General features: G+C 65.0%; 220 protein-coding genes, 5 tRNA genes and 5 pseudogenes (2 of these 230 only partly in view). 112 read left to right on the forward strand and 118 right to left on the reverse strand.

The window, feature by feature from the left end:
* Both MJO58_RS23915 and MJO58_RS23920 read right to left on the reverse strand, forming a co-directional pair.
* Positions 1–372, reverse strand: partial view of a bifunctional 3-(3-hydroxy-phenyl)propionate/3-hydroxycinnamic acid hydroxylase gene (locus MJO58_RS23915; protein WP_239721214.1) — the start only. 1,353 nt of this gene lie to the left of the window's left edge; only the first 372 of its 1,725 coding nucleotides appear in the window; the start codon lies at positions 370–372; the stop codon falls past the left edge of the window.
* A complete protein-coding gene (locus MJO58_RS23920) occupies positions 372–1,235 on the reverse strand; it encodes an alpha/beta fold hydrolase (protein ID WP_090606683.1) in 864 nt (287 codons plus the stop codon). Before MJO58_RS23920 ends, MJO58_RS23915 begins: the two co-directional genes overlap by 1 nt.
* Before the next feature lie 127 nt (positions 1,236–1,362).
* Between MJO58_RS23920 and MJO58_RS23925 the strand changes: the two genes are divergently transcribed.
* Both MJO58_RS23925 and MJO58_RS23930 read left to right on the forward strand, forming a co-directional pair.
* Positions 1,363–2,040 carry an IclR family transcriptional regulator gene (locus MJO58_RS23925; RefSeq protein WP_090606688.1) on the forward strand — a complete coding sequence of 226 codons (678 nt, stop codon included), beginning with the start codon at positions 1,363–1,365 and terminating at the stop codon, positions 2,038–2,040.
* Between the two features lie 14 nt (positions 2,041–2,054).
* On the forward strand, positions 2,055–3,668 hold the full coding sequence (locus MJO58_RS23930) for an FAD-dependent oxidoreductase (RefSeq protein ID WP_239721215.1): 1,614 nt from the start codon (positions 2,055–2,057) through the stop codon (positions 3,666–3,668).
* Positions 3,669–3,672: 4 nt separating this feature from the next.
* On the opposite strand, the gene MJO58_RS23935 is transcribed toward MJO58_RS23930, so the two are convergent.
* The gene (locus tag MJO58_RS23935) at positions 3,673–4,890 is read right to left on the reverse strand and encodes a sensor histidine kinase (protein WP_217493148.1); all 1,218 of its coding nucleotides are present in this window, start codon (positions 4,888–4,890) and stop codon (positions 3,673–3,675) included.
* Between the two features lie 113 nt (positions 4,891–5,003).
* Between MJO58_RS23935 and MJO58_RS23940 the strand changes: the two genes are divergently transcribed.
* On the forward strand, positions 5,004–5,657 hold the full coding sequence (locus MJO58_RS23940; RefSeq protein WP_090606697.1) for a response regulator: 654 nt from the start codon (positions 5,004–5,006) through the stop codon (positions 5,655–5,657).
* Here MJO58_RS23940 and MJO58_RS23945 read toward each other — a convergent pair.
* The 3 genes from MJO58_RS23945 to MJO58_RS23955 all read right to left on the reverse strand — a co-directional run bounded on the left by MJO58_RS23945 (position 5,650) and on the right by MJO58_RS23955 (position 8,717).
* Positions 5,650–6,546, reverse strand: coding sequence for a thiamine pyrophosphate-dependent enzyme (locus tag MJO58_RS23945; RefSeq protein ID WP_175364532.1), 897 nt, complete (start codon positions 6,544–6,546; stop codon positions 5,650–5,652). The genes MJO58_RS23940 and MJO58_RS23945 overlap by 8 nt on opposite strands.
* Positions 6,547–6,673: 127 nt before the next feature.
* A complete protein-coding gene (gene meaB, locus MJO58_RS23950) occupies positions 6,674–7,558 on the reverse strand; it encodes a methylmalonyl Co-A mutase-associated GTPase MeaB (RefSeq protein ID WP_090606700.1) in 885 nt (294 codons plus the stop codon).
* 7 nt (positions 7,559–7,565) lie between these two features.
* The gene (locus tag MJO58_RS23955) at positions 7,566–8,717 is read right to left on the reverse strand and encodes a thiolase family protein (protein ID WP_239721216.1); all 1,152 of its coding nucleotides are present in this window, start codon (positions 8,715–8,717) and stop codon (positions 7,566–7,568) included.
* Between the two features lie 198 nt (positions 8,718–8,915).
* Between MJO58_RS23955 and MJO58_RS23960 the strand changes: the two genes are divergently transcribed.
* The gene (locus MJO58_RS23960) at positions 8,916–9,785 is read left to right on the forward strand and encodes a proline iminopeptidase-family hydrolase (RefSeq protein WP_239721217.1); all 870 of its coding nucleotides are present in this window, start codon (positions 8,916–8,918) and stop codon (positions 9,783–9,785) included.
* Positions 9,786–9,928: 143 nt separating this feature from the next.
* Positions 9,929–10,171: a microaggregate-binding protein 1 gene (gene mbp1, locus MJO58_RS23965; RefSeq protein WP_090606705.1), complete on the forward strand. Its 243-nt coding sequence runs from the start codon at positions 9,929–9,931 to the stop codon at positions 10,169–10,171.
* 36 nt (positions 10,172–10,207) lie between these two features.
* Here the strand turns inward: mbp1 and MJO58_RS23970 are convergent, their stop codons facing one another.
* From MJO58_RS23970 to MJO58_RS23985, 4 genes are read right to left on the reverse strand one after another with little or no spacing between them, the layout of a single operon-like run.
* Entirely contained in the window at positions 10,208–10,990 is a 783-nt protein-coding gene (locus tag MJO58_RS23970) for an enoyl-CoA hydratase/isomerase family protein (RefSeq protein WP_090606708.1), read from the reverse strand.
* A gap of 1 nt (position 10,991) precedes the next feature.
* Positions 10,992–12,089, reverse strand: coding sequence for an acyl-CoA dehydrogenase family protein (locus tag MJO58_RS23975; protein WP_239721218.1), 1,098 nt, complete (start codon positions 12,087–12,089; stop codon positions 10,992–10,994).
* A complete protein-coding gene (locus MJO58_RS23980) occupies positions 12,076–12,981 on the reverse strand; it encodes an acyl-CoA dehydrogenase family protein (protein ID WP_239721219.1) in 906 nt (301 codons plus the stop codon). The genes MJO58_RS23975 and MJO58_RS23980 overlap by 14 nt, the downstream gene beginning before the upstream one ends.
* Positions 12,959–14,374 (reverse strand): class I adenylate-forming enzyme family protein, encoded by a 1,416-nt coding sequence (locus MJO58_RS23985; protein ID WP_239721220.1) that lies wholly within the window; start codon positions 14,372–14,374, stop codon positions 12,959–12,961. Before MJO58_RS23985 ends, MJO58_RS23980 begins: the two co-directional genes overlap by 23 nt.
* Before the next feature lie 117 nt (positions 14,375–14,491).
* On the opposite strand from MJO58_RS23985, the gene MJO58_RS23990 reads away from it, so the two are divergent.
* The 3 genes from MJO58_RS23990 to MJO58_RS24000 all read left to right on the forward strand — a co-directional run bounded on the left by MJO58_RS23990 (position 14,492) and on the right by MJO58_RS24000 (position 16,542).
* Positions 14,492–14,857 carry a 2Fe-2S iron-sulfur cluster-binding protein gene (locus MJO58_RS23990; protein ID WP_090609603.1) on the forward strand — a complete coding sequence of 122 codons (366 nt, stop codon included), beginning with the start codon at positions 14,492–14,494 and terminating at the stop codon, positions 14,855–14,857.
* A gap of 19 nt (positions 14,858–14,876) precedes the next feature.
* Positions 14,877–15,191, forward strand: a complete 315-nt coding sequence (locus MJO58_RS23995) for a DUF4286 family protein (protein ID WP_090606719.1) — start codon at positions 14,877–14,879, stop codon at positions 15,189–15,191.
* Positions 15,192–15,273: 82 nt separating this feature from the next.
* Positions 15,274–16,542 (forward strand): amidohydrolase family protein, encoded by a 1,269-nt coding sequence (locus tag MJO58_RS24000; RefSeq protein WP_090606722.1) that lies wholly within the window; start codon positions 15,274–15,276, stop codon positions 16,540–16,542.
* Positions 16,543–16,660: 118 nt separating this feature from the next.
* Here MJO58_RS24000 and MJO58_RS24005 read toward each other — a convergent pair whose 3' ends face one another.
* From MJO58_RS24005 to MJO58_RS24020, 4 genes are read right to left on the reverse strand one after another with little or no spacing between them, the layout of a single operon-like run.
* The gene (locus MJO58_RS24005) at positions 16,661–17,698 is read right to left on the reverse strand and encodes a CaiB/BaiF CoA transferase family protein (protein ID WP_239721221.1); all 1,038 of its coding nucleotides are present in this window, start codon (positions 17,696–17,698) and stop codon (positions 16,661–16,663) included.
* Positions 17,695–18,651, reverse strand: coding sequence for an LLM class F420-dependent oxidoreductase (locus MJO58_RS24010; RefSeq protein ID WP_239721222.1), 957 nt, complete (start codon positions 18,649–18,651; stop codon positions 17,695–17,697). Before MJO58_RS24010 ends, MJO58_RS24005 begins: the two co-directional genes overlap by 4 nt.
* Positions 18,636–19,076 (reverse strand): cobalamin-dependent protein, encoded by a 441-nt coding sequence (locus MJO58_RS24015; protein ID WP_239721223.1) that lies wholly within the window; start codon positions 19,074–19,076, stop codon positions 18,636–18,638. The genes MJO58_RS24010 and MJO58_RS24015 overlap by 16 nt, the downstream gene beginning before the upstream one ends.
* Positions 19,077–20,654 carry a methylmalonyl-CoA mutase family protein gene (locus MJO58_RS24020; RefSeq protein WP_090606732.1) on the reverse strand — a complete coding sequence of 526 codons (1,578 nt, stop codon included), beginning with the start codon at positions 20,652–20,654 and terminating at the stop codon, positions 19,077–19,079.
* A gap of 180 nt (positions 20,655–20,834) precedes the next feature.
* On the opposite strand from MJO58_RS24020, the gene MJO58_RS24025 reads away from it, so the two are divergent.
* On the forward strand, positions 20,835–22,373 hold the full coding sequence (locus tag MJO58_RS24025; RefSeq protein ID WP_239721224.1) for an amidase: 1,539 nt from the start codon (positions 20,835–20,837) through the stop codon (positions 22,371–22,373).
* 2 nt (positions 22,374–22,375) lie between these two features.
* Here the strand turns inward: MJO58_RS24025 and MJO58_RS24030 are convergent, their stop codons facing one another.
* The gene (locus tag MJO58_RS24030) at positions 22,376–23,182 is read right to left on the reverse strand and encodes a class I SAM-dependent methyltransferase (protein ID WP_090606738.1); all 807 of its coding nucleotides are present in this window, start codon (positions 23,180–23,182) and stop codon (positions 22,376–22,378) included.
* Positions 23,183–23,242: 60 nt separating this feature from the next.
* On the reverse strand, positions 23,243–23,944 hold the full coding sequence (locus MJO58_RS24035; protein ID WP_239721225.1) for a M15 family metallopeptidase: 702 nt from the start codon (positions 23,942–23,944) through the stop codon (positions 23,243–23,245).
* A gap of 200 nt (positions 23,945–24,144) precedes the next feature.
* Here MJO58_RS24035 and MJO58_RS24040 point away from each other — a divergent pair, with 200 nt between their 5' ends.
* From MJO58_RS24040 to MJO58_RS24050, 3 genes are all read left to right on the forward strand, one after another.
* A complete protein-coding gene (locus MJO58_RS24040; RefSeq protein ID WP_239721226.1) occupies positions 24,145–24,285 on the forward strand; it encodes a hypothetical protein in 141 nt (46 codons plus the stop codon).
* A 400-nt stretch (positions 24,286–24,685) separates the two neighbouring features.
* The gene (locus MJO58_RS24045) at positions 24,686–25,012 is read left to right on the forward strand and encodes a hypothetical protein (RefSeq protein WP_239721227.1); all 327 of its coding nucleotides are present in this window, start codon (positions 24,686–24,688) and stop codon (positions 25,010–25,012) included.
* A gap of 53 nt (positions 25,013–25,065) precedes the next feature.
* The gene (locus tag MJO58_RS24050; protein WP_239721228.1) at positions 25,066–25,521 is read left to right on the forward strand and encodes a PPOX class F420-dependent oxidoreductase; all 456 of its coding nucleotides are present in this window, start codon (positions 25,066–25,068) and stop codon (positions 25,519–25,521) included.
* A 4-nt stretch (positions 25,522–25,525) separates the two neighbouring features.
* Here the strand turns inward: MJO58_RS24050 and MJO58_RS24055 are convergent, their stop codons facing one another.
* From MJO58_RS24055 to MJO58_RS24065, 3 genes are all read right to left on the reverse strand, one after another.
* Positions 25,526–26,416 carry a C1 family peptidase gene (locus MJO58_RS24055; protein ID WP_239723432.1) on the reverse strand — a complete coding sequence of 297 codons (891 nt, stop codon included), beginning with the start codon at positions 26,414–26,416 and terminating at the stop codon, positions 25,526–25,528.
* 370 nt (positions 26,417–26,786) lie between these two features.
* Positions 26,787–28,076: a hypothetical protein gene (locus MJO58_RS24060; protein WP_239721229.1), complete on the reverse strand. Its 1,290-nt coding sequence runs from the start codon at positions 28,074–28,076 to the stop codon at positions 26,787–26,789.
* Positions 28,077–28,115: 39 nt separating this feature from the next.
* Positions 28,116–31,115 carry a LysM peptidoglycan-binding domain-containing protein gene (locus MJO58_RS24065; RefSeq protein ID WP_239721230.1) on the reverse strand — a complete coding sequence of 1,000 codons (3,000 nt, stop codon included), beginning with the start codon at positions 31,113–31,115 and terminating at the stop codon, positions 28,116–28,118.
* Positions 31,116–31,338: 223 nt separating this feature from the next.
* Between MJO58_RS24065 and MJO58_RS28995 the strand changes: the two are divergent.
* Positions 31,339–31,470: pseudogene (locus MJO58_RS28995) on the forward strand (rolling circle replication-associated protein); the annotation flags it as partial.
* A gap of 1,098 nt (positions 31,471–32,568) precedes the next feature.
* Entirely contained in the window at positions 32,569–35,151 is a 2,583-nt protein-coding gene (locus MJO58_RS24070; protein WP_239721231.1) for an AAA family ATPase, read from the forward strand.
* Positions 35,152–35,385: 234 nt separating this feature from the next.
* Here the strand turns inward: MJO58_RS24070 and MJO58_RS24075 are convergent, their stop codons facing one another.
* The gene (locus tag MJO58_RS24075; RefSeq protein ID WP_239721232.1) at positions 35,386–38,364 is read right to left on the reverse strand and encodes an Eco57I restriction-modification methylase domain-containing protein; all 2,979 of its coding nucleotides are present in this window, start codon (positions 38,362–38,364) and stop codon (positions 35,386–35,388) included.
* Positions 38,365–38,459: 95 nt separating this feature from the next.
* On the opposite strand from MJO58_RS24075, the gene MJO58_RS24080 reads away from it, so the two are divergent.
* The 5 genes from MJO58_RS24080 to MJO58_RS24100 all read left to right on the forward strand — a co-directional run bounded on the left by MJO58_RS24080 (position 38,460) and on the right by MJO58_RS24100 (position 46,409).
* A complete protein-coding gene (locus MJO58_RS24080; RefSeq protein WP_239721233.1) occupies positions 38,460–40,073 on the forward strand; it encodes an N-6 DNA methylase in 1,614 nt (537 codons plus the stop codon).
* Positions 40,074–40,337: 264 nt separating this feature from the next.
* Positions 40,338–41,213 carry an alpha/beta hydrolase family protein gene (locus MJO58_RS24085; protein WP_239721234.1) on the forward strand — a complete coding sequence of 292 codons (876 nt, stop codon included), beginning with the start codon at positions 40,338–40,340 and terminating at the stop codon, positions 41,211–41,213.
* On the forward strand, positions 41,188–45,525 hold the full coding sequence (locus MJO58_RS24090; RefSeq protein WP_259608729.1) for a hypothetical protein: 4,338 nt from the start codon (positions 41,188–41,190) through the stop codon (positions 45,523–45,525). Before MJO58_RS24085 ends, MJO58_RS24090 begins: the two co-directional genes overlap by 26 nt.
* A gap of 132 nt (positions 45,526–45,657) precedes the next feature.
* Complete coding sequence (locus MJO58_RS24095; protein WP_239721236.1) at positions 45,658–45,894, forward strand: hypothetical protein; 237 nt, start codon at positions 45,658–45,660, stop codon at positions 45,892–45,894.
* A gap of 107 nt (positions 45,895–46,001) precedes the next feature.
* Entirely contained in the window at positions 46,002–46,409 is a 408-nt protein-coding gene (locus tag MJO58_RS24100; protein ID WP_239721237.1) for a hypothetical protein, read from the forward strand.
* A 184-nt stretch (positions 46,410–46,593) separates the two neighbouring features.
* Here MJO58_RS24100 and MJO58_RS24105 read toward each other — a convergent pair whose 3' ends face one another.
* Positions 46,594–46,974: an NUDIX hydrolase gene (locus MJO58_RS24105; RefSeq protein ID WP_239721239.1), complete on the reverse strand. Its 381-nt coding sequence runs from the start codon at positions 46,972–46,974 to the stop codon at positions 46,594–46,596.
* Positions 46,975–47,341: 367 nt separating this feature from the next.
* Here MJO58_RS24105 and MJO58_RS24110 point away from each other — a divergent pair.
* The 3 genes and pseudogenes from MJO58_RS24110 to MJO58_RS24120 form a co-directional block, all read left to right on the forward strand.
* Positions 47,342–48,652 (forward strand): annotated as a pseudogene (locus MJO58_RS24110) (cell division protein FtsK); the annotation flags it as partial.
* Positions 48,653–48,694: 42 nt separating this feature from the next.
* On the forward strand, positions 48,695–48,928 hold the full coding sequence (locus MJO58_RS24115) for a helix-turn-helix transcriptional regulator (protein WP_239723433.1): 234 nt from the start codon (positions 48,695–48,697) through the stop codon (positions 48,926–48,928).
* Positions 48,929–50,087: pseudogene (locus MJO58_RS24120) on the forward strand (site-specific integrase).
* A 32-nt stretch (positions 50,088–50,119) separates the two neighbouring features.
* Here the strand turns inward: MJO58_RS24120 and MJO58_RS24125 are convergent.
* From MJO58_RS24125 to MJO58_RS24135, 3 genes are all read right to left on the reverse strand, one after another.
* Positions 50,120–50,196, reverse strand: a tRNA-Phe gene (locus tag MJO58_RS24125).
* A 36-nt stretch (positions 50,197–50,232) separates the two neighbouring features.
* Positions 50,233–50,306, reverse strand: a tRNA-Asp gene (locus MJO58_RS24130).
* 47 nt (positions 50,307–50,353) lie between these two features.
* Positions 50,354–50,426 (reverse strand) — tRNA-Glu (locus MJO58_RS24135).
* A 111-nt stretch (positions 50,427–50,537) separates the two neighbouring features.
* On the opposite strand from MJO58_RS24135, the gene MJO58_RS24140 reads away from it, so the two are divergent.
* Together MJO58_RS24140 and MJO58_RS24145 are read left to right on the forward strand one after the other, a co-directional pair.
* Positions 50,538–50,613: transfer RNA gene (locus MJO58_RS24140), tRNA-Lys, on the forward strand.
* A 105-nt stretch (positions 50,614–50,718) separates the two neighbouring features.
* Positions 50,719–51,525, forward strand: coding sequence for a TIGR04255 family protein (locus MJO58_RS24145; protein ID WP_090606793.1), 807 nt, complete (start codon positions 50,719–50,721; stop codon positions 51,523–51,525).
* 7 nt (positions 51,526–51,532) lie between these two features.
* Here MJO58_RS24145 and MJO58_RS24150 read toward each other — a convergent pair whose 3' ends face one another.
* Positions 51,533–52,429 (reverse strand): SAM-dependent methyltransferase, encoded by an 897-nt coding sequence (locus tag MJO58_RS24150; RefSeq protein WP_239721240.1) that lies wholly within the window; start codon positions 52,427–52,429, stop codon positions 51,533–51,535.
* A 122-nt stretch (positions 52,430–52,551) separates the two neighbouring features.
* Here MJO58_RS24150 and MJO58_RS24155 point away from each other — a divergent pair, with 122 nt between their 5' ends.
* Entirely contained in the window at positions 52,552–53,049 is a 498-nt protein-coding gene (locus tag MJO58_RS24155) for a nucleoside deaminase (protein ID WP_239721241.1), read from the forward strand.
* Positions 53,050–53,053: 4 nt separating this feature from the next.
* Here the strand turns inward: MJO58_RS24155 and MJO58_RS24160 are convergent, their stop codons facing one another.
* Positions 53,054–54,046 (reverse strand): oxygenase MpaB family protein, encoded by a 993-nt coding sequence (locus MJO58_RS24160; protein ID WP_239723434.1) that lies wholly within the window; start codon positions 54,044–54,046, stop codon positions 53,054–53,056.
* A 133-nt stretch (positions 54,047–54,179) separates the two neighbouring features.
* On the opposite strand from MJO58_RS24160, the gene MJO58_RS24165 reads away from it, so the two are divergent.
* From MJO58_RS24165 to phoU, 5 genes are all read left to right on the forward strand, one after another.
* Complete coding sequence (locus MJO58_RS24165; protein ID WP_239721242.1) at positions 54,180–54,791, forward strand: TetR/AcrR family transcriptional regulator; 612 nt, start codon at positions 54,180–54,182, stop codon at positions 54,789–54,791.
* Positions 54,792–54,927: 136 nt separating this feature from the next.
* Positions 54,928–55,956 (forward strand): acyl-ACP desaturase, encoded by a 1,029-nt coding sequence (locus MJO58_RS24170; protein WP_090606806.1) that lies wholly within the window; start codon positions 54,928–54,930, stop codon positions 55,954–55,956.
* Between the two features lie 7 nt (positions 55,957–55,963).
* Complete coding sequence (gene dusB / locus MJO58_RS24175; RefSeq protein WP_259608730.1) at positions 55,964–57,097, forward strand: tRNA dihydrouridine synthase DusB; 1,134 nt, start codon at positions 55,964–55,966, stop codon at positions 57,095–57,097.
* Positions 57,098–57,315: 218 nt separating this feature from the next.
* On the forward strand, positions 57,316–59,454 hold the full coding sequence (locus tag MJO58_RS24180; protein ID WP_239721243.1) for an LCP family protein: 2,139 nt from the start codon (positions 57,316–57,318) through the stop codon (positions 59,452–59,454).
* Between the two features lie 57 nt (positions 59,455–59,511).
* A complete protein-coding gene (gene phoU / locus MJO58_RS24185; RefSeq protein ID WP_090606813.1) occupies positions 59,512–60,180 on the forward strand; it encodes a phosphate signaling complex protein PhoU in 669 nt (222 codons plus the stop codon).
* 7 nt (positions 60,181–60,187) lie between these two features.
* Here the strand turns inward: phoU and pstB are convergent, their stop codons facing one another.
* From pstB to MJO58_RS24215, 6 genes are all read right to left on the reverse strand, one after another.
* Positions 60,188–60,964, reverse strand: coding sequence for a phosphate ABC transporter ATP-binding protein PstB (gene pstB, locus MJO58_RS24190; protein WP_090606815.1), 777 nt, complete (start codon positions 60,962–60,964; stop codon positions 60,188–60,190).
* A gap of 12 nt (positions 60,965–60,976) precedes the next feature.
* Positions 60,977–61,891 carry a phosphate ABC transporter permease PstA gene (gene pstA, locus MJO58_RS24195; RefSeq protein ID WP_239721244.1) on the reverse strand — a complete coding sequence of 305 codons (915 nt, stop codon included), beginning with the start codon at positions 61,889–61,891 and terminating at the stop codon, positions 60,977–60,979.
* Positions 61,888–62,919 (reverse strand): phosphate ABC transporter permease subunit PstC, encoded by a 1,032-nt coding sequence (pstC, locus tag MJO58_RS24200; protein WP_090606821.1) that lies wholly within the window; start codon positions 62,917–62,919, stop codon positions 61,888–61,890. The genes pstA and pstC overlap by 4 nt, the downstream gene beginning before the upstream one ends.
* Before the next feature lie 48 nt (positions 62,920–62,967).
* The gene (gene pstS / locus MJO58_RS24205) at positions 62,968–64,092 is read right to left on the reverse strand and encodes a phosphate ABC transporter substrate-binding protein PstS (RefSeq protein WP_420845380.1); all 1,125 of its coding nucleotides are present in this window, start codon (positions 64,090–64,092) and stop codon (positions 62,968–62,970) included.
* A gap of 140 nt (positions 64,093–64,232) precedes the next feature.
* The gene (gene mshD, locus MJO58_RS24210; RefSeq protein ID WP_239721245.1) at positions 64,233–65,162 is read right to left on the reverse strand and encodes a mycothiol synthase; all 930 of its coding nucleotides are present in this window, start codon (positions 65,160–65,162) and stop codon (positions 64,233–64,235) included.
* Positions 65,159–65,932, reverse strand: coding sequence for a winged helix-turn-helix transcriptional regulator (locus tag MJO58_RS24215; protein ID WP_090609608.1), 774 nt, complete (start codon positions 65,930–65,932; stop codon positions 65,159–65,161). Before MJO58_RS24215 ends, mshD begins: the two co-directional genes overlap by 4 nt.
* Before the next feature lie 186 nt (positions 65,933–66,118).
* Between MJO58_RS24215 and lmeA the strand changes: the two genes are divergently transcribed.
* The 9 genes from lmeA to MJO58_RS24255 all read left to right on the forward strand — a co-directional run bounded on the left by lmeA (position 66,119) and on the right by MJO58_RS24255 (position 74,249).
* On the forward strand, positions 66,119–66,931 hold the full coding sequence (gene lmeA / locus MJO58_RS24220; RefSeq protein ID WP_090606826.1) for a mannan chain length control protein LmeA: 813 nt from the start codon (positions 66,119–66,121) through the stop codon (positions 66,929–66,931).
* A gap of 58 nt (positions 66,932–66,989) precedes the next feature.
* Complete coding sequence (locus tag MJO58_RS24225) at positions 66,990–67,412, forward strand: thioredoxin family protein (protein WP_090606829.1); 423 nt, start codon at positions 66,990–66,992, stop codon at positions 67,410–67,412.
* 29 nt (positions 67,413–67,441) lie between these two features.
* The gene (locus MJO58_RS28855) at positions 67,442–67,537 is read left to right on the forward strand and encodes a putative leader peptide (protein WP_350355903.1); all 96 of its coding nucleotides are present in this window, start codon (positions 67,442–67,444) and stop codon (positions 67,535–67,537) included.
* Positions 67,538–67,630: 93 nt separating this feature from the next.
* Positions 67,631–68,101: a DUF4395 domain-containing protein gene (locus MJO58_RS24230; RefSeq protein WP_239721246.1), complete on the forward strand. Its 471-nt coding sequence runs from the start codon at positions 67,631–67,633 to the stop codon at positions 68,099–68,101.
* A 37-nt stretch (positions 68,102–68,138) separates the two neighbouring features.
* A complete protein-coding gene (locus MJO58_RS24235) occupies positions 68,139–68,972 on the forward strand; it encodes a sulfurtransferase (protein ID WP_090606834.1) in 834 nt (277 codons plus the stop codon).
* Between the two features lies 1 nt (position 68,973).
* The gene (locus MJO58_RS24240; RefSeq protein ID WP_036471607.1) at positions 68,974–69,276 is read left to right on the forward strand and encodes a DUF1416 domain-containing protein; all 303 of its coding nucleotides are present in this window, start codon (positions 68,974–68,976) and stop codon (positions 69,274–69,276) included.
* Between the two features lie 218 nt (positions 69,277–69,494).
* Positions 69,495–70,103: a nitrobindin family protein gene (locus MJO58_RS24245; protein ID WP_239723436.1), complete on the forward strand. Its 609-nt coding sequence runs from the start codon at positions 69,495–69,497 to the stop codon at positions 70,101–70,103.
* Between the two features lie 117 nt (positions 70,104–70,220).
* Complete coding sequence (locus MJO58_RS24250) at positions 70,221–72,593, forward strand: RyR domain-containing protein (RefSeq protein ID WP_239721247.1); 2,373 nt, start codon at positions 70,221–70,223, stop codon at positions 72,591–72,593.
* Between the two features lie 153 nt (positions 72,594–72,746).
* Positions 72,747–74,249 carry a sensor domain-containing protein gene (locus MJO58_RS24255; RefSeq protein WP_090606842.1) on the forward strand — a complete coding sequence of 501 codons (1,503 nt, stop codon included), beginning with the start codon at positions 72,747–72,749 and terminating at the stop codon, positions 74,247–74,249.
* A 242-nt stretch (positions 74,250–74,491) separates the two neighbouring features.
* Here the strand turns inward: MJO58_RS24255 and MJO58_RS24260 are convergent, their stop codons facing one another.
* Positions 74,492–75,364 (reverse strand): aminodeoxychorismate lyase, encoded by an 873-nt coding sequence (locus tag MJO58_RS24260; RefSeq protein WP_239723437.1) that lies wholly within the window; start codon positions 75,362–75,364, stop codon positions 74,492–74,494.
* Between the two features lie 227 nt (positions 75,365–75,591).
* Between MJO58_RS24260 and ygfZ the strand changes: the two genes are divergently transcribed.
* The gene (ygfZ, locus tag MJO58_RS24265; protein ID WP_239721248.1) at positions 75,592–76,686 is read left to right on the forward strand and encodes a CAF17-like 4Fe-4S cluster assembly/insertion protein YgfZ; all 1,095 of its coding nucleotides are present in this window, start codon (positions 75,592–75,594) and stop codon (positions 76,684–76,686) included.
* Positions 76,687–76,832: 146 nt separating this feature from the next.
* Positions 76,833–77,012 (forward strand): DUF3073 domain-containing protein, encoded by a 180-nt coding sequence (locus MJO58_RS24270; RefSeq protein ID WP_090606848.1) that lies wholly within the window; start codon positions 76,833–76,835, stop codon positions 77,010–77,012.
* Positions 77,013–77,092: 80 nt separating this feature from the next.
* On the opposite strand, the gene purM is transcribed toward MJO58_RS24270, so the two are convergent.
* The 3 genes from purM to MJO58_RS24285 form a co-directional block, all read right to left on the reverse strand.
* Entirely contained in the window at positions 77,093–78,187 is a 1,095-nt protein-coding gene (gene purM, locus MJO58_RS24275) for a phosphoribosylformylglycinamidine cyclo-ligase (protein WP_090606850.1), read from the reverse strand.
* A 72-nt stretch (positions 78,188–78,259) separates the two neighbouring features.
* Positions 78,260–79,795 (reverse strand): amidophosphoribosyltransferase, encoded by a 1,536-nt coding sequence (gene purF / locus MJO58_RS24280; protein ID WP_090606853.1) that lies wholly within the window; start codon positions 79,793–79,795, stop codon positions 78,260–78,262.
* A 136-nt stretch (positions 79,796–79,931) separates the two neighbouring features.
* A complete protein-coding gene (locus MJO58_RS24285; protein WP_239721249.1) occupies positions 79,932–80,321 on the reverse strand; it encodes a sterol carrier family protein in 390 nt (129 codons plus the stop codon).
* A gap of 18 nt (positions 80,322–80,339) precedes the next feature.
* On the opposite strand from MJO58_RS24285, the gene MJO58_RS24290 reads away from it, so the two are divergent.
* Positions 80,340–81,554: an MCE family protein gene (locus tag MJO58_RS24290; protein ID WP_239721250.1), complete on the forward strand. Its 1,215-nt coding sequence runs from the start codon at positions 80,340–80,342 to the stop codon at positions 81,552–81,554.
* Between the two features lie 47 nt (positions 81,555–81,601).
* Positions 81,602–82,894, forward strand: a complete 1,293-nt coding sequence (locus tag MJO58_RS24295) for an HAD family hydrolase (RefSeq protein WP_239721251.1) — start codon at positions 81,602–81,604, stop codon at positions 82,892–82,894.
* A 6-nt stretch (positions 82,895–82,900) separates the two neighbouring features.
* Here MJO58_RS24295 and purL read toward each other — a convergent pair whose 3' ends face one another.
* A complete protein-coding gene (purL, locus tag MJO58_RS24300; protein WP_239723438.1) occupies positions 82,901–85,177 on the reverse strand; it encodes a phosphoribosylformylglycinamidine synthase subunit PurL in 2,277 nt (758 codons plus the stop codon).
* Positions 85,178–85,227: 50 nt separating this feature from the next.
* The gene (locus tag MJO58_RS24305; protein ID WP_239721252.1) at positions 85,228–86,016 is read right to left on the reverse strand and encodes a helix-turn-helix domain-containing protein; all 789 of its coding nucleotides are present in this window, start codon (positions 86,014–86,016) and stop codon (positions 85,228–85,230) included.
* 124 nt (positions 86,017–86,140) lie between these two features.
* On the opposite strand from MJO58_RS24305, the gene MJO58_RS24310 reads away from it, so the two are divergent.
* Positions 86,141–86,536 (forward strand): nuclear transport factor 2 family protein, encoded by a 396-nt coding sequence (locus MJO58_RS24310; RefSeq protein WP_239721253.1) that lies wholly within the window; start codon positions 86,141–86,143, stop codon positions 86,534–86,536.
* A 2-nt stretch (positions 86,537–86,538) separates the two neighbouring features.
* Here the strand turns inward: MJO58_RS24310 and MJO58_RS24315 are convergent, their stop codons facing one another.
* The gene (locus tag MJO58_RS24315) at positions 86,539–87,609 is read right to left on the reverse strand and encodes a phosphotransferase (RefSeq protein ID WP_239721254.1); all 1,071 of its coding nucleotides are present in this window, start codon (positions 87,607–87,609) and stop codon (positions 86,539–86,541) included.
* A 50-nt stretch (positions 87,610–87,659) separates the two neighbouring features.
* Here MJO58_RS24315 and MJO58_RS24320 point away from each other — a divergent pair, with 50 nt between their 5' ends.
* The gene (locus MJO58_RS24320; protein WP_239721255.1) at positions 87,660–88,286 is read left to right on the forward strand and encodes a TetR/AcrR family transcriptional regulator; all 627 of its coding nucleotides are present in this window, start codon (positions 87,660–87,662) and stop codon (positions 88,284–88,286) included.
* Here the strand turns inward: MJO58_RS24320 and MJO58_RS24325 are convergent.
* Positions 88,280–88,627 carry a VOC family protein gene (locus tag MJO58_RS24325; protein ID WP_090606873.1) on the reverse strand — a complete coding sequence of 116 codons (348 nt, stop codon included), beginning with the start codon at positions 88,625–88,627 and terminating at the stop codon, positions 88,280–88,282. The genes MJO58_RS24320 and MJO58_RS24325 overlap by 7 nt on opposite strands.
* 34 nt (positions 88,628–88,661) lie before the next feature.
* Positions 88,662–89,924: a M18 family aminopeptidase gene (locus MJO58_RS24330; RefSeq protein WP_239721256.1), complete on the reverse strand. Its 1,263-nt coding sequence runs from the start codon at positions 89,922–89,924 to the stop codon at positions 88,662–88,664.
* A 10-nt stretch (positions 89,925–89,934) separates the two neighbouring features.
* Here MJO58_RS24330 and MJO58_RS24335 point away from each other — a divergent pair, with 10 nt between their 5' ends.
* Together MJO58_RS24335 and MJO58_RS24340 are read left to right on the forward strand one after the other, a co-directional pair.
* On the forward strand, positions 89,935–91,002 hold the full coding sequence (locus tag MJO58_RS24335; RefSeq protein WP_239723439.1) for a Dyp-type peroxidase: 1,068 nt from the start codon (positions 89,935–89,937) through the stop codon (positions 91,000–91,002).
* Positions 90,999–91,799 carry a family 1 encapsulin nanocompartment shell protein gene (locus tag MJO58_RS24340; protein ID WP_090606879.1) on the forward strand — a complete coding sequence of 267 codons (801 nt, stop codon included), beginning with the start codon at positions 90,999–91,001 and terminating at the stop codon, positions 91,797–91,799. The genes MJO58_RS24335 and MJO58_RS24340 overlap by 4 nt, the downstream gene beginning before the upstream one ends.
* Positions 91,800–91,858: 59 nt before the next feature.
* Here MJO58_RS24340 and MJO58_RS24345 read toward each other — a convergent pair whose 3' ends face one another.
* Complete coding sequence (locus MJO58_RS24345; protein WP_239721257.1) at positions 91,859–93,562, reverse strand: MOSC domain-containing protein; 1,704 nt, start codon at positions 93,560–93,562, stop codon at positions 91,859–91,861.
* 156 nt (positions 93,563–93,718) lie between these two features.
* Here MJO58_RS24345 and MJO58_RS24350 point away from each other — a divergent pair, with 156 nt between their 5' ends.
* The 7 genes from MJO58_RS24350 (at position 93,719) to MJO58_RS24380 (ending at position 100,047) form a co-directional block, all read left to right on the forward strand.
* Positions 93,719–94,588, forward strand: coding sequence for an alpha/beta fold hydrolase (locus tag MJO58_RS24350; protein ID WP_239721258.1), 870 nt, complete (start codon positions 93,719–93,721; stop codon positions 94,586–94,588).
* A gap of 91 nt (positions 94,589–94,679) precedes the next feature.
* The gene (locus MJO58_RS24355) at positions 94,680–95,381 is read left to right on the forward strand and encodes a TetR/AcrR family transcriptional regulator (RefSeq protein ID WP_239721259.1); all 702 of its coding nucleotides are present in this window, start codon (positions 94,680–94,682) and stop codon (positions 95,379–95,381) included.
* Positions 95,378–96,028: a TetR/AcrR family transcriptional regulator gene (locus MJO58_RS24360; protein ID WP_239721260.1), complete on the forward strand. Its 651-nt coding sequence runs from the start codon at positions 95,378–95,380 to the stop codon at positions 96,026–96,028. The genes MJO58_RS24355 and MJO58_RS24360 overlap by 4 nt, the downstream gene beginning before the upstream one ends.
* A gap of 133 nt (positions 96,029–96,161) precedes the next feature.
* Positions 96,162–97,211, forward strand: a complete 1,050-nt coding sequence (locus MJO58_RS24365; protein ID WP_239721261.1) for a zinc-binding dehydrogenase — start codon at positions 96,162–96,164, stop codon at positions 97,209–97,211.
* A gap of 42 nt (positions 97,212–97,253) precedes the next feature.
* Positions 97,254–97,943, forward strand: coding sequence for a haloacid dehalogenase type II (locus MJO58_RS24370; RefSeq protein ID WP_239721262.1), 690 nt, complete (start codon positions 97,254–97,256; stop codon positions 97,941–97,943).
* A gap of 174 nt (positions 97,944–98,117) precedes the next feature.
* A complete protein-coding gene (locus tag MJO58_RS24375) occupies positions 98,118–99,563 on the forward strand; it encodes a dihydrolipoyl dehydrogenase family protein (protein ID WP_239721263.1) in 1,446 nt (481 codons plus the stop codon).
* Between the two features lie 19 nt (positions 99,564–99,582).
* Positions 99,583–100,047: a cupin domain-containing protein gene (locus tag MJO58_RS24380; protein WP_239721264.1), complete on the forward strand. Its 465-nt coding sequence runs from the start codon at positions 99,583–99,585 to the stop codon at positions 100,045–100,047.
* On the opposite strand, the gene MJO58_RS24385 is transcribed toward MJO58_RS24380, so the two are convergent.
* The gene (locus tag MJO58_RS24385; RefSeq protein WP_090606889.1) at positions 100,044–100,442 is read right to left on the reverse strand and encodes a VOC family protein; all 399 of its coding nucleotides are present in this window, start codon (positions 100,440–100,442) and stop codon (positions 100,044–100,046) included. The genes MJO58_RS24380 and MJO58_RS24385 overlap by 4 nt on opposite strands.
* 427 nt (positions 100,443–100,869) lie before the next feature.
* Here MJO58_RS24385 and MJO58_RS24390 point away from each other — a divergent pair, with 427 nt between their 5' ends.
* Positions 100,870–101,334 (forward strand): hypothetical protein, encoded by a 465-nt coding sequence (locus MJO58_RS24390; RefSeq protein WP_090606894.1) that lies wholly within the window; start codon positions 100,870–100,872, stop codon positions 101,332–101,334.
* 125 nt (positions 101,335–101,459) lie between these two features.
* On the opposite strand, the gene purQ is transcribed toward MJO58_RS24390, so the two are convergent.
* From purQ to MJO58_RS24405, 3 genes and pseudogenes are all read right to left on the reverse strand, one after another.
* Positions 101,460–102,134 (reverse strand): phosphoribosylformylglycinamidine synthase subunit PurQ, encoded by a 675-nt coding sequence (gene purQ, locus MJO58_RS24395; RefSeq protein ID WP_090606897.1) that lies wholly within the window; start codon positions 102,132–102,134, stop codon positions 101,460–101,462.
* A complete protein-coding gene (gene purS / locus MJO58_RS24400; RefSeq protein WP_085223557.1) occupies positions 102,131–102,370 on the reverse strand; it encodes a phosphoribosylformylglycinamidine synthase subunit PurS in 240 nt (79 codons plus the stop codon). Before purS ends, purQ begins: the two co-directional genes overlap by 4 nt.
* A 64-nt stretch (positions 102,371–102,434) precedes the next feature.
* Positions 102,435–103,168, reverse strand: a pseudogene (locus tag MJO58_RS24405) (ATPase).
* Between MJO58_RS24405 and MJO58_RS24410 the strand changes: the two are divergent.
* Positions 103,145–103,783 carry an MBL fold metallo-hydrolase gene (locus MJO58_RS24410; protein ID WP_090606903.1) on the forward strand — a complete coding sequence of 213 codons (639 nt, stop codon included), beginning with the start codon at positions 103,145–103,147 and terminating at the stop codon, positions 103,781–103,783. The pseudogene MJO58_RS24405 and the gene MJO58_RS24410 overlap by 24 nt on opposite strands.
* 88 nt (positions 103,784–103,871) lie before the next feature.
* Here MJO58_RS24410 and MJO58_RS24415 read toward each other — a convergent pair whose 3' ends face one another.
* The gene (locus MJO58_RS24415) at positions 103,872–105,548 is read right to left on the reverse strand and encodes an FAD-binding dehydrogenase (protein WP_239721265.1); all 1,677 of its coding nucleotides are present in this window, start codon (positions 105,546–105,548) and stop codon (positions 103,872–103,874) included.
* Between the two features lie 50 nt (positions 105,549–105,598).
* A complete protein-coding gene (locus MJO58_RS24420; RefSeq protein ID WP_090606907.1) occupies positions 105,599–106,303 on the reverse strand; it encodes a DUF2334 domain-containing protein in 705 nt (234 codons plus the stop codon).
* 230 nt (positions 106,304–106,533) lie between these two features.
* Between MJO58_RS24420 and MJO58_RS24425 the strand changes: the two genes are divergently transcribed.
* Positions 106,534–108,153 carry a DHA2 family efflux MFS transporter permease subunit gene (locus MJO58_RS24425; protein ID WP_239721266.1) on the forward strand — a complete coding sequence of 540 codons (1,620 nt, stop codon included), beginning with the start codon at positions 106,534–106,536 and terminating at the stop codon, positions 108,151–108,153.
* Positions 108,154–108,377: 224 nt separating this feature from the next.
* Positions 108,378–110,018 (forward strand): DHA2 family efflux MFS transporter permease subunit, encoded by a 1,641-nt coding sequence (locus tag MJO58_RS24430; protein WP_239721267.1) that lies wholly within the window; start codon positions 108,378–108,380, stop codon positions 110,016–110,018.
* 7 nt (positions 110,019–110,025) lie between these two features.
* Here MJO58_RS24430 and MJO58_RS24435 read toward each other — a convergent pair.
* From MJO58_RS24435 to MJO58_RS24445, 3 genes and pseudogenes are all read right to left on the reverse strand, one after another.
* Positions 110,026–110,208: pseudogene (locus MJO58_RS24435) on the reverse strand (TetR family transcriptional regulator); the annotation flags it as partial.
* A 59-nt stretch (positions 110,209–110,267) separates the two neighbouring features.
* On the reverse strand, positions 110,268–112,412 hold the full coding sequence (locus tag MJO58_RS24440; RefSeq protein WP_239721268.1) for a S9 family peptidase: 2,145 nt from the start codon (positions 112,410–112,412) through the stop codon (positions 110,268–110,270).
* Positions 112,409–113,314, reverse strand: coding sequence for a phosphoribosylaminoimidazolesuccinocarboxamide synthase (locus tag MJO58_RS24445; protein ID WP_239721269.1), 906 nt, complete (start codon positions 113,312–113,314; stop codon positions 112,409–112,411). Before MJO58_RS24445 ends, MJO58_RS24440 begins: the two co-directional genes overlap by 4 nt.
* A gap of 57 nt (positions 113,315–113,371) precedes the next feature.
* On the opposite strand from MJO58_RS24445, the gene MJO58_RS24450 reads away from it, so the two are divergent.
* Positions 113,372–113,989, forward strand: coding sequence for a hypothetical protein (locus MJO58_RS24450; protein WP_239721270.1), 618 nt, complete (start codon positions 113,372–113,374; stop codon positions 113,987–113,989).
* An 87-nt stretch (positions 113,990–114,076) separates the two neighbouring features.
* Here the strand turns inward: MJO58_RS24450 and MJO58_RS24455 are convergent, their stop codons facing one another.
* Together MJO58_RS24455 and purB are read right to left on the reverse strand one after the other, a co-directional pair.
* Complete coding sequence (locus MJO58_RS24455; RefSeq protein ID WP_239721271.1) at positions 114,077–115,336, reverse strand: cytochrome P450; 1,260 nt, start codon at positions 115,334–115,336, stop codon at positions 114,077–114,079.
* Positions 115,333–116,751: an adenylosuccinate lyase gene (gene purB, locus MJO58_RS24460; RefSeq protein WP_239721272.1), complete on the reverse strand. Its 1,419-nt coding sequence runs from the start codon at positions 116,749–116,751 to the stop codon at positions 115,333–115,335. Before purB ends, MJO58_RS24455 begins: the two co-directional genes overlap by 4 nt.
* Positions 116,752–116,832: 81 nt before the next feature.
* Here purB and MJO58_RS24465 point away from each other — a divergent pair, with 81 nt between their 5' ends.
* Positions 116,833–117,579: a DUF429 domain-containing protein gene (locus MJO58_RS24465; RefSeq protein WP_239721273.1), complete on the forward strand. Its 747-nt coding sequence runs from the start codon at positions 116,833–116,835 to the stop codon at positions 117,577–117,579.
* 3 nt (positions 117,580–117,582) lie between these two features.
* Here MJO58_RS24465 and MJO58_RS24470 read toward each other — a convergent pair whose 3' ends face one another.
* On the reverse strand, positions 117,583–118,200 hold the full coding sequence (locus MJO58_RS24470; RefSeq protein ID WP_036471656.1) for a TetR/AcrR family transcriptional regulator: 618 nt from the start codon (positions 118,198–118,200) through the stop codon (positions 117,583–117,585).
* Positions 118,201–118,273: 73 nt separating this feature from the next.
* On the opposite strand from MJO58_RS24470, the gene MJO58_RS24475 reads away from it, so the two are divergent.
* Positions 118,274–119,188, forward strand: a complete 915-nt coding sequence (locus tag MJO58_RS24475; RefSeq protein ID WP_090606928.1) for an alpha/beta hydrolase-fold protein — start codon at positions 118,274–118,276, stop codon at positions 119,186–119,188.
* A gap of 70 nt (positions 119,189–119,258) precedes the next feature.
* The gene (locus MJO58_RS24480; RefSeq protein ID WP_239721274.1) at positions 119,259–120,842 is read left to right on the forward strand and encodes a gamma-glutamyltransferase family protein; all 1,584 of its coding nucleotides are present in this window, start codon (positions 119,259–119,261) and stop codon (positions 120,840–120,842) included.
* Here the strand turns inward: MJO58_RS24480 and purD are convergent.
* The gene (purD, locus tag MJO58_RS24485) at positions 120,839–122,107 is read right to left on the reverse strand and encodes a phosphoribosylamine--glycine ligase (RefSeq protein ID WP_090606934.1); all 1,269 of its coding nucleotides are present in this window, start codon (positions 122,105–122,107) and stop codon (positions 120,839–120,841) included. The two genes, MJO58_RS24480 and purD, sit on opposite strands and share 4 nt — an antisense overlap.
* Positions 122,108–122,132: 25 nt before the next feature.
* On the reverse strand, positions 122,133–122,540 hold the full coding sequence (locus MJO58_RS24490; RefSeq protein WP_090606937.1) for a MarR family winged helix-turn-helix transcriptional regulator: 408 nt from the start codon (positions 122,538–122,540) through the stop codon (positions 122,133–122,135).
* Positions 122,541–122,611: 71 nt separating this feature from the next.
* Between MJO58_RS24490 and MJO58_RS24495 the strand changes: the two genes are divergently transcribed.
* Complete coding sequence (locus MJO58_RS24495) at positions 122,612–123,706, forward strand: aldo/keto reductase (protein WP_434086268.1); 1,095 nt, start codon at positions 122,612–122,614, stop codon at positions 123,704–123,706.
* 44 nt (positions 123,707–123,750) lie between these two features.
* Here the strand turns inward: MJO58_RS24495 and MJO58_RS24500 are convergent, their stop codons facing one another.
* The 5 genes from MJO58_RS24500 to MJO58_RS24520 all read right to left on the reverse strand — a co-directional run bounded on the left by MJO58_RS24500 (position 123,751) and on the right by MJO58_RS24520 (position 127,967).
* Entirely contained in the window at positions 123,751–124,287 is a 537-nt protein-coding gene (locus MJO58_RS24500; protein WP_090609618.1) for a forkhead-associated protein, read from the reverse strand.
* A 106-nt stretch (positions 124,288–124,393) separates the two neighbouring features.
* A complete protein-coding gene (locus MJO58_RS24505; RefSeq protein WP_090606942.1) occupies positions 124,394–124,831 on the reverse strand; it encodes a carboxymuconolactone decarboxylase family protein in 438 nt (145 codons plus the stop codon).
* Complete coding sequence (locus MJO58_RS24510) at positions 124,831–125,688, reverse strand: NAD(P)-dependent oxidoreductase (RefSeq protein WP_239721276.1); 858 nt, start codon at positions 125,686–125,688, stop codon at positions 124,831–124,833. Before MJO58_RS24510 ends, MJO58_RS24505 begins: the two co-directional genes overlap by 1 nt.
* A gap of 43 nt (positions 125,689–125,731) precedes the next feature.
* On the reverse strand, positions 125,732–126,481 hold the full coding sequence (locus tag MJO58_RS24515) for an SDR family oxidoreductase (protein ID WP_090606946.1): 750 nt from the start codon (positions 126,479–126,481) through the stop codon (positions 125,732–125,734).
* A 19-nt stretch (positions 126,482–126,500) separates the two neighbouring features.
* On the reverse strand, positions 126,501–127,967 hold the full coding sequence (locus MJO58_RS24520) for an aldehyde dehydrogenase (protein ID WP_239721277.1): 1,467 nt from the start codon (positions 127,965–127,967) through the stop codon (positions 126,501–126,503).
* A 222-nt stretch (positions 127,968–128,189) separates the two neighbouring features.
* Here MJO58_RS24520 and MJO58_RS24525 point away from each other — a divergent pair, with 222 nt between their 5' ends.
* From MJO58_RS24525 to MJO58_RS24565, 9 genes are all read left to right on the forward strand, one after another.
* Complete coding sequence (locus tag MJO58_RS24525; RefSeq protein ID WP_239721278.1) at positions 128,190–128,825, forward strand: TetR/AcrR family transcriptional regulator; 636 nt, start codon at positions 128,190–128,192, stop codon at positions 128,823–128,825.
* Entirely contained in the window at positions 128,826–130,058 is a 1,233-nt protein-coding gene (locus MJO58_RS24530) for a cytochrome P450 (protein WP_239721279.1), read from the forward strand. It begins immediately after the preceding gene.
* Positions 130,058–130,882, forward strand: a complete 825-nt coding sequence (locus MJO58_RS24535) for an SDR family oxidoreductase (protein WP_239721280.1) — start codon at positions 130,058–130,060, stop codon at positions 130,880–130,882. Before MJO58_RS24530 ends, MJO58_RS24535 begins: the two co-directional genes overlap by 1 nt.
* A 54-nt stretch (positions 130,883–130,936) precedes the next feature.
* Positions 130,937–132,289 (forward strand): cytochrome P450, encoded by a 1,353-nt coding sequence (locus tag MJO58_RS24540; protein ID WP_239721281.1) that lies wholly within the window; start codon positions 130,937–130,939, stop codon positions 132,287–132,289.
* Positions 132,290–132,298: 9 nt separating this feature from the next.
* On the forward strand, positions 132,299–132,505 hold the full coding sequence (locus tag MJO58_RS24545) for a ferredoxin (RefSeq protein ID WP_090606964.1): 207 nt from the start codon (positions 132,299–132,301) through the stop codon (positions 132,503–132,505).
* A 3-nt stretch (positions 132,506–132,508) separates the two neighbouring features.
* A complete protein-coding gene (locus MJO58_RS24550; RefSeq protein WP_090606967.1) occupies positions 132,509–133,063 on the forward strand; it encodes a nuclear transport factor 2-like protein in 555 nt (184 codons plus the stop codon).
* 163 nt (positions 133,064–133,226) lie between these two features.
* Complete coding sequence (locus MJO58_RS24555; protein WP_239721282.1) at positions 133,227–134,354, forward strand: NDMA-dependent alcohol dehydrogenase; 1,128 nt, start codon at positions 133,227–133,229, stop codon at positions 134,352–134,354.
* Positions 134,355–134,369: 15 nt separating this feature from the next.
* A complete protein-coding gene (locus MJO58_RS24560) occupies positions 134,370–136,424 on the forward strand; it encodes an FAD-dependent oxidoreductase (RefSeq protein ID WP_239721283.1) in 2,055 nt (684 codons plus the stop codon).
* A gap of 17 nt (positions 136,425–136,441) precedes the next feature.
* Positions 136,442–136,861: a ketosteroid isomerase family protein gene (locus MJO58_RS24565; RefSeq protein ID WP_090606975.1), complete on the forward strand. Its 420-nt coding sequence runs from the start codon at positions 136,442–136,444 to the stop codon at positions 136,859–136,861.
* A 107-nt stretch (positions 136,862–136,968) separates the two neighbouring features.
* On the opposite strand, the gene MJO58_RS24570 is transcribed toward MJO58_RS24565, so the two are convergent.
* From MJO58_RS24570 to MJO58_RS24580, 3 genes are all read right to left on the reverse strand, one after another.
* Positions 136,969–137,625: a dihydrofolate reductase family protein gene (locus MJO58_RS24570; protein ID WP_239721284.1), complete on the reverse strand. Its 657-nt coding sequence runs from the start codon at positions 137,623–137,625 to the stop codon at positions 136,969–136,971.
* Between the two features lie 71 nt (positions 137,626–137,696).
* Entirely contained in the window at positions 137,697–137,936 is a 240-nt protein-coding gene (locus tag MJO58_RS24575) for an anti-sigma factor family protein (RefSeq protein ID WP_239721285.1), read from the reverse strand.
* Positions 137,933–138,565 (reverse strand): RNA polymerase sigma factor, encoded by a 633-nt coding sequence (locus MJO58_RS24580; protein WP_239721286.1) that lies wholly within the window; start codon positions 138,563–138,565, stop codon positions 137,933–137,935. Before MJO58_RS24580 ends, MJO58_RS24575 begins: the two co-directional genes overlap by 4 nt.
* A 173-nt stretch (positions 138,566–138,738) precedes the next feature.
* Here MJO58_RS24580 and MJO58_RS24585 point away from each other — a divergent pair, with 173 nt between their 5' ends.
* The 4 genes from MJO58_RS24585 to MJO58_RS24600 are packed head-to-tail and all read left to right on the forward strand — an operon-like array spanning position 138,739 to position 140,738.
* Positions 138,739–139,266 (forward strand): hypothetical protein, encoded by a 528-nt coding sequence (locus MJO58_RS24585; protein WP_239721287.1) that lies wholly within the window; start codon positions 138,739–138,741, stop codon positions 139,264–139,266.
* Positions 139,263–139,772, forward strand: coding sequence for a GNAT family N-acetyltransferase (locus MJO58_RS24590; protein ID WP_239721288.1), 510 nt, complete (start codon positions 139,263–139,265; stop codon positions 139,770–139,772). Before MJO58_RS24585 ends, MJO58_RS24590 begins: the two co-directional genes overlap by 4 nt.
* On the forward strand, positions 139,769–140,272 hold the full coding sequence (locus tag MJO58_RS24595) for a YkgB family protein (RefSeq protein ID WP_090606998.1): 504 nt from the start codon (positions 139,769–139,771) through the stop codon (positions 140,270–140,272). Before MJO58_RS24590 ends, MJO58_RS24595 begins: the two co-directional genes overlap by 4 nt.
* 55 nt (positions 140,273–140,327) lie before the next feature.
* A complete protein-coding gene (locus MJO58_RS24600; protein WP_239721289.1) occupies positions 140,328–140,738 on the forward strand; it encodes an HIT family protein in 411 nt (136 codons plus the stop codon).
* Here the strand turns inward: MJO58_RS24600 and MJO58_RS24605 are convergent.
* On the reverse strand, positions 140,735–142,186 hold the full coding sequence (locus MJO58_RS24605) for a sensor histidine kinase (RefSeq protein ID WP_175364537.1): 1,452 nt from the start codon (positions 142,184–142,186) through the stop codon (positions 140,735–140,737). The two genes, MJO58_RS24600 and MJO58_RS24605, sit on opposite strands and share 4 nt — an antisense overlap.
* A 35-nt stretch (positions 142,187–142,221) precedes the next feature.
* Entirely contained in the window at positions 142,222–142,941 is a 720-nt protein-coding gene (locus MJO58_RS24610) for a response regulator transcription factor (protein WP_090607001.1), read from the reverse strand.
* A 159-nt stretch (positions 142,942–143,100) separates the two neighbouring features.
* Here MJO58_RS24610 and MJO58_RS24615 point away from each other — a divergent pair, with 159 nt between their 5' ends.
* From MJO58_RS24615 to MJO58_RS24625, 3 genes are all read left to right on the forward strand, one after another.
* Positions 143,101–143,826, forward strand: coding sequence for a hypothetical protein (locus MJO58_RS24615; protein ID WP_239721290.1), 726 nt, complete (start codon positions 143,101–143,103; stop codon positions 143,824–143,826).
* 28 nt (positions 143,827–143,854) lie between these two features.
* A tRNA-Thr gene (locus tag MJO58_RS24620) sits at positions 143,855–143,926 on the forward strand.
* 597 nt (positions 143,927–144,523) lie between these two features.
* Entirely contained in the window at positions 144,524–144,781 is a 258-nt protein-coding gene (locus tag MJO58_RS24625) for a hypothetical protein (protein ID WP_239721291.1), read from the forward strand.
* Between the two features lie 394 nt (positions 144,782–145,175).
* On the opposite strand, the gene MJO58_RS24630 is transcribed toward MJO58_RS24625, so the two are convergent.
* Entirely contained in the window at positions 145,176–145,670 is a 495-nt protein-coding gene (locus MJO58_RS24630) for a class I SAM-dependent methyltransferase (protein ID WP_239721292.1), read from the reverse strand.
* Between the two features lie 278 nt (positions 145,671–145,948).
* Positions 145,949–146,743, reverse strand: coding sequence for a DUF732 domain-containing protein (locus MJO58_RS24635; RefSeq protein ID WP_239721293.1), 795 nt, complete (start codon positions 146,741–146,743; stop codon positions 145,949–145,951).
* Positions 146,744–146,994: 251 nt separating this feature from the next.
* On the opposite strand from MJO58_RS24635, the gene MJO58_RS24640 reads away from it, so the two are divergent.
* The 5 genes from MJO58_RS24640 to MJO58_RS24660 all read left to right on the forward strand — a co-directional run bounded on the left by MJO58_RS24640 (position 146,995) and on the right by MJO58_RS24660 (position 149,871).
* Positions 146,995–147,711 carry an SDR family NAD(P)-dependent oxidoreductase gene (locus tag MJO58_RS24640; RefSeq protein WP_239721294.1) on the forward strand — a complete coding sequence of 239 codons (717 nt, stop codon included), beginning with the start codon at positions 146,995–146,997 and terminating at the stop codon, positions 147,709–147,711.
* A 150-nt stretch (positions 147,712–147,861) separates the two neighbouring features.
* On the forward strand, positions 147,862–148,176 hold the full coding sequence (locus MJO58_RS24645; RefSeq protein ID WP_239721295.1) for a class I SAM-dependent methyltransferase: 315 nt from the start codon (positions 147,862–147,864) through the stop codon (positions 148,174–148,176).
* Between the two features lie 320 nt (positions 148,177–148,496).
* On the forward strand, positions 148,497–148,772 hold the full coding sequence (locus MJO58_RS24650; protein ID WP_259608731.1) for a hypothetical protein: 276 nt from the start codon (positions 148,497–148,499) through the stop codon (positions 148,770–148,772).
* Between the two features lie 114 nt (positions 148,773–148,886).
* Positions 148,887–149,327, forward strand: coding sequence for a response regulator (locus MJO58_RS24655; protein ID WP_239721297.1), 441 nt, complete (start codon positions 148,887–148,889; stop codon positions 149,325–149,327).
* Positions 149,328–149,427: 100 nt separating this feature from the next.
* Positions 149,428–149,871, forward strand: coding sequence for an ATP-binding protein (locus MJO58_RS24660; protein ID WP_090607025.1), 444 nt, complete (start codon positions 149,428–149,430; stop codon positions 149,869–149,871).
* A gap of 109 nt (positions 149,872–149,980) precedes the next feature.
* Here MJO58_RS24660 and MJO58_RS24665 read toward each other — a convergent pair whose 3' ends face one another.
* The 8 genes from MJO58_RS24665 to MJO58_RS24700 all read right to left on the reverse strand — a co-directional run bounded on the left by MJO58_RS24665 (position 149,981) and on the right by MJO58_RS24700 (position 157,533).
* Positions 149,981–151,621 (reverse strand): diflavin oxidoreductase, encoded by a 1,641-nt coding sequence (locus tag MJO58_RS24665; RefSeq protein ID WP_239721298.1) that lies wholly within the window; start codon positions 151,619–151,621, stop codon positions 149,981–149,983.
* A gap of 133 nt (positions 151,622–151,754) precedes the next feature.
* Positions 151,755–152,525: an enoyl-CoA hydratase gene (locus MJO58_RS24670; RefSeq protein WP_239721299.1), complete on the reverse strand. Its 771-nt coding sequence runs from the start codon at positions 152,523–152,525 to the stop codon at positions 151,755–151,757.
* A gap of 19 nt (positions 152,526–152,544) precedes the next feature.
* Entirely contained in the window at positions 152,545–153,480 is a 936-nt protein-coding gene (locus MJO58_RS24675; protein WP_239721300.1) for an MAP_0585 family protein, read from the reverse strand.
* A 51-nt stretch (positions 153,481–153,531) separates the two neighbouring features.
* Positions 153,532–153,996 (reverse strand): lipoprotein LpqH, encoded by a 465-nt coding sequence (locus MJO58_RS24680; RefSeq protein ID WP_090607035.1) that lies wholly within the window; start codon positions 153,994–153,996, stop codon positions 153,532–153,534.
* Between the two features lie 145 nt (positions 153,997–154,141).
* Positions 154,142–154,786: a S1 family peptidase gene (locus MJO58_RS24685; protein ID WP_239721301.1), complete on the reverse strand. Its 645-nt coding sequence runs from the start codon at positions 154,784–154,786 to the stop codon at positions 154,142–154,144.
* Positions 154,787–155,022: 236 nt separating this feature from the next.
* Positions 155,023–155,898: an alpha/beta fold hydrolase gene (locus MJO58_RS24690; RefSeq protein ID WP_175364539.1), complete on the reverse strand. Its 876-nt coding sequence runs from the start codon at positions 155,896–155,898 to the stop codon at positions 155,023–155,025.
* Between the two features lie 24 nt (positions 155,899–155,922).
* Positions 155,923–156,093, reverse strand: a complete 171-nt coding sequence (locus tag MJO58_RS24695; protein WP_175364540.1) for a hypothetical protein — start codon at positions 156,091–156,093, stop codon at positions 155,923–155,925.
* Between the two features lie 288 nt (positions 156,094–156,381).
* Entirely contained in the window at positions 156,382–157,533 is a 1,152-nt protein-coding gene (locus MJO58_RS24700) for a TDT family transporter (RefSeq protein WP_239721302.1), read from the reverse strand.
* A gap of 122 nt (positions 157,534–157,655) precedes the next feature.
* Between MJO58_RS24700 and MJO58_RS24705 the strand changes: the two genes are divergently transcribed.
* A complete protein-coding gene (locus MJO58_RS24705; RefSeq protein WP_420845441.1) occupies positions 157,656–157,862 on the forward strand; it encodes a hypothetical protein in 207 nt (68 codons plus the stop codon).
* A 22-nt stretch (positions 157,863–157,884) separates the two neighbouring features.
* Here the strand turns inward: MJO58_RS24705 and MJO58_RS24710 are convergent, their stop codons facing one another.
* Positions 157,885–158,535: a hypothetical protein gene (locus tag MJO58_RS24710; RefSeq protein WP_090607043.1), complete on the reverse strand. Its 651-nt coding sequence runs from the start codon at positions 158,533–158,535 to the stop codon at positions 157,885–157,887.
* 265 nt (positions 158,536–158,800) lie between these two features.
* Here MJO58_RS24710 and MJO58_RS24715 point away from each other — a divergent pair, with 265 nt between their 5' ends.
* Positions 158,801–160,387 (forward strand): LCP family protein, encoded by a 1,587-nt coding sequence (locus MJO58_RS24715; RefSeq protein WP_239721303.1) that lies wholly within the window; start codon positions 158,801–158,803, stop codon positions 160,385–160,387.
* A 19-nt stretch (positions 160,388–160,406) separates the two neighbouring features.
* Here MJO58_RS24715 and MJO58_RS24720 read toward each other — a convergent pair whose 3' ends face one another.
* The 4 genes from MJO58_RS24720 to MJO58_RS24735 form a co-directional block, all read right to left on the reverse strand.
* Complete coding sequence (locus MJO58_RS24720; protein WP_090607049.1) at positions 160,407–161,198, reverse strand: SDR family NAD(P)-dependent oxidoreductase; 792 nt, start codon at positions 161,196–161,198, stop codon at positions 160,407–160,409.
* A 9-nt stretch (positions 161,199–161,207) separates the two neighbouring features.
* Positions 161,208–162,053 (reverse strand): SDR family oxidoreductase, encoded by an 846-nt coding sequence (locus tag MJO58_RS24725; RefSeq protein WP_090607052.1) that lies wholly within the window; start codon positions 162,051–162,053, stop codon positions 161,208–161,210.
* A 136-nt stretch (positions 162,054–162,189) separates the two neighbouring features.
* Positions 162,190–163,125, reverse strand: a complete 936-nt coding sequence (locus MJO58_RS24730) for an enoyl-CoA hydratase (RefSeq protein ID WP_090607055.1) — start codon at positions 163,123–163,125, stop codon at positions 162,190–162,192.
* Positions 163,126–163,229: 104 nt separating this feature from the next.
* A complete protein-coding gene (locus MJO58_RS24735) occupies positions 163,230–164,192 on the reverse strand; it encodes a DivIVA domain-containing protein (protein ID WP_090607058.1) in 963 nt (320 codons plus the stop codon).
* A gap of 596 nt (positions 164,193–164,788) precedes the next feature.
* Between MJO58_RS24735 and MJO58_RS24740 the strand changes: the two genes are divergently transcribed.
* From MJO58_RS24740 to MJO58_RS24750, 3 genes are all read left to right on the forward strand, one after another.
* Complete coding sequence (locus MJO58_RS24740; protein WP_090607062.1) at positions 164,789–164,953, forward strand: hypothetical protein; 165 nt, start codon at positions 164,789–164,791, stop codon at positions 164,951–164,953.
* A complete protein-coding gene (locus MJO58_RS24745; RefSeq protein WP_239721304.1) occupies positions 164,954–166,435 on the forward strand; it encodes an alpha,alpha-trehalose-phosphate synthase (UDP-forming) in 1,482 nt (493 codons plus the stop codon).
* An 84-nt stretch (positions 166,436–166,519) separates the two neighbouring features.
* Entirely contained in the window at positions 166,520–167,092 is a 573-nt protein-coding gene (locus MJO58_RS24750) for a hypothetical protein (RefSeq protein ID WP_420845442.1), read from the forward strand.
* A 10-nt stretch (positions 167,093–167,102) separates the two neighbouring features.
* On the opposite strand, the gene MJO58_RS24755 is transcribed toward MJO58_RS24750, so the two are convergent.
* The 12 genes from MJO58_RS24755 to MJO58_RS24810 all read right to left on the reverse strand — a co-directional run bounded on the left by MJO58_RS24755 (position 167,103) and on the right by MJO58_RS24810 (position 178,928).
* Positions 167,103–167,594 (reverse strand): mammalian cell entry protein, encoded by a 492-nt coding sequence (locus MJO58_RS24755; RefSeq protein WP_090607071.1) that lies wholly within the window; start codon positions 167,592–167,594, stop codon positions 167,103–167,105.
* On the reverse strand, positions 167,594–168,307 hold the full coding sequence (locus tag MJO58_RS24760; RefSeq protein ID WP_239721305.1) for an Rv1363c family protein: 714 nt from the start codon (positions 168,305–168,307) through the stop codon (positions 167,594–167,596). Before MJO58_RS24760 ends, MJO58_RS24755 begins: the two co-directional genes overlap by 1 nt.
* Entirely contained in the window at positions 168,308–169,996 is a 1,689-nt protein-coding gene (locus tag MJO58_RS24765; protein ID WP_090607076.1) for a virulence factor Mce family protein, read from the reverse strand.
* Between the two features lie 10 nt (positions 169,997–170,006).
* The gene (locus MJO58_RS24770) at positions 170,007–171,158 is read right to left on the reverse strand and encodes a virulence factor Mce family protein (RefSeq protein WP_090607079.1); all 1,152 of its coding nucleotides are present in this window, start codon (positions 171,156–171,158) and stop codon (positions 170,007–170,009) included.
* Positions 171,155–172,582, reverse strand: a complete 1,428-nt coding sequence (locus MJO58_RS24775) for a virulence factor Mce family protein (RefSeq protein ID WP_239721306.1) — start codon at positions 172,580–172,582, stop codon at positions 171,155–171,157. The genes MJO58_RS24770 and MJO58_RS24775 overlap by 4 nt, the downstream gene beginning before the upstream one ends.
* 16 nt (positions 172,583–172,598) lie before the next feature.
* Complete coding sequence (locus MJO58_RS24780) at positions 172,599–173,663, reverse strand: virulence factor Mce family protein (protein WP_239721307.1); 1,065 nt, start codon at positions 173,661–173,663, stop codon at positions 172,599–172,601.
* Positions 173,650–174,705: an MCE family protein gene (locus tag MJO58_RS24785; protein ID WP_239721308.1), complete on the reverse strand. Its 1,056-nt coding sequence runs from the start codon at positions 174,703–174,705 to the stop codon at positions 173,650–173,652. Before MJO58_RS24785 ends, MJO58_RS24780 begins: the two co-directional genes overlap by 14 nt.
* Positions 174,705–175,907, reverse strand: coding sequence for an MCE family protein (locus tag MJO58_RS24790; RefSeq protein WP_090607087.1), 1,203 nt, complete (start codon positions 175,905–175,907; stop codon positions 174,705–174,707). The genes MJO58_RS24785 and MJO58_RS24790 overlap by 1 nt, the downstream gene beginning before the upstream one ends.
* A gap of 16 nt (positions 175,908–175,923) precedes the next feature.
* A complete protein-coding gene (locus MJO58_RS24795) occupies positions 175,924–176,766 on the reverse strand; it encodes an MlaE family ABC transporter permease (protein WP_239721309.1) in 843 nt (280 codons plus the stop codon).
* 19 nt (positions 176,767–176,785) lie between these two features.
* On the reverse strand, positions 176,786–177,550 hold the full coding sequence (locus tag MJO58_RS24800; protein ID WP_090607093.1) for an MlaE family ABC transporter permease: 765 nt from the start codon (positions 177,548–177,550) through the stop codon (positions 176,786–176,788).
* A gap of 236 nt (positions 177,551–177,786) precedes the next feature.
* Complete coding sequence (locus MJO58_RS24805) at positions 177,787–178,701, reverse strand: 3-oxoacyl-ACP reductase (RefSeq protein WP_239721310.1); 915 nt, start codon at positions 178,699–178,701, stop codon at positions 177,787–177,789.
* A 35-nt stretch (positions 178,702–178,736) separates the two neighbouring features.
* Entirely contained in the window at positions 178,737–178,928 is a 192-nt protein-coding gene (locus tag MJO58_RS24810; RefSeq protein WP_085223436.1) for a ferredoxin, read from the reverse strand.
* A 189-nt stretch (positions 178,929–179,117) separates the two neighbouring features.
* On the opposite strand from MJO58_RS24810, the gene MJO58_RS24815 reads away from it, so the two are divergent.
* The 4 genes from MJO58_RS24815 (at position 179,118) to MJO58_RS24830 (ending at position 183,746) form a co-directional block, all read left to right on the forward strand.
* Positions 179,118–180,296 (forward strand): acyl-CoA dehydrogenase, encoded by a 1,179-nt coding sequence (locus tag MJO58_RS24815; protein WP_090607104.1) that lies wholly within the window; start codon positions 179,118–179,120, stop codon positions 180,294–180,296.
* Between the two features lie 33 nt (positions 180,297–180,329).
* Positions 180,330–181,427 carry an acyl-CoA dehydrogenase family protein gene (locus MJO58_RS24820; RefSeq protein WP_239721311.1) on the forward strand — a complete coding sequence of 366 codons (1,098 nt, stop codon included), beginning with the start codon at positions 180,330–180,332 and terminating at the stop codon, positions 181,425–181,427.
* Positions 181,428–181,519: 92 nt separating this feature from the next.
* Positions 181,520–183,028, forward strand: a complete 1,509-nt coding sequence (gene fadD17, locus MJO58_RS24825; RefSeq protein ID WP_090609627.1) for a long-chain-fatty-acid--CoA ligase FadD17 — start codon at positions 181,520–181,522, stop codon at positions 183,026–183,028.
* A gap of 4 nt (positions 183,029–183,032) precedes the next feature.
* Positions 183,033–183,746 carry a serine hydrolase gene (locus MJO58_RS24830; protein WP_239721312.1) on the forward strand — a complete coding sequence of 238 codons (714 nt, stop codon included), beginning with the start codon at positions 183,033–183,035 and terminating at the stop codon, positions 183,744–183,746.
* A 36-nt stretch (positions 183,747–183,782) separates the two neighbouring features.
* Here the strand turns inward: MJO58_RS24830 and MJO58_RS24835 are convergent, their stop codons facing one another.
* Both MJO58_RS24835 and MJO58_RS24840 read right to left on the reverse strand, forming a co-directional pair.
* The gene (locus MJO58_RS24835) at positions 183,783–185,333 is read right to left on the reverse strand and encodes an acetolactate synthase large subunit (protein ID WP_239721313.1); all 1,551 of its coding nucleotides are present in this window, start codon (positions 185,331–185,333) and stop codon (positions 183,783–183,785) included.
* Positions 185,330–186,154: an amidohydrolase family protein gene (locus MJO58_RS24840; protein ID WP_090607115.1), complete on the reverse strand. Its 825-nt coding sequence runs from the start codon at positions 186,152–186,154 to the stop codon at positions 185,330–185,332. Before MJO58_RS24840 ends, MJO58_RS24835 begins: the two co-directional genes overlap by 4 nt.
* 148 nt (positions 186,155–186,302) lie before the next feature.
* Between MJO58_RS24840 and pstS (MJO58_RS24845) the strand changes: the two genes are divergently transcribed.
* On the forward strand, positions 186,303–187,433 hold the full coding sequence (gene pstS / locus MJO58_RS24845) for a phosphate ABC transporter substrate-binding protein PstS (protein WP_090607117.1): 1,131 nt from the start codon (positions 186,303–186,305) through the stop codon (positions 187,431–187,433).
* A gap of 11 nt (positions 187,434–187,444) precedes the next feature.
* On the opposite strand, the gene MJO58_RS24850 is transcribed toward pstS (MJO58_RS24845), so the two are convergent.
* Together MJO58_RS24850 and MJO58_RS24855 are read right to left on the reverse strand one after the other, a co-directional pair.
* Positions 187,445–188,212, reverse strand: coding sequence for a fructosamine kinase family protein (locus MJO58_RS24850; RefSeq protein ID WP_239723440.1), 768 nt, complete (start codon positions 188,210–188,212; stop codon positions 187,445–187,447).
* A gap of 4 nt (positions 188,213–188,216) precedes the next feature.
* On the reverse strand, positions 188,217–189,890 hold the full coding sequence (locus MJO58_RS24855; RefSeq protein ID WP_090607122.1) for an acyl-CoA synthetase: 1,674 nt from the start codon (positions 189,888–189,890) through the stop codon (positions 188,217–188,219).
* Between the two features lie 64 nt (positions 189,891–189,954).
* Here MJO58_RS24855 and MJO58_RS24860 point away from each other — a divergent pair, with 64 nt between their 5' ends.
* The gene (locus MJO58_RS24860; RefSeq protein ID WP_090609628.1) at positions 189,955–190,779 is read left to right on the forward strand and encodes a crotonase/enoyl-CoA hydratase family protein; all 825 of its coding nucleotides are present in this window, start codon (positions 189,955–189,957) and stop codon (positions 190,777–190,779) included.
* A gap of 107 nt (positions 190,780–190,886) precedes the next feature.
* Here the strand turns inward: MJO58_RS24860 and MJO58_RS24865 are convergent, their stop codons facing one another.
* Genes MJO58_RS24865 through MJO58_RS24875 form a run of 3 tightly spaced genes read right to left on the reverse strand, consistent with a single transcriptional unit; the run spans position 190,887 to position 193,892 of the window.
* Positions 190,887–192,095, reverse strand: coding sequence for a cytochrome P450 (locus MJO58_RS24865; RefSeq protein WP_090607125.1), 1,209 nt, complete (start codon positions 192,093–192,095; stop codon positions 190,887–190,889).
* Positions 192,092–192,808: an acetoacetate decarboxylase family protein gene (locus tag MJO58_RS24870; RefSeq protein WP_090607128.1), complete on the reverse strand. Its 717-nt coding sequence runs from the start codon at positions 192,806–192,808 to the stop codon at positions 192,092–192,094. The genes MJO58_RS24865 and MJO58_RS24870 overlap by 4 nt, the downstream gene beginning before the upstream one ends.
* Before the next feature lie 43 nt (positions 192,809–192,851).
* A complete protein-coding gene (locus MJO58_RS24875; protein WP_090607130.1) occupies positions 192,852–193,892 on the reverse strand; it encodes an LLM class F420-dependent oxidoreductase in 1,041 nt (346 codons plus the stop codon).
* A gap of 81 nt (positions 193,893–193,973) precedes the next feature.
* On the opposite strand from MJO58_RS24875, the gene MJO58_RS24880 reads away from it, so the two are divergent.
* The 6 genes from MJO58_RS24880 (at position 193,974) to MJO58_RS24905 (ending at position 199,764) form a co-directional block, all read left to right on the forward strand.
* Entirely contained in the window at positions 193,974–194,966 is a 993-nt protein-coding gene (locus MJO58_RS24880) for a Zn-ribbon domain-containing OB-fold protein (RefSeq protein ID WP_090607133.1), read from the forward strand.
* 15 nt (positions 194,967–194,981) lie between these two features.
* On the forward strand, positions 194,982–196,046 hold the full coding sequence (locus MJO58_RS24885) for a thiolase family protein (protein WP_090607135.1): 1,065 nt from the start codon (positions 194,982–194,984) through the stop codon (positions 196,044–196,046).
* Entirely contained in the window at positions 196,046–197,239 is a 1,194-nt protein-coding gene (locus MJO58_RS24890) for a thiolase family protein (protein ID WP_090607138.1), read from the forward strand. The genes MJO58_RS24885 and MJO58_RS24890 overlap by 1 nt, the downstream gene beginning before the upstream one ends.
* On the forward strand, positions 197,236–197,643 hold the full coding sequence (locus MJO58_RS24895; RefSeq protein WP_239721314.1) for a nuclear transport factor 2 family protein: 408 nt from the start codon (positions 197,236–197,238) through the stop codon (positions 197,641–197,643). Before MJO58_RS24890 ends, MJO58_RS24895 begins: the two co-directional genes overlap by 4 nt.
* A gap of 79 nt (positions 197,644–197,722) precedes the next feature.
* The gene (locus MJO58_RS24900) at positions 197,723–198,682 is read left to right on the forward strand and encodes an NHL repeat-containing protein (protein ID WP_239721315.1); all 960 of its coding nucleotides are present in this window, start codon (positions 197,723–197,725) and stop codon (positions 198,680–198,682) included.
* A gap of 107 nt (positions 198,683–198,789) precedes the next feature.
* The gene (locus MJO58_RS24905) at positions 198,790–199,764 is read left to right on the forward strand and encodes a hypothetical protein (RefSeq protein WP_239721316.1); all 975 of its coding nucleotides are present in this window, start codon (positions 198,790–198,792) and stop codon (positions 199,762–199,764) included.
* A gap of 10 nt (positions 199,765–199,774) precedes the next feature.
* Here MJO58_RS24905 and MJO58_RS24910 read toward each other — a convergent pair whose 3' ends face one another.
* Positions 199,775–200,299, reverse strand: coding sequence for a gamma carbonic anhydrase family protein (locus MJO58_RS24910; protein WP_090607149.1), 525 nt, complete (start codon positions 200,297–200,299; stop codon positions 199,775–199,777).
* 127 nt (positions 200,300–200,426) lie between these two features.
* On the opposite strand from MJO58_RS24910, the gene MJO58_RS24915 reads away from it, so the two are divergent.
* The gene (locus MJO58_RS24915) at positions 200,427–201,599 is read left to right on the forward strand and encodes a 3-ketosteroid-9-alpha-monooxygenase, oxygenase component (RefSeq protein WP_090607151.1); all 1,173 of its coding nucleotides are present in this window, start codon (positions 200,427–200,429) and stop codon (positions 201,597–201,599) included.
* Between the two features lie 4 nt (positions 201,600–201,603).
* Positions 201,604–202,053, forward strand: coding sequence for a hypothetical protein (locus MJO58_RS24920; RefSeq protein WP_239721317.1), 450 nt, complete (start codon positions 201,604–201,606; stop codon positions 202,051–202,053).
* A gap of 136 nt (positions 202,054–202,189) precedes the next feature.
* Here the strand turns inward: MJO58_RS24920 and MJO58_RS24925 are convergent, their stop codons facing one another.
* The 7 genes from MJO58_RS24925 to MJO58_RS24955 all read right to left on the reverse strand — a co-directional run bounded on the left by MJO58_RS24925 (position 202,190) and on the right by MJO58_RS24955 (position 208,622).
* Positions 202,190–203,338: a sulfotransferase family protein gene (locus MJO58_RS24925; RefSeq protein ID WP_239721318.1), complete on the reverse strand. Its 1,149-nt coding sequence runs from the start codon at positions 203,336–203,338 to the stop codon at positions 202,190–202,192.
* Between the two features lie 45 nt (positions 203,339–203,383).
* A complete protein-coding gene (locus tag MJO58_RS24930) occupies positions 203,384–204,166 on the reverse strand; it encodes an SDR family oxidoreductase (protein WP_090607157.1) in 783 nt (260 codons plus the stop codon).
* 2 nt (positions 204,167–204,168) lie between these two features.
* The gene (locus tag MJO58_RS24935) at positions 204,169–205,296 is read right to left on the reverse strand and encodes a hypothetical protein (protein ID WP_239721319.1); all 1,128 of its coding nucleotides are present in this window, start codon (positions 205,294–205,296) and stop codon (positions 204,169–204,171) included.
* 88 nt (positions 205,297–205,384) lie between these two features.
* Complete coding sequence (locus MJO58_RS24940; RefSeq protein WP_090607163.1) at positions 205,385–205,687, reverse strand: hypothetical protein; 303 nt, start codon at positions 205,685–205,687, stop codon at positions 205,385–205,387.
* Positions 205,688–205,781: 94 nt separating this feature from the next.
* A complete protein-coding gene (gene dmpG / locus MJO58_RS24945) occupies positions 205,782–206,858 on the reverse strand; it encodes a 4-hydroxy-2-oxovalerate aldolase (RefSeq protein ID WP_090607166.1) in 1,077 nt (358 codons plus the stop codon).
* Entirely contained in the window at positions 206,855–207,775 is a 921-nt protein-coding gene (locus MJO58_RS24950; protein ID WP_090607170.1) for an acetaldehyde dehydrogenase (acetylating), read from the reverse strand. Before MJO58_RS24950 ends, dmpG begins: the two co-directional genes overlap by 4 nt.
* Before the next feature lie 61 nt (positions 207,776–207,836).
* Positions 207,837–208,622 (reverse strand): 2-keto-4-pentenoate hydratase, encoded by a 786-nt coding sequence (locus tag MJO58_RS24955; RefSeq protein ID WP_239721320.1) that lies wholly within the window; start codon positions 208,620–208,622, stop codon positions 207,837–207,839.
* Positions 208,623–208,694: 72 nt separating this feature from the next.
* Here MJO58_RS24955 and kstD point away from each other — a divergent pair, with 72 nt between their 5' ends.
* Together kstD and MJO58_RS24965 are read left to right on the forward strand one after the other, a co-directional pair.
* Positions 208,695–210,377: a 3-oxosteroid 1-dehydrogenase gene (kstD, locus tag MJO58_RS24960; RefSeq protein ID WP_239721321.1), complete on the forward strand. Its 1,683-nt coding sequence runs from the start codon at positions 208,695–208,697 to the stop codon at positions 210,375–210,377.
* A 1-nt stretch (position 210,378) separates the two neighbouring features.
* Positions 210,379–211,248 (forward strand): MaoC family dehydratase, encoded by an 870-nt coding sequence (locus MJO58_RS24965; protein WP_239721322.1) that lies wholly within the window; start codon positions 210,379–210,381, stop codon positions 211,246–211,248.
* A gap of 96 nt (positions 211,249–211,344) precedes the next feature.
* Here the strand turns inward: MJO58_RS24965 and MJO58_RS24970 are convergent, their stop codons facing one another.
* The 7 genes from MJO58_RS24970 to MJO58_RS25000 form a co-directional block, all read right to left on the reverse strand.
* Positions 211,345–212,184, reverse strand: a complete 840-nt coding sequence (locus MJO58_RS24970) for a DUF559 domain-containing protein (RefSeq protein WP_239721323.1) — start codon at positions 212,182–212,184, stop codon at positions 211,345–211,347.
* A 120-nt stretch (positions 212,185–212,304) separates the two neighbouring features.
* Positions 212,305–213,474 carry a 17-hydroxy-3-oxo-4-pregnene-20-carboxyl-CoA lyase gene (gene ltp2, locus MJO58_RS24975; RefSeq protein WP_239721324.1) on the reverse strand — a complete coding sequence of 390 codons (1,170 nt, stop codon included), beginning with the start codon at positions 213,472–213,474 and terminating at the stop codon, positions 212,305–212,307.
* Positions 213,474–213,875 carry a MaoC family dehydratase gene (locus MJO58_RS24980; RefSeq protein WP_090607187.1) on the reverse strand — a complete coding sequence of 134 codons (402 nt, stop codon included), beginning with the start codon at positions 213,873–213,875 and terminating at the stop codon, positions 213,474–213,476. The genes ltp2 and MJO58_RS24980 overlap by 1 nt, the downstream gene beginning before the upstream one ends.
* Complete coding sequence (locus MJO58_RS24985; protein ID WP_090607189.1) at positions 213,872–214,825, reverse strand: bifunctional MaoC family dehydratase N-terminal/OB-fold nucleic acid binding domain-containing protein; 954 nt, start codon at positions 214,823–214,825, stop codon at positions 213,872–213,874. The genes MJO58_RS24980 and MJO58_RS24985 overlap by 4 nt, the downstream gene beginning before the upstream one ends.
* A complete protein-coding gene (gene fadE29 / locus MJO58_RS24990; RefSeq protein ID WP_090607191.1) occupies positions 214,822–215,985 on the reverse strand; it encodes an acyl-CoA dehydrogenase FadE29 in 1,164 nt (387 codons plus the stop codon). Before fadE29 ends, MJO58_RS24985 begins: the two co-directional genes overlap by 4 nt.
* Positions 215,976–217,010, reverse strand: a complete 1,035-nt coding sequence (locus MJO58_RS24995) for an acyl-CoA dehydrogenase family protein (RefSeq protein WP_090607194.1) — start codon at positions 217,008–217,010, stop codon at positions 215,976–215,978. Before MJO58_RS24995 ends, fadE29 begins: the two co-directional genes overlap by 10 nt.
* Positions 217,010–218,260, reverse strand: a complete 1,251-nt coding sequence (locus MJO58_RS25000) for a cytochrome P450 (RefSeq protein WP_090607197.1) — start codon at positions 218,258–218,260, stop codon at positions 217,010–217,012. The genes MJO58_RS24995 and MJO58_RS25000 overlap by 1 nt, the downstream gene beginning before the upstream one ends.
* Positions 218,261–218,382: 122 nt before the next feature.
* Here MJO58_RS25000 and MJO58_RS25005 point away from each other — a divergent pair, with 122 nt between their 5' ends.
* From MJO58_RS25005 to MJO58_RS25020, 4 genes are all read left to right on the forward strand, one after another.
* Positions 218,383–219,546 carry a steroid 3-ketoacyl-CoA thiolase gene (locus MJO58_RS25005; RefSeq protein ID WP_090607199.1) on the forward strand — a complete coding sequence of 388 codons (1,164 nt, stop codon included), beginning with the start codon at positions 218,383–218,385 and terminating at the stop codon, positions 219,544–219,546.
* Between the two features lie 7 nt (positions 219,547–219,553).
* Positions 219,554–219,958, forward strand: coding sequence for a DUF8021 domain-containing protein (locus tag MJO58_RS25010; protein WP_090607202.1), 405 nt, complete (start codon positions 219,554–219,556; stop codon positions 219,956–219,958).
* Between the two features lie 59 nt (positions 219,959–220,017).
* Positions 220,018–220,464, forward strand: coding sequence for a nitroreductase family deazaflavin-dependent oxidoreductase (locus MJO58_RS25015; RefSeq protein WP_090609631.1), 447 nt, complete (start codon positions 220,018–220,020; stop codon positions 220,462–220,464).
* Between the two features lie 124 nt (positions 220,465–220,588).
* The gene (locus MJO58_RS25020) at positions 220,589–222,670 is read left to right on the forward strand and encodes an MDR family MFS transporter (RefSeq protein ID WP_239721325.1); all 2,082 of its coding nucleotides are present in this window, start codon (positions 220,589–220,591) and stop codon (positions 222,668–222,670) included.
* On the opposite strand, the gene MJO58_RS25025 is transcribed toward MJO58_RS25020, so the two are convergent.
* The 3 genes from MJO58_RS25025 to MJO58_RS25035 form a co-directional block, all read right to left on the reverse strand.
* Positions 222,660–223,535, reverse strand: coding sequence for a sulfotransferase domain-containing protein (locus MJO58_RS25025; protein WP_239721326.1), 876 nt, complete (start codon positions 223,533–223,535; stop codon positions 222,660–222,662). The two genes, MJO58_RS25020 and MJO58_RS25025, sit on opposite strands and share 11 nt — an antisense overlap.
* Positions 223,536–223,887: 352 nt before the next feature.
* Positions 223,888–224,793 carry an SDR family oxidoreductase gene (locus MJO58_RS25030; RefSeq protein WP_239721327.1) on the reverse strand — a complete coding sequence of 302 codons (906 nt, stop codon included), beginning with the start codon at positions 224,791–224,793 and terminating at the stop codon, positions 223,888–223,890.
* Positions 224,794–224,818: 25 nt separating this feature from the next.
* Positions 224,819–225,601 carry an SDR family oxidoreductase gene (locus tag MJO58_RS25035; protein ID WP_239721328.1) on the reverse strand — a complete coding sequence of 261 codons (783 nt, stop codon included), beginning with the start codon at positions 225,599–225,601 and terminating at the stop codon, positions 224,819–224,821.
* Between the two features lie 65 nt (positions 225,602–225,666).
* Here MJO58_RS25035 and echA20 point away from each other — a divergent pair, with 65 nt between their 5' ends.
* The 3 genes in view from echA20 to ipdB are tightly spaced (each overlapping or abutting the next) and all read left to right on the forward strand, a layout consistent with a single transcriptional unit that may run on beyond the window.
* Positions 225,667–226,425, forward strand: a complete 759-nt coding sequence (gene echA20, locus MJO58_RS25040) for a (7aS)-7a-methyl-1,5-dioxo-2,3,5,6,7,7a-hexahydro-1H-indene-carboxyl-CoA hydrolase (protein ID WP_090607213.1) — start codon at positions 225,667–225,669, stop codon at positions 226,423–226,425.
* Positions 226,422–227,306, forward strand: a complete 885-nt coding sequence (gene ipdA, locus MJO58_RS25045; protein ID WP_239721329.1) for a cholesterol ring-cleaving hydrolase subunit IpdA — start codon at positions 226,422–226,424, stop codon at positions 227,304–227,306. The genes echA20 and ipdA overlap by 4 nt, the downstream gene beginning before the upstream one ends.
* Positions 227,303–227,746, forward strand: the 5' portion of a protein-coding gene (ipdB, locus tag MJO58_RS25050; protein ID WP_239721330.1) for a cholesterol ring-cleaving hydrolase subunit IpdB. The gene runs 312 nt beyond the window's last position; only the first 444 of its 756 coding nucleotides appear in the window; it begins with the start codon at positions 227,303–227,305; its stop codon lies off the right edge, out of view. The genes ipdA and ipdB overlap by 4 nt, the downstream gene beginning before the upstream one ends.

Below are 227,746 nucleotides of genomic sequence, written 5' to 3' on the forward strand. Positions count from 1 at the left end.
CAGCCCGACCAGCAATTCGGCGTCGACGAGCGGCTGGACGAACCCGTTGCGCTTCGGCCAACCGAAACGCGCGTCGGGCGGCGCCATTTCGGCCAGCACCCGGCGATTGCCGTCGAAAAAACGCAGAATCTGGTTGGGCACTGTGTGCGGCAGCACCCGATCGACCAGGCCGATCGACTGAAAGGTGCGCAACGACTCGTCGTCCAGGCCGACGCCGCGCGGGTAGTCGATCAGCGTGTCACGCTCGTCGACCAACAGGGTTCGGACACCTTGCAGGCCAAGGATATTGGCCAAGGTCAAGCCGACAGGGCCCGCGCCGACGACGACTACGTCGACATCGTGGCCAGGTGCTTGGTGCCCGTCGGTTGCCATCAGCGTCCCAGCAGGAAATCGAGATGCAACTGGTTGAAGGTCTTGGCGTCCTCATACTGTGGCCAGTGACCACAGCCGGGCATCACCTCGAACCGCGCGCCCGGGATCATCGACGCCATGCGGCGCCCCTCGGTCACGTCGGCGGTGGGGTCGTCACTGGTCCACAGCACCAGCGTCGGCGCGATGATCGATCCGTATTCGGCCGGGCCGAGAATGTTGCGCGCGCGAATCTCAGGGTCCTGCAACGCCATGATGTCGCTCATCGCGGAGACGAATCCCGGTTGGCGATATACCCGTTGGCGGCTGGCGACCAGGTCGTCGTAATCCTTGGACTTGTCGGCCATCAGCCATTTGATGCGCGCTTGCACCGTCTCCCAGCTCGGATTCTCGGCGGCCGCCATCGACAGCGTGATGATCCGTTGCATCACAACCGGATCGGCCTGGGAACCGCCGGCGGTGTTAAGGACCAGTCGCTCAACCACATCCGGATGATCGACCGCAGTACGGGCGGCCACCCAGCCGCCGAGCGATTCGCCGCTGATGTAGGCGCGCTCCGCGCCGATGGTGCGCAGCACGGCCATCAGGTGCTCGACGTAATGGCTGACCTCGAGCGGGTGACCCGGCTTGTCTGTGTACCCGTGACCCAGCATGTCGATCGACCAGGTCCAGAAATGCTCGGCGTGGGCGGCAAGGTTGCGCACGTAAGCCTCGGCGTGGCCGCCGGATCCGTGCAGCAGCATCAGTACCGGCTGGCCGGGATCACCGGCACGCAGGTAGCGGGTCCGGACACCCCCGGCGTTGAGATAGCCCTGCTCAAACGCGACACCCTGGAGATCGCTCCAGATGCTTTCGAACTCGGCCACGGTTCCTCTCCGGCTACTACTGGTGGAAATCTCGTTCTCGTTTTAGACTTATATCGTGTGCGAATATCGCACACTGGCGTGCGTTATATATTAGAGCTTCGCTCTCGCATGGAGGTATGTCAAGGCTGTGACGGGTTCGGGTGCCGGCTCGCAAACGCTGGCGAGGGGAATCACCGCGCTGCAGATGGTGGCGGAGTCCCCGACCGGACTGACCGTCCAGCAGCTCGCTGACCAGGTCGGGGTGCACCGGACCATCGCCTATCGCCTGCTGACGACACTGTCCCAATTTCGCTTGGTGGCCAAGGGCGAAGACGGGCGATACCGGCCGGCCGCCGGCCTCGCGGTGCTCGGTGCTGCGTTCGACCGCAATGTGCGCCAGCTGAGTCTGCCGACGCTGCGGGCCCTGGCCGACGAGCTGGGCACCACCGTGTCCTTGCTCGTCGCCGAGGGCGATCAACAGGTGGCGGTCGCGGTGATCGTGCCGAGCCACGTCGCCTACCAACTGTCTTTCCACGAGGGCAGTCGGTATCCGCTGGACCGCGGCGCCGCCGGAATCGCCTTGCTGGCAAGCCTGCCGCCGCGCCCGGGTGAACGGGAATTGGTGTCGCGGGCACGCGAGCTCGGCTGGGTGACGACCTATGGCGAGATCGAACCGAATACGTATGGTCTGGCCGTGGCGGTCCACCGTCCGGCGCCGTCCCCACCGACGTGCATCAACCTCATCTCCCATCGGGAGGACGTCGTGATGCGCGGCAAGGAAGCGGTCATCAAAGCCGCGAAGCAGTTGTCCGAGCTGCTGAGCTGAAGGGATTGCAGTTGATGTCTTGGGATTCCGAAGTCGATGTCGTCGTGCTCGGCACCGGCGGGGCCGGGCTCACCGCCGCACTGTCGGCGGTTGCCGCCGGTGCCTCCGTCGAGGTGTTCGAGAAGGCCCCGACCGTCGGCGGGACCACCGCGGTGTCTGGTGGCATCATCTGGATCCCCGCCCATAACCGTTCTCCCGATGGCGAATTGACGGAAGCCGACGCGTTGCGGTACCTGCGTGCGCAGTCCCTCGGGCAGATGGACGATGCCCTGGTCGAAACGTTCGTGCGGACCGGCCCGACGATGCTGGAATTCGTGGAGGGGCACAGCGCCCTGCGCTTCGACATCGCCGCCGGGTTCCCCGATTACCGGCCGGAGTTGCCCGGCGGCCAGCCGACCGGCGGCCGGTCTCTGAGTGCGGGACCGTTCGACCTGAACCAGATCGGCGAGTGGGGCCAACGGATTACCTCGTTTCCCGCCGACTGGTCCAACGTCGGTATCGACGCCGAAACCCGCGCGCGCCTGCATGTGCAGATCGAGGAAGGCAGCGATCTGTGCGTCGCCGGCACCGCGCTGATCGCGGGGTTACTCAAGGGATTACTCGATGCCGGGGTGACGCCGCACACCAACGCTCGCGCCGAGGAACTCATCGCCGAGGGCGGAGAAATCACCGGCGTGCGAATTGCCTTGGCCACGAAGCGGATCAACGTGCGCGCCCGCCGCGGCGTCGTCCTCGGTGTCGGCGGCTTCGAGTGGGACCCCGGCTTGGTGCAGGCATTCCTGCGCGGCCCGATGCATGGTCCGGTCTCGCCGCCGAACAACACCGGCGACGGGCTGCGGATGGCGATGGCGCATGGCGCGGATCTGGCCAACATGGGCGAGGCATGGTGGGTCCCGATCGTGCAGATCCCCGGCGACACCATTGAAGGCAAGCAGCGCAGCCGCAGCGTGCGACTGGAGCGGACCCGGCCGAGAAGCATCATCGTCAACCAGGCCGGGCACCGATTCGTCAACGAGGCGTGCGATTACAATTCGATGGCCGGCGCGTTCCAGTACCTAGATCCCCGTGGCGGGTATATCAATGATCGCGGCTGGATCGTGTTCGACTCAGTTCACCTGCAGCGCTACGGATTTCTGGGTGTCGCTCCCGGCGAGCCGGTTCCGGACTGGTTCTGCGAGTCCGCGGACCTAAGCGAACTGGGCGCCAAGACCGGTATCGACGCCGAGGGTCTGATCCGCACGATCGACGAGTGGAACCGCCACGTCGCCGAGGGGGCCGATCCTGACTTCGGCCGCGGTGCCAGTGCGTACGACGGCTATTGGGGTGACGACAGTGCCACCACGGCTGCCGGGAAAACGCTCGGCCCGATCGACACCGCGCCCTATTACGCCGTGCCGGTGTCGATCGGCGCGATGGGCACCAAGGGCGGACCGCGCACCGATCACGACGGCCGCGTGCTGCATGTCAATGGGGAACCGATCCCGGGCCTGTTCGCCGCGGGCAACGCGATGGCCGGAGCGACCGGCCGTGCCTACGGCGGCGCCGGCGGAACCATCGGCCCGGCAATGGTTTTCGGCTACCGCGCGGGTTACGCCGCTGCCACCGGAAAGTCCGTCGACCTGAAGTAGGAGTTTAGCCCTTCAGCGGCACTTCGACGCAGATGTGGGTGCCCACGGGGGCGTCGAGGATCAGAAAGATGCCGCCGGCCGCATCCACCCGGGTCCGGTGCGACTCCAATCCGATGTGGCCCTCGCCGAGGCGGCGCGCCATGGTCTCTGCGTCGAAGCCCACCCCATCGTCGGTCACGTCCAACACACATTTGCCGTCGGTGACCCCGAGCGTGACCGATGCGTGCCGAGCCTTCGAGTGATGCACGACATTGGACAGCAGTTCGCGCACGGCGCCGAAGACGATTCGGTCGATCTCGTCGCGGATCGGGTAATCGATGTCGGTGCTGACCTCGATGCCCGACCGGCGCTGGGTGTAGGCGGCCAACTCCTGCACCGCGGCACCCAGCCCGGCCTGCTCGAGAACCGCCGGATGCAGCTCAAAAGTCGCCTGCCGCAAGCTCTGCGAGGCGACCTGAAGACCGGAGAGGGCGCGCTCGACACGTTCATCACCGGGATAGGCGGCCCTGAGTTCGACGACCTCCTGCCGCACGGCCAGCACGTCTTGCAGGGGTCCGTCGTGAATGGATTCCGAAATGCGGCGCTGTAGCACGTCGGACGCGGTCATCGTCTGAGCCAATAATTCTTCCCGCAGCGCACTCAACCGTGCGATCGCGCGCGTGTGCCGCTCCTCCATGCGCACAGCCAGGTAGGCCGTGCCGCAGAGGCAGCCGTACAGTGCGAACCGGAACATGCACTCGGCAAGTCCGAATTCGTCTTTCATGAACGGATCTTCCAGCACCGCAACGAGAAACCCCGCCATCGAGCAGGCCAGTACCACCGCCGCCCGCCGCGACGAGACATCCAGGCCGATGAAGATGGGCAGCAGCATCATGATCAGCAACGGATCGATGCGGTCGGTGGACAAAACCTGAAAGACCGTCACCGTTACGACGTCAACGATGGTGAACGCGAACGGCTCGAGGCGGCCGATCCCGACCAAACGCCCCCGCTCGAGCCATGGAAAGGGAGAAAACGCCCGCGCCAAGGCACCCAGTGCGATTACGGCGTACGAAACGATCAATACGGTTTGTTGTGGCCATTCATGCCGTGGAGTACCGATGATCATGGCGGCGACCATCAGGCCCACCACGCCGATCCGAATCACCGACGCAATCCGATACGAGCGCAGCTGGTGAATCCTGCGTACCCGGTGCAACTCTGCATCGCTGGTATCCGCCACGCGAACACAGTACTCATCTGTGCGCGCCCCACCGGGGCTAAGCGGCAAAAACCGCATCAGGTTGTCCGCGGCGACAATCTGCCCTGGTGCGGCAAACCGCTACACTGACCGCCATGGCCGGCGCAGCAACGCCCGAGAAGGTCAGCGTCGTTGTCGGCGATGATCACCCGCTCTTCCGGGAAGGGGTGGTGCGCGCACTCGCGCTCAGCGGTGAGGTGAACGTCGTCGGCGAGGCGGACGACGGCACGCAAGCGTTGGAACTGATCAAGGAGCACCGGCCCGACGTCGCGTTGCTCGACTTCCGGATGCCCGGCATGGACGGCGCCCAAGTAGCCGCGGCGGTGCGAAGCAACGAATTGCCCACCCGCGTGCTGCTGTTGTCCGCCCACGACGAGGCGGCCATCGTGTATCAAGCGCTGCAGCAGGGCGCGGCCGGCTTTCTGCTCAAGGACTCGACGCGCACCGAGATCGTCAAAGCCGTGCTCGATTGCGCGAACGGAAACGACGTGGTGGCCCCCTCTCTTGCCGGAGGCCTTGCCGCGCAGATTCGGCAGCGAGCCGAACCGTCGGCTCCTGTCCTGTCCGCTCGCGAGCGCGAAGTGCTCAATCGGATTGCGCGCGGTCAAAGCATCCCCGCGATCGCCGGCGAATTGTTCGTGGCACCCTCCACCGTCAAGACCCATGTGCAGCGGCTCTACGAGAAGCTCGGGGTCAGTGACCGGGCTGCCGCCGTCGCCGAGGCGATGCGGCAAGGTCTGCTCAACTAGCGGCCGGCCAGACTTCGGGCTCCCGAATCGGCTCCGGCTGCTCTTCGGCCAACATCGCCTTCGCGTGGGCCTCGGCCTCGGCGACCAGGTGGCGCGCCCGGCGCTCCAGCTCGTAGAGGTGGCCGGCGCTGATGCCGGCGCCGATCAGGCGCTGCCTTTCGAAGACCAGTGGGTCGACCGAGGAGACGCCATTCGTACGCTGGGTCATCGCCTGGACTAGAACGGGGCCCCCGCCCTCGCCGGCGCGTCGCACGGCCTCGGCGACCGAGTCACGCACCGCCGCAACGTCGTTGCCGTCGACAGACAGCACCGGGATGCCGTGGCACTCGGCGGCGTAATTGTCCTGACGGGCATTCTCGACGACGAACACCACCGGAAGCTGCCAGGACACCGCGATGTGTGCGGCCTCGGCGAAGTCCGCGGACTTCACGTCACGAGTTTCCATGGCGCACAACGTGACCCGGCCGTCGTCGAGCAATTGCTTGCCGTAGGCATGTCCCACGGCCAGCAGCGGCGACTGCTGCAGAGCGCTGGTTGCCGACAACCCACGAACCGACGCCACGAACGCGGCGTCCTCGTCACCGTCCGGACCGAAGCCCGGTCCGGTCAACGCGGCGATGGCCGGACCCAGCGGCAGCGCGCAAGCGACCTGCTGGGCGTGCTGCAGATGAATGATGCCGGTGGTCATGACGTCGCCGGGGCGAAGTGCCGCGGCGGTTCCGATGGCAACGGCCTCCTGGCCGAAGGCGGCCTGGACGGGCTGATTGAGGCGACCGTCGATGCGCAACTCCTCCACCGCCATGTCGAGCAGGCGCAAGACCCACATTTGGCGGTACAGCTCCACCTGGTCATGCAACCGTGCCGGTGACAGTTCGGGTGTGCGAGTCATCTTGCGGGTCTCCTTAACTCGTCGTGGATACAAGAGTTAAGTTAGGCCGCTCTAGCTGGCTAAACCTCCGCTGATCGGGCCGGAATCCGGTTGAACCCCCGTTCCCCCGATTGGGGGACATGCCACCTTAATCCTGGTCCTGACCTGCGCGTAACAGCAGTCGCGCCGCCGAGTACGCGTCTTCCCGGCCGTCGACCACCGACTGAGCCAGCGCCTCGAGGTCCGCCCGGGTTCGCAACTGGCTTTGGGCCAGGGACAGGATTTGAGCGCGGGCTCGCGCCAACCGGCGCTCACGGCTGTCGGTGCGGTGATGGTCGTCGATGACGGCGACGAGGTCGGCGACACCCTCACCCCGTGCGGCGATCAGGCTGACGATGGGCGCCTTGGTCTCAGCGCGCAGGTCGCGCACGGTCTGTTCAGCACCTTCGCGGTCGGCCTTGTTGACCGCGACGATGTCGGCGACTTCAAGCACACCCGCCTTGGCGGCCTGGACGGCGTCACCGGCCCCGGGGTTGAGGATGACGATGGTGGGGTCGGCGACGGCAGCGATCTCGATCTCCGACTGTCCCACCCCCACGGTTTCCAGCAGCACCAAGTCGTAGCCGATCGCACCCAGCAGGCGGATGGCCGCCGGCACCGCGGCCGCCAAACCACCGAGATGTCCGCGACTTGCCACCGAGCGGATCAGCACGTCAGAGTCATTGATATGCGCGGCCATTCGAATGCGGTCGCCCAGTAGCGCCCCGCCGCTGAACGGCGACGACGGGTCGACGGCCAATACGGCCACCCGGCGGCCGCGCTCGCGGTAGGCCCCGACGAGGGCCGCAACCGTCGTCGACTTACCCGCACCGGGCGGCCCGGTAATCCCGACGACACGCACGGTGCGAGCACTTGCCGGTCCGATGCTGGCCAGCACCTCGTCGCGCTCGTCGCCCTCGACGAGACTGAGCAGCCGACCCGCAGCGCGCTGAGATCCGTTGCGCGCTCCGGCAATTAGGTCGGCGATCGTCATGAAGACATTATGGAGCCGCGACTTCGATGACCGTCGCCGAGCCCATGCCGCCGCCGGCACACATGGCGGCGACACCGATGCCGCCGCCGCGCCGACGCAGTTCGTGCACCAGCGTGACCAGCATCCGGGCCCCGGTGGCCGCGACCGGATGTCCGAGGCCACAACCGCTGCCGCTGACGTTCACCTTGTCCGGATCGAGCTCGAGTATCTTGACGGTCGCCACGCACATCGCAGCGAAGGCCTCGTTGATTTCGAACAGGTCTACATCAGGGATCGAAAGACCGCCACGGGCAAGGGCTTTCGGGATGGCGTCGACCGGCGCCAAACCGGTGATCGCGGGGTCGACGCCGACCGAAGCCCAGGACCGCACGGTAGCCAGTGCCGGCAAACCGAGTTGGGCACCCAGCCGGTCGCTCGCGATGATCAACGCCGCCGCGCCGTCGTTGGCACCGCACGCATTGCCGGCGGTGATCGAAAAACCGTCGATCTCGGGATGCAGCGGCTTGAGCCCGGCCAGCTTCTCCATCGTGGTGTCGCGGCGCGGGTGCTCGTCGACCGAGAACAGCCCGTGCGGCGTCTCGATCGCAACGATCTCCTCCTTGAAGCGGCCTTCGTCGATCGCAGCGATCGCGTTGCGATGCGACCGCAGCGCCCAGGCGTCCATCTCCTCGCGGCTGACACCCGCCTTGACCGCCGCGTTCCAGCCCACGGTGATCGACATGTCCAGGTTGGGGGCGTCGGGGCGGTCCGGGTGCGTCGGCGGAAACCAGTCGACCCACTCGCCGTCCACCTGGATCCGGGACCGCGGTGAGGTCGACGCCGCGTTTACACCTCCGGCGATGACCAGCTCGTCCATTCCGGCGCGCACGCTCGCCGCCGCGCTCTGCACCGCCGCCTGCCCGGCCGCGCAATGCCGATTGTTGGCCAGACCGGGCACGTGAGACAGCCCCGCGGTGATGGCCGCATGCCGGGCGACCACGCCGCCGCCGTAGAGCCCTTCACCCAGGATCACGTCGTCGACCCGCGCCGGATCCAGGTCGGTGGCCGCCTCCGAGACGACGTGGTGTGCGAGCTCGAACGCGGTGGTGTCGCGCAGCGTTCCCTTGCGGGCGGTGCCGATGGGGGTCCGCAGAGCGGACACAATCACTGCTTCAGGCACGGGTTTCTCCAGTTCAGCCAGCAACGTGCGGGGCTTCGAGGGCCGCGCGCAGATCAATGAGAACAATATTCTCTCATTTAGAGAGTGGCAGTTGCAAGAACGCGGGCGCCGGATGACCGCACCGAAAGCTCCGCCGACTACGATTCCGTGCCATCCGCGGACAGTGCTCTTTCAGACGTAGGGAGGCGGCGGACAGCCATGACTCAGTCGGAGGGGACCATCGCGGTTCCGGGCGGAAATGTTTGGTTCAAGCGCGTCGGCGGTGGGCCCGGTCTTCCCCTGCTGGCGATCCACGGCGGGCCCGGCGTGCCGCACAACTATTTGCTGTCGCTGCAACGCCTGGCCGATGAACGCGAGGTCATTTTCTGGGACCAGCTTGGCTGCGGCAATTCGCAATGCCCGTCGGACCCCACCCTTTGGACGATGGACCGTTCGGTCGCCGAAGTGGACGCCGTCATCGGTGCGCTAGGCCTGGAACGCTTCCACATGTTCGGCAATTCGTGGGGCGGAATGCTGGCGCAGCAGTACCTGCTCGACATCCCGTCTACCGCGGCCAGCCTGACCATCTCGAACAGCATCGCGTCCATCCCCGCGTTCTCGCAGATGGTCGGCCGGCTCAAGCGTGACTTGGACCCGGATACTCAATCCGCCATCGACCACCACGAAGCCGCCGGCACGACGCAGTCGCCGGAATACCAGGACGCGATCCGCACCTGGAATGAGACGTATCTGTGCCGCGTCCACCCGTGGCCAGCAGAACTTCAGGAAGCGTTCATCCGCATGGGAGCCGAGGTCTTCGAAACGATGTTCGGCCCCAGCGACTTTCGCATCGTCGGGAACATCAGCAATTGGGACGTCTTCGACCGACTGCCCGAACTCGACCTGCCGACCCTCATCGTTGCGGGCCGCTACGACGAATGCGACCACGAGCACATGTATGCCATGCATCGGCGCATCAGGGACTCGAGGTTCCAGTTGTTCGAGTCGAGCTCTCACATGCCCTTCATCGAGGAACCCGCGCTATTCGACGAGGTGATGCGGGACTTCCTGGGCCATCACGACGATTGAGGCCGAACTCGTAAGCCATTGTCGCTGGTGAACGTAGAAGGTGACCGACACCACACCCGACGCGCCGATTAAAACGTTGTCGCGCCCGACTCTTCGGGTACGGGACATGAGACCAATTAACTTCTCACGAAGGGGGTTCCATCATGACTGAGCGCGACAATGGAATCGTGGAAGGCATCAAGGGCGTCATCGAGGACGCAATCGGGAAGACCAAGGAAATCCTGGGCATCCTGATCGACAACGAGGGTCTTCGCAAGGAAGGCCGCGCCCAGCAGGACAAGGCCAAGGCGCAGCGCGACGTGGCCAAGAAAGAGGCTCAGGCTGAGGCCGCCCGCGGGGCGGAGAAGACCGCCGAGGCTCGCGAAAAGGCCGCGGCCAAGAGCTAGTTACGTCCGCCGAAGAGCTGAGTCGCGTAGTGCGGCTCAGTTCTTCGCGGCGTTGTTCTTCCCGGCGTTGAACTTCGCGACGTTAGCCCGGAAGTCCTCGGTCAAAAACGATTGGCTCTCGGCCGAGAGGGCATAGTCGAGGCTGGCCAGCACCGCCCGTTCCAGGTGAATGTTGAGCACCCGTTTGGTGCTCTCGACCGCCTGCTGCGGTAGCTCCAAAATCTTTTTGGCGCAAGCGATTGCGTCCGCGAGCGGGTCGGCAGCCACGTGATTGGCCAGCCCGAGTTCGACGGCGCGCTGCGCCTTGATGCGAGTGCCGGTCAGCGCGTACTCCTTGGCCAGCAACAGGCTGATGTGCAGCGGCCAGGTAAGCGGGCCACCGTCGGCGGCGACCAAACCGACCTGCACATGGGGGTCGGCGAGGTAGGCATCCTCCGCGATATAGACGAGGTCGCTCAGTGCGACCAGGCTGCAACCGAGACCGACGGCTGGTCCATTTACCGCCGCTACCACAGGAATTCGGCAGCGCGCCATACCCAGTACGATCTCGCGCCCGTCGCGGATGGTCTTGGCTCGCAGCTGCGCATCGTTCGAGAGCTCCTCGAGATACCCGAAGTCACCGCCGGCCGAGAATGCCCTGCCGGCACCCGTGATCACTGCGGCACGGGCGGAGGGGTCGTCGGTCAATCGCTGCCATATCCGCGCCAGTCCGGAGTGCAGGTCGTCGTTGACCGAGTTCAGCGAGTCCGGCCGGTTCAGCGTGATGATCCGCAGGGCACCGTCGGCACGGACGTCGATTTCAGCAGGCATGTCGTACACGTCAGACTCCCAATCCCAAGATGCGCGAAGCGATGATGTTTTTCTGTATCTGTGATGTCCCGCCCATGACGCTCTGCGCGCGGCTGTACAGATAGGCGCTGAGCAGATCCGGATCGCGGGTCCCGGCGACCGCCAGAGCGGCGTGCCCCACGGACTGTTCGACCCAGGTCATCAGCAGCTTGTCCAGTGAACCTTCCGAGCCGTGCGACACCCCGTCCAGCTGCTCGGACAGCCGCCGCCGCACGTGGTGGGTCAGCATGTCCGACTGAACAACGGCCCAGGCCAGCTCTTCAGGAACCAACCCTTCGCGATTCTCCCAGTGCGCCAACAGTTCTCGGACAAGCTTGCCGTATCGCGCGGCGTAGCCGAGAGTTGAGGGCTCGCGTTCGTGTCCGACGACGGTCATCGCAACGGCCCAGCCGTCACCGGGAGCACCGACCATCCGACCGGTCGGCACCGTAGCGCCGTCGAAGAACACCTGGCCGAATTCGTTGGTGACGCCGTTCATCATCTGCAGCGGGCGTTGTTGCACGCCAGGCTGTTTCATCGCGATCACAAACGCCGACAGACCCCGGTGTCGCTTCGCGTCGGGATCGGTGCGGGCCAACAGCAGACACCAGTCGGCCACGTCGGAGTAGCTGGTCCAGATCTTGTGTCCGTGGATAACGTAATTGTCGCCGTCGCGAGTGGCGGTGGTGGTCAGCGACGCGAGATCCGAGCCGGCTCCGGGTTCGCTGAAGCCCTGGCACCAGCGCTCCGTGCCGTTGATGATGCCGGGCAGGAAGCGCTTGCGGACCTCATCGCTGGCGTGCTCACCGATGCCGTACACCAGATAGCCGACGCTGGGCCGTGGCGGAGCCCCGGCTCGCACCAGCTCCTCGTCGACGATGACGTCGTACACCGGTGCCAGGTCTTGCCCGCCCCAATCGCGCGGCCAGGACAGGCCGAAAAAGCCGTTCTCGTACAGGGCGCGATGCCAGTCGGCCATCCGCGCCCAGTACTCGTCACCCGATCCGGAGAATTCCTTGGCGTGCGCCGAAAGCCAGGTGCGCAGTCGCTCGCGGAAGGCCGCCTCTTCGGGTGAGTCACGAAAGTCCAAGATCGATCTCCTTCAACGTGACGGGCCACAGCTCCGTCGATGTCAGGGCGCGGCGCAGGTAGACGTGCGCGATGCACTCCCAGGTATTGCCGATGCCGCCGTGTACCTGAACCCCGGTCTCGCACACGGTGCGGGTGGCACGCGCGCAGTAGACCTTCGCGATCTGCGCGGCCCGGATGGCTTCCGCCGGCTTGAGTTCGTCGACGCCCCACGCGGCATGCCGCAGCACACTGACCGAACCCTCAATCAGGGCAAGGCTTTCCGCCAGCAGGTGAGCGATCGCTTGATACGAGCCGATCAGTTTGCCGTACTGTTCACGAATCTTGGCGTAGTCACACGCGACAGCGTGTGCGCCTCGGGCGATTCCGACCAGGTCTGCCGTTGTGGTGACCAGCGCGAGCGCGTACCACCGAGCCGCGTCGTCGTCGGTCAGCTCGCCGAGCGTCTCGGGAGATCCGCCCAATTCGGCGTCGGCTCTGGTCAAGTCGGCGCCGGTGCGCGCGGCGCCGGGGGCTGCGGCAAGCACCGTGGTGCCGGACAGCGATAGAACGCGCCGGGCGCCGCGCGCGTCGATCGCGCGATCGGCCACCGCCACCGTCGCTTCGCCGGCATCGGCCCCGATGCGGTGGGCCAGGTCGTCGGCCAGCACCGGGCCGAGAAACGGGGTGTCGACCAACCGGCGGCCGAATTCCTCAGCGACGATCGCGACCTCGACGCCAGACGCCCCGTCGGAGCGCAGCGACCTCCAGCCGCTCGCCGCAATCTGCTTGTCCAGCCTGGTGATTCGGCTGTCGTCGACTAGATCAGCAACCGTGGCCGGCCCGAGATCGTCGGCCAGCTTTGCGGCGGCATCACGCAACTGTTGCTGTTCAGCTGTCAGACGTACATCCATAGCGCTCCTTCAGCACTCGGCGCAGCACCTTGCCCGAGGGCAGGCGAGGAATATCGGGAACGAACACGACCCGGCTCAGATGTTTGTAGGACGCCAGCTTCTTATCCACCCGGGCGGTGAGGTCGGCGGCGACCGCCTCCATATCACCGGGAGCCCGGGTGGCCACCGCGGCGACGACGGCTTCCCCGTTGGCTCCGTCCGGAATGCCAAACACCGCACAGTCTTTGACGGCGGGATGCCCATGCAACACCGTCTCGATTTCGGCCGGCGCGACCTGGAAGCCACGCACCTTGATCATCTCCTTGAGACGGTCGGTGATCCGCAGCCAACGATCGGCGTCGAGCCAGCCGACATCCCCGGTGCGATACCAGCCGTCGCGCACCGCCTCGCCGGTCGCCGCGGCGGGCAGGTAGCCGGCCATCAGTGAGCTGGACCGCGCCTGGATCTCGCCGACCTCGCCCAGGCCGACCGGCTGGCCGGTCTCGAGCGATACGACTCGCAGCTGTACCCCGGGCACCGGGTGTCCGACGGTGTCGAGCCGGGCACCGTCGGTCGGATTGCAGGCAATGACCGGCAGTTCCGTGGTGCCATAAGCCGGGACCCATCCGACGCCGGTGCGCCGTGTCACGGTCTCGGCGACGGTCGTGCTGACCGGCGTCGCGCCCCACATGATGAAGCGCAGTGACGACAGGTCGTACGACTCGAGTGTCGGGTGCGAAGCAATGGCCAGGGCGATCGGCGCGACCGCCATTTCGATTGTGATGCGGTCTGTTTCGATGTGATGCAGCATCGCGTCGATATCGAACCGGCGGTGCAGGCGCAACCAGGCGCCGGTGCGCAGCGCGGTCACGATGTTGAGCAGACCGAGGATGTGCGACGGCGGCGTGGCAACCTGGATGCGGTCCTGGCGGCTGAGTTGCAGCGCGTGGCGCCAGTGCCGCACGGCCTCGGCCAGTGCGGCGTGGGTGTGCCGGACCGCCTTCGGCAGACCGGTGGTGCCCGAACTGAACACCAGTACCGCATCGGCGCGCGGCAGGGCGGACATCGGCGTCGGGTCCGCGGGTGCGACCGGATCATCAAGGTGCAGCATCGGCATCAGCCCGGCCAGCACCGGATGGTCCCCGACCGCGTGGCTGGGGTCGGTCAGCGACAGCGCGTGATCGACCTCGTCGTGCTTCCATGCGGGACTGATCAGCACCGCCGTGGCACCCAGCCGCCAAATCCCCAGCAGGACTGCGACGAATTCCGGCCGGTTCGAGGACATGACGGCCACCCGCTGGCCCGCGGTGACCCCGTTTTTGCCCAGGGCCGCGGCCAGACTGTTGGCCATTGTGTCGAGCTCAGGCAAGCTGAACTGCCGTTCCTCAAACACGAGCGCGGCCGGCTCGGTCACGTCCTGTCCTTCCCCGCAGGCCAGGCTGACCCGACATCGGCGCAGTAGAGAAGATGCTATCGATTAGGGAGAATAGTATTCTCTACAGTGAAGAACGCAAGTACGGGCGGGGCGGCCATGAGGGAACCCGAAGCGTTCCAGCGTGCGGCGCTGACCGCGACGACCGAGGAGACTCCAAGGGTGGCAGATCCCACATCGAACGGTGCCGAGCCCGGCACGGTGACGATCTACCTGGAACGCAAGAAGGCGTCGGTGCCGCTGGTTCCGGGCGAGACGCTCCTGGAAAGCGCGCGGCGGGCGGGACTCGATCCGCCGTTCAACTGCGAGGCCGGCAACTGTGGCACCTGCATGGCCCGCCTCGAGGACGGACACGCGACCATGCGGATCAACGACGCTCTCGACGACGACGAAGTAGAAGACGGCTACATTTTGACGTGCCAAGGCGTACCCGATTCGGATTCCGTCACGGTGCGCTACGAATAGTCACGAAAGAGGTGGCGCGATGGCCAAGGGCATCATGCTCGTGGAGAGTCGACCCAGTTCGCCCGAACGCGAGCAGGAGTACAACACCTGGTACGACGAGGTCCATCTGCCCGAACTGGTGGCTCTCGACGGAATCGTCTCGGCGCGACGGCTGCGTCCGGTGAACGGTGAGGGCCCCTATGTCGCCATCTACGAAATCGAGGGCGACGATCTGCAGGCCGTCCTGGACAACATGATCGCCAATGCCGGTCAGCTGACGATGTCCGACGCGCTGTTGCTGGATCCCGCGCCGATCCCGCGGCTGCTGGAGACGACGACCGAGTGCGACGGCTAGCCGAATTCGGCTGCGCCGCTGCATGGGAACTGCACGGGAACTGCATGGGAACTGCATGGGAACTGCATGGGAGAGGAATCCGATGGATGCCGACGACCTGATCCTGGTGAGCATCGACGACCACGTGGTCGAACCGCCGGACATGTTTCTCCGTCACGTGCCCGCCAAATACAAGCCCGAGGCCCCGGTCGTCGTGGTCGACGACAAGGGCGTCGACCAGTGGATGTACCAGGGCAGGCCGCAGGGCGTCAGCGGGCTGAACGCCGTAGTGTCGTGGCCGGCTGAGGAATGGGGCCGCGATCCGGCCGGTTTCGCGGAGATGCGCCCCGGTGTCTACGACGTCCACGAACGCGTTCGGGACATGAACCGCAACGGCATCCTCGCGTCGATGTGCTTCCCGACGTTCACCGGCTTCTCCGCACGGCACCTCAACATGCACCGCGAGGAGGCGACGCTGGTAATGGTGGCGGCCTACAACGACTGGCACATCGACGAATGGGCCGGCTCCTACCCGGACCGGTTCATCCCGATCGCCATCCTGCCGACGTGGAACCCGGAGGCGATGTGCGCCGAGATCCGCCGGGTGGCTGCCAAGGGCTGCCGGGCGGTGACGATGCCCGAATTGCCGCACCTGGAAGGGCTTCCGAGCTACCACGACGAGGACTACTGGGGCCCGGTGTATCGGACGCTGTCCGAAGAGAACGTGGTGATGTGTCTGCACATCGGCACCGGATTCGGGGCGATCAGCATGGCCCCCAACGCGCCGATCGACAACATGATCATCCTGGCCACGCAGGTGTCGGCGATGTGCGCGCAGGATCTGCTGTGGGGCCCCGCGATGCGCAACTATCCCGACCTGAAGTTCGCCTTCTCCGAGGGCGGCATCGGCTGGATTCCGTTCTATCTCGATCGCAGCGACCGTCACTACACCAACCAGAAGTGGCTGCGCCGCGACTTCGGCTCTCAACTGCCCAGCGACGTGTTCCGCGAGCACTCACTGGCCTGCTACGTCACCGACAAGACTTCGCTCAAGCTGCGCCACGAGATCGGCATCGACATCATCGCCTGGGAATGCGACTACCCGCACTCGGACTGCTTCTGGCCCGACGCGCCCGAGCAGGTGCTGGCCGAGCTGAACGCCGCCGGCGCCGACGACACCGACATCAACAAGATCACCTGGGGCAATGCCTGCCGGTTCTTCAGCTGGGACCCCTTCGCCCGCACCCCCCGCGACCAGGCGACCGTTAAAGCCCTACGCGCCAAGGCGACGGACGTCGACGTGTCCATCCGGCCGCGGGCCGAGTGGGCGCGGCTCTATCAGGAGAGGCAGGCCGCCGGGGCCAACGCCTGACGCCGAGTGTGCGGCCAGCCGCACACTCGCAAATCGTGAGCCACTCGCGCCGCGAACGTGAACCTACCGTCACACTCGAGCGCGAGCGTGAAATTAGGTTCACGTTCGCGGTGCGCGCTCACTGCGCCAGGTCCGGCGGCGGCCGATAGTCGGGCTGGTATCCGGAAACGTGGATCGGGCTGCCGACGAGGCGGAAATCCCCTGCCCTCACAACCACTTCCGGTGTCGCCTCGAGCGCTTCGGGCAGGGTCCTGACGGCCGCTGCCGGAACACCCAACGGGCGCAGTCGTCGTTCCCACCCGGCGGCGCTGTCGGTTGCCAGCATCGCTGTAACCACCGCCAGGACTTCGTCGCGGCGCGCGACTCGCTCGGCCATCGTTTCGAAGCCCCCGATGCCCGCTTCGGCGGCAAACGACTTCCAGAAGCCGTCGTGGGTGATGAACAGCGCCAGATACCCCTCGGCGGTCGGAAAGAGCTGGGCTGGAACGTAATACGAGTGGGCCCCGTACGGTCGGCGCTGGGGCTCGATGCCGCTGTTGAGGTAGGCCGACGCGTGATAGTTCAGTTGCGACAGCATCACGTCGCGCAGCGACACATCGACCTGTCCGCCGGTTCCGGAGATGATCTTGGCCAAAAGTCCCAGTGCCGCAGTCATTCCGGTGGAGTTGTCGGCCGAGGAGTAGCCGGGCAGCGTCGGCGGCCCGTCCGGGTCACCGGTCAGCGCGGCTGTGCCGACACCGGCCTGCACCACGTAGTCGAAGGCCGGGTCGTCGCCGCCGTACAGCCCAAACCCGGTGATCGCGACGCAGACGATCCGCTCGTTGTGCCGGCACAGCTTGTCATAGGTGAGTCCGAGGCGCCGAATGGCCGACGGCTTCAGGTTCACCAGCAGCGCATGCGCCTGGCCCACCAGCTCGCCCAACCGTTGCTGTCCCGCATCGGAATTCAGGTCCAAGATGATGCTGGACTTGTTCCGGTTGAGGCTGGCGAAGTAGGTGGCGCCGACGCTGCGCGAGATCTCACCGCCGGCGGGCTCGATCTTGGTGACCTCGGCACCGAGATCGGCGAGCAGCATGGTCGCGTACGGACCCGCCAGCATGGTGCCGACTTCGAGGATGCGTATCCCTGCCAGCGGCCCGACGTTGCTCGCAGTCAACGCAATTCCGCTGCGAGCGAGGCGATCACTTCGCGGGTGCGGCGCTTGGAAGCGACCAGATCGTCGCGGTTGTCGCCAATGGGCAACAGCCGCACCGACAAGTCGGTCACACCGGCATCGGCGAACCGCCGCATCCGGGCCAGGATCGCTTCCTCGTCGCCGGCCGCACACAAATCACCGACGTCGCGCGCGTCGCCGCGGTCGAGCAGGCGCTGGTAGTTGGGCGACACCTCGGCCTCGCCCAAGATGCGGTTGGCCCGCTCCTTGGCCTCGTCGATTTGGGAAGGCGCACAGAGACATACCGGAATACCCGCGATGATCCGCGGCGCGGGACGACCAGCGTCCGCGGCCGCCTTGGTGATCTTCGGTGCGATGTGATCACCGATTGCGCGCTCATCGGCCATCCACAGCACGGTGCCGTCGGCGAGTTCACCGGCGATCTGCAGCATCACCGGCCCCAGCGCGGCGACCAGCACCGGCATCGGGGTATCGGCCCCGATCGCCATCGGGTTGTGCACGGTGAACGAATCATTCTCGACATCAACCGATCCCGGCCCCGCGATCGCGGCGTTGAGCACCTGCAGGTAGTCGCGGGTGTACGCGGCCGGCTTCTCGTACGGCAAGCCGAGCATGTCGCGGATGATCCAGTGATGCGACGGTCCCACACCCAACGCCAGCCGTCCACCGGCCACCGCGTGCGTCGAAAGTGCTTGGCGGGCAAGCGCAATCGGATGCTGGGCCTGCAGCGGCACCACCGCGGTGCCCAACTCGATGCGCGCGCTATGCGCGGCCATCAACGACACCATGGTCAGGCAGTCGAAATCGTTGGGCACCTGCGGCATCCACGCGGTATCCAGACCCGCGGATTCGGCCCATTCGATATCGGAGGCCAGCTTGTCCACCTTGCGGGCCATATCGCCACGCTCGGCGCCGATCATCACTCCGACGCGCATGGTTCCTCCGTAGCTGGTTGCTTCGGTTCGATCTCCGCAGTGCCGGTCAGCGCACGGATTTCCCGCACCAGGTTCTCGAGCGGTGTGCCGGTGGGGAATACGGCGGCGGCGCCGGCCGAGATCAGTTTGGGGACGTCGACGTGCGGGATGGTGCCCCCGACGACGACAGCGATGTCGGCGGCGTCGGCGGCGCGCAACGCGTCGACAGTCCGGGCGGTGAGGGCCAGATGCGCACCGGACAGGATGCTCAGGCCGACGACGGCGACGTCTTCTTGGACAGCGATCGACGCGATGTCTTCGATGCGCTGCCGGATGCCGGTGTAAATGACCTCGAATCCGGCATCGCGCAGGGTACGGGCGACGATCTTGGCGCCGCGGTCGTGTCCGTCGAGGCCGGGTTTGGCGACCAGGATTCTTACCGCCATCTAGAACACCACCGGTTGCTGGAACTCGCCCCAGACCGCCTTGAGCGCGGAAACCATCTCCCCGACCGTGCAGTAGGCATTGGCACAGTCGATCAACTTGTGCATCAGGTTGTCGTCCCCCTCGGCAGCACGCGACAAGGCTGCAAGGCTGGAATTTACTGCGGCCGAATCTCTTTCGGCCTTGACCTGGGACAGTCGCTTGAGCTGCAAGTCACGCCCTTCGGCGTCGAGCTCGTAGGTGACGACATCGTGTTCGGGCTCCTCGGTCACGAACCGGTTGACCCCGACAACGGGTCGCGTACCGGCTTCGACGTCCCGATGCAGGTTGAAGGCTTCGTCAGCGATCAGGCCCTGCAAGTACCCGTCCTCGATGGCTTGGACCATGCCGCCGTGCCGCTCGAGGTCGGACATGATCTCGATGATGCGTTCCTCGGTGGCGTCGGTCAGGGCCTCCACGAAATACGAGCCGCCCAGCGGGTCGGCGACGCTGGCCACGCCGGTTTCGTGCGCCAGGATCTGCTGGGTGCGCAGCGCCAGCGTGGTGGTTTCCTCGGTGGGCAGCGCGAACGGTTCGTCCCAGGCCGCGGTGAACATCGACTGGACACCGCCCAGCACCGCCGCCATCGCCTCGTAGGCCACCCGGACGATGTTGTTGTGGGCCTGCGGCGCGTACAGGGATGCGCCGCCGCAGACGCAACCGAAGCGGAACATCGCCGCCTTGGCCGTTGTCGCCCCGTAGCGCTCCTGCACGATGGTCGCCCAACGGCGCCGTCCCGCACGGTATTTGGCGATCTCTTCGAAGAAATCTCCGTGGGTGTAGAAGAAGAACGAGATCTGCGGGGCGAACTGGTCGATCGTCATCCGACCGCGCTGCACCACGGTGTCGCAATAGGTCACCCCGTCGGCCAGGGTGAAGGCCATCTCCTGCACCGCGTTGGCACCGGCGTCGCGGAAGTGGGCACCGGCCACCGAAATCGCGTTGAACCGCGGAACCTCGACCGCACAGAACTCGATGGTGTCGGCGATCAGCCGCAGTGACGGTTCCGGCGGCCAGATCCAGGTTCCGCGCGACGCGTATTCCTTGAGGATGTCGTTTTGGATGGTCCCGGTGAGCTTCGCCCGCGGAATCCCTTTTTTCTCGGCGGCGGCGACATAGAACGCCAGCAGGATCGCCGCCGTTCCGTTGATCGTCATGCTCGTGCTGAGCTTGTCCAACGGGATGCCGTCGAACAAGATCTCGAAGTCGGCCAGGGTGTCGACCGCGACGCCGACGCGGCCGACCTCCTCGCCGAACTCGGGGTCGTCGGAGTCGTATCCGCATTGAGTGGGCAGGTCGAGCGCCACCGACAGCCCGGTCCCGCCCTGTTCCAGCAGGTAGCGGTAGCGGCGGTTGGATTCCTCGGCGGTGCCGAAGCCGGAGTACTGGCGGAAAGTCCACAACTTGCCGCGATAACCGGACGCGAAGTTGCCACGGGTGAAGGGGAACTCTCCGGGCGCCGGAGGCTCCGCGCCCCTATCCGCCGGCCCGTATACGGGCTGCAGCGGGATTCCAGACGGAGTGTGGGCCATATTATCCATCGATGAATAACGTACTTGCAAAAAAAGAGAATGCCAATACCACGTGTTGACCAGCTCAAACACCTGGCCGGCCTGGACAGAGGGAGACGGAATGGCCGACAAGCTCGCCGTCCGATTCCCTGGATTGACCGTTAAGCTGCTGAGACCAGCGACCGGCGACTACCGCCGACGGAGGTCGACATGACGGTTTCCAGGCCATCGCCGGCCGACCTCGACGCTGCTGCTAAGCATTTCGGCTTTTGCCTGGACGCCGACGAGCAGCGGGGTTACCTGGCGGCCGTGACGGAAACGCTGAAGTCCTACGACGTGGTCGATCAGCTCTACGATCGGCTCGACCGCCCGCAGGTGCCGGAACGCGAATACCAGTTCCCGGATCCGGCCGAAAACCGACTGGGCGCCTGGTATGTCACCACCCGGATCACGTCCGGCGCCAACGGGCCCTTGTCGGGTCGGCAGGTGGCGATCAAGGACAACATCGCGGTCGCCGGCATCCCGATGATGAACGGATCACGAGCGGTGGAGGGTTTCGTCCCCGGACTCGACGCGACGGTCGTCGAGCGTCTGCTCTGCGCCGGGGCCACCGTCGCGGGCAAGAGCGTCTGCGAGGATCTGTGTTGCTCAGGTTCCAGCTTCACATCCGCCTCCGGCCCAGTGCGCAATCCCTGGGACACAGATCGCGAGGCGGGCGGATCATCCAGTGGCAGTGCGGCATTGGTGGCCGCCGGTGAGGCCGATCTGGCCATCGGCGGCGATCAGGGCGGATCCATTCGGATCCCCGCCGCTCTGTGCGGCATCGTCGGACACAAGCCGACGCACGGGCTGGTCCCCTACACCGGTGCTTTCCCGATCGAGCGGACGATCGACCACCTCGGTCCGATGACGCGGACCGTCGCCGACGCGGCGCTGATGCTCACCGTGCTGGCCGGAGTCGATGGCCAGGACCCGCGCCAGTGGCCGCCGATACCCACACTCGACTATCACGAAGCGCTCACCGGTGATGTGGCCGGTCTACGGGTGGGCATTCTCGCCGAGGGGTTCGGATGGCCCAACTCGCTGCCGGACTCAGACGACCTGGTCCGGTCTGCGGCACAGCGGTTCACCGAAATCGGTTGCACCGTAAACGAGGTCAACGTGCCCTGGCACCGCAGTGCCTTGCACCTGCTCACCGTGATCCTCACCGACGGCGGCACCTATCAGATGCTGGACGGCAACGGATACGGGCTCGGCGTGCCGGGATTCTATGACCCAGAACTTATGGCGCGCTTCGCAACACAGCGTGCCGCGAAGTCTGACGAATTCTCCAGCACCGTGAAGGTGACGGCACTGTGTGGCCACTACGGGTTGCGCACTCTGGGCGGCGCCACGTATGCGAAGGCGCGCGAGCTGGTGCCGCAGGTGCGCGCGGCCTACGACGCCGCGCTGGCCCAATACGATGTGTTGGTCATGCCGACCGTGCCCGGCGTCGCAAAGGTGCTGCCCGAGGGTAGCCCGCGAGACGTCGCGCTGATTGACCGTGCCCTCGGTAAGGCATCCAACACCGGGCCGATGGATATCACCGGCCATCCCGCGATATCGGTGCCGGCCGGCCTGGTCGACGGGCTGCCGGTGGGAATGATGCTCGTGGGCAAGCACTTCGACGACGCCACCGTGCTCAAGCTCGCCGATGCCTTCGAATCGCTGCGCGGCGGCTTCCCCGCAGCACCGAGGTTCGAATCATAAAGTCATGCGCGGCAGATAATCTCGCCATGCGGCATCGCCAGCCAACCGTCTTTCGCCGCGGCCCACTCCCGCCACGCAGCCGAGATCTCCTCGAGCTGCCCGGCAGTGGCCAGACCGAGCCGCAGAATGTCGCTGGCGATGCCGGAGTGCAGGATTCGGTCGGCCCACATTCCACCCCACCACTCGCGGGTCTCGGTCGTGGCATAACACCAGAGGCTGCCCGTGGGCGTGACGTCGTCGAAGCCTGCTTCCAGTGCCCACGACAGCAGCCGCCGGCCGGCGTCCGGCTCACCGCCGTTGGCACGCGCGGCCTGCTGGTAGACATCGCGCCAAAAGTCCAGTGCCGCAAGGCGGGGATACCAGATGAACCCCGCGTAGTCGGCATCTCGAGCCGCCACTATGCCGCCCGGCGCGCACACCCGTCGCATCTCGCGTAGCGCCCGGACCGGATCGGCGACGTGCTGTAGCACCTGGTGCGCGTGCACGACATCGAACGTGCCGTCGGCGATGTCGAGCCGCTCCACGTCGGCGGCCGCGAACGTGACATTGGACAGGTTGCGCTGCCGGGCCTCGCTGCGCGCCACGTCAAGGACATCAGCGAATTGATCGACGGCTGTGACTGATCCGGGCGCCACGATGTCGGCGAGGTCCGCGGTGATCGTGCCGGGGCCGCAGCCCACGTCGAGCAGCCTCAGCCCCGGCTTCAGGTACCCCAGCAGATACCCCGCGGAGTCCGCCGCGGTGCGCCGCTGATGGCTGCGTAGCACCGACTCGTGATGCCCGTGCGTGTAGCTAGCCCGGTCGTTCACGCCGCAAGCCTACCGACGCGTGGTCACATTATGAAACTCTTGTCTCATATAATGAGACATCTAATCGACGGGGACGTCGAGGATCGGGCGGTCGACACCCGCCCCGGGGCCGTCGAAGTGCCACCACTCACCCGAGTACGGGGACAATCCGCCGTACTTCATCGCGTCGCGCAACCGTGCCCGATTCGCCTGGGCGTCGGCACTGACGCCCTGAGTCGCGAATGCCGTTGCGCGCGGACTGAAATCGTCGAAGTCGGTGCCCATGTCGGCCAGACACAGCCCGCCGGCGTGACGTTCCGGCGAGCACTGGGGTTGCACGCTGGTGAACGTGACATCCACCGAACGTCCCGACTCGTGGCTGTGTGCAAAGGGGCCCGGCCGTGCCACCCAGGCCGGGTTGGGGACCACGTTGAACATCCGGACCTGAACCTCGTGCGGCCGGTAACAATCCCAGAACACCAGCAGATGGCCTTGGGGGCGTAGTGCCGTCGCGGCGGTCGCGAGGCCGGCAGACATGGATTGATGCACCAGACATCGGGCGTCGGAGGGATACAACTGCGTGCCGGTGAAATTGTTGGTCGTCGCGTAGCGCAGGTCGATGATCGCGTCGGGAACGACGGTCCGCACGTCGACGAAACCGGCCGCGCGCGCCGCGTCGCTGACGGGCGGCACGTCGGGGCCGGCCAGCGCGGTCGCCGTTTCGAACACCGCTACCAGGCCGACGACTATCGCAAGCAAGAGCACCACGCGCACACATCGCATCCAGCCATTGTCCCGGCCGGCGACCGATTAACCCGGTAAAGCGCAAACACGTGGCCGATTACTTATCGCCCAAGATAGCCGAACGGCTAGTCTGTGGCCGACGGCCCGAGGGAGCAAGGCGATGACCAAAGCCGGCGTGGGTGTCATGGAACACGATCGATTCGCGTTTCGGCCCAAAGCCTTTGCTGCACGCCGACTACATGACCGGACTAGCGTGTGGGGCCGACTCGTTCTGGGTCGCCGACCATCTGAATTCGGTGCCGCCACCGTCGATGTGGAACACCAGGCACCTCGGCGCCGCCCGAACCCGCCTGATTCACGAAATCCCCGAAGGCAATTAGGGCGGCGGCAACGTCATCTACTACCAGCAAGTGAAAGGCCTTGTCACCGAGGAATAATGCGGCGACACAATTGCCAGTGAACACTCGCGCTCATCGACGGTGTGAGCTGGATTGCACCCACCGCTGCATGTGATTTGCGTAACTGTCTGACAATTATAGGCGTAGTCGTTCACTAATATTGATACGTTCTCAGCTGTATCTTTGGCAGGAATAATGCGTCAGGAAGTAAATGCGAAAATTCACCGCGATGTTGTTCGTTGGAGCCAATATTCTTGCGGCGGCGATATTCTGGGGCGCAACGGGAGTTGCGACGGCGGACGCCAGTTCAGGTGGCTCGTTGGTGCCCTTGACCCCAAAATTCCGGGCGTGCGACTTCACCTGGGCGGTTAATGTTCCGACGATGGGTAAGGGCAGCGGCCAGGCCGTCATTAGCAGGGCGGCAGCCAACAGGGTCGTGGCGCAGGTGGAATTGATTGCCGCCGAGCCGGGAGCCCATTACAACGTCAGGCTGATTCAGTCGCCCCGGACTTCGGCAGGCTGCGGAGCCGGAGACATTGGAGTCAGCGCGGGCGGCCTCGACACCGACGGCAGCGGAGCGGCCACGACGACGCTGGAAGGCCCGATCGCCGCGAATTCCACCGGGGTATGGGTTTTCGTTGACCGCCCCTCGCCGCACTCGCAGACGCCGATTGACTTCTACACCTCGGAAATCGTCACGCCGATCTAGTTGCGCCACAACGCATCTAAGTGATCCTATCCGAGTTCGCTACGCTGGACTTCATGGCTCCCAAGACGGCGACCGCGGACGTGGTCAGCGCTCGGCAACTTCTCGAGTTCATCCGGCCCAGACACAAGATGCTGCTGACCACCTTCCGTTCGGACGGGTCGCTGCACAGCTCCCCGGTGACCGGTGGCGTGGACGAGCAGGGCCGCATCGTGATCGCGACCTATCCGCAGCGCGCCAAAAGCGTGAACATCCGCCGCACCGCGTCGGCGAGCGTGCTCGTGCTCTCTGACGATTTCAACGGCCCCTACGTGCAGGTCGATGGGGACGCCGAAGTAATCGAATTACCCGACGCGCTGGAACTGCTCGTCGACTACTTCCGGGTGATCGCCGGAGAACACCCGGACTGGGACGACTACCGCCGCGCCATGGCCGATCAAGGCAAGTGTTTGATCCGAGTCACGCCGCGCCGCTGGGGGCCCGTGGCCACCGGCGGTTTCCCGCCGAAGTAGGGCCTCACGCCGACTCGGGTACGTAAACGCCTTTTCCCTGAGCCAATTTTTCCAGTGTGTCGTAGGCCATCCAGACGAATCCCTTTTGGCCCCAACGTCTTCCCCAGCTGTTCTGGATCCGGACCGCGCCGGTGGACTTCGTGTATGCATCGTCGTAGCCGACGATGAGCATCACATGGCCGGATTTCTTGCCGTTACGGTCGTGGCTCACCTGCCCATTCCCGACGTAGGGCGTCGGTTGGCCGCGGTAGTGCGGAAAGTCCGTGTAGAGCGAGGTGCCGAAGGCCATCGGCACGCCGGACGCGATGACAGTACGAAGATTGTTCAATCCCTGCGCCCCGGTGATGTGCGTCAACTTGTACTCGGGGACGCGAAAGCCGGGATCCGGCGGGATTGGCTGCGAGCCATACTCCGACCACTCCACTGCGCACGTCGCCTTGGATCCGGGCTTGCGGTTCGGGGCGGCAGCCAGGGACGGAGTCCCGCCATTGGATTGGAGCCAATCCAGGCACTTGGTGATTTGGCCGCCGTGACAGTTGTTCTCAGGCGTTTTGTTTGCGATTTCGTACCGAATGTAGGCGTAGTCGGGTCCGGCCAGCCGGTCGGGACGGGTTGGTGGGATGCGGCTCTTGCGGGCGGCGTAGAACGTCGCGAGGCCGTATACGGAAGCCCATACGAAGCAATTCGGCATCGTCTGACGACCAACCGGGGGTAACCACTCGTCCGGGACATGCGAGGCTGGTGGCACTTCGCCACGGTGCGTCGGCTTTTCCGTTTTTCCGGGTTCTCCGGCTTCGGGATCGTATCCATAGGACGCAAGATCGGCCGGTTCTTCGCTCTGATCTTGGATTTGGTTCGCGGCTTGCTCATGGCCGCTGCACGAGGGCAATGCCACCGCCAAGGCGCCAGCCACCGACAAGCTCAGCATCGAACGCCGGCTGATGCTTGGATCCACGGTTTCTCCTAGGTCAAGCGGCGGGGTTTGCCAACAACGCCTCATAAACCTAATTGCGGGCAACCGCGCTCGCCTGGCGTTGGGGACTCCGATTACCTGGAGGGGGAATGACGTAATGGTGGCCAGGGCCGGGATCGAACCGGCGACCTTCCGCTTTTCAGGCGGGCATTGAGGTGACGCCAATGTGTTTCAGCTGTTCACGTCGGGCTGGCACATGCGAGTTGGACTTGCTGGAGCAGCAGGACAGGCAACCTTCATGCACTTCGCGCTGCGTGCAGGCATGGGCCTACCGGCAGGCCACACCGACCCCTTAACGGCTGGCCGGCTGGGTGAAGAACAGCGGGTCGGCGTGCGCGATGGCATGCGAAAGCATCCCGCGCAAGAACAGCCCATGCCCGTGGGCACCCTTTATGCCGTAGTTTGCGTCAGACCAGCCGCGCTCGGCGTTACCGACAATCACCCCGTTGTTCGGAATGTAGTTCTGGAAGAACGACACCGGAAGACATACCAGACCCGACGACGGATCGGACGTGTACTGATCGGAGGCCATTCCCCGGACCTGACCGGTCTTGGCCTTCAGCGACGCATCCGCCCACGGCGGAGTCTCGAGATTGAACTCAATGCGGTCATCCCAGCCCCGCATCGGCGCTATCGGGGTCATATTGCAGATGTTGTAGTGACTGCGATAGGCGGTGTAGATGCAGGAGCGGCCCCGGGGATTGAGCCGAACCCAGTTGCGGATCGACTCCCACAGCGCGATGAACTTCGGCAGACGTTCGGTATCGTCGTTACCGAGGTTGATGTCGAATGCGTTGACCTGTGCCAGGTTGTTCTCGAAGAAGGTCTTCGACGGTCCGCTTTGATTCGCCATCAACGCGGCAAGCCGGTCCCCGCTGCGGCTATATCCCGAGACCATCACCTTGCCGATGGTGTCGAATTGCGGCGCCTTGTCGGAATTGAGCTGACGGGCGACGAAATCGTAGAGCTCACCTAGGACGGTCTTGAGCGCGACCGGGGTAAGAATGTCGTCGAAGTTTCCTTGATGCTCTGCGACCGGAACGACGTAGGCGAGGTTCGGTTCGCGCTGCGAGACCGCCATGACATGATGCGCGACCGCTTTGAAATCCTGTGCGAGGTAACGGATACCGAGCTTGACGTAGTGTGCTGTGGAGTCGGAAGGACGCTTGCCATCCCAGTACGGCGTCTCCTTGTACTCGGCTTCGTATGTCGGCGGATGAAACAGTACGTGGAAGTTCAGCGGTGACGGAAGCTTGCCGGCTGCCATGCGCGACACCAGCAGGTTGGGGATCCAGACAAAGAGCAGCCGCGTGGTCCCCCGCTCACGATCGAGCACGAACACCCGACCGGCAGCCTTCTGTTTGTTCTTCGACGTCACCCCTGCGGTGGAGTACTTCTTGGCCGAATACGTCCACCCCTCAAGAGCTTTGACGCTGCTGTCGAGGATATGGAAGTCGAAGTTTCGCAACTCGTCACCGGGAAGCAGCATCTCGGGATCGGCGATGAGGGCCCCGGTCGTCTTGTCGGGTACCAGCAGCGGCAGCGGTTGGATGGCCTGCACCGTCGTGCTGACATCTTTCACCGGTGCGCCCCCATCCTCACCCGACCCGTCGTGGCCGGCTCACAGACCCTTGAGGGTGTACTCGGTGGCGACCACCTGGTCGGTGGGCAGAATCTCGGTCCACTGGCTGAACACCTTGAACGGCTTGGCACCGAAGTCGATGCCACCGGCCAGCGGATCGAATCCCTTGGCGAACACCACCTCGGTGGGCAGCGCGACCTGCTGGTTGACACCATTGCCGCCGATGGGAATCGGCTGCAGCGACAGCTCGTTTTCGGCAGCGATCTTGTCGGCGACGATCAACAACACGTCCTCGATCGTCTTGCCCTGGTATTCCGGCGGATCCTGCTGTGGATCAAACGGATAGGGCTCCGACAGACCATCGGTGGCTGCGACCTCCGGGCGCTGCAGCCAGGTGATGGCCTCGCGTTCGCGCCCCGGCCGGATCGGTAGCACCGCTTTGACCCACGGCGAGTTCAAGAATGCATTGCGGTTCGCGTCGCCGTCGAGCTGGATCAGCCATCCCAGCGACGTGCCCAGCGGCGCCGGTGTGGTCTCCTCGGTGACCAGGTAGTAGGGCCTGCCGTTCTTAGTCCCGGGACCACCCGTAGCCGGCGGGGTATCAACGATTGTCGTTGCCTGCAATTCACCGGTGGCCGTCATCGGTACCAGCGGCTGCGGCCGCGGACGCCACCAGTCCGGCGCCACGAAGTACAGCATGGCGTCGACGTCGAAGAAGTACCGGATCAGTTCGGAGGCGACATGGTAATCGTCGTCGGTCCAGCCGTTCTCGTTGCCGTAGAGCCGCGAGATCACCTTGCGGTAGATGATCGTGCGCTCCTCTTCGCGCAGGTCGTCGGGATTGCGCGTTTTGACCTGCCCGCTGAGCTTGAGCCGCTTGCGCAGTGTCGCGTAGAAGAGCGCCTCCTTGGCGGCGGCAACCTGATCGTCGTAATCCTTTTTCGCCGCGGCGTTTTCGTCGTCCACCGCCTTGATCGCCTCCGGCGTCGGCGCATAGACGATGGTGGCTTCGAACGGGATCTGCTTTTGGCCGCCGAAGTTGGCGTGGGTCAACCTCATCGAGAATGTGTTCGCACCCACGTTGGGGTTGGGCATCAACCCCGGGTCGTCGAGCTGATACTTCACCTGCGCGCCCTTGAAGTCGATGCTGCCGATGCTGTCGAGCACGGTGCCCGCCGGTGGCGGCGGCAACTTGAAGTCGAAACTGAACTGGATGATGTCGTCCTTGCCGACGTCGGGACTGAAGATGCCGTGATCGGCGTTGTCGCCGGACAACGAGTAGGTGTCTTCGGCGTCGTCGTCGCCACCCTGATACAGGATGAACGGGATCGACAACTGATAGGTCTTTTCCTGATTGGCAGGCCGCGGCTTCACTTCGGGTTGCTTGAGGCCAGGGTCGAGCGCCGCGGCGGCCTCGTGCACGAACTCGCCGAGCCCCAGCGGGTCACCCGGCCGGTCGACGTAGAGCTGCCAGCACAGTTGCTGGCCCAGATCCTGCACCTGCACAGCGACTTTGCGCATCTTGCGGCTCAGCTCATAGCTGACGAGCCGATCGGTGTTGTTCTGCAGAACGTAGCGCCGGCTGGAGGTGTCGGTCGTCTCGGTCACCGTGCGGAAAGTGGTCTTGTAGTTCTGGCGCACCTCGCTGGAAAGCTTTGAGCTCTGCTCGCGCATGTGCTTGTGTGTGTCCTCCTGGGCTTGTTTGCGCGAGACGTCGAGGTTGAACGTCGAGCTGCCGCTGGCCTGAAAGATCGGGCCCACCCCGCCGCTGGCCGAGGTCGACACACCAAGCTTCATATCGTTGTCGTTATCGGTCTTGACCGCGTCGGACAACTCATCTTGGTCCTTGGCCTCGGTCTCGCTCTTTGTGGTCTCCTCGGTGGACTGCTCGACGGTCCGCTCGACCAGGGTGCGCCGGGTGTTCGCCTCGTAGAGCTCCACCATCCCGCCGGGGCTGATCCAGACATGTCCGACGGGCGGGCCGAGAAACGTGCCGAGCTCGAAAAAGTACTCGCGGAACCGGTGCAGCAGCCCGATCGGCGACAGGAAACTCAACTTCGACGGATGCTGCTCGGCCAGAAATTGCACCGCGGCCACTACCCGCTGCCACTGCGCGAAGGCCGGCGTGAACAGCTGCTTGACCGCGTCGGGCGACGTCTTGCCCAGGTACTGAAGCAGACTCGCAGTCGCCGCCTCTCGGCTGATCAACGCCGCTGAGGCTGGCGCAAAAGCGCCTTCGGCCGCAAGGCGCACCACCGGCCCAGCTGGCTGCGCGTCCGGTGCCGCCGGCGGCGGTGCGTTCAGACCACCCAGCACATCGCGGGTGATCTTGGTCAGGGCGGAATCGTTGCCCTCGGCCAGAATTGACGCCCACCCGTCGCCCAGCCCGTTGCTTCGTACCATCGCCGCGAGCTGACGTCCGACCTGCGAGTCGGTGCGGTCCACCACCTGCGGTGCCCCCAGCTGCGGAACGGGCTGAGCCTGCGTCGTTTCGGTCACATCGCGAATGAGGTTGGCCGCGCGGGTGAGTCGCACGGCCATGCCCTCGGCGACCCGTTCCTGGTGCAGCTGACTGCGCCACCCGATCAACGGCTGATACACGCCGAAGGGCTCGCTCGCGTAGGGCAGGATTGTCTGCGGCGGCGCACCAGGACTCGTGGTTGGACCTGGCAGCGGCGTCGCTCCGGGGCCGGGCCGCGGCGGAATCGTCAGGATCTCACCGGGGTTGATCGCATTGGGATTCTCGATCGCGTTGGCCTGGGCGATCAGCGGGAACATGGTGCCGTCACCGTAGAACCGCACCGCAATGTCCCACAGGGTGTCACCGGCGACCACGGTGTAGGTCGTTGGGCCGGCTGGATCAGGTGTCGGCGGCGCGGGTGGCTCGGGAATCTGCAGCACCTGGCCGACGAAGATCTGGTTCGGATCAGCAAGCTGGTTGGCCTGCGCGATCAACGGGAACATCGACGCGTCGCCGTAGAAATCGCGCGCAATCCCCGAAAGTGTCTCGCCGGCAAGAACAGTGTGTACGCGTGGCATTTCGCCCTCCCCATGCGTGGCGCCGAATTGTGCGCCTTCGTCGGTTCGTAGACCTTGGACGCTAAGGCGATGGGCAAAGCGCCAATAGAGTACTCACCTACTTGTATTTGGAACGACGGCCGGTCGAGCGTGAGGTAGCTTCATCCACTGCTTTGCTGAAATCGCCAGTCGCGGCTGCTTGTTTGGCGCAGGTACAAGTTCTACGGACAAACACAGCGGCAAAACGTCCCACCGCACAGTCCACCGACGACGACGCCTCTGCAACCAAGGTGGACTCGCGAGCGGCTACGTGCTTGTGAATGACGGGCCAGCTTTCGCGTCACAGCTTGCGGCAGCGTTATCGAAGCGGATGTAGGACGGCCAAGGGACTAGCGACGGTGCTCAAGACAGGCGCGGACTTGCAAATTTTAGCGAGCTACGTTCGCAAGCGGCCATTTGGCTGCTGCCGTCGTCTGGCACCCGCAAAACGATGCGGTCGACCGGCGGCGCCGAGCTAAGTCGGCTTAATCAGTGGCGGCCCGACAAGTGGGGCGGCTGTCCTGAGGACAGTTGTGAGCGCAATCGAGCCCGTCATCCACACACTTGCGGATGTAAACAACCACATGAGAACCGCACTTCGACGCTTTTACCCGGCAACGGAACATATTGATGCATGGGGGGTCGGCCTTGACCGCGTGACACAGCCGCATTGGTGGAGGGGGTCGGTGCCCTCCAAATTGGCCGCGCGCGGACGGCTCAACATCGATCTGCTCGGCGGCGGCGACTCACGACACTAAGTCGACCTGCTCGAGCCCTAGAGATCGCCTCAGCGCTTCCACTCCGATGGCGATTCATTCCTTCGGGCTAAGAAAGCGGCAGCGGAGATATGCCTACGCCCTGGCCGTGCCGAATATACAGATGCGTTACGCCTTCCGCTAACCACTTCTGCCCAACGGAGCCAATCTCCAGCGACAATACGACGGGCATGTCGGGGGGTTGGGTGAGAATGGTTTACATGACTAATAGAGGATGGCCGCGTGACCGCTCTGCAGGCCCCGGTGGCGGACTTTCCACGGGTCCCGGCGGTGGCCTCTCCACTGGACCTGGCGGAGGCATGTCGACCCGCCCGGGCGGCGGTCTCTCCACCGGACCAGGCGGAGGCATGTCGACCGGCCCGGGCGGCGGCCTCTCCACCGGACCTGGCGGAGGGCTGAGCTCTGGCCCCGGGGGCGGTTTGTCGACTGGCGGTAAGACGCATTACCGCAGCAACATCCCGCCGATTCATATCTTTGTGCCTTATCTTCGCCAGCATGGCTATGGCTGGGCGGCCGACATGCTCGCTAGTGCGCACAATCTCAAGGCTTGAGAACCGTCGGACGCATGGCCGTGCCCATACGGTTGAGACGCAGAAGCGTCAACCAGTGATGCCACCCCGTTTTCTACACCGGATGTCGCTACCACGTGGGAGGCCCCAGTGACTGCCCATGAGATCTCGGTCAATCTTGCGGATGCGACGCCACGATATCTCCTGGTCGATTGGGCGAACGGCCAGGATGCATGGATACGTCAGCTCACAGCTGAGACGATCCTGTCGCGTCAGGCACCCAGTGAAGAGCTTCTGGACGAGGTCTACAGGACATTCTTAGGCGAGAAGGGCCTGGGCGAAGCCGAACCGGAAATCCCGACCCTGGAGCTCTCGGCCGCTGAGTCCTCAGAAGAAGAGATATTGGAACTTGTCAGCCTGGCCGGAGTCGAGGGTGTTAATGCTCTGGCCACCGGCCAACACCTGGAGTTCGACCCCGACTTGACGATCCTCTTCGGACAGAACGGGTCGGGCAAAACCGGCTACGCACGCATCCTCAAGCGCATTTCCGCGGTCCGCACTGCAGAAGACATCCTGCCCAATGCGCATGTCGTACAGCAAGATTCGCCTCCGCCTCCCTCAGCGCACATCGCCTATCGCTTGTCGGGAAGCAACCTCTCCGTGCACTGGTGCAATGAGGTTGGACTTGCGCCTTTTACTCGCATTAGCGTCTTCGACGCGGGTGCGGTTGCGCTTCACGTAGACAACGACCTCGGATACGTTTACACGCCAGCCGAGCTTGCGCTGTTCGCGCATGTAGCTGCCGGTATACAAGGCGTTCAACAGCGCATTGCCACGGAAGCTACGAGTTTGTCGCCCGGGAGCAACCCGCTGCTGTCGAAGTTCACTCGTGGGACGCGGGTATATCCGCTCATCGAAACGCTCGGGTCAACAACCGATCTCGGCGAACTCGACGCCATGGCGACCCTCCCGGAAAACTTAGAGGCAGACCGCGAACGCCTTGAAAGTGAAGTCGCAGCGCTGCGATCCAACACGTTGGACGCTCTCGTTGCGAACGCGCAAGAGACGGAACGCCACCTGAACCGCCTTCATTCGGTCCTAACCTCGGTGACGAGTTTCAACGAGGACGTATACGAGGCTGCCAGGGCTGGGTTGGAAAACGCAGAGAGGCGGCGGGCAGAATCGCGCGAGCAACTCTTCAGCCCCGACGAGCTACCCGGGCAGCCTGATGAAAACTGGCAGGAGTTCGTCATAGCAGGTGACAACTATCGCCAGCATCTCGGCCGCGAACACTACCCGCGCGATGGTGACGCATGCCTGTATTGCATGCAGGAGCTAAGTCCAGCTGCTTTGAATCTCCTAAGCCGTTATCGCACCTTCCTAGATCAGACGCTCATCCAGCAGGTCACGAAAGCCAAGACCGCTGTCGAAAATGCTGCCTTGGTCCTCGATGCGACGGAAGTGGCTCGCGCCACTGAGTTTGCGACCGAGCAACGCGATGGAGAACGCCCTCCAGCTTGGGCTGCCGCGGCAGTTGAAGCCTTGGACTTGGCTCGAACCACCGCACACGAAACCAACCAAGCAAAAGCTTTGTCGGAGAGCGGAACCGCGATCAAGGCGAGTGCTTCAGCTGCTGCGCTGGCGCCGCTACTGGCGTCGGCTTCTGCTACTGCCAAGCAGTTAGTCAATAATCAGGCGAACGCTGTGACCGCACTCGCGGAGAAGCAGAAGGAGCTCGCCGAGCTCACGGCGCGTCTGGAACTCAAGCGCAATCTAGCCGTCGCGCGCGACTACGTCCGTCGTGCCAGGCGGGCGGAACAACTCAATAAGCTCTCGCGTGTCATTTCAAACGGTGCCGCCAAACAGCTCACGGCACAGTCGAAGCTAGCGAGTGAAGACCTCGTAAATAGGAACTTCGAGACCCTCTTCGTGGAGGAATGTGAACGGCTGCGAGCACCGCAAGTAGCGCTGCGTTTTCAGGGACGGAGCGGACAGGCCCAACGGAAGAAAGTCGTCGCGAAGTACAAGCCGTCATCGGTACTGTCCGAAGGGGAACAGAAGGTTCTTGCCCTGGCGGACTTCCTCGCCGAAAGCCGGATGCGTGGCACTAAGGCGCCGCTCGTATTCGATGACCCTGTAACCAGTTTGGACTACCGTCGTCTCGACGAGGTCGCGGCAAGAATTCAGAACCTTGCCGAGACTCATCAAGTCATCGTTCTGACCCACAACATCATGTTCGCGTCAGCCCTTATCTCGGTGCGGCAGAACAAGAAACTCCGGTCGAAAATCTACGAGGTTCGTGACGGTGGGGAGACCAAGGGGATCCTGGCGCCCGACGTGGAGCCACGTCTCGACACGCCGGCCGATTTAGCCAAGAGGATCAACACGAAGTTGCAGGAAATTCCGAGTGCCGAGCCCGTCGTCCAGGACGCACTGATCAAGGAGACGTACGATCTCATCCGTGCCTGGTGTGAGGCATTCGTGGAGCAGGAGCTGCTTCAGAACGTTACTCAGCGTTATCGCAAGAACATCATGATGACGCGCCTGTCGAAGATCGACACCAGCCGCCTCGACGCCGCGGTCGCAGTCATCGAGCCACTGTTTGACCGGGCCTGCGAACGTATGACCGGCCATGCGCATGCCGCGGAATACATGAGCACCAAGCCCACCGTCGGAGAGTTGCAAGAAGATTGGGAAAAGGCAAAGGCAGCCCGTGCCGCCTACATCGCATGACCGGAGCACTAGTCGGGCTGATGACTGGATAAGTGCACACTGTCCGGCGGAGTCGTGGCGGTCAAGGCCGGGGAGCCTCTTGACGCCGGCACAATCCCGGGGTCGGATTCCCACTGGACGATGTGTCACTGAGAACTTTCTCATGACCAGGAGCCAGACGCCGAATGTATTGTCGCCTCATAGCGTTTCCGCTGGCCAGTCGAGCGCGTCTATGAGCCGGTCGATCACCGCACCCTAATCGTCCGCAACGGCAAGCATGTCTTCCGCGGTTAACCCGTAGCCCAAAGAGACGACGTTGTTGACCTTGTGTCGGAGTACCTCATGTCTGCCCCTTAGCGTTGTACTTATCGCTGTGTCGTCTTCAGTGCGCAGGCGAACTTGGATGTTTTGCATCTCGGTGACGTCATTTTCGATTTGCCGCTGGGCCGCATCGGAAAGCCTTGGGATGGGCACGTTCTTTAAGAACTCTTTTCGATGAACGAGATACGAACCGCGATACGCCCGGCCGCGCGATGCAATATACGCATCGACGGCAGGATGCGACAGAACAGCCTGGATCACACGAATTGAGTACGGACAGTTCTGCGTCGGGCGCAAAAAGTAGTACGGCCCGCCGTCCCCTCCGCCCGGGGCAACGAGGCCTTCGTCATCTAGGACGTACTGAGGCGTTAATGACAGGACTCGCAAAATGAGCTTAGGTTCGTCAAGTTTGGTCAATGATTGCGAGCGACCGTATGCCCAGAATCGATCTCCCGGGTCCGGCGTAACGTCGCGTGCAGCGAGAGCGGCGTGCTTGCGGGTGAGGTAGTCCAGCGCCTTCGGAAAATCGGCCGCCATCCTCTGGGCCGAGTGCAGCGTTGCGGTACCGCGTTTCCGACCCGGTGGGGGCGGCGTGACTTCGTACGGGAAAATAACCTGAGCGTCGGGCTCAGGGTTGCGGCCGTATGCCTGAAACCGTCTGTCTTGCACAGCGTTTCGTATAATACCCCGCTCGATCTCATAGAGCTGTCCGGTACCGGGGTCTCGAAACTTTACAGTCTCGTCAGTCGATCCCGGTAGTGGCTTTATGAAGAAGACCTTGTCGCAAGACGTTTGAACCCCAACAAATACGTCCACCCAGTCGTCATCGCAGAGCCGAGCAATCGCAGAGTCTTCCATTTTTCGGAAGACGTTGGCGCGCGCCTCGTTCATGATCGGCCATACTTCGGTGCCCAACGAGGCTCTGTCGATCTGCGCTAGATCAACGCCGCCTGAATCCCGCCAGGCCTTGAGATCGTGGACGAGCTCTAGCTGTGCCGGATCGCTGGACGGCGGTCCGACGAAGATCAAGGCGGTATAGGTGGTTCGCCCTTCGAAGACTTGCTCCTCGCCGAAGTGGACCAGCCGGAGCAATCGCGGTCCGAGCAACCCACGCATCGTTCCGGCCGGCACAAGGTTGGTGAACCGGTTGGGCAGGATGTAGGCGAGGTACCCATCGGCAGCAAGGAATTTGAATGCTCGCTCGACGACGAGCTGGTAGACGTCGAAGTTGTGCGATAGTGCGCTCTCGTAACCGCTTCGCGCGTCCTGGAAGTACGTCAGTTGGTCCGGCATGAACTCCGACAGCGTCTGAATCCGGACATACGGAGGATTGCCGACGATCAGGTTGAACCCGCCGTTGTGCAACACGTGGCTGAACTCGGACGTCAGGTCGAGTGGCGCGACTGCGGCTCGGCGCTCTGGGATGACAGCGGCGCTCGGAACCAGGTCGTCAAAGTCGGATTCGATCAGCGCGTTACCAACGAGCAAATTTTTCGACAGATCAGGGAGCAGATCTCGGCCACGGCCTAAGTCGATCACCTCATCGCCAAGGACCGCCAGTAAGAGGCTGAGCTTAGTAACCTCGACTGCTGCGCCGTCGATGTCGACGCCGAAAAGGTGGTCTTTGACAAGTGCCGCGCGCTCAGCGAGGGCGACGTTATTTCCTACTGCGACTTCTGCATCGACGAGGCGCTCAAACGTCTCAATCAAAAACGACCCGGACCCTAGAGTGAGATCGAGTATACGAAGGCCTGCCGGGACCGGCTGCTGCGGTACGAGCAGATCGCTTAAGCCTCCGGCTACTAGATGCTGTACAACCCAAGCGGGCGTTGGGACGATACCTCCCGCGTGGGTCAACTCCGGCTTCTGCGCAAGGGACACTCTTCGTAGCTCATCCAGCTCGACCCGCTCGGCTAGGTATTGTTCGTAGACTGCTGCGAGGATGTCAGGTCGCAACACGCCAAATGCGAATTTGCTTCTCGGCCAATACATCTCGCGGATGACCGACGTGAGCGCTGCATTGGTGTATTTGGTGGTGGTCAAAACGTCGAATAGCCCTGCATTGAAGGTCCGGTCTGCCGACCGAAACACGTCGAGCAATGTGTCCGACTGAGCCGAGGTGAGAAGCGCTTCGTATTGCCCGATGTTGCGGTCTTCACATACTCGGAGAAATAGAAGCGCATTAAGCAATCGCTGAGTCCGGCGACCTATCTCGCTGGCCAGCAGGTCGGGGTTGCAAGACGCGACATCCGACGCGAGGACAAGTCTCCAGCTGCGGAACTGAGCGAGGAAGGACCGGTCGAAAGTAGAGGTTCCCCGCGGAGGTTCAGCGTAGGAATACAGGCCGTAGTAGTCGTCGCCGGTCACGGACTCAAACGAAAGGTGTAACCACAGGTGATCGAACCGGTCGACGTACTCCGACAGCTTGATTCTGCCGCCCGGTATTACCGCGACGTCAGGGCTGTCCCCAACATGGGGCTCGATCGTGGTGTCATATATAACCGTTTCGGCGACATTGGTGAGGACAGCAGCCGGTAGTCCGAGGGACCAACCGTATGAACGGGTCTGTCGTGCGGCATCCACACCGGTGGCGAGGGTGACGGACGGCTTTTTCGCCTCGACAGGCAGACGGTCCTGTCCGTGACGTCGAAGCCGGTAGTCCGGTCGACCGCCTACGTCGCTTTCGCTTCCCCGTTCGAGGACGACCTCACGCCGAACTTGTGGCAACCCGGCGTCGTTATGAACGTCCCATCCAAAGATGCGGAGGAACCGGTCGATGAACTCACCCCGGGCCTCGGCTTCCGTATAGCGAGAGTTGACCGCCTCGAGGTCAGCTGATTGCCGTTGGTAGTCGCCGACAAACTGAGCCATTGCGGCCCGCGCTTCCTCCTTCGATAGGCGCTGGTAAGGCATACTCCGACCGTAGGTGCTGTGTAAGTGTTCAGTGTGCGGCGCGCCGACCGCATCGATAACCGCTGTTGTCGGACCTACGGGTGAGGATGGTCGCTATGGCGAAGTTCGCGGCGAAAGCTGCTCCCGAGGGCGACAAGCTGCGAGGCGGCTACTACACCCCCGATCCGATTGCTCGCTTCATCGCGGGCTGGGTCGGCGCGAACGGCGGTCACGTTCTCGAACCTTCGTGCGGGGACGGCGCGATCCTTCGCCACCTAGTCACGATGTCCAATGCTCGAAAAATCACGGCGGTAGAGCTCGTCTCGGACGAAGCCAAGAAGGCGAGGGCCAAGACGAGTGTGCCAGTTGTAGTCGGGGATTTCTTCTCTTGGTTTGAGCCGCGCCGCCACGGCACCTTCGATGCAGTGGCAGGCAACCCGCCTTACATCCGTTTCGGCTCGTGGGAAGCGACGGCAAGGGAACCGGCACTCGCGCTGATGCGCGCGCAGGGAATGCGTCCAACCCGCCTTACCAACGCGTGGGTCCCGTTCGTTGTAGCGTCTGTCCTCGCGGTGCGCCCCGGCGGCCGCATTGGTCTCGTATTGCCCGCCGAGCTCCTGCAAGTTGGGTATGCGGCGGCACTGCGGTCGTACCTGATCGACGAATGCATCTCGATCACCCTCGTATCGTTTAAACAGCTTGTCTTCCCGGGGATTTTGCAAGAGGTTGTGCTACTGCTCGCCGTCCGTGGCACCGGGCCTGCCGAGATCAGAACCGTTGAGCTGCCGAATTCCGACGCCTTGAACGGCTTTGACGGGGCTACGAAGGCTGCAGCCCGAGCCCGCCTCCATGAATCAGAGAAATGGACAAAGTACTATCTGGGCAGTAACGCTATTCGCTTGATCCGCCGAGTTCGGGAAAGCGGTCGTCTTCACCCGCTGAGCCGGTATGCGGAGGTCGATGTCGGAGTCGTGACAGGCAGAAACGCATTCTTCTGCTTGTCTTCCGCCGAAGCTAGCCAGCGTGGGCTCATGAAAATGACAATGCCGCTGCTATCGCGGAGTGTGCAGGCACCCGGCCTAAATTTCACGACCCAAGACCTTGAAGCGCCAAATCCCGCAAATGCACCCAATAGACTCCTTGCCATCCCGCCCGGAATTGATTTGCGTCGCAACAAGATGCTGGCCGCGTACCTCGCGGAGGGTGAATCCGACGGTGTCCCGGACGGGTACAAATGCCGCATTCGGCGGACCTGGTGGGAAGTTCCATCTACGTGGGTGCCTGACGGATTCATGCTGCGGCAGATAAGTACACACCCGCGCCTGATCGCAAACCTGGCGGGAGCAACGAGCACGGATACCGTACACCGCGTCCGCGTCGCAGAAGGCGTGGAAATCGAGCGCCTAGCAGCTGGCGCATTCAACTCAGCCACCTTCGCGCTCTCGGAGGTCCTGGGACGAAGTTACGGCGGCGGAATCCTTGAGTTGGAGCCCAGCGAGTGCGGACACCTGCCGGTCCCCGACCCAGCGCTCGTGCCCGCCACGCTCCACCAGAAGGTTGACGAGCTACTACGCGAGCGCCGAATGGATGACGCATTAGACCTCGTCGATGAGGAGGTATTAATCGAACGGCTTGGATTCGACAACGACCATGTGGCTGCGATGCGGCGAGCCTGGATTGCATTGCGCGACCGGCGCAAGGGCCGAGCGAAACGGATTAAGTCCAAGTGAGAGTCGCTGGATGGATCTACGAGTCGACACAAGCTGGCGGACTTGCGAATTGAGGGTCCCTGGTCGGCGAACGGACGGGAAGCGTAAGCGGCACGACAGTCGAACAAGTTGCCGCAGGATTTTGTGCCCACATCGGACGTTCCCGCGAAAATATTCGGGTGCGGGGCGTATATTCGTTTGTCGCATGTTCGCCATTTCCGCCTTTTAGGTGTCGCGACGCGGCATCACGGAGACGTCGAGTGCGGTGCGAGGAAGGAGCGGATCGTGGCGCGGGTGGTCGGTGTGCACGGGATAGGACACCAGTGGGATGCGTCTGAAACGCTCACCAAGGTGTGGGCTCCGGCAATGGTGGGCGGTGTCGAGGAGGCCGGCGGATTGTTGTCCGAAGCCGACGTCACGGTCGCGTTCTACGGCATCGTTTTTCGCCCGCCCGGCCGCAAGTTGGGCGATGACGCCCCGATAGATCCGGAAGAGCTGGACGACTTCGAGAAGGACCTGCTCATCCAATGGTGGTATGCCGCGGCCGCACGTGACCCCTACGTTGACAGCCCGGACGCCCGAACCCTCGGTGCCCCCGGGTTGGTGCGGGCCGCGCTATTGGCGTTGTCGAATTCACGGTTTTTCGCTGGCGTGACGTCCAAAGCGATGTCCGGCAATCTGCGCCAAGTTCGTGATTATCTCCATAACGACAAAATCCGACAAGATGTTCGGCAGCGAGTAGTCGATGCCATAGGCTCCGACACCACAGTGTTGGTGGGTCATTCGCTGGGCTCGGTCGTAGCCTACGAAGTACTGTGCAATAACCCAAACCTGCCGGTAACTACGCTCGTCACTCTGGGCTCGCCACTAGGAATACCCAACCTCATATTCGATAAGCTCGATCCCGCACCCACGCCTAAGCCCAAGCCCAAGCCCAAGCCCAAGGGTTCCACTGATCCGCGAGGACAGTGGCCGGCTGGCGTCACGACGTGGACCAACATTTCGGACTCGGAAGATGTCGTCGCCCTTCAACCGGATCTCAGGCCTCTGTTCGGGTCGCGGGTCACCAACTGGGTCATTGACAACGGCGACGAAGAGCACGGCATCAAGCGTTATTTGACCGCCCGCGAGACCGGTGCGGCCATCGCTGCGGGACTGTAGCAGTGAGGGTTCGCTTGGGCGAATCCGCAAGGACGCCGTGCGATATCTCCTGACGTGTGCCCTGTCAAGGATCACGCTTCACCCAGACTTGAATCGAGCGGAGCTCGCCGACGATGTCGCGCGGATGACCGCCCTATTCTGTGTCGCGACACATGCGGACACCGAAATGTACCAACATGTCCGGATCACGGCGGCAGGCCGAAGCCCCAACGCCCAGACGTTATTGCATGACCTACGCAAGTTCGCGCGGGCGCGGACAAAAGACGACTACGTCGTCGTCTATCTGACAGGACACGGCTATATCCGGGACGACGACTTCGTCCATGTCCTGCTGGCCAAAGACAGCGACAAGAACGACCTTCACATCCGGGCCGTCAAGCCCTCCGACGTCGTTGAGCTTCTTCTCGCAGGCACCGAAATACGCCGGCTACTGCTGATCCTAGATACCTGTTACGCCGGCGAGGGCGGCGAAAGCGCCGTCGCCGACGCGATCCGACGAATCGACGGCGCAAAATACAGGCATGACAGCGGTGTGATCGTCATTGAATCGGCACGTCCCACCGAGCAGGCAAACCCAGGCTTGTTTACCCAATGCCTGAAGCGCGCGATGGAATCGGAGGACGTGGCCGGCTCAGCGGTTCCATGGTTGGACCTGGCGGCGGTTATGGAGGCGATCGAATCTGATCCGCAACGAAGGCTCAGTCAGTCGCCTCGATGGAATTCATTGGGGATCCCGGGCCGGTTGCCAGATTTCCTGCCAAATCCGCGGTTTCGCAGAGGACTCGTCAACGCCGATCTCCTCGAGCAAGAACGGCTACGGGACGCCGAACGTCGCGGCGATAGCGCCATCGCGCGGTTCACGCCTGCTGCCCGTTGGTTCACCGGGCGCCGCGCGGCGTTGCAAGCCATCTCGCACTGGCTGCGCGACGACCGCGAACCCCAGTGTCTGATAGTCACGGGAAACGCCGGCTCGGGCAAGACTGCGCTGCTGGCCATGATCGCCCTGCTGGATGATCCAGAGCGCGCCCCCAGCGTCCCGCAAGACGGCCTACCCACAGAGGTCTCCGTTGGCCAACGGCTCATTTCGTACGTGATCGACGTGGGCACTTTGACGACCAGCAATGTCCTGGACCAGTTTGGCCAGCGCTTCGAATCTCAATCGGCGTCACTGACAAGCCTGTTAGCTGATATCTGCAACCGGAAGGGCCCCGCCGTCACCGTCCTGATCGACTCGATCGACGAGGCAGCCGACCAGGAAGATTTGGCAACGCAGTTGCTGCTACCGCTGATTGCCGGTACGCGCGGCCGGATGCGATTTGTGCTCGGGACGCGCCCGGCGCTGCTCACCGACACTCTGCTACGTAGCACCGCGCTAGGCAGGCGTACCGAAGTGGACCTGGACGACACACAATACGCCGATCCGGACAGCATTCGCAGCCACGTCCTTCGGATTCTGCGCAGCGACGACACCTTGGACTCCACCTACAAACCCTCGGGGGTGTACCGCACCGCACTGGCCAGGCAGGTCGAGGGTGTCGCTGAGGCGATCGCGGGTGCTGCCGACACGTCATTTTTGATCGCGCGGATCATTGCGACCACCGAATCGACCCGCGATGAGGTGGCCGATCCCGATGACAAAGCGTGGCGGGCGGCGCTACCGAAGCGGGCAGCCGATGCGATGGAGCGTGACCTCCAGGTTCGACTCGGCCAAGACGCCGCTCTCGCACGCCGACTGTTGCTCCCACTTGCTTACGCGCAAGGCCCGGGTCTTCCGTGGGAGGACATCTGGCCACAACTCGCTCAGCGCCTTACCCCCGGAGAGCCCGTGACGGCCGAACAGCTGATCTGGATGAGACGCGCGGCCGGCTCCTACGTCGTCGAAGGCAATAGCCAGGGGCGTTCCGTCTATCGGCTCTACCACCGATCGCTGGCGGATCACCTGCTCGACGAGCGCGACACCCAGGCCGATCATCGCGCGATCGTCGAGACGCTGCTGGCCGCAGTGCCGTACACATCCGGAGCAGGGCGCGACTGGACATCAGTGCACCCATATCTCGCCGACCACCTACCTACACACGCCGCGCAGGGTGGCGTGCTCGACGACCTGCTCACCGATCCCGGGTTCCTTCAGGCGGCCAATGTTATCTCGCTGCTGGATGTCGTTTCTCGGGCGACCACCGACGAGGCGCGGATGGCGGCCCAAGCTTACGAGCGTGCCGCAGCCCGCCAACAGCAGGAACCTGAAGCGCTGCACATCGCTGCGCTGCAAGTCGCAGCGGCGCCACTGGCCCAGCGGCTGCGCCAGCTGCACACTGCCGAAAACCGCCGATGGTGCCCGAAGTGGGGATTCTGGGCAGCGCTGCGCGATACGGGGCGCAGCATTGGCGAACTCGACGAACCCGCCCGGTCGATTTTCGCCGTTCCCACCGCCAACGAGCCCGCGGTTGTCATCTCGACCGAGCATCGCATTGAGTATTGGACACTACATCCACCGCTGCGCCGCGCGGGACAGGGTTTCGATCAGTCCGTGAGCTGCGCCGGGATGTGTTCGTGGAACGATCAACCGGCCGTAGCGGTAGGCCGCGAGTCCGGCTGGGTCGAAATTTACACCCTCCCCGATATGCGCCCCGCCACTAGCTGGTCGGCCCATCGGCGGTCAGTGAAAGCCCTTGCCGGCGTTGACAATCAGTCCTGGCTCATCACCGGGGACGAAGACGGCACCATAAAAGTGTGGTCGATTCCTGGCCAGATCGAGCTCAAAGAGAGAAAAAGCGCGCACAGAAACATTCACCAAATGCAAGTTCTCACGCGGGACAGCGGCCACATCCTTATCACATGCGGGGACGCCTGGTGCGAGCCTAATCAACGCGATGATCTCCCGACCGTGGCGGCATGGAGGCTGCCGTCGCTCGCCCCGCTGGCCGCCCACCTGCAAGATGACAACAACCGCTACATCCACGGCGTGGACGCAGTCACCACCGGCGATGTCGTCCGGATCCTAGCCTATTACGCTTACCACACCGCCGTCCTGATTCTTCGGGACGGCGATGACCCCGCCATTACCCTCGAACATCGGATTGATGACGTGTCCACCAGCCGCGCCTTCATACCTCTGCGCGATGGCGCCGGAATCCTTTGTCGCAAATACGATCTTTTACCAATGCGGTTCCCGCACGGACCCAACGAGCGGATTCTCACGGACTCCGCAGTCGAGATGGACCCGCAATGGTGGTGCGGGCCATTCCTGATCAAGGGTGAAGAGTTTCTCGCAGGTTGCCATCGCATGATCCGGCTGTGGCGCACATCCAGGATGGTGACGGGGCCGTCCGTTCCGGACGGCCCGCAACTCCACGGCCGCGCAATGGTTTTCAGCGCCGTCTGCCACGGCCCCGGTGTGCTCTACGCCGGGTCAGCAAGCGGCGAAGTGACCACCTTTCACGCCGAGTCCGGGCAACTCGTGGACCATCGCGCAGTTCAAGATAGCGAGATGATGGCGCTTTGTAGCGTGGTCCTCCCGTCAGGCCGCACGGTCTTGGTGCAGCTCACCGCCAACGGGTGGATCGTCGGAGCAGATGGCACGACGCGGGACGGTTTATGGTCGCAGCAGTTGACACCGTTCACGGCCTGGGCGCTTGCCACAGCGCAGCTGGATGGCAGACCGATCATAATCGTCCCGACGCAAGTTTCCGGTCCCGGCGCCACCGCCAGATGGTGGGGCTGCATCCTGATGGACGCCGAGACCGGCAAGGCACTGGTGACTCCAACTCCATGCGGCTTCCGCCGCTTGGAGTTGGAGACCTTCCAGGACAAGACCCTGACATGTGTGGCGGCAACGGAGATTCGCGGCTCAACCGTCGTCGCGACCGGCGGACAAGCCAAACGAGTGGCCCTGTGGTCACTGAGCAAGCTCCCAGTGCCCATCGAACTGTCGCCAAGCAGCGACAGCCCGATCCAGGCGGTCGCCTTCGGACCCGGAATTCTGGTGTCCGGCGCCGAGGATGGGACATTGGACTGTTGGGATACAAAGGCGTGGGACCCAAAGACGTTGGACTACTGGGTTTCAGAAAAGCGGGACCCCCTGTGGACGGTCCGACAGGCCCATCCACATTTGACCAGCCTGACGACGACCGTCGCCGACGGTCGACAGTTGGTTGTCAGCGCCGGCCGCGATCGCGTCATCCGTATGTGGGGGATCGACGGCACGCCAATCAATTCGATCAACATCGACGAAGAAATCTTGTCGCTGGACGTCACCGTGGATGGCCGATGCGCAGTCGGCACCTACCGCGGTGTACTCGAATTATCGTTGTGATGATGGTCGTACCTTCAGCTTTGGTCGTGTGAGACGGGTGCTTAAGAACGAGGCAACCTGCCGAGGTCCGGTAAGCAAGAGTACAGGCGAACAGCGGTATGCTCCTACGCAACTCCGACCGACGATCGCGGCATGAACGGGCCTGTGCACAGGAAACATGCCAACAATAATCCTGTCTCTGCGCCTGCCGCGTATCTGATTGGACCCGACCCCACCGGTCAATCCGACGTGCGAATAGAGCACATATGCGATCTATCCGATGAGAATCACGGGCGTTACACGGCCGCCGAGCGGATGTTGCATGACATCGTTGTGGCCAACGTTTTCACCTATGTCCAAGGCTCGCTGAAGGTGTTCGAGACGGTGTGAAAAGGCGCTAATGCGGCGTTGGCGTCCAAAGAGATTCGCCCAACACCGACCCACGGGGTGCAACGCTCTGGAACACGCAGCTCCGTGCCGCCGCCCTGTCACTGTGCATGAGTTTGGTATACCACCAGGAGCAGACGTATCAGGACGTCTGTGATCGCCATGGGACGGACAGTCAAGCTCATCAGACGGCCAGGGCGGTCTTCGGCCAGCTATATGACGGCTATCGCGGGTATCGGTACCTTTATGGGCTTCGCAACGTGATGGTTCATGACAAGATGGACGCGATTGCGCTGAGCGCCGAGATTACTCGTGGCGACAGTGGCCAAACGGTAGCTATGTACGACTTGCTAATCGACAGGTCGGCGACGGCTGAATCACCGAAGCTGAACCGCAATCTCCGGGATGAATTCGCGGCGCTCGATGAGAACCCAGCCTGCTGGAAGTACTGCATGAAGTCGCTCAGCCGTTCGTCGACGCCAACCGGAAGCTCCGCGACATCACTCACCCGGATTTAACGCAAACCTGCCAAACCGTCGTCGAATTCGATGATCTCTTCGACGAGCGGCCGGGAACCCGAGCGCTTGTCCATGAGCAGAGCCCTCAGGTGATCGCCAGTTTCCGCTTCAGCTACACAGGCGTTCCGCCAGAAGTCATTCATTTCGCCCGCACTTACTAGCCCGGGAGTTCCGTTGACGGCGTCTAATCCGACACGAGGTTCATGCCATCGTGCGCCCGTGAATGCACATCGTCTTGCAACGCATCCAGAACACGCACGGCGAAGGCAGGATTCATCGCTGACTGGACCTCTTCCCTTGTCATCCAACGAACTTCGCGCGCTTCCGCGGTCGGGTGAGCGTCCCCATCGGCCGGACGGCAGCGATAGACCAGAGCGACTATCCCATGAGTGAGGTTCTTGTAAACGCCGGTCAGACGTTCCACCGTGACCTCTAGACCAGTTTCTTCGAGCACTTCGCGCCGGACGCCGCCCTCAAAGGGTTCCTGCAGTTCGAGCACTCCACCGGGGGCTTCCCAGTGGCCGTTGTCGTCTCGGCGGATCACAAGAACAAGAGCAGTTCTCACGAAAGGTCCACAATGTCAGTTCCGAAGTGGCTAAAGGTGTCCCACCAGCAAGTTTTCCCACACCGAGCGTTCGTGGTGTCCGACGTCACGGCCGTGATCGATTACGAGCGGTCAACGAAGGACAACAAGGTTCAAGCGACTGATCGAGACTCCGAACCCTCACCGTCAAGTTCGCAACACCCAGCAGCCTGTGTGCCCGCGAACAGTGCCGGAACGCCCTTCACGCCAGTCATTTTCGAAGAGCTGTGCGTATTGCCGTACGTCGACAGTTCGAGCGAATCCGGCCGCATTGCATGGTCGTTTCGGGCATCGGGCATGACTGCCGACACCGGCAAGGGGGCTCCTCAGCCGGAGACCGGGTGTCAGCATGAGTCCGTACGACCCCGTAGTACCTAGCGATCCCTATTCGATTCCTGACCCCGACGGCGGCTTCGACTTCTTTGACCTCACGCACTTGCTGGCGGTCGGCGCCATGTGGCGCACCGCGGTGATCGGCGTGGTCAAAGTTTCGCTCGTCGTTTGGAGACTGCGTTCGCCCTCCACATTTGGGCGTTATGTTGCAACCCCAGCGCGGCGGGCCCGATGGCTGCTATGGGCGTTGATTTCCTGGCCGCGGGTTGCTAAGGCCTGCGGGTTGTCCACTTCGGAGCGGGTCACCCGCACGGACTCACAGGGCAAGAGCAAGACGAGCACAGTCTGGACTCATCCTCGCGTCCTCGGGGTGAGCATCTCCGGCGACTGCCTGCGAATGACCGTCCGCACACGGACCGGTCAGACGGTGGATGACCTAGAGAATTCGGTGCCCGCAATCCGTGACGCCCTCGGGGCACATTCCGCCCGCTCGACGGTCGTTGCCCCCGGCATGGTCCGGATGGAATTCGTTATGAAGCAACATCTTTCCATCGTCGAGACTGCTAGACAGCCAACCAGTTGCGCGGCGAAGGCCGTTGAGATCGGTCGGCGCGAGAACGGGTCGGCCTGGATTCTCCGCGTCGCTGGCTTGCACACCCTGACCGTCGGGTGCTCAGGAGCGGGCAACGGTTCCATTTTTTGGGGCATCGCAGGCGGATTGGCTCCGGCCGTGAAGTCAGGAACTGTGCGGCTTTTCGCGGTAGATCTCAAGTACGGGATCGAAGTGTCAGTCGGCTCCGCGCTATTCACCAAAGTCGCGACGACCGAGGCCGATGCCGCGAGGCTACTGACCAAGTTGGAGGAGCTGCTCGATAGCCGCGGACGCAAGATGGCCGGCCGAGCCCGTTCGCACACGCCAAGCACCGCCGAGCCCCTCATGGTGCTGCTCATTGACGAATTGGCCGGCCTGACCGCCTACATGACAGACGCCGGTCTTAAAAGGCAAGTCGCGACCTCGCTTTCACGCATCCTGACAAAGGGCAGAGCCGTCGGAATCGTGGTCGCGGCGTTCATGCAGGACCCACGCAAGGAGATCCTGCCCATGCGCGGACTGTTCACCCAAACCGTTGCACTCCGGCTGCGTTCACGCGACGAGGTCGCGATGGTTCTGGTTGATGGCCTCGCCGATGCCGCGCCCGCGCACCGCATTCACCCAAATGAACCTGGGACCGGATACGTCATCGACGAAGACGGATCAACGGTGCGGGTCCGCGCCAACTACTGGCCTGACTCGCTAATCCGTTCAGTTGCAAACGAATACGGGCTAGCTCAAAGCTACCAGGTCCGGCAGAGAGCCGAGGACATCGGCATGGCAACTCTCGGCATCAGCACCGCGGCCACCGTTAGCGCAACCTTCCCGGAGCTGCTGACAGCAGAGCAGGTTGCCGAACTGCTCGGCGTCTCGGCCGCGACCGTGAGCCGATGGGGCGCGCTGCGCGAACACGGCGCAGATGTGGGGCCGCCGTGCTACACGCTGTCTGATCGCGTAAGACGTTGGGACGCAGCGGAAGTCCGCGTGTGGCTCAAGCAGGTCCGCCGCTAGATGGCCGGCTCAGCACCGCGCGGTATCCGTAAGCGGGCCAATGCAGCCGGCCAGACGCGCTACCAAGTGCGGTACCTGGTGCGTGATCCAAACTCCCCGGTCAGGATGGGTCGAGACGTCATCGACGTTTGCCACCATGCGGGAAGCGCGCGCGTTCAAGGCCGATCGCGACGGCGAGGCGGCGATCGGGGCCCGACGATTCGACCCCAGACTTGGCCGCGCCAGCCTCTCCGCTATCTGGACGCAATACAGCGCATCGAAGCAGCCGGCCGTTTCCCCTAAGACGTGGAGCGGCTACGCGCAGCATTGGGAGCTGCGTATCAGCCCGCGCTTCGGCCATGTCCCGGTTGACGAGATCAGCCGGAAGGACGTGCAGCAGTTCATCGGCGGCCTCACCGTGGGCCCGTGGGCCAAACTCGCCACGCTCCGGCTGCTGCGCTCGATTCTCGACATGGCTCGCGAGGACGGCCGAATCCACACCAACCCGGCTCAAGGCGTATCGGCCGGGCGGATACCGGCCCGAGAACGGCACCGCTACCTCACGACCACCGAAGTCGCCGCGCTGGCATCGGCGTGCGGCGACCAGGGCGACATCGTCACGATCCTGGCCTTCACCGGGCTGCGTTGGTCCGAACTCGTGTGGCTGCGCGTCGGCGACATCGACTTGAAGGCACGACGGCTCTACGTCCGACAGGCTGCCCCGGAAGTTGAGGGACGGATCATCGTCGGACCGCCGAAGACTCGGGCTGCCGTCCGAACCATCCCGCTCCCGCAAATCGTCATTGACGCGCTCAAGCCACGAATCGAGAACCGCTCGGCCGGGCAACAAGCGATCACCTCGCCAAGCGGCGGCTTCCTCAGATTAAACAACTGGCGCCGGCACACCCACTGGAACGAAGCCCTGAAGAAAACCAAATTGGCGCCTCTGACCATCCACGACCTACGCCATACCTACGCGAGCCTCGCACGGGCCTCTGGCGCCGACCTTCGCTATGTACAGAAAACAATGGGGCACTCCACGCCGACCGTCACCGCAGACATCTACCGCGACCTCTACTCAGACGAACTCGACTACGTCGCAACGAACCTCGACCGGCTCCACGACGGCGCCAATAGCAAGGCGAACGGACAGAGACCGGACAAGACCAACCATCCATAGAGTGCTGTCACCGCGTCCGTGCAGCTCAAGAATGGTGGCCAGGGCCGGGATCGAACCGGCGACCTTCCGCTTTTCAGGCGGACGCTCGTACCAACTGAGCTACCTGGCCCGGAAGGCACCGATAACGTGCCTCGCCTTTGATGGGCGACCCTGACGGGACTCGAACCCGCGACCTCCGCCGTGACAGGGCGGCGCGCTAACCAACTGCGCCACAGGGCCTTGCTTTCCTGTTGTACTGCTCGCTGCGACGTTACCGCCGTTGCGCGTACCCCCAACGGGATTCGAACCCGTGCTACCGCCGTGAAAGGGCGGCGTCCTAGGCCACTAGACGATGGGGGCCAAAGTCCAACTACCGTTGGGAGCCGCACCAGCTTAGGTCACCGCAGGGCCAATCCTCAAACGAGCGCCGTTCGAGGCGCGTTTGGAGCCCAAGTATCCTGAACGTTCGCCGCCCCTATAGCTCAGTTGGTAGAGCTACGGACTTTTAATCCGCAGGTCCTAGGTTCGAGTCCTAGTGGGGGCACCAAAACGGCAGCCCACCCGGCTGGCTCCGGCCCGCGTGGCGGCGGGCGGGTTGTGGGGCAGATAACAGCGGGTCGAAGTCCTCGTTTGGCCGCCACCCGACTTGGTTATGCTTCGCGAGGTGAGTGTCGATCCGGCCTGGCAAAACGCGCCCGCAGCCCTGGTAACGATGGAAATCCGTCACCCCGCAACGGATTCCCTCACCGAATCGTCGAGCCGGGAGCTCAAAAGCCTCCTCGCCGACGACCTGCCCATCGAACGCCAAGCTCAGGACGTGGCCTGGGCAATGAGCCCGGGGGGAGGCCCGGCGCCCACGGCTGAGCAGTTCGCCCGCTATGTCAACCGGGACGGCACCCTGGCCGCCTCGATCAAGAGCCAGGCAATCGTCGTCGAGACCACCGCCTACGCCACGTTCGAAGCGCTGTCGGATGTCGCGATGCGCGTCATCGAGGCTCGCTCCCAGGTGTCATCGATCGTCGGGGTGGAACGCATCGGTCTGCGCTACCTCTTGGAAATTCGCGTCCCACTGGGCGCCGACGGGCGCATCGACTGGGCCGAATGGATCGCCGAGCCGCTGCTCGGCCCGCAACGCATCGCCCCCGGCGGGCTGACCCTGACCGAATGGCAGGGCGCCGCCGTCTACCGCGAGCAGCAACCGGGCAAATCGATGATCGTGCGCTACGGGCCCGGCATAGGCCAGGCGCTGGACCCCAACTACTACCTGCGCCGGACCCTGCCGGCGCAGCCCGGACCGTTTTTCCAACTGGACATCGACAGCTTTTGGACCCCGGCCGCCTCGATCCCCGAATACAACCGGGATGCGGTCCGTGCGACGTTCCACAATCTCTACGAGCCGGCCCGTGCGGTGTTTCAGGAAATGCTCACCAGCCGCCTCAGGGATGACCTGCAGGCTTGACGACCTATCAGGAGCGCAGCGCCCTGCTGTAGGTCACATCCGCGAAAGCCTGGGCAACCTCGTCTTCGGGATAGTGAAATCCGTTGGCCGCGTGCAGTTCCTTGACCGTCTGCGACGACACCTCCCAGCCGCGATGCCTAAGGTGGTCGACGAGGTGGCTGCGGTGGCCGTGGTAGACGAGATCGTTGAAGTCGACTTCGAAGCCGAGTTCACTCATCCGGTCGTGGTGCGCACGCCACCGCGGGTCCGCGAAAATCGCTGTGTCGGGGACGAATTCGAAAGCCAACTGGCTACCCGCGGCGCTGAGCTCGGTGACGTTGTCGAACAACGCATCTTGAGCCTCGTCGGGCAGGTACACCAGCAGGCCCTCGGCGCTCCACGCCGAGGGAGCCTTCGGGTCGAATCCCGCCGCCCGTAGTGCGCCGGCCCAGTCGTCGCGCAGATCGATCGCGACGGTGCGCCGCTCGGCGGTCGGCTGCGCGCCGAGATCGCCCAGGGTCAGGGTCTTGAACTCGATCACGTCGGGCATGTCGACCTCGTAGACGACAGTGCCCGCCGGCCACGGCAAACGGTAGGCGCGTGCATCCAGCCCCGAGGCGAGAATCACCGCCTGCGCGACGCCACTGCGTGCGGCGTGCAGGAAGTACTGGTCGTAGAACCTGGTGCGACAGGCCATCCCCTCGGCCGTGCGGCGGGGGTCGAAGTCGGCGTTCCCGCCGACCGGAATCTCCCCGTTGACCAACCGGACGTACACGTCGATCCCGACGGCCCGCACCAAAGCCGCGGCGTACGGGTCGTCGATCAACTTCTCGTCGTGGGAAAGCGCCCGGTGGGCGGCGACCATGGTTGCCGTCGCCCCGACGCTCGTCGCGAGGTCCCAGCGATCACTTTGGCTGCGCGCCATGGTGCTCCCTCAAATACGTATCCGAACAAACATAGACAAGCTAGTTATTACCACGGACGTCGGCGTCTGAACCGGTGGGGACTACTCTCCGACTTATCTGCCGCCCGCCAGCCGGAGGACCCGTGACCGATTTTGCCCAACGGACCATCGAGCTGGCCCGTCAAAACGTCGTCGAGGGCGGCCGCCCGTTCGCGACCGTGATCGTCCAAGACGGCGAGGTCCTGGCCGAAAGCGCCAACAAGGTCGCCCAGACGAACGATCCGACCGCCCACGCCGAGATCCTCGCGATCCGCGAGGCATGCATGAAGCTGGGCACCGAGCACCTGGTGGACGCCATCATCTACGTGATGGCCCACCCGTGCCCGATGTGCCTGGGCTCGCTGTACTACTGCTCCCCCAAAGAAGTCGTCTTCTTGATCACCCGCGAGTCCTACGAGCAGTACTACCTCGACGACCGCAAATACTTTGAGGTCTCGACGTTTTACGACGAATTCGCGAAGAACTGGGACCGACGCCGGCTGCCCATGCGATACCAGCCCCAGGACGCCGCGGTCCAGGTCTACCGGTTGTGGAACGAACGCAACGGCGGCGAACGCAAGTCGACGGTCGTCCCGTCCTGAAACCCTAGGAAACCTTGGGGCAGTAGTGCATTGGGTTGTCCCGCTCGTCGACGGGTGGCAAGTTGCGCGCCGGGGTGTGCACCAGCGGCGCGTCGGCCGGGATCCGTCCGGACGCCCGATCCAACCCCGCCCTGGCCCGCGGGTGCTTTCTGAATCGTGCTGGCACACAGGCGAACACGAGGCGAACGAAGTCGCCCAGGCGGCGGTGCAGCCATTCGTCGCGGCGCGACCACTGGTAGCCCATCAGTTGGCGCACCGGCGGGTCGTAGAGACCGACGGTGAACCAGACGAAGAACGGCGCCAGCAGCTTGCGTTGCGCCGCCCACAACCAATCCGGAACCTTGCGCGCAAATGGCGGCTTGGGCAGGTCGGTCAGATCCAGCACCGCACGTGCCGCCTCGTTGTTCTCTAGCACGTTGCGGCACATGTGATCCCAGTAAACCTGGAAGTCCTCCCAGGACGCCGGCACCGGCCGCATGCTCATGCCGTACATCCGATACCAGTCGATGTGTTCGTCGAACAGCTGGCGCTTCTGCTCCTCGGTCAGCCCACCGCAAAACCGTTCTGCCACATGGATAGTCCCGACGAAGAAGGTGGCGTGCGCCCAATAGAACACGTCGGGGTTCAGCGCGTGATACCGGCGGCCCTGTTCGTCGACACCCTTGATGTTGACGTGATAGTCGCGCACCTCGGCACCGGTGACCGGGGCGCGGTCCCCGTCGAAGACGACTCCGCCGATCGGATACAACGACCGCAACAGCCGAGGCCAGCGTTCCCGGAAGAAGGTCGAGTGGTCGCTGACTGCCGCGCCCAGCTGAGGGTGCATGTTCTGCATGGATCCCGCCCACGGGCCCTGCAACATGCCACGCCAATCTCCGAAGTATCGCCACGTCAGGGAATCGGGACCAAGTGGTGGCGCGTTATAACCAGATTGTGACACCGGACACCCGCTCGCGACCGCGTCGGAGGCGTGCACAGAAATTGCCGACTCGTCCAGAGTGGTCGCGTCACTACCAGCTTCGACGCTCGTCAGGGGGCAGGCTGCGGACGTATGTTTGGTCACTGTTGGGTTTCCTGTAGCTAACCGAATTCTGACTACGTGCGTTGTCAATTAAGAGCTTAGGAGCGATGTGCAGTCCGGTCAACGACGGGGCCGATGGTCCGGCGTCCCCCTGGAAAGTCGCCACGCTCTGCGACGCGACAACCTCATCGCCGCCGGCGTGCAATTACTGGGCAGCGAGCGCGGTCCCGCGCTGACCGTCCGGGCCGTGTGCCGCAAGGCCGCGCTGACCGAACGGTACTTCTACGAGAGCTTTTCCGACCGCGACGAATTCGTGCGCGCGGTCTACGACGACGTCTGTGCGCGAGCCATGACGACCCTCACTTCCGCGGACACCCCGCGGGAAGCGGTCGAGCAGTTCGTCGAGCTGATGGTCGACGACCCGGTACGCGGACGCGTACTGCTCTTGGCGCCTACCGTCGAGCCGATCCTGACCCTGTCGGGCGCCGAGTGGATGCCCAGCTTTATCGACCTGCTGCAGAAGAAGCTGTCCAACATCGGCGACCCGGTGCTGCAGAAAATGATCGCCACCGGCCTGGTCGGCGGCCTGACCAGCCTGTTCACCGCCTACCTGAATAGACAGCTCGGCGCCACCCGAAAACAATTCATCGATTATTGCGTCAACATGCTCTTCAACAGCGCGGCCCCGTATGTTTCGCCCCTTGACGGGGTATCCGAGTAAACGGCGTTCGTCCGCCAGAGCTACCTGCATAAGTACGTCAAGTTGTGACCCGGCGCGCGTGGGCCGGAACTTGAATGCTACTCACCGACACAGATATATTGACTGCAACCATTAGACACAGATAATTGGGGGTGGCATGCCAGCGTCAGCCGAACTGACCGACCTGCAGCTTTTGCATGAGCTTGAGCCTGTTGTCGAGAAGTACCTCAACCGGCACCTGAGCATGCACAAGTCCTGGAACCCGCACGACTACATCCCATGGTCCGACGGGAAGAACTTCTACGCGCTCGGCGGGCAGGACTGGCACCCCGAGCAAAGTCAGCTCTCTGACCTCGCCCAGGTGGCGATGGTGCAAAACCTGATGACGGAGGACAACCTGCCGTCATATCACCGCGAGATCGCGATGAACTTCGGCCTGGACGGCCCCTGGGGTACCTGGGTCAACCGCTGGACCGCCGAAGAAAACCGGCACGGGATCGCGCTGCGCGACTACCTGGTGGTGACCCGCGCAGTCGACCCCGTCGAATTAGAGAAGCTGCGCATCGAGGTGGTTAACCGGGGTTTCAGCCCGGGCCAGAACCACCAGGTTCGCGACGACCTGTTCGCCGAGAGCCTGTTCGACTCGGTCATCTATGTCACGTTCCAGGAGTTGGCCACCCGTATTTCGCACCGCAATACCGGTAGGGCCTGCAACGAGCCGATCGCCGACCAGCTGCTGGGCAAGATCTCGGCCGACGAGAACCTGCACATGATCTTCTACCGGGACGTCAGCGAGGCCGGCTTCGAGGTCGACCCCAACCAGGCGACGAGGTCGCTGCACAAGATCCTGCGCAACTTCCAGATGCCCGGCTTCCAGGTGCCCGAGTTCCGCCGCAAGGCCGTCTACATCGCGGTCGGCGGCGTCTACGATCCGCGCATCCACCTCGACGAAGTCGTGATGCCGGTGCTGAAGAAATGGCGTTTCTTCGAGCGTGAGGACATCACCGGTGAGGCCGCCGCATTGCGCGACGATCTTGGCCTGCTGATCAAGGAACTCGAGGAGGCCTGCGACAAGTTCGAGGTGTCCAAGCAGCGCCAGCTCGAGCGGGAAGCTCGCACGGGCAAGAAGGTCACCGCGTTCGAGCTGCACCAGACCGCCGGCAAGCTGGCGATGAGCAGGCGGTAGCCAAGCAGTGCGCATCGGCTCCATCGAGCTTGCCAGCCCGGTGGTCTTGGCACCGATGGCAGGCGTGACCAACGTCGCTTTCCGGACGCTGTGCCGTGAGCTCGAGCTGGCCCGGGTCGGCACCGTCAGCGGGCTCTACGTCTGCGAGATGGTGACCGCGCGTGCCCTCGTCGAGCGGCACCCGGTCACGATGCACATGACAACGTTCGCCGCCGACGAATCGCCGCGCTCGTTGCAGCTCTACACCGTTGACCCGGCCACCACCTACGCGGCGGCCAAGATGATCGCCGACGAGGGCCTCGCCGACCACATCGACATGAACTTCGGCTGCCCGGTGCCCAAGGTCACCAAGCGCGGCGGGGGTGCGGCGCTGCCGTTCAAGCGGCGCCTGTTCGGCCAGATCGTCGCCGCGGCGGTGCGCGCCACCGAAGGCACCGACATCCCGGTGACGGTGAAGTTCCGCATCGGCATCGACGACGAGCACCACACCCACCTCGACGCCGGCCGCATCGCCGAAGCCGAGGGCGCGGCTGCGGTCGCGCTGCATGCCCGAACCGCGGCGCAGCGCTACTCCGGCACCGCCGACTGGGAGCAGATCGCCCTACTTAAGCAGCAGGTGAAGACGATTCCCGTGCTGGGCAACGGCGACATCTACGACGCCAGCGACGCGCTGACCATGATGGCCAGCACCGGATGCGACGGCGTCGTGATCGGTCGCGGCTGCCTGGGCCGGCCCTGGCTGTTCGCCGAACTGTCGGCCGCTTTCACCGGCACCGCGTCGCCCACTCCGCCGACGCTCGGCGAGGTCGCCGACATCGTGCGTCGGCACGGCGAGTTGCTCGCCGCGCACTTCGGTGAGGACAAAGGCATGCGCGACATCCGCAAACACGTCGCCTGGTACCTGCACGGTTTCCCGGCCGGATCCGATCTGCGGCGGGCGCTGGCCCTGGTCAAGACGCTCGACGAGCTCGACGCGCTGCTGGACCGGCTGGACCGCACCGTCGAGTTCCCCCAGGCGGCGACCGGTCCGCGAGGCCGCCAGGGTTCACCAGCCCGGGTCAGCCTGCCCGACGGTTGGCTGAACGACCCCGATGACTGCACGGTTCCGGCGGGGGCCGACGTCATGCACTCCGGCGGCTGAGCCGAACCCCGCTCGAAATCGCGTCTGCGGCGATAAGTCAGTACGATGTGGACCTTGCTTGATTGCGTTTGGGTAGCGGTCGGTTTAACCCGCTGCACAGGGGCTATGGATTACGGCGCGACCCACGGGTAGCGAAGTTGCGGCGCTGTTAGCGCGGCGGTGAATTGGCGCACGGACACCACTGACGGCGGCATCAGAGCTTCGGAGGCGGGTAGGACATGGGTGACGGCGAGTTCGACGCCACTCTTGACCATCGCCGTGGCCCCCGCGACCGTCAACCGGCCTCCCCTGGTTCGGCCGCCGCATTCAGCGCCGCACCGTGGGAGCGATTCTCCGAACCAGTCGCCGATGACAGCGTCCACCGATGGCAGATCGAGCCGCCGGCCCGGCCATCCGCCGAGGAGCCGGCCGAACCTGTCGAGCGGTCGGCCCGCAGCGCGGAGCGAGGCGGAAGCCATGCCTCCGGTGCGCTCAGCGTCGCCGACCTGATCGCCAAGGTCGGCGCCGGCAACCCCGGCACCCGGCACCGCCGCGCGGCCCCCGACGACGGACCCGCCGAACCCGAGCCGGAGCTGTTCGCCGACCTGCAGGACACCCAGGTCATCGATACCCCGGCCTACTCCCTCGACGTGGTCTCGGAGGTTCCCGATCTCAAGCTCACGAACTATCCGCACGGCGACGAGCCCGAGCTGGAACTCGGGATCGACGAATCCGGCGATTCACGCCCGGTCAAGCCGAAGCGGACCCGTCGACCTCCCGCGAACTCGACGCCGAAACGCAAGTCCCGCCGCCGGCCGATTCTGCTGGCCCTTCGATCGATGGCCGCCCTGTGTGCCGGCGTGGCGCTGGCCGTGACCGGCGGTGCCTACCAGTGGAGCGCGTCAAAAAACCACCGCCTCAACGTCATCAACGCGCTCGACCCGAACTCCGGCGACATCGTCGACCCGGGTGGGCAGTACGGCGACGAAGACTTCCTGATCGTCGGCATGGACTCGCGCTCCGGGGAGAACGCCGATATGGGTGCGGGTGACACCGAAGACGCCGGCGGCGCCCGGTCGGACACCGTGATACTGGTCAACATTCCGGCCAACCGCAAACGCGTGGTGGCGGTCTCGTTCCCCCGCGACCTGGCGATCACGCCGATGCAGTGCGAAGCGTGGAACCCCGAAACCGGTAAGTACGGCCCCCTTTACGACGAGAAGACGAAGACCTGGGGTCCCAAGATGGTCTACACCGAGACCAAACTGAACTCGGCGTTCTCCTTCGGCGGCCCGAAATGTCTGGTGAAGGAAATTCAGAAGCTGTCCGGTTTGAGCATCAACCGGTTCATCGCCGTCGACTTCGCCGGGTTCGCCAAGATGGTCGAAGCACTCGGCGGTGTGGAGGTGTGCAGCAAGACCCCACTGCACGACTACGAACTCGGTACCGTCCTCGAGCATTCGGGCCGCCAGATCATCGACGGCCCAACGGCGCTGAATTACGTGCGGGCCCGCCAGGTCACCACGGAATTCAACGGCGACTACGGACGCATCAAACGCCAGCAATTGTTCTTGTCGTCGCTGCTGCGTTCGCTGATCTCCGAATCCACGCTGACCGACCTCAACAAGCTCAACAACGTGGTCAATATGTTCATCAGCAACAGCCGCGTGGACAACGTCCAGACCAAAGACCTTGTTCAGCTGGGCCAGTCGCTGCAGGGCATGACGGCCGGACACTTCACCTTCGTCACGGTGCCCACCGGGGTGACAGACCAGAACGGTGACGAACCGCCGCGCACCGCCGACATGAAGGCGCTGTTCAGCGCGATCATCAACGACGATCCACTGCCTGAGGAGAATGACCAGAACGCGCAGAATCTGTCGCCGACGCCGACCTCGGGACCGACGACCGCACCCACGACGAAGAAGTCATCCCCGCCGAGCGCCGCGCCCGAGGGGCGAAGCGAGCAGGTGACGGCGACCTCGCCCGACGAGGTCACCGTCCGGGTCTCCAATGCGACACCGCAGAGCGGGCTCGCCGCTACCGCCACCAACCAACTCAAGCGCAACGGGTTCAACGTCATGTCACCCGATGACTATCCGAGTTCGGTGAATGCCACGACGGTGTTCTTCTCGCCCGGCAACGAACAGGCGGCGGCGACGGTGGCATCGGCATTCGTCAACTCGAAGGTGGCCCGGGTTTCCGGCTACGGGCAGGTCGTTCAGGTGGTGCTCGGCCCGGACTTCAAGTCGGTGAGCACTCCGGCGCCCAGCGGCTCGTCGCTGTCCGTCCAGATCGAACACAGTCCGGGCAGCACGCCAACCAAATTGCCGGACGACCTGACAGTGACGAACGCCGCCGATACCACCTGTGAATAACCATATTTCGCGTCAGTAGATCGCCGATTCGGACGCCGAGTCAGTAGGCTTGGCGACATGCGGACCGCCTACCATGAGCAACTCTCGGATTTGTCCGAGCGCCTTGGCGAGATGTGCGGGCTGGCGGGGGTAGCTATGGAGCAGGCAACCCAGGCACTCCTGCAGGCCGACCTCGTCCTCGCCGAACAGGTGATCTCTGGCCACGAAGAAATAGCCCAGTTGAGCGCTCGCGCCGAGGAGAGCGCCTTCGTCCTGCTGGCGCTGCAGGCACCGGTAGCCGGCGATCTCCGGTCCATCGTCAGTGCGATCCAGATGGTGGCCGACATCGACCGGATGGGCGCGCTCGCGCTGCACGTCGCCAAGATCGCTCGCCGACGCCATCCTCAGCACGCTTTGCCCGAAGAGGTCAACGGCTATTTCGCTGAAATGGGCAGAGTCGCAGTCGAATTGGGTAACAGCGCGCAAGAAGTGGTGTTGTCGCGCGACCCGGAGAAAGCCGCCCGGATCCGGGAAGAAGACGACGCGATGGACGATCTGCACCGGCACTTGTTCTCGGTGCTGATGGACCGCGAATGGAAGCATGGTGTGGCGGCCGCCGTCGACGTGACGCTACTGGGCCGCTTCTACGAACGCTTCGCCGACCACGCGGTCGAGGTGGCCCGGCGAGTGATCTTCCAAGCGACGGGCAAGTTGCCCGAAGACGAGACGGCGCAGACGACGTCGTAGTAACCCGTTAGCCGAAGCGACCGGAGATGTAGTCCTCGGTGGCCTTTTGCTTGGGGTTGGAGAAGATCTTCTCGGTGTCGTCGATCTCGATGAGCCGGCCGGCCTTCCCCGCGGCTTCCAGGTTGAAAAACGCCGTCTGATCGCTGACACGGGCGGCCTGCTGCATGTTGTGCGTCACGATGACGATCGTGTAGTCCTGCTTCAACTCGCTGATCAGTTCCTCGATCGCCATCGTCGAGATCGGGTCCAGCGCGGAGCATGGCTCGTCCATCAGCAACACATCGGGCTGTACCGCGATCGCGCGCGCGATGCACAACCGCTGCTGCTGTCCGCCGGAGAGACCGCCACCGGGCTTGTGCAGCCGATCCTTGACCTCGTCCCAGAGGTTGGCGCCGCGCAGCGAGTGTTCGGTGACTTCATCGAGCAACCTGCGATTGCGCACGCCCTGCAGCTTCAAGCCCGCCACCACATTGTCGCGAATAGACATGGCGGGAAACGGGTTTGGCCGCTGGAACACCATGCCGATCGCCCGTCGCACAGCAACCGGGTCGATGCCCGGGGCGTAGATGTTTTCATCGTCAAGCATCACTGCGCCCTCGACCCGGGCACCCGGGATGACCTCGTGCATCCGGTTCAGCGTGCGCAAGACGGTTGTCTTGCCGCAGCCGGATGAGCCGATGAAGGCCGTCACACTCCGCGGGAGAATCGACAGCGTCACGTCGGCGACGGCCTGAAACGATCCGTAGTAGATGTTGACGTCTTTGAGGTCCAACCGCTTGGCCACCGGTACTCCTGCCTAGGACTTCTTGGGAGCAAACATCTTCGAAACCAATCTGGCTCCGACGTTGATCACGGCGATCATCACGATCAGGGTAAGCCCCGCTCCCCAGAGTCGCTCGGTGGGAACCGGGTTCACGCCTGCGCCCGCTGCTGTCTCGTTGAACATCATGCCAGGCAACGTCCCCATGAACCCCTGGAAGAGGTCGAAGTTCATCGCCGGCGAATAGCCGACCAGAACCAGCAGTGGCGCCGTCTCGCCCATCACCCTGGCCAGCGCCAACATGATCCCGGTGATGATGCCCGACAACCCTGTCGGAATCACCACCCTGACAATGGTTTTCCATTTCGGCACGCCCAACGCATAGCTGGCCTCGCGGAGATCGGTCGGGACGATCCGCAACATCTCCTCCGTCGAGCGCTCAATCACCGGCAGCATCAGCAGGACCAGCGCTAACGACACCGCGAACCCCGAGCGGCCAAGGCCCAGCGTGACCACACACGACGCGTAGATGAACAATGCGGCAATAATCGATGGCACACCGGACAGGATGTCCACCATGAATGTCGCCAGCCTGCCGAGCCGGGTACCACCCCCGTACTCGACCAGATAGATCGCGAGCATGACTCCGATCGGGACGGAGATCGCGGCGGACATCAATCCCTGCAGCAGGGTGCCGACGATCGCATGGTAGGCGCCGCCCCCGGGCACAAACGGCGTCGTGCCCACCTGCGATCGCGTCCACCACGACGCGGCCGCGATCGCGTTGCACCCCTTGACGATCACCGCGCCCAGCACCCACAGCAGTGGCGCCAGCGCAATCAGCATCGACAGCGAAACCAACACCGTCGCAACGATGTTCGAGGCCCGGCGGCGCCGGCCGAGTCCGGACAGCGTGCGAGCCTTGAGCGGCCGGTCGTAGATCGAGGTCATCGCGCGCCCCTCCGGATGCCGGCGAGGGCGCCGCGCGCCAGCGCATCGACGACAAAGGTCAGCACAAAAAGCACCAGCCCCGCGGCGATATACGCGCCGGCCTTATACCGGTCGTTGAACTCCCACGCGGCGGCCGCGATCTTTGTCGCGAAGGTCGAGCCGCCGTCGAATAGCGACCAGCCGAACGCCTTTTGAGTGCCTCGCAAAATGATCAGCAGCGCGACCGTCTCACCCAAGGCGCGGCCCAGCCCCAGCATCGCGCCGCAGATGTACCCCGACCTGCCGAACGGCAACACCGTTGTGGTGACGACCTCCCAGCGGGTGGCACCGAGTGCCAGTGCGGCCTCGACCTGCTCGTGCGGCGTCTGCACGAAGACTTCCCGGGTGACCGCGGTGATCAGCGGCAGGATCATCACGGCCAGCACGATCCCGCCGGTGAAGATGGTGCCGCCGCCGGCGGGAGACGCAGTGCCATCGGCGAACAGGAACAACCAGCCCAGCGACTGGTTCAGCCAAGTCGCGACCGGCCGTAGCTGCGGAGCCAGGACATACAGACCCCACGCGCCGTAAATGATCGAGGGCACCGCGGCCAGCAGATCGACCGTGTAGGCCAGCGGCCCGGCGAGCCGCCGCGGTGCGTACTGGGTGAGGAAGATGGCGACGCCCAGCGCCACCGGCATCGCCAGGATCAACGCGAACACCGAGATGAACACCGTCACTTGCAGCAGGTCGAGGATGCCGAAGTGCATCGCCGAGGTGTTCGTGGTGATCCAGTTGCCCCGGTAGGTGAAGAAGTCTTCTTGGTTGCGCTTAAATGCCGGTACGGCGCGCACCAGCAGAAACCCGCCGATCGCGATGACGACGGCGGCGACCAGAACCGCCGAGATCTCCGCGACCTTGCGAAAGATCCGGTCCCCGAAGCGGGATTGAACACCCGTCCAGGAGCGGATGGGTACCACTGGCGCCTCGGGAAAGGACGCGGCAGCAACGGCACCCGAACCCGCCTGGGATGGATCTGGCGTCGTCATTGTGAATCCGTCATTGCTGGTTTTCGTATCGGCCCTTGGACCCGCGGGCTACTGCATCGCATTGATCGCAGTGATCAATCGCTCCTTGACCTTATCGGTCAACGGGATGTAGCCCGCCGAGGAAAGGTTGGCCTGACCAGTGTTCACCGCGACGCTCAGGAACGACTTGATCGCCTTGGCGGTCTCGGTGTCGTAACCCTTCGAGCAGACGATCTCGTAGGTGGCCAGCATCAACGGATATGCGCCTGGCTGCTGGGCCGCGTACATCGAATTCAGGTTCAGCACCAGGTCGTTGCCACCCGACACGAAGGTGGCGGTTTCGATCGCGGTGCTGGCCGTCTGGGCGGTCAGCGGGACTACACCGGTGGCCGTGGCGAGTTGCGCGTAGGGAAGGCCGGCCTGGTCAGCGAAGCCCTTTTCGACGTATCCGATGGCGCCGCGGGTAGTCCGCACCGCCTGGATGACACCGGACGACTTCAGCGCTCCTTCGCCGACACCGCCCTGGAATTCGGTACCGATTCCCTGCGACCAGCTCTCGGGCGCCGCGGCGGTCAGAAACTTCTGCAGGTTGTCGGTGGTACCCGACGAGTCCATCCGGTAGATCGGCGCGATCCTGGTGTCGGGCAGGGCGACACCGGGATTCAGCGCCATTAGGACGGGGTCATTCCAGACAGCAATCCGGCCGGTCAGAATCCTGGCCAGCGCGTCGCTGTTGACGACCAACGTCTTGACCTCGGGCAGGTTGTAGACCAGCGCCACCGGCCCGAACACCAATGGCAGGTCCCACGCGGGGTTTCCGTTGCAGCGCTTGGTGGCGGGCAGGATCTGGTCGGTGCTCAGCGGCGAGTCCGATCCCGCGAAGTCGACGTGGCCGGCGATGAATTGCTCACGGCCCGCTCCCGATCCCGTCGGGTTGTACGACACGGACTTTCGTGGGCAGTACTGACCCCAGACATGGCTGAACACCGCCATCGCGTTCTGTTGAGCGGTCGACCCTTCGGCCGTCAGTTCGCCTTTGCCGCCGCAGGTCGGCGTGCCGACTGGTCCCGAGGACGCTACCGAGGCCGGGTCGTGACGATTGTCATCGCCGCCGCAGGCCGTCAGGACCGCACTGGTCATCGTGATCGTCAGGACCGCTGCAGCCAGCGCCTTGCCCACGTTGTCCAGGCTCACCGATCTCGCTTTCTGACGCAGTTTCGACGCATGGGCCCGCCGCTCGAAACTATGCGCTGACGCCCCGTTCACAAGAGTGCCTAAGTGGTGAACGTGCGGTGAATTGTCAGCTGGCACGCCACTTCTGCCTGCGCTTTCTTTCAGCCCGTGGTGGACGCCGGCGCATAGGCGGTGTCAACGCTGTAGGTGGTGAATCCTTGTCGCTGATAGGTCCGAACCGCGGCGACATTGTCCGACTCGACATAGAGCAGCACGGTGACGTCGCCCGAGTCCAGCGGGCCGAGGAGGCGCCGCGCCAGCGACTCGATGCCCACGGCCGTCAACATCTGCCCCAGCCCGCGGCCTTGCGCGGACGGGTCGACACCGAGGACGTAGACCTCACCGAGACGCGGTTGGTCGAGGTGCACCTTGGTCCAGTGGAAGCCCACTAGCGCCTCGCTGTCGTCGAACGCCAAGAACAAGCCGGCTGGGTCAAACCACGGCTCGCTGCGCCGTTCGGCCAGGTCGGCCGCGGTCCACCCGCCCTGCTCGGGATGGTCAGCGAACGCGGCGTTGTTCACCCGCAGCAGCTCGGCGTCGTCGTCGGCACCCGCGTAGGTGCGCACCCGCACGCCGGGCAATGGGCTCACCGGGCCGGGGATCTGGTGCAGCGACAGTCTCATCTGGACGAGTTCGCGCACCGCGACCAACCCCAGCGCGGCCGCGGTCGCGGCTGCCGGCGCCAGCGTACCGTGCGCCCAAAAGCGATTATTCCCATGGGTTTTGGCGATTGCCGCACGTCCCATCGCCGTGCCGATACCGCGCCGGCGGGCTTGCGGGCGGACCACGAGTTCGGCCATCCCGTCGCCGCCGTCACGCGGCGGACTGAGATTGAGGTAGCCCTGGATCGTGTTGTCGGCCATGACCAGCAGGTGATCCGTGCGGTCGTGCCCGAGTTCGCGAAGAACCTGCTCGCCGACGGGCGCCACACCATCGAATTCGGTTGCCGCAGCGACCAGTTCACGCACCTCCTGCTGCTCTTCAGCGGTTAGTGCGGAGCGCCAGTCAGGCCCCCGGTCCGACCACGTCACTGACTGCGCAGCGGGTCGGCCAGTGGGTCTTGCAGATTCTCGGAGTCGGCCTCGTCGCTTTCGGGCTCATCATCGGGTGCGGGAATCGGCGCTCGTCCGCGCGCCGGACGAACCGCCTTGTAGCCCACATTGCGGACCGTGCCGATCAGCGCCTCGTACTCGGGTCCGAGCTTGGCCCGCAGCCGGCGCACGTGCACATCGACCGTGCGGGTGCCACCGAAGAAGTCGTATCCCCACACCTCGTGCAGCAGCTGGGCGCGGGTGAACACCCGTCCCGCATGCTGGGCCAGGTACTTCAGCAGCTCGAACTCTTTGTAGGTGAGGTCCAGCGGGCGGCCCCGCAGTCGCGCGGTGTAGGTGCCCTCGTCGATCACCAGCTCGCCGAGGCTGACCTTGCCGGCGCTTTCCTGGTCGGCTAGCCCACCACGGCGACCCACCACCAGCCGTATCCGCGCGTCGACCTCGGCGGGCCCGGTGCCGGGCAGCAGGATTTCGTCCAGCCCCCAGTCGGCGCTGACCGCGACCAGGCCGCCCTCGGCCACCACCGCCACGACCGGGACGGACCGGCCTGCGGTGCTCAACAGACGGCAAAGCCCGCGCGCGGCCGATAGATCGGTGCGCGCGTCGACGAGCACCGCGTCCGCGGTCCCCGCCTCCAGTAGCGAGGAGGGCTCGGGTGGCGCCGTCCGCACGGTGTGGGGAAGCAACGACAACGACGGCAGGACCGGGTCCGGGTGCAGCTCAGAGGTGAGTAGTAGTAGCTCCAACAAGCCCCTCCAGCTCGTGGGAAAGGCATCTCCCAGATTCATAAAGCACGTGTCGTTAGTGGCCAGGCCATCTAACGATAACGTGCTACCTGGCCTTTGTGCGTGTCCTTGCCAACGACTGTGAGCCCCGCCACGAGGCAGTCCGGACCGTAATCCCCCGCCACGCGCCGTGCCGAACTACGCCACAATATGCGCATGCGCAGGGTGCTGATCAGTGTGATCACCTCGGTTTCCGCCGTGGCGGCCATCGTCGTCGGCACCGTCGGGGTGGACTACGGCGCCAGCATTTACGCCGAATACCACCTCTCGCGCGCCGTACGCAACGCGGCGGATCTGGGGTCGGACCCCTTCGTGGCCATCCTGGCGTTCCCGTTCATTCCGGAGGCCCTGCACCGCCACTACAACGAGCTGGAGATCAAGGCCAACGGCATCGATCACGCGCCGACCGGCAAGGCCACGCTGGAAGCCACCATGCACTCGATCGACCTGACCTACGCGTCGTGGCTGATCAGACCCGATGCGAAGCTGCCGGTAGGCAAGCTGGAGAGCCGCATCATCCTCGACTCAACGCACCTGGGCCGCTACCTCGGCATGGACGACCTGATGGTGGAGGCGCCGCCCGCGGAGACCAACGACGCCACCGGCGGCACCACCGAATCGGGCATTTCCGGCGACCACGGGCTGGTCTTCAGCGGCACCCCGAAATCGGCAAACTTCGACCACCGGGTGAGCGTGTCGGTGGACCTGTCGATCGCCCCCGATGACCCGGCGACACTCGTGTTCACCCCGACCGGGATCCTCACCGGTCCCGACACCGCCAACCAGGCCGTCCCGGACGACAAGCGCGATGCCGTCCTGCGCGGCTTCGCCGCCAGACTGCCCGACCAGCGGCTGCCGTTCGGCGTGGCGCCGCGCACGGTGGGGGCTCGCGGCTCGGACGTCATCATCGAGGGCATCACCACGGGAGTAACCGTGACCCTCGAAGGGTTTAAGCAATCATGACCCGCGCTATCGACGAGGCCGTGGGGGTACCGCGCCCTTGCGGGGAACAGTGGTGCCCATGACGACCGTTGTCGTCGCGATCGTGGCGGCTATTGCCCTGGCGGCAGCAGCCGGCTGGCTGATGACACGTCGCTCCGGAAACCTGAAAGAGGTCGATTCCGGTCCCGGCGAGAGCGCCGGTGCCGACTCCGCGGACCTGGGCCTGTCCCGTACCGGGCCGACCGTTGTGCATTTCAGCGCACCGTGGTGCGGACCCTGCGATCGTGTCCGCCGGGTGGTCGGCCAGGTGTGCGACAACATCGGCGACGTGGCGCATGTCGAAGTCGACATCGACGCCAACCCTGCAGCCGCACGCCGGTTTTCGGTGTTGTCGCTGCCGACAACCCTGATTTTCGACGTTGACGGACGTCAGCGTTACCGGGCATCCGGTGTCCCCAAGGCCGCCGACCTGCGTTCCGCGCTCGAACCGCTGTTGGCTTGATCGCGATGTCATTGGGTAAGCTGACCGACATGTCATCCCGCACGGAGCCCATGCTCACCAGGCGTCGCGCAGTCGATCTGTGCCGCATCGCGGGTTGTTGTTGTCGCTGTTGCTGTAGCTGCTGAGTAGCTGCGCCCGCCCGCGCAGCACTCGGAGCAGCCCGGAACCCCACCGTGGTGCCTCTACTTTTCCGTGCAACAGGCGAATAGGAGTCTTTCGTGTCAAGCATCAATACCAGCGTCCAGCTGGACCGCGTCGACGTTCGCGGACCCAGATTCGCCGCCTGGGTCACCACCGCGGTCCTGATCGCCACGCTGCTCGTCTCGGCGCTGAGCCCGCCGGCGGCCGCGATCATCCTGGGTCTGCAGGCCGTGGTCTTCGCGATCGGTGCTCTCGGCGGCCCGCGCCGGCACCCCTACGGCCGGGTGTTCGCCATCGCGGTGGCACCCCGGCTGGGCCCGGTCAAGGAGCGCGAACCGGTGGCTCCCCTGAAGTTCGCCCAATTGGTCGGCCTGGTCTTCGCGATCGTCGGCACTACCGGATTCGCCGTCGGTGCGCCCCTGGTGGGCGTCGTCGCGACGGCCTTCGCTCTGGTGGCGGCATTCCTGAATGCGGCCTTTGGCATCTGCCTGGGCTGCCAGCTTTATCCGCTCGTGGTTCGCTTACGACCGACCGCCGGTCCGGCGTGACCCAAGTTCATCGCAAGTAATCGAAAGGATCCACCCCATGGCACGCTCTGACGTCCTGGTCTCCGCCGAGTGGGCGGAGAAAAACCTCGACACGGCGAACGTCGTGTTCGTCGAGGTCGACGAGGACACCAGTGCCTACGACGGAGGCCACATCGCCGGTGCGATCAGGCTCGACTGGCGCACCGACCTGCAGGACCCCGTCAAGCGCGACTTCGTCGACGCCCAGCAGTTCTCGAAACTGCTGTCCGACCGCGGCATCGCCAACGACGACACCGTGGTGCTCTACGGCGGCAACAACAACTGGTTCGCCGCGTACGCCTACTGGTACTTCAAGCTGTACGGCCACCACGACGTCAAGCTGCTCGACGGCGGCCGCAAGAAGTGGGAGCTCGACGGACGCCCGCTGACCGCCGACACCGTCAGCCGGCCGGCCACCTCGTACACCGCCGCGCCGCCGGACAACACGATCCGGGCGTTCCGGGACGAGGTCATCGCGGCCATCAACACCAAAAACCTGGTCGACGTGCGCTCCCCCGACGAGTTCTCGGGAAAGATCCTGGCGCCCGCGCACCTGCCGCAGGAGCAAAGCCAGCGACCCGGACACATCCCGGGAGCGATTAACGTGCCGTGGAGCCGCGCCGCTAACGAGGACGGCACCTTCAAGTCGGACGAGGAGCTGGCCAAGCTGTACGCCGATGCCGGCCTGGACGGCACCAAGGAAACGATTGCCTACTGCCGAATCGGGGAACGTTCGTCGCACACCTGGTTCGTTCTGCAGGAATTACTCGGGCATAAGAACGTCAAGAACTACGACGGCAGTTGGACGGAATACGGCTCCCTGGTGGGCGCCCCGATCGAGTTGGGAAGCTGATATGTGCTCTGCACCTAGGCAAGGACAGACGTTGCCGGCCAGCGTCGACCTGGAGAAGGAAACCGTGATCACCGGCCGCGTCGTCGACCGCGACGGCCAGGCCGTCGGTGGCGCGTTTGTCCGCCTGCTGGACTCGTCTGACGAGTTCACGGCAGAGGTCGTGGCGTCGGCCACCGGCGACTTCCGGTTCTTCGCGGCACCGGGAGCGTGGACGCTGCGGGCGCTGTCCAAGGCGGGCAACGGCGACGCCGTCGTCGCGCCGTCGGGCGCCGGTATCCACGAGGTGGACGTCAAGATCGCATGACCGCTGACGCCGCGACCGGGATGCCGGAAGCGCGGTTGACGGCGCGAGGCGAATAGACTCGCTAGCGTGGTGCTCTTCTTCGAGATCATGCTGGTCGCGGCAGTCGTGGTCATCTCCTGGTTTGCGTTGTACACCCTCTACCGGCTCATCACCGACGAGTCGTGACTTACGAGGACCCTGAGGGACCGGCCGGTTCTGCAGGCTCCGGCGACCGCGCGATGGCTGCCGCCGCCGAACGCGCCAAGGTGACCGCGGCCCGCAACATCCCCGCCTTCGACGATCTGCCGGTCCCGCCCGACACGGCGAACCTGCGCGAAGGCGCCAACCTCAACGACGCACTGCTCGCCTTGCTGCCGCTGGTCGGCGTGTGGCGCGGGGAGGGCGAGGGCCGGGGACCCGATGGCGACTACCGATTCGGGCAGCAGATCGTGGTCTCCCACGACGGCGGCGACTACCTGAATTGGGAAGCCAGATCCTGGCGCCTGGACGCCGGGGGAAATTACCAGGAGCCCGGCCTGCGCGAGACCGGCTTCTGGCGGTTCGTCCTCGACCCCGACGATCCGAGCGAATCCCAGGCCATCGAGCTGTTGCTCGCCCACTCGTCCGGTTACGTCGAACTCTTCTATGGGCGACCGCGCAACCAGTCGTCGTGGGAGCTGGTGACCGATGCCCTGGCCCGTAGCCGGTCGGGGGTTCTGGTCGGTGGCGCCAAGCGCCTCTACGGCATCGTCGAAGGCGGTGACCTCGCCTACGTGGAGGAGCGGGTGGACGCCGACGGCGGACTGGTCCCGCATCTGTCGGCCCGGCTGTCGCGATTCGTCGGCTAGCGGCCCGCTGCTGTTGCCGGACTGGCTAATTCGCGCTCGCACCAAATCATTGCCATCGCCCAATTTTTTGCGTGTACTGTTCGACGTCCGAGCAGCCGCGCGAAGGGAGATCGGCGGATGCGTCCCACGAGGGCACCCTCGCCCATCTTGCGCTGGGCGGTAACCGCGGTCGGCCTGCTGATGATCGCCTACCTGGCCGTGCTGGACGTGCGCCCCTCCATCGACGACTCTTTTCCAGCCTGGGTGGGGTGGTTCGGTCGGCCGGGATCGATGCCGACGCTCGCCGTCGTTGTCGTCGTGCTCATTTGGGCTTCCGTGCTGAATTTCCGCTCGGGTAGCCACCGGGTGGTGGGTGTTTCGTTCACCCTGATCGCAGCTCTGGTCCCGATGACGGCGATTCTCGGGCTGACGTCCTATTGGGGATGTCACGATGCCAACCATCCCGCCTTGTTCACACCCCTGATGGCGACGGCCAGTCTGGTCAAGGGCGGCACCGGGGACTTCTCGGTCAGTGGCAAAACCTGCCCGAGCCCCACGCCAGTCGGCCTGGAACTGGCCCGGATCGCCGCGCTGTCGGCGATTTTCACCGGGTTGGGCGGTGCCGTGGTCGGGGTCTTCCGATCCCAGGTGGACCGAATGCGCGCCAACTGGGCCGAATCCGTCACGGCGGTCGTCGGTATCGACAGTGATACCCAGTCGATGCTCAGCGCCGTCGCGCGCACCTTGGACCGACGCAGCACCCTGGTCGTCATCACGGGCGCCAGCGACGACCGTGTTCAGGGGGCCCGCCGCCAAGGCGCCCGGGTGGTGCTGGTGGACTTCAACAACCCGTCGACACTGGTGTCACTTCGGTTGTGGCGCCGCCTTTCTCGGCTCTACCTAATGGCACCGGACCCGGCGCTCAACCTGTCGTGGCTGGATCTGATCAGCCGCCGGCTCTCCGAAATCGCGCACAAGCAGCGGTTGCCGCTGATCGTGCGCATGGACGATCCCTGGCTGGCCCAGGCGTGGCGCGCCCAGCAGTTCGGCGGATCGGACACCCGATGGGCGGCCGACGTGGTCGGCAAATACGAGGTGACCGCGGGCCGGTTACTCAACAGCATCATGGCGACGGGGCGTACCAAGCATGTATTCGTCTGCGGCACTTCACAATTGACACTGGCACTGTGCGCGGACCTGACTCAACGCGCGCTGGAGCGCGACTTCTACACGCCGCCCGGCGCGGTCGCGTTGCCCGCGCTGACCCTCGTCGAAAGAGACGCCGAAGATTACCTGCGCGATCACGAGTTCCACCGCCAGCAAGCCGGATTCGCCTCGGAGGGCCCGACGATCGACGCGGTGGCCGAGGCTCCGACGGTACCGACCATGCTGAAGCTGATCGACGAAGTCGACCCTGCCACCAGCGCGGTCATCTTCGTCGACGTGCATGCCGGGACAACTGCGGCCAGGCTGGCCGCCCGCTTCCCCGACATGCCCATCTACGCCTCTGACCTGAACACCAGCATCACCGATGACTCGATCCAGGTCGTCGGCCGACTGCAGTCCTACTCGCTGGTGCTCGACACCCAAGAGGGCCAGGTTCAGGACGCGTGGGAGCGCGCAGCCCGGCTCATCCACGAGCGCTATGTCGCCACGATCGACCCGAGCTGGACGCGGGGGCCCGCATCGGTGCCGTGGGCCGAGCTCAACGAGTTCTACCGCGGGTCCAACCGGCGCCAGGTCCGCAACGCGTTATGGATGGTCGAACAGATCGCGGGGCATACCTGGAACACCTGGGGCAGCCCGCCACAGCAGCTGTCGGGCAGCGAGATGGCAGAGCTGACGCCACTGGAACAGCTTGCGCTGATGGGCTTCGACCACGACTCCGCGCTGCAGATGGCCCAGGCAGAGCACGAGGACTGGTGCCGCTACTACCGGCGCAACGGCTGGAAGTACGGCTCCCCACGCGACGACTCACGCAAGATCCACAACAAGCTCGTCGACTGGTCCGTGGTGGAAAGCGACCCGGAACTGCTCAACGCCGCGGTGCGCAGTCTGGCGGGCACGCTGTGGAGCCTGCGACAGCTGGGCTTCCGGTCGCGTCCGCTGTGGCAGTCCTTCACCCGGGTCGGGACGGTCGCGGCCGAACAACGAAGCGCGCCTTGGACTTGGACGTCGGACTCCGGACACACCATGCGCGCCGATGCGGGCGACTGGGCGATCTCCGAGGACGGCAAGGTCTGGTCGGTACGCGACGACATCTTCCGGGACACCTACGAGCCCGCGGGTGACGGGCAGTGGCAACGCACCGGGCGGGTACAAGCCCGCCCGGCGTATCCGGGCGAGACGATCGAGACGCTGGAGGGCCCTACAAATGCCGCCGAAGGCGACTGGGTCGTGCGCGGAGCCAACGGTGAACAATGGCCGGTTCCCGGTGACGAGTTCACCCGGCGCTACGCCGAATACCGGCCGCCCGAAGAAGCCGCTGCCCCAGACGTCGGCAAGGGCTAACCGGTCGCCCGTTGCCGAGGCCAAAATTGCGCTGAAAATTTGCGCATCCTGTAGCGGCCCAACACTGATACGGTATCGGCGCATGTGCGTACGGGTCGCGCAGGCAGGCTTTCGCTCCCGTTGGTTCGCTCCGCTTCACCCTAGGAGACTGCGATGGCGCTGTTTATCAGCTACTCGAGCCAAGATCGGTCGACGGTCGACTCCCTGACCACCGCCCTTCGGCGCGGGCAGAACCAGGTGTGGTTCGACCAAGAGCTCGGCGGCGGCGACTCGTGGTGGGCCAAGATCCTCGAGCAGATCCGCGAGTGTGAAGTGTTCATCGTCGCGTTGTCGAGCAACTGGCTGCAATCCAAGCCGAGCCAGGCGGAGCTACGCTACGCCCAGGCCCTGGGTCGCCCGATCCTTCCGGTGCGCATCGGTGAAGTCGACAGCATGCGCGTGAATCCCCTTGCCGCATTGCAGATCATCGACTACCGCGAACCGACGGTGGACGCCGGCATCCAGTTGGTCACCGCCGTGCACGCGCTTCGCAGCAAGCCCGTGCCGTTGCCCGACCCGCTGCCCCCCGAGCCCCCGGTGCCGTTCGGCTACATCACCCGGCTGGGGAACACCCTGGCCGAAAAGGAGCTGAGCCCGCAGCAGCAGCTGCAGCTGTTGGTCGAGCTACGGTCCGGGTTCGACGAGGACGGCGACGACCCCAGTGCCCGCGGCGACATCGCGCAGCTGCTGCGCATGCTGCGCCTGCGACACGACGTCACGTACCGCACCCGAAGCGAAATCGACAACGTGCTGGCCGAAATCGAGGCCAAGGACGGTTCGCCCGGGGGCGCCGCCAAGGACGCGGCTCCCGCGGCTCCGACCGCGGCCGCGCCGACCGGCGCGAACGCGGTCACCGTCCCGACCGCGGTGAGCGGCGGCGCGGCCGGCGGCGGGTCGAACAAACGGCTGCTGATCATCGGCGGCGCCGCAGTCGCGGTCATCGCCGCGATCGCGATCGTCGTGGTGATGACCACGCAGAGCGGCAAGACGAAACCGGCTCCGAAGGCATCGAACTCGAACTCGGCACCGACGGTGGCGAATTCGGGTCCGTCCGCGCAGCTGGACTCGTATCTGCTGGGACCCGCCGATGTCGGCGCAATCGTGAACGATCCGAACCTCGTGGTCTCCGAAAAAGCGGCGCAGCTGCGCAACTTGAGGGCGACGCTGTCAATCCCGGATTGCAAGGGCGCCTACGAGCCCATCGAAGAAACGGCCTACAAGGGCGCCGACGGCTACGTCGCGGTGAGCGGCCAAGCCGTGCACACCGGTGGCGAAAATCCGGCGCACCGCCTCTATGAGGCGGTAGCGAAATTCGCGTCGCCCGACGCGGCCGCGGCGTTCGTGCGGACAACCGCGGACAAGTGGAAAGCCTGCGCCGGACAATCGGTCACCGTCGACTTCAACGGAAAATCCGCGGCGTGGAAGTTCGGGGAAGTCACCGGAACGGTGCCGAGGATCTATCAGGAGCGCACCGAGGCGGATGGCACCCGCGTCTGCCACCACGCCCTGCACGCGGCGTCCAGCGTGGTCGTCGACTTGTTGCTGTGCGGCCCCGACGCCGAGACCGGCCAAGCGGGCAAACTCGCCGGGCAGATCGCAGCGCGGGTGAGCCAGTAGCGGCCCAAGACATGGAACGGCCCCCGAGCCATGCTCCCGGTTGGACAGACCAGGAAGCTCGGGGGCCGGGTGGCTACGTGGAATTCGCCAGCGCGCGTACATCGCTAGCTCTTCGGAAGCCATGTAGCTAGCGCGTAGCCACCTCACATGTCCATGAAGCTATCAATTTCGCGGACCACCTCCTTCCTTGTGTACGGCCGACCGTACCCGCCACTGCGCGAGCCGACAACACAATTCAGCGCTCAGCGATCACAGACGATCGCCGCGTCGACCAGCTGGGCGAAGTCCTCCGTCATCGGCGATCGACCCAGCGGACGACCGTCGAGCGTGTGCACGCGAGCGGCCAGGGTCATGCTGGATACCAACCAGATCCCTTGGGCGGCATGCAAATCCGCGACTCGAAGCGCCCGATAGTCGCAATCGTAGCCTTTACTGCGCGCCACCTCGAACAGCGCCTGCTGCGTGGTGCCGCGCAAAATCGGATACCAGGGCGGCGGCGTCAGCAGGCACGGATTGCTGTCCGGGCCCGAATCGGAATCGGTGGCGATCACCACCGTCGAACGCGGGCCCTCCAGGATGTAGCCGTCGGAGCTGACGAAAATCACGTCGCCGGCGCCCCGCTGGGCGGCGTGGCGCAGGGCGGCCATATTCACCGCGTACGACAGGGTTTTCGCACCAGCCAACAACCAGGGCATCTCGCCGACACCGGTCGCGGGTACTCCCCGGTCCAGCGTGATCGCCGCCACCCCATTGTGGCGAACCACGGCAACCCTTTCCGGGACCGCGCTGACCATCACGTACGCAGTGGGCCCCGAACCACTCTCGCGACCCCGGCTGTAGATCAACCGCAACGCGGCTTCGGCAGCCGAGCCGGCCACCCACTCCCGGGTGGCGATGTCGATCGCGCGCCGCCACTTCGGCAAGTCCGGCTGGGGCAGGTCCATGAATTTGGCCGATTGGGTCAGGCGCTGCAGATGCGGCCCAACCAGGCAGGCGCCGCCGTCGCGGACCAAGAGGGTCTCGAAGGCACCGTCACCGCGGACGGCCGCGAGATCGTCGGCGTACAGGATCGGGGTGCCGGGCGGATGTATCTCGCCGTCGAGGGTGACTATCACACCCGTCTGGGCTGCCATGCCGACTGAGCCTAGCCGCCGGCGTGAACCGGGGGCAGCACACCGTCGTCGCCGAATGTGCGGCCAGCCGCACGCTCGTCGCCGAATACGCGGCTGGCCGCACATTCGCGGTCGCGGGCTTGGAGCCGGGTGCGCCCAGATCCGTAGAGTTGACGTGTGACCCGCGCCGGCGACGATGCAGCGCGCAGCGATGAAGAGGAGCGGCGCACATGACTGCAGTACCCGCCCCCGATTCCGGGCCCGACGCCGGCGCGATCTGGCACTACGGCGACCCACTCAGCGAGCAGCGCGCGGCCGAGACCGATGCCGTGCTGGTGGACCGCTCGCATCGCGCGGTGCTCACCCTGACCGGCGCGGACCGGCAGAGCTGGCTGCACAACATCTCGACCCAGCACGTCAGCGAACTTGCCGACGGGGCCAGTACGCAGAACCTCAGCCTGGACGGGCAGGGCCGGGTCGAGGACCACTGGCTGCAGACCGAGCTCGGCGGCGTCACCTACCTCGACACCGAACCGTGGCGCGGCGAACCGTTGCTGGGTTACCTGAGCAAGATGGTGTTCTGGTCGGACGTCACCCCGGCGGCGGCCGACATGGCGGTGTTGTCAGTGATCGGACCCCGGCTGTCGGACCGCGCGGTGCTGGACGTGCTCGGCCTGGACGCCCTGCCCGACGAGCTGGTCGCCATTCCGCTCGCCAGCGGTGGCTTTGTGCGGCGGATGCCCGCGTCGGGGGCCGGCCAGATCGAACTCGACCTGTTGGTGCCGCGCGCCGATTCGGCTGACTGGCAAAGCCGCTTCACACGGGCCGGCGTGCGTCCGGCCGGGGTGTGGGCCTATGAAGCCCATCGGGTCGCGGCGGTCCGCCCGCGCCTCGGCGTCGACACCGATGAACGCACGATTCCGCACGAGGTGCGCTGGATCGGTGGTCCCGGCGCGGGGGCGGTCCATCTGGACAAGGGCTGCTATCGCGGGCAAGAAACCGTCGCCCGAGTCCACAACCTGGGCAAACCACCCCGGATGCTGGTGCTGTTGCACCTGGACGGCTCCGTGGACCGGCCGTCGACCGGCGACCCGGTGCTGGCGGGCGGGCGCGCGGTGGGACGACTGGGCACCGTCGTCGACCACGTGGATCTGGGCCCGATCGCGCTGGCGTTGGTCAAGCGCGGGATACCGGCCGACACCGAACTGACGACCGGTGCGGAGGGCTCGGTGGCGGCGGTTATCGACGCCGATTCGCTGCCACCGAGCGAACAGATCGGCGCGGGACGGCTTGCCGTCGAGCGGTTGCGGGGCGGGACAAGATAATGTCCGTTGAAGTCCAACACGGCGGGCAGGGGGCACCGACGCTCATCCGCGAGGCACGGTAAGCTGTTGGCAGGACAATAACGACACCAGAGATCGGAGCCGCCTACTTGTTAGGCCGCTCCGTTATTGCGCGAGGGGGTTCCCCCATGGGCCGCGGCCGGGCTAAGGCAAAGCAGACCAAGGTTGCTCGAGAACTTAAATACAGCTCCCCGCAGACCGACTTCGATCGGCTTCAGCGCGAGCTGGCGGGGACCGGTGCGGACGAATCCGGCGACCTAGATGGCGCCGACGAATCTTGGGATCGCGAAGAAGACTGGCGCCGATAAAGCTTGCCTCGTGCCGATGCCGCGTGCATCGGCACAGTGTTGTTCCCAGCTAGGCGTTGTTCCCGGTTAGCCGCGGGCGCTTAAAATCTCGGATGCTGCCCAACGAGTTTCGCGCGCGGACCTTCTTTTCCGCCTTTGCAGATCGTCCCTAACACCCAGCAGTCCAGATGGCGTGCGGTCAAAATCGCGAGGGCGCGGTCGGTGTCCTCGGGTGCGACGACGGCGATCATGCCGACACCCATGTTGAAGGTCTTCTCCATCTCCTCGCGGACAATGCGGCCGCGCTGGGCGATCATCGCGAATACCGGCGCGGGCGTCCAAGTGCCACGGTCGACCTCGGCGGTCAACCCGTGCGGGATCACCCGCTGCAGGTTGCCCGCCAGTCCACCACCGGTGACATGGCAGAACGTGCGCACGTGGGTTTCGGCGGCCAGCGCCAGGCAGTCCTTGGCGTAGATCCGGGTGGGCTCCAGCAACTCTTCACCCAGCGTGCGACCGAACTCTTCGACGTAGCCGGCCAGGTTCATCCGGTCGATCTCGAGTAGGACACTGCGAGCCAGGGAATATCCGTTGGAATGCAATCCGGAGGACCCCATCGCGATGATGACGTCGCCGGGCTTGACCCGGTCGGGCCCCAGGATGTCGTCGGCCTCGACGACGCCGACCCCGGTGGCTGAGATGTCGTAGTGATCCGGTTCCATCAAGCCGGGGTGTTCGGCGGTCTCCCCGCCCAGCAGCGCGCACCCGGCCCGCACGCATCCCTCGGCGATACCGCCGACGATGGCTGCCACCCGTTCGGGCACGGTGCGGCCGACGGCGATGTAGTCCTGCAGGAACAATGGCTCGGCGCCGCAAACAACCAGGTCATCGACCACCATGGCTACCAGGTCGAGGCCGACCGTGTCGTGCTTATCCATCGCCTGCGCGACCGCCAGCTTGGTGCCGACGCCGTCGCTGGAGGCCGCGAGCACCGGTTCGCGGTAATCGCCACGCAGCGCGAACAATCCGGCGAATCCGCCCAGCCCGCCAAGCACCTCGGGCCTGGTGGCTTTCGCAGCCAGCGGCTTGAACAGATCGACCGCGCGGTCACCGGCTTCGATATCCACCCCGGCCGATGCGTAGGTAATGCCCTGGCTGCCCGGTTCATCTCCGGGGCTTTTTCCGGGATCCGTCATCGCGATAAAGGCTACCGGTAGGCGCTTCGCGCCGGTATCAAACGTCTTTGAAGGATTCGGTGGGAAATTCCGTCAGTGGTTGACGGGAACCTCATCGGCCGCCACATCGCCGAGCTCTGCACCACGCGCCGCATTGGCGAGCATGTGCTCGATGACGTTCTTGCCCAGCGCGGTCTCGCTGGGCAGCTCGATCGGATATTTGCCGTCGAAGCAGGCGGTGCACAGCCGGGAGGCCGGCTGCTCGGTCGCGGCGACCATGCCGCGCAGCGAGATGTAACCCAGCGTGTCGGCGCCGATCGCGTGCCGCACCGCCTCGAGCATCTCTTCCTCGTCCTCGACGGCGTTGGCGATCAATTCGGCCGGCGACGGGAAGTCGATGCCGTAGAAGCACGGCCACTTCACCGGGGGCGAGGCAATCCGCACGTGCACCTCGACGGCGCCGGCCTCGCGCAGCATGCGCAACAACGCCCGCTGAGTGTTGCCCCGCACGATCGAGTCGTCGACGACGATGAGCCGCTTGCCGCGGATCACCTCTTTGAGCGGGTTGAGCTTCAGCCGGATGCCCAACTGGCGGATGGTCTGCGACGGCTGAATGAATGTCCGCCCGACGTAGGCGTTCTTCATCAGGCCCTGCCCGTAGGGAATGCCGGACTCCTGCGCGTATCCCACCGCGGCCGGGGTGCCCGATTCCGGCACACCAATCACCAGGTCCGCGTCCACCGGGCGTTCGCGTGCCAGCCGACGGCCGATCTCCACCCGCGCGCCGTGCACCGATCGACCGCCGATGGTGCTGTCCGGCCGGGCCAGGTAGACGTATTCGAAGACGCAACCCTTGGGGGTGGGGTTGGCGAAGCGGGTGGACCGCACCCCGTCCGCGTCGATGGCCAGCAATTCACCCGGCTCGATGTCGCGGACGAACGAGGCACCGACGATGTCGAGCGCCGCCGTTTCGGAGGCCACCACCCAGCCGCGGTCGAGGCGTCCGAGCGAAAGCGGCCGCACCCCATGGGGATCGCGGCCGGCGTACAGCGTGTTCTCGTCCATGAACGTCAGACAGAACGCCCCGCGCACGGTCGGCAGCAGTTCCAGCGCCGCCTGTTCCAGGGTGGAGTCGGCCGCGCCGTGGGCGAGCAGCGCGCCCAGGATGTCGGAGTCCGTCGTCGCCGGGGCCGGGCAACGCTTGGCGATCAGCCCGGCGTCGCGCGCGCGTGCGGCAAGTTCGGCGGTGTTGACCAGATTCCCGTTGTGGCCCAAGGCAACCCCGGTGCCCGCCGCGGTGTTGCGGAACACCGGCTGCGCGTTTTCCCAGGTGGTATCGCCCGTCGTGGAGTAGCGGCAGTGCCCGATCGCGACGTGGCCCTGCATGGCCGCCAACGTCTGCTCGTCGAATACCTGGCTGACCAGGCCGAGGTCTTTGAAGACCAGTACCTGAGATCCATCGGCGACGGCGATACCGGCGGCTTCCTGACCGCGATGCTGCAGCGCGTAGAGGCCGTAGTAAGTGAGTTTGGCAACTTCCTCGCCCGGGGCCCATACCCCGAATACACCGCACTCTTCGCGGGGCGAGTTCAGGTCCTGCTCGGATTCATCTGATCCAGCGACGGTCACGGTGGGCGGCTCCCTAGCGAGGGGTAGTGACGCTTCGGAGTTTACGGGCAGGTAAGCCCAGTGGACGAATCTGTCGGGCGTGTTGAGCATGAAAGTTCGCGGCGTGTCACCCTAAACCTGCAGTTCAGAGTTATATTCAGCGCACCTCGAACAGGGGCAACCAGTGGTCAATTTCACCCGCCCGCGAGCCCGAGAGCGTTAACAATCCGTTCGTTTTCGCGTCGGCGAGCGTCAACATCCCGGTGGCCAGCAGCAGCCAGGTCCGCGGATCGGTCTCGACGACGTTGGGCGGTGTGCCCCGGGTGTGTTTCGGCCCGGCCACGCACTGCACGGCGACGAACGGCGGGATCCGGATCTCGACGCTGGCGCCGGGGGCCAGCGCGGCCAGGGTGCGCGCGGTGAGCCGGACCGCGGCCGCCAGGGTGGCGCGATCGGGAGCCGGACGGGTTTGGTCGCGCAGCCAGTCCGAGACGGTCATCAGGACCTGACGTGTCTTGGCCGGATCGGCAGTATCGCGGGCGGCCATACCCTAGGGTCGCAGATCATGCAGCGTCGTCGTTCGCGGCCGCCGCCCCCGTATAAAACCGTCGGCCTCGTGACGATCGTGGTCATGGGGCTCATCGGGTTGGTCCTGTACTCGCAGTTTCACGGAGACCTCACCCCGAAGACGAAGTTGACCATGGTGGTCGCCCGCGCGGGTTTGGTGATGGATCCCGGATCCAAGGTCACCTACAACGGCGTCGAGATCGGCCGGGTGGCTGGTATTTCCGAGATCACCGAGCGCGGCAAGCCGGCCGCCGAGGTGGTGCTGGACGTCACTCCGAAGTACGTCAACATGATTCCGGCCAACGTGGCGGCCGAAGTAAAGGCGAGCACGGTGTTCGGCAACAAATACGTTGCGCTGACTTCACCGAAAAACCCCGCGCCACAACCGATTACACCTTCAACGGTGATCGACGCGACGGCGGTGACGACCGAGTTCAACACCGTATTCCAGACGTTGACCTCGATCACCGAGAAGATCGATCCGGTCAAGGTGAACCTGACGCTGTCCGCGACGGCGCAGGCGCTGGCCGGGCTGGGCGAAAAATTCGGCGCATCGTTGCTCAATGGCAACGCGATCCTCGACGACCTGAACCCTCAAATGCCGATGATCCACTTGGACATTGCGCGGCTGGCGGCGCTGGGCGACACATACGCCGATGCCGCGCCGGACTTGTGGGCTGCGCTCGAGCACGCGGTGACCACGGCGCGAACACTCAACCGGCAGCAGGAAGATCTGGATGCGGCGCTGCTGGCGGCGGCTGGATTGGGCAACAGCGGCGCCGACGTGTTCGGCCGCAGTGGGCCGTATCTGGCGCGCGGCGCGGCCGATCTCGTTCCCACCGCCCAACTATTGGACGAGTACAGCCCCGAAATCTTCTGCACCATACGTAATTTCAACCAAGTCGCACCCAAGCTCCACGTCGCGCTCGGCGACAACGGCTACGCGCTGGGCGCCCATTCGTCGGGCTCGATTGCGGGAGCGCCCAATCCGTACACCTACCCGGAGAATCTGCCGCGGACCAACGCCCGGGGTGGGCCCGGCGGGCGGCCGGGATGCTGGCAGTCGATTACCCGCGAACTGTGGCCCGCTCCCATGCTCGTCATGGACACCGGCGCGAGCGTGGCCCCGTACAACCACTTTGAGGTCGGTTCACCCCTCGCGGTGGAGTATGTGTGGGGCCGCCAACTGGGCGACAACACCATCAACCCCTGAAGAGCGGCCTGAAGAGAGGCTTGAAGACAGGTATGACAATCGCACGCGTGGCTGCGCACCGGCCGGCGGCCCTCGCTCGTCGACTTACGGTGGTGGCGATCACCGCGGCAACGCTGTCGGTGTCGGGCTGTGGCGACTCCGGCGACCATCGCGAAGGCGACGCCAGCGACAACGGCTGCCGCATGCTGGCCGACGATCCTGGCTGGTACGGCGACAACCGGGAGCGGCTCAACGCGATGGTCAGCCACCTCGGCACCTGCGGCAAGCTGGAACCCGAGACGGACGATCCTGCGCTGGCGTTGTTCGACTGGGACGGCACGATGGTGAAGAACGACATCGGCGACGCGACCTTCTTCTGGATGGTGCGCAATTCCAAGGTGCGCCAACCCCCCGACGGAAATTGGCGCACCACAAGCTCGTACCTCACCGCTGCCGCGACGGCGGCGCTGGCCTCCGCGTGTGGCGCACTGGCCCCTCCGGGCCAACCCTTGCCGACGGGAAGCAACCCCGGATGTGCCGACGAACTGGTCTCGATATACAGCGATCGCCAGATACGAACGGGCGCAGCCGCATTCGACGGATACAACCATCGGCGCATGGCTCCGGCCGCGGCCTGGGCGGTACAACTGCTCGCCGGCTGGACCGAGGCCGACGTCAGCGGGTTCGCCGAAGCGGCTCGCAAGGAGAACCTGGACGCACCCGAGGGCACCGAACAGCAGGTCGGCAGCAGCCGCCGGGCCGGGTGGGTTCGCTACTACCCCCAGATGCGAGATCTGGTCGCGACCTTGCAGGCCAACGGATTCGATGTGCGGATCATCTCCGCCTCACCGGAGCCCGTGGTGCGGGTGTGGGCGGCGGAGCTCGGAATCTCCGCCGACCAGGTGATGGGCACCCGGACCGAGCATGACGGTGACCTGCTCACTACGCGGTTGGTGTCCTGCGGCGGGGAGATCTCGATTCCGTTCAACGAGGGCAAACGCTGCCGGGTCAACGAGCAGGTGTTCGGCGTCCAGGGGCCGGCGGCGTTCGACCAACAGCCCGAGCACCGGCGCCAGGTGTTCGCGGCCGGCGACTCCGACGGAGACGCCACCTTCACCGCGGACGCGACCGCGCTGCGACTGGTGATCAATCGCAACCAGATCGAGTTGATGTGCCGGGCCTACGCCGATCTCGACGGGCGATGGCTGGTCAACCCGATGTTCACCAATCCGTTGGGCGTCAGCCCGCCCTACCCTTGTGCGACACAGGGTTTCGACGCTCCCAACGGCGGCCAAACGCCGTTGCTGCGGCCTGACGGCAGCACCGTGCCCGACCAGCAGGACCGCGTGCACGCGGGATAGCTTGGCTCAGCCAAAGAATCGCGGCAGCACCGCTTCGGACGTCGCGCGCAGTTCGGCCAGTGACACCGTGAACAGCCCTTGAAATTCGACCGCATTCGAGTCCTGGTCGACGACGCCGATGCGGACGGCGGGAAGTCCGCGCACCTCGCACATCGAGCGAAACCGGCTCTCCTCGGTGCGCGGCACCGCCACAAGAATCCGTCCGGCCGACTCGGAGAACAGTGTCACGAATGGATCGCTACCCTCGGGAAGAACTATGCGACAACCGGTTTCACCCGCCAGAGCCGATTCCACGATGGCCTGGGCCAGCCCGCCCTCAGACAGGTCATGGGCGGCGGTCACCAATCCGTCACGTGACGCGGCGCTCAGCACCTCGGCCAGCAGCTTCTCCCGCTGCAGGTCAACCGCCGGCGGCAACCCGCCGAGATGGTCGCCGGTCACCTGAGCCCAGATCGACCCGTCGAACTCGTCGCGGGTGTCACCGAGCAGCAGCAGGGATTCTCCCGGGTCGGTGCCCAGGGCCGTCGGGATGCGCCGATCGACATCGTCGATCACGCCCAGCACCCCTACCACCGGGGTTGGCAGGATCGCGACCGAGCCGGTCTGGTTGTAGAAGCTGACGTTGCCGCCGGTCACTGGAATCCCCAGGGCCACACAGCCATCGGCGAGCCCCCGGACCGCCTGCGAGAACTGCCACATCACCCCGGGATCTTCGGGTGAGCCGAAGTTGAGGCAGTTGGTCACCGCGACCGGGACGGCCCCGGTGGCCGCGACATTGCGGTAGGCCTCGGCCAGCGCCAGCTGCGCTCCGGTGTAGGGATCCAGCTTGGTGTAGCGCCCCGAGGCGTCGGTCGACAGCGCGATGCCGCGGCCGGTGGACTCGTCGATGCGCAGCACCCCACCGTCGGCGTGCTCGGCCAGCACGGTGTTGCCGCGCACATAGCGGTCGTACTGCTCGGTGATGAATGCCCGGCTGCACAGGTGCGGACTGCCCAGCAGCGCAAGCAAAGTCGCGCGCAGTTCGGCACCGGACGTGGGCCGGGGCAGGCCGGCCGAGGTGTCCGCGTTCAACGCGTCCTGCGACTGCGGGCGAGCCAGCGGGCGCTCGTATACGGGCCCTTGATGCGCCACCGTGCGCGGCGGCACGTCGACGACGGTCTCACCATGCCAGGTGATGCGCAACCGGTCGCCGTCGGTGACCTCACCGATGACCGTCGCCAGCACCTCCCACTTGCGGCACACCGCAAGGAAAGCCTCGACGTTCTCTGGAGCGACCACCGCGCACATCCGCTCCTGCGACTCGCTGGAGAGGATCTCGGCGGGGGTCATGTTGGCCGCACGCAACGGCACCGTCTCCAGCTCGACGCGCATCCCGCCGTCGCCGGCAGATGCGAGTTCTGAAGTGGCACAAGATAATCCGGCACCGCCGAGGTCCTGGATGCCGATCACCAACCCGGCCGCGTAGAGCTCCAGGCAGCACTCGATGAGCACCTTCTCGGTGAACGGGTCGCCCACCTGCACCGAGGGCAGCTTCTTGCGGCCGGGGCCGCCGCCCTCGTCGCCGCCGAAGGTCTCCGACGCCAGCACGGACACGCCGCCGATCCCGTCCAAGCCCGTGCGCGCACCGAACAGGATGATCTTGTTGCCGGTTCCCGAGGCGAAAGCCAGGTGCAGGTCCTCCTTGCGCAGCACCCCGACGCACAACGCGTTCACCAACGGGTTGCCCGCATAGGACGCGTCGAAGACGGTTTCGCCGCCGATGTTGGGCAGGCCCAGCGAGTTTCCGTAGCCGCCGATCCCGCGGACCACGCCGTCGAGCACGCGGCGGGTGTCAGGCGCGTCGGCGGCACCGAACCGCAGCTGGTCCATCACGGCGACCGGACGGGCACCCATGGCCATGATGTCGCGCACGATGCCGCCCACGCCGGTGGCCGCCCCCTGATACGGCTCCACGTAGGACGGGTGGTTGTGCGACTCGACCTTGAACGTGACGGCCCACCCGTCGCCGATGTCGACCACACCGGCGTTCTCGCCGATGCCGGCCAGCATGCCCGCGCGCATTTCCTCGGTGGTGGTCTCCCCGAAGTAGCGCAGGTGCACCTTGGACGACTTGTACGAGCAGTGCTCGCTCCACATCACCGAGTACATCGCCAGCTCGGTATCGGTGGGACGGCGGCCCAGGATCTCACGAATCCGCTGGTACTCGTCGTCTTTAAGACCCAACTCGCCGAACGGCTGCGGCTGGTCCGGGGTGGCCGCTGCATGTTCGACGGTGTCGGCCACGTGAGTACGGGCGCCCGCTGGGGAGACAGTCACCCACACAGTCTAAAGAGCTAGTCGCCGCGCAGCAGGCGGGCGCTTTCGGCGTCGGCCGGATAGAACAACTCGACGGCCAATTCGGCGAGTGTGACGTCGAGCGGAGTGCCGAACGTCGTCAGCGTGGTGAACATCGACAGCCGTTGACCACCCTCGGCGTCGAGCACCAACGGAACGAGCAGCGACGCGCCGTCGGCTCGCGTGCCCCATGGCGTTGCGTTCGTCGCCACGCCGGGGTACCCGCGCACTTCGGCGCGCAGCGCCTGCAACGCCGGGTCGCCGGTCAATGCGATCGTCCGCTGCAGCTGGTGCAGCAGGTAGCCCGCCCACTCCCCGAAATTCAGCGTCCGCCCGGCCAGGCCGTCGGGATGCAGGCACAGCCGGTAGACGTTGCTCGGCGGGCCGCGTAGTTCCTGGGGCAGGCCGGCGGTCAGCGCGGACGCGGCGGCATTGGCCCCCACGATGTTCCAGCACCGGTCGATGACCACACCGGGGTAAGGATCGTGTGCATCGAGGAGCCGCTGGATCGCGTCGCGAGCCGGGGACAGGGCGGCGTCGTCGAGTGGGCGCGACCGATAGCGCGGGGCGAACCCGGCGGCCAGCAGCAGCGCGTTGCGCTCCCGCAACGGAATGTCGAGACCCTCGGCCAGCGTCAGCACCATCTCCGGGCTCGGACGCGAACGCCCGGTCTCGATGAAGCTCAGATGTCGCGCCGACACACCCACACTCAACGACAGGTCGAGCTGGCTGACCCGCCGGCGCGTGCGCCACTCGCGCAGCAGAACACCGACCTGGGCGTTACTCACGCACTCACGGTAGCCACTACGCGTACCCGAGGCGATGACCTCACAGGTAATTGTGCTGCCGCACTGCGCCGGAACACGCTTGGGCCGAACGCGCTCAATCGAAGCGCCAGCCATTGGAGGAATCATGACCGACGTCGCATCCGCCCCGAAGTTCAGCGCCGAAATGTTCGCGGCCTTTTGGGCCGCTCCCGACTTGTCGCGCGGCCTGGACGTCTTGGCCGACGACATCGTCGGCTACTGGCCGGGCGACGCCGAGCCGGTCCGCGGGGTCGCGGCATACACCGCGAAGATCGCCGAAATACTCGATGCCGCACCGGATTTGCAGCTCCAAGTCGTCGACAGCGCGACGGTTGCCGGCTCCGCCGCGGGCGAACAGCTGGTGTTCTTGCACTACACCGGCCGCGGCACCGGCCCGGACGGCCCGTTCCAGATCCGCGGCCTCGATCGGGTGCGCACTCGCGACGGCCTGGTCGTGGAGAACGTGATCCGTTACGACCCACTGTTCCTGGGGCAGGTTTGACCTCAGCCCGCGATCTCGGCGAGCGCCGACGCGGTGTCGAGGTCGGCATAGGCGAACGAATACCGTTGCGCCAGTGGAACCGAGACGTCGGTGCGTTGCCACTCGCCGGCGCTGGCGGTCACCAGCCACAGGGTCAGACCGTGCGCGACCGAAGCCCGGTAGCGCAACCAGATCTCTGCCGCACTGGGCATTTCGTCGACCGGCAAAGCGAGCGCGTCACGGTACTCCTGCAGGAGGGCGCGCTCGCTGCGCCGGCGGTCCTCGACGGTCAGAGCGCCCTGAATGAAGTAGCCGAGATCAAGCGACCAGTTGCCGCGCCGGGCCACCTGCCAGTCCAGGAACCCGACCTCTCCGCTGGGCAGCAGGTAGGTGTTGCCGATGTGGGGGTCACCGTGCAGCAGGGTCTGCGGCGAGGTGGTCAGTGTTCTGATGTAGGGCTTCCAGATGGACTCGATCAGCTCGTCGATGGTCAGCGACGTGACCTCGGCGGGTGCGTCGGCGCCGCGACTTTCCAGTGCGACGGGTAACGGCGCCGCTTGCATGCCCTCCCACGTCACGAAGGGCTCGAGCCAGTCCAGCGCCGGCTCGCGATGCACCCGTTGTCCCCAGTACTTGCCGTGCATGCGGGCCAGGCCACGCACGCCGGTGGCGACCTGCTCGACGGTCATCGGCCGGCTACCGTCGCGGGGATCGGCGCCCCGGGCGCGCAGGTCTTCCATCACCAGTACGAAGTCGTAGTCGGCCTCGTCGATCAGCGCGGTATAGACGGCGGGATGCTCGAGCGGCAGATCCACCCCGCAGGTGAACAGCCGTGGCTCATGGAACATGCCGCTGGTCAACCGGATCAGCGCTTTATGGGCAGGATCGGCGGCCTTGACGAAGACGGTCGCCGGCCCCGACCCGGCGCGATAGGTGACGCCCAGCCGGGCGCGTCGATTGGTGCCGTCGTCGCGGAGCTGCACGGAAACCGTGTCCACTTCGGCGCCGGGGAAGTCCGCGGCCAGTGCCGCCGACATCCATTCGGGCGTGATCTCGTCCCAGGTCTTCGGCACCGACAACGACGTGGCACTCACCGGCGAGTCCTTTCCTAGAAACGACACGTATCGTTTCCTATGCTGTGTACATGAAGGTAGCCCAAGCCGGCGCAGCGCCGCCACTGCCGACCGAGCGGGTCGGTCGTCCGCGTGATGCCCGGCTGGATCACGCGATCCTCGACGCCACCCGCGAACTGCTCATCGCCAGCAGCTACGCCGAACTGTCGATGGAAAGCGTCGCGGCACGGGCGGGCGTGGGGAAAAAGACTGTCTACCGGCGATGGCCATCGAAGGCGCCGATGGTCGCCGACGCGGTCCTGGAGGCTTACGGCGGATCGGGATCATTCCCGGTCGCCGAGACCGGCGACATCCGTGCCGACCTGCAAACCTGGCTGACCGAGCATGCCCAGTTCTTGGCCGAGCCGTCGAATGCCGCCTTGGTGCGAGCTCTCGTCGCCGCGGCTGCCGCGCGCCCAGGCGACGGCGAGGATCTCTATCGACAATTGAGCGCGCCGCAGCTCGCCGGGTTGACGGCGCGCCTGCGCCAAGCTGTCGACGACGGAGAACTCCGCGCCGGCGCGGGCATCGACGCCGTCGCGCAAGCATTGGTCGGCACGCTGCTCTTCCACGCGCTGACGCGGCCGACCGCGGACGCCGGATTCGGTGGGCTCGGTGGGCTCGTCGACGCGCTATTCGAGGGCGTCGCGAATCACTGACCCGCTACGCAGAAGGCGTTGCCTTCCGGGTCGGCCAGCACCACCCAGCGAAAGTTCTCGCTGAACTGGTGTCGGCCCACCTCGGTCGCTCCCGCGGCCGTCAGTCGCGACACCTCGCCGTCGACGTCCTCGGCGGCGAAATCGAGATGCAGCCGATTCTTGCCCGACGTGCGATCAGGCACATTCTGAAATCCCAACCGCGGCCCCTGCGGCCGCATCACCGCGATGAACTCACCGGGGATCAATTCCTGTGTGGTGCCACCGAACTGGTCCGCCCACCAACTGGCCAGCTTCGCGGCATCGCCGCAGTCGAACGTGACCATCTCCACTTTGAGCGTCATACCGGTCGACTCTAAGCGTGACCGACCTGCTCGACTAGTGCGGCGAGAAAAACGCTTGCAGCGCAGCGGAATAGGCGGCGACGTCGTGCACGCCCATCAGCTCGCGTGCGGAGTGCATCGCGAGCTGAGCCGCGCCGACGTCGACGGTGGGAATGCCGGTTTGCGCCGAGGCCAGCGGACCGATTGTCGAACCGCACGGCAGGTCGGCGCGATGCTCGTAACGTTGCAACGCCACCCCGGCCTGCCGACAGGCCAGCGCGAACGCCGCCGCCGTTCGTCCGTCGGTGGCGTACCGCAGATTGGGATGCACCTTGAGCACCGGTCCGCCGTTGATCTCGATCAGGTGGCCGGGCTCGTGACGCTCCGGGTAGTTCGGGTGCGTGGCATGCGCCATGTCCGCCGATGCCAGCAGCGATACCGGCAGCCGCCGCAGGAAGTCTTCCCGGCTGCCGCCGGACGCCAGCACGATGCGCTCCAGCACGGTGCCCAGCAGGTTGGACTGTGCACCGTGATCCGACGACGACCCCACCTCTTCGTGGTCGAACAGCACCAACACCGCCACGGCGCCCCGCGGCTCGGCGCCCAGCAACGCCTCCAAGCCCGCATAACAACTGGCCTGGTTGTCCAGCCGGGGTGCGCTGAGCAGACTCGAGTCGGCGCCGAGGATCGTCGACGGTGTCAGGTCGTGCGTCATCAGGTCGGCGGCCAGCACATCGGCCGGTGCGACCCCGGCGCGCTCGGCCACGTAGTCCACGAACGCACGTGCTTCGCCTTGTGCGTTCGAGCCCCAGACCGCGTTGACGTGGCGCTGCGGGTCCAGGGTCACCGACTTGCGGTCCTCGGCCAGGTGGATGGCCAATTGTGGTACCCGCAGGATCGGGTCGTCGATGCGCACCAGCCGGTGGTCCAACCCGGAGCCGTCACGCACCGACAACCGGCCGCTGATCCCCAGATCGCGGTCCAGCCAGGAGTTGAGCCACGCGCCGCCGTAGGGCTCCAGCGCCACCACCTGCCAGCCAGCGACGACGCGGTCCGGATGTTGCTTGACCCGCAGGTTCGGGCTGTCGGTGTGCGCACCGACGATCCGGAACGCGCCGTCGGGACCGGGTGTGTTCCAGGCGACCAGCGACCCGGCGCGGACCGTGAAGAAGCGCCCCGGCGCCGCGGGCCAGGGGTCGGCCTCGCGGAGTTCGGTGTAGCCGGCGGCGAGCAGCCGGCTCGCGGCCGCCGCGCAGGCATGGAACGGGGACGGAGAGGCGTCGATGAATTCGCAGAGGCCTGCGGCGCTGGCCGACATGCTCAACATCATGGCTGTTCGTTACCGCCCAGTTCACGCTAGGGTCGGCAGAGTGCCGACGGTTCAGTCCCAGCCCATCCTCGCTCCGTTGACGCCGGCCGCGATTTTTCTGGTGGTCACTATCGACGCCGGCGGCGAAGCGACCGTCCACGACGCGCTGCCCGACATCTCGGGGCTGGTGCGCGCCATCGGCTTTCGCGACCCGACCAAGCGCCTGTCGGTGGTCACCTCGATTGGCTCGGATGCCTGGGATCGGTTGTTCGGCGGGCCTCCCCTGGCAACAAAGCCCGCCGCCCTGCATCCGTTCATCGAGTTGAGCGGACCGCGGCACACCGCGCCTGCCACCGCCGGCGACCTGTTGTTTCACATTCGGGCCGAGACGATGGACGTGTGTTTCGAACTGGCCGGCCGCATTCTCAAATCGATGGCGGGCACGGTCACCGTCGTCGATGAAGTGCACGGTTTCAAATTCTTCGACAACCGCGACCTGCTGGGTTTTGTCGACGGCACCGAAAACCCCGACGGCGCAATTGCTATCAGCGCGAGCATGATTGGCGATGAGGACCCCGAATTCGCCGGCTCCTGCTATGTCCACGTGCAGAAGTACCTACACGACATGACGGCATGGGAATCGCTGTCGGTGACCGAACAGGAACGGGTGATCGGCCGGACCAAGCTGGAAGACATCGAACTTGACGACAAGCCGGCCAACTCGCATGTCGCGCTCAACGTCATTGAAGACGACGACGGCAATGAGCTGAAGATCATTCGGCACAACATGCCATTCGGCGAAATCGGCGCCGGCGAGTTCGGCACCTACTACATCGGTTATTCGCGCACACCCGAAGTCACCGAACGGATGCTGCGCAACATGTTCATCGGCGACCCGCCCGGCAACACCGACCGCATCCTGGACTTCTCCACCGCCGTCACCGGCGGGCTGTTCTTCTCCCCGACCGTCGACTTCCTCGACGATCCACCACCCCTTCCCGCTCCAGTCGAGACCGAGCGACCGGAACCATCCACGGCGAACGACGGTGCACTTTCAATCGGCAGCCTGAAAGGAACCACTCAATGAAGAACAACCTTTACCGCGAACTAGCGCCGATCACCGACGTCGCCTGGGCCGAAATCGAATTGGAAGCGACACGGACGTTCAAACGGCACATCGCGGGACGCCGGGTGGTCGACGTGAGCGAGCCCGGCGGTCCTATCACCGCCGCGGTGAGCACCGGACGCCTAGAGGACGTGCAGGCGCCCACCGAAGGCGTGGTAGCGCATCTGCGGGCCAGCAAACCGCTTGTCCGCCTGCGGGTTCCATTCACCTTGTCGCGCGACGAGATCGACAATGTCGAGCGCGGCTCGCAAGACTCCGACTGGGATCCGGTCAAAGCCGCCGCCAAGAAGCTGGCCTTCGTCGAGGACCGCGCCATCTTCGAGGGCTACCCCGCCGCATCGATCGACGGGATCCGCAACTGCAGCTCGAATCCCGCACTGATGCTGCCCGACGACCCGCGCGCGATTCCCGACATCATCACGCAGGCGTTGTCGGCGCTGCGGCTGGCCGGCGTCGACGGCCCGTATTCGGTTCTGCTGTCTGCCGACATCTACACCAAGGTCAGCGAGACCACCGAGCACGGCTATCCGATCCTCGAGCACATCAACCGGCTGGTGAACGGCGACATCATCTGGGCGCCTGCCATCGACGGCGCGTTCGTGCTGACCACCCGGGGCGGTGACTTCGATCTGCAGCTGGGCACCGACGTCTCCATCGGCTACACCAGTCACGACGCCGACTCCGTGCAGCTGTACCTGCAGGAGACCCTGACGTTCCTGTGCTACACCGCCGAGGCATCGGTAGCGCTGGGCACGTAAGAAGTCGTTTCACCGCAACAGCTTTCGCCGAGTCCCCGATTAGCCGGGGCGCCCGGCGGTCATAGATCGAGCACCAGGTCGGTGTCCGGAACCGCGGTGCAGACCAGTACCGTTCCCGGTGGCGGCGGCTCGAGCGGAACTTGTCCGTATTTCGTGGTACCGGCCACGACTCCCGTCTCGCAGGTATGGCAGACACCGCTTCGGCAAGAGAAGCGAGTCGGTACGTCACAAGCCTCCGCGAAATCGAGGATGGTGCCGTAGTCGGGCGACCAGTTGGCGGTAAGTCCGCTGCGCGCGAAGGTAATTGACGGCCCGGTTCCCGGCGGCCCGGCCGGTGGGTGTGGGGGGGTGCGCGGGGCGACGTCGACGACGCCGGGATTGATCGGCGGCAGCGCACCGAAGAGCTCACTGTGGATACGCGTCGTGTCGAGCCCCGCGAGAGTCAGAGCCTCGCGTATGTCGGTCATGAATTGGGTTGGGCCGCAGAGATACACCGCGGCGTCGGGCGGCAGTCCTAGCGCCTCGACGGCCGGCTGATCCAACCGCCCCTGCACCTCGGTGTAGAACACCTGCTGGTGAGCGTGCGGCAGCGACTCGATCAGTCTCGTGACTTCGGTTGCAAATGCTTGAGTCTCGTGATTGCGGTTGGTGTGCAGCCACCAGATGTCGCGGGCACTGCGGGTCGCCGCGAGTGCGTGCAGCATCGCCAAGACCGGAGTGATGCCGATTCCCGCCGACATCAAGACCACCGGCCGGTCGTCGTCGGCCAGGTAGAAAGCGCCGCGCGGTGCCGCGGCTTCGATGACCGATCCGGGTTCGATGTGCGCATGCAACCATCGACTGGCCGTGCCATGTTCTTCACGCTTGACGCTGATGCGGTAATGATCGCCCGCGGCGGGATTGCCCGAGAGCGAATAGCTGCGCAGCGGTACGGGATCGCCGGCGCCGGGAATCCGCACCGTGAGGTATTGCCCCGGCAGTGCCGGAGGCAGCGAGGCACCATCGTCGGCCGCAAGGCGTATCGACAGCACCGCCGGACTCTCGCGGTGTGTTGCAGTGACCCGCAATGGCCGAAATCCGTCCCAGCCCGGCTCAACTCCGATGGCAGGAGCCGACTGCGCCTCGGAGGCGAGCATGTCGTTGAAGGATTGCTGCCATCCCGGACTCAGTGCCGGGACGTCGACGATCTTGCGAAGCGTATCGGCATCTTTGTTCGGCAGATATAACAGCGCGTCGACATCGGCGACGCACAGCTCGTGGCGACCGCGTCGGGTCCGCACGATGTCGTCGCCGGCTTGAACGTGGCCCTCGGTGATCACGCGGAAATAGAACCCTGGACGATGTTGGGCGACAAGGAGGTTGGGCATCTCGGGCTCGTCAAGACGCAATCCGATCCGGAAGCAGGTGACCCGCGGTTGGGTAACTTCGAATTCGGCGTCGCCGATGCGGTAGCGGTCGCCGATGCAGACGTCGAAGTCGGATAGACCGGTGATGGTGAAGTTTTCGCCGAAATGTCCCGGCACCAGATCGTCGCGCTCGAGGTAGCTTTTCCAGAAGTCGTACGACTCGGTCTGGTAGACCATCACCGCGCGTTGCTCACCGCCGTGGCCGCCGAGATCGCCCTGTCCGTCGCCGTCGAGGTTGAGGCGTCGCGCCATGACCGGTCCCTCGACGGGCGTCTTCCATATCCCGGTGTAGACGGTCTTGTCGCGCCATTGCACGTTTTTGGGCATGCCCACGTTCACCGACACAAGCCTGCCCACTGTCGTCTCCTCAGCGCGGCCGCACATTGGGATAGTTGGCCCAGAGTATTCTCGCGCAACCGAGCGGTCAACTCGCGCGCGCAGCCTATGGCGGGCCCGTCGTTGTGGTGCATACTGGGATAGCTATCCCAAAAATTGTCCCGCGGGAGGACTCTGATGCCGGCTGTTCATCATCGTTACGCAACCGTCGACGGCCATCGGCTGTTCTACCGCGAGGCCGGGGACCCGGGTAAGCCGGCGTTGGTTCTCTTGCACGGGTTTCCGACCAGCTCCCGTATGTTTCGGCACCTAATTCCGGCGCTGGCCGACCGCTACCACGTGATCGCCACCGACCACCTGGGCTTCGGGTTCTCCGACGCCCCGGCCGTCACCGAGTTCGACTACACCTTCGATGCGCTGACCGACCTGACCGCGGGCCTGCTGGGCAGCCTCGGGGTCGATCGGTACGCCCTGTACGTGCAGGACTACGGCGCCCCGATCGGATGGCGGTTGGCGCTGCGTGCGCCGTCCGCCGTCACGGCGATCATCAGCCAGAACGGCAACGGCTACGACGCCGGCTTCGTGGCAAGCTTTTGGAAGACCGTGTGGGCCTACCAGGCCAACCCGACCACGCAGACCGAGGCTCCGATACGCCAATTTCTCAGTTTGGACGCGACCCGCTGGCAATACATCACCGGCGTGGCCGACGAGACGCTCGTCGACCCCGAGTGCTGGCATCACGACTTCGCGCTGCTATCCCGGCCCGGCAATGACCTGGTGCAGCTAAAACTGCTCCATGACTACGCCACCAACGTTGCGATGTACCCCAAAGTGCACGAATACTTTCGCGCCAGCCGGGTTCCGCTGCTCGCGGTGTGGGGCCGTGGCGACGAGATCTTCGGGCCCGCCGGCGCCGAAGCGTTCACCGACGACCTGCCCGAGGCGCAGATTCATCTGCTCGACGGCGGGCATTTCCTGCTGGAGTCCGCCCTCGACGAAGTCGTCGGGTTGATCCGCGAATTCATGGAGGCTCGCGTGCCCGCCTGACCGGGGTCCGCGGGCGGCGCGGATAAACGGCGCGGATAACAATGGGCTGCATATCCCATAGTCAGCGGCGTTCGCGAGTTAGCCTGACGCGATGGCCCATCCCGATGTTCGAGACGAACAACGGTTGACCGCCAAGGGGCGTGCCACCCGCGACAGGATTGTGCAGGCCGCCGCGCAGCTCATCGTCACCGAAGGGCTCTCGGCCTCCAACATGGAGAACGTGCGCGAGGCCGCATCGGTCAGCGGCTCTCAGCTCGCGCACTATTTCGCCGACAAGGGCGCATTGATTCGCGCGGTGATCAGACGGCAGATCGGCGTCGTTCTGGACTTCCATCGCCAGCCCACGCTCGGCGACCTGGACTCGTTCGACGACTTCGAGCGGTGGATCGATCTGAACATGCGATACCTGCGACGCATCGGAACCTCCGGCGGCACACCGACCTACCATGCGCTGACCGCGCAGCTGGCCAAGTCCGACGACGCGACCCGCGCCACCTTGGCGGAGGGCTACTGGCAGTGGGTGGACTTGATCGAGGCCGCCATCGCGCGGATGAAAGACACCAAAGTCCTTATCCCGAGCGCCAATCCACGAGAGCTGGCGCTCACCATCATCTGCGCCCACCAGGGCGGCGGCACGTTGGCCTTCACTTATCGGGCGGCCTGGCCGCACGCCGATGCCACCCGGTTCGCGGTCAACTACCTGCGAATGTTTGCCGCCGATCCCGACGAACGTGCGCCCCGGCCCCCGCGACGTCCCCGCGGACGGCGTGCGAAGCCAAGGGCGACAACGTGACTGAGGGCAAGCCGCGGTTCACCCGCAAGGGGCAGGTGACGCGGGCACGCATCGTCGAGGCCGCCGCCCGGCTGATGTTCCAGCGCGGCGTGGCCAACACCAGCATCGACGAGGTACGTAGCTCCGCCGGGGTGGGCGGGTCGCAGATGTCACATTACTTCCGGGACAAACGCGACCTGACCCGTGAGGTCATCGCGGCGCGCCGCAACGACGTCATCGAGTTTCATACCCAACCCCGACTCGGCGGGCTGGACAGCATCGAGGCGCTGCAGGCCTGGGCCGACGCCTGCGTCGACGACATCGACACCGTGTATCGGTTGGGCGGTTGCGTGTACGGGTCGCTGGCCGGCGAACTGATCGAGGCCGACGACGAAGTTCGCGACGACCTTGCGCACGGCTACGACCAATGGCTCGAACTGTTCCGCACCGGCATCGACGCGATGCGCCGGCGCGGCGATCTGCGCGCCGACGCCGATCCGCGGCATCTGGCCGTATCACTGGTCATCGCGCATCAAGGCGGCGCGATGCTCACCCACGCCACCGGTGCGGCCGAACCGCTGCGCGTCGCCGTCAATGCCGCCGTCAACTATGTGCGTTCTTTCGAAGTCGATCGCCGAAAGAGGCCGTCGCGCAAGCGCAAATCCTGAGCAAGACGCCCGACCGACTCAACGTGCGGGCTGGACAATTTTGGGCTGCGCAGCCCATAATAGTGGGTTATACAGCCCACTATTATGGGCGCGCGTCCAAAGTCCGGCTGGCCGATTTGGAAAGAGGCAGCTCATGACCACCACAAGCAATGCGACCGCACTGCCGACCGCTCCGGCAGTGGTACGCGAGCAACCCGGCGGTGACACGATGCGGGCGATCATCCTCACCGGGTTTGGGGGTCTGGACCGCCTGGTCCACACCGAGATCCCCAAACCACTGCCGAAGGCCGGCGAGGTGGTCATCCGAGTCAACGCGTTCGGTATCAACCACGCCGAAATACACATGCGCCGAGGAGAATGGGCCGAAGCGGCCGAAGTCAGCGGCATCGAATGCGTGGGCATCGTCGACTCGTGCCCGGGCGGCGAATTTCCGGTCGGCGCCAAGGTAGCCGCACTGATGGGTGGCCTGGGTCGAACAATCAACGGAAGCTACGCGGAGTACACCCGGGTACGCGCGGCGAACGTCTCCCTGATGGATTCCGACCTGCCCTGGTCACAACTGGCCGCCTTGCCGGAAACGTATGCGACGTCGTGGACTTGCCTGTTTCGCAATCTCAAGTTGACAGCCGGGCAGACACTGGTGGTCAGGGGCGCGACGTCGGCGTTGGGCCAGGCCGCTTTGAAGATGGCAGTCATCACCGGAGCCAACATCATTGCCACCGCGCGCAGCGAGAAGCGCTTTGCCCTGCTGGAGCAACTCGGCGCCGCTCGCGTCGAGTTGGAACGGCCCGACCTTGCGGCTCACATCGCCGAGGCCAAACACATCGACGCGGTGCTCGATCTGGTCGGCAACAGCACCATCCTCGATTCCCTGGACATGCTGCGCGTGGGCGGCACCGCTTGCCTCGCCGGATGGCTGGGCGGACTCGCGCCCATTGCAGACTTCAACCCGTTGGCCCGCATGGCCAGCGGCGTGAGCTTCAGCTTCTTCGCCAGTCCGGTCTTCGGAAACCCGGGTTTCGAGGTGTCCGACATACCGCTGGGTGACATCGCAAGGGATATCGCCGAGGGCAAACTCGACGCCAAGCCCGCGCGCGTCTTCTCTTTCGACGAAATTCGCGAGGCTCACCGAGTGGCCGAATCCGGGGAAGCCGGCGGAAAGATCGTCGTGGTGCTGGACTAGCCGCGGACTGGACACCGATCAGGAGTTGGGAAAACATTGGGCATGCCGACGACGCCGTCTGTCCTCATTTTCGACGTGAACGAAACGTTGATCGATATCGATTCTCTCGCACCGCTTTTCGGGGAGCTGTTCGGCGACCAGCGGGTGCTTCGTGAGTGGTTCGGCCAGCTCGTCACGTACTCGATGACCGCCACGATGGCCGATTGCTATGTCGACTTCTTCACCCTCGGTCGCGGTGTACTGCACATGCTGGCCGACAGCCACGGGGTGCAGGTCACCGACGCGGACGCGGGTCGCCTGCAAGAGCAGATGCGCACCATGCCGGCGCACCACGACGCCGCAGAATCGTTGGCTACGCTGCGCGACAACGGTTTTCGATTGGTGACGCTGACGAACTCACCGCACCGGGCCGGCGTCACCACGCCGCTGGACAATGCCGGGCTGGCATCCCTTTTCGATCGACAGCTCAGCGTGGAATCGTGTCGCGCCTTCAAGCCATCGCCGGTGGTCTACCGGCACGCCTGCGAGGCACTCGGTGTGGCACCCGCGGATTGCATGATGGTGGCCGCCCACGTATGGGATCTGCTCGGCGCGCAGAATGTGGGCTTGAGCTCCGCGCTCGTCACCCGCCCGGGCAATTCCCCGCTGCGGGCCGAGGGGCTGCCGCAGCCGACGCTCGTGGTCAAGGATCTGCACGAGCTTGCCAGCCAACTCATCACGAAGCCGAGCTGAGTCCCCCACATGCACCCATCCGGCACCCCAATGGCCGCATCATTCGTTTGCCTCACAACGGTACACACCGTGTCGCCGGGTAATCACCACAGTGCTCCCAGCCGTTTTGGGCAACTGAGCGCCATGAAACGCAACTGAGCCGGCCACGACCAACCGAACGAGAGGCGATCAACGATGGCATCCGATGCAGAATTCGACGTGGTGATCCTTGGGGCCGGACCCATTGGGCAGAATGCCGCGGAGCGCGCCCGGGCCGCGGGCCTGCAGGTCGCGATGGTGGAGCGCGAACTCGTTGGAGGCGAATGTTCCTACTGGGCCTGCGTACCCAGCAAAGCATTGTTACGCCCGGTCCTGGCCCTGGCCGATGTCCGGCGCGTCGACGGTGCCCGCGAGGCGGTGACGGGGCCGATCGACCCGTCCGGTGTGTTCGGGCGACGCAACCGCTATGTGACCAACTGGGACGACAGCGCCCAGGCCGACTGGGTGGCCGGAATCGGTGCCGCACTGGTGCGCGGGCACGGCCGGTTGAGCGGGGCGCGACTAGTCACCGTGTCGAAGTCCAGCGGCGACGACGTCACGTTACGTGCTCGGCACGCGGTCGTGGTCTGTACCGGAAGCCGGGCCGCACTGCCCGAGCTTCCCGGCATCGTCGAGGCCCGGCCATGGACAAACCGTCAGGCGACGGACAGCAGCCACGTCCCGGGGCGCCTCGCGGTCGTCGGCGGCGGCGGAGTCGGGGTCGAGATGGCAACCGCGTGGCGTGGCTTGGGTGCCTCGGTGACGCTGTTGGCTCGGGGATCGGGACTGCTGCCGAGGATGGAACCCTTCGTGGGCGAGTTGATCGGCCGGGGACTGGAAGACGCGGGGGTGGATCTGCGCCTGGGTGTATCAGTGCGGGCACTTCGCCGGTCCGACCCGGCTGGACCGGTGACCCTCGAACTTGATGACAACACCGAATTGCTAGTCGACGAGGTGCTTTTCGCCACGGGCCGCGCACCGCTCACCGACGACATCGGCCTGGATACGGTGGGCCTCGAGCCGGGAAGCTGGCTCGAGGTCGACGACACCTGCAGAGTGAAAGCCGTCTCGGAAGACTGGCTCTACGCGGCGGGCGACGTCAACTATCGCGCATTGCTGACGCATCAGGGCAAGTACCAAGGACGCATCGCCGGCGCGGCGATCGGGGCCCGTGCCACGGGCGCACCGCTGGATACCAAGCCCTGGGGTACGCATGCCTCGACGGCCGATCATTTTGCAGTACCGCAAGCCTTCTTCACTGATCCCGAGGCGGCCGCCGTCGGCCTGACGGCTGAGCAGGCCGTGCAGGCCGGTCATCGGGTACGCACCGTCGACATCGGTATCGGTGAAGTCGTCATGGGTGCCAAACTTCACGCCGACGGCTACCGTGGCCGAGCGCGTATGGTGGTCGAGGAGGATCAGCGTTATTTGCTCGGGGCGACTTTGGTCGGTCCGGGTGCCACCGAAATGTTGCACTCTGCCACCATCGCCGTCGCCGGCCAGGTTCCTATCGCTCGGCTCTGGCACGCGGTGCCATGCTTTCCGACGATCAGCGAACTGTGGCTGAGATTCCTTGAGGCTTATCGGGATTCGGATAATTGAGACAGCGACAGGAGCGCAGATGGCCACTGCTGATGGATTTCACCCTGACTTCGACGACGCCGAGCAGCAGGCGTCGCAGAACCGGGTGCACCACATCAAGGCGTCGGACATCAGCTCCGACACCGCACAGTCGGAAGGACTGCGCCGCTTTGCGGCTCTGTCCGGTAAGTCGGTCGGCGCCGAGAAGCTGTGGATGGGTGAGACACACGCACTACCCGCGACCGTCTCGTCCAACCATCACCACGGCGAGTCCGAGACCGCGATCTATGTGCGAAGCGGCAACCCGGAGTTCGTCTTTCACGACGGCGTCGCCGAGGTGCGCATCACGGCCGCGCCGGGCGACTACGTCTTCATCCCGCCGTATCTGCCGCACCGGGAAGAGAACCCCGACCCGAACACGATTGCGGAGGTGGTGATCGCGCGCAGCAGTCAGGAGGCCATCGTGGTCAACCTGCCCGCTCTGTATCCACTCGAAAGTGGTTAGTAGACTGCGATTTCGACGAGGTTGCCGTCGATGTCCCGGCAGTAGTGCGAGGTCATCGGCCCCAGCGCACCGGTCTTGGTCACCGGCCCCGCGGTGATCTCGACCCCGCACGCGTGCAGGTGCGCACGCACCGCGTCGGGACTGGAATCGGTGATGAAGCACAAGTCTTCGGAGCCGGCCGCCTCAACGGTCCCCGTCACCCAGTCGGGATCGTCGGCGAGCGCGCCGACGGGCCGCAGGTTGATCTTCTGATTTCCGAAGCACAGCGCCGTTCGGTTCGACGGTCCGAACGTCTCGCGCCTCATGCCGAGAACCCGCTCGTACCACGCCGCGGTGGCCTCGACATCGTGGCAATTGATGACGATGTGGTCGAACCGGTCGACGACGAATCCCATGGCAACCCCTCCAGGTGCGCACTCATCGAGCGGGCAGTGCGCGAAAATCATCCGATGCTAACCCGCACGAGTAAGCGGGCCGTCGAGATACCGCCGTCGGCCGCAAATTTTTCCCCTGATTGAAGCGACGGGCGCAATGGCCACGAACACGTTGGCCCGAGGCCCTCGACCGGGCACAGGCGATGATGCTGAGCTGATGCCCCGCTACGAGGTGCTAGTGCAAACGGATGAGCATGCAGAATGTCGCCGACTGGTCGAACGTTCCGGTGCGGATACTGCCCTGTACGATTCGGTCGTATTCCGTTGCAGGGCAGTTCACTTCGCGTGACCCGATCGTTACAAACTCAGCAAATTCTCACCAGTTTCTTTGCCGACACATCGCTCGACTCAAAGCGTCCGTAAAGCCCCAGGCCTCACCATTGATCGCATGACGACTGAGGCGTTGTCCGCCGACTTGATCGAACGCTACCTGTGCACACGTGGCAGCCGCTATTTCCGCGGCCAGCACGACGGTGAATTCTTCTACGTCGCCAACACCCGGCCGCGGCGGCTGCATGTCCACCTCGGGATCTCTCGTTGGCACCGCGACGAGTTCACGATTCAAGTCACGCCCGGGTGTTTCTTCCCCGCATCCGACGGCGACGAGCTGGCGCAGCTTGCCGACTCGTGGAACCGGCGCAGCCGCGACGTCGTGGTGACCGTCCACGGGTCCTCTGACCCGCAGCGGGTCGGCGTCCTCGCGCGCAGCTCCCGCAAGATTCGGGAGCCCCTCGAATTCGACGACTTGGCGACCTACATCGATCACACCATCGCCGCCGCGATCGAGTTCTTCGCCGATCTGGACTCGGTAGCCGAGTGCCCCTCGCAGCCGTTGGTGTTAGACGCCGGCTGAGTCGTCCGGCCGGGGCTCATCGAACTCGGCGCGGATCGCGCCCCACGGTCCGCGTAGCCGGCTGGTGATCGGAGAGAGCAGCCGCATCGGATACCGCTGCCGCAGGACTTCCCGCGCGGAAGACGTCAGGCGGCCAGCACGGCGTCGAGCGCTGAATAGAACAAGCCCAGCCCGTCGTCGGAGGGGCCCGTCAACGCTTCGATGGCATGTTCGGGGTGTGGCATCAGCCCGACGACGCGGCCGTTGGCCGAGCAGATGCCGGCGATGCCACGCATCGAGCCGTTGATGTTGTCGTGGTACCGGAAGACCACCCGCCCGTCGCCCTCGAGTTCGTCGAGCACGCTCTCCGGCGCCACATAGCGTCCCTCGCCCGATTTCAGCGGCACCAGCAGGTCGGCGTCGGGCTCGAAGCGCGACGTCCACGCCGTCGAGTTGGATGCCACCCGAAGCCACACGTCGCGGCAGATGAAGTGCAGACCGGCGTTGCGGGTCAGCACCCCGGGCAGCAGCCTGGTCTCGCACAGCACCTGAAAACCGTTGCAAATCCCCAACACCGGCATACCGCGGCCCGCCGCGTAGACCACCTCGGACATCACCGGGGCGAAGCGGGCGATCGCACCGCACCGCAGATAGTCGCCGTAGGAGAACCCGCCCGGCACCACGACCGCGTCGACCGCCTTGAGGTCGGCATCGGCGTGCCACAGGCTCACCGCCTCCGCACCGACGCGGCGCACCGCACGGGCGGCGTCGACGTCATCCAGCGTCCCGGGAAAGGTGATGACACCGATCCGTGCCGTCACAGCACCTCCCGGCTGATCGTCCAGTCTTCGATCACGGTGTTGGCCAACAGTGATTCCGCGATCTCGGCGAGCGCGGAATCGTCGACGGTATCGTCGACCTCGAGCTCAAACCTCTTGCCCTGACGGACATCTGAGATCCCGGGATGCCCGAGTCGGCCCAGCGCGCCGACAATCGCCTGACCCTGCGGGTCGAGAATCTCCGCTTTGGGCATCACATGAACGATCACCCGCGCCACCGGCGTTCCTCCTGACGAGTCGCTGTCGGCGCCAACTCTACCGGCGGCCGTTGCCGGGCGCGGCTCACGGGCACGAGGCGATATACGCCTCGCACAGCGGCGCCGTCATCGAGTCCAGCACCTGGTTGTCCGCCATCGACGGCCACGGCACCTGTGGCGGCGCACTGGACCACAGTGTCAGCTCGCTGATCGTGCTGCTCGCGACGTGTGCGACCAGGTAGGTGTGCATGACCACGGGCCCGCTGATCACCGCGGCCATCCGGTTCGGCTCGTCGGTGGTGATCGAGGGCGACTGCAGCGGCGCGCCCAGCTGGCAGCCACGCAGCACCGCGACGGCATTGCCGAACACCGAGGACGCGATGGCCCCACCCCGAGCCGTGTCGCCGCGCCAGTGCACGATCTGGGCCTTCAGTTGCCATTGGCCGTCGGGGTGATCCACCGTCGCGCGAGCCGCGACCGCCGAGGCGCGCGGATCCTGTGCCGGCGGCCGTGCGGCGCACAGCTCCTCGAAGCGGAAACGCGGGCCGGTGCCGGCCCCGGTCACCTGAACCGCCAGCCCTGCCAGTGCGGGCCAGTTGTAGGCGGAGTTCAGCGGCACGGCGCGCTGCTGCATCCAAGCGGTGGCCGGAATCTGGTCGCAGGTGGGCGGGCAGGTCTCGGGTTCGGCGGATGCGGGGACCACGAAGATCAGGGCGGCCACCAAGCCGCCGGCGAACAGTATCGTCGCGAAAACTACCCGCACACGACCACCCCCGTCAGGGCACAATCGTAGGCATGCAACTGACGCATTTCGGGCATTCCTGCCTACTTGCCAAGTTCGACCACACTAGCGTGCTCTTTGATCCCGGAACCTTCGCACACGGTTTCGAGGGCATCACCGGCCTGGACGCCATCCTGATCACACACCAGCATCCCGATCATGTCGACCCGGCGCGCTTGCCCGCGCTGATCGAGGCTAATCCCGACGCGGCCCTGTACACCGACTCGCAGACCGCGGCGCAACTCGATGCGCCCTTCCAAGCGGTGCACGCCGGGGACGAGCTGACAGTCGGTGAACTGACCATTCGGGCGCTCGGCGGAAAGCACGCGGTGATTCACCCGGAAATCCCTGTGATAGAGAACCTTTCGTATTTGGTCGACGACGGCGACCATCGTGGGCGGTTGATGCATCCCGGCGACGCGTTGTTCGTGCCCGACGAGCCGGTCGATGTATTGGCCGCACCGGCGGCGGCGCCGTGGATGAAGATCGCCGAGGCGATCGACTACCTGCGGGCGGTTTCTCCGAGGCGAGCGGTGCCCATCCATCAGGGCATCGTCGCCCCTGAGGCAAGGGGTATCTACTACGGCCGGTTCACCGAGATGACCGACACCGACTTCCAGGTGCTGCCCGAGGAAAGCGCGGTCAGCTTCTAGCGTCCGCGACTTCGAACGTCACGCCAGCGTGACGTTCGCCGTTCATCGTCACGCTGGCGTGACATTCGGCGCGTAACGCTCGCGCTCGCTAGCCGATGTCGTCGGCGGCACCGCGTCCGGCGGCGCGGCCGCTGAATATGCAGCCGCCCAGGAAGGTGCCCTCCAGGGCGCGGTAACCGTGCACGCCGCCACCGCCGAACCCGGCCACTTCGCCGGCCGCATACAGTCCGGTCAACGGGGTGCCGCCGTCTCGGAGAACTCGCCCGCCCAGGTCGGTCTCGATGCCGCCCAACGTCTTTCGCGTCAGGATGTGCAGTTTGACCGCGATCATCGGCCCGGCTTTCGGATCGCTCAACCGGTGCGGCGCCACCACCCGGCCCAGCCGGTCGCCCAGATATCCGCGGGCGGCCCGGATCGCGGTGATCTGGCCGTCTTTGGTGAACTTGTTGGCGACCTCACGATCGCGGGCGGTCACCTCCGCCTCCACCGTGGCATAGTCCAGCGGGGCCACGTTGGGCAGCTTGTTCATGCCGGTTACCAACTCGCCCAACGTATCTGCGCTGACGAAGTCCACACCCCGATCGATGAACGCCTGGACCGGTCCGGGCGGCCCGGAGCTGACCCGGTTGCGCACCAGCGCGCGCACGCTCTGCCCGGTCAGATCCGGGTTCTGCTCCTGCCCGGAAAGGGCGAATTCCTTCTCAATGATTTTGGCGTTCAAGATAAACCAGGTGTAGTCGTATCCGGATTTGGTGATGTATTCCAGCGTGCCCAGCGTGTCGAACCCGGGATACAGCGGAACGGGCAACCGGTTACCGGCCGCGTCCAGCCATAGCGACGAGGGGCCCGGGATGATCCGGATGCCGTGCAGCGGCCAGATCGGATCGTAGTTCGTGATGCCTTCGGTGTAGTGCCACATCCGGTCGGGATTGATCACGCGGGCCCCGGCCTGCTGGGAGATGCCGATCATCCTGCCGTCCACATGGGCCGGCACGCCGCTGAGCATCCGCTCGGGCACCCGACCCATTCGCTTCGGCCAGTTCTTGCGCACCAGATCGTGGTTGCCGCCAATCCCACCGCTGGTGACGATCACCGCCGAGGCACGAAACTCGAATTGCCCCACTGCTTTTCGCGATGATGACACGCCGCGGGGTTCGGTCGACGGCTCCAGGACGGTACCCCGAACGCCGGTCACCGCGCCGCCTTCGGTGCCTTCCAGGATCAATTCGTCGACTCGGTGGCGGTGCGCGAAGCGGACCGTGGAGCGATCCCGCAGTTGCCGCGCGAAGATGTCTACCAGGGCCGGGCCGGTGCCCCAGGTGATGTGGAACCTGGGCACCGAGTTGCCGTGCCCCTGCGCGTTGTAGCCGCCACGTTCGGCCCAGCCGACCAACGGAAACAGTTTCAGGCCCCGTTCGCGCAGCCAGGTGCGCTTCTCCCCGGCCGCGAAATCCACGTAGGCGTGCGCCCATTGCCGTGGCCAGTAGTCCTCTTCGCGATCGAAAGCCGCTGTGCCCAACCAGTCCTGCAACGCGAGCTCGTGACTGTCTCGAATGCCCAGCCGGCGCTGCTCGGGGCTGTCGACGAAGAACAGACCACCGAATGACCAGAAGGCCTGACCACCGAGATTGGCGCTGTTCTCCTGATCGAGGACCAACACCCGCAAGTCGCGGTCCACCAACTCGCAGGCGGCCACCAATCCGGAGAGTCCGGCCCCGACAACAATCGCGTCAGCGGCGAAGCCCGCCGCCGAAGAATCGCCCATGTCGGATCAGGGTAGTGCCCCGCACCCGGCGATTAATCAGCCGGCTGAGGTCAGGCCGCGTCGAGAACCGCCTTGTCGGGACGCCAGCGGTAGACCGTCGGCGTGCACCCGTGCATCGAAGCCAGGTCGACGGCATCCAACATCGCCTGCAGCGGCCCCGGCTTGCGTAATTGGCGTGCCGCAACCGCTACCCGCACGATCCCGCCGCGACGGGCGATCCGCTCGGAGGACAGCACCACCATGCGGCACCACCACGGCTCGGTGAGGAATCCTTCGCCGATGCCGAGCACGCGGGTGCGTACGCTGGTGTGACGGACCAGGTCGGTGATTCCGTGCAGATCGGCCAGCAGCCGGAAACCGTTGCCTGGCAACGCCTTAACGACGCCCGGCGAGACGGTCCAGCCCGGTGCGGCAAAGAGCCGGGTACGCAGTCCGAGGTGCTCGAGCACCCGGTCGGCTGCCATCAGCCGAAGGTTGGCCTCGTGTGCCCGCAGGATGGCGAACTCGCCGCGGCGCTTCTTGGTGGCGGCGTCGTCGTAGCCGTGCAGCACGATGGCATCGCCGCCGGCGCGCCGGGCGGTAAGCCACTCGACGGTGCGCGGGTCCTGGTCCAGCCGGTAGTCGCCGGACAGCCGTGGAGCCACCAGCAACGAAACCGGCACCTTGCGGGAATCCATTTGCGCGCAGAACGCCTCGACGTCGTCCAGGGTGCGCTCGCCTATCCCTGAGACCGAGACGATCAGTTTTCCAGCCACAACCGCAGTTTGACGAGCGCAGGTGTCGGGATAGTGAAGGACACGCAGACTGCAGGCGTATATCGACGCGTATGCCGGATGTCACTCGCGGCCCCGATACGGCCTTCGCGCAACGTAGTTGGGCACGGACGCGATGTCCGCCACACGGCGTAGCGCGCTGCCGGGCGGGCGCCATGCCGGTACGGCCTGAGCAAACACGGACCAGCGTCGCGATAGAGAAACGGTTCGATATGCTAAGCAACGCCATGGAGAAGGCCCGTTCCGCAGCGGGCGACGCCGCGCTGCCCACCGCCCCCGCCGGGTTCCTGGGTGCCGAGGAACGTGTCTATCCGGACAAACTGGACGCCCCGCTGCTGCGGATTTCCGGTGTATGTCTGCTGGCCACCATCATGGCGATCCTCGATGTCACCGTCGTCACCGTCGCGCAACGCACCTTCATCGCCGAGTTCGGGTCCAGCCAGGCCGTCGTCGCGTGGACGATGACCGGCTACACGCTCGGGTTGGCGACCGTGATCCCACTGACCGGCTGGGCGGCCGACCGATTCGGCACCAAACGGCTCTTCATGGGATCGGTGGTGGCGTTCGTGCTGGGCTCGCTGCTGTGCGCGGCGGCGTCAACGATATTGCAGCTCATCATATTTCGCGTAGTGCAGGGCGTCAGTGGCGGCATGCTGATGCCCCTCGGATTCATGATCATGACGCGCGAAGCGGGCCCCGGGCGACTCGGTCGCCTGATGTCGATCTTGAGCATTCCCATGCTGCTCGCCCCGATCGCCGGCCCGATCCTGGGCGGCTGGCTGATCGACACCTCCAGTTGGAAGTGGATCTTCCTGATCAATCTGCCGATCGGGCTTGCCACGTTCATCCTCGCCTGGATCGTGTTCCCGCGAGATCACCCCGCGCGGTCGGAAACGTTCGACGTCGTCGGCGGGCTGTTGCTCTCACCGGGTCTGGCGACGTTCCTGTTCGCGGTGTCGTCGATCCCGCGCTTCGGAACGGTCGCCGATCGGCACGTCTTGATACCCGCGGTCATCGGCCTGACGTTGATCGCCGCGTTCGTCGTCCACGCATTGCGCCGCACGGATCATCCACTCATCGATCTGCACCTGTTCCAGAACCCGGTCCTCACCCGGGCCAATGTGACGATGCTGTTGTTCGCCGGCGCATTCTTCGGAGCCGGTCTACTGCTCCCGAGTTATTTCCAGCAGGTGCTCCACCAGACGCCGATGCAAGCCGGAGTGCACCTTATCCCGCAGGGACTCGGCGCCATGCTGACGATGCGACTGGCCGGTCCGCTCGTGGATCGACATGGGCCCGGCAAATACGTGCTGGCCGGTATCGCGATGATCATCGCCGGCCTGGGCACGTTCGCTTTCGGTGTGGCCAGGCATGCCGGATATGCACCCACCCTGCTGATCGCACTGACGATCATGGGCCTGGGGATGGGGTGCACGATGATGCCGCTGTCGGTGGCGTCGGTGCAGGCGTTGGCGCCGAACCAGATTGCGCGCGGCACCACGCTGATGAGCGTCAGTCACCAGGTGGGCGGCTCGGTGGGAACCGCGCTGATGGCGATGATCCTGACCGACGAATTCGACCGGAGCCCCGACATCGTCGCGGCGAACAAACTTGCGGCGCTACAGCAGCAGGCCGCGATCAGTGGCGTGCCGGTTGATCCGTCACAAATACCACATCAGTCACTCGCCCCGGGATTTTCCGCTAATCTCTTGCACGACCTTTCGCAGGCCTATACGTCCGTATTCGTGGTCGCGGTGGTATTGGTGGCATTTACCATCATCCCGGCGTCATTTCTGCCGAAAAAGCCGGCTATCCAAACAGCCGTCGAATAGCCGCAATCGGCTCGTCGATCAGCACCGATGCCGGCTCTGGGCGTCTCGCGAAAATGGTCTTGCGCACGGATTCGGCACGGGTCGAATTCGTCCGCGCGGGCGTCGAGATGACAACGCCCACGCAGTAGGCCGGCGCCCATCCCGGCCGGTGGGCCGGTGCTTAGCGGGTCGGAAATACCGGCAAAGCGACCAAACGGCGGGCCCATCTCGATATGCTCGGCCGTATGCTCAGCGACGCTGTGGAAGGCGCGCGTTCCGCAGCCCCCAACGTCGCGATCTCCGTCGCTTCCGCCGGACCCAGCGCCGCGGCAGGCCGCGACTATCCCGACAAGCTTGACGCCAAGCTGATGCGCGTCGTCTTCATCTGCGGGCTGGCCGCCGTGATGGCGGTGCTCGACAGCACCGTCGTCGCGGTCGCCCAGGGCACCTTCGTCACCCAGTTCAATTCCAGCCAGGCGGTCGTCTCCTGGACCGTGGCGGCCTACATGCTCGCGTTTGCGACGGTCATCCCGGTGACCGGTTGGGCGGCGGACCGGTTCGGCACCAAACGGCTCTTCATCGGCTCGGTCCTGGTGTTCATGCTGGGCTCGCTGCTGTGCGCGATATCGCCAACCATCATGCTGCTCATCGTCTTTCGGGTAGTCCAAGGTATCGGTGGCGGCATGCTGATGCCGCTGAGCTTCGTGATCCTGACTCGTGAGGCGGGGCCGAAGCGCGTCGGCCGGCTGATGGCGATCGGGGGAATTCCGATCCTGCTCGGTCCGATCGGGGGGCCCATCCTGGGCGGCTGGCTGGTCGGCGCCTACGGCTGGGAGTGGATTTTCCTGATCAACCTACCGATCGGCCTGGTCGCGATCGTCCTCGCCTCAATCACCTTTCCGAAGGATCGCCCGGCGCCGGCGGAGAAACTCGACATTGTCAGCGTGCTGCTGCTGCCGCCGGGTGTCACGCTGTTCTTGGCCGGGGTCTCATCGATCCCGGCACAGGGCACGGTCGGCAGTCCCGCCGTATTGGTGCCGACGATCATGGGGTTTTTGTTGGTTGCGGCATTCGTCCTGCACTCCTTCCGCACCGACCATCCGCTGATCGACCTGCACCTTTTCAAAAATCGCGTGGTCACCCAGGCCAATCTCGCCCTGCTGGTATTCGGTGCTCCGTTCGTCGGGCTGGGGCTGCTGGTCCCGAGTTACTTCCAGGTGGTGATGCACCAAACACCGATGCAGTCCGGGATGCATTTGGCGCCGGTCGGCCTGGGCGCGGTCTTGACGATGCCGCTGGCCGGGGCATTCATGGACAAACGCGGACCCGGCCTGATGGTGCTGATCGGCCTTCCCACGATGGCGGTGGGTCTGGGCATCTTCACCTATGGCGTCGCCACGGAGGCCCCTTACCAGCCGACGCTGCTGATCGGGCTGGCGATCATGGGCCTGGGGGTCGGCTGCACCACGACACCGCTGTCGGCGGCGGTTCTGCAGGCGCTGGCCCCGCATCAGGTCGCGCGCGGCACCACGCTGGTGACGGTCAACCAGCAGGTAAGCGGATCGATCGGCGCCGCGTTGCTGGGCGTGACCCTGACGCAGTTGTTCAACCACAACGAAACTCTGGTGACGGCGAACAAGCTGGTCGCGGCCCAACAGCAAGCCAGCGGGCAACGCATGCCGATCGAAGCCTCGTCGTCGGCATGGAAAACCATGGGCCCCGATTTCGCGGCCAACGTGACGCACGGCCTATCCCACGCCTACACGGCGGTCTTCGTGGTTGCCGTCGCGATGGTGGTGTTGACGATCATCCCGGCCGCGTTTCTCCCGATGAAGCGCCCCGAGCCCGTGGAAGACCCCGTGCCGGCCGAAGCGCTGGCCGACTGATCCCCGCCTACCCCTCGAACAGCATCGTCGCGATCCGCAGCACGGTCTCCATTGGGTCGGTCCGCTTGACCTGGGCATTGACCGCATCGTTGAGCCAAAGCGTCGAAAACCCGTGCACCAGTGACCATGCCGCCAACTGCGCGCCCGCGGGGTCAGACTGCGTATGGACGTCGCGCAGGGCCGCCACGCCTCCCGGCCAACGTCTACGCGTCCCGGGTGCCCAATCCGCCCAAGTCGATGACGACGCAGCTACCCCTGCGCATCGCCGCCGAGATCGTCTTCCTCGCCATAGCGGTCGCCGTCGGCAGCGGCTAGCAGCCACGCGTATTGAAACGCGGTCTCCTGCCATCCCCGGTAGCGGCCACTGACGCCGCCGTGGCCCGCCGCCATCTGTGTCTTGAGCAACACCCGGTTGCCGCCGGCATTGGCGTACCGCAGCGCCGCAACCCATTTGGCCGGCTCCACGTAGTAGACCCTGGTGTCGTTCAGCGAGGTCATCGCCAGAATGGCGGGATAATTCTTCGTCTCAACGTTCTCGTAGGGCGAGTACGACTTCATATACGAGTAGACCTCGCTGTCGCTCAGAGGATTTCCCCATTCGTCCCACTCGGTGACGGTTAGCGGCAGCGACGGATCCAGGATCGTGGTCAGCGGATCGACGAACGGGACCTGAGCGAGGATCCCGGCGAACAGGTCCGGCGCCAGGTTGGCCACCGCACCCATCAGCAGCCCACCCGCACTGCCACCCAGTGCCACCAGCTCGCGCGGACGGGTCACTCCCGAGTCCACCAAATGCTGTGCCGCCGCGACGAAGTCGGTGAATGTGTTCTTCTTCTCCAGCAGCTTTCCATGCTCGTACCAGAGCCGGCCCATCTCTCCCCCACCACGGACGTGGGCGATGACGAACACCATTCCTCGGTCCAGCAGCGACAACCGTGCGATGGAAAAGGTTGGATCCGTGCATATCTCGTAGGCGCCGTACCCATAGATGAGGGTGGGCGCCGGGAATTCGAGGCCGGCACGGTGCACGATCGAAACGGGGATGCGGGTACCGTCGGAGGCGACTGCCCAGTCACGCCGCTCGACGTAGTCGCTCGGCCGGTAGTCACCGAGTACGGGTTGCTCACGCAACAGGGTGCGCTCGCCGGTGCCCAGGTCGACGTCGTACACCCGCAACGGCGTGACCAGAGACCCCGCCCTGATCCGCAGCTTGGGCGAAACCCAGTTCGGATTGCCGCCCAGGCCCGACGACATCAGTTCAGAATCGAATGCGATCTCCTCGGGCTCGCCATACTCGCCATCAGAACCGATGGGCCACAACTGGATTCGTGGCAATGCCGCGCGCCGGTAACTGATCACGAGGTGACCGGCAAAGGCGTCCGCGGCTTCGAGCCGAACGTCGTCGCGGTGCGCGACCAGGGTGCGCTGTTGCGTGGGATCGCTGACCGGAGCCTCGGTGAGCGTGAAGTTCACCGCGCCGTCGTTGTGCAGGATCAGGAAGCGATCCTGTCCCCCGACCACCGCATGCTCCACCGAGTATTCGACACCTTCACGACGCGGCAGCACGACGGTGAACTCGGCCTGCGGGTCGGCGGCGTCGGCGTAGCGCACCTCGGATGTGATCGACGAACCCGAGGCAATGAACACATACGCCTCGCTTCGGCTCAGTCCCGCGCCAAGCCAAAACCGTTCGTCTGCTTCGTGGTACACCAGTTCCGCCGGCTCTGTTGAGCCGAGCCGATACCGCCACACCTTGTCCGGGCGGTGGGCATCGTCCAGGGTCAGGTAGTACACGGTCCGATTGTCGGCCGCCCACGTCACTGCGCCCGCGATGTCGGCGATTTCGTCCGGATACTTTTCGCCTGTCCGTAAGTCCTTGAACCGCAGTGTATACCGTTCGTCGCCGATGACGTCGACGGAATATGCGAGCAGATTAGCGTCGAGGCTGACCAGCGCGGCGCCCAGGGCGAAGAAGTCGTGCCCGTCGGCCTCTTCATTCGAATCGAGCAGCACCTGCTCGCCCGGTATTTCGGTGTTCTCGTCCAGAACCGGCGGGTCCCAGTCATCGGGATTCGATACTGGACAACGACATTGGACGCGGTACTGCTTCCCCTCAAAGGTGCGCGAGTAGTACCACCAGTCGCCTTGCCTGGTCGGCACGGACAAGTCGGTTTCCTTGGTGCGCGCCTTGATCTCGTCGAAGATCTTTTGCCGCAGCGGTTCCAGGTGGACAAGGGCCTGGTCGACGTAATCGTTCTCGGCCTCAAGGTAAGAAATGACTTCGGGATTCGATTTCTCGCGCAGCCACTCGTACGGATCGACGAACACATCGCCGTGGTGCTCGCGTATGGTGTCGATCCGTTTCGCGATAGGCGGGGTACCGGCCGCCGTCATGCGGCGGGGCCGATCCAGTCACCGAAACTCAAGCCGGAAATCCTTTCGTAGGCATTGATATAACGGTCGCGTGTGGCGGCGACGATGTCGTCCGGCAACGGTGGTGGCGGTTCCGTTCCATAACGATCCCAGCCGGACGCGGGGCTGGTGAGCCAATTGCGGACGAACTGCTTGTCGAAACTGGTCTGAACCACCCCGACGCGGTAATCCTCGGCAGGCCAGTACCGCGAGGAGTCCGGGGTGAAGATCTCGTCGGCCAGCAGCAGGTTGCCGTCACGGTCGGTGCCGAACTCGAACTTGGTGTCGGCGATGATAATTCCTCTCGTCAACGCATGGTCGGCGGCCTGCACATAGATCTGCAGCGTCCGGTCGCGCAGCTGGTTGGCGCGCACCGCACCGACCATCTCGATCACCCGGTCAAAGGAGATGTTCTCGTCGTGATCACCCAGTGCGGCTTTGGTCGCCGGGGTGAACAGCGGCTGGGGGAACTTGCTGGCCTCGACCAGCCCCGGCGGCAGCGTGATGCCACAGACCTTGCCGGTCGCCTGATAGTCGAGCAATCCCGAACCGGTCAGATACCCGCGGGCCACACATTCGACCGGCATCATCTCCAGCTGGCGCACCACCAGCGCACGGCCCAGCACCTCGTCCGGAATGCGTGGGTCATCGGGCGGCCCGGCCAAGTGGTTGGGGGCCCCCGTTAGCCCCGAGACGAGGCCGAAGAAGAACACGCTCATCGCGGTCAGGATGCGGCCCTTGTCCGGGATCGTGCTGTCCAGGACGAAGTCGTACGCCGAAATCCGGTCGCTGGCGACCAGCAGCAGATGCTCTTCGTCGACCCGATACAGCTCGCGGACCTTGCCGCTGGCCAGATGCTGGTAGTCGGACAGTGCAGGGCGCATCGGGCCAGCCTATCGGGAACCCCACCCCGACCCCGGAGCTGTGCTGGGATCGAGGTCATGAGATCGCGCTTTCTGCCCTACGCCACCACGCCCGGCCGATTGCTGGCCCAGCTGTTCAGCGACGCGGTCATCGTCGCGTGGACGGCGATCTGGTTGCTCGTCGGCACCGCCGTCTACGACGCCATCTCGACGATCGCCGACGCGGGCCGGCAAGTCGAGGATGGCACCCACAGCATCGCGGGGAACCTGGCCTCCGCGGGGCATGGCGCACAACATATTCCGGTCGTCGGCGACAATGTCAGCAAGCCGCTCACCTCGGCGAGCCAGGCTGCCCTCGACATCGCCAACGCCGTCCACGACCTGGACACCACGGCCAGCTGGCTCGCGGTGCTGCTCGCACTCGCCGTGATCGCTCCCCCAATCCTTATCGCGACCGTGCCATGGCTATACCTGCGGCTGCGGTTCTTCCGGCGCAAATTGACCGTGACAGCCCTGGCCGCCACCCCGGCCGGGGAAGAGTTGCTGGCGCTGCGGGCACTGACAAATCGTTCGCCGGCGAAATTAGCCGCCGTCAGTGCGGATCCGGTCGGGGGCTGGCGGCACCAGGATCCGTTCACGATCCGCGCGCTGGCTGCGCTCGAACTGCGCTCGGCGGGAATCACGATTCGGCGTTAGCTGTGGGCGAGGGAAGACGAACGCCCGCCGCCGCCATCACCGCGGCCAAGGCATCGGGTGACGGCTCGACATCGGCGAGCCGGAACCTCACAATTCCTCGAGTAGTTCCACGACCAAATGCCGGATACCGGTGTGGCGGTTGCTTCGCGTCCATTCGACGGGCGCCACCACCCGCACGGCGCCGAAGCGCGACAACAGCTCTTCGTACAGGACGCGCAACTCCAGGCGCGCCAGATTGGCCCCCAGGCAGTAGTGCACGCCTTGACCGAAGCCCAAGTGCGGATTAGGTTTTCGTGCGATATCGAACTCGTCAGCCCGGTCGAAGACATTGGCGTCGCGATTCGCCGAGCCCTCCCAGATCTGTACCTTCTGTCCGGCTTTGATCGACTGACCGCCGAGGACTACCTCGCGGGTCGCGGTGCGCCGCTTGGACGGCGACGGTGATGTCCACCGCACCATCTCCTCGACCGCCGTCGGCAGCAGGCCGAAATCCGCACGCAGTGCCCGCAATTGGTCTGGGTGCTGCGCCAGCGATAGCAGCCCGCCAGCGACGGCGTTGCGGGTCGTCTCCGCGCCGGCACTGAACAACAGGCTGAAAAACAGATACACCTCGAGATCGGACGGCACCGGTCCGTCCACCTCGTCTTCCGTCGCGTTGGCGACCACCGACAGCATGTCGTCGGTCGGATTGGCGCGTTTCGAGGCGATCAGCTCCTGGCCGTAGTTGTACATCCGCGACCCGGCCGCGGCGTCTCTTTCGGAGGCGGACAACTGCGAAAGCGAGGCCTTGCGCGAGCCGCCGAAGTCGAACTGCGGCTCGATGGCCTCGAACAGCCAATGTCGTTCGGATTCAGGCACTCCCAGCAGGATACAGATCATCTGCATCGGCAGTTCGGCGGCGATGTCGACGAGGAAGTCGAACGGCTCGCCGGGCACCACGTCGTTCAGCAGGCGTCGGGCCCGGGTCCGCAAATCGGCTTCGACAGAGGAGATCATCCGCGGCGTCAGCCCGGAGCTGACCAGCCGCCGAATCTGGGAATGCCGCGGGTCGTCCATCATGTTGAGCACCTGGCCCGCGATGGACAGGTCCTGCAACAGCGTACCGCCGAACGGCCGAGCACCGCCGGTCACCGATGAGTACGTCACCGGGTCCTTCAGCACGGCAAGGGTTTCCGCGTACGTCGCGACCGACCAGAAGCCCTCGCCGTCCGGGGTGTTGTCGGTCGGCTGGTGCCAATAGACGGGCGCCTCGCGCCGGTGCACGGCGAACAACTCATGCGGAAAACCGTTGGCGAAGTTATCCAGATCGGTGAAGTCGATCCCCGAGAGCGCGCCGGCTAGGGTCACAGGATTGCACCCGGAGTGTATTTGGCTGCGTCCGGATAGCGGCCCACCAGCGAATCGACCATCGCGGCAACCTCATCGACCTGGTCGCCGGCGGCGCCGGTAAAGGCTTTCTTGTCCGCCAGCGCGGCATCGAGCGCCGCACGATCCAGCGGCAGGCGCTCGTCGGCGGCCAACCGGTCCAGCAGATCGGGCTCGGCGCCGCGTTCCCGCATCGCCAATGCCGTTGCCACCGCGTGTTCGCGGATCACATGATGCGCGGCCTCGCGCCCCACGCCGGCCCGCACCGCCGCGATCAACACCTTGGTAGTGGCCAGGAACGGCAAATAACGATCCAGCTCCCGCTCGATCACCGCCGGGTAGGCGCCGAACTCGTCCAGCACCGTCAAGAATGTCTCGATCTGGCCGTCGATAGCAAAGAAGCTGTCCGGCAGGGCAACTCGGCGTACCACCGAGCAGAAGACGTCCCCCTCGTTCCACTGCGCCCCGGCCAGCTCGGCGGCCATCGAGGCATACCCGCGCAGCACTACCTGCAGCCCATTGACCCGTTCGCAGCTGCGGGTGTTCATCTTGTGCGGCATCGCCGAGGAACCAACCTGCCCCTCGGCGAACCCTTCGGTCACGAGTTCGTGCCCCGCCATCAGCCGGATGGTCTGGGCCAGCGACGACGGGCCGGCACCCAGCTGCACCAGCGCGGAGAGCACGTCGTGATCCAGCGACCGCGGATACACCTGGCCGACGCTGGTGAGAACGGTTGCAAAACCTAGGAATTCAGCTACGCGCCGCTCGAGCTCGCTCAGCTTCACCGGGTCGCCGTCGAGCAGGTCGAGCATGTCCTGCGAGGTGCCCATCGGACCCTTGATCCCGCGCAGCGGGTAACGGTCGATCAACTCGCGCAGCCTGGTCAACGCGACCAACGTCTCCTGGGCCGCGGACGCGAACCGCTTGCCCAGCGTGGTGGCCTGCGCGGCGACGTTGTGGCTGCGCCCGGCCATCACCAGATCGCGATAGGCCACCGCGCGCTCAGCCAGCCGCGCGACCACCGCCACCGCATGGGAGAAAACCAGTTCCAGCGAACGTCGGATCTGCAGCTGCTCGACGTTCTCGGTCAGATCGCGACTGGTCATCCCCTTGTGCACATGCTCGTGACCGGCCAGCGCGTTGAATTCCTCGATGCGGGCCTTGACGTCGTGCCGCAGCACCCGTTCGCGCGCCGCGATCGAAGCCAGGTCGACATCCTCGAGCACTCGCTCGTAGTCGGCAACCGCTTCCTCGGGCACGGGAACACCGAGTTCCGTCTGGGCCCGCAGCACCGCCAGCCATAGCCGCCGCTCCGCGACGACCTTGGCCTCCGGCGACCAGATCCCGACCATGTCGGCGCTGGCGTACCGGGCGGCCAGCACATTCGGAATGCTCACCGGGTCAGCTTATCGACCGCGAGACTGCGACTGGCAACGCATTTCCGCCAGTAACGGCGTCGGCGATTACAGTCTCGCGGCATGTACTACGTCGGCGTCGACCTCGCGTGGGGCATCCGCAACCCGACCGGTATCGCCGTCGTCGACTCCGGCGGCTGCCTGGTCAGCGCCGGCGCGGTCCGAGACGACGACGAAATCCTGGTGGCGTTGCGCCCGTACGTGCAGGGCGATTGCGTGATCGGCTTCGACGCACCGCTGGTCGTGAACAACCGCACCGGCCAGCGCCCGGCCGAGACCGCGCTCAACCGCGATTTCCGCAGGTTCGAAGCCGGCGCACATCCGGCCAACACCGGAAAACCCGAATTCGCCAACGGGCCGCGCGGGGCGCGGCTGGCCGCGGCGCTGAGCCTCGACATGAATCCACACTCCACCACGGTGCGGCGCGCGATCGAGGTCTACCCGCACGCGGCGACCGTCGCGTTGTTCCGGCTGGAACGGACCTTGAAATACAAGGCCAAGCCCGGCCGCACCGTGGAGCGGCTCAAATCCGAGTTGCTGCTGCTGATGGACGGGGTCGAGCGGCTTGCCGACACCGACGTGCCGATGCGCGTCGCCGATCACCCCGGCTGGGTCGCGCTGCGCAACCAGGTGACCAGCGCGCAGCGCAAGAGCGAGCTGCGTCGCGCCGAGGACCCGGTCGACGCCGTGGTCTGCGCCTATGTGGCGCTATACGCCCAGCGCTGCCCGGACCGCATCACGATTTACGGGGACGTGGCCAGCGGATACATCGTCACGCCGTCCCTGCCTGCCGGGCTGACCAGGCCATAACGGTCAGATCCGGACCGGTCGCTCGTCGATGGGTGCCAGCACGTCGATGATGTCGATCACCGTTCCCATTGCCGCGGTACGCGGATCGCGCCCCTCGACCAGCGCGGAGACCACCGAGCCGTCGACCGCGCAGATCAAGGTGCAGATCAGCTCGATGCGCACGGCTCGGCCGGATCGCTCGATCGCCTCGGCGACCGCATCGGCGCGCTGACGCAGGCTGCGGCGCATGGTTTCGCGCAACGCGGTCAGGCGGGTGCAGGCGATGTTGCGCTCGTATCGCGAAATCAGCTGCTCGACGAGGGTCTGATCGGAGAGGTCACCCACCAAAAGGTCGACCAGTACCTCGGCGGTGGTCTCGGGCCCGCGGCGCCGGCGGGACAGCGCGTTGACCCGCGCTCGCAGCTGCGCAACCTCGATCATCGCGATGTGTTCGACCGCGCGCGCGATCAAATCGTCCAGGGACGAGAAGTAATAGGTAGTGGACGCCAAGGGCAGACCGGCACGCTGCGCGACCGCTCGGTGCCGCACCGCTTCGAACCCGCCTTCGGCAAGCAGCTCGGCGGCGGCGCTCACCAGCGCATACCGTCGACGTTCTCCTTTCGGAGTAACCGCTGCAGTCACGAGTAGCCATCGTGCCAGCCAAAGTGGTACTGCATTGCCATTTCCGCTAAACGGCCCGCCAGACGGACATGGCATGATGGCCCGCATGCCCGACTTGAGCCGCCGCGCGGTGCTCAGTCTTGGTGCCAGCGCGGCGATAGGAGCAGCGGGCGCGTTTGCGCTCGACAACCTATTACACACCAGAACAACTCGCAGCATCCCGGTTTCGAGCGCCAGCACGCAGGTTCCGTTGGCGCCGTCGACCGCGCCGCTGGAACCGACTCCTCCCGGGGACCCGGCCCCGACGATGACAACGGGTGCTTTCACCTCCGCGGCGCGGGGCGGGATATCGACCAACTGGGCGATCGCCCGACCACCGGGACAGACCAAGGCACTGCGTCCGGTTATCGCCCTGCACGGCAAGGGCAGTGATGCGGCCACGGTGATGGCCGGCGGTGTCGAGCAGGGTCTGGCCCAGGCCGTCAATGCGGGTCTACCGCCGTTCGCGGTCGTCGCCGTCGACGGTGGCGGCGGCTACTGGCACAAGCGGTCATCGGGCGAAGACTCCGGTGCGATGGTGCTGAGCGAGCTGATTCCGATGCTGGACAGCCAGCGGCTGGACACCTCGCGGGTGGCATTCCTGGGCTGGTCGATGGGTGGGTACGGCGCACTGCTGCTGGGTGGCCGGCTCGGACCCGCGCGCACCGCGGCGATCTGCGCGGTGAGCCCGGCGCTGTGGATGTCATCCGGTGCGGCCGCACCCGGCGCTTTCGACGGCCCCGACGACTTCGCGGCGAATTCGGTGTTCGGAATGCCCGCGCTGGCGTCCATACCGATCCGCATCGACTGCGGTGACAGCGATCCGTTCTACGACGCGACCAAGCAGTTCATCGCCCAGCTGCCCAACCCGCCCGCGGGTGGTTTCTCGCCCGGCGGCCACAACCCGGCGTTCTGGAGCTCGCAGCTGCCGGCCGAACTGACCTGGATGGCACCACTGCTGACGGCCTAGCGTCGGCCGCGAATGTAACGTCACGGTGGGAGTTCCCGGCGAAAATCGCGGCAGCGTTACGCTCGCGTGGGTGAGCACGCCCTTCGACTGGAACTTCCCGTACGCCTGGCCACGAAAGCCCGTCCTGGGCCACAACGTCGTGTGCACGTCGCAGCCACTTGCCGCCCAGGCCGGTCTTCGGATGCTCGCCGAGGGCGGTAGTGCGGCCGACGCGGCCGTCGCCACCGCCATCACGCTGACCGTGGTGGAGCCGGTGTCTAACGGCATCGGTTCGGATGCCTTCGCCATCGTCTGGGACGGCACGCAGTTGCACGGACTGAACGCATCCGGTCGTTCGCCTGCAGCGTGGACGCCGGAGTACTTCGGCGGCAACGGTGTTCCCGTGCTGGGCTGGAATTCGGTGACCGTGCCGGGGGCGGTGTCGGCCTGGGTCGAGTTGCACGCCAAGTTCGGCAAACTCCCCTTCGAGCGGCTCTTCGCGCCGGCGATCTCCTACGGCCGCAACGGCTTTCCGGTATCACCCACGATCGCGGAGCAATGGGCCGCCCAAGTGCCGCTGTTCGAATCGCAGCCGGGCTTCGCAGAGGCGTTTCTGCCCGACGGGCGGGCACCGAAACCCGGTGAGCGCGTACGGCTTCCCGAGCACGCTGCCACCCTCGAAAAGATCGCCGCCACCAACGGGGAGGCGCTCTATCGCGGCGACCTGGCGGCCCGACTCGAGGCGCACGCTGCGGCGAACGGCGGGGTATTGCGGGCCACCGACCTCGCCGGCCACCGCGCGGACTGGGTGGGCACGATCAGCGGAACCTACCGCGGCTTCACCGTCCACGAGATACCGCCCAACGGCCAAGGCATCGTGGCGTTGATCGCGCTAGGAATCCTGGAGCAGTTCGACATGTCTTCGCTGCCAGTCGATTCCGCCGACAGCGTGCACCTGCAGATCGAAGCCCTCAAGCTGGCTTTCGCCGACGCGCAAGCCTACGTCTCCGACATCGACCACATGACGACGCGCCCCGAGGACCTGCTGGACACTGAGTACCTGAAGCAGCGGGCCGCACTGATCGACCGCAATCGGGCCAAGCCCGCATCGGCGGGTACCCCTGCCGGGGGCACCGTCTATCTCACCGCCGCCGACGCGTCGGGCGTGATGGTGTCGATGATCCAGTCGAACTACCTGGGGTTCGGCTCCGGCGTGGTAGTGCCGGGCACCGGAATCTCACTGCAGAACCGCGGAGCGGGTTTCGTTGCGAATCAAGGACATCCGAACCAGGTCGGGCCGAACAAGCGGCCTTACCAGACGATCATTCCGGGCTTTGTCACCAAGGACGGCGCGCCCGTGATGAGCTTCGGGGTGATGGGCGGTCCGATGCAACCCCAGGGCCACGTACAGGTATTGGTTCGCATCGCCGACTACGGCCAGAATCCGCAAGCGGCCTGCGACGGCCCGCGGTTTCGCTGGGTGCAGGGCATGCAGGTCAGTTGCGAGCAGGGTTTCGCACCGTCGACGCTCGACGAGCTGCGCGAGCGCGGGCACGACTTGCTCGCCGTCGACGACTACAACGCATTTGGCAGCTGCCAGGCGATCTGGCGCCTCGACGACGGATATCTCGCCGCCAGCGACCCGCGCCGGGACGGACAAGCCACAGCGTTCTAAAGGTGGATCTTTCCCTCTTGCGCCAACAAACCGATATCGGTGCGGAAGTGGCTGCCCGGCAGCCGAATTGAGTCGAGGATCCGGTAAGCGTCCGCCCGCGCACCGGTCAGATCGGCGCCGGTGCCCACCACCGACAGCACCCGTCCACCCGACGAGACGATCGCGCCGTCGTCGCGCCGCGTCGTCCCGGCATGCAGCACGCCGTCGGCTTCGGATCCGGCGATGACGTCGCCGACCCGCGGGCGCCCGGGATAGTTTTCGGCGGCCAGCACCACGGTCACGGCCGCACCGTCTCGCCAGCGCAATTCACCGAAGCCAGCCAGCGCGCCGGTGCTGGCGGCATGCAGCAGCTGGCCGAGCGGAGACTCCAGCAGGGCCAGCACCGCTTGGGTCTCCGGATCGCCGAAGCGGCAATTGAACTCGACCACTGCGGGCCCCTTCGCGGTGATCGCGAGGCCGACATAGAGCAATCCGGAGAATGGGCAACCACGCCGAACCATCTCGGCCGCAACGGGTTCGACGATCCCGCTGACGATGTCGCGGCACACTTCGGCGGGCAGCCACGGCAACGGCGCGTAGGCGCCCATGCCGCCGGTGTTCGGGCCCGCGTCGCCGTCGCCCACCCGCTTGAAATCCTGGGCGGGCAGCAGCGGCACCACCGTCTCACCGTCGACCACACAGAACAACGAAACCTCGGGGCCGTCGAGGAAGGACTCCAGCAACACGGGATGACCGGACTCGAGCAAGCTCGCGCCATGGGCGCGGGCGGCATCGCGGTCGGGCGTGACTACCACGCCCTTACCGGCCGCCAGTGAATCGTCCTTGACCACCCAGGCCGGCTCACCCGCTGGCGGTCCGAAGCGACCGAGGGCCGCATCCAAATGCGCCGGATTGTCCACGATTTCGCTCGAAGCGGTCGGCACCCCGGCGGCCGCCATGACCTCCTTGGCGAATGCCTTCGATCCCTCGATGCGAGCCGCGTCCTTGCCCGGGCCGAAGCAGGCAATGCCGGCGGCGCGCACGGCGTCGGCGACCCCGAGCACCAACGGGACTTCGGGGCCGATGACGACAAGGTCGGCCCGGACCTCGCGGGCCAGCGCGGCGACGTCCGCGCCGGAGGTGATGTCGACGTCGTGTTGCTCGGCTAACCTGCCGGTGCCGGCGTTGCCGGGAGCAATTGCTAGCCCCGTGACCTGCGGATCTCTACTGAGAGCCAGCAGCAGGGCATGTTCACGGGCACCGGAGCCGATCACCAGAACGCGCACGACAGGTCAGACTAGCGGCACGGCGTTACAGGATCTTCTCGAGCAGGTTCTTGAGGTCCTTCTGCTGCGCTGCCGTCAGACGTCCAAGGCGCTTGTCGAACTCGGCGGACAGCAGCGCCAGCCCTTTCGCGGCGGCTTGGCGCCCGGCCGGGGTCGGCAGCAGCCGGTGGCGACGCAAATCCGCCGGGTCGATCTCCCGGCGCACGAACCCGGCGGCCTCGAGTCGCTTCAGGTACAGCGTCACCGTCGCCTTGGGCATGCTCAACGCCGCGGCCAACTCCGCCGGGTAGGGGTGCTCGTCAATCTCGGCGAGCAGGAACAGCTCTTTGGACTCGAGCCCCAGCGCGCAGATGCCGGCCTCGGCGCACGATATGACCGAGAGCAGTACCCGATAGTTCAGTGACCAGATCTTGGCCGCATCAACCGCAGACACGACTTGCCAGGTCGTTCAGCAGTGAACTAGTTTAGTAATGAACAACCTCATATCCGAACAATCTACCAGGAGTGGCCATCATGCCTCTGGATCAATACGTGACACTCGGACGGTCCGGCCTGCGCGTCAGCCCCCTGTGCCTGGGCGCGATGACGTTCGGCGAAGACCTTGGCTGGGGCACCAGCGTGGAGGAGTCGCAGCAGATCATCGATCGCTACACCGAACTCGGCGGCAACTTCATCGACACCGCCAACTTCTACACCCGCAGCCATTCCGAAAAGATCATCGGCGACCACGTCGGACGCCACGCAGCGCGGCGCGACCGCCTGGTGATCGCGACGAAGTTCAGCGGCAATCTGTACCCGGGTGACCCCAATGGCGGTGGTGCGGGCCGCAAATCGCTGATCAGCGCCTGCGAAAACTCGTTGCGGCGGCTGCAAACCGATTACCTCGACCTGTACTGGCTGCACATGTGGGACAAGAACACCCCGATCGAGGAGACGATGGCGGCTCTCGACGACCTCGTTACGGCAGGCAAGGTTCGCTACATCGGCGTGTCGGACACCCCGGCGTGGAAGATCGTCGAGGCCAACCTGATCGCCCGGTTCCGTGGCTGGTCGTCCTTCATCGGCCTGCAGATCGAGTACTCGTTGCTCGAACGCACCGTCGAGCGGGAGCTGGTTCCGATGGCCAGCGAATTCGGCCTCGGCATCACCCCGTGGTCGCCGCTGAAGAGCGGTGTGCTCAGCGGCAAGTACACCCGACGAAATGCCGGTCAGCACAACGCCGATCGTGGCGCGCTGGTGGCGAGCTCGCTCACCGAGCGGACCTACGCGGTCATCGACGAACTCGAGGTCATCGCCAAAGCGCACGCGACGAGCGTTGCCGCCGTGGCGCTGGCATGGGTGCATGCACAGACCGCGGTCTCATCGATCATCATCGGGGCACGCCGACTCGCGCAGCTCGACGACAACGTCCGCGCGGTCGACGTGAACCTGTCCGCCGAGGAACTGGCCCGGCTCGACAAGCTGACCAAGCCGAGTCTCGGTTTCCCCCAGAGCATGCTGGACATGGCTGCGGGCATGATCAACGGCGGCACCACGATCAACGGTGTTTTCGGAGCGACCTCGGAATACGTGATGCCCGAAGGCGGTCAGCCCTACTGAATTTGGCGACCGGCCTTAACCGGAGAGCAGCACGACCGACTTGATCAGGCCATCGCGTCGTCGAAGGACTCCACGACCGATCGCTCGTGCTCGCCGTCGCTGCCGTTGGTCGCAGGTCCGCCGCGGCCGCCGAGAGCCTCGATCAGGTTTTTGATCTTGACCGTCTCGTCTTCAGTCGGTATCTCGCCGGCCTCCAGCTCGTCGAGCAGGTCGGCGCGCAGTCCAGCCCCATTGGCTGTTTCCTTCGCCGACAGTTTGGCGTGCAGGCGAGCGACATAGAGTTGCTGGCCCAGCGTGGCCGCCGGTGCCGCCGCGGCGCGCTCCATCAAGTCGTCGTAGCACTGACGAGCTTCGCTCAACGCGACCATGACCCGCGGAGTCAGCCTGCTGCGTGCTGCGGCATCGGTCAACGTCTTCCGCAGCTTGCGCAAGCCGGAGAGAATGACCTCGACTCTCGGTCGGAACTCGTCATCGTCATCATCGGGCAATGCGTCGATGGCGGTGACATACATGTGCATCGCCGCTTCGGCCATACCGACGATGATCGGAGCTTCGCCCTCGTCCGGGTTGTCCTTCGCCATGCTGCTGAGAATATGCATTGCTGCCGCCGCTTGTACACCAATAGTTCAGGGCTACTCGCCTAAGCAGCAACACATTTCATCCTGTTGGCCAAGTAGTGCCCCGGCGTTAGTCGAGCGTCTTACCCGAGTTCATCTTGATCGCGGCGTTAACATTGGCCTTCTTGTCCTCCCCGGCACCCTTGGCCGCGGCCTTCTTGCGCTTGGCCACGACGGCATCGACCGCGCCGTTGAGTGCCGATCCCAGCGGGAACCCGAGATAGTGAGTGAGGAAGACAGCCATCTCCTTCAGCTCGGTCTCGCTGAGTTCGCCGTTGAGAAGCGCTGCGTTGATCTGGATCTCGGCCAGGTCGCGGTTTCCGATCGCGGTCACCGCCGTCAGCGTCATCAGGCGCTTGTCGCGCATCGACAACCCCGGTCGCGTCCAGATGCTGCCGAAGAGATGATCGACGGTCAGGTCGAAGTACGGGTCGCCCTCGATGTTGGGCATCTCCCAGCCGTAGACCTCGTTCATTTTTTCCAGGCCCTTGCTGCGCAGCTCGTCCATTACGACTCTTTCTCTGTGTGCGGTACCCCAAGGCCGGCGGCCAGGCGCTGATACGCCAGTTGAGCAAGCGGCAGGTCAACCGATACGGCCCCGCCCAGGGCGAGCGCCAGGCTCAGATCCTTCTCACCGAGCCCGCGGGTGTGCAGGAAAGGCTCATACAGAAAGTTGCCCGGCTCAAGGTCTTTCATGTCTTCGCGCACCATGATCGCGCCCGGCCCGCTGGTGAGCGCGTCGGTGTGGCGCACCACCCGGCCCAGTGCCTGCAGATCCAGGCCTGCCGCCTCGGCGAGTTTCATCGCCTCGCACGCCGCAGCGTACGAGGTGAACGTCAACATGTTGCGCGCCAGCTTCATTCGGGTGCCCGCACCGGGCTCGCCGGCATGGATGACCATCGCGGCCCAGTGCTTGAAGGCCGGCTTGATCCGCTCGTACACCTCGCGCTCGGCGCCCACCATCGTGGCGAGTTCGCCCTTGGCCGCCGCGGCGGCCCCACCGCTGACGGGCGCGTCGACAACATGGATGCCTTGCGGTTTGAGTTCGGCCGCGAGCTCGACCGCGGTGGTGTCGCTGATCGTCGAGTGGATCGCAATGACGGTGCCCGGCTTGGCGTGTGCGGCCAACTCCGCGACGACCTCGCGCACCTGGGCGTCGTTGAGCACGGTGATGTGGACGATGTCGGCGGCCGCAATGTCGGCGACGCTGTCGGCAATGCCGGCGCCCTTTTCGGCCAGCGGCGTCATCGCCTCGGTGCGAATGTCGTAAACCGTTACCCCGCCCGGCCATTCGGTCATCTTCGTGGCCATCGGGGCACCCATATTACCCAACCCGATGTACCCGAGCTTGAGGTCTTCAGTCATGCGCCGCTCCTCTCATCGCATCGCTTCGCATCGTCGCCGGCGGCTATGACCGGAAGATCTGTCCGCCGTCGACGTTGAAGATCTGCCCGGTGATCCAGGACGCCTCATCCGACAGTAAGAACAGGCACATGCCGACGAGGTCTTCCGGCTGTCCCATGCGCGACAGGGGAATTCCCTTGACGATGTCGGCAACCATCTCCTGCGGCGTTGTGGACCGGTTGGCCTCGGTATCGATCGGGCCCGGCGCGATGGCGTTGATCCGAATATTCTGACCCCCCAGTTCGGTGGCCAGCTGCTGGGTGAGCCCATTGATTCCGACCTTGGCCAACCCGTAGAAGTTCGAATACAGCCAGGCTGCCGTGGACGACTGGTTGACGATTGCTCCGCCGCCGCGTTTGGCCATCTTCTTGTACACCGCGCGGGTGCACCACAGCGCACCGTCGAGGTTCACGCTCATGAACTTCTTGTAGTACTCGGGGTCGACGGTGATCAAGAAGTCGAGCTTCATGCCGCCGAAGATCGCTGCGTTGTTCACCAGGTAGTCGATGCCGCCGAATTCGGCCAGCGTGCGGTCGGCCATCTCCTTGGCCGACGCCAGATCCGACACATCGACAGGCAGGGCCAACGCGGTACCGCCCTCGCCCTTGATTCCATCGGCCACCTTCTCGGCACCCTGCAGATTGATATCCGCAACGACCACGGCCGCTCCCTCACGGGCCAGCGCCTCGACGTATGCCTGGCCGATGCCGCCGCCCGATCCGGTGACGATGGCGACCTTGTTTTCAAATCTCATGTCCCGCAAGCTCCTCCGGTTAAACCGCTGTCGCAATGGTCTTGGTTTCCAAGTACTCCTCGAACCCGGCCAGACCCATCTCGCGGCCGTTTCCGGATTGCTTGTACCCACCGAACGGCGCATCGGCCGAATACCACACGCCGCCATTGACATTGATGGTTCCGGCGCGCACCCGCGCGGCGGCCCGGGCGGCCCGCTCCGGGTCGGCGCCGAAGACCGTGCCCGACAACCCGTACGCCGAGTCGTTGGCGATGCGCACGGCGTCGTCGTCGCCGTCGTGCGGGATCACCGTCAGGACCGGCCCGAAGATCTCCTCGCGTGCGACGCGTGCGTCGTTGCCCAGACCGGCGATCAGGGTCGGCTCGATGAAGAAACCGACCTCGCGGTCGGCCGGCCGGCCGCCGCCGCAGGCGAACGTCCCGCCCTCGGCGATCGCCGAGTCGAGGTAGCCCTGGATCCGATCACGCTGGCACGCGGAAATCACTGGGCCGCAGATGGTTGCGGGGTCGGTGGGGTCGCCGGCCTTGATGCCGCCCATCGTCGCGGCCGCAATGGAGACGGCCTCGTCGTACTTGGTCCGCGGTACCACTAGCCGGGTGGTGATCGCGCAGCCCTGCCCGGCGTGCATGCACACCGAGAAACCCGCCACGCCCACCGCGCCGGCCAGATCGGCGTCGTCGAGCACGATGAACGCCGACTTGCCGCCCAGCTCGAGGAAGACCTTCTTGATCGTCGCGGCGCCGTCGGCCATCACGGCGCGGCCGGTGGCCGTCGATCCGGTGAATGAAACCATGTCCACCCGAGGGTCTTTGGACAACATCGCGCCCACACTGTGGTCGCTGGAGGTGACGATGTTGATCACACCCGCAGGAAAGTCGGTGTGCTCGGCGATCAGCTCGCCCAGCACGGCGGCACACCAGGGAGTGTCAGGAGCCGGTTTCAGGACGACGGTGTTGCCGGCCGCCAGGGCCGGCCCGATCTTGGCGAGGTTGATCTGGTGCGGAAAGTTCCACGGCGTGATGGCACCGACGACACCGACGGCCTCACGGGCGATGGTGCGCCGGGTAGGGATACCCATCGGCTTGGCCTCGCCGAGATCCTGGTTGTACTCGTAGGATTCGGCGGTATCGGCCGCGAACGCCAGGTCGTTGACCGGGACTTCGAGCTGAGCGATCCCGGTGAGCATCCGCGGCGCGCCGACCTCCGCGATGGTCATATCGCGCAGCTCTTCGAGATGCTGCTGCATCGCCTCGCGCAGCTGACGCACACACCGCACGCGCAGTTCAGTGTTGCGCGACCAGTCCGTCTCGTCGAAGGCGCGGCGCGCGGCATCGATCGCTCGGCTCATGTCGTCGGCGTCGGCGTCGGCCGCGACTCCGAGCACTTCCTCCGTGGCCGGATTGATCGTCGGGAAGGTACCGGCGCCGCCGGGGGACATCTTGCCGTCGATGAAGAGTTCACTCACGCCGTCGGCCAACAAGGCCATCTCTCGCTCCCGTCTATGGGTGGCAACTCCAAGGGGCGAAATCGATCCGCCATTTGAATGGACAGTTGTCCGATAATCTCCCATCGCACCATAGCCTTCGGGCCATCCATGGTGCAAGAGCCGATCTCGAAACCGGCGTCACTCGCGGCATAACAGGTCATTAAGCAGCATATTTGATCGGCAGTCTTGCTTCGCGCACCTTGTGTCCGATAGCTTGGACATGTGTCCAGCGATGCCCTGGCTACGGTCACAGCCCAGACCGAGCAATCAACCGGCCAGGCGCCGCGCAATCGCCGCCAAGAGGAGACCTTCCGCAAGGTGCTTGCGGCCGGCATCGAAACCCTGCGCGAGAAGTCGTACGCGGACCTGACGGTGCGCGCCGTCGCGGCCCGGGCCAAGGTCGCTCCGGCCACTGCTTACACCTACTTCTCGTCGAAGAACCACTTGATCGCCGAGGTGTATCTGGACCTGGTGCAACAGGTTCCGTTCTTCACCGATGTCAACGACCCGATGCCGGTTCGGGTGGACAAGGTGTTGCGCCACCTGGCGTTGGTGGTTGCCGACGAACCCGAGGTGGGCGCGGCGTGCACCATCGCGCTGCTCGGTGGGGGCGCCGATCCCGCGGTGGGCGCCGCGCGCGACCGCATCGGTGCCGAGATCCACCGTCGCATTGCGACGGCCATCGGGCCCGGCGCCGACGCCAGCACGGTGTCCGCGCTCGAGATGACGTTCTTCGGCGCATTGGTACAAGCCGCCAGTGGCCAGTTCACCTATCACCAGATCGCCGACCGGTTGGCCTATGTAGTCAGTCTGATCCTGCCCGGCACCGGGGAGACGAGCCAGGAGACAAGGACTTAAATGACGATCCATGTTGGAGACCACGAGTTGGTCCTCGATCCCTACGACTACGACTTCCACGAAGATCCATATCCGTACTACAAGCGGCTGCGCGACGAAGCGCCGCTGTACCGCAACGAGGAACTGAAGTTCTGGGCGCTGTCGCGGCATCAGGATGTATTACAGGGATTCCGCAACAGCACAACGCTTTCCAACAAGTACGGCGTCTCGCTGGACCCGGCCTCGCGCGGCCCGCATGCCAGCAAGACGATGAGCTTCCTCGCGATGGACGATCCCGCCCACCTACGGCTGCGCACGCTGGTGTCGAAGGGCTTCACGCCGCGCCGCATTCGCGAGCTCGAACCGCGGGTCACCGAGATCGCGGTCAAGCACCTCGACACGATGCTGGAGGCGGCGGGGTCTTCCGCATCCGGTGGCGCCACTGTGGATTTCGTCGACGAGTTCGCGGGCAAGCTGCCGATGGATGTGATCTCCGAGCTGATGGGCGTACCCGAGGCCGACCGCGTGCAGGTCCGGGCCTGGGCCGACGGCGTGATGCACCGCGACGAGGGCGTCACCGACGTGCCGCCCGAGGCCGTCGAGGCGTCGATCAACCTGATCGTCTACTACCAGCAGATGGTCGCCGAGCGGCGCACCAAGCCGACCGACGATCTGACCACCGCGCTGCTGGAAGCAGAGATCGACGGCGACCGGCTGACCGACGACGAAGTGCTCGGTTTCATGTTCCTGATGGTGATCGCCGGAAATGAGACCACCACCAAATTGCTTGCCAACGCTGCGTTTTGGGGACACAAGAACCCCGACCAGCTGGCCGGAGTCTACGACGACGCCGAACTGGTGACACCGTGGGTCGAGGAGACTCTGCGCTACGACACGTCCAGCCAGATCCTCGCCCGCACCGTGGCCGGCGAGCTCACCCTCTACGACACCACGATCCCCGAGGGGGACGTCGTGCTGCTGCTGCCCGGTTCCGCCCATCGCGACGAGCGGGTGTTCGATAACCCGGACGATTACCTGATCGGACGTGAAATCGGCTCCAAGCTCATGAGTTTCGGTAGCGGCGCGCACTTCTGCCTGGGAGCCCACCTGGCCAGGATGGAAGCACGCGTAGCGCTCACCGAGTTGTTCAAGCGAATCCGCGGATATCAAGTCGACGAGGCCAACGCCGTCCGCGTCCACTCCAGCAATGTCCGCGGATTCGCTCACCTACCCATCACCGTGGAGACCCGCTGATGCCTCGCTTTGCCCCCCTTCCCGAACGTCGGCCGGTGATCGTGGCCGGCGCTTCCTCCGGTATCGGAGAGGCCACCGCGATCGAACTCGCCGCGCACGGCTTCCCGGTCGCTTTGGGCGCCCGCCGCGTCGAGAAGCTCGACGACATCGTCGGCAAGATCAATGCCGATGGTGGCGAGGCGGTCGGATTCCACCTCGATGTCACCGACCCGAACTCGGTGAAAACCTTTGTCGCACAGTCTGTCGATGCGCTCGGCGACATCGAGGTGCTGGTCGCCGGCGCGGGTGACACCTACTTCGGCAAGCTCGCGGAGATCGCAGGCGACGAGTTCGAGTCGCAGCTGCAGATCCACCTCGTCGGCGCCTTCCGGTTGGCCTCAGCGGTGCTGCCGGGCATGCTCGAACGGCAGCGCGGCGATCTCATCTTCGTGGGTTCCGATGTGGCGCTGCGTCAGCGACCGCACATGGGCGCCTACGGCGCGGCCAAGGCCGCACTCGTCGCCATGGTCACCAATTTCCAGATGGAGCTGGAGGGCACCGGTGTGCGGGCCTCGATCGTGCATCCGGGCCCGACCAAGACGTCGATGGGCTGGAGCCTCCCGGCCGACAAGATCGGCCCCGCGCTGGAGGACTGGGCCAAGTGGGGTCAGGCCCGCCACGACTACTTCCTGCGCGCGGCAGACCTCGGACGCGCCATCACGTTCGTCGCCGAGACACCGCGTGGTGGATTCATCGCAAGCATGGAGCTTCAGCCCGAAGCCCCGCTGGCCGACAACATCGACCGACAGAAACTCGCACTCGGCGACGAGGGGATGCCGTCATGACTTCGCGATACGACGATGCGGCGCGCGCCACGCGCGCCGGTGAGGAGTGAGCATATGACCACAGCCATCGTGCCACGGGTTTCCGGCGGCGAAGAAGAGCACGGCCATCTTGAGGAATTCCGCACCGACCCAATCGGTTTGATGAAACGCGTCCGCGAGGAGTGCGGTGACGTCGGCTGGTTCCAGCTGGTCGACAAGCACGTGATCCTGCTGTCCGGTGCGAACGCGAACGAGTTCTTCTTCCGGTCCGCCGACGAGGATCTCGACCAGGCCGAGGCCTACCCGTTCATGACGCCGATCTTCGGCAAGGGCGTGGTGTTCGACGCCAGCCCGGAGCGGCGCAAGGAGATGCTGCACAACTCCGCGCTGCGCGGCGAGCAGATGAAGGGGCACGCCGCCACGATCGAGGGCGAAGTCAAGAAGATGATCGCCAACTGGGGACCCGAGGGCGAGATCGAGCTGCTCGACTTCTTCGCCGAACTGACCATCTACACCTCGACCGCCTGCCTGATCGGGCTGAAGTTCCGCGAGCAGCTCGACCACCGGTTCGCCGAGTACTACCACCAGCTGGAGCGCGGCACCGATCCGCTGTGCTACGTCGACCCGTACCTGCCGATCGAGAGCTTCAAGCTACGCGATGAGGCGCGGGTGAAACTCGTTGCACTGGTTCAGGAAATCATGGATCAGCGGATCGCGAACCCGCCCAGGGACAAAAGTGACCGCGACATGCTCGACGTGCTGGTGTCGATCCGCGACGATGAGGGTAACCTGCGCTTCTCGGCCGACGAGGTCACCGGGATGTTCATCTCGCTGATGTTCGCCGGGCACCACACCAGCTCGGGAACCTCGGCGTGGACCTTGATCGAGCTGATCCGCCATCCCGACGCCTACGCCGAGGTGCTGACCGAGCTCGACGAGCTGTACGCCGACGGCCAGGAAGTGAGTTTCCATGCGCTGCGGTCGATTCCGAAGCTGGATAATGTGGTCAAGGAGACCCTGCGGCTGCACCCGCCGCTGATCATCCTGATGCGGGTGGCGCAAGGCGAGTTCGAGGTCGAAGGGTTCCCGATCCACAAGGGCGACTTCGTCGCCGCGTCCCCCGCGATCAGCAACCGGATTCCCGAAGACTTCCCCGATCCGGACGCGTTCAAGCCCGACCGCTACAACAAGCCGGAGCAGGCCGACATCGTCAACCGGTGGACGTGGATTCCGTTCGGCGCCGGGCGGCACCGCTGCGTGGGCGCGGCGTTCGCACAGATGCAGATCAAGGCGATCTTCTCGGTCCTGTTGCGCGAGTACGAGTTTGAGATGGCACAGCCGGCCGACAGCTACCACAACGACCACTCCAAGATGGTCGTTCAATTGGCCCGGCCCGCCAAGGCCCGCTACCGCAAGCGCACCGCCTAGGAGCCTGGCATGGCATTTCGTATCGGAGTCGACCTGGACTTGTGTCAGGGCCACGCCATGTGCGAGCTGGAGGCACCGGATTACTTCAAGGTGCCCAGGCGGGGCAAGGTCGAGATCCTCGACTCCGAACCGCCCGAAGACGCCCGCGACGAGGTCCAGCGCGCGGTCGATATGTGCCCAACCCAAGCACTATTCATCACCGAAAAGGAAGACTGATCCATGACATCACAAGCGTCACACTCGCGCGCAGATCTTGAGGCATGGGTCGAGCGCTGGCTGCAGACCAACAAGGACTGCGAAAAGGCCGGCGACTGGAAGCCATTGGCCGACTTCTACACCAAGGACGCGACCTACGGCTGGAACATCGGCCCGAAGGAAGACGTGATGTGCGTGGGCGTGGACGAGATCCGCGATGTCGCACTCGGCCTGGAGATGGAGGGCCTGGAGAACTGGGTTTATGAGTACCAGAAGGTGCTCATCGACGAGAAGCAGGGCGAGATCGTCGGCTTCTGGAAGCAGATCGTGAACAAGACCGATGGCACCCGCGACGAGATCTACGGCATCGGCGGCAGCTGGTTCCGCCTGAACGCCGAGGGGCTTATCGAGTGGCAGCGTGACTTCTTCGACTTCGGTCACGTCGCGTACATGTTCGGCAAGCTGATCGAATCAGGCGACCTGAGCGAAGGGATGCAAAAGCGCATCGAGCGCAGCATCGCCGGAGAGAAGCTGCCCGGCTACTACCCGCTGGGCCAGGCTCCCGTTCCCATCTGGTGACTGGACCAATCGCGCCGACCGGTTGGTGGTCCCCCGCTTGTTTACAGCCCGGTGATGCACGTCATAATGGTCTGTGAATGAGAACACGTTCTAAATTGCCATCCGGCCGCGGCCGGCCCCTTTCACCGGCACTCGGGTCAGGGCACGTTAGTGGAGGTCCTTCATGAAGACAAAAGGCGCGCTGATCTGGGAATTCAACCAGCCGTGGTCCATCGAGGAAATTGAGATCGGCGACCCGAAAGCGCACGAGGTCAAGATCCAGATGGAAGCGGCCGGGATGTGCCATTCGGATCATCATCTAGTTACCGGTGGCATCCCGATGGCGGGCTTCCCGGTGCTCGGCGGCCATGAGGGTGCGGGCATCGTCACCGCAGTCGGGCCCGGCGTGGAGGACATTGCTCCAGGCGACCACGTGGTGCTGTCGTTCATCCCATCGTGTGGGCAGTGTCCGACCTGCCAGTCCGGCATGCGCAACCTGTGCGACTTGGGCGCCGGCCTGCTCGGCGGTGAGGCGGTCAGTGACGGCACCTTCCGCATCCAGGCCCGCGGCCAGAACGTCTTCCCGATGACGCTGCTCGGCACTTTCTCGCCGTACATGGTCGTGCACCGCGCCTCGGTGGTGAAGATCGATCCGTCGGTGCCGTTCGAGGTGGCCGCCCTGGTCGGTTGTGGCGTCACCACCGGCTACGGCTCGGCGGTCCGCACCGCCGACATCCGGCCGGGACAAGACGTCGCGATCGTCGGCGTCGGTGGTGTCGGCATGGCCGCGCTGCAGGGTGCGGTAAACGCCGGCGCGCGCTACATCTTCGCGATCGACCCGGTGGAATGGAAGCGGGATCAGGCGCTGAAGTTCGGTGCCACCCACGTCTACCCGGACATCAACGCCGCGCTGATGGGCATGGCCGAGGTCACCTACGGCCTGATGGCTCACAAGGTGGTCGTCACGGTCGGCGAGCTGCACGGCGCCGACGTCGACAACTACCTGAACATCACCCAGAAGGGCGGCACCTGCGTACTGACAGCGATCGGCAGCCTGCTGGACAACAATGTGAACCTGAACTTGGCGATGCTGACGCTGATGCAGAAGAACCTGCAGGGCACCATCTTCGGCGGTGGTAACCCGCAGTACGACATCCCGCAGCTGCTGTCGATGTACAAGGCCGGCAAGCTCAACCTGGACGACATGGTCACCACTCAGTACCGCCTCGAGCAGATCAACGAGGGCTACCAGGACATGCTGGACGGCAAGAACATTCGCGGCGTCATCCGGTACACCGACGCCGACCGGTAATCCGACCGGTCCTGGGTGACCAGCTTTCCGCACCTCATGGCGCCGGGGCGAATCGGCGCCATGACGGTGCGCAACCGGGTCGTCATGTCCCCGATGGAGACGATGTACGGCACCGGCGACGGGCTGCCGTCCGAGCGCACCCGCGACTACTTCGCGGCGCGTGCCCGCGGCGGGGTCGGTTTGATCACGTTGGGCGCCACCGGGATTGACCATCACCACCCCGAGACTCCCGGTGGCCTGCATCTGGGCACCGACGAGTCGGTCGGCGCCCATCGGGCGCTGGTAGAGGTGGTGCACGAACACGGCGCCAAGATCCAGCCGCAGATCGTGCACGCCGGCCCCGACGGGCTGGGTCCGGAGATCTTCGGTGTCGAATCGCTGGGGCCATCGGTGATCCCGTCGTATCTCACCGGCCGCCCGTCCAGCGAGATCAGCAAGCAACAACTCGGCGAGGTCTTTGACTTGTTCAAGGCGGCGGTGCGCCGCGCAGCCGAGGCCGGCTACGACGGTATCGAACTGCACGCCGCACACGGCTACATGCTGCTTGGTTCTTTCCTTGCACCACAACGTAATCGTCGTACCGACGACTATCGGGGTGACTCCACACGGGGCCGGCTACAGGTGGTGCTGGAGACGCTGGCCGCCATTCGGTCTGAGGTGGGCGATGCGCTGCCGATCACGCTGCGTATCTCCGGCTATGAGCGGGTTGCCGGAGGGCGGCCGATCTACGAAACCGCCCGAATGGCACCGGAACTCGTCGCCGCCGGCGTCAACGCCTTCCACGTCAGCGGCGGGGTGATCGACCGGCTCGTGACCGGCATGGTCAACGCCGCCGACGACGGCGACGCGCTCAACGTCGGCGCCGCCGCGGCCGTCAAGCAGGTGGTCGACGTGCCGGTAATCGCCGTCGGCCGGATACACGACCCCGTCCGTGCCGAGCAGATCCTCGCCGACGGACGCGCGGACTTCATCGCGATGGGGCGCCCGCTGCTGGCCGACCCCGACCTGCCCCGCAAACTGCGAACCGGTCATTGGCACCGCGTCCGCAAATGCATCTCCTGCGAAAACTGTATCGACGCAATGGAACAGCGCTTCTCGGTCGACTGCGCCGTCAACCCCCGGACCGGCAAGGAACGCGAACTTTCCGCGCCACGCGCCGGTCGCGCCAAGCGCGTCGTGGTGATCGGCGGTGGGCCGGCAGGTTTGGAGGCCGCCCGGGTTGCCGCCGAGCGCGGCCACCGCGTCACACTTTTCGAACGCGCCGGCCAACTCGGCGGTGCGCTGCGCTGGGCGTCGGTGCTGCACCCCGAGAACCAGCCGTTCCTGCGGTATCTGCGCACCGAGATCAGGCTTAGCAACACCAAAGTGCATCTGGGCCACCTAGTTTCGGCCGACGATGTCGTCGCGCATGCGCCTGACGCCGTGGTGGTGGCCACCGGCGGTCACGTCGCGGTGCCGGCGATTCCGGGAGCCGACCTGCCGCACGTGCTTACCGGGCCGGGATTACGTGAGTTGCTCGGCGGCCACGCCGATGCCACCGATCCGGCTTGGCAACGGCTGGGTGCCTCGTTGCTGGCGGGCTGGCGGCAGCGGCTGGTGCGCCCGGCCGCCGTCCGGCTTGCCACCCGCGCCTGGATGCCGCTGGGCCGGCGGGTCGTCATCATCGGCGCAGACCTGGTCGCCCTGGAACTCGCCGAGTTCCTGGCCAGCCGGGGCCGGTTGGTTTCGATCCTCGAGTCCGGCAAGGACATCGCGCCGGAAGTGGGTAACAAGCGCAAGACCGAACACATGGATCGACTCGACCGGTTCGGCGTCACCGTGCACATCCGCGCGGCCGTCCACCGCATCACGACCCGGGGCGTGGTGTTTACGCCAGTCGCTGGGACAACTCGGGAACTTGCCGCCGACAGCGTCGTGATCGCGGGATCCGTGGAACCCGACACCGCATTGTTCGACAGCGTGACGGCCGCCTTGCCCGGTGCCGACGTGCATGCTGCCGGCGATTGCACCGGTCTGGGGCTTATTCGTAAGGCAACCGAAGAGGGCGCACGCGCCGCGTGCGCGATCTAACGACAGGAGAGATAGCGATGACCCAAACCACCCAATCCCCGGCCCTGACCGCGTCCCAGTCGTCGTGGCGCTGCGCTCAAGGCAAAGACCGCGACGGTTGGCTGGCGCTGATGACCGACGATGTGGTCATCGAGGACCCGATCGGCAAGTCCGTCACCAACCCCGACGGCACCGGTGTGCGCGGCAAGGCCGCCGTCGGCGAGTTCTTCGACAACAACATCGCGCAGAACCAGCTGACCATCACCTGCGAGGAGACGTTCCCCTCCAGCTCGCCCAACGAGATCGCTCATATTCTGGTGCTGCAGAGCAAGTTTGAGGGCGGCATGACCAGCAAGGTGCGCGGCGTGTTCACCTATAAGGTCAACGACGAGGGGCTGATCACCAACATGCGCGGCTACTGGAACCTCGACGTGATGGAGTTCGGCCAGCAGGAGTAGGCCGCTCAGCCGATGCGCCTCCTCCCGTGAATCGCGCGTGTGATTTTCCCGACGACATAGAACGAAATCAACGGTGCGCTCATGATTCGGCCGTCGAGACGGCATGTCTAGCGGCGGGTGAAGCTCAGATGCGTGACGCCGCTGGGGCTGGTCACCGACTCCACCGCGAACCGCTGCTCGAGCCCCTCCAGTCCCTGCCACAACGGCTCTCCGCGGCCCAACAGGATGGGAACCACGACGATGTGCATCTGGTCGACGATATCCGCAGCGAGGAACTGGCGGACGGTCGACGGTCCCCCGCCGACGCGAATGTCGAGTTCTCCGGCGGCTTTTCGCGCGATGTCGAGGGCATCCGCGGGCCCGGCGTCGATGAAGTAGAACGTGGTGCCACCATCCATCTCGATCGGCGGCCGAGGGTGGTGGGTAAGCACGAAAACCGGTGTATGGAACGGCGGGTCGGCGCCCCACCAGCCTTTCCACTCGTCGCCGCCATCTTGGCTGTTCCATGGGCCGAGCTGCGGCCCGAACTTGCGCCGTCCCATGATTTCGGCACCGATGCCGGGCAGCCACGCGCGGGCAAAAGCGTCGTCGATGCCCGTCGTCCCGCCCGACTCGCCGTGCATAGCGCGGAAGGTCCGCGTCGCGAAGAACCACTCGTGCAACCGGCCACCGGCGTGGCCGAACGGCGCATCCAGGCTTTGTCCGATGCCGGTACCGAAGCCGTCGAGGGAAATCGAAAAGTTGTGCACGCGCACCTGTGACATGCTGGATCTCCTTGTGGTCTGTCAGGGACTGACCGTCGAGGCCCACCAAACTCATCGGCCAATCGCCGAAGTTATTGCCAGTTGCGAAAAGCGGTAAGCAGTCGGTCACGAAAGGCGGGGTCGAGTTCCTCGTCGGGAATCTTGCCAAGAGTCGCCACGGTCACGCGGAATTGCCGGAGGTAGGTTTCGCAGCCGTCACACGTTTCCAAGTGGTCCTCGAAGCGAGCCCGGGTCGGATCGTCCAGAGCTCCGTCCAGATAGGCAGTCACGAGCTCGACGAGCTCTACGCAGTCCATCGGCGGTCTCGTCATGACGGGTCCGCCAGATAATTCTCGAGTGCCTGCCGGACCGCGGCCCGGCCGCGGTGCAGCAGCACTCGCTGGTTGGCCATGCTGATGTTGAGCAACTCGCACACCTCGTTGGAGTCGAATCCGAGCAAGTCGCGCAGGGAGACGACCACGCGCTGACGTTCGGGTAGTTTGTCGAGTTCGCGTCGGGCAAATGTGATCAACTCATCCGCCAGGACCGATCCCTCCGGGGTGTCCGGGAACGCGGCTGGTTCCTGACGCTCTTTCCAATGCCCTGGCCACATCGGGTCATCGGCAGGACGGAACCGCGCGGGATCGACGGTGCCGCCGGTGAACGCCGCGATCTCCGCATCGGCGTCACGGCGTTCCCTCACGCCCCGCTGCTTGGCGATGTTGATCAGCACGGCGAAAAGCCAAGTGCGTAAAGAGGATCGGCCTTCAAATTTCGAAATTCCCTTCAACAGCGCGATCCAGGTTTCCTGGACGACCTCCTCGGCGATCTGGTGTGTCGGCGCATAACCCCGCGCCACCCGCAGCATCGCCGGCGTGTACTGATCGACAAGCTGGGCGAATACGGCTTCGTCGCGTTCGCGCAGCGCCGCGATCAGCCCCGACTCGTCCTTCACCACCATCGCGACCTAACACTAGCCATCCACGGCGCTCAAGTTAGTTGTCGGGATCGGTCGGATCGTTACACACCGGCCGGCAGCCGGCGTCTGTGTAACGCCGGACAATTCCCCGCACACCACTCAGCATGCAATCTTCCACGAGCCGGCCCTCGGCCGGCGCAGCAAGTGATCGACTCATGGGTGCGACGCCAGGCCGTGTCACCATGGCGGTGCCGGGCTGGAAACTCAATTTTGCCGCCGGCTTTGTTCCGCTGGCGGCCGGAGTGACCACGTTACTGACCACGTGGCTGGGTGTGGCGCGCGCGAATTCGCCATGGTGGACCGGGTTAGGGTCCCTCGACTTCTCCTACGCCGGTCTTTCGCGCGCTGGTCTTGATGCCCCGGCGTGGACGCAATTGAGCGGCTCGGTCGGCGGGGTCAACATCGTGGCGGGTGCGGCCGCGGTAATTGTGGTCGCGCGGTTCGGGCTGCGCGGCGGGCAGCGGTGGGCGTGGTGGTTCCTCGCTTTCTGCTTCGTATGGGTCGGTCTCCACGACGCGGTCATGGCTACTCGATTCTTTCGTGCAACGGGGCAGCCGCTCATGGTGCTGCCGTACAGCTACTGCGTCCTGATGCTCGCCGGCCTATTGAGATCGCGCCGAGCGGTATTTGCCGCGACGAACGCCACGGCCGGCCCCGAACTGACAGCGCGGAGCCCGATGTGACGGACGTGCTTGAACTGAAACGACTCACGCTGCAGCCGGTATCAGCGGATGACACCGACTTTCTGATCACGCACTGGAGCGACCCGATAATTCGGCGATTCCTATTCGACGGAACGCCCGCCGTGCCGGACGACATCGGCGCCGCCATCACCGCAAGCACCTTCGCCACCGTCGGATATGGGCTGTGGCTCATACGACAACCCGATTGCCCACCCGTCGGCGCGGTCGGGCTACGACCGTTGGAGAACCTGGGCCCGGAAGTCTTCTATAGCCTGCTGCCCACCAGCTGGGGCAATGGCTACGCGACCGAAGCGGCGGGCGGCGTAATCGATTACGCGCTAGGCGGATTGGGTATCGCGGCGGTTTACGCCGAGGTCGACGCCGGCAACACCGCCTCGGCCGCGGTCATCGAGCGGCTCCGCATGACCCCCGTCGCCACCGTACGCGGTGCGTTCGGACCCATGACACGTTATCGAAAGATCCACAGCAGAGGAGATGCTCAATGAACTTGCGGTACAACGTTTCCGCTCAGGTCTTCGCGATCACGGAAGCGATGACGCGACTGGGCAGTATGCTGGGCCGCTACGGGCTCGTCATCGTGATCGTCTGGTTCGGGGCGATGAAATTCACGTCGTACGAGGCGCAGGGTATTCAACCGTTCATCGCACACAGCCCGTTCATGAGTTGGCTGTATGACGTGTTTTCGGTCAGTGCCTTCTCAAACCTGCTGGGAATCTTCGAACTGACTGCGGCCCTGTTGCTTTCGCTCAAACCCAGGTGGCCAAGCGCGTCGATCGTGGGCAGCCTGATGGCGATCGGCCTTTTCATCGCCACCGTCAGCTTCTTGTTCACCACGCCGGGCGTCTTCGAGGCCGCCGCCGGAGGCTTCCCGCTGCTGTCGGCGGATGGTGCATTCCTCATCAAAGACGTAGCGTTGCTCGGCCTCGCGGTCTGGACACTGGCCGACGCACTGGCAGCCCGCAGCGTCACCGCATCGACCGAGTAGTCCCCGCCAGGGGGCTTGCCCACGCCACGGCGTCGGCATACCTATGCTGGGGGCCATGGCGTCGATCTTCACCAAGATCATCAACCGTGAACTACCCGGCCGATTCGTCTATGAGGACGACGACGTCGTCGCATTCCTGACGATTGAGCCGATGACCCAGGGGCACACGCTGGTGGTGCCGCGCGCCGAGATCGATCAGTGGCAGGATGTCGACGGTCAAGCGTTCGGGCGCGTGATGTCGGTGAGCCAGCTGATCGGCAAGGCGGTGTGCAAGGCCTTCCGGGCCGAACGTGCCGGGCTGATCATCGCGGGCCTGGAAGTGCCGCATCTGCACGTTCACGTCTTCCCCACCCGCAGCCTCAGCGACTTCGGCTTCGCCAACGTCGACCGCAATCCGTCGCCGGAGTCGCTCGATCAGGCGCAGGCCAGGATCAAGGCGGCGCTCGAGCAGCTGGCCAAGGCTTAGCCCACCTGGGCCGGTACGTCGCTGACGCGCGGCAGGGTGACGCGGAAGCAACATCCGTCACCGGGCGCCGTTTGGACGATGACCTTGCCTCCGTGCGCGTGGACCAGCGAGTCGACGATGGACAGCCCCAGGCCGGTACCGCCGCTGGCCCGCGCGCGCGACGAGTCGGTGCGGTAGAACCGCTCGAACACCCGCGACGCGTCCTGCTGGCTCATGCCGGGACCCCGATCGGCCACCTCGATCACGGCGTCGTCACCGTCTGTTCCGACCCGCACGATGACGTCGGCACTGGTCGGGGTGTGCTGCAGCGCGTTGGCCACCAGGTTGCTCAGGACCTGGCGGATCCGGGGCTCGTCACCGAGCACCTCCGGGGTGCCGGGACCGTCGAGGATTTCCATCGTCACCTTGCGCTTCGGGTCGATCGCCTGGGCATCGTGCACGGCGTCACTGGCCAGCGCCAGCAGGTCGACGCGATGGTGTTCCAGCGGTCGCTGCACGTCCAGGCGCGCCAGCAGCAGCAGATCGTCGACCAATAGACCCATCCGGCTTGCTTCACTTTCGATGCGCGACAACAACATCGACACGTCACGGGCCGCGCCCTGCCGATACAGTTCGGCGAATCCGCGAATCGTGGTGAGCGGGGTCCGAAGTTCGTGACTGGCGTCGGTGATGAACCGTCGCATCCGATCCTCCGAGCCGCGCGCCGTCTCGGCCGAGGACTCGGAGGAAGCCACCGCTTGCTGAATCTGGGTGAGCATTCCGTTGAGCGCCAACGAAAGTCGGCCCACTTCGGTGCGGGGATCACGTTCGGGGACACGGCGATCCAGTTGGCCCGCGGCGATCGCGGCGGCGGTTTGTTCGACCTCGAGCAGCGGGCGCAGGCTGCGGTGCACCACCGCGAATCCGGCGATCCCGACGACCACCAGCACGGCGACCCCGATGCCGAACTGCAGCCACACCAGCGAGCGCACCGTGTGCTGCACATCGGACAGGTCGATCGCGACGGTCGTCAGGCCGTTGGGCCCGCGCACCGATACCGCTCGCCACTGAATATCGGAACCGTTGACCGAGGACAGCGTCGTCGGATTGGGACCCACGTCGTTGTCGGGCGGCAGGGCCGGTTCGGCGTTGCGGTCATTGATGGCCGTAAAAGGTTTGCCGTCGGTGCCGACGCCGCGCACGTAGTACTTCGACGGGGGTCGGCCCGGGTCCGGGCCTTCGTAGGAGGACGCCGTGAGTTGGCGCCGCGGGGCCAGCGCCCAGCCGCGCGAGGCCTCGAGCAGCGTGGTGTCGATCCGGCTGACCAGACTGTGCCGCAAGATCGACGTGACCATGACGCCCGAGGCCGCCAGCCCGCACGCCACCAAGACCAGGGTTGCCGCAACCAGACCCACTCGGAGGGGCAATCCCCGGCGAACCTGTGTGGCCGTTTCCGTCTTCTTCGCCACCTATTGCTACTTTCCCCGAATGGCCGAGCGCGTACTCAGCGCGGCTCCCGAAGAACGTAGCCCACCCCGCGCAGGGTGTGCAGCAGCCGCTTCTCCCCAGTATCGATCTTTCGGCGCAGATACGACACATAGGACTCGACGACATTGACGTCGCCGCCAAAGTCGTAACGCCAGACGTGGTCAAGGATTTTCGGCTTGCTCAGCACCGTGCCCGCATTGATGACGAAGTAACGCAGCAGCGTGAATTCGGTGGGCGACAACGACACCGGTTCGCCGGCCTTCCACACTTCGTGGGTTTCTTCGTCGAGCTCGATGTCGGCGAACGTCAGGCGGGCATTGTGGGTTTCGGCGCCCCCCTTGCCGGCACGCCGCAAGATGACCCGCAGCCGGGCAACGACCTCCTCCAAACTGAACGGCTTGGTCACATAGTCGTCGCCACCCAGCGTCAGTCCCGCGATCTTGTCCTGTAGGGAGTCGCGCGCCGTCAGGAACAACGCCGGGGCATCGATACCGTCGGACCGCAGCCGGCGCAGCACACCGAAGCCGTCCATGCCGGGCATCATCACGTCGAGGATCACCGCGTCGGGGCGCGCTTCCCGAGCGCGGTCTAGGGCCTGGGCTCCGTTGGTCGCGGTGGAGACCTCGAACCCCTGGAACTTCAGACTCACCGAGAGCAGCTCGACGATATTGACCTCGTCGTCAACGACAAGGATGCGCGCTTCCGGTTTGGTGTCGCCTTGGGGTGCCGCAGTCATCTGGGTTGTTCCGTCCTAAGCTGAGCGTTTCCTATTTGATGATTGTGTAATTGCTGGGAGCTCGGTGACAAGCTTCTGCTAGTAGTCTGCCAGGAATCATCGCATCGGCTTGGACCAGTACCGGGTTTCCGAGGGCTCGTCGTGCATAGACTCGGAACCATGGATCTCGCCAAAAGCATGGTGTCCGCCGCGACCGCGCCCGCACGGGTCGGCCTTGCGGCTGCCGAAGCGAGCCTGAACCTTGCCACCGTGGCCGTCGGGGTGGCGAAGCGATCACTCGGCGAGAGCGGACAAACCCGCACCAACGCGGTGACCTCGATCTTGGGGCTCGACGACGCGATCAACCGGGCCAACCGGCTGGCCAGGATGATGGACGACGACGCACCGCTGGGACGCGCGATGGCGGCCGACGGGCCCCTCGACCGGCTCTTGCGTCCGGGCGGCGTAGTCGACCTGCTGATGTCGGAGGGCGGCCTGGTCGACCGGCTGACCGCCGAGGGTGGCGGCCTGCACCGGGCGCTGCAGCCGGGCGGGCTGGCCGATCAGCTGTTGTCCGAGGACGGGCTGATCGAACGGGTGCTGTCCGAGGACGGGCTGGCGGACCGCCTGCTGTCCGAGGGTGGCCTGATCGACAAACTGACCGCCAAACACGGCCCGCTGGACCAGCTCGCCGACGTCGCCGACACGCTCGCGCGCTTGACTCCCGGGATGGAGGCGCTCGAGCCGGCCATCGCCACGCTGCAGGACGCCGTCAACGCGCTCACCATGGTCGTCAACCCGCTGAGCAACATCGCCGAACGGATCCCGCTGCCGGGCCGGCGACCCGGGCGCCGCACGGTGTCGCGTCCGGTGCCCTCCCAGCGCATCATCGAGAGCGACTCCTGAACGGCTAAGCTTGCAGCCGATTTACCCGGCCTCCTTAGCTCAGTGGTAGAGCACTCGCCTTGTAAGCGAAAGGTCGTCAGTTCAATCCTGACAGGGGGCTCTCACTTTCGGTTCCCGTCGGTGCTGGTAGAGGCGTTTTCGGCGTCGAACAATCGTGCGGTTGAGACTTCCTTGCCCACATTTTCCGGTGAGGTGGCCAGAGGTGAGCGTTAGCCAAACGGCGAACTGACTGGCGTGTCCAGCCGGGTCCGACACCGTTCGATCCAAAAACGGGAGTGGCCCAGGGCGGCGGCGGCCCCATCGGAAAAGGCGGCTCTGGCACAGGTGGGAAAGGCGGCTCTGGCCCAGCCGGCAAAGGGGGCGGCAAAAGCCAAGGGCACGGGGGCGAAGGCCCCGAGGGCCGCGGCGAGGATCCACCGCGTCCGACACCCGGCGAACCACCCTTTCCTCCGCCTGGACATATCAACGGATTCACCGGCCACGGACAGGAACGAATCCAAGACCGAGATGGCCATGGCGTCAACGACGGCGCGCTCAACGAAGCAGTCGAGCACCCTCTCAATGCGCCGAGATTTAAACTAGACGACCAGGGCCGCGGTTCTTACGCGTACGAGGGCCCGGACGCGGTGGTCGTCTTGAATCAAGACGGCCAAGTGGTGACGGCCTGGGCTAAGAACCAAAACGGATGGAGGCACCCGTGAACAATGTTCTGGACGCCATCCCGGCGGAGCATCGCGCGGTGATTATTGACGAACTGGCACGCCTGGAACCGGCCATGCTCACTGAACTTCGCGCCACAAAAGAGCCGAGCAGCGAACAGACTCGCGCCGTGGTGGACGTCCTCATCACCGAAATGATGAACAATCTCGGGCCCGATTGGCGGCCGAACGAGCGCGGTCTAGCAATCGAAAAAGCAATCGGAGCCTACTATTCGGCGTGGCCCACAAATGAGTGACTGACAAATTGCCCAATCAGTTCTGAACTGCAATGTGAGCGAGCCGGAAGTGGTGTCCGGTCCGCAGGCAGGAATGGTCGCGCACTTTCACCGGGCCCGCCCGGACAGACCGAGGCACCTCGCTGCCATCGCGAGGTACGCCTACGACCAAATCGACCAGGCCCGAACAGAATTGAATGCTATCTCGGAACGGATGAGATGCGAGGCAGGCCGACGGGCCCTCCGCCAGACTTCTGCCCACAAAATGCCCACAATTCCGCTGCAGTTACAGATATCTCCCTTGATCTCTGGTAACGAACTTTCGCTGCTAGGAGGGGTTTTCGCCCTCCCCCGCTGGCCCGTCGGGTCAGTTCAATCCTGACAGGGGGCTCCGAGTTTGGTTTTGCGCACGGGCCTAGTGCCGGAAGAAATAGATGCGCTTCGTCTCTTCGGGCGCGATCGTATAGTCGAGGCGCCATTGGGGGCCGAGATGAAACGGCGCGGCCTCCAGGTCGAGGGGGCGCCAGCCTCCCATCGGGGTGTCGGCATTCAGGTCTTCGACGGTGCGCGTCGGACTGGCTATGTCGTTTGTCAGCATCCCGAAGGGGTATCGCGGCAGCACAGTGGCGCAGAAGTCTAGGACGCGCGAATTGGGCCAATGTTGGAGGACGTCCTTACATAGGAGCAGGTCAGCGGCCGGCCACGAGAAATCCGTCAGCACATCGACGCACTCGAAGGTGATCCCAGGCATCGCGAACCTCCGATCGTTTTCCGCGATCAGACCGGGCACGATATCGATTCCGTGATAGCAAGCTGATCCCCAATCGATCAACTGGGAGAATGACCAGTCGCCGCATCCGACATCGAGAACCGAACCGATGTTGTGACTGGCGAGCAAGCGTTCGAGCACCCCGCGATAACGCTGGGTTGACGCCGGTCGGGAACCGGGCCCGGAACCGATGCCCCACAAGCTATTTCGGTAGATCATGTCGAACGTGGAGTCTCGCCGGGTCATGGTTATCTCCTCGCCGCATCCGAAAAACTCGCTAGCCCGGCTTCCGCGGCCCCACAAGACATCCGGCGTGGCGGACAGAACGTGACCACATATTGCCCACAATTTACCCGCAAGCAACCGAGCTGGCAGAAGAGTTCAACCCCGACCGGGAGCGCCGCGCTGGCTGACCCGGTTTACGGGTGGCCCGGGAGGTTGTCCAGGCCGCCCTGGATACCGTGCAGATCGTCCTGGATGCCCTGCAGCTTTCCTTCGATGGCCTGCAGATCCGAGAGAGTGTTCTGGTAGGCCGGCTGCTGCACCTCGTCCGCCATCGAAGGCCGAGATTGCGGGCAGTACGAGATGATGGCGCCCGCCGTGACGTCGGCGCTTTGGTTGGCATCCCAAATCGAAGATCGCTGCACGAATCCGACCGCATCCGCGAAATTGCGTTGGCGCGTGAGGAAATCGCAGACCGCGTGCCCTTGGGCCACCACGTATTCCTGGCTGGGAACCGGTACGCCTTCGTGCTTCAGCGCCTCAACGAAAGCCATGTCGACCACGTCAGCCCGCGGCCCGGGCGCTTTGGGTGCGACCGGCTGGGGCGGCGCGGCCGACGGCGAGGCTTCCGTCGGTTGCGCCTCAGCCGACTGCGCCGACGAATCGTGGTGGCGCATCGCCACCATCACCACCACCGCCGCGACCAGGGCTACCAGAGATAGCGGCAGCGCCGCGACAAGTCCGAAGCGGCGCACCGCGCCCTTACGTCGGCGCGGCGGGACTTTTTCGGTCTTGGTCTCGCGACGGGTCTCGCGCAACCAAGCGTCCGGGATGTAGTCGAATTCCCCCGTCGCAACCGGGGCGGGGGACGGGATCCCAGCGCTATGGGCCAGGAGCTCGTCGAGCAGCTCGTCGGCCTCTCGGGATGAGGGCTGGGCGCCCCGCGCAGCGATCCGCCGTAGTTCTGACTCGATGGTCTCGCGGTCGCGCATATCAACCAGTTTGCGAGCGTCACGACGCTGTGACAAGTCCAGGCCGACACCGCGCGCAACACGGTAAGGGCGCCGACGCTGATCCGCCGACCCCGCACGGCCGGCACGTTCGCGACCGTTGACCAGCCGACCGATGAATCGTCACGGGTCCAGGTATCGGAACACATACGGACACCTCCCGACGGATGCATCGACCACCGACACCGGCGGGTGCCCGCTCACTGCCACCAGCCACGAAGGAGCTTGCGATCATGGTCACCATCTCGGACAAAGCAGTGCTGATTACCGGGGGCAACCGCGGTATCGGACGCGCCCTTGTCGACGAGGCCCTGAATAGGGGCGCCAGTCGGGTCTACGTCGGATCTCGAAAGCCCTTGGCCAACTTCGACTCTCGTGTCACACCACTAGTGCTGGACATCACCGAACCTGCGCAGATACGGCAGTCGGTCACCCAAGTGGAGGCCGTCGACATCCTGATCAACAACGCAGGTGTGGCACTCTACGACGACCTCAGCGACCGATCCGCACTCGAACAACACTTGGCCGTCAACCTTTTCGGCACGTACGCGGTAATCAACGCGTACCTGCCTCTCCTGGCGCGTTGTGGCGGCTCGATCGTCAACAACCTTTCTCTCAACGCCCTGGCGCCCTTGCCGATCATCCCGGCGTACTCCGTGTCCAAAGCCGCGGCGTTCTCGCTGACGCAGTCGCTGCGCTTCACCTTGGCGTCGCAGGGTATCCGCGTGCATGCCGTACTCACCGGCCCGGTGGATACCGATATGACACGTGGCCTCGAAATACCCAAAGCCTCACCACAATCGGTAGCGCAGGGGATCTTCGATGGGCTGGAAAACGACGAGGACGAGATCTTTCCCGACGCCCTCTCGCAATCCCTGGCGGGAATGTGGCGCACGGGCCCAGCCAAGGCACTCGAGCATCAATACTCAGCCCTGCTCGCCCGAGCCTAGCAATTCAAAGGCCCAGTGCGGCAATCGATCAGATGCCGGCAAGCGGTGCTCCGATTCCTGACGGGACTGCGTGCAGCTGCCCAGCAAAATGGAAGTCCACACAGTGACAACACAGTTAACTCTCGGTTAACGCGCGTACGGTCGGCGGCCATGAAGAAATTGCTTTCCGCAATGTCGCTGATGATTCCGCTCGGTGGAATGGGCGCGCTGCCTGGCACAATCGCCACGGCAAGCGCCGATGTGGTGACCTTCTTGCCCGACTGGCCGAACCATAGAAATCAGACGGAAGAAACGATATGCGCAGCCCTGGCACAGGGGTGGTCAAGACGTCAGATCGTGAGCACCGCGGAAAAGGCCAATAACTACGACCTGACCGGGGTGGATAACGATGAAGCCGCCGAACGCGCCGACGCATACATCGATGCGGCTCGCTATCAGGACTGTCCGACCCTCAACGCGAGCTGACCTGTTGGCGAGTTCGGCGATCTGAGCACGAGCCCGGGCAGCAGCGCCGGGTTTACCCGCACGGCGCGTCGGGTAATTCATCATGCAACGAATCTGACTGGGTCGAGCCGATGACCATCGGCGCCGCACCGCGGAAAGAAGGATTGATCGTGGGCGCCAAGCACCGACTAACAGGACCGTGCAGGCGACGGTTTGTCACGTGTGGTGCTGCTCCCATCTCGATCTTGTGCGCAGTGAGCTTCGCCGCGCTTACGGTTGACACCGACAAGCCAACGGCACCTAGCCATGTGACGGCCGCGACAGCGCCCGCGTCAGTCCCGGTGAGTCAAGAGGGAGTCCTGATCGCGGTGTCGGCGGATTCGGTAACCGCGCGAAGCGCCAGCGGGTACACCCAGACCTATTTGCTCACGCCGGATACCACCGTGATCACCGGAAATGGCAGCAATTCCTACGCCGTCACTTCACATTTCACGATCAATGATGCCGTGGACATCGTCGGGACCGTCCAGGGCGATAGGACACTCGCCACCAGCCTGGCTCATCGCAATGTCGGGCACGGTGATGGTCTCCCAATGGATGCCCCTGCCGGACAATAGGTTAGCGACTCGTGAGCAAAGCATCACAGTCGGATTAATGCGTATTACCAAGGGGTAAACCACTTTTCAAGAAGCGCTCTTTGCGCGTCGCCCGCCCGAAAGGTGGATTCCCCGATGACAGCGCCGTACCCGATAGACGTACTGCTCGTCGAAGACGACCCCGGTGATGAACTGATCACGCGAGAAGCATTCGAGCACCACAAGATCGCCAACAAGCTCCATGTCGCCCGAGATGGCGCCGAAGGATTGGACTTCCTCTACCGCCGCGGCGAATTCCGCGACGCGCCACGGCCCGATCTCATCTTGCTGGATCTCAATCTGCCGAAATTCGACGGTCGCCACATCTTGCAGACCGTCAAATCAGACCCCGACCTGCAGGACATCCCGGTCGTGGTGCTCACCACATCCTCGCTCCAAGAGGACATCTTGCGTAGCTACAACCTGCATGCCAATGCCTATGTCACCAAGCCCGTCGACCTCGACCGTTACATGGCCGCCATCCGAACGATCGACAACTTCTTCGTCCAGATCGTGCGGCTCCCTCCACGCCGCTGACCTTGCGGTTTCTCGCGGGTCTCGGCGCGTCTATGGATCTGTGGCGCAAGCGATATGCGACCCTGGTTTTTTCCAGAATCGACGGGGTATGCGATGGCTTATGAGCGTTGAGGTCTCCGCAGTTTCCGCCGTACCGGCGCAGTTGAGTTGCACGGGTGCGGCCGACGCCGCGACCGCGGGCGCGTTACGCCGTACGCTGCAAAGTTGGCTCCGGGAGCTTCCGCAGGCATCAGCACAGGTCAGCGGGGACGTTGTTCTCGGCGTCAACGAAGCCCTCGCCAATTGCGTCGAACACGCCTACCACGCTCAGGACGCCGTCGGCACCATGCGACTTCAGGCGGGATATGACCCTGCGGCACAGACGATCCGGGTATGCGTCAGCGATCGTGGCCGCTGGTACCGACGCTCGCCGCGCCAACCCCACGACCCTCGCGCTTCTCGCGGCATCATGTTGATGCACGCGTTGGCAGACCACTGCACCATCAGCACTGACCCCGATGGCACCACCGTGTGTCTGGATTATTCTGCGGCCCAAAGACATTGATTTAGCATCCGTAAGGGCTTTTAGCTCCCAACCGATTTGCTCGTTTCGCACGGCCGCTTCGTCCGGTCGCGCCATAAGGCCCCCGCGTGTGGGTGGTCAGCGGTGCTAGTCAGTAGACATCGCGCAGGTAGCGATGGTTCTTCACGAGGTCGTTCACGTAAGAGTGTGCGGCGCTGTCGTCCATCCCGCCGCAGCTTCCCACAATTCTACGTAGTGCCTGGTCGACGTCCTTGGCCATTCGCTCGGCGTCGCCGCACACATAGATATACGCACCGTCGCGCAACCAGCGGAAGATGTCCGCTGCATTCTCCCACATACGATGCTGGACATACTGTTTCGGTTCGCCGGCCGCTCCATCGCGGGAGAAGGCCAAGTCGAGTCGGGTCAGCGTGCCCGACCGGATGAAGGCAGCCAGCTCGTCGTCGTAGAGGAAGTCGCAGTGACGCCGCCGGTCTCCGAAGAACAGCCATGATCGCCCGGGCGCGCCGACAGCCTGTCGCTCTTGCAGGAAACCGCGGAACGGCGCGATGCCGGTGCCCGGGCCGATCATGATGATGGGCACGTCGCCCGCTGGCAAACGGAAGGCGTGGTTTGGTCGCAGGTGCACGCGTACAGTGTCAGCGCGGTCCGCCAGGAACGTCGAGGCGACGCCGCCGTGCCGGCGATCGCCGACCGTGTAGCGAACCGTCGCCACTGTGAGGTGCACGTGGTCGGGGTGTACCAGCGGGCTCGACGCGATCGAATAGTCGCGCGACTGAAGTGGACGCAGCGTGTCGACGACGTCGTCGACAGTCAGCCCGCCCAGCCGGATCAGGTCGAGTACGTCCTTGCCGTACCACCACGAGCCCTGCCCCGCAACGGCTTCGGTACCCAGCTCGCTCGCGGCGGCGGCGTCGCGAGTGCGGGCGGCGACCAGCGTCTGCAGCGCTCGCGACGGCGTCCGTATCTCGAGGTGCTCGGTGAGCAGCTCGCCGAGCCGCTCGTCGTAGCCGATGACGGCGTGGCCGGCGCCCACGCCCAACTCGCTCAGGATCGCCTCAACAAGGGTCGGATCATTGCTGGCCTGAACTGCAATGGAATCGCCTGCGTGGTAAGCAAATCCGGAGCCGGAGAGGTCGATCTCGTAATGCCGGACCTCTTTGTCGGACTCGGCAGTGGTGAGCAGTCGGTTGACCACGACGCGAGCATCGAACAGCGGATGGCTGCGATCGCGCCGTGATTGTTCAACGCTGTCGGACGGGCGAGGCTCCCGCGTGCCGACGGCAACCGCGGGCGCGGGATCGGTGCGACCGACCAGCAGCAGCTTGACGAGATCGTTCGTCCACGCCTCAGCCTCCTGCAGATAGCCGCCGTCGACGTCGACGCGGTCCATCAGACGGATTCCGCCCAGGGCTTCCAGTCGCTCATCGAGGAGCCGCCCGGCGTTGCAGAACTGCTCATATCCGGTGTCACCGAGGGCAAGTACCGCGAACCGCAAATGCTCCAGCCGCCCGGCGCCCTCGGTGCCGATCGCCTCCCAGAACAAGGAGGCGTTGTCCGGAAACTCGCCCTCGCCCCACGTCGAGCACACGACGACGAAGTGCGTCGCCGATTGCAGGTCGGCCGGCTCGACCTGGTTCAATTCGACTGCGCTGACGCTGAGGCCGAGGGACTCCTCGACCGCTTCGGCGAACGTCATGGCGGCGTCTTCGGCATTGCCCATGTCACTGCCGTAGCCGACAACGAGCGAGAACTCTGGTTGAGAAGGCATGAATCGCTCCCACTGTCGTCGCGGTCGGCGAGCGCGAAACGGCGCGTCTCTATTAGCTTAGGCTTACCTTATTTTGCTGCTACCAGAAGCGCAACCACCTGACCGCGACGCTCGCGGATCGGGGACGGCAGGACTAGCTCTTGTCGCGCTTGCGGGAGAGGAACGCCCGCATGTGCTGCTGCGGCTCCCCGGTCAGGAAGGCCAGACCGAACTGCTCGATGCTGTCTTCGATCGCCCCGTGCAAGCTCATCTCGAACCATTTGTTGAGCAGTCGCTTTTGCTGACGGACCGCGGATGTGCCGAACCCGCTGAGTTTCGTGGTGAGTTCGGCGATGCGGTGGTCGAGCTCGTCGGCGGCGACCACCTCGTGGACGAGTCCCCACCCGAGCGCCGTCGCGGCGTCGATCGTCTCGCCGATCAGCAACAACCAGCCCGCATGCGAGGCCCCGATCAGCACGGGCAGCAAGGCCGAATGGATGACGGAGGGGATGCCGACGGCCACTTCCGGCATGCCGAATTTGGCCCCCGGCTCCGCGATCCGCAGGTCGCAGCAGATCGCGACTTCCAGGCCGCCGCCGAGACACCAACCCGCGAGTCGGGCGATGACCGGCACCGGGCATTCGCGAATCGCCTCGCACAAGCCCGCGAGCCGACGGATGAAAATCTCGCCGGTGGACCGATCCAGCTCAACCATCTCGTTGATGTCGGCGCCACCGATAAACGCCTGCTCGCCCGCCCCGCGCAGCACCACGACCCTGACGTCGCTGTCGTGGCTGATCTCGCGGAACGCCTCGGCCAGTTCGTCGATGGCTCCGCTGCCCAGGATATTGAGCGGCTTGGAGTTGATCAGCTCAAGGGTGACCAGGCCGCCATCGCGGCCCTGCCTGACGAATCGTCGCTCCAATTACGGGTTTTCGGTGTGCTTAGTAAAGCGGGACCCACACACCGAAGAACCAGTAACCCCAACCGCCGAACTGCCAGTTGAAGACCGGCACGACGGTAAAGGTGTTGTAGGCGAACGGCGAGAAGTTGCTGCGCGCATACACCACATCGCGCGGCGGCCCGACCCATGGGCGGTTCCAGCCACCCGGAGGCGGCGGGCCGTCCCAGCCACCCGGAGGCGGCGGGCCGTACCAATGTGGCGGCGGGTGACCCGGCGGCGGGCCGTCGTTCCAACCCCAGCCCCGCGGCGGCGGTGGCGGCGGAGCCCCGTGGCCGACAATGCTGAAGCCGACCGATGAGTCCATCGGTCCGCCGATCTCGGCGGTGGCCGTTAGGTAGGTGCCGCGCGGCTGGTACGGCTCGTGCGGCGGTTGGGTGCTGGGCGCCACCACGGTCCGAGTGGGCTGCTGTCCGGACGGCGAGGTGGTTTGGCTGCCCGCCGGCGTCGTGGTTTGTGCGCTCGGCGCCGTAGTGGTCTGTTCGGCGGGAGTCGTGGTTTGGCTGGTCGGCGGGGTCGTGGTCTGTTGCGCCGGCGTGGTCGTTTGGCTGGCCGGCGGGCTCGTGGTCTGCGTGGCCGGTGCGGTCGTGCTCGCGGTGGTTTGCGGCGCGGTGGTTTGCGGACTCGGCTGCTCCGTGGTCTGCGGCGCGGCCGTGGTCTGTGGCGCAGCGGTGGTCTGCGGGGCGGCCGTTGTCGCGGGCGCGGCAGTGGTCGCCGGCGCCGCGGTGGTGGCCGGCGGGGCGGTGGTTTCCGGCGCCTGCGGGCTACGCGGTCCGCCGGGGCCGGCGGGCCCACCGTGGCAGCTGCCATTCGGGCACGGCGGTGGGTCGAGCGGGAAGGCACTCGCGAACCCCGGGTTCAATGCGGAGATGCTGAGTCCCGCCGCGAGCGCCACCGCGCTGACACGCTTTTTCGACATAGCTGCGTCCCCTCTGGGGCTTCGGCCCCGACGATGTCTCGTTGGCCCGCGCTACGGGCAGGTCACGTCCATCTCAAAAGGCTTGGTTACCGTCTGCGGCTGTTCCGGATTGGTCATATCCGTACCGGTTGCCGTGCCCTTGATCGCGTAGTACTTGCCGTCCACCGCCGCCCCGGCATTGCTGGCCTGGTTCGGCGCGGCATCGGAGTAGCCGAACGCGATCCCATTGACGTTGCCCAACCCGACCGCATGGACGATGGGCGGGTTGGCGTTGCTGATGACCGCGCCCACGCCCGCTGAGGCATCACCGATGCCGATGTTGATGTTGTCGCCGGCCGGCGTGCAGGTGACCTGGCCAGAGACGTTCTGCTTCTGGCCGTCCACGATGACCTGGGGGCCGGCCGGTGCTGCTGCCGTGCTCGGTGCGCCGGTGTTGGACTTGTTGCTCGAACAGCCGACACAACTTGCGACCACCATGGCCACGCCGGCCGCGCCGATCACGATCTCACGTTTCACCGACCACTCCCCCTGTGTTGCTGGTGCCGCCAACTTCACGTTGCCTCTGTCAATACGTAAAGACCCCGCCGGGCGGCGCGGGTCCGTACTCAAGATGCCGCAGCGGCTAGTACCCAATACCGAGCGCGCCGAAACCCGATACCCGTCAGGGCAGAATGCGGATTCCCCACTTGCCCAACAACGGGTGCACAAGGGTGAAGTAGGTGGTGTTGTCGTCCCCCTCCGGCGAGGACATCAAGATACCCACCGCACTTACGGTCCCGTCGTCGTTCTTCACGTAGCCGGGACTGCCGCTGTCGCCACCTAGGCTGTACACGCCGGCCTCGAGGACATCGCCGTTGATCGCGGTGATGTTTCCGCAGGTCTCGCCGGTGACTGCACCCAACTTGCAGAACGGTGTACCTACCTTAAGTTCGTTGCTGCTCAACACATCTCGGATAGTTAGTCCACCGACACCACCGGTTGGCACGCCCACAGCGGGGTTGAGGCGGATGATGGCGGCGTCGCGCTTGTCGCCCTCTTTCTCGCTGACGGTGATCGCCCCCAGCGGGATGCTCGGGCCATAGGTCCATACCGAACCGTCGTGCGCGTCGCAGTGGCCGCTGGTCAGCAAGTAATAGCTGCCGTCATTGCCTTGCGCGGCGAAACCCGCTGTGCACTTGCTGCTTTCGTCCTCAAGCTGCACACCCGGCATCGGCGGCTCCTCTGCCGCAGCCTTATTCGCGAACACCGTCGCCGCCATCATCATGGCAGCGAACAAACCCAACCCCCGCAACCGCGCTATAGCCACGCCGCTCTCCTCTTGTCGGGCCAGGATGCTACCAGCCGACTGCGACTTGTAGCTGCTCAGAGGGGCGGCGGCGCACCGTTACGGGTGCGCGCCGGACCGAGTCGCCGACGGGGGTCCGTCATGAGAAGGGTCGCTGTGGTCGTGCGTGGCGCCCTTGATCCCCGTGAGCAGCGCGAGGACTTCCTCGCCGATCAGGTTCGTCGAGTCGGCGATCCGCGACGCAGACGGCGGTGACGTTATCCGGCGTCGACGTGGCGGGACAGGAAATCCAGAACAGCTCCGGCGAAAACGTCGTTGCGATCGCCGGCGACCATGTGCCCAGCACCGTGCACATCGGTGAACTCGACGTCGGGAAAGCGTGCGAGAAATTCGTCGGCGCGCTCCTGGCTGACCAGATCGCTCACTTGGCCACGAACCAGCAGCATGGGCACACCGCTGCGCAGGATCGCCTCAACGGCGGTGTGCATGCGATCGGCGTCGGTGACCTCGAATGGCGGGAAAGCCGCAGTGCCACTAATGAATTGGGGATCCCAATGCCAATACCAACGATCCCCGCGGCGGCGCAGGTTGGTGGTCAGGCCTTCGAGATCGGTGGGCCGGGGTCGATGCGGGTTGTATTCGGCGATCGCGTCGGCAACTTCTTCAAGAGAGGCGAATCCGGATTCCACCCGGTCGGCCATGAAGTTGTGAATGCGATTCGCCCCCGATTGCTCCATGTTGGGCACGATGTCGACGAGAACGACGGCGCTGGCGATCCCGGGCGAGATCTCCCCGGCCAGCAGCATCGAGGTGAATCCGCCCAGCGAGGCGCCCACCAGAACCGGTTTCGGGGGCAGGCCCCGCAACACCTCTTGGACATCGGCGGCAAAGCTGACGACGCGATAGTCGCCTTCGCTGGACCAGTCCGACTCGCCATGACCTCGCAAATCGATCGTGACAGCCTGCCAGCCGCGCTTGGCGACCGCGGCGGCCGCGCGGCCCCACGAGCGCCGGGTCTGCCCTCCGCCGTGCAAGAACACCACGGCCCGCGAAAGCGGGTCGCCCTGGCGATCGGCGACGATGCGGACGCCGCCGATCCCTGAGGTGGAGAACTGTTCGGGAGCCGTCGTCATCAAGAGATCGTAAGACGACCCCGATCAGTCGTTGGCACTTGGGGAATCCTGTTCGCCGCGAAAGAACTTTGCGACCCGCTGTGTGATCCGCCGCAGCGGACCTCTCGCCCGCCGTGCTTCCGTGATCCGATCGTGCGTTTGCTTGCCTTCCCGGGCGTAATCGGTGACCGATTCGTCGCCTTCTTCAGCGCGCATGTGTGTCCTCCGTTTGTTTATCCGGCCCGCGCCTTGAGTCGCCTGACGCCGGACCTGCCGGAACCCGCGGATCCGACATGTTCGCTAGCCGAGCGGGTTCACTGTTGCCTACCCACCCGGCCGGTTTCTCAAAACGGGGTTCGGTCATGCGTGGTCGGCAATTTCACATATGTTGCAAGCCAAGTGTTTACCCGCATGTCAGGGTTTGCCGGCCGACCATCGGCGGCGAGAAGGCAGCGATGGCATCGCGCGAATCGTGCCGCCGCTCTTCGGAGTTCGGCTTTCGTCCTAGGACAACTGCTCCTTGTGGGCCTTGATCGGAGCACTACTCGGCGGCAGCTTGAGCAGATTGCCACGCAGACTGCCCCGAGCGGTGCGGACCGCCACCAACAACCAGGTGAAGAGCAGACCGGCGTAGGCGATCGCCGCGGCTACCTTGAAGGCCGGTAGATGCGTGTGAGCGGCAAGCTGCGAAGTCCCGGTCACGAAGGTGCCGACCGGGAACGTCAGGCTCCACCACGTCAGGGCGAACGGCATCCCGCGGCGCAGGGTGCGCACGGTGAGCGCGGTGGCCAGCGCGATCCACAACACCGCGAAGCCCCACACCGGAACCCCATAGAGGATCGAGAACGTGTTCATGTCCTCGGCCACGTCGTGGTCGATGGAACCGTTCAACGCGGCCGTCCCGAGAAGTCCTGCGGCCGTGATGGATTGACCAAGCGGACCCAACACGATCCACAGCGTCGGCACTCGCGCGGTGCCCGAGGTGCCATACAGCACCAGTCGGCTCCAGATCATCGCGATGATGTTGAACGAGGCCAGCAACGACAACCCGAACATCGCGTAACAGAAATAGAGCATGGTCTGACGGCCGGTGCCCGCGGCGATGTGCGGCAACAGCATCGCACCCATCGCCGCGGTCACCATGGGCGGAACCACGGGCATCAACCAGCCGCCGAAGGCGGCATCGGGTTCGACGTCGTGCTGGGTGAACATCAGAAACGGGATGCTGACCGCCGTGAACAGACCGCCGAGGGTTCCCGCGGTCCACAGCACCCAGTCGAGGTCGACGGCGATGCGCGCGCCGATCAGGTCCCTGCCGACCACCATCGCTCCCCCGCCGACGGTCATCAGCGCCATCGGCGCGGCGCCGTAGAAATGGGCCATCTGCGGGTTGCGGGCGTGACCGCGCGCCACCGTGGGGTGACGCAACCAGTGGCTACCCACCAAGACGATCAGCGCCACCAGCAAGACCGCGGCGATGACCCACACCACCTGCGCGAACGCGCGCAGACCCACCACGTGAAACGGCAGCGTCGCACCACCGATAGCCACGATTCCCGTTCCCATTACCGAGGCAAACCAGTTGGGGCCGATATTGCCGAGCAGCTCCACCCGGGCATGCGACGACGGTGGGTCGGCAGAGGTTGCACTCGTCATAGCTGACAGACCCTACTTCCCCGGCATTGGGCGATGTTGCGCTTACACTCCATCGGGTGACGTATTCCGTGCAACCGAGGCACACCGTGAACAAGGCCCCAATCTTGATCGGAATCATCGTCATGCTGGTAATCGGGGTACTTGCGCTGCCCACCAAGCAACGGTGCGGGGCGCCGGGCCTGACCTGTGCCACCGCTTTGGATAAGCATGGCTACGTTCACTTTTACTACGAAGTCGAACCGCTCGGTGTATACCTCGCAGAAATAGTCACCGGGTCGAATATCCGGCTGTTCTACCATTCGGGCGAGGACCTCGAAAAGGTTCGCTAACCTTGGGCCGCAACAGCTTTCGTTATCCGTGACAAACCTGCAACGCGTAGGCCATCGGTTCGCCGCGGGGCGTGTCGAGCTGAGACGAAACCGTGATCGCCGGGTTCACGAAGTCCTTCTGGATGCCGAATTTCGTTAGGTCCAGCGTCATCTCGACGGTGTCGGGTCCCGTCCGTCTGGCGTGCGTGCCAAGATCCGTCCTGACGTCGGCACCGTCGGCTCGGGTGTTGCTGATCGCCAAGTCGTCGCTGCCCGGCCGCTGGGTCAGCACGGCGAACGGGGTGCCGTTGTTGGCGAGGCGGTAGGTCAATTGGTAGCTCGGCGCCGCCGGCAGTGGTTGGGCAAAGTGCACCACGAGCGCCAGGATGTCGGCCCGGGGATGGGTGACACCGACCGAGTCCACGACGAGCGCGGGCGGCGGTCTGGTCACCGACTGCATCTGGCAGATAAGTCGGTCGGGCAGATGCGACCAATCGTCCCGCGAAGGTCGCACCCAGTTGTAGAAACCGACGATCACGACGGACACCAACAAAGCCAGGGGTATTACCGTCCGAAGACCCGGTGGGACCTTCTCCCAGACCTGCCGCAGGCCGCGTTGCGGCGCCTCGGCATCGACATTGCCCGCGTGCTGGTCTCCGTCCGGTGACGAGTCGGAATCGATCTCGTCGGCCATGTTTTCCTCCTGGGACCGGTCCGCGACGGTTGCGGACCCTAAGCTCGGGGCATCCTAGCCAAAACATGCTGGTAGCGCGAAGATCGCTGTCGGCGATTCGGGCGTTTCGCCGGCGTGAGAAGGGCCACAGTGGGCCGCTGGGAGTGATCGAAATTGGGGGCTTCGCAGCAAGCTACCGCATACTTGACCTCATGCTTTTCGCCTCATCACCGCGAACCGCCGATGCGGTATCCAGTGGTGTGCGGGTGAAGGGTCGAGGCTTCTGATGGCACGCTCCCGGGGTGCACATCGCCGCCATCGTGCGGTTCGCCAACCGTCACCGCTACGCAGAGGGGTGACGCGGGCGTTCATGACGCTGGTGTCCACCGCGGCGGTGCTGATGACCGGCGCCGGCTACTACGTGGCGCACGGGGCACTGGGTGGCATCACGGTTTCGCAAGCGTTGAGTCCCGACGATCCGCGCTCCAGCGGTGACAACATGAACATCCTGCTGATCGGTCTGGACTCGCGGAAAGACCAGGACGGCAACGACCTGCCCAGTTCGATCCTCAAGCAGCTGCACGCGGGCGACTCGGACGACGGCGGTTACAACACCAATACGCTGATCCTGGTGCACGTCAGCTCCGACAACAAAGTGGTTGCCTTCTCGATCCCACGCGACGACTGGGTGCCGTTCAACGGCGTACCCGGGTACAACCACATCAAGATCAAGGAGGCCTACGGCCTCACCAAGCAGTATGTCGCTCAGAAGCTGGCCAACCAGGGTGTGAGCAGCCAGAAAGAGCTGGAGACCAAGGGCCGCGAGGCCGCCCGGGCAGCGACATTGCGCGCGGTGCGCAACCTGACCGGGGTTCCGATCGACTACTTCGCCGAGGTCAACCTGGCCGGCTTCTACGATCTGGCGCAAAGCTTGGGCGGCGTGAACGTCTGCCTCAACCATGCCGTCTACGACTCCTACTCCGGCGCCGACTTTCCCGCCGGGCCGCAACGGCTCGATGCCTCCGAGGCGCTGGCCTTCGTCCGGCAACGTCATGGCCTGGACAACGGGGACCTGGACCGTACCCACCGCCAGCAAGCCTTCATTTCGTCGGTCATGCGAGAGCTCCAGGATTCCGGCACCTTCACCAACCTGGACAAGATGAAGAGCCTGATGGCCGTGGCACGCAAAGACGTCGTGCTGTCGGGCGGCTGGGACGAGGACATGTTCCGCCGCATCGGCGAAATCGCCGGCAGCGCATCGGTGAACCAGGTGGTATTCCGGACGCTGCCGGTGGTTCGGTACGACAACATCGGCGGGCAGGACGTGAACATCGTCGACCCGGTCGCGATCAAGGCCGAGGTCGCCTCAGCGATCGGCGGCGACATCTCGACAAGCTCGTCCCCGACGACGGCCGCCAAACCCAATCCGTCGACCGTCGTCGACGTGGTCAACGCCAGCAGCACAAGCGGTCTCGCCAGCCAGGTGTCGCGCGCGCTGAAGAAGTACGGCTACACCGCGGGCACGGTCCGCGACCGCAACTGGTTCGATCCGAGCAAGACGTCCATCCAGTACGGCGCCGGCGCGGCGGCCGATGCGCAGAACCTGGCGAACCTGCTCAGCCTGGACGCCCCCAAGCAGCCAGACGCCAGCCTCGAACCCGGACACGTCCGGGTGATTGTCGACACCAGCTTCACGATGCCGACGCCGGACGAATCGATGGACGATTCGTACTCGTCCTCGTCGTCATCCTCGTCGTCGTCCACCACGACGTCGAGCAAGAGCAGCTGGAATTACGGCTACGGCACCAGCACCTACCCGACACCCGATCAAGGCAAGCCGATCGACGGTGGCGGCGTGCCGTGCGTTAACTAGCGACGATCGCGCGCACGCCTCAGGCGTGCGTGCCGCCGTCCATCCGAATCTCGGTGCCCGTGATCCAGGCTCCGTCGTCGGACACCAGCATCGCGATCACGCCGGCCACCGCCTCAGGTCCTGCCATCCCCGCGCCGCTGGACTCCGTCGTGGTCGGCAGGATCGGCATCAGTCGGGGAAACAGCGACCAATCGGCGTCCTTCGGGATGTATCCGCCAGTGGCATCGGTGATTCCGGACTTGATGCTGCCCGGCGCGACGCACACCGCGCGCAGACCGTCCTTCGCATATTCGAGCGCCACGGCATGGGTGAAGGCCTGGATTCCGCCCTTGCTCGCGGCGTAGGCCGCCATATAAGGGTGCGCGAACGACGCCGACGTCGAGCTGAAGTTCACGATCGCGCTGCGCGAATTCGCCAGTAATGCCGGCAGTGCTTCGCGGACCACGAGGAAGGTGCCGGTCAGGTTGACCGCGATGATCTGATTCCATTGGTCGAGGGTGGTTTGGTGGGTGTGCCAGGCCCGCAGCATGCCCGCCGCGTTGACCAGCGAATCCAGGCCGCCGAGCGTCTCAACCGCCCGGCACACGCCGTCGATGACCGAATCCTCGTCGCCGACGTCAATCGGCATGGTGGTGAGCCGCTGTGCTGTCCCTGCCTGCTGCGCGCCGGCCTGGGTGTTGCGGAGCCCGTCGGCCGAAATGTCCGCGGCCACGACGTTGGCGCCCTCGCTGAGCAAGCGCAACGCAGTGGCCTGGCCGATCCCAGATGCGGCGCCCGTCACCAGGATCCGCTTGCTCTCGAGTCTGTTCATCTGCTTCTCCTAGACCACGCCGCGAAGCGCATCCTCGCCGAACATCTGCACCATCATCGAGGAGTAGTCCGGGCCGCGGCGCAGGATGTGGCCACCGTCGACGTTGATGCACTGTCCGGTGATCCAATTCGCCGCGTCGCTGAGCAAGAACAAGGCCAGGTTGGCGACGTCCTCGACCTCGCCCACCCGGGGCAGCGGCGTGCACAACGCGTAGTCGCCGCTGATCTCCGGGGACTGAATGACGCTGGCATCAACCAGATCCGTGCGAATCAGGCCCGGGCGGACGCTGTTGACCCGCACCCAGGACGGCCCGAGTTCGTCGGCGGCCAGCATCATCATGTGGTCGATCGCCGACTTGGTGACGCCGTAGGGCCCGAACCATCGGTGGGTGTTGCTGGCCGCGATCGACGAGATTCCGACGAACGAGCCGCCGCCGCCGCGCACCAATTCACGGCACACGTGCTTGAGCACGTACATCGTCCCGTTGACGTTGAGGTCGACGGTGTTTCGCCATGCCTCCGAGTCGGTGTGGGTGATCGGCCCGATGGTCAGCGAGCCACCCGCGCAGTGCACCGCGCCGTTGAGCCGGCCATGCCAGGCCGTCGCTGCGTCGACGGCGCGGGTCACCTCGTCCTCGTTGGTGACGTCGGCGGGCTCGTAGCGGATCGCACCGCCGTTACCGGTGCTGTCTGCCAGCGCCTGGACCTCCTCGACGGCGCCCGCCAAACGGTCGGCATTGCGGCCGACGATCATGACGGAAGCCCCGGCCGCGGCCAGCCCGGCCGCCACGCCTTTACCGATTCCGCTGCCGCCGCCGGTGATCACATACGTCCGGTCTTCGAAAGATAGCTGCACGAGGGCCCTCTCAAACTGGAACAGGTTCTAGCTATAGAAGCATGCAGCACCCGCGGCGAATATCGCTACCCCGGGTCTCGTTAGGTGGACCGCCGACGTGCCCGATCGACTATCGACCCGACTGGGGCGCCGGCTACTACGGCTGATCGCGGCGAGCGAGCTTCGTCGGCTTCGCGTCACGCCAATCCTCGACGTGTGGCGGCTGGCCGACCGGCCACCTGTTCTCGTTGAACGCGGCCCAGTGCGCGTGGCCCAGCAGGTGAACGTGGAACGCGTGCCGCAGCGCCTCGGTATAGCCCATCGCGTCGGAGGCGGCGTTGACCGAATCCTTGATGAGCAGCGACGCCATCGTGGGCCGCTCGGCGATACGTCGCGCGAATTCCAGTGTCTTTTCCGCTAATTCGTCGACCGGGAACACCTTGGAAACCATACCCAGCCGGTGCGCTTCATCGGCGTCGATCGAATCACCGGTCAGCAGCAGCTCTTTGGCCTTACGTGGCCCGAATTCCCAAGGGTGGGCATAGTATTCGACACCCGGCATGCCAAGCCGTACGGCAACCACGTCGCTGAACTTCGCATTGTCGGCCGCGACGATCAGATCGCACGCCCAGATCAGCATCAGACCCGCCGAGATGGCGTTGCCCTGCACCTGGGCGATAGTGATCTTGCGCAAATCACGCCAGCGGCAAGTGTTTTCGAAGAAATAGTGCCACTCCTGGTGGTAGAGCTTCTCCATGATTGGCTCGAGCGTGGCCCCGCGGGACCGGAAGCTCGGGTGCTGCCCGGGCCCGGGTGCCCGCTCGGCCAGTGCCTGCTCGGAGCCCAAGTCGTGGCCGGCGGAGAAGTTCCTGCCGCGTGCCGCCAGGATCACCACGCGCACGGTGTCATCGGCCTCCGCGCGGCCGAACGCCTCGTCGAGCTGGACCAGCAGGCCACGACTCTGCGCGTTGTGGGCCTCGGGCCGGTTTAGCCAGATCCGCGCGATGCGGCCATCGTCGAGGGTCTCGTAGGCCACCAACTCGTTGGCGCTGGAGTTGGCCGCAGCGGCGTCGGCGTGCTCGGAGACTGTCATTGCGCCCACCTCGTTCGTCGTTGAATGCGGTTACACATTACGGCGAGTATGTAAGCAGCTCCGCGTCGGGTTGGTCGTCGCCGGCCGAGCTGCGGCCAGTCGAGTTACGGCCGGTCGAGTGCGGCCGCCAGGAGGGCGGCGGCGGATTTGAGCAAGCCCAGCGAGCGGGCCAGCTCAGCGTTCTCTTGCTTCAACTGATCGAGTTCGGTCGCCTGGTCGGTGGCGACAGCGCCCTCGCGGCGGGTCCGCTCGTGCACCGTCTCGGTCAGCGTGTTGCCGAGCGTGTCGGTGACCGCCCGGATCGCCATCCGCTCCATGTCATGGCGTCCGTGCACCGCCGCGACCGCACGTGCCTCCTCGAGACGCCCCGCCCCGTTGACCGCGACCGGCGGCACCGCTCGCAGTTGTTGTCGCGCCACCTGGCCGGCGCCAGGCTCTGCACCGGAGGCGACCGCGTGGGGCTGCTCCAGCAGTTGGTGCAGCTCGGCTTCGTGCTGTTCGATCTCCGATTCCCGCTCAGCAAGCCGCGCCTCGTGCTGCTCGAGCTCGGCTTCCTGTTGGCGAAGCTCGGAATCCCACTGGTTGAGCTCGGCTTCCCGACGGCGAAGCTCGGACTCCCGCTGGGCGAGCTGCGCCTCGTGCTGGGCGACCTCGGCCTCGTGCTGGGCGAATTGCGCCTCGCGCTGCGCGACCTGGGCTTCCCGATAGCGAAGCTGGGCGACCTGCTGGGGAAGCGGCGTCGCCCGGTGGGCGAGCTGGGCCTCCTGGTGGCGAATTTGCTCTCCGTGCTTGCGGATTTCCAATTCTTGCCGGCGGACTTCGGCCTCGTGCTCGTGCAGCATGGCTTCCCGCTGGGCCAGCTCTGCTTCCCGCTTCTTGAGCCCCCCGTCCCGGTTGCGCAGCTCGGCGTTGCGGTGACGAAGCTCAGCGTCCTCTTCGATGTGGCGGATCAGCTCTTGCTCAACCAGGTCGATGAACAGGTCTACTTCTTGCTCGCTGTAGCCCCGTTTTCCAATGCGCGCCCTGGAGAACGCGACATTGTGAACATCGGCCGGCGTGAGAGCCATTGTTCTTCTCCCGAAGTCTTAGACGTCAGCGCAACGCCAAAATGCGGCGCACTGCGGCTTAGGATAATGCCTTTGTCGCGCTGACATCCTGGTTTGCCTTTGAACAACTGGACATCAGTCAGTAGACGGACAGCTGCGGCCCTACGCAGGCTACCGCGAACGGAGCCCCCGGCACCACCGTCTGGTCGCGTCTTTCCACGTCGCAACCGTGATCGTGCTTGGGTCGGCCCCACCCAGAGGCGTTACCCGACCCCCAATGGGGACCGGCGCGGATCCCAGCGGATCCCCGGCGCTCAAGCCGCCGCAAACGTTCGCCAGGGCGCCCGCGGAATCATCACGCGGAATCCGCCGAATGGGAATCTTCGGATTCAAATCCAGCGCTTTGCTCGCCCTTGGGCACGACGACAACGTGCCCGCATCTCACCCTGACGAACATTCGGCATTTGTGAACGATTCCAATTTTTTGCGTGAACAAATGACCGCGCCAGGGTTTCGGCCCGGTGCACGGTATGGGCAAACCCCGCGCCGCGGGCGACCCGGCCCCGCACCATGCCAGACGCCTGCGCGCCGGTATCGGCGTCGCATAGAGTTGTCCTATGCCTACGAAATCTGACCCTGGCGAAATCGGCGATGTCGAGCCGCTGGCCGACAGCACCGCTAACCAGGCCAGGCGGGTCGTCGCCGCGTACGCGAACGACGCTGACGAGTGCCGCGTTTTCTTGTCCATGCTCGGTATTGGACCGGCGAAACTCGACGCATAAATGGCTCCCCGAGGAAGCCCGCGCTCGACGACTTCACAGATCGGGAATTCCGACTTTGTGGTGGTCGCCAATCGGCTGCCGGTCGATTTGGAACGGCTTCCTGACGGCACCACAAGCTGGAAACGCAGCCCCGGCGGCTTGGTCACGGCCTTGGAGCCGCTGCTGCGCAAGCGCAGCGGGGCGTGGGTCGGGTGGCCCGGCGTCGCCGACGAGGAAGCCGACGTCGACGACGAGCCCGTAGCCCAAGACGAGCTGCAGCTCTACCCGGTGCGCCTCTCCTCGGACGACGTCGCCCAGTACTACGAGGGGTTCTCCAACGCGACGCTGTGGCCGCTGTACCACGACGTCATCGTCAAGCCGATCTACCACCGCGAATGGTGGGACCGCTATGTCGAGGTCAACGAGCGCTTCGCCGAGGCCACCTCCCGCGCCGCCGCAAAGGGCGCGACGGTGTGGGTCCAGGACTACCAACTGCAGCTGGTCCCGAAGATGCTGCGTACCCTTCGTCCCGACCTGACCATCGGTTTCTTCCTGCACATCCCGTTTCCACCGGTCGAGCTGTTCATGCAGATGCCGTGGCGCAGCGAGATCATCGAAGGCTTGCTGGGTGCCGACCTCGTCGGATTCCATCTGGTCGGTGGCGCACAGAATTTCCTGTTTCTATCCCGACAACTGGTGGGCGCCAACACCTCGCGCGGCGCCGTCGGCGTGCGGTCGCGGTTCGGGGAGGTGCAACTGGAATCCCGCACCGTCCGGGTGGGCGCCTTTCCCATCTCCATCGACTCGGGCGCTCTTGACCAGGTAGCCCGGCACCGCGACATCCGGCGCCACGCCAAGGAAATTCGCGCGGAGTTGGGCAACCCGCGCAAGATCCTGCTCGGGGTCGACCGGCTCGACTACACCAAGGGCATCGACGTTCGGTTGAAAGCCTTTTCCGAGTTGCTCGCCGAGGGACGCATCAAACGTGACGACACTGTGCTGGTCCAGTTGGCCACACCGAGCCGCGAACGCGTGGAGAGCTACCAGATTCTGCGCAACGACATCGAACGCGAAGTCGGCCACATCAACGGCGAATACGCCGAGGTCGGACATCCGGTGGTGCATTACATCCATCGCTCGGTTCCTCGCGATGAACTCATCGCGTTCTTCGTGGCCAGCGATGTCATGCTGGTCACTCCGCTGCGGGACGGCATGAACCTGGTGGCCAAGGAGTACGTCGCCTGCCGCAGCGATCTCGGCGGTGCGCTCGTTCTGTCCGAATTCACCGGCGCTGCAGCCGAATTGCGGCAGGCCTATCTGGTCAACCCGCACGACCTCGAGGGTGTCAAAGACGCGATCGAGGCGGCGCTCAATCAGCCGGCTGAGGAGGGCCGCCGGCGGATGCGATCGTTGCGGCGCCAGGTCCTCGCTCATGACGTGGACCGTTGGGCACGATCATTTCTCGATGCGCTCGCCGAGGCCCATCCGCCAAGTACCAAATAGCGGCGACCCATGGTGCTGGCGTCGAAACGCTGTTTTACTCGATGCAGCGTAACGGCAAGGGCCGGAAGGGAGGGCACTGTGCGGATGCGTCGCGCGCTCGCCGCAGGAGCCGGCGTTTTCTCAGCGGTGGCAATCGGAATCGCGCTGGACTCCGGTAATCCGGCACGCGCGCTCGGCCCACCGGCAGACGGCAAGTACAGCTACAACGAGGCCGGCGTATCGGGGGTTACCTGGACCATCACGGCCATCTGCGATCAGCCCTCCGGAACCCGCAACATGAACGACTATTCTGACCCGATCATTTTCGCGATGCAATGCGCGCTGAATGTCGTGAGCGCCACTGACGAGAAGATCAGCGCTGCCGACAAATTGCAGAACTTCAGCGGCCGGGCCCGGATGTCCAGCATGCTGTGGACTTTCGGCATCGACAAGGCAGACGGTGTCTCATGTCCGGGCGGCGGCACCGCACCCACCACTGAAACCTGGGCTTTCAGTGACGAATCGATGAGCGGTACACACACCACCATGCACGGTGCCGTCTGCGGCATGGAACCGGCGATGAAAAAGACGCCGTTCTCGCTGCAGATGACCGGGCCGCCGCCCAGCCCGATCCAGCGTTACCCCATGCACTGCAACGAATTTGCGATGTGCTTCTGAACGGCTCGGCTTAGATCGGCGTGATGTAGTTGATCAGCCATTTACTGCCGATCCTTTTGAAGTCCACCCGCAATCGGCTGCCGTCGTAAAGCGGCTGCCGTGTCTTGTCGGTCACGGTGCGGTTCATGTACACCATCACCGATGCCGAATCCCGCTTGGCCGACATGACGCCAACGCCAACAACATTGGCCTGGACGACCACCTCGCGCTTCTTGGCCTCGGGAATGATTTGCGCATTGGCGCTCTTCTGGAATTCTTGGCGATAGTCGGGCGTCAGCAGCGGATACGCATCGGCGAGGCTGCGTTCAACGGTCTGGTAGTCGTACGCGAAGACCGCGGGCACCTCTTTGGCGGCCAGCTGCGGTAGCACCGCTCGCGCCGTCTGCTCGCCGCGGATCTCCACCCGTTCCCAGTAGAACCAGCCGGCCGCAGCGGACAATCCGACCACGCCCACGACCGCGAGGTATCCCGCGGTGGCGATCAGCCAACGCCGCCAACGCATCAGTTGCCCCCGTCGGGGTACTTCAGGTCGTAGCCCGTCATGTGCCCCTGCTCGTCCTCGTGCACGATGACTCGCAGTCGGTAGGGCATGGACGGCTTGTGGACTCCGTCGATGTCGGCCACCGTTACCCGGACCGACACCAGCACCGAGGCGTTATCCGTAACCGTGTCAATGCCTTCCAGAGCCGCGCCGTTGATCACTGCCTCGGACGTCGCGTTGGTGGATCGGAACAGCGCCTTGAGGTTTTCGATGTTGTTGTTGGCGCCCAGCATGCCGCGCAACGGGCCGCTGGTGCCGTTGTAGAAACGGTTCACGCTGTCGTCGATGTTGTCCTGCTGGTAGCTGAACATGTTTTGCACCGTCTGCGTCGCGGTGTCCACGAAACGCTGATCACGGGCCTGCGCGGCTTCGGCGTGGCGTTGCGAGATGACCAGGGCGGTCAGGCATGCGGCCAGCCCGCCAAGCGCCAACAACGCGGCCGCGAACGAAATCCAGCCAACCATAAGACCATTCGGCCGCCGCCGTGGTGGCGGCCTGAGCGTCTTGAGGGTCTTGGCGCGTTTGACCGGCTGCTTCGTCGGCGCGGCGGGAGCCTCGAGGGCAACCTCGGTCGCGGTGCTCGACTCACTCTTCGCCGGACCAGCCGCGCGCGATGCCCGACGACGAGCACGCGGTGCCGCCGTGGATTGTTCGCCACTGGTTGCAGAGGTCACTTACATCGGCCTTGGATCAAGCATGAGGTCCACCCAATTCTCGGCGCTGGATGTGTTCGCGCCGGCGGCGAAGATACCAGTGCCTCCCGCCGGGTCCCGGAACGCGCCGGTGGACTCGTCATAGGTGGTGTACGCCGGGCCGCCGGCCTGCGACGGCAGACTCGGCGCAACCGGCGGACCCATGGCCTGCGGGGGTGCTGGTGGCGGCAGCCACTTCGGGTACGGGAGTATCGGCGGTACCGGGGGGACGCCCGGCGGCATCCACGACGGGTTGCCCGGCGGCGGCGGCCGGTCGTTCGGCGGCGGCGGATCAAAGGCGGGCTGATGGTTGGGCAGCGGCCCCGGCCCGGGCACCACACCTGGCGGGGGCGGACCGACGATGGGAGTACCCGGATCCGGTTCCGCCTCGGGCGGAATGTAAGGGAACTTGTTGGGCGGCAACGTGTTCAGCCCATTTGTCTGCGGCGTGTTGTACGGGACCGGCGGACCGCGCCACGGGTTACGCCCAATCGGCACATAGCCCTTCGGGTCGCGACACAGCTGAATCGTCGGGGCCCGCTTGCCGGGGAACTCCTGGCACGGATAGTTACGCGCGCCACGCACGGTGCTCGGGTCGTTCTGAGCGACCTTGCAGTACATGTCTCTTGGCAGCTCGCGCACCGTCTCGTCGGCGGGCGTACGCATCAGTGGCGGCGGCAAGAACCCGACAGCGCACGGCGGCGGGTCGTTCAAGTCGAGCTTGAAGTCCAGCTTGCCGCCCTCGTCCAGCGGCGGGCCACCCGCCATCGTGATGATCGCGGCGAACAGCGCCGGCAGAACCACCAAGAGTTGCTCGATCGACTTGTGATAGATCACGCCCACGCGGCCCAGGTTGGCCAGGTTTGCGGCTAGCGCCGGGAAACTGGGGCGGATGCCGGAGAACGCTGTGCTGGCCTCGTCGGCCGCGCCCGGTGCGGTGGCCAATGTCGAACGTAGCTGCGGGTCGGCCCGTTGCACCTCGGAAGTGAACCGCGCCAACCCATCTGCCAGCGACTTGATGTCAGCGCCGGCGCGGATCTGAGATTCCAGGAACGGGCCCGCCTGATCGATCAGCTGCGAGACTCGCGGATAATCAGCGTTGGCCTCGTCCACCAGTAACCGGGCCGATTCCAGTAACCGGGCCAGCTCTGGACCCGAACCGTTGGCCGCCTGGAACGTTTCGTGCAGCAATTCCCGCAACTTGGTGTCACCGAGGCTGTTGACCAGCGCCTCTGCCCGCTTCAACAGATCGGCGACGTCTTGACCGATCCGGGTATGCGCCTGATCGATCCGAGAACCGTTGTGCAGCTTGCTCGATGCCGGATCTTTCGGCGGCACCAGGTCGATGTACTGCTCTCCGACGGCGGACACGCTCTTCACGGTGGCGATAACATTCGACGGAATAGCAGTGCCGCTGTTCAGCCGCATTTCGGCGGTGACGCCGTTCGGGTTGAGTGCCACCGAGTCCACCCTGCCGACAGCGACGCCACGGTAGGTGACATTGGCATTCTTGTACAGACCGCCGCCGGCGACGAAGTCGGCATTCGCCACGTAGGTCCCGATGCCGAACGTCGCGGGCAAGCGCAGGTAGAAGATCGCCATGATGGTCAGCGTGATCACGGTGATCACCGCGAATATCCAGAGCTGAATCCTGGTCAGTTTGTCAATCATGGCGCCGCCCTTATTGTCCCGTGCCGGGCGGAATCTTGAACGGGTCGGCCGCCTGTCCGGACAGATTGGCCAGTTCGCCGGTCAAGAAGTCGGGCGGGTTGAGAATCTCGCTCATGTGCATCATGTTCGGGTCAAGCGCATACGAGGTGGTGAAGAACGTTTCACCGAGCCGGCGCAAAGTGAGATCGAACGTGGTGAACACGTTGAGGTAGTCGCCACGTACGGCTTGCTTGATGCCGTAGTTGGGGAACGGGAACGTCAGCAATATCTGTAGCGACGTGACGAGATTCTTCCGGTTGTCGCTGAGCGCCTTCACGACCGAATACAGGCCCTTGAGATCTTCGGCGAAGTCGGTCTTTGTCTTTGACAGCACGTGCGAGGTGACCGTCGCCAGTTTCTTCAGCGAAGCGAATGCGTCGACGATGTGTTCGCGATTCTTGTTGAGCACCTTCAGCGCCTCGGGCAGCGTGTCCAGCGCCCGGCCCAGGTTGTCCTTATCGCGCGCGAGCGTCGCGGAAAACCGGTTCAGACCGTCGACCGCGTCGATGATGTCACCGACCTGCCGGTTGAGTCCCGACGTCAATTCGGCCAGCCTGGGCACCAGGTCGACGAACTGGGTCTGCCGTCCCGCCACCGCCTGGTACGTCTCGTCGGTGATCTCTTCCAACGCACCCAGATTGCCCTTGTTGACCACGACACCGAGAGCCGAGAAAACCTCTTCGGTGGTAGGGAACCGGCCGGTGTTGGACTCCGAGATCTTGGAACCGTCGACGAGCCTGCCGGTCGCCGGCTTGCCCTTGGGCGCGGCGAGATCGATGTGCAGCGAACCCAGCAACGACGTCTGCGCGACGGTCGCGGTAGAGTTCGCGGGCAACACGACATTACGGTCTAGCGCCAATTTCACTGCGGCATAGAATGATCCGTCGGAGCGCTGCTCGGCGGCGATACCGGCCACACTACCGACCGTGACATCGTCGACCATGACCGGTGAGTTCTGCGGCAATGTCGCGACGTCGGGCATTTCGACAGTGATCGAGAATGCGCCGCTGCCGTGACCGGCGGTGCCCGGCATCGACAGCGAGTTCAGCCCGCCGAACTGACAGCCGGCGAGCAGCACGCTGCCCACCGCTAATGCACCGCCGCGCAACATGATTCGTTTCATCCGCCGCCGCCCGGAGCGTTCTGCAGTCCTGCGGAGGGGCCCGGCGCGGGACCCGGCAGGGGGCCGAACGCGGATCCCGGGGCGGGACCGGGAGCCGGAGCGGGCGCGCCGGACGGACCCGGTGCCGGTCCGGCCTGCGGAGCCGTTGGCACCAGCAGGGCTTGCAAATCGGCCGGATTCTGGACAGCCGGCGGCGGAACACCTTGAGCCGGTATCCAGGTCAGCTGCGGAATCGGTGTCTGCGCTTTGGCTTCGGTCGCCGGGGTGTCGTAGATGATCTGACCCTTGTACGCAGTGATCGTGTTGAGCGGGTGGAACATCACCGGCGGGTAATTCACCGCCAGCCGGCGCAACACCGGCCCCAGCCGCTCCCGGCACAGCTCGGCACGCCGGTAGTAGTCGGGCGCCCTTGGCCCGCTGGCGGTTTCGAAGGAACCGCCGCAGATGAACTGCACCGGGTTGGCGAACTCCGGGATCGACAACAGTCCATTCAGCGTGCCCTGGGCCGGGTCATAGATGTTGTAGAAGTTGGCGATACCGGGACCGGCGACGTGCAGCACCTGTTCGATGTTGTCGCTCTGGTCGCTCAACGTCTTGCTGAAATCGTTGAGCTGGTTGACCGTATCGATCAGCGTCGAGTTGTTCTGGTGCAGGAATCCCCGGATGTCCGTGAGTGCCTGATTGAGATTGCCCAGCGTGTTGTCCAGGTGGCGCGAGCTGTCGGCAAGAACCTGCGACACCGAGGCGACGTTTCCGGCGAACTGCACGATCTGTTCGTTACTGGCCGACAATGCGTTGACCAGAACCTGCAGGTTCTTGATGGTGCCGAAGATGTCGCTGCGCGAATCCCCCAGTCGCCCAGCGACTTGCGAAAGCTCCTGCAGAGCGCTGTGGAACGATTGGCCGTTGCCGTCGAACGTGTCCGCGGCCTGGTTGATCGCCGTACTCAACGGCCCCTGCATGGATCCGGCCGTCGGGCCCAGTGAAACCGCCAGTTGGGTCAGCGCTTCCTTAACCTCGTCCCATTCCACCGGCACGGCGGTGCGAGACAGATCGATGCTGGCGCCATCTGGCAGCACCGCCCCGCCGGTGTAGGCCGGGGCGAGCTGAATAAACCTCGCCGCCACCAGGTTCGGCGACATGATGACGGCTTTGACGTCCTTCGGGATCTTGACGTCCTTGGGCACCGTCATCGTGATTTTCACGTCGGACGGCCGCGGTTCGATCGAATCGATATTGCCGATCGGCACACCGAGGACGCGCACCTGATCGCCCGGATAGAGGCCGACCGCGGATGTGAAGTAACCGGTGATGGTCCGGTTATTCGCCTGCGACGTAAGCACATACACGCCACCCACCAGCACCGCGACCAGCGCGATGATGGTGGTGTAGCGCAGCCCGCGGCTGCCGGCGATCCTCCTCATGAGGACAATCCCAGCATCATGGCGACTTCGGGCGGATGGTCCAGCGTTCCTGGATCAAACCGCGCAGATAGTCGGAGAGGCTGGCCGGCAGCTTGCCCGGCTGGTAGAAGAAGTCGAACATCGTCGCGAGCAGCGGCGCCGGGATGACGCCGTAGACGTTGACGTTGAACCCTGGCCCGGAACCAACGACCTCGCCGAGCTCGGTCGCGTAGGTGGGCAACCTCTTGAGAGCCTCGGTGATGTAGTCGCGACGCTCGTTGAGGTTGCTCAATACGTCGTTCAGCTTGCTCAGGGCGGGGCCGAACTCCTTGCGGTTGTCGGCGACGAAGCCGGAAATCTGGATCGAGACGTCGTTGATGCCCGAGATCAATTGCCCAAGGGCGGCGCGGCGCTCATCGAGCGCGGCGAACAATTCGTTGCCGTCGTCGACCAACTTGTTGACCTGGTTGGCCCGGTCGGACAACACCGCTGTCACCGACTTCGCATGTGCCAGCAGGCTTTGCAGCGCTTCGTCTCGGCGGTTCAGGGTGCGGGATAACGATGTCACCCCATCCAGGGCGCCCCGCAGTTGCGGGGTGGCGCCATGCAGTGTGTCGGTGAGAACATTCAACGCCTGTTCGAACTGCGGCTTGTTCAGGTTGTTCGCATTCTGACCCAGATCCTCGAGGGCACCGGCCAGCGTGTACGGCGTCGTCGTGCGGCTGCGCGGAATCGTGGTCGCCTTGCCGTGGCCGGCGGGAGTCACCGCTATCGAACGCTCTCCCAGGATGGTGTCGGTGCGGATCGCGGCCAGTGACTGGTCACCGACCGCGACGTGGCGATCGACGGAGAACGTCACCTTCGCGCTGTCGCCGGCCAGACCGACCGCCTGCACCTTGCCCACCTTGAAGCCCGACACATACACGGAGTTGCCGGGCGAGATGCCACCCGCGTCGCTGAAGTAAGCGTCGTAGACCCGGCCCTGCGGCCAGAATGGCAGGTTGGCGTAACCGAATGCGAGCAACACCACGCACAGGACCATCACCACGCCGAAGACCCCGGTGCGCAACGGGTCGCGTTCGCGCTTGTCATTGCTTGACAAAAGCGCACCTCCCTTGGCTGGGATCCACCTGGCCACCAAGGGGCAGACGGATGTCGCTGCCGGCCGGTCCGTTGATCTTGATCGTCACGGAGCAGAAGTAGATGTTGAAGAAGGAGCCATAGGCACCGAGTGCGGCCAGGCGTAGATAGTCCTCGCCCAGTTGCTCGACGTCGTTGTCGACCTCGGCCTTGCGGTTGTCGATTTCGGTGGCCAACGGCCGGGTGTTTTTCAGGATTTCTTGCAGCGGCCGACGTGAATTCTTCAGCAGCTCAGTCAGATCCGTGGTTGTCGAGGCCAGTGGCGGAATGGCGCCGGCGATCGAGTCCTTGTTCTTGGCCAGCCCACTGATCAATTGCTGCAGCTGGTCGACGCTGGTCGAGAATTGCGCGCTCTTTTGATCGATGGTGCCCAGCACCTGGTTCAGATTGGTGATCGTGTCACCGATGAGTTGGTCGCGCCGGCCCAGCGCCGTCGAGAAAGCACTGGTGTCGGCCAGCACATTCGACAACGCTCCACCCTGGCCCTGCAACAACTCGATGATGGCGCCGCTGATCGTATTGACCTTGTCGGCGTCCAGACCCTTGAGCACCGGCCGCAGTCCACCTAGCAGCGCATCCAAATCCAGTGCGGGCTGGGTGTGTTGGGCGTTGATGGTGGCACCCGGCGCGAGCTTGCGCAGCTCCCCCGGACCCGACGTGATCTCGAGGAAACGGTCACCTACCAGGTTTTCGTAGCGGATCACCGCGCGTGTCGACGAGTACAGCGTGTAGCGGCTGTCGATGCCGAACGCGACGTCGACGGTGTTGTCCGGGTTGAGTTTGACGCCGTTCACCGAACCGACGGGCACACCGGAAATGCGTACCTTTTGGCCGGCCTTCAGTCGGGACGCGTCGGTAAACGTAGCGTGATAGGTGCTTTCGTTGCCGAATCGGAAGTCGCCGAATACCACCACCAGGCCCGCGGCGACCAGCAGCATCACTACCGTGAAGATGCTGACCTTGATCACCATCGACCGGTGCGATGGCATCTCCGAACCCGCCATCAGAAGTCGTCCCGTTCCGCGAAGGACCCGTGGAACAAGAACTGCAGCGTCGAGGGTGCGTCGAACTGCAGTTCGGTGAACGGCTCGTACGGGATGTTGGCGTTGTCGGTGACCAGGAACGGCGCCCGATACCACGATCCGCCGTTCTGCTTGTTCGGAATGTCCGGCAGCCCACGGCAGTTGGGTCCGCCGGAGGCGTTGACGATCGGCAGGGACTCCGGATACGTGTAGGACGGCGCGCCCAGCACGAAGCTCGACGAGGTGAACAGGCCCGCCTTGCGGACACCCAGAATTGGGCCGAACTCCTTGAGCCCCCGATCGATGCCCGCGAACAGGCAGCCGAATTCTGGTGAGTAGTCGGAGGCCACCTTGAGGGGGGCGCGCAACCGGTTGATCGCGTCGATGAGGTCCTTCTCGGCCGGTTCCAACGTCTCATAGGCGTTGTTGGACAGGCCGATCGTGGCCAACAGGGTGTCGTTGAGGTTCTTCTGCTCGTCGACGACGGTTTTGTTGATCGTGGGCAGGTTGTCGAAGATCGTGTTCAAGTCCGGGGCGGCGTCGGCGTACACGCCTGTGACGATCGCGGTCTTGCGGAAATCCTCCTGCAACGCAGGCAGCTTCGGGTTCGTTTGCTGCGTCAGGGTATTCAAGCCCGACAGCAGCGCACCCAAGTCGTCACCATGACCGCGCAGACCTTCGGCGAAAGCGCTGAGAGTCCCGTTCAATTCCACCGGGTCGACCTTATGCAGCAGATCCATCAACGACTGGAACAGCGTGTTGACTTCCAGCTGCACCGCGGAGGCCTCGACGTGTGCATTGGGGCGTAGCGATGTCGGCGAAGGAGCTTGGGGCACAACGAATTCCACTGACTTTGCGCCGAAGATCGTATTTCCCGAGATATGCACCGGCGCGTTGGAGGGGATGAAATGCAGGTCGTCGCTGTTGATCGCCAGCGTCAGGCGTGCCTGCTCACCCCCGTAGCTGATGTCGGTGACCTTGCCGATCTGGATGCCGCGGTACTTGACCTTGGCGCCCTTGTCCATCACCAGCCCCGCGCGCGGCGCCGCAACGGTGACTGTGTCGACGGAGGCGAAAGCCGCCGTGTAGGAGAGGTACGTCAGCACCGAAAACGCCACCAACAAGCTGGCCAGCAGCGCCGCTGCCAGCCGAACAGTTGTGCGTCGCGATACGGTGTCTGCCATGTTTTAAGCGGTCCCCTTAACCCGAGAGGTTGAAGTTACCGGACGCGCCGTAAACGGCCAGCGAGATGAACAAAGTAATCACGACGACGACGATCAGGGAGGTTCGCACCGCCTGACCGACCGCGATGCCCACGCCCACCGGCCCACCGCTGGTGTTGTAGCCGTAATACGTATGGACCAGCATCACCGCGATGGACATCACGATGGCCTGCAGGAACGACCAAAGCAGGTCCGACGGGATCAGGAACGTATTGAAGTAGTGGTCGTAGAGACCGGCCGACTGCCCATTGATGTATACCGTGGTGAAGCGCGCGGCGAAGAACGCGGCGAGCACCGACAGCGAATACAGCGGGACGATCGCAACCAGGCCGGCGATCAGCCGCGTCGACACCAGGTAGGACACCGAGTGCACCGCCATGCATTCGACGGCGTCGATCTCTTCTGACACGCGCATGGCGCCCAGTTGGGCGGTGGCACCGGCGCCGATCGTGGCCGCGAGCGCGATACCGGCAATGACCGGTGCGACCACGCGGACGTTCAGAAACGCCGACAGGAAGCCGGTCAGTGCCTCGATGCCGATGTTGCCCAGCGACGAGTAACCCTGGACGGCGATGACCCCGCCGGAGGCCAGCGTCAAGAACGCCGCGACGCCGACCGTGCCGCCGATCATCACCAGCGCGCCGGCCCCCAGCGTCATCTCGGCGATCAGCCGGATCGTCTCCTTGCGGTACCGGGTCAGCGCGTTGGGGACATAGCGCACGGTTTGGCCGTAGAACAGCGCCTGCTCGCCGAAGTCGTCGACCGGCCCTTGCAACCGCGACGCGACGGTACGCAGCCGGTAAGTGAAGTCGTAACTCATCGCGTGATCACTCGCCTCGTCATTTGGTCGAGAACCGCACGCCGATGGCCGTCATCACGACGTTGATGACGAACAGACAAATGAACGCGTAGACGACGGTTTCGTTGACCGCGTTGCCGACGCCCTTCGGCCCGCCCTTGACGGTCAGGCCGCGGTAGCAGCCGACGAGACCGGCCATCACACCGAACAACAACGCCTTGACTTCGGCGAGCACCAACTCGCGCAGTCCGGTCAACACGGTCAACCCGTTGATGAAAGCGCCCGGATTCACCCCCTGGAGAAACACGGAGAAAACGTACCCACCGGACAACCCGATCGCGCATACCAAACCATTGAGCAACAGTGCGACAACGGTAGACGCCAGAACGCGGGGCACCACCAGCCGGTGGATCGGGTCGATGCCGAGCACTCGCATCGCGTCGATTTCTTCGCGGATGGTGCGCGCACCGAGGTCGGCACAGATCGCGGTGGCGCCCGCCCCGGCGACGACGAGGACGGTCACCACCGGGCCCAGCTGGGTGATGGTGCCGAACGCCGTTCCGGCGCCGGACAAGTCCGCCGCGCCGATTTCACGGAGCAAGATATTGAGGGTGAACGCGACCAGGACGGTGAACGGGATCGACACCAATAGGGTCGGGACCAACGACACCCGCGCGATCATCCACGTCTGATCCAGAAACTCGCGGCCTTGAAACGGACGCCGGAAAGAGGCACGGGCCGTATCGATCGTCATCTCGAAAAACCCGCCGACAGCACGGGCGGGAACCGCAAGCTGTTCGATCAACCCGGTAGCCCCCTTTGCCGCTCACGGCGAAGCCTGTGTTTCGCCTGTGCGTGGTCTTTCGTCGCAGCCGGCTCCGTGTGAGCCGGATCATATTAACTCAGAGAAACTTCACGCTGTCAATGAACAGGTTATCTCCGTCTAAATCGTGAATTTGTCCTGGTCAGAGGCATTACGCTATTGCTAATCTGACACACGTTCTACTAGCTGATTTCGCCCGGAAAAACAGCGTTCCGTCGCTATTGTTCCATTAACGCGGTCGCGGAAAAGTTACGTTCTGGATCCCGACCAGCAAAGTAGTCGCGCAATGTGCTGCTGAGTTCAGCCGAGTCCCATGCGGCGCCGTCCGCGGTGAACCGGTGTTCCGCCGTCGGCGCTGAGACCAATGTCACTTGAGGTCCGTAGACGATGAACACCTGACCGTTAACCTCAGCGGCCGCGGGGGACGACAGGAACTGCACCAGGTTCACCACGTGATCGGGTGACAGCGGGTCGACGCCGCCCTCCTCTATATCTGGTGCGCTACCGAACACGTCCGCCGTCATCGCGGTGCGCGCACGGGGACAGATCGCGTTGGCGCAGACACCGTAGCGGCCCAGCGCCCGCGCGGCGGTCAGGGTAAGCGAGATGATGCCGGCCTTGGCGGCGCCGTAGTTGGCCTGCCCGACCGGCCCCACCAGTCCGGCCTCGGAGGCGGTGTTGACGATCCGGCCGAAGATTGATCCGCCGGCGTCCTTGGCCCGACTCCGCCAGTAGGTCGCGGCGTTGCGGGTGAGTAGGAAGTGCCCCCGCAGATGCACCGCGATGACCTGGTCCCATTCCTCGTCGGACATGTTGAACAGCATCCGGTCGCGGGTGATGCCGGCATTGTTGACCACGATGTCGAGTCCGCCCAGGCCGTCGGCACAGGACACCAGTTCGTCGGCCGTGGCGCGCTGACTGATGTCACCGGTCACCGCGATGGCCTTGGAACCGGCGGCACTGATCTCGTCGATCACGTCCGAGGCATCCAGGGCGGCGGCGATGTCGTTGACGACGACGGTAGCGCCTAGGCGGGCCAGACCGAGCGCTTCGGCGCGCCCAAGACCTGCGGCCGCACCGGTCACCACCGCGACCTTCCCGGATAGATCGGTCGCGTTCGTGCTGCTAGTCAATTTATGAATACCTCTAGTTTCGGGGTCCCGCGCCGCTAGTCTTCGCGCAGCAGCGCCGCGCGCGGGCACTCGGCGATCGCCTGCTCGGCGAGATCTTCTTGGTCGGACGGTATCGGATCGAGCTTCACGACGGCGTAGTCCTCATCGTCGAGGTCGAAGATATCTGGTGCGATGCCCAAGCACACCGCGTTGCCTTCGCACCGGTCACGATCCACGATCACCCGCACGGCATCCTCCTTGAAGCTGGCCCGGATCTCGTCCTATGTCCCATCAGAATGTAGCTCCACCATAGGGCTCACGTGCGTCTGAGGAAACGGTCGCTGGATTCCCAGACTAGAACGTGTTACAACCGGGAAGACGAACGGGTAGCCGTTGGTCGAATAGCCGCTTGTCACGTTAACCAAAGGACGGCTGGAATGCGCATCAGTTACACCCCTGAACAGGAGGAGTTGCGTCGCGAGCTGCGGTCGTACTTCACCGCGCTCATGACGCCGGAGCGCCGCGAGGCGCTGCACTCGACCCAGGGTGAGGTGGGAACGGGCAACGCCTATCGCGACACCGTTGCGCAGATGGGCAAGGACGGGTGGCTCACCCTGAACTGGCCCAAGGAATACGGCGGCCAGGACCGCTCCCCGATGGACTCGCTGATCTTCACCGACGAGGCCGCGATCGCGGGCGTGCCGGTGCCATTCCTGACGATCAACAGCGTGGCACCCACGATCATGGCGTTCGGCACCGAGGAGCAGAAGAAGTTCTTCCTGCCCAAGATCGCCGCCGGAGAGCTGCACTTCTCGATCGGCTACTCCGAGCCCGGTGCCGGTACCGACCTGGCGAACCTGCGAACCACGGCGGTCCGCGACGGCGATGACTACGTCATCAACGGTCAGAAGATGTGGACCAGCCTGATCGCCTACGCTGACTGGGTCTGGCTGGCGGTGCGCACCAACCCCGAGGCCAAGAAGCACCGCGGCATTTCGATGCTGGTGGTGCCGACGACCGCCGAAGGCTTCTCCTGGACGCCCGTGCACACGATGGCCGGGGTGGACACCAGCGCCACTTATTACTCGGACGTGCGCGTCCCGGTGACCAACCTGATTGGCGAGGAGAACGGCGGCTGGAAGCTGGTGACCAACCAGCTCAACCACGAGCGGGTCGCCCTGGTGTCGCCGCAACCGATCTTCCTGGCCCTGCGCGAGGTTCGCGAGTGGGCCCAAAACACCAAGGACGACGGGGGGGCCAGGCTGATCGATTCGGAGTGGGTCCAGCTGAACCTGGCGCGGGTGCACGCTAAGGCCGAGGTTCTCAAGCTGATCAACTGGGAGCTGGCGTCGGCGGCGGACGAAACCCTGTCGCCCGCGGACGCGTCGGCGGCCAAGGTGTACGGCACCGAACTTGCCACCGAGGCCTACCGGCTGCTGATGGAGGTGCTGGGTACCGCGGCGACCGTGCGCCAGGATTCGCCGGGTGCGCTGTTGCGCGGCCGGGTCGAGCGCATGCACCGGGCGTGCCTGATCCTCACCTTCGGCGGCGGCACCAACGAGGTGCAGCGCGACATCATCGGCATGGTCGCTCTCGGCCTGCCTCGAAACCGCTAAGTACCGCTGAGCATCGAGAAGGACGGCATCGGAATGGATTTCACGACAACCGAAGCGGCGGCGGACCTCGGCGGCCTGGTCGACACGATCGTGGACTCGGTGTGCACACCGGAGCACCAGCGCGAGCTCGACGGGCTCGAGCAACGGTTCGACCGCGGCCTGTGGCAGAAGCTGATCGAGGCCGACATCCTCACCAGCGCGTCGGCGTCGACGCTGGGCGGCGACGGTTTCGGCGCGCTCGAACAGGTTGCGATCCTGGTTGCGCTGGGACGCCAGCTGGCCGCCGTGCCGTACCTGGAATCGGTGATGCTGGGCGCCGGGGTGCTGGCGCGCTTCGGCTCTCAGGATCTGCAGCAGACCTGGGGAGTCCCGGCCGTCAAAGGCGAGAAGATCCTGACGGTGGCCCTGGACGGCGAGATGGGCGAGGGCCCCGTGCAGGCCACCCGCACGGGCGACGGCTACCAGCTGACCGGTACGCGTACGCAGGTCTTCTTCGGCCCCGTTGCGGACGCCTTCCTGGTTCCTGCTGAAACCGATTCCGGCACAGCCGTTTTCCTGGTGAGCGCCGAAGGCAAGGGCGTCAAGGTGACCACGCTGGCGACCACCGGCAAGAACAGTGTCGGGCATCTCGCGTTGGACGGCGTAGCGGTAAACGAGGCCCGGAAGGTCGGCGGAAGCGAAGTCGTCGCCTGGCTCGGCACGCTGGGAACCCTGGGCCGCAGCGCGTATCAGCTCGGGGTGCTCGATCGCGGTTTGCAGATGACGGCCGAATACGCGCGCGAGCGTGAGCAATTCGACCGTCCGATCGGCAGCTTCCAAGCGGTGTCGCAGCGACTGGCCGACGGCTACATCGACGTCAAGGGGCTGCGGTTGACGCTCACCCAAGCGGCGTGGAAGGTCTCCGAGGACATACCCGCCGAGATCGACGTGGCCAGCGCCGCGTTCTGGGCCGCCGACGCCGGACACCGTGTCGCGCACACCATCGTGCACGTGCACGGTGGCGTGGGTGTCGACACCGATCACCCGGCGCACCGGTATTTCCTAGCCGCCAAAGAAGCCGAGTTCGCGTTGGGCGGCGCCACTGCGCAGCTGCGCCGGATCGGTCGCGAGCTGGCGGAAACGCCTGCCTAGCCGCCCGGCGACGATGCGGTTCGTATGAACGACCGAGGTGGGGCACCCCCAGCCGCGGAGCGGCGAGGGGGAGAGTGGGCGCATTGACCCCGCTGATTCCGGCCGACCCGACGGTCACCAAGCTGCTTCAGCCGCTGGCTGAGATCGACGACCGGGGGATCTACTTCGAGGAGTCGTTCACCAGCTGGCGCGATCACCTGCGCCACGGTGCCGCAATCGTGGCGACGTTGCGTGAACGGCTCGACCCGAACCGGCCGCCGCACGTCGGCGTGCTGCTGGAGAACACGCCGTTCTTCTCGGCGATGTTGACGGCGGCCGGGATGTCGGGGATTGTGCCGGTCGGTCTCAACCCGGTGCGCCGCGGCGAGGCACTGGCACGCGATATCAGCCGGGCCGACTGCCAGGTAGTCCTGGCCGACTCGAAATCCGCTGCGACACTGGATGATATCGACCACCTGAACGTCGACTCGGCGCAGTGGGTCGCCGAAGTCGACACACATCGTGATGCCGGGTTGAGTTTTCAGCCAGCGTCGGCCGAAGACCTTTTCATGCTGATCTTCACCTCGGGCACCAGCGGTGAACCGAAGGCGGTCAAGTGCAGCCACGGCAAGGTCGCGATCGCCGGAATAACGATGGCACAACGGTTCGACCTCGGCCGTGACGACGTCTGCTATGTGTCGATGCCGCTGTTTCATTCCAACGCTGTTCTGGTCGGCTGGGCGGTGGCCGCGGCATGCCGGGGCTCAATGGCGTTGCGGCGCAAGTTCTCTGCATCGAACTTCATGGTCGACGTCCGCCGCTACGGCGCGACCTACGCCAACTACGTGGGCAAGCCGCTGTCGTACGTGCTGGCCCAGCCCGAGCAGCCCGACGACGCGGACAACCCGCTGCGGGCGGTGTACGGCAACGAGGGCGTGCCCACCGACATCGAGCGGTTCGCACGCAGATTCGACTGCAGGGTGCAGGACGGGTTCGGCTCGACCGAAGGTGGAGTCGCGATCGCCCGCACCCCCGATACGCCGCCGGGCGCCTTGGGGCCGCTGACCGAGGGGCTGGACATCGTCGACCCCGAGACCGGCCAGTCCTGCCCACCGGGAGTCGTCGGCGAGCTGGTAAACACCAGCGGGCCAGGCCGTTTCGAGGGGTACTACAACGACGCTGCAGCCGAGGCGCAGCGAATGGCCGGCGGGATCTACCACAGTGGTGACCTCGCCTATCGCGATGAGGACGGATTCGCGTACTTCGCTGGGCGCCTTGGTGATTGGATGCGGGTCGACGGCGAGAACCTCGGCGCAGCGCCGATCGAACGGGTACTGCTGCGATACCCCGACGCGGCCGAGGTCGCCGTGTATGCGATCCCCGATCCGGTGGTCGGTGACCAGGTGATGGCTGCTTTGGTGATGGCGCAGGGTCGCGAGTTCGATACCGAGAAATTCCGGACGTTCCTGGCCGAGCAGCCCGACCTCGGGCCCAAACAGTGGCCGTCGTACGTCCGGATCAGTGCGGAGTTGCCGCGGACGGTGACATTCAAGGTGCTCAAACGCCAGTTGGCGGCCGAAGGTATCGACTGTCATGATCGGGTATGGCCGATACCCCGATAGCCCTATGACGTCGCGGCCCCTGGAGCTCGCGCTGGAAGCGAGTTTTGAGCAGCTTTCCGACGTGGTACCGGCCAACATCGGGGTGGCGATCGCGCGTCCGGACCGGACTTATTCACTGGGCAGATGGTGGTCGGGCGTCGCCTGGTCGACAATCAAAGTGCCGCTGGCGATCGCGGCGTTGCGCAGCGATTGGCTCAATGCCCGCGAGCCGGCGGTCAAGGCCATCACCGAATCCGACAATCGCGCATCCGAACAGTTGTGGTCGCTGCTGGGCGAACCGGCGGACGCGGCCCGCAAGGTACAGGGCGTTGTCGCCGAAGGTGGCGACACCGCGACGGTAGTCGAATCGCGGCGAGTTCGCCGCGGTTTCACCGCATTTGGCCAGACGCAGTGGACGCTGCAGCGGCAAGCCCGATTCGCCGCGGAGTTGCCGTCGATCCCCGGCGCGGCCGACGTGATCGAGCTGATGACCGACCTCACACCGGATCACCGATGGGGCCTGGCCGCCAATGGCTCTGCGGCTAAAGGCGGTTGGGGTCCGGGCACCGACGGCGAATACCTGGTGCGGCAGTTCGGGATCCTGTCCACGCCTTCGGGGGAATGGGGCGTGGCATTGGCGGCCGAAGTCCACGATGGCGGCTTTGAAACCGGTGTCGAGGTGGTCAACACGGTGACGGACTGGCTCGTCAGCCGGCTGCCAGTGCTGGCCCGTTATTGACGGACGTCGAAATCCAGCGGGCCGAATCGGCGCGCGTCAGCCCGTAATCGAAGGCACCACCGCGTCGATCAGATGCGGCCCGGGTTCGGCGAAGCCTTCGCGCAGCGCATCGGCGAACTCCTCGGCGGTGCTCACCCGGCGGGCCGGCACCCCCATACCTTCGGAGATCTTGACGAAATCCATTGTGGGACGCGATAAATCAAGCAGATCCAGCGCTTTGGGACCGGGCGCGGACCCGGCACCGACGCGCTGCAGCTCGATCCGCAAGATATCGTAGGCGCTGTTGTCGTACAGCACGGTAGTCACGTTGAGGTTCTCACGCGCCTGCGTCCACAGCCCGGCAATCGTGTACATCGCCGACCCGTCGGATTCCAGGCAGAGCACCGGCCGGTCCGGGGCGGCCACCGCCGCACCGACCGCGGTGGGAATGCCGTAGCCGATCGCCCCACCGGTCAGCGCCAGCCAATCATGCGCCGGCGCCCCGGCGGTGGCCTGCGCCAGCAGCAGGCCCGAGGTGTTCGACTCGTCGACGACGATCGTGCGTTCGGGCAGCAGCGCGCCGATCACGTCGGCCGCCGACGCCGAGGTCAACGCGCCGGTCGGCAACTGCGGGCGCGACGCGGCGGCCAGGGGCGCAACCGCGCCGGACGCGATCTCGTCGGCGAGTGCGATCAGCGCGTCGGCCGCACCGAGGTAATCGGCGAGCACGTGCACCTCGCAACCCGCCGGTACCAGGTCGCTGGGCATATTCGGATAGGCGAAGAACGACACCGGAGATTTGGCACCGGCCAGGATCAGATGCTTGGCGCCGTCCAGCTGGGCCGTGGCGGCCTCGGCGAAATACGCCAACCGCTCGACGGCGGGAACACCGGCGCCGCGTTCCAGGCGCGTCGGAAAGGTCTCGCAGAGCCAGCGGGCCCCGGTTGCCTCGGCGATCCGCGCGGCGGCGGCCAGGCCGGGGCCGCGGGTCGCGTCACCGCCCACCATGATCACCGCCGGTTCTCCCGATCGCAGGACCTCCGCGACCTCGGCCACCAGCAGCGGGTCTGCACTGGCCGGCCGCGCGGGCGGTGTTGCGGCGGCTTGGGCGCCGTCCGACCAGGACGCGTCGGCGGGCAGGATCAGCGTGGAGATCTGTGAGCGGGCCCGGCTCGCCGCGATCGCCTCGGCGGTGTCGGGCGCCACGTCGGCGGCGGTAGCCGTGCGGCGCACCCATCCCGAGACGGTGCCCGCGAGCGCGTCGATATCGGATTCCAGTGGGGCGTCGTACTTTTTGTGATAGGTGGCGTGGTCGCCGACGACGACCACCATCGGCACATGCGCCCGGCGGGCGTTGTGCAGGTTGGCCAGACCGTTGCCCAATCCCGGCCCCAGATGCAACAACACCGCCGCCGGCCGATCGGCGATACGGGCATAGCCATCGGCTGCGCCCGTGGCGACACCCTCGAAAAGCGCTAGCACGCCGCGCATTTGGGGAACGGTGTCCAGCGCGGCCACGAAGTGCATCTCCGAGGTGCCGGGATTAGCGAAGCACACGTCCACGCCGCCGTCGACCAGGGTGTTGATCAGAGCCTGCGCACCGTTCACCTGATTGCCTCCAGTTTGAAGACCCGTTCGGCGTTGCCGTGCAGAAAGCCGTGGCGAGCCGCGTCGTCGAGCCCGAGTTCGTCGAGCCCGGCCAAAGCGTGCGTGGGGGTGATCATCGGGTAGTTGGTGCCGAACAAGACTTTGCGTTGTCCGGTACCGGTTTTCATGAACCGGATCAGTTCCTCCGGCAACCGCCGAATGGTGTATGCCGAGGTATCGATGTAGACATTCTCGTGCTTGCGCGCGACGGCCACCATCTCCTCGGTCCACGGATAGCCGACATGTCCGCACACCATCACCAGCTCAGGAAAATCCAGCGCCACCTGGTCGATGTAGGGAATCGGGCGCCCGGTCTCCGAGGGCCGTAGCGGGCCGGTGTGACCGACCTGGGTGCAGAACGCAACGCCGGCCTCGACGCACTCGGCGAACAGCGGGTAGTAACGGCGATCGGTGGGCGGTGCGTTCCACAGCCAGGGCACCACCCGCAACCCGACGAATCCGTCGGCGACCCGGCGCCGTAGCTCACGGACGGCGTGCATCGGGCGATCGAGATCGACGGTCGCCAGACCGGCAAACCGGTTCGGGTGCAACCGAACCCACTCGGCGACCTCGTCGTTGGAGATCAGGTCCTGACCGCTGGGGCCGTACCACGCACTGAGCAGCCCGAAGCCGACGTCGGCCGCGTCCATCGCCGCGACGGTGACGTCGATCGGGATATCGGCGTCCGGGATGGAACCACCGGTCCAGCGACGTAAGGACGCCAGCATGTCGCTGCGCAGGAACCGCGCAGTCGGGTGCTGCATCCACACGTCGATCGTCATCGCGATTCGACTGTACGGCCCGCAGCGGCAACCCAGAGCAAGCGCCTGGTCAAAGAGGCTCACAACTGATGTGAAACAACCTCGGAACTGCAATAGTGTTCGCAAGTTAATGTCGTCGCAGAGCCGACGGAGTACTCGACGAGGGCTGATGAAAATTCGTTTCCGTGTGCTGCGCGCGACCGTGCCGCTGATGCTGATCACCGCCGCCTGCGGTTCACCCTCACCGGGAGCTTCGTCGACCTCCGCTGCCGCCATCGACATCGCCACCACCCCACCGACGTCAAACGTGACGCTATCCGAGACCGGCTCCAAGGACCTCTACCCGCTGCTCGACGCGTGGGTCGCGGCTTATCACTTCAAGTACCTCAATGTCACGATCAACATCAGCCGCGCACCGGCCGCGGTCGGGATCTCGCAGGCCGCGGCCGGCGCGGTTGACATCGGCGCTTCCGGAGTCCGCCTGTCCGACGCTGACCTGGCGGCCCACCCAGGACTGATGAACATTGCGCTGGCCGTTTCCGCTGTGTACGTCCACTACAACCTGCCCGGCGTCACCGAGCACCTCAAACTGAATGGCAAAGTCCTTGCGGCCATGTACCGGGGCACGATCAAGACCTGGAATGACCCGCAGATCGCGGCCTTGAATCCGCAGGTGAGTCTGCCGGCGACCCGGGTCGTTCCGCTCCACCGCTCCGATCCCGGGACCAGCGACACCTTCCTGTTCACCGAATATCTGTCCAAGCAGGACCCCGAGGGCTGGGGCAAGTCCGAGGGGTTCGGCACCGCCATCGACTTTCCAGCGGTCCCGGGCGCGCTCGGCGAGACGGGCGCTCCGGGCATGGCGGGCATGGTGACCGGCTGCGCCGAAAATCCCGGCTGCATCAGCTATCTCGCCAGCAGTTACCACGAGCAGGCCATCCAGAGGCGGCTGGGCGAAGCCGAGCTGGCCAATGCCTCAGGGAATTACGTGCTGCCTACGGCTGAAAGCATCCAGGCAGAGGCGGCCGGGTCCGCCTCGCAGATGCCGGCGAACCAGGTGACCTCACTGGTCAACGGGCCCGCCCCGGACGGTTACCCGATCGTCAACTACGAGTACGCGATCGTCTACGCCAAACAGAAGGATCCTGCGGTGGCACAGACCATTCGGGCTTTCCTGAACTGGGTGGTCACCGAGGGCAGCACACCCAACTTCCTAGACGCGGTGCACATTTACCTTCGGCCGCTGGCGGATTCGGTCCAGAAGCTGTCCGAGGCCCAGATCGCCAAGATCGTCGGCTAGCTGAATCCTTCTCAGGCCTTCAGCGCGGCACGCGCACAAGCGTGTGTGCGTGCGACGTAGCCGCCCCCGAACAGCACGACATGCGCGAGCAGCGGGAAGAGCTGGTGCAGGCCGACGCGATCGCGCCAACCGGGTCGCAGCTCTCGCACCTGCTGGTAGCCCGCGAGGATGGCGTCGTAATGCGGGCAGCCGAACAGCGCGAGCATCGCCAGATCGCTCTCGCAATGCCCGGCGTGCGCGGCCGGGTCGATCAGCACCACGCCGTCCGGCGTCCACATCACGTTGCCGCCCCACAGGTCGCCGTGCAGCCGAGCCGGACGGTCGTCGTCGTCGAAATCGCCCGCGCGGCAACGTGTCATCACGGCCTCGATCGCCGCCCGGGCCGACCCATCGAGCCCGTCGGCGGCAAGCTCGAGCATCGGAGCCAACCGCTCTTCGGCGTAGAAGTCGCCCCAGCTTTGATGGCGGCGCAGCGACATCGGCAATGGTTGCGACAGCGGGCCGAAGAAGCCCGGGCCATCCCAGCCGTCGGGACCGGCGCCGAACGCCGGAGCACTCGCGTCGTGCGTGACGGCCAATCGGCCGCCGAAGACGTGTGCCGCCTGCGGATCCGGCCGCACCGATTCGAGTCGTCGCAGGGTCAGGCTCGTTGCGTCGACCGAAACGATCGGCGCACCGGGCACGCCGCCGTCGACCGCCGAAAGCCAGCGCAGCCCCGCCGCTTCCCAGGCGAAGTAGCCAACGGGCGCGCCGGCGTGCCGTTTGACGAAGTCGGTCAGGGTGTCAGGCAGTCGTCGCGTGAGCGGCGTGCACGTCGTCGGCCGGACGCGCCTCCGTCTGCTCTTTGGCCCAGCGATAGTCCGGCTTGCCGGCCGGTGAGCGCTTCACCTCGTCGACGAGCCAAAGACTTCGTGGCACTTTGTATCCCGCGATCTCGGAGCGCACGAAGCTGTCCAGTTCGGACAGCGACGGCCGGGTCCCGGGCCGCGCCTGCACGACGGCGGCGACGTGCTGGCCATATCGGGGGTCGGGCACGCCGACCACCAGGGCGTCGAAGACGTCGGGGTGTCCCTTGAGCGCTGCTTCGACCTCTTCGGGATAGATCTTCTCACCACCGCTGTTGATCGACACCGAGCCGCGGCCCAGCATCGTGACGGTGCCGTCCTCCTCGACGGTCGCGTAGTCACCGGGGATCGCGTAACGGACACCGTTGATGGTCTTGAACGTCTCGGCGGTCTTCTTCTCGTCCTTGTAGTAGCCGACGGGAATGTTGCCCTTCTTGGCGATGAATCCGCGGACCCCGGAGCCCGGCTGCACCTCGTTGCCGTCGTCGTCGAGGACGACGGTGCGGTGGTCGATCGTGACGCGCGGGCCGCCGCTGTGCGGGGCGTCCTTGGCGACGACGCTGGTGCCACCGAAGCCGGTCTCCGAGGAACCGATCGAGTCGGTGATGACTCGGTTGGGCAGCAGCTCGAGGAATTTCTCCTTGATGCTCGGGGAGAACAGCGCGGCGGTGGAGGCGAGCAGGAACAGCGAGGACAGGTCGTACGCCTCTTTCCCTTCCGCGCCTTCCTGCGCTGCCAGCAGTGCGTCGAGGAGCGGGCGCGCCATCGCGTCGCCGGTGAAGAACAGCAGGTTCACCTTGTGGTCGTGAATCGTGCGCCAGACCTGGTCGGCGTTGAATTCCGGTGCGAGAACGGTGGTTTGACCCGAGAAGATCGACATCCAGGTGGCCGACTGGGTGGCGCCGTGGATCATCGGCGGAATCGGGTGGCGGACCATCGGCGGGTTGGCCGCGGCGGCCTTGGCCAGGTCGTACTCGTCCTCGACGAATTCGCCTGTGGCGAAGTCGGTTCCACCGAACAGCACGCGGTAGATGTCCTCGTGGCGCCACATCACGCCCTTCGGGAATCCGGTGGTGCCGCCGGTGTAGAGCAGGTAGATGTCGTCGGCGCTGCGTTCGCCGAAGTCGCGCTCGGGTGAACTGTTCGCGATCGCGGAGTAGAACTCGACGCCGCCGTAGCGCTGGAAAGCGTCGTCTGGCACATCCGAGCCGTCCTCCACGACCAGGATGGTCTTGACGTTCGGAGTCTCGGGCAGCACGTTGGCCACCCGGTCGGAGTACTGGCGCTCGTGGACCAGCGCGACCATGTCGGAGTTGTCGAACAGGTAGCGAAGCTCGCCCTCGACGTAGCGGTAGTTGATGTTGACCAGGATGGCGCCGGCCTTGACGATGCCGAGCATCGCGATGACGATCTCGATGCGGTTGCGGCAGTACAGCCCGACCTTGTCGTCCTTCTTCACACCCTGCTCGATCAGGTAGTGAGCCAGGCGGTTGGCCTTCTCCTCCAGCTGGGCATAGGTCAGCTGTTCATCGCCGCAGATGAGGGCTACACGGTCTGGCACGGCGTCGATGGCGTGCTCGGCAAGATCGGCAATATTCAGGGCCACGGCCACCAAATTAGAACGTGTTACATTTCTTGACAAGTTCGTACTCGATGTGGAGGGAAAGGCGGTAGCCGTGGCCCCTGGTAATGAGCAAGCGCCAGCAAACGAGCCAACAGGGCCGGATGCGATCGTTGAGCAGCGCGGTCACACGCTCATCGTCACCCTGAACCGACCGCACGCCCGCAACGCGCTGAGCACCGAAATGATGGAAATCATGGTGCAGGCCTGGGACCGCGTCGACAACGACGACGACATTCGGTGCTGCATCCTGACCGGGGCCGGTGGCTACTTCTGCGCCGGGATGGACCTCAAGGCAGCAACCAAAAAACCGCCGGGCGAGTCATTCAAAGACGGCAGCTACGACCCGTCACGCATCGACGCCCTGCTCAAGGGTCGTCGACTGACCAAACCACTGATCGCGGCCGTCGAAGGCCCCGCGATCGCCGGTGGCACCGAGATCCTGCAGGGCACCGACATCCGCATCGCGGGCGAGAGCGCCAAGTTCGGCATCTCCGAGGCCAAGTGGAGCCTGTACCCGATGGGCGGCTCGGCCGTCCGGCTGGTGCGCCAGATCCCCTACACCGTGGCCTGTGACCTGCTGCTGACCGGCCGGCACATCACCGCCGCCGAAGCCAAGGAGATCGGCCTGATCGGGCACCTGGTGCCGGACGGCCAGGCGCTGAGCAAGGCGCTCGAGATCGCCGAGCTGATCGAGAACAACGGCCCGCTGGCCGTGCAGGCGATCCTGCGCGCCATTCGCGAGACCGAGGGCATGCACGAGAACGACGCGTTCAAGATCGACACTCAGATCGGCATCAAGGTGTTCTTGTCCGACGACGCCAAGGAAGGCCCGCGGGCGTTCGCCGAAAAGCGCAAGCCCAACTTCCAGAACAAGTAGCGCTCTCGCGCCGAACGTGCTCTCAGGGCGAGAAAATCGCCTAAATCCCGCCGTCAGAGCACGTTCGGCGAAGTGCGTCGCCGTCAGAGCACGTTCGGCGCCAACGCCTACGACACCGGCGCACTCGGGGTAAAGGTGACCGGCATCTTCTCCAGGCCGGACACGAAGTTCGCCGGACGCAACGGCAGCTGCGCGTCTGGAGACGCCAGCCGCATGTCGGGCAAGCGCTGCAGCAGGCGGGTCTGCATGATCGACAGCTCGAGCCGGGCGAGCTGGTTGCCGAGACAGAAGTGCGTGCCGAAGCCGAACGCGAGGTGGTTGTTCGGGTAGCGCTCGATATTGAAGCTCTCCGGGTCGTCGAACACCTTCTCGTCGAAGTTCGCCGACTCGAACAGCAGGATCATCTTTTCGCCCTCGTGCAGCGCGGTCCCGTGGAACTCGGTGTCGGCGGTGATCGTGCGTGCCATGTTCTTCACCGGCGCCGTCCAGCGCAGCATCTCCTCGATCGCGTTGGGCAGCAAGCTCAAATCGGCCGCCAGGCGCTGGTGCTGATCGGGGTGCTGCAGCAGTTGTCTGGTTCCGCCCGACAGCGTGTGGCGCGTGGTCTCGTCGCCGCCGATCAGCAGCAGCAGCACCTCGGTGACGATCTGATGGTCCTCCAGCTTCGAGCCTTCGACCTCCGCGTGCACCAGAACGCTGACCAGGTCGTCGGTCGCCTGCTTCTTGCGCTCCTCGATCATGCCCATCATGTACTGGCTATAGGTCGCGAAGGCCTCCATCGTGACCTGGACATCGGCCTCGGCCGCGGTGCTGCTCAAGGAACTGACCAGATCGTCGGACCACTTGAGGAACATCGCGCGTTCCTCGGGGCGCACACCGAGCATGTCGCCGATGACCGCCATCGGCAGCGGCGCCGCGAGGTCCCAGACGAAGTCACATTCGCCGCGTTCACACACCGCGTCGATCAGCGTGTCGCACAACGAGGTAATCGAGGCCTCCAGGTTCTTGACCCGCTTGCGGGTGAACCCGTAGTTGACGAGCTTGCGGCGCAACAGATGTTGCGGGTCGTCCATTTCGATCATCATCTCGACGCCCGGCTGGTCCGGTCGGATGCCACCGGCATTCGAGAACAGCTCGGGATTGCGCTCGGCCTCGATGACGGACTGATACGTCGAGGCTGCGGCCAGCCCGTTACGGTCTCGGAAGACCGGTTCGTTCTCGCGCATCCACTTGTAGACGGACCGAGAGTCACCAGCGTAGAAAGCGCCGTCGGTCAAGTCGACGTCGGGTTTGGTCTTCACATCGGGAAGGGTCATGAGATCTCCTGAGCATCGCCGAACGTCATTTGAACCTGGTCAGCAGAGCTGGACACCATCGCGCGCTTCGGAAGGCCGAGCGACGCAAGCTCTTTCGCGAAAGCGTGATCGCCCAGCCGGACGCTCACGCCCCCGAGCCGTGTCCGGACCCCGTCCAGAGTGTGCTCGAAGGCGGTCTCGCGGGTAATTCCGTCGCGGTGCGAGTAGCTGCGCTGCGCCTGCTGACGCGGGGTCAACCGAATCGGCAGACCCGGACGGAAGTCCATGCCGATCACCAGTTGCCCATCGACCGTGCAGTCGAACCCGAACTGGCGGCCATCACGAATCGTGAAGTCCGCCAAGACTTTCGGGTAACCCCAGATCTTCGTTCCCGCCTCCAGCGTGAACTCCTGGTCGACGGGCAGGTGATGAATGAACGCGCCGGCGTTCTGCAGGGCGCGCGGCCCGGTCGCGGTCGACCCGGGCGGGTTGACCATCACGCTGGTGCCGAACTCGTAGTACTGACCCAGGTCGCCGTCGATGTAGTGCATCAGCATCAGGACCACGATCGCGCGCCCGGGCAGGTAGCGGCAGACCCGCAGGCCGCTGTAGTCGATCAAGTGCTGGGCGGCGTCGGCGTCCACCGAGAACATCGCCATGTGCTGATTTGCCGTGCGGATCCTCACCGGCATGGTGAGGACGGTGCCCGCGATGGTGTGTTGCGACACAGTCATCCGGTCAATCTAGAACGTGTTCTTGACATGTAGCAAGAACTGTCTAGCCAAGCGTGGCGAGCTCCCGGACCTGCTCCGCGCTGCGGCCGGAGACGACCATCATCGTGACGCCGGCCGCCTCCCACGCCTTGATCTGCTTACGGACGTAGTCGACGTCGCCCACGATCGCGGCATCGTCGATGACTTCGTCGGGGATGATCTCGGCAGCCTTGTCCTTCTGGTTGCTGCGGAACAACTTGGTGACGTCGTCGACCACTTGCGCGTAGCCCATCCGGCGATACACATCGGCGTGGAAGTTGGTGTCCTCGGCGCCCATCCCACCCATATAGAGCGCGATGTAGGGCTTCATGGCGGCGAATGCGGCGCCGCGGTCCTCGGTGATCACGATGTTGGCCGTCGCGCAGATCTCGAAGTCCGCGCGACTGCGTCGCGCACCCGGCCGGGCGAAGCCCTCGTCCAACCACTCGTTATAGGTGTCAGCCATCCGCGGCGTGTAGAAGATCGGCAGCCAACCGTCGCAGATCTCGGCGGCCAGCGCGACGTTCTTCGGTCCCTCGGCGCCCAGCATGATCGGGATGTCGCGGCGCAGCGGGTGGGTGATCGGCTTGAGCGGCTTGCCCAGACCGGTTGCCGGTCGCCCGGGCCCCTCCTTCAACGGCAGCGGGTAGTGCGGGCCGTCGCTGGTCACCGGCGCCTCGCGGGCCCACACCTGGCGGATGATGTCGATGTACTCACGGGTGCGGGCCAGCGGCTTGGGGAACGACTGGCCGTACCAACCCTCCACGACCTGCGGCCCGGACACCCCGAGCCCGAGAATGTGCCGGCCGCCGGAGAGGTGATCGAGAGTGAGTGCGGCCATCGCGCACGCCGTCGGGGTCCGCGCGGACAGTTGCACGACCGAAGTGCCAAGCCGCACCCGTCGCGTCGACGAACCCCACCAGGCCAGCGGTGTGTAGGCGTCCGAACCCCATGCCTCGGCGGTGAACACGGCGTCGAATCCGGCGGCCTCCGCTTCGGCGACGAGCTCACCGTGGTTCTCCGGCGGCTGAGCGCCCCAATATCCCAGCTGCAGACCCAGCTTCATGTCTCCGCCTTTCCTGGCCAGAATGGACCCGACCACGACCCGATGTTGAAACGGTTCTTAGAACCTGTTCTACTCGATGGCGTGACAGCCACTTCGAGCGGCCCGACCACGATCGATCATTCCGAGCCGCCCCTCTCAGCGCCGTTAACTCTGGCCTTCGACTACACCCGTTCAGTCGGTACCACGCTCAGCAATTTCTTCACCGCACTGCGTGAGCGCCGCGTCCTCGGGGTGCGCGGATCGGATGGCCGCGTGCATGTGCCACCGGCGGAATACGACCCGGTCACCTACGAACCGCTGGGCGAGATGGTACCGGTCTCATCCGTCGGCACCGTGGTGTCCTGGACCTGGCAGCCCGAGCCCCTAGGGGGCGAGCCGCTGGACAAGCCGTTCGCCTGGGCGCTGATCAAACTGGACGGCGCCGACACCCCGTTGATCCACGCCGTCGACGCCGGCACCCCGGACAAGATCAAGACCGGCACTCGGGTGCATGTGCACTGGGCCGACGAGACGGTGGGCGCCATCACCGACATCGCCTGCTTCAAGCTTGGTGACGAAGAAGAACCGGTCCAGCCGCCCGCCGGCGACCAGGACCCGGTCACGATGATCGTCACGCCGGTCTCGCTGACCATTCAGCACACCGCCTCCCACGAGGAGAGCGCATACTTGCGCGCCATCGCGGAAGGCAAGCTGCTGGGCGCGCGCACCGGAAAGACCGGCAAGGTCTACTTCCCGCCGCACGGTGCCGACCCGGCCACCGGACAGCCCACGACCGAGTTCGTCGAGCTGCCGGACAAGGGCACCGTGACGACGTTCGCGATCATCAACATCCCGTTCCAGGGTCAGCGCATCAAGCCGCCCTATGTGGCTGCGTATGTGCTGTTGGACGGCGCCGACATCCCGTTCCTGCATCTGGTCGCCGACATCGACGCGCATGAGGTGCGGATGGGCATGCGAGTGGAAGCGGTGTGGAAGCCCCGGGAGGAATGGGGATTTGGCATCGACAACATCGAGTACTTCCGGCCCACCGGTGAACCGGACGCCGAGTACGACACCTACAAGCACCACCTGTAAAGGGCTTACCTGCACATGAGCGAACGCAATGTTGCGGTCGTCGGCTTTGCCCACGCCCCGCACGTCCGCCGCACTGACGGCACCACCAACGGCGTCGAGATGTTGATTCCGTGTTTCGCCCAGCTCTACGAGGAGCTGGGCATCGCCCGGACCGACATCGGGTTCTGGTGCTCCGGATCGTCCGATTACCTTGCCGGACGCGCCTTTTCGTTCATCTCGGCGATCGACTCGATCGGCGCCGTCCCGCCGATCAACGAGTCGCACGTCGAGATGGATGCGGCCTGGGCCCTCTACGAGGCCTACATCAAGATCCTGACCGGCGAGGTGGACACCGCGCTGGTGTACGGCTTCGGCAAGTCCTCGGCCGGCATCCTGCGCCAGATCCTGTCCCGGCAGACCGACCCGTACACCGTCGCGCCGCTGTGGCCCGACTCGGTGTCGATGGCCGGACTGCAGGCGCGGATGGGTCTCGACTCCGGCAAGTGGAGCGAAATGCAGATGGCCCGAGTCGCATTCGATGCCTTCGCCAACGCCCGCCGCGTCGACAAGGTGGAATCAGCGGTCAATGTCGAGGGTCTGCTCGACCGGCCCTTCTTCGCCGACCCGCTGCGACGGCACGACATCGCACCGATCACCGACGGCGCTGCCGCGATCGTGCTGGCCGCCGACGACCGCGCGCGCGAGTTGCGCGAAAACCCGGCCTGGATAACCGGAATCGAGCATCGCATCGAAACCCCGGTGCTCGGTGCGCGCGACCTCACCGACTCTCCGTCGACGCGGGCCGCGACCAAGGCGGCCACCGGTGGCACCACCGCAAACCTCGACGTGGCCGAGATCCATGCGCCGTTCACCCACCAGCACCTGATCCTGGCGGACGCCATCCGGATCCCGGGGAAGACGAAAGTCAATCCGTCCGGCGGTGCGCTGTCGGCCAACCCCATGTTCGTTGCCGGTCTCGAGCGCATCGGATTTGCCGCACAACACATCTGGGACGGTTCTGCGAATCGGGTGCTGGCGCACGCCACCAGCGGACCGGCGCTGCAACAGAACCTGGTCGCGGTCATGGAAGGAAAGAACTGATGGCCGGTGCAGGAGCGCACCTCGCCGCGGTACTGGGTACCGGGCAAACCAAGTATGTAGCCAAGCGCAAGGACGTCTCGATGAACGGCCTGGTGCGTGAGGCCATCGATCGGGCGCTGGCCGACTCCGGTTCCACATTCGACGACATCGACGCGGTAGTGGTCGGCAAGGCGCCCGACTTCTTCGAGGGCGTCATGATGCCGGAGCTGTTTATGGCCGACGCCATGGGCGCCACCGGCAAACCGCTGATCCGGGTGCACACCGCTGGATCGGTCGGCGGATCCACCGCGGTGGTGGCGGCCAGCCTGGTGCAGTCGGGCAAGTACCAGCGCGTGCTGGCGATGGCCTGGGAGAAGCAGTCGGAATCAAATGCCATGTGGGCGTTGTCGATTCCGATCCCATTCATCAAGCCGGTCGGCGCCGGCGCGGGTGGCTACTTCGCCCCGCACGTGCGCTCGTACATCCGCCGCTCAGGGGCACCGTTGAACATCGGCGCCATCGTCGCGGTCAAGGACCGGCTCAACGGGGCCCGCAACCCGCTGGCCCACTTGCACCAGCCCGACATCACCGTGGAAAAAGTGATGGAGTCCCCCATGCTGTGGGATCCGATCCGCTACGACGAGACCTGCCCGTCGTCCGACGGTGCCGCCGCGGTCGTGATCGGTAACGAGGAGATCGCCGAAGCCCGGCTGGCGCAGGGAGAGCCGGTGGCATGGATCCATGCGACCGCACTGCGCACCGAGCCGCTGCAGTTCTCGGGCCGCGACCAGGTCAGCCCGCAGGCCAGCCGTGACGCGGCCGCGGCGCTGTGGGAAGCGGCCGGCATCAAGAGCCCGATCGACGAGATCGACGCGGCCGAGATCTACGTGCCGTTCTCCTGGTTCGAGCCAATGTGGTTGGAAAGCCTCGGCTTTGCGCCCGAGGGTGAAGGCTGGAAGCTCACCGAGTCCGGCGAGACCGCGATCGGCGGCAAGCTACCGGTGAACCCGTCCGGCGGGGTGCTGTCGTCGAACCCGATCGGTGCGTCGGGCCTGATTCGCTTTGCCGAGTCGGCAATTCAGGTGATGGGCAAGGGCGGCGACCACCAGGTTCCGAACGCCCGAAAAGCGTTGGGGCACGCCTACGGTGGCGGCTCGCAGTACTACTCCATGTGGGTGGTCGGTGCCGACAAGCCCGAGAAGGCAAGCGCGTGAGCCAAAATCCGGCCCACGAGGCGGGCCGTCGCTCGCGCGAGGCGGTCGGGGCCAGGGACAAACAAGCCTGGCTTGCGGTGTTCACCGACGACGCGATCGTCGAGGATCCCATCGGACCGTCGGCCTTCGACCCCGAAGGTAAGGGACATCGCGGTCGCGACGCCATCTCGGCGTTCTGGGACAAGGCCATCGCCCCCACCACCAAGATCGAGTTCTTCTTCCGCGATACCTACCAGTGCGGTAACGAGGAAGCCAACGTCGGCTACATCCTGATCACGACGGGTGACTATCAAACGACGGCCGAAGGCGTGTTCACGTACAAGGCCAACGACGAAGGCAAACTGGTTGCCCTGCGCGCGTATTGGGAGATGGACCGCGCGGCCGCAAATACCCGCAAGGTCTAGGTGCTCGGCAATCCGTTCCCCGAATTCACCGGGAACGTCCTGTGCGCGTGCAACGTCGCGCGGTATCCTCCTGGTTCCCATGGACGAAATCAGGTCGCAAACACCCACAACGAGTCGATCGCACCATCGGCTGCGGATCCTGTCCATCGCCGGTGCCGCAATCCTGGTGATCCTCGCGGTCGTCGCCGTCTACCTTCTATTCGGGCGCACGTCGGCGACACCGGCCTCGACCAAACCCAGTCCGACGCCGAATGCTGCGGGGCGGTCCGGCCAGGTTGCGCTGCCGTTCGAGCTCGTGGATACCGACGGGCTGGAGGTGGATGGCGTCGGCGACGTCTACGTCTCCGACGCGGGCTCCGACCGGGTGTGGGAGCTGAAAGCCGGCTCTGACAAGCCGAATGTGCTCCCGTTCACCGGGCTCAAGGAGCCCGGCGGGTTGGCGGTGGACGGCAGCAATGCCCTCTATGTGGTCGACCAGAGAAACAATCGGGTACTGAAACTGCCGGCCGGCTCCAGCACCCAGATCGAATTGCCGATGACCGGGCTCGCGGATCCCCATGGAATAGCGGTGAATAGCCGCGGGAACGTCTTCGTCGCCGACTTTCAGGGCAATCGCGTGCTGGAATTGCCCGCAGGCTCGAATACTCAGGTGGAGGTGCCATTCGCCGGACTGGACCGACCGTACGACCTGGCCGTGGACGAGGCCGATACCGTGTATGCGGCCGACGCCGGCAACAACCGGGTGGTGAAACTGGCCGCGGGGACGACCACCCCGGTCGTCCTGCCATTCACCGGCCTGAATTTTCCGAACAGTGTGGCGATCGACCACAGCGGCAATGTGTACGTGACCGACCTGAACAACAATCGAGTGCTCAAGCTCTCGGCCGGTTCAAATACCGAATCCCGACTGCCCTTCGATAATTTGAGCGCCCCGTTCGAGGTGGCAGTGAGCCCGCAGGGCGATATTTACGTCGCTGATTTTCGCAACCGGGTGCTCAAAATGCCGGCGGGATACGAAACGATCGCGTTGGGAAGTTGAGCGGTATTTCGGGCGGGCGAGCGCTTCTTCGGAACTTGCTATGCGTCGGAAAAGCAGAGCGGTAGTGTCCTGGTGTCGCGAACACCGTGGTAGTTGAGGAGCCGGTCATGGACGACGATTGGGAGATCGAGACGCCTGCAAAGGCCCCGCCGCCACGGCGGTCACGACCCTCTCTGACGATCATGGCCGCCGCGGCCGTCATGATCCTTACCGGCCTCGGCGTGGCCGGATACTTCGCCTTCGCGCGATCGTCGTCCGGCAACGCATCGTCGCCCCAGACCACGACAACCAGCGCCGCGCCGCCCCCGACTGGCGCGGTCGTGCTGCCGTTCACCCTCGCGGATCCCGAAGGCGTGGAGGTGGACAAGGCCGGCAATGTGTATGTCGCCGACTCGGGCGGCAACCGGGTGCTGGAATTGCGGGCCGGCTCCAACACGCCAATCGAGTTGCCGTTCACCGGCCTGAACCGTCCTGCCGGTCTGGCCACGGACCACGACGGCAATCTCTACGTCGTCGACCAATACAACAAGCGGGTGCTGAAGCTTCCCGCCGGCTCCAAGACTCAGGTCGAGCTTCCGTTCACGGGCCTGACCGAACCGCATGGGGTGACAGCGGACAGCGCCGGCAACGTCTACGTCGCCGACTTCAAGAACAACCAGGTGCTCGAAATGCCCACTGGCTCAACCGTTCAGGTTCCGGTTCCGTTCACCGGACTTAACCAGCCCTACGATCTCGCGGTCGACAGCGCGGACGCGATCTACGTCGCCGACGCCGGCAACAATCGGGTGCAGAAGCTGCCCACCGGGACGACCACCCCGGTCATTCTCCCGTTTACCGGCCTGAACTTTCCGAACAGTGTGGCCGTCGATCGCAGCAACAGCGTCTACGTCACCGACTTGAACAACAATCGGGTACTGCGATTGACGGCGGGCTCGAACACGGTGTCAGTGTTGCCTTTCGGCGATCTGTTCGCGCCCTACGGAATCGCGGTCGGACCGCAGGATGACGTGTATGTGGTCGACTTCCGCAACCGGGTGCTGAAGTTGCCGGCCGGATATCAGCCGACAGAACTTTCGCATTGATCCCGATGGCCTAGATCGGCTCCAGCCCGGTGAGATGCCGCTGCGCGAGATCGCGATAGGCCTGCGGATTCAGGTTGATCCACATCTCGGCACCCGTTCCGGCGATCGGGCCCTTGATCTGGGCTGGCGCTCCGACGACAAGCACCCCGGTGGGAATCTGCGTGCCCGCGGTCACCAGGGAATGCGCTGCGACCAGGCTGCGCGCACCGATCACCGCGCCGTCGAGAACCGTGGCATGGTTGGCGATCATCGCCTCAGACCCCACGTGAACCCCATGAATGACACACATATGGGCCACCGTCGCGCCCGGTCCGATGTCGACGGGAATGCCCGGCGGCGCGTGCAACACCGATCCGTCCTGCACATTGGCGCCTTCGCGCACGACGATCGGCCCATAATCGCCGCGCAGTACGGCGTTGAACCAGACCGACGCCCCGGCCTCGACCGTGACGTCGCCGATCAGGGTCGCGGTCGGCGCCACGAAAGCCGTGGGATCGATCCGTGGCGCCCGCCCCTCGAAAGCGAACAGTGGCATCGTCTAGATATACCCCAAGCATGACCCGGCCCCCGGGACACCGCAGTTAGACCCGCTGTCGTTGCGCGTCGGTGTCAGAAAACTGTAACGTGTTCTAGTTAGAGGGCAATCAAGTTGGAGGTGACAGGTGAGTACCGACACCAAGGCGGTCGGCATCCGGGAAATCGATCCCGGCGCGTTGCCGACCAGATACGCCCGTGGCTGGCACTGTCTGGGCGTCGCAAAGGACTTCCAAGACGGTAAGCCGCATTCCGTTCAGGCTTTCGGCACCAAGCTGGTGGTCTTCGCAGACTCGAAGGGCGAGATCAAGGTTCTCGACGGCTACTGCCGCCACATGGGCGGAGACCTGTCCGAGGGCACCATCAAGGGCGACGAGGTCGCCTGCCCGTTCCACGACTGGCGCTGGGGCGGCGACGGCCGCTGCAAGCTGGTGCCGTACGCCAAGCGCACGCCCAAGACGGCCCGCACCCGGTCGTGGACGACCGATGTGCGCGGCGGCCTGCTGTTCGTGTGGCACGACCATGAACAGAATCCGCCCGACCCCGCGGTCCGAATCCCCGACATCCCGGAAGCCCACAGTGACGAGTGGACCGAGTGGCGCTGGAACAGCATCCTCATCGAGGGGTCCAACTGCCGCGACATCATTGACAACGTCACCGATATGGCGCATTTCTTCTACATCCACTTCGGGTTGCCGACGTACTTCAAGAATGTCTTCGAGGGTCACATCGCCTCGCAGTACCTGCACAACGTGGGCCGGCCGGACGTCAGCGATTTGGGCACCTCCTACGGCGAGGCGCACCTGGACTCCGAAGCGTCCTACTTCGGCCCGTCGTTCATGATCAACTGGCTGCACAACAGTTATGGCGGCTACAAGGCCGAGTCGATTCTGATCAACTGCCACTACCCGGTGACCCAGAACTCGTTCGTGCTGCAGTGGGGGGTCATCGTCGAAAAGCCCAAGGGCATGGACGAAAAGATGACCGAAAAGCTGTCCCGGGTCTTCACCGAGGGTGTCAGCAAGGGCTTTTTGCAAGACGTCGAGATCTGGAAGCACAAGACGAGGATCGACAACCCCCTGCTGGTTGAGGAAGACGGCGCCGTGTACCAGCTGCGTCGCTGGTATCAGCAGTTCTATGTCGATGCCGCCGACGTCGAACCGGAAATGGTGGAGCGCTTCGAGATCGAGGTCGACACCACCCGTGCCATCGAACACTGGAACGTTGAGGTTGCCGAGAACCTCAAGGCACAGGATGCCGAAACCGCTGCGGCCCAAGAAGTTCCAGCCGAACAGCACTGACGACATGGGTGACGATCAGCCGACGATTCCCGACGTCGATCGGCTCGCCCGATCGATGCTACTGCTGCATGGCGACGGCCACGACCACGACCACGAGGACAAGCCCGCACGCAACGGTGGCTCTGGATCTTGGTCGAAGTCAAGGGATTTCGCGAACGACCCGCAGCGGGCAGCCGCGGTCCGCGAGGCCAGCCTGGCCGATCGGCAGCGCTACCTGACCTCAGGTCTGCAGCCGGTCGATTGCCGCTTCTGCCATGTCACGGTGACCGTGCGCAGGCTGGGACCGGGACATACCGCGGTGCAATGGAATACCGACGCGTCGCAGCGTTGTGCTTACTTCGCCGGGGTGCGTGAATCCGGCGGTGACCCCGCACGAACCAAGTCCTGCCCTCGCCTGTCCGACAGCATCGAACACGCGGTGGCCGAGGGCTACCTGGAGCGTACGGAAGACTGATTCAGCGTGGCGATTGCCTCGATCCGCGTCGAGTGCGCGCCCAGGGCGGCAAGATTGCCGAAATTCCGTCCAGGAGCACCACTCAACGCGGCCGACGCACACTCGACGCGGACTCGGACCGCGCCGGCCCACCCGATCACAGCCCGGCGAAGCGTTCCTTGACCTCGTCCGCGGTGAGCCCGTAGTCGGCCAGCGAGTATTTGTGTTTCGGAGCCCGCGCGCCGGTCTGACTCTCGGCGTGGCTTTCCTCCATGGCCTTTCGCGCCTCGTCAGTCAGGTTCAGGCCGAAGTGGCGATATACCGTGGCGACCGTTGCGAGCGGATCGGCGATCAAGTCGTGGTAGTCGACGTCGCAGAACTGGGCGGGGTCGTATTTGGCGCGTGCGGTGTTGAACAACTGCAGACCGCGCGACCAGGTTTCCATCGCGTCAGCACCGATCTGGGCGCCGGAGAAGCTCGTCGACCATCCCTCGGCGGTGTGCTGCGCCAACGAGCACATCGATGCCAAGATCGTCTCCACCGGCCGGTGCGTCTGGATCACCAGGGCGTCCGGATAGGTCGCCATCAACGCGTCCAGCGCAAACAGATGGCTGGGATTCTTGAGCACCCAACGCTTTTCGACGTCGTTCAGCCCGATCAGCTGAAGGTTGCGACGGTGCCGCCGGTATGACGGCGTCCAGTCCTGCCGCGAGAGCCACTGCGAGTAGGTAGGTAGATGCGACAGCGTCTCATAGGACACCGAATGCAGCGACTGGCGCAGCAGCTGCCAGCACTCCTCCAGCTCATAGGCGGCCATGAAATGCAGGCCGGTGTATTCCGGATTCTCCGCGTGAGCCTTTTCGAACTGCGCGTTCAGCGAGCTGTACCACGGGTTGGCATCCCACTCGTCCCGCGGCGGACGCGGTTGCGGGAACTCGGCCAGCCACAGGTGCAGTCCCTGATGCACAGGATCGGCTCCGAGCAGGCGGTGCAAGATCGTGGTGCCGGTGCGCGGCAGGCCGGTGACGAAGATCGGCCGCTCGATGCCCACCTCGGCGTGCTGCGGATACTGCTTCCAGGCCGCTTCGGAGAACAGCCTGGACACCAACGCGCCGCGCAAGAAGAAACGATTCATCTTGCTACCCAACGGAGTTAGGTCGGCATCGCGCCGGTAGGACTCCAGCAGCACCTCAAGGGCTTCGCGGTAGTTGTCGTCGTCAACGCCGAAGTCGTCGAGCCCCACCAGCTTGGTGGCCGAGGCCTGCATGTCCTCGACGGTGCCCACGTCGGTGCGCTCAACCCTCATCTCGCCGGCTCCTCCTCATCGCTTCGCGCATCGTCGATGGCGGCATTAGGTGTGGTACTCCCCGCAGTTGACGTCCAATGTCTGCCCGGTGATGCCGCTGGATAGATCGCTGGCCATGAACAGAATCGCCGAGGCAACCTCGTCCTCGGTGGGCAGCCGCTTCAAGTCGGAGTTCGCCGCGGTGGCCTGGTAGATCTCCTCGGCCGTGGTCCCGTACTTGCCGGCCTGGTGGTTGAAGTAGGCCTGCAACGTGTCACCCCAGATGTAACCGGGCGCAACGGAATTGACGCGAATACCCTTCTCGCCGAGTTCGGTGGCCAGCGACTGCGACATGGACAGCAGGGCGGACTTGGCCATCTTGTACGCGCCGTACTTAGCCTGCGAGTGCCTCAGCACCATGGAGTTGACGTTGACGACCGAACCCTTGGCGGCCTCCAGCGCCGGCGTGTAGGCCTGGATCAGCCGCAACGCCCCCAGCGCGCTGAGCTCGATCGCGTCACGGATGTGCTGAAATGTGGTGCCCGCCAACGGCTTCATCGAAGGCACCCGGAACGCGTTGTTGATCAGAACGTCGACCTTGCCGTAGGTCGCCATCGTCTGTTCGACGAGATTGTTCACCTGATCGTCGTCGGTGATGTCCGTCGACACCGCCAGCGCCTGGTGGCCGGCGTCCTTGAGTTGCTGGGCGACCTCTTCGAGCCGCTCGGCGGTGCGTGCCGCAAGCACCAGATCCGCCCCGTCGCGTGCACATCGGTGTGCCAGGGTGGTACCGAGGCCCGGTCCGACGCCACTGATGACGACTACCTTCTTCTTGAGCATCCCGGACATCGTCACCCCAGCATCCTTGCTTGAATTTGACGCTGGCGCAGCGCAATTCGTTCACGCCAATCGTCCTCGGAAATCTTGTTGTGGTCGAAATACGGCAACTTGCTCGCCACCGCGTCGAGGTCGACCAGCTCCACGGTCGGCCCGTCGGCATCGGTCAGCTCGCGCGACACCCGCTGCCAGCGGAATTGCAGATACCCGCGCCGGTGCCCCAAGGTCTCGACCCAGTTGGTCACACCCGGATTCCCGTCGGCGACCACGATGCGGACCTTGCCGTCCGGATCCGCCTGTGCCTGAGTGTTGTTCAGCGAGGTCTGGTGGTTGATGTAGTCCAGCGAGATGTACCACAGGCTGCCGAGCTGAAAGCCGAGATAGGGCGCATCGCTGACCGGAATGGTGATGATCAGCGCCTGGTCGGGATTCAGCTCATAGTGACCCACTGACGAATACTGGGTCGCCAGCCCACCCGGAGTCAGCCGCGGCGCCACCATCGTGTTGACGGGCAGATTCAGGTAGAACCACTGCGGGAATTGCAGCCAGGTCTTCACCCGCTGCACCAACTGCTTTCCGGCTGTGGCGTAACGCTTTTCGATGAGTTCGCGGGTAAGCGGCGGCGGGGCGGTGCCGGCGGTATCGAGTCGGGAAATCGCCAACGTGCCGCGCTGAGCTGACCAGTCGCCGTAGACCTCACGCATTACCAACTGCCCATTGCTGGTTGGCCGCACCCGCCACTCGAACGTGCCGTCGGCGGCGATCTCCAATTCACGGTCGTCGAACGCGGCCTGGCTGGCGGGCACGTTGTCGTCGGTGTATTCACCACCGAGCAGCTGGAAGCTCAAGTCGGTGGTGGTACCGCGGACACCGGTGACCACGTAGTCGTGGTTGGCGTGCAAGCGGGTGCCGAAATACAGGGTGTCGGGATTGTCCAGACCCATCTTGGTGAACGGTCCCGTGCCCGACTGCAGGAATGGGTGATCCCTGTCGTAGTCGAACGCCAAATGGATACACGCCGAGATGCCGCCTGCCAAATATTGGAGTCCCTCTAAGAGGTCGGCTTCGGTCTCGATGTGGGGTGCGGCGGCGACCAGCTTCTCGGCTTCGGCGATCGCATCGGTGAGAGAATCAGAGAACACGCCTAGACGCTAGAACGTGTTCTACTTTTTCGTCAATGGCGAACATTCCCGCGCGTCGCCGCCGGGGTTTACCAACGAGGCCCGCTCGCTAGGAGGTGCACTGCTGGGACAGGTCGATCAGATGCTGCCGCACATCCGGATGCCGGCTCAGGTAGTCCATGACGTTCGGGCCGCCACCCTCCGCCTGAGACTTGGCGGACAGCGTCGCCTTCACGTCGGGATGCCGCGATAGATACGCGTCGATGGATTGCCCCACGGTCTGATTGCACGGATCCGCGCTCGCGATCGGCAGCGCGATCACGCTCGCAGCGGTTGCGGTGAGTAGCCCCCCGGCGATCAGGCCGTACAGTCCGCGGCGACCCATGCCGCTCGTGTTGGATGTCGTCCTCATGCGCGTGACGCTACGCGCGGCAGCTGTGCCCGGGCTGTGCCCCGACTGTGTTTGAGAGCAACCTGTGCCCTATCCGTGCTCGAAGGCAGCGGAGTCAGCGCGCGACCGCAGTGTCGCTGTCTCCGCGAGCGGCAGGTGCCCCCAGCTCGCGCTTGATCTCCAGCGCGATGTCGATCAGCTGATCTTCCTGACCACCGATCAGCTTGCGCTGGCCCGCCCGGTGCAGCAGCTCGTGGGCGGGGACGCCGTAACGCTCGCCCTGACGGACGGCGTGCTTGAGGAAGCTCGAGTAAACCCCGGAGTAACCCATGATCAGCGCGTTGCGGTCGAGCAGGCACTCGGCCGGCATGGCCGGGCGCACCACCTCCTCGGCGGCGTCGGCGATGTCGAAGAAGTCGATGCCGGTCTTGACGCCGATCTTGTCGAAGACGCCGATCAGGGCCTCGACCGGCGCGTTGCCCGCGCCCGCGCCGAAGCGGCGCACGCTGCCGTCGATCTGCTTGGCACCGGCGCGCACGGCCTCGACCGAGTTGGCCACGCCGAGCCCGAGGTTCTCGTGGCCGTGAAAACCGACCTGCGCGTCGTCGCCGAGCTCGGCGACCAGCGCCTTCACCCGGTCGGCCACCCCGTCGAGCACCAGGGCGCCGGCGGAGTCGACGACGTAGACGCACTGACAGCCGGCGTCGGCCATGATCCGGGCTTGGGCGGCCAGCTTCTCCGGCGAGATGGTGTGCGCCATCATCAAGAACCCGACGGTTTCCAGGCCGAGTTCGCGGGCCAGCCCGAAGTGCTGGATCGACACGTCGGCCTCGGTGCAGTGGGTGGCGATCCGGCAGATCGAGCCGCCGTTGTTCTGCGCCTCTTTGATGTCCTCCTTGGTGCCGACGCCCGGCAGCATCAGGAACGCGATCTTGGCTTCCTTGGCCGTCTCGGCGGCCAGCTTGATCAGCTCCTGCTCGGGGGTCTTGGAGAAGCCGTAGTTGAACGACGAGCCGCCCAATCCGTCGCCGTGGGTCACCTCGATCACCGGCACCCCGGCCGCGTCGAGGGCCGACACGATCGCCTGGACCTCGTCCTTGGTGAACTGGTGGCGCTTGTGGTGGGAGCCGTCCCGCAGCGACGTGTCCGTCATCCGGACGTCCCACACCGGGTTGAAAAAGATGTCGCTCATGCCTGCGCTCCTCCCGCCTTGGCGGCCAAGGATTCTTTAGCAATCTCTTCGCCGACTTTGGTGGCCGCGGCCGTCATGATGTCGAGATTTCCGGCGTAGGGCGGCAGGTAATCGCCGGCACCCTCGACCTCGACGAACGTCGTGACCACGTGGTTGCCGCCGTTGACCACCGACGGCTCGTCGAACTGCGGCTCGTTGAGCAGCCGGTATCCGGGAACATAGGTCTGCACCTCGGCGACCACGTCGTGGATGGATTTGGCGATCGCGTCGCGGTCGGCGTCCTCGGGAATGGCACAGAAGATGGTGTCGCGCATGATCATCGGCGGATCGGCCGGGTTCAAGATGATGATCGCCTTGCCGCGCTGGGCGCCTCCGATGGTCTCGACGCCCTTGCTGGTGGTCTTGGTGAATTCGTCGATGTTGGCCCGAGTGCCCGGCCCGGCGGACACCGACGACACCGACGCGACGATCTCGGCGTAGGGCACCGTCACCACTCGCGAGACCGCGTAGACGATCGGAATCGTGGCCTGCCCACCGCAGGTGATCATGTTGACGTTGGGCGCATCCAGGTGCTGGCGCAGGTTCGCCGGCGGAATGACCGCCGGGCCCACCGCGGCCGGTGTCAGGTCAATGGCCCGGATCCCGGCGGCCTCGTACTTCGGGGCCGCGTCCCGGTGCACGTAGGCGCTGGTGGCCTCGAACACCAGATCGGGCTTCTCCGATTGGGCCAGCAGCCAGTCGACGCCCTCGTGGGTGGTCTCCAAACCCAGCTTGCGGGCCCGAGCCAAGCCTTCGCTTTCCGGGTCGATCCCCACCATCCAGCGCGGCTCCAGCCAGTCCGATCGCAGGAGCTTGTACAGCAGGTCGGTGCTGATATTTCCCGACCCGACAATCGCCACACTCGCCTTTGCCGGCATGATGCCGCCTTTCCCTGCTCTTTCAGGCGTTAAATCAACTGATTCAAAACTAATCCGAAGCCTATTCGAACGACAAATGGACCGAACCCAGCCCCGTGAATTCGGCGACGAAGTCGTCACCGGGGCGGGCATCGATCGCCTTCGTGCAGGAACCCGGTAGCACGACGTCACCTTTACGCAGCCGCACCCCAAAGCTTTCCACCTTGCGGGCCAGCCATGCCACCGCCGTCACCGGATTGCCCAGCACGGCATCGCTGCGGCCCTCGGCGATCACCTCACCGTTGCGGGTCAGCACCGCGTCGATCGTCTTGACGTCGATGTCGGCGGGCGACACCCGGGACTTGCCCAGCACGTACCCGGCCGATGAGGCGTTGTCGGCGATGGTGTCGCACAACGCGATCTTCCAGTCGGTGATTCGGGTATCGATCAACTCGATCGAAGGCACCAGGGCTTCGGTGGCGGCCAGCACGTCCTCTTCGGTGCACCCGGCTCCCGGCAGGTCGGCGGCCAGGATGAAGCCGACCTCGACCTCCACCCGCGGGTACAAGTATTTGTCCGCCTGGACCGGGATGTCCTCGAACACCTGCATCTCGTCGAGCAGGTGACCGTAGTCCGGCTCGTCGACGCCCATCATCTGCTGCATCGCCTTGCTGGACAGGCCGACTTTGTGGCCCAGCACCCGCGCGCCCTCGGCGACCCGCTGGCGAATGTTGATCAACTGGATCTCGTAGGCGTCGACGACGTCGATGTCGGGGTGCGCGGAGGTTAACGGAGCGATCGGCTCGCGGCTGCGCTCGGCTTGCGCCAGGTCGGCTGCCAGCTCGTCGCGGGTCGCAACACTGAGCATTTACCGAAGTCCCCTCGTCCGTTTGACCGGGCCGGTAGCGGCCAGCCCGGGCAATTCTATAACGTGTTCTACATGACAGCGCAGGAGTACGACGTCGTCGTGGTCGGAAGCGGCGGAGCCGGCATGGTGGCTGCCCTCGCCGCCGCGCACCGAGGCCTTTCGACATTAGTCATCGAGAAGGCCCCGCATTTCGGCGGCTCCACCGCACGGTCCGGGGGCGGCGTCTGGATCCCGAACAACGAAGTCCTCCGGCGCGACGGCGTGAAGGACACACCCGAGGCTGCCCGCACCTACCTGCACGGCATCGTCGGCGATGTGGTCGAGCCCGAGCGCATCGACACTTACCTGCAGCGCGGTCCCGAAATGCTGTCGTTCGTGCTGAAGAACACCCCGTTGAAGATGTGCTGGGTGCCGCGTTACTCCGACTACTACCCCGAGGCGCCGGGCGGCCGCGCGGAGGGGCGCTCGATCGAGCCCAAACCGTTCGACGCGCGCAAGCTCGGTCCCGACGAAGCCGGGCTCGAGCCGGCCTACGGCAAAGTGCCCCTCAATGTGGTTGTGATGCAGCAGGACTACGTGCGGCTGAACATGCTGAAGCGACACCCGCGGGGAGTGCTGCGCAGCTTGAAGGTCGGCGCCCGCACCATGTGGGCGAAGGCGACCGGTAAGAACCTGGTTGGCATGGGCCGGGCGCTGATCGGTCCGTTGCGGATTGGGCTGCAGCGGGCCGGGGTTCCGGTGCAGCTGAACACCGCTTTGACTGATCTCTACGTCGAAGACGGCGTGGTTCGGGGTGTCTACGTCCGCTCCGCTGGCGAGTCTGAATCGGCTGAGCCGCAGCTGATCCGGGCCCGGCGCGGAGTGATCCTGGCCAGCGGCGGCTTCGAGCACAACGAGCAGATGCGGGTGAAGTACCAGCGCGCGCCGATCACCACGGAGTGGACCGTCGGCGCCAAGGCCAACACCGGCGACGGCATCATCGCGGGCGAAAAGCTGGGCGCCGCACTGGATATCATGGAGGATGCTTGGTGGGGCCCGACTGTTCCACTGGTCGGCGCGCCGTGGTTCGCGTTGTCGGAGCGCAACTCGCCGGGCTCGATCATCGTCAACATGTCCGGCAAGCGGTTCATGAACGAGTCGATGCCCTACGTCGAAGCCTGCCACCATATGTACGGTGGAGAATTCGGCCAGGGCCCCGGGCCGGGCGAAAATATTCCCGCGTGGCTGGTGTTCGACCAGCAGTACCGGGACCGCTACATCTTCGCGGGACTGCAGCCCGGACAACGCATTCCGACCAAGTGGATGGAATCCGGCGTCATCATCAAGGCCGACACGCTCGAGGAGCTGGCCGAGAAAGCCGGCTTACCCGTCGCCGAGTTCACCGCGACTGTGGCGCGGTTCAACGGCTTTGCCCGCTCCGGAGTCGACGAGGACTTCCACCGCGGTGAGAGCGCTTATGACAAGTACTACGGCGACCCCACCAACAAGCCCAACCCGAACCTCGGCGAGCTCACTCACGCGCCGTATTACGCCGCCAAGATGGTGCCCGGCGATCTGGGGACCAAGGGTGGCATCCGCACCGATGTCCACGGCCGCGCGCTGCGCGACGACGGCAGCGTCATCGACGGCCTCTACGCGGCGGGTAACGTCAGTGCACCGGTAATGGGGCACACCTATCCGGGTCCGGGCGGCACCATTGGGCCGGCGATGACCTTCGGGTACCTCGCCGCGCTGCACATCGCAGGAGAGAACTGACATGCCCATCGATGTAGACGTCGCGCTGGCCGCGGAGCTGGAACCGCTTGAATTCTCTTGGTCCAGTAGCGATATCCAGCTGTATCACCTTGGGCTGGGCGCGGGCGCCGACCCCATGGATCCGCGCGAGCTGCGCTACCTGGTCGACGACACCCCCCAGGTGCTGCCGACCTTCGGCAACGTCGCGGCGTCCTTCCACATGACCAAGCCGCCGACGGTGCAATTCCCCGGCATCGACATCGAGCTGAGCAAGGTGCTGCACGCCAGCGAGCGCATCGAGGTGCCCGGGCCGCTGCCACCGTCGGGTTCGGCCACGGCAATCACCCGGTTCACCGATATCTGGGACAAGGGCAAGGCCGCGGTGATCTGGAGCGAGACGACGGCGACCGCGCCCGACGGCACCGTGCTGTGGACGCAGCGTCGGTCGATCTTCGCCCGCGGTGAGGGCGGCTTCGGCGGCGAGCGCGGGCCTTCCGGGGGCGGGTCGTCGGATGGAGCTCCCGATCGGGCTCCCGACCTCGAGCTCGACGTGCCGATCCTGCCGCAGCAGGCGCTGCTCTACCGGCTGTGCGGCGACCGTAATCCATTGCACTCCGACCCCGAATTCGCTGCTGCCGCAGGCTTTCCCCAGCCGATCCTGCATGGCCTGTGCACCTATGGCATGACCTGCAAGGCCATCACCGATGCGCTACTGGACGGCGACGCTTCGGCTGTCGCCGCTTATGGCGCGCGCTTTGCCGGTGTCGCATTCCCGGGCGAGACGCTCAAGGCCGGCATCTGGAAGGACGACAACCGATTCGTGGCCAGCGTTGTCGCGCCGGCCCGCGACAACGCGGTAGTGCTGTCCGGCGTCGAGCTGGTCCCCGCATAGGGTTTCGCGCCGAGCCCCCGGCGCCTCGCGTCCGGAGTTATCGCGTTCCCGATCGTGAAGTTAGCTTCACGTTCGCCCGCCAGTGTGAAGGTAACTTCACGCTCGACGGGCACGAGCGGCGCGTACCCGCCGGACGATCTCGGCTGGGCGGTCCCCCGCGACTACCCGAATTACGATCCACCCCAAACGCTCGAGCGTTTCTAACCGCCGAACGTCCCAGGTGTATTGCCTGCGGTCGTTGCGGTGTTGCTCGCCGTCATACTCGACCGCGACTTTCAGTTCTTCCCAACCCATATCCAGATAAGCCACCGGCTCACCGAAGTGATCGAAAACTGGGATCTGCGTTTGAGGCGGCGGTAATCCTGCCTGGACGAGCACAATGCGCAGCCAAGACTCCTTCGGCGACTGCGCCCCACTATCACAAAGTGCTATGGCCTCCCTTGCCTGCATGATGCCTCGGCGGCCCGAGTAGCGCTCCGCGAGCAGCTCGACATCGGCGGCCTTGATTCGTGTTGCTCGAGCCAATGCGTCGATGCCCGCAACCGCGGCGGTGATCGGATACCAACAGCCGAGGTCCAGGGTCGTCCTGGGTGGAGAGGTCACGGAGATCCCCCCTACGGCGGTGATCTCGTCATCCTCGATACGGTCGCCATGAGCCCGGATCCCAGCTTGAGGGTGGCGGTTGTCGTGAATGAGGTCCACCACCGTCGCGCCCTCGACCCATTTGCTCCCGTGCAGCGCCGCCGCGGAGAAACCGGCGACCACACCCTGACGCCCGCTCCACAACCATCCCGCCCGCGCGCGCAGCGCGGCGGTAACGTCGGCATCCCGACTGACATACACATTTCGGAAAAGACGGGTATAGCCATTGGATAGCTGACCCCTGGTTACTGCGCCTCGAGCGATGGCCTCACTACCAAGGAACGGCTCACCCACGATCGCAGCGTCGCACGGCTCGCCGGCCTCGTCACTTCACTCGTCGGGCGTGCAGTTAGTTTCACGCTCGACCGCGAACGTGAAACTAACTGCACACTCGGCGCAGAGAGGAAGCAGAGGTCAGCCGAGGATCAGCCCGGAGGTGGGCACACCTGTTCCGGCGGTGACGAGTACGTGCTCGACGTCGGGCACCGGGTTCACCGATGTGCCCCGCAGCTGCCGCACCCCCTCCGCGATGCCGTTCATGCCGTGGATATAGGCCTCGCCGAGCTGGCCGCCGTGAGTGTTGATGGGCAGCCGCCCGCCCACCTCGACCGCGCCGTTGGCGATGAAGTCCTTGGCCTCGCCGCGACCGCAGAAACCCAACTCCTCCAACTGAATCAGCGTGAAGGGCGTGAAGTGGTCGTAAAGAATCGCAGTCTGGATGTCGGTCGGCTTGAGACCGGATTGCCGCCACATCTGCTGACCGACCAACCCCATCTCGGGTAGCCCCAATTCGGGGCGGTAGTAGCTGACCATCGTGTACTGGTCTGGGCTGGACCCCTGAGCCGCGGCCTCGATGATCGCCGGTCGCTGCTTGAGGTCCTTCGCCCGCTCCGGTGACGTCACCACAATTGCGACGGCTCCGTCGGTCTCCTGGCAGCAGTCCAGCAGCCGCAGCGGCTCGGCGATCCACCGCGAATTCTGATGGTCCTCAATGGTTATCGGCTTCTCGTAGAAGTACGCCTTGGGGTTCTTGGCAGCGTGCTTGCGATCCGCCACCGAGATGGCGCCGAAATCGCGGCTCGTCGCGCCCGACCAATGCATGTACCGCTGGGCGATCATCGCGACTTGCGCGGCCGGCGTCGACAACCCATGCGGATACGAGAACGAGTTGTCGGCCGCGGTCGAATCAGCCTGCACGCCGGCGTTTCCCACCAGCCTGGTCTGCACCTGGCCGAATCGCATGCCCGAGCGCTCGTTGAAGGCCCGGTAGGCGACGACGACGTCGGCCACACCGGTCGCCACGGCCATCGCCGCATGCAGGATGGTCCCGCACGCGGCGCCGCCACCGTAACCGGTCTGGGCGAAGAACTTCAGGTCGCCGATGCCGACCGCACGCGCGACGGCGGTCTCGTTGTTCGTGTCCATCGTGAACGTGGTCAGCCCGTCCACGTCGGACGGGCGCAGGCCCGCGTCGTCCAAAGCATCCAGAACCGCCTCGGCCGCCAGCCTTAGCTCACTGCGGCCGGAGTCCTTGGAGAAGTCGGTGGCGCCGATGCCAACGATCGCAGCCTTACCCGACAACATCAGGCACCCCCGATCGTGAGCGTCACGTTCGCGATGACGTGGTCACCAAGACTGTTGCGGCCGAACACTTTCAACGTGATCAGGTCATCGTCGATGGCGGTCACCTCACCGGAGAAGGTAACGGTGTCGTAGGCATACCACGGCACTCCAAGCCGTAGCCCGATCGATTTGATCAGCGCCGTCGGTCCCGCCCAGTCGGTGACGTAGCGCTGTACCAATCCCGTATCGGTCAGGATGTTGACGAAGATGTCCTTGGAACCCTTGGCCTGCGCCAGGTCCCGGTCATGGTGCACATCCTGAAAGTCCCGGGTGGCCAGCGCCGTGGAGATGATGAATGTCGGCGAACCCTCCAGCTTGAGTTCGGGCAGGACGGTGCCCACTTCCACAACGGGTGCGCTCATGCGTCCGGCTCCCAGGCGTACAGGCTCCACTGTGGCCCGGACTCGCCGGCCGGGAAGTCGATGTAGGTTGCGCGAACCGGCATTCCGATCTTGATCGCGGCATGGTCCACCCCGCGCAGCTCGCCGAGCATCCGAACGCCCTCTTCCAGTTCGACCAGCGCGATCACGAAGGGCAGGGTGCGACCGGGCACCTTCGGCGCGTGGTGCACCACGTAGCTGTACAAGGTGCCACGACCGCTGGCCACCACGAAGTCGATGGGGTCGGCTTTGTCCTGCCACACGGCCGGCACCGGCGGGTGCTGCAGGCTGCCGTCGGGCCGCCGCTGGATGCGCAACTCGTGGGCTTTGACGCCCTCCCAGAAGAACGCGGTGTCACGCGACATCGCCGGACGCATCATGGCATCGGCGTCCAGGTCCGCGGGGACGGCGGCCGCATCGGCAGTCGCATCCTGGGGTTTGAATTTCAGTATGCGCCAAGCCATCTCGGCGACATCCTCGTCGCCCACCCGCCAAGTGATGTGCTGGTTGATGAACCAGCCCTCGCCGAGCGCGGTCTGCTTCGGGCCGACGACGTCGCGCATCTCGGAGTGGATCGTGACCCGCTCACCCGGACGTAGATACCGGTGGTAGGTCTGCTCGCAGTTGGTCGCGACCACGCCGATGTAACCGGCGTCATCGAACAGCTGCATGATCGGGCCCATGGGGTCGTCGGTCGGGCGCTCCCCACCCTGGCCGAACATCGTCCAGACCTGAATCATGGCCGGCGGAGCCACGATTCCCGGATGACCCGCAGCCTTGGCGGCGGCCTCGTCGACATAGATCGGGTTGGCGTCGCCGAGGGCCTCGACCCAGTTGTTGATGATCGGCTGGTTCACCGGATCCCGGGCGTCGCGCGGCGCGGCGACAACGGTGGCGGTGATCTCCGCGACCGCTTCCTTGATGTCGGTCATCGAGGCACCCTCGGCACTTTGAGGCCGGCCGCCGCGATCATCTCGCGCATCACTTCGTTCACGCCTCCGCCGAAGGTAATCACCAGGTTGCGCTTGGTCTGCGAGTCCAGCCATTCCAGCAACTCGGCGGTGTCCGACTCGGCCGGGTTGCCGTATTTGCCGACGATCTCCTCGGCCAGTCGACCGATACGCTGAATGCTTTCGGTACCAAAGACCTTCGTCGACGCGGCATCCGCGACGTTGATATCCTCCCCGGCGGCGGCCACCTGCCAGTTGAGCAACTCGTTGATCCGCCACATCGAGTAGATCTCGCCGAGCGCGCGCTTGACGTCATCGTGGTCGATCGGCGTGACCCCGTTTCCGCCCGGCTTGGACGCCCACGCATGCAGGCGGTCGTAAATGCCCGCCGTGCGTCCAGCCGGACCCAGCATCACCCGCTCGTTGTTGAGTTGCGTGGTGATCAGCCGCCAGCCGCCGTTCTCTTCGCCGACGAGCATGTCGGCCGGCACCCGCACGTCGTTGTAGTACGTCGCATTGGTGTGGTGGGCACCGTCGGACAGGATGACCGGCGTCCAGGAGAAGCCGGGATCCTTGGTGTCGACGATCAGGATCGAAATACCCTTGTGCTTCACGGCTTCCGGGTCGGTGCGGCATGCCAGCCAGATGTAGTCGGCATCATGCCCTCCGGTGGTCCACATCTTTTGGCCGTTGACGATGTACTCGTCGCCCTGGCGCACGGCCGACGTGCGCAGCGATGCCAGATCGGTTCCCGCCTCGGGTTCGCTATAGCCGATCGCGAAGTGCACCTCACCGGCGAGGATCGCCGGCAGAAACTTCTTCTTCTGCAACTCGCTGCCGTACTGCTGCAGCGTCGGGCCGACCGTCTGCAGCGTCACCGCGGGCAGCGGCACGTCGGCGCGGTGCGCCTCGTTGACGAAAATCGACTGCTCGATCGGGCCGAAACCCAAGCCGCCGAACTCTTTTGGCCAACCGACCCCCAGCTTCCCGTCCTGGCCCATCCGCCGGATCACCGCGCGATAGGCCTCGTTGTGACGGTCGGACTCCATCGCCTTCGCCTCTTCGGGCGTAATCAGATTCGAGAAGTATTCGCGGAGCTCCGCTTGCAGCGCACGCTGCTCGGGAGTCAGGTCTATGAACATTGCGCTCCCACCAGATCGAGGCGTGCAGATGGCCCGCCCAGTAGCCGGGTCAGGTCTTTGATCGTGGAGTAGTACCGGTGCATCGGATAGGTGATGTCCATGCCCATGCCGCCGTGCAAATGATGGCAGGTCTGCATCACCGGGGGGGCCTGCGACGCGATCCAATATCCGAGCACATCGAGATCGGCCTGCAACTGGGGGGCGGGTTCGCCCCCCAAGGACAGCCGCCACACCACCGACTTCGCGGCCAAATTAATGGTGCGCGAGGCGATGTAGACCTCGGCCAGCTGCGCTGCCACGGTCTGGAAGGTCGACAGCGGCTTGCCGAACTGCTTGCGCCCGGCCACGTAGTCGGCGGTCAGCCGCAGCGCGCCGGCCACCAGCCCGTCGGCGAAGGCGCCGATCGCCGCCAGTACCAGCTCATTGACCCGGCGCGCGGTAGCACCGGCCAGCACGTCGGTGTCGGGAACCGCGACCGCGGCGAACGTCACCGTGTACTCGTCGGAACCATTTGACGTCGGCGTGCGCACCAGCTCGACGCCTTCGGCCTTCGGCGATACCACGACGACCGCGTTGTCGGCCGTCACGATGATCCAGTCCGCTTGCTCGGCATATGCCACAGCGACTTTCGTGCCGGACAACCGCCCGTCGGCGAAGGTGGTGGCGGGCCGGTCGGGCAGCGCCGAGCCGGGTTCGTTGAGCGCCGCGGTCAGCACCCCGTCCTTGGCCCCTGTTACCAAGCCGGCCAGGAATCGGTCCTGCTGTTCGTCGGAGGCCAGATCCAACAGCGGCACCACGCCGAAACCCAACGTGGCCAGGGCCGGCGTGATCGCACCGCGCCGGCCGACCTCGGTCAACACCGTGGCGACCTCGGGCAGGCCCACACCGTCACCGCCAAGGCGTTCCGGTACCGGCAGCGCCGTCACACCGCCGCGCACCAAAGCATCCCAGCCCAAATCCTTTTCGAGAACCGACGTGACCACGTCCGCGACAGCCTGCTGCGTTGCAGTGAGATCGAAGTCCATCAGTTGGCAACCGCGCTCTTTCCGGTGTAGTCGACCTGCCAGTGCTTGATGCCGTTGAGCCACCCGGACCGTAGTCGCTCGGGCTCCGAAAGCGGTTTCAGGTCGGGCATGTGGTCGGCAACGGCATTGAAGATCAGATTAATCGTCATGCGGGCCAGGTTCGCGCCGATGCAGTAGTGCGCACCGGTGCCCCCGAAGCCGACGTGCGGATTCGGGTCGCGCAGGATGTTGAACGAGTGCGGGTCGTCGAAGACCTCTTCGTCGAAGTTGGCCGACCGGTAGGACATCACCGCTCGCTGCCCCTTCTTGATCAGCACACCACCCAGCTCGACGTCCTCGTTGGCAGTGCGCTGGAAGGCCGACACCGGGGTGGCCCACCGGATGATCTCGTCGGCGGTGGTCGACGGGCGCTCCTTCTTGAACAGCTCCCACTGATCCGGGTTGTTCGCCATCGCGATCATGCCGTGGGTGATCGAGTTGCGGGTGGTCTCGTTCCCCGCGACCGCGAGCATCACCACGAAGAAGCCGAACTCGTCGTCGGAGAGCTTCTCGCCGTCGATATCGGCCTGGACGAGCGTGGTGACGATGTCGTCGGTGGGGTTCTCGTTGCGCTCGGCCGCCATCGCCATCGCGTAGGTGATCAGCTCCATCGACGACTGTGCCGGGTCCACGGTGGCGTACTCGGGGTCGGTGCCCCCGGTCATCTCGTTGGACCAGCGGAACAGCTTGTCGCGGTCCTCCTGCGGAACCCCGAGCAGACCCGCGATGGCCTGCAGCGGCAGCTCACACGAGACCTGTTCGACGAAGTCACCACTACCCTCCGCAGCGGCTGTCTTGGCGATGTTCTCCGCGCGCTGGGCGAGCTCGGCTTCCAGGCGCCCGATGGCCCGAGGCGTGAACCCACGAGAGATGATCTTGCGCAGCCGGGTGTGGTGCGGGGCGTCCATGTTCAGCATGACGCTGCGCTGCAGCTCGACCTGCTCACGCTTCATCTCCGGCGGCCAGGTCGGGATGGCGCCGTTTAGCCAGCTCGAGAAGACGTCACTGCGGCGCGAGATCTCCTTGACGTCGGCGTGCTTGGTGACGATCCAGTAGCCGTTGTCTTCGAAGCCGCCCGAACCGCCCGGGATGTCGACCCAGTGAATGGGTTCGGCCTTGCGTAGCTCGGCGAGCTCCGCGACCGGCAGCCCGGCCAGGTTGACGTCGGGGTCCAGAAAGTCGAAGTCTGCGGGAATGTTGGGGGGTGCCATGCTGTATGCGCTCCTCAATTGCAACGTGTTCTAGTGCCAGTAAAACACGCCTCCTGCGCTGATAAAAGCCGCCCAGGCATCCTCGCTTGTCAGAGTAATGAAACGTGTTCTAGCCTGACGGAATGGGTAACCCTGTCATCGTTGAAGCCACTCGCAGCCCCATCGGCAAGCGAAACGGTTGGCTGTCCGGTCTGCACGCCACCGAGTTACTCGGGGCCACGCAGAAGGCTCTCGTGGAGAAGGCCGGCATCCAAGCCGGCGACGTCGAGCAGGTCATCGGCGGCTGCGTCACGCAGTTCGGCGAGCAGTCCAACAACATCACCCGGGTGAGCTGGCTGGTTGCCGGGCTCCCCGAGCATGTCGGCGCCGCAACCGTGGACTGCCAGTGCGGCAGCGGCCAGCAGGCCAACGGCCTGATCGCGGGCCTGATCGCAGTGGGTGCCATCGACGTCGGCATCGCGTGCGGCATCGAGGCGATGAGCCGGGTCGGGTTGGGCGCCAACGCCGGCCCCGACCGCGGGATCCTGCGGCCGGCGTCGTGGGACATCGATCTGCCGGATCAGTTCACCGCCGCCGAGCGCATCGCCAAGCGTCGCGGCATCACCCGCGAGGACATCGACCAGTTCGGCTTCGACTCGCAGCGCAAGGCCCAGCAGGCGTGGGCCGAAGGCCGGTTCGACCGCGAGATCAGCGGGATCGAGGCGCCCGTGCTCGACGAGAACAAGCAGCCGACCAGCGACCGTCATGTCGTGACCAAGGACCAGGGTCTGCGCGACACCACGCTGGAGGGCCTGGCCTCGCTGAAGCCGGTGATCGAGGGCGGGATCCATACGGCGGGTACGTCATCGCAGATCTCCGACGGCGCGGCGGCCGTGTTGTGGATGGACGAGGACAAGGCCAAGGCGCTGGGTCTGAAGCCGCGGGCCCGCATCATCAGCCAGGCGCTGGTCGGCGCCGAGCCCTACTACCACCTGGACGGGCCGGTGCAGTCGACCGCCAAGGTGCTGGAAAAGGCCGGCATGAAGATGGGCGACATCGACATCACCGAGATCAACGAGGCGTTCGCGTCGGTGGTGCTGTCCTGGGCGCGGGTGCACAACCCCGACATGGACAAGGTGAACGTCAACGGTGGCGCGATCGCGTTGGGTCACCCGGTCGGCAGCACCGGCAGCCGGCTGATCACCACCGCGTTGCACGAGCTGGAGCGTACGGATCAGACCACCGCGCTGATCACGATGTGCGCTGGTGGCGCACTGTCCACCGGCACCATCATCGAGCGCATCTAGCACCAGAGTGCTTGTCACGAAGCCGGTTTCGCAGGAGAACCGCATCGCGGCGGCGCAGGCGTATATCGATGCGCTTGTCAGCCATGCCGGCGATGCGGTCCCGTTCGCGGCGGGATGCACCCGCATCGAGCAGGGATTCAAGAACGGCTTCTCCGGAAATCACCTGCGGCGCAGCCTCAATCGCGGGCTCCAATACCGGCTACTCGCCGGGACCACGCCGCCGGACTATTCCATCAACGGCGACGAGGTGCGTGCCGAATACCACGTGCTGACCAAGGCGGCGTTCGGCGGACGCCGCGTCGGCGCGCGCGTTGACGAGACGTTCGTGATCCCCGCCGAAAGCCCGGACGGGCGGGCGGAAATCCACCACATCAGGGTTCGGTTTCACCCCTTCATTCAGCACAGCCGGTGACGACGCGGCCCGCGGAGCGGGGCGCGCAGGAGACCGCCAGATTCAGCACAGAGGACGTCATGGAAAAGCCCAAATCTCTCAACTCACCCGTCGTCGGCTTCTTCATCAAGTGGATGTCGAAGGGCAACACGTGGATCTACAAGCGCAGCAACGGAAAACTCGGCGGCGTGTTCCAGAAGGCGCCGGTCGCTCTGCTCACCACGACCGGACGCAAGACCGGTGAGCCCCGGGTGAGCCCGCTGCTCTATCTGCGCGAGGGCAATCGCGTGATCCTGGTCGCGTCAAGGGGCGGTAGCGACAAGCACCCGATGTGGTACCTCAACCTCAAGGCCAATCCCAAAGTCTCGGTGCAGATTAAGGACGAGGTCCTGCAGTTGACGGCGCGCGACGCCACGGAGGCAGAGCGTGCAGAGTATTGGCCGAAGTTGGACGCCATGTACCCGTCATTCGGCGACTACCGGTCGTGGACCGAGCGGGTGATCCCGATCGTCATCTGCGACCCGTAGGCCGGGCGTACCGATCGCATCCCGTCGCTGAATGGCCCGCGACAACGAGACACGAGCCGGGCCCAGCTGCTACAACGAACGTGGCAGACCCATGCGGGGCTCCACCATCGACGGGAGCGCAGTTATGACGAGACCGGCCGCACCCTCGACCTCCGACTCCGCCGCCCGATTCCCCTGCTCACCAACCATCAGCCCGGCGCGACGCGGCGTCATTTTCGCAGCGCTTTCGCTCGGGGTCTTGATCGCGGCGATGGACCAGGCAATGGTGGTGCCCGCATTGCCGACGATCGTGGAAGACCTGGGCGGCTCCGGTCAGCAATCGTGGGTCGTCGCCGCCTATCTACTCGGGGGCATCGTCGTCGTACCGGCAGCCGGCAAGCTCGGTGACCTGTTGGGCCGCAAGCGGGTGCTGGAAAGTGCCGTCGCAGTCTTTCTGCTCGGCTCGGTACTGTGCGCGTCCTCCGAAACGATGACCATGTTGGCACTTTCGCGAGTGGTGCAGGGTATCGGCGCGGGGGCGACGTCGGTGACGGCCGCGGCGCTGGTCGGTGAGGTGTTCCCGATCCGGGACCGCGGCAGCTATCAAGGCATCCTGGGGGCGGTGTTCGGCGTAGCCACCGTCGCGGGCCCGTTGCTCGGCGGCTTCTTCACCGACTACCTGAACTGGCGGGGGGCCTTCTGGGTCAACGTGCCGACCTCCATCGCAGTTCTCGCGGTGGCCGCCGCGACCATCCCCGCGCTGCCTCGGCGTCCCAAACCGGCCATCGATTACGTCGGCATCGTGGTGATCGCCCTGGCCACTACGGCTTTGATCATGGCAACGAGTTGGGGCGGAACCACCTACCCGTGGGGCTCGGCGCCGATCATCGCGCTGTTCGCGGGTGCCGCGGTGGCGCTGCTCGTCTTCGTCCGGGTGGAAAGCCGGGCTCCCGCGGGCATCCTGCCGCCGCGACTGTTTCGCAGCCCGGTGTTCTCGGTGTGCTCCCTGCTGTCGTTGCTGGTCGGTTTCGCCATGTTGGGCGCACTCACCTTCGTGCCGATGTACCTGCGCTACGTCGGCGGTGTCTCGCCCACCACCTCCGGCCTGCGTACGCTGCCCATGGTGGTCGGGCTGCTGACCACCTCGCTGGCCGCGGGCACCCTGGTCGGCCGGACCGGCCGGTACAAGATCTTTCCGCTCGCAGGCACGGCATTGATGGCCGTCGGCTTCTTGCTGATGGCGCGGATGGACGAGTCGACGCCCTGGCTGGTGCAGTTCTGCTACCTCATCATCCTGGGTGCCGGGATCGGCTTCTCCATGCAGGTGCTGATCCTGATCGTGCAGAGCACTTCACGTTTCGAGGACCTGGGCCTGGCCACCTCGGGCGTGACGTTCTTCCGTTTGGTCGGCGGAGCTTTCGGCGCGGCGATATTCGGTGCGCTGTTCGCCAACTTCCTGAACCGACGAGTGGGCTCAACCTTGGCGTCCCGTGGCGTGCCCGTCGAGGCCGTGCGTTCGCCGGCCGCTCTGCATCGACTCCCCAAGGACGTCGCGGAAGCGGTGGTGCGGGCGTACGCCGGGTCGCTGGGGCAGGTATTTCTGTGCGCGGCCTTCGTCGCGCTGGCGGGATTCGTCCTCGCGCTGTTTCTGCGCGAGGCTCCCCTGAACGCGATCCACGACAGCCCAAGCTGCCTGGGAGACGGCTTCGCTGTACCGAGAATCAAAACGCCCCAGGACGTTTTGGAGATCGCCGTCGGACGCCTGCTGGACGAGACGCCTGAGCTACCACTGGGCGATCTCGCCGAGCAGCCGGGTTGTACGCTCGACGTCGCCGGGCTGTGGGCAGTGTTGCGGATTTACCAGTACGAGCGATGGTTCGATGCGGCCCGGCTCGCCGACATCGCCACCCACCTGCACCTACCCCACCAAGTTCTCGAGCCTCTCTTCGACCGCCTCGTCGAGACCGGTTATGCGTTACGCGAGGGGGACCGGCTCTCCCTGACCGCGGACGGACTGCGGCACGTCGACTCCCTGGCCGGCCTCGTCCGGCGGCGGCTCGTCGAGCATCTGGCCGCGTCGTCCGGCGCCGTCGAGCTTCCCGACGACGAGGAGTTCGACGCCGCCCTGCGGCGCATCGCCGATGGCGTTCTGGTGCAACGTGATTGGGATGACGACGTCGGCGGCCTGGTGGTGTCCGGCAGCGCTACCGCACCGGTTAGCCGGTGACGGAGAGTTCGCCTGTTTCCAGCCAGCTGGCGCACGGCACGCCCAGCTCCTGCAATGCGACCTGGTCGAAGCGCGCGACTTGCGCCGCCGTGAGCTCGTCGCGGAAATCACGCTTGGGCCCTTTGGGGAAGAAGGCTTTGGCGCTGGACATGTGCGCTCCGTTGAACGGCGCCATCTTTTCCGCCCGGCCGCTCATATAGTCAAACGAGCACTGCTCGGCAATGACGTCCATGCGCAGCGATGCGGGGTCGATGCCCAAGAACGCGGCGATCCGGGCGATCTGGCCGGTTAGGTCGTCGGTGAGTTCGCGGTAGTGCAGGTGCAACACGTTTGGCTCGCCGCGCAGCCGCCACCATGACCGCACGATGTCGAACAGGTCTGAACAGCCGTAGCCGCGGGTGTCGAGCCACAGATCGAAGAATGCCTGCATGTCCTCGGGAATCACCAGGGGCGTCGCACTATCCGACCACTGGGCGTAAATCCGGTTGATTTTGGCCATTGTCGACTCGGAATAGTGATAGATCATGTTGTGAAAACTGATCGCGGCGTCCTTACCGTTCCTGCCGACGAACACGTACCGGGCCTGCTGGGCAAGCGGCAGGGCATCTGCGGGAAGGTGCGACTTGATGACTCGCCTACTGCCCGCCTCCAGCTGTCGCTTGAGCACGTCGAGCATCCCGTCGTGATCACCCCAGCTGGATTCGAGCCAAGGCGAAGTGTCCGACAGACTGCCGTCGGTCTCGTCCCCGTTATGCAATATCTGCTGGATTATCCGCTGGGTCCACGTCGTACCCGCCTTGACCGGAGTGACGATGACGACGTCGCCGTCGACCAGGCCGCCCTGGGCAAGAAAATCATTCCACACCAAGGAATTATGTAGATAATCCCGCACAACTCGGGTTGGGGCGATCAAGGGTTGCGTCATCACAGACCCGCTTTTCGATCGGGCACGCCGCACGAGATACGCCCGACGTGCCGTATTTAAACGATTGCGTTCTCAGGGACGACGTCCCGGCGAACTTCAGGAGTTGCTGAGCATCAAAGCGAAGGGACCAAGGACCCACTGACAATACGACATTGGTGTTCGGGTCGCCAGAAATAGCATCGATTCGTCGAAGGGGACCGCGAAGGCCGTTCGATGTCTACCGTCGGGACGCCCCGTCGCGCGTCTACGCCCCGGTGCGTCGGCCGCGCTAGGCCCCGGTGCGTCGGCCGCGCTACGCCCCGTACACCGGGACCGGCGGGCGGGCCTTGGCCAGCAGGTCGGTGACGACCGGCCCCAGCTCGGCGGGATCCCAGCGGTCCCCCTTATCGATCTGAGGTCCGTGCGCCCAGCCCTCGGCGACCCGGATCTTGCCTCCCTCGACCTCGAAGACCTTCCCGGTGACGTCGCGTGATTCGACGCTGCCCAGCCAAACGACAATGGGCGAAACGTTTTCCGGTGCCATCGCGTCGAAAGCCTGGTCCTGCGTCGCCATCATCTCCGCGAAGACGGTCTCCGTCATGCGGGTCCGGGCCGACGGCGCGATCGCGTTGACCGTCACACCGTATCGGCCCATTTCGGCGGCGGCGACCAGCGTCATGGCCGCGATGCCCGCCTTGGCGGCGCTGTAGTTGCCCTGCCCGACGCTGCCCTGCAGGCCCGCACCCGAGCTGGTGTTAATGATCCGTGCGTCAACGGTTTTGCCCTCTTTGGACAACCCCCGCCAATACGACGCGGCGTGACGCATCGTGGCGAAGTGGCCCTTGAGGTGCACGGCGATGACGGCGTCGAACTCTTCCTCGCTGGTGTTGGCCATCATCCGGTCGCGCACAATGCCGGCATTGTTCACCAGGACGTCGAGTCCGCCGAACGTGTCGAGCGCGGTCTGAACCAGCGCGGCGGCTTGATCCCAGTCCGCGACGTTGGATCCGTTGGCGACGGCTTCGCCACCGGCAGCGATGATCTCGTCCACCACGCTCTGCGCGGCACTGCCGCCGCTTGCCGGTGATCCGTCGAGACCCACACCGATGTCGTTGACGACTACGCGCGCACCCTCGGCCGCGAAGGCCAATGCATGCGCGCGACCGATCCCGCCGCCCGCTCCGGTGACGATGACGACACGGCCGTCGACTATTCCCATGAGTTGCCCATTCTCCTCGGATCCGCTATTTGATCGCGCTGGCGTTCGTGGTGGCCAGATAGTGCGGCGGCTCGCCGCCCCCGTGCACCTCGAGCGAAGCACCACTGATGTAGGACGCCGCGTCGGACGCCAAAAATGCTGCGGCCCAACCCACATCCTCGGGCTTGGCCATCCGGCCCAGTGGCACATTCTTGGAGATCGCGGCGATCGACTCGGCGTCGCCGTAGAACAAGTCGGCCTGTTCGGTCTCGACCATGCCGACCACGCAGGCGTTCACCCGGACCGTGGGTCCCCATTCCACCGCCAGCGTCTGGGTGAGGCTTTCCAGGCCGGCCTTCGCGGCACCGTATGCGCCGGTGCCCGGGGATGGCCGCCGGCCGCTGAGGCTGCAGATGTTGACGATCGCCCCCCCGCCGGGCTGGGCCTGCATCTTCTCGTTAGCGAACTGCGAAACTAGCAGCGCACCAATGAGATTGAGCTCGATGATCTTGCGGTTGAACTTTGGACTGGACTCCGCAGTCAGCACGTACGGCGATCCGCCGGCGTTGTTGACGACGACGTCGAGCCGTCCATGCCGCTCGAAAATCGTGTCGATCAACGATTCGACCTGGTCCTCGTCACGGATATCGCAGGCGTGAAACTCATACGGCAGCCCCTCGACGGCACGGCGCGCGCAGGTGATCACGGTCGCACCCTGCTCGGCAAATACCGCACTGATTCCCGCGCCCACCCCGCGGACACCGCCCGTCACCAGAACTGCCCGCCCGGCCAATCCCAAATTGATGGCGGATGCTTGGACGCGAGTCACTGTGCTAGCGTACCAAGCAAGTGCTTGCTTAGGTAGTCGGCCTCAATTTCACGAGGAAGTGCCAATTGACCATTACATCCACCAGCACAGAACCGGGCATAGTCGCGGTCACCGTTAACTACCCGCCCGTCAACGCCATCCCGTCGCGCGGCTGGTTCGAACTCGGCGACGCGATCACTGCCGCGGGCGCGAATCCCGAGACCCACGCAGTGATCCTGCGCGCCGAGGGCCGCGGGTTCAACGCCGGCGTCGACATCAAAGAGATGCAGCGCACCGAGGGATTCACCGCGCTGATCGACGCCAACCGCGGCTGCTTCCACGCCTTCCGCGCGGTCTACGAATGCGCCGTTCCGGTGATCGCGGCGGTGAACGGGTTCTGCGTCGGGGGCGGCATCGGCCTGGTCGGCAATGCCGACGTCATCGTGGCCTCCGACGACGCCACCTTCGGGTTGCCGGAGGTGGAACGCGGCGCGCTGGGTGCGGCCACCCACTTGTCGCGACTGGTCCCGCAGCACATGATGCGGCGGTTGTTCTTTACCGCCGCCACCGTGGACGCCGCGACCCTGCACCACTTCGGTTCGGTACACGAGGTGGTCCCCCGCGACCAGCTCGACGAGGCGGCTCTGCGAGTCGCCCGCGACATCGCCGCCAAGGACACCCGCGTGATCCGCGCCGCCAAGGAGGCGCTGAACTTGATCGACGTGCAGCGGGTCAACTCGAGCTACCGGATGGAACAAGGCTTTACGTTCGAGCTCAACCTCGCCGGGGTATCCGACGAGCACCGCGACGCGTTCGCGGGTACGACGAAGGGTGAGAAGTCTTGAGCGACAAGAGAACCACGCTCGACGAAGCCGTTGCCGAGCTGCACAGCGGCATGACCATCGGCATCGGCGGCTGGGGGTCACGGCGCAAGCCGATGGCGTTCGTGCGCGCCATGCTGCGCACCGACGTCAAGGACCTGACCGTGGTCACCTACGGCGGACCCGACCTTGGATTGCTCTGCGCCGCAGGCAAGGTCAAGCGGGTCTACTACGGATTCGTCTCGCTGGACTCGCCGCCGTTCTACGACCCGTGGTTCGCCAAAGCGCGCAGCGCCGGGGAGATCGAGGCCCGGGAGATGGACGAGGGCATGCTTCGCTGCGGGCTACAGGCCGCGGCACAACGGTTGCCGTTCCTGCCGATTCGCGCGGGACTGGGCAGCTCGGTGCTCGACTTCTGGGAGGGCGAGCTAAAGACGGTGACCAGCCCGTATCCCGCACCGGGTGGCGGCCACGAGACACTGCTCGCGATGCCGGCGCTGCACTTGGACGCGGCGTTCGTGCACCTCAATCTCGGTGACAGCAGCGGCAATGCGGCCTACACCGGCATCGACCCCTACTTCGACGACCTGTTCTTGATGGCCGCCGACAAGCGCTACCTGTCGGTGGAGCGTGTGGTATCCACCCAAGAGCTGATCAAGGCCGTGCCGCCGCAGGCGCTGCTGGTGAACCGGATGATGGTCGACGGCGTCGTCCAAGCATCCAACGGTGCGCACTTCACCACCGCCGCACCGGATTACGGTCGCGACGAGAAATTCCAGCGGCACTATGCCGAGGCCGCCTCGACCGAAGAGGGCTGGCAGCAGTTCGTGGCGACCTACCTGTCCGGTGGCGAGGCCGAATATCAATCAGCCGTAAGCGCTTTCGCAGAGGAGGCATCTTCGTGACAAGCACCGCGAGCACCCGTGCCGAAGTGTGTGCGGTCGCCTGCGCCGATCTATTCAGGGATGCCGGCGAGATCATGGTCAGTCCGATGACGAACATGGCCTCGGTCGGCGCGCGGTTGGCCCGGCTGACGTTCTCCCCCGACATCCTGCTCACCGACGGCGAGGCGCAGCTGCTGGCCGACACGCCCGCGTTGGGCGCACCTGGCGACGTCGAGGGTTGGATGCCGTTCGGCCGGGTCTTCGAGACCCTGGCCTGGGGCAGGCGCCACGTGGTGATGGGCGCGAATCAGGTTGATCGCTTTGGCAATCAGAACATCTCGGCGTTCGGACCCCTGCAGCAGCCCAAGCGCCAGATGTTCGGTGTCCGCGGCGCGCCCGGCAATTCCATCAACCACGCGACGAGTTACTGGGTCGGCAATCACTCCAAGCGAGTGTTCTGC

The organism is Mycobacterium lentiflavum (assembly GCF_022374895.2).
GTDB classification, from domain to species: domain Bacteria; phylum Actinomycetota; class Actinomycetes; order Mycobacteriales; family Mycobacteriaceae; genus Mycobacterium; species Mycobacterium lentiflavum.

What these genes read in the sequence shown, in the direction of transcription:
- MJO58_RS23930 (WP_239721215.1), top strand. Translation starts at nt 2,055, where the DNA reads ATGTCTTGGGATTCCGAAGTCGATGTCGTCGTGCTCGGCACCGGCGGG.
- MJO58_RS23940 (WP_090606697.1), top strand. Translation starts at nt 5,004, where the DNA reads ATGGCCGGCGCAGCAACGCCCGAGAAGGTCAGCGTCGTTGTCGGCGAT.
- MJO58_RS23945 (WP_175364532.1), bottom strand. Translation starts at nt 6,546, where the DNA reads ATGACTCGCACACCCGAACTGTCACCGGCACGGTTGCATGACCAGGTG.
- meaB (WP_090606700.1), bottom strand. Translation starts at nt 7,558, where the DNA reads ATGACGATCGCCGACCTAATTGCCGGAGCGCGCAACGGATCTCAGCGC.
- MJO58_RS23960 (WP_239721217.1), top strand. Translation starts at nt 8,916, where the DNA reads ATGACTCAGTCGGAGGGGACCATCGCGGTTCCGGGCGGAAATGTTTGG.
- mbp1 (WP_090606705.1), top strand. Translation starts at nt 9,929, where the DNA reads ATGACTGAGCGCGACAATGGAATCGTGGAAGGCATCAAGGGCGTCATC.
- MJO58_RS23980 (WP_239721219.1), bottom strand. Translation starts at nt 12,981, where the DNA reads ATGGATGTACGTCTGACAGCTGAACAGCAACAGTTGCGTGATGCCGCC.
- MJO58_RS23990 (WP_090609603.1), top strand. Translation starts at nt 14,492, where the DNA reads ATGAGGGAACCCGAAGCGTTCCAGCGTGCGGCGCTGACCGCGACGACC.
- MJO58_RS23995 (WP_090606719.1), top strand. Translation starts at nt 14,877, where the DNA reads ATGGCCAAGGGCATCATGCTCGTGGAGAGTCGACCCAGTTCGCCCGAA.
- MJO58_RS24000 (WP_090606722.1), top strand. Translation starts at nt 15,274, where the DNA reads ATGGATGCCGACGACCTGATCCTGGTGAGCATCGACGACCACGTGGTC.
- MJO58_RS24010 (WP_239721222.1), bottom strand. Translation starts at nt 18,651, where the DNA reads ATGCGCGTCGGAGTGATGATCGGCGCCGAGCGTGGCGATATGGCCCGC.
- MJO58_RS24015 (WP_239721223.1), bottom strand. Translation starts at nt 19,076, where the DNA reads ATGGCGGTAAGAATCCTGGTCGCCAAACCCGGCCTCGACGGACACGAC.
- MJO58_RS24020 (WP_090606732.1), bottom strand. Translation starts at nt 20,654, where the DNA reads ATGGATAATATGGCCCACACTCCGTCTGGAATCCCGCTGCAGCCCGTA.
- MJO58_RS24025 (WP_239721224.1), top strand. Translation starts at nt 20,835, where the DNA reads ATGACGGTTTCCAGGCCATCGCCGGCCGACCTCGACGCTGCTGCTAAG.
- MJO58_RS24035 (WP_239721225.1), bottom strand. Translation starts at nt 23,944, where the DNA reads ATGCGATGTGTGCGCGTGGTGCTCTTGCTTGCGATAGTCGTCGGCCTG.
- MJO58_RS24040 (WP_239721226.1), top strand. Translation starts at nt 24,145, where the DNA reads ATGACCGGACTAGCGTGTGGGGCCGACTCGTTCTGGGTCGCCGACCAT.
- MJO58_RS24045 (WP_239721227.1), top strand. Translation starts at nt 24,686, where the DNA reads ATGGGTAAGGGCAGCGGCCAGGCCGTCATTAGCAGGGCGGCAGCCAAC.
- MJO58_RS24050 (WP_239721228.1), top strand. Translation starts at nt 25,066, where the DNA reads ATGGCTCCCAAGACGGCGACCGCGGACGTGGTCAGCGCTCGGCAACTT.
- MJO58_RS24065 (WP_239721230.1), bottom strand. Translation starts at nt 31,115, where the DNA reads ATGCCACGCGTACACACTGTTCTTGCCGGCGAGACACTTTCGGGGATT.
- MJO58_RS24075 (WP_239721232.1), bottom strand. Translation starts at nt 38,364, where the DNA reads ATGCCTTACCAGCGCCTATCGAAGGAGGAAGCGCGGGCCGCAATGGCT.
- MJO58_RS24080 (WP_239721233.1), top strand. Translation starts at nt 38,460, where the DNA reads ATGGCGAAGTTCGCGGCGAAAGCTGCTCCCGAGGGCGACAAGCTGCGA.
- MJO58_RS24095 (WP_239721236.1), top strand. Translation starts at nt 45,658, where the DNA reads ATGAACGGGCCTGTGCACAGGAAACATGCCAACAATAATCCTGTCTCT.
- MJO58_RS24100 (WP_239721237.1), top strand. Translation starts at nt 46,002, where the DNA reads ATGAGTTTGGTATACCACCAGGAGCAGACGTATCAGGACGTCTGTGAT.
- MJO58_RS24115 (WP_239723433.1), top strand. Translation starts at nt 48,695, where the DNA reads ATGGCAACTCTCGGCATCAGCACCGCGGCCACCGTTAGCGCAACCTTC.
- MJO58_RS24145 (WP_090606793.1), top strand. Translation starts at nt 50,719, where the DNA reads ATGCTTCGCGAGGTGAGTGTCGATCCGGCCTGGCAAAACGCGCCCGCA.
- MJO58_RS24150 (WP_239721240.1), bottom strand. Translation starts at nt 52,429, where the DNA reads ATGGCGCGCAGCCAAAGTGATCGCTGGGACCTCGCGACGAGCGTCGGG.
- MJO58_RS24170 (WP_090606806.1), top strand. Translation starts at nt 54,928, where the DNA reads ATGCCAGCGTCAGCCGAACTGACCGACCTGCAGCTTTTGCATGAGCTT.
- MJO58_RS24180 (WP_239721243.1), top strand. Translation starts at nt 57,316, where the DNA reads ATGGGTGACGGCGAGTTCGACGCCACTCTTGACCATCGCCGTGGCCCC.
- phoU (WP_090606813.1), top strand. Translation starts at nt 59,512, where the DNA reads ATGCGGACCGCCTACCATGAGCAACTCTCGGATTTGTCCGAGCGCCTT.
- pstA (WP_239721244.1), bottom strand. Translation starts at nt 61,891, where the DNA reads ATGACCTCGATCTACGACCGGCCGCTCAAGGCTCGCACGCTGTCCGGA.
- pstC (WP_090606821.1), bottom strand. Translation starts at nt 62,919, where the DNA reads ATGACGACGCCAGATCCATCCCAGGCGGGTTCGGGTGCCGTTGCTGCC.
- lmeA (WP_090606826.1), top strand. Translation starts at nt 66,119, where the DNA reads ATGCGCATGCGCAGGGTGCTGATCAGTGTGATCACCTCGGTTTCCGCC.
- MJO58_RS24225 (WP_090606829.1), top strand. Translation starts at nt 66,990, where the DNA reads ATGACGACCGTTGTCGTCGCGATCGTGGCGGCTATTGCCCTGGCGGCA.
- MJO58_RS28855 (WP_350355903.1), top strand. Translation starts at nt 67,442, where the DNA reads ATGTCATCCCGCACGGAGCCCATGCTCACCAGGCGTCGCGCAGTCGAT.
- MJO58_RS24235 (WP_090606834.1), top strand. Translation starts at nt 68,139, where the DNA reads ATGGCACGCTCTGACGTCCTGGTCTCCGCCGAGTGGGCGGAGAAAAAC.
- MJO58_RS24240 (WP_036471607.1), top strand. Translation starts at nt 68,974, where the DNA reads ATGTGCTCTGCACCTAGGCAAGGACAGACGTTGCCGGCCAGCGTCGAC.
- MJO58_RS24245 (WP_239723436.1), top strand. Translation starts at nt 69,495, where the DNA reads ATGGCTGCCGCCGCCGAACGCGCCAAGGTGACCGCGGCCCGCAACATC.
- MJO58_RS24250 (WP_239721247.1), top strand. Translation starts at nt 70,221, where the DNA reads ATGCGTCCCACGAGGGCACCCTCGCCCATCTTGCGCTGGGCGGTAACC.
- MJO58_RS24255 (WP_090606842.1), top strand. Translation starts at nt 72,747, where the DNA reads ATGGCGCTGTTTATCAGCTACTCGAGCCAAGATCGGTCGACGGTCGAC.
- ygfZ (WP_239721248.1), top strand. Translation starts at nt 75,592, where the DNA reads ATGACTGCAGTACCCGCCCCCGATTCCGGGCCCGACGCCGGCGCGATC.
- MJO58_RS24270 (WP_090606848.1), top strand. Translation starts at nt 76,833, where the DNA reads ATGGGCCGCGGCCGGGCTAAGGCAAAGCAGACCAAGGTTGCTCGAGAA.
- purM (WP_090606850.1), bottom strand. Translation starts at nt 78,187, where the DNA reads ATGACGGATCCCGGAAAAAGCCCCGGAGATGAACCGGGCAGCCAGGGC.
- MJO58_RS24285 (WP_239721249.1), bottom strand. Translation starts at nt 80,321, where the DNA reads ATGGCCGCCCGCGATACTGCCGATCCGGCCAAGACACGTCAGGTCCTG.
- MJO58_RS24290 (WP_239721250.1), top strand. Translation starts at nt 80,340, where the DNA reads ATGCAGCGTCGTCGTTCGCGGCCGCCGCCCCCGTATAAAACCGTCGGC.
- MJO58_RS24310 (WP_239721253.1), top strand. Translation starts at nt 86,141, where the DNA reads ATGACCGACGTCGCATCCGCCCCGAAGTTCAGCGCCGAAATGTTCGCG.
- MJO58_RS24320 (WP_239721255.1), top strand. Translation starts at nt 87,660, where the DNA reads ATGAAGGTAGCCCAAGCCGGCGCAGCGCCGCCACTGCCGACCGAGCGG.
- MJO58_RS24325 (WP_090606873.1), bottom strand. Translation starts at nt 88,627, where the DNA reads ATGACGCTCAAAGTGGAGATGGTCACGTTCGACTGCGGCGATGCCGCG.
- MJO58_RS24330 (WP_239721256.1), bottom strand. Translation starts at nt 89,924, where the DNA reads ATGTCGGCCAGCGCCGCAGGCCTCTGCGAATTCATCGACGCCTCTCCG.
- MJO58_RS24335 (WP_239723439.1), top strand. Translation starts at nt 89,935, where the DNA reads ATGGCTGTTCGTTACCGCCCAGTTCACGCTAGGGTCGGCAGAGTGCCG.
- MJO58_RS24340 (WP_090606879.1), top strand. Translation starts at nt 90,999, where the DNA reads ATGAAGAACAACCTTTACCGCGAACTAGCGCCGATCACCGACGTCGCC.
- MJO58_RS24350 (WP_239721258.1), top strand. Translation starts at nt 93,719, where the DNA reads ATGCCGGCTGTTCATCATCGTTACGCAACCGTCGACGGCCATCGGCTG.
- MJO58_RS24355 (WP_239721259.1), top strand. Translation starts at nt 94,680, where the DNA reads ATGGCCCATCCCGATGTTCGAGACGAACAACGGTTGACCGCCAAGGGG.
- MJO58_RS24365 (WP_239721261.1), top strand. Translation starts at nt 96,162, where the DNA reads ATGACCACCACAAGCAATGCGACCGCACTGCCGACCGCTCCGGCAGTG.
- MJO58_RS24370 (WP_239721262.1), top strand. Translation starts at nt 97,254, where the DNA reads ATGCCGACGACGCCGTCTGTCCTCATTTTCGACGTGAACGAAACGTTG.
- MJO58_RS24375 (WP_239721263.1), top strand. Translation starts at nt 98,118, where the DNA reads ATGGCATCCGATGCAGAATTCGACGTGGTGATCCTTGGGGCCGGACCC.
- MJO58_RS24380 (WP_239721264.1), top strand. Translation starts at nt 99,583, where the DNA reads ATGGCCACTGCTGATGGATTTCACCCTGACTTCGACGACGCCGAGCAG.
- MJO58_RS24385 (WP_090606889.1), bottom strand. Translation starts at nt 100,442, where the DNA reads ATGGGATTCGTCGTCGACCGGTTCGACCACATCGTCATCAATTGCCAC.
- MJO58_RS24390 (WP_090606894.1), top strand. Translation starts at nt 100,870, where the DNA reads ATGACGACTGAGGCGTTGTCCGCCGACTTGATCGAACGCTACCTGTGC.
- MJO58_RS24410 (WP_090606903.1), top strand. Translation starts at nt 103,145, where the DNA reads ATGCAACTGACGCATTTCGGGCATTCCTGCCTACTTGCCAAGTTCGAC.
- MJO58_RS24415 (WP_239721265.1), bottom strand. Translation starts at nt 105,548, where the DNA reads ATGGGCGATTCTTCGGCGGCGGGCTTCGCCGCTGACGCGATTGTTGTC.
- MJO58_RS24425 (WP_239721266.1), top strand. Translation starts at nt 106,534, where the DNA reads ATGCTAAGCAACGCCATGGAGAAGGCCCGTTCCGCAGCGGGCGACGCC.
- MJO58_RS24430 (WP_239721267.1), top strand. Translation starts at nt 108,378, where the DNA reads ATGCTCAGCGACGCTGTGGAAGGCGCGCGTTCCGCAGCCCCCAACGTC.
- MJO58_RS24440 (WP_239721268.1), bottom strand. Translation starts at nt 112,412, where the DNA reads ATGACGGCGGCCGGTACCCCGCCTATCGCGAAACGGATCGACACCATA.
- MJO58_RS24445 (WP_239721269.1), bottom strand. Translation starts at nt 113,314, where the DNA reads ATGCGCCCTGCACTGTCCGACTACCAGCATCTGGCCAGCGGCAAGGTC.
- MJO58_RS24450 (WP_239721270.1), top strand. Translation starts at nt 113,372, where the DNA reads ATGAGATCGCGCTTTCTGCCCTACGCCACCACGCCCGGCCGATTGCTG.
- MJO58_RS24465 (WP_239721273.1), top strand. Translation starts at nt 116,833, where the DNA reads ATGTACTACGTCGGCGTCGACCTCGCGTGGGGCATCCGCAACCCGACC.
- MJO58_RS24475 (WP_090606928.1), top strand. Translation starts at nt 118,274, where the DNA reads ATGATGGCCCGCATGCCCGACTTGAGCCGCCGCGCGGTGCTCAGTCTT.
- MJO58_RS24500 (WP_090609618.1), bottom strand. Translation starts at nt 124,287, where the DNA reads ATGGCGAAGGACAACCCGGACGAGGGCGAAGCTCCGATCATCGTCGGT.
- MJO58_RS24505 (WP_090606942.1), bottom strand. Translation starts at nt 124,831, where the DNA reads ATGGACGAGCTGCGCAGCAAGGGCCTGGAAAAAATGAACGAGGTCTAC.
- MJO58_RS24510 (WP_239721276.1), bottom strand. Translation starts at nt 125,688, where the DNA reads ATGACTGAAGACCTCAAGCTCGGGTACATCGGGTTGGGTAATATGGGT.
- MJO58_RS24515 (WP_090606946.1), bottom strand. Translation starts at nt 126,481, where the DNA reads ATGAGATTTGAAAACAAGGTCGCCATCGTCACCGGATCGGGCGGCGGC.
- MJO58_RS24520 (WP_239721277.1), bottom strand. Translation starts at nt 127,967, where the DNA reads ATGGCCTTGTTGGCCGACGGCGTGAGTGAACTCTTCATCGACGGCAAG.
- MJO58_RS24530 (WP_239721279.1), top strand. Translation starts at nt 128,826, where the DNA reads ATGACGATCCATGTTGGAGACCACGAGTTGGTCCTCGATCCCTACGAC.
- MJO58_RS24535 (WP_239721280.1), top strand. Translation starts at nt 130,058, where the DNA reads ATGCCTCGCTTTGCCCCCCTTCCCGAACGTCGGCCGGTGATCGTGGCC.
- MJO58_RS24540 (WP_239721281.1), top strand. Translation starts at nt 130,937, where the DNA reads ATGACCACAGCCATCGTGCCACGGGTTTCCGGCGGCGAAGAAGAGCAC.
- MJO58_RS24545 (WP_090606964.1), top strand. Translation starts at nt 132,299, where the DNA reads ATGGCATTTCGTATCGGAGTCGACCTGGACTTGTGTCAGGGCCACGCC.
- MJO58_RS24550 (WP_090606967.1), top strand. Translation starts at nt 132,509, where the DNA reads ATGACATCACAAGCGTCACACTCGCGCGCAGATCTTGAGGCATGGGTC.
- MJO58_RS24555 (WP_239721282.1), top strand. Translation starts at nt 133,227, where the DNA reads ATGAAGACAAAAGGCGCGCTGATCTGGGAATTCAACCAGCCGTGGTCC.
- MJO58_RS24565 (WP_090606975.1), top strand. Translation starts at nt 136,442, where the DNA reads ATGACCCAAACCACCCAATCCCCGGCCCTGACCGCGTCCCAGTCGTCG.
- MJO58_RS24570 (WP_239721284.1), bottom strand. Translation starts at nt 137,625, where the DNA reads ATGTCACAGGTGCGCGTGCACAACTTTTCGATTTCCCTCGACGGCTTC.
- MJO58_RS24575 (WP_239721285.1), bottom strand. Translation starts at nt 137,936, where the DNA reads ATGACGAGACCGCCGATGGACTGCGTAGAGCTCGTCGAGCTCGTGACT.
- MJO58_RS24580 (WP_239721286.1), bottom strand. Translation starts at nt 138,565, where the DNA reads ATGGTGGTGAAGGACGAGTCGGGGCTGATCGCGGCGCTGCGCGAACGC.
- MJO58_RS24585 (WP_239721287.1), top strand. Translation starts at nt 138,739, where the DNA reads ATGGGTGCGACGCCAGGCCGTGTCACCATGGCGGTGCCGGGCTGGAAA.
- MJO58_RS24595 (WP_090606998.1), top strand. Translation starts at nt 139,769, where the DNA reads ATGAACTTGCGGTACAACGTTTCCGCTCAGGTCTTCGCGATCACGGAA.
- MJO58_RS24600 (WP_239721289.1), top strand. Translation starts at nt 140,328, where the DNA reads ATGGCGTCGATCTTCACCAAGATCATCAACCGTGAACTACCCGGCCGA.
- MJO58_RS24610 (WP_090607001.1), bottom strand. Translation starts at nt 142,941, where the DNA reads ATGACTGCGGCACCCCAAGGCGACACCAAACCGGAAGCGCGCATCCTT.
- MJO58_RS24615 (WP_239721290.1), top strand. Translation starts at nt 143,101, where the DNA reads ATGGATCTCGCCAAAAGCATGGTGTCCGCCGCGACCGCGCCCGCACGG.
- MJO58_RS24635 (WP_239721293.1), bottom strand. Translation starts at nt 146,743, where the DNA reads ATGCGCGACCGCGAGACCATCGAGTCAGAACTACGGCGGATCGCTGCG.
- MJO58_RS24640 (WP_239721294.1), top strand. Translation starts at nt 146,995, where the DNA reads ATGGTCACCATCTCGGACAAAGCAGTGCTGATTACCGGGGGCAACCGC.
- MJO58_RS24645 (WP_239721295.1), top strand. Translation starts at nt 147,862, where the DNA reads ATGAAGAAATTGCTTTCCGCAATGTCGCTGATGATTCCGCTCGGTGGA.
- MJO58_RS24655 (WP_239721297.1), top strand. Translation starts at nt 148,887, where the DNA reads ATGACAGCGCCGTACCCGATAGACGTACTGCTCGTCGAAGACGACCCC.
- MJO58_RS24660 (WP_090607025.1), top strand. Translation starts at nt 149,428, where the DNA reads ATGAGCGTTGAGGTCTCCGCAGTTTCCGCCGTACCGGCGCAGTTGAGT.
- MJO58_RS24665 (WP_239721298.1), bottom strand. Translation starts at nt 151,621, where the DNA reads ATGCCTTCTCAACCAGAGTTCTCGCTCGTTGTCGGCTACGGCAGTGAC.
- MJO58_RS24675 (WP_239721300.1), bottom strand. Translation starts at nt 153,480, where the DNA reads ATGTCGAAAAAGCGTGTCAGCGCGGTGGCGCTCGCGGCGGGACTCAGC.
- MJO58_RS24690 (WP_175364539.1), bottom strand. Translation starts at nt 155,898, where the DNA reads ATGACGACGGCTCCCGAACAGTTCTCCACCTCAGGGATCGGCGGCGTC.
- MJO58_RS24695 (WP_175364540.1), bottom strand. Translation starts at nt 156,093, where the DNA reads ATGCGCGCTGAAGAAGGCGACGAATCGGTCACCGATTACGCCCGGGAA.
- MJO58_RS24700 (WP_239721302.1), bottom strand. Translation starts at nt 157,533, where the DNA reads ATGACGAGTGCAACCTCTGCCGACCCACCGTCGTCGCATGCCCGGGTG.
- MJO58_RS24705 (WP_420845441.1), top strand. Translation starts at nt 157,656, where the DNA reads ATGCTGGTAATCGGGGTACTTGCGCTGCCCACCAAGCAACGGTGCGGG.
- MJO58_RS24710 (WP_090607043.1), bottom strand. Translation starts at nt 158,535, where the DNA reads ATGGCCGACGAGATCGATTCCGACTCGTCACCGGACGGAGACCAGCAC.
- MJO58_RS24715 (WP_239721303.1), top strand. Translation starts at nt 158,801, where the DNA reads ATGGCACGCTCCCGGGGTGCACATCGCCGCCATCGTGCGGTTCGCCAA.
- MJO58_RS24720 (WP_090607049.1), bottom strand. Translation starts at nt 161,198, where the DNA reads ATGAACAGACTCGAGAGCAAGCGGATCCTGGTGACGGGCGCCGCATCT.
- MJO58_RS24730 (WP_090607055.1), bottom strand. Translation starts at nt 163,125, where the DNA reads ATGACAGTCTCCGAGCACGCCGACGCCGCTGCGGCCAACTCCAGCGCC.
- MJO58_RS24735 (WP_090607058.1), bottom strand. Translation starts at nt 164,192, where the DNA reads ATGGCTCTCACGCCGGCCGATGTTCACAATGTCGCGTTCTCCAGGGCG.
- MJO58_RS24740 (WP_090607062.1), top strand. Translation starts at nt 164,789, where the DNA reads ATGCCTACGAAATCTGACCCTGGCGAAATCGGCGATGTCGAGCCGCTG.
- MJO58_RS24745 (WP_239721304.1), top strand. Translation starts at nt 164,954, where the DNA reads ATGGCTCCCCGAGGAAGCCCGCGCTCGACGACTTCACAGATCGGGAAT.
- MJO58_RS24750 (WP_420845442.1), top strand. Translation starts at nt 166,520, where the DNA reads ATGCGTCGCGCGCTCGCCGCAGGAGCCGGCGTTTTCTCAGCGGTGGCA.
- MJO58_RS24755 (WP_090607071.1), bottom strand. Translation starts at nt 167,594, where the DNA reads ATGCGTTGGCGGCGTTGGCTGATCGCCACCGCGGGATACCTCGCGGTC.
- MJO58_RS24765 (WP_090607076.1), bottom strand. Translation starts at nt 169,996, where the DNA reads ATGATTGACAAACTGACCAGGATTCAGCTCTGGATATTCGCGGTGATC.
- MJO58_RS24770 (WP_090607079.1), bottom strand. Translation starts at nt 171,158, where the DNA reads ATGAAACGAATCATGTTGCGCGGCGGTGCATTAGCGGTGGGCAGCGTG.
- MJO58_RS24775 (WP_239721306.1), bottom strand. Translation starts at nt 172,582, where the DNA reads ATGAGGAGGATCGCCGGCAGCCGCGGGCTGCGCTACACCACCATCATC.
- MJO58_RS24785 (WP_239721308.1), bottom strand. Translation starts at nt 174,705, where the DNA reads ATGGCGGGTTCGGAGATGCCATCGCACCGGTCGATGGTGATCAAGGTC.
- MJO58_RS24790 (WP_090607087.1), bottom strand. Translation starts at nt 175,907, where the DNA reads ATGGCAGACACCGTATCGCGACGCACAACTGTTCGGCTGGCAGCGGCG.
- MJO58_RS24795 (WP_239721309.1), bottom strand. Translation starts at nt 176,766, where the DNA reads ATGAGTTACGACTTCACTTACCGGCTGCGTACCGTCGCGTCGCGGTTG.
- MJO58_RS24815 (WP_090607104.1), top strand. Translation starts at nt 179,118, where the DNA reads ATGCGCATCAGTTACACCCCTGAACAGGAGGAGTTGCGTCGCGAGCTG.
- MJO58_RS24820 (WP_239721311.1), top strand. Translation starts at nt 180,330, where the DNA reads ATGGATTTCACGACAACCGAAGCGGCGGCGGACCTCGGCGGCCTGGTC.
- MJO58_RS24830 (WP_239721312.1), top strand. Translation starts at nt 183,033, where the DNA reads ATGACGTCGCGGCCCCTGGAGCTCGCGCTGGAAGCGAGTTTTGAGCAG.
- MJO58_RS24840 (WP_090607115.1), bottom strand. Translation starts at nt 186,154, where the DNA reads ATGACGATCGACGTGTGGATGCAGCACCCGACTGCGCGGTTCCTGCGC.
- pstS (WP_090607117.1), top strand. Translation starts at nt 186,303, where the DNA reads ATGAAAATTCGTTTCCGTGTGCTGCGCGCGACCGTGCCGCTGATGCTG.
- MJO58_RS24865 (WP_090607125.1), bottom strand. Translation starts at nt 192,095, where the DNA reads ATGACCCTTCCCGATGTGAAGACCAAACCCGACGTCGACTTGACCGAC.
- MJO58_RS24870 (WP_090607128.1), bottom strand. Translation starts at nt 192,808, where the DNA reads ATGACTGTGTCGCAACACACCATCGCGGGCACCGTCCTCACCATGCCG.
- MJO58_RS24875 (WP_090607130.1), bottom strand. Translation starts at nt 193,892, where the DNA reads ATGAAGCTGGGTCTGCAGCTGGGATATTGGGGCGCTCAGCCGCCGGAG.
- MJO58_RS24885 (WP_090607135.1), top strand. Translation starts at nt 194,982, where the DNA reads ATGAGCGAACGCAATGTTGCGGTCGTCGGCTTTGCCCACGCCCCGCAC.
- MJO58_RS24890 (WP_090607138.1), top strand. Translation starts at nt 196,046, where the DNA reads ATGGCCGGTGCAGGAGCGCACCTCGCCGCGGTACTGGGTACCGGGCAA.
- MJO58_RS24900 (WP_239721315.1), top strand. Translation starts at nt 197,723, where the DNA reads ATGGACGAAATCAGGTCGCAAACACCCACAACGAGTCGATCGCACCAT.
- MJO58_RS24905 (WP_239721316.1), top strand. Translation starts at nt 198,790, where the DNA reads ATGGACGACGATTGGGAGATCGAGACGCCTGCAAAGGCCCCGCCGCCA.
- MJO58_RS24910 (WP_090607149.1), bottom strand. Translation starts at nt 200,299, where the DNA reads ATGCCACTGTTCGCTTTCGAGGGGCGGGCGCCACGGATCGATCCCACG.
- MJO58_RS24920 (WP_239721317.1), top strand. Translation starts at nt 201,604, where the DNA reads ATGGGTGACGATCAGCCGACGATTCCCGACGTCGATCGGCTCGCCCGA.
- MJO58_RS24925 (WP_239721318.1), bottom strand. Translation starts at nt 203,338, where the DNA reads ATGAGGGTTGAGCGCACCGACGTGGGCACCGTCGAGGACATGCAGGCC.
- MJO58_RS24930 (WP_090607157.1), bottom strand. Translation starts at nt 204,166, where the DNA reads ATGTCCGGGATGCTCAAGAAGAAGGTAGTCGTCATCAGTGGCGTCGGA.
- MJO58_RS24940 (WP_090607163.1), bottom strand. Translation starts at nt 205,687, where the DNA reads ATGAGGACGACATCCAACACGAGCGGCATGGGTCGCCGCGGACTGTAC.
- dmpG (WP_090607166.1), bottom strand. Translation starts at nt 206,858, where the DNA reads ATGAGCGACATCTTTTTCAACCCGGTGTGGGACGTCCGGATGACGGAC.
- MJO58_RS24950 (WP_090607170.1), bottom strand. Translation starts at nt 207,775, where the DNA reads ATGCCGGCAAAGGCGAGTGTGGCGATTGTCGGGTCGGGAAATATCAGC.
- MJO58_RS24955 (WP_239721320.1), bottom strand. Translation starts at nt 208,622, where the DNA reads ATGCTCAGTGTTGCGACCCGCGACGAGCTGGCAGCCGACCTGGCGCAA.
- kstD (WP_239721321.1), top strand. Translation starts at nt 208,695, where the DNA reads ATGACAGCGCAGGAGTACGACGTCGTCGTGGTCGGAAGCGGCGGAGCC.
- MJO58_RS24965 (WP_239721322.1), top strand. Translation starts at nt 210,379, where the DNA reads ATGCCCATCGATGTAGACGTCGCGCTGGCCGCGGAGCTGGAACCGCTT.
- ltp2 (WP_239721324.1), bottom strand. Translation starts at nt 213,474, where the DNA reads ATGTTGTCGGGTAAGGCTGCGATCGTTGGCATCGGCGCCACCGACTTC.
- MJO58_RS24980 (WP_090607187.1), bottom strand. Translation starts at nt 213,875, where the DNA reads ATGAGCGCACCCGTTGTGGAAGTGGGCACCGTCCTGCCCGAACTCAAG.
- MJO58_RS24985 (WP_090607189.1), bottom strand. Translation starts at nt 214,825, where the DNA reads ATGACCGACATCAAGGAAGCGGTCGCGGAGATCACCGCCACCGTTGTC.
- fadE29 (WP_090607191.1), bottom strand. Translation starts at nt 215,985, where the DNA reads ATGTTCATAGACCTGACTCCCGAGCAGCGTGCGCTGCAAGCGGAGCTC.
- MJO58_RS24995 (WP_090607194.1), bottom strand. Translation starts at nt 217,010, where the DNA reads ATGGACTTCGATCTCACTGCAACGCAGCAGGCTGTCGCGGACGTGGTC.
- MJO58_RS25000 (WP_090607197.1), bottom strand. Translation starts at nt 218,260, where the DNA reads ATGGCACCCCCCAACATTCCCGCAGACTTCGACTTTCTGGACCCCGAC.
- MJO58_RS25005 (WP_090607199.1), top strand. Translation starts at nt 218,383, where the DNA reads ATGGGTAACCCTGTCATCGTTGAAGCCACTCGCAGCCCCATCGGCAAG.
- MJO58_RS25015 (WP_090609631.1), top strand. Translation starts at nt 220,018, where the DNA reads ATGGAAAAGCCCAAATCTCTCAACTCACCCGTCGTCGGCTTCTTCATC.
- MJO58_RS25020 (WP_239721325.1), top strand. Translation starts at nt 220,589, where the DNA reads ATGACGAGACCGGCCGCACCCTCGACCTCCGACTCCGCCGCCCGATTC.
- MJO58_RS25030 (WP_239721327.1), bottom strand. Translation starts at nt 224,793, where the DNA reads ATGGGAATAGTCGACGGCCGTGTCGTCATCGTCACCGGAGCGGGCGGC.